General features: G+C 74.2%; 218 protein-coding genes, 1 tRNA gene, 1 pseudogene and 2 riboswitches (2 of these 222 cut by a window edge). Of the genes and pseudogenes, 135 read left to right on the top strand and 85 right to left on the bottom strand.

What is annotated here, in order from left to right:
* The 4 genes from lysA to thrB form a co-directional block, all read left to right on the top strand.
* Positions 1-35, top strand: partial view of a diaminopimelate decarboxylase gene (gene lysA, locus BDZ31_RS10650; RefSeq protein WP_183341822.1) — the 3' portion only. Its footprint begins 1237 nt before the window's first position; 35 of the gene's 1272 nt are visible here — the last part of the coding sequence; the start codon falls outside the window, past its left edge; it ends in the stop codon at positions 33-35.
* Positions 25-1257: a homoserine dehydrogenase gene (locus tag BDZ31_RS10645; protein WP_183341820.1), complete on the top strand. Its 1233-nt coding sequence runs from the start codon at positions 25-27 to the stop codon at positions 1255-1257. Before lysA ends, BDZ31_RS10645 begins: the two co-directional genes overlap by 11 nt.
* 87 nt (positions 1258-1344) lie before the next feature.
* A complete protein-coding gene (thrC, locus tag BDZ31_RS10640) occupies positions 1345-2358 on the top strand; it encodes a threonine synthase (protein WP_183341819.1) in 1014 nt (337 codons plus the stop codon).
* Between the two features lie 10 nt (positions 2359-2368).
* Entirely contained in the window at positions 2369-3226 is an 858-nt protein-coding gene (thrB, locus tag BDZ31_RS10635) for a homoserine kinase (RefSeq protein ID WP_183341817.1), read from the top strand.
* A gap of 44 nt (positions 3227-3270) precedes the next feature.
* Here thrB and BDZ31_RS25965 read toward each other — a convergent pair whose 3' ends face one another.
* The 3 genes from BDZ31_RS25965 to BDZ31_RS10620 all read right to left on the bottom strand — a co-directional run bounded on the left by BDZ31_RS25965 (position 3271) and on the right by BDZ31_RS10620 (position 5736).
* Positions 3271-4200, bottom strand: coding sequence for a L,D-transpeptidase family protein (locus tag BDZ31_RS25965; protein WP_183341815.1), 930 nt, complete (start codon positions 4198-4200; stop codon positions 3271-3273).
* Positions 4201-4248: 48 nt separating this feature from the next.
* Complete coding sequence (locus BDZ31_RS10625; protein WP_183341813.1) at positions 4249-5055, bottom strand: ParA family protein; 807 nt, start codon at positions 5053-5055, stop codon at positions 4249-4251.
* Between the two features lie 90 nt (positions 5056-5145).
* Entirely contained in the window at positions 5146-5736 is a 591-nt protein-coding gene (locus tag BDZ31_RS10620; protein ID WP_183341811.1) for an FHA domain-containing protein, read from the bottom strand.
* Positions 5737-5971: 235 nt separating this feature from the next.
* Here BDZ31_RS10620 and BDZ31_RS10615 point away from each other — a divergent pair, with 235 nt between their 5' ends.
* The 3 genes from BDZ31_RS10615 to BDZ31_RS10605 are packed head-to-tail and all read left to right on the top strand — an operon-like array spanning position 5972 to position 7391.
* Positions 5972-6253, top strand: coding sequence for a hypothetical protein (locus tag BDZ31_RS10615; RefSeq protein ID WP_183341809.1), 282 nt, complete (start codon positions 5972-5974; stop codon positions 6251-6253).
* 54 nt (positions 6254-6307) lie between these two features.
* Positions 6308-6790 carry an SRPBCC family protein gene (locus BDZ31_RS10610; protein WP_183341807.1) on the top strand — a complete coding sequence of 161 codons (483 nt, stop codon included), beginning with the start codon at positions 6308-6310 and terminating at the stop codon, positions 6788-6790.
* A 22-nt stretch (positions 6791-6812) separates the two neighbouring features.
* Positions 6813-7391, top strand: a complete 579-nt coding sequence (locus BDZ31_RS10605) for a hypothetical protein (protein WP_183341805.1) — start codon at positions 6813-6815, stop codon at positions 7389-7391.
* Positions 7392-7552: 161 nt separating this feature from the next.
* On the opposite strand, the gene BDZ31_RS10600 is transcribed toward BDZ31_RS10605, so the two are convergent.
* Positions 7553-9205: a penicillin-binding transpeptidase domain-containing protein gene (locus BDZ31_RS10600; protein WP_183341803.1), complete on the bottom strand. Its 1653-nt coding sequence runs from the start codon at positions 9203-9205 to the stop codon at positions 7553-7555.
* 237 nt (positions 9206-9442) lie between these two features.
* Here BDZ31_RS10600 and BDZ31_RS10595 point away from each other — a divergent pair, with 237 nt between their 5' ends.
* Both BDZ31_RS10595 and BDZ31_RS10590 read left to right on the top strand, forming a co-directional pair.
* The gene (locus BDZ31_RS10595; protein WP_183341801.1) at positions 9443-10594 is read left to right on the top strand and encodes a MarP family serine protease; all 1152 of its coding nucleotides are present in this window, start codon (positions 9443-9445) and stop codon (positions 10592-10594) included.
* A 62-nt stretch (positions 10595-10656) separates the two neighbouring features.
* Positions 10657-12915: a DNA topoisomerase 3 gene (locus BDZ31_RS10590; protein ID WP_183341799.1), complete on the top strand. Its 2259-nt coding sequence runs from the start codon at positions 10657-10659 to the stop codon at positions 12913-12915.
* Positions 12916-12961: 46 nt separating this feature from the next.
* On the opposite strand, the gene BDZ31_RS10585 is transcribed toward BDZ31_RS10590, so the two are convergent.
* Positions 12962-13783 (bottom strand): class I SAM-dependent methyltransferase, encoded by an 822-nt coding sequence (locus tag BDZ31_RS10585; protein ID WP_183341797.1) that lies wholly within the window; start codon positions 13781-13783, stop codon positions 12962-12964.
* A 154-nt stretch (positions 13784-13937) separates the two neighbouring features.
* Between BDZ31_RS10585 and BDZ31_RS10580 the strand changes: the two genes are divergently transcribed.
* The 3 genes from BDZ31_RS10580 (at position 13938) to BDZ31_RS10570 (ending at position 20776) form a co-directional block, all read left to right on the top strand.
* On the top strand, positions 13938-16871 hold the full coding sequence (locus tag BDZ31_RS10580) for a PD-(D/E)XK nuclease family protein (RefSeq protein WP_183341795.1): 2934 nt from the start codon (positions 13938-13940) through the stop codon (positions 16869-16871).
* Positions 16872-16944: 73 nt separating this feature from the next.
* Positions 16945-20502 (top strand): UvrD-helicase domain-containing protein, encoded by a 3558-nt coding sequence (locus BDZ31_RS10575; RefSeq protein ID WP_183341793.1) that lies wholly within the window; start codon positions 16945-16947, stop codon positions 20500-20502.
* 37 nt (positions 20503-20539) lie between these two features.
* Entirely contained in the window at positions 20540-20776 is a 237-nt protein-coding gene (locus tag BDZ31_RS10570; protein WP_183341791.1) for a hypothetical protein, read from the top strand.
* Here the strand turns inward: BDZ31_RS10570 and BDZ31_RS10565 are convergent.
* Complete coding sequence (locus BDZ31_RS10565) at positions 20773-21192, bottom strand: acyl-CoA thioesterase (RefSeq protein ID WP_183341789.1); 420 nt, start codon at positions 21190-21192, stop codon at positions 20773-20775. The two genes, BDZ31_RS10570 and BDZ31_RS10565, sit on opposite strands and share 4 nt — an antisense overlap.
* Positions 21193-21252: 60 nt before the next feature.
* Here BDZ31_RS10565 and BDZ31_RS10560 point away from each other — a divergent pair, with 60 nt between their 5' ends.
* From BDZ31_RS10560 to BDZ31_RS10550, 3 genes are all read left to right on the top strand, one after another.
* Positions 21253-22005: a HipA family kinase gene (locus tag BDZ31_RS10560; protein WP_183341787.1), complete on the top strand. Its 753-nt coding sequence runs from the start codon at positions 21253-21255 to the stop codon at positions 22003-22005.
* Positions 21989-22405: a DUF3037 domain-containing protein gene (locus tag BDZ31_RS10555; protein ID WP_183341785.1), complete on the top strand. Its 417-nt coding sequence runs from the start codon at positions 21989-21991 to the stop codon at positions 22403-22405. Before BDZ31_RS10560 ends, BDZ31_RS10555 begins: the two co-directional genes overlap by 17 nt.
* A gap of 106 nt (positions 22406-22511) precedes the next feature.
* Positions 22512-22802 carry a GlsB/YeaQ/YmgE family stress response membrane protein gene (locus BDZ31_RS10550; RefSeq protein WP_183341783.1) on the top strand — a complete coding sequence of 97 codons (291 nt, stop codon included), beginning with the start codon at positions 22512-22514 and terminating at the stop codon, positions 22800-22802.
* Between the two features lie 3 nt (positions 22803-22805).
* Here BDZ31_RS10550 and BDZ31_RS10545 read toward each other — a convergent pair whose 3' ends face one another.
* Positions 22806-23957, bottom strand: coding sequence for a MerR family transcriptional regulator (locus tag BDZ31_RS10545; RefSeq protein WP_183341782.1), 1152 nt, complete (start codon positions 23955-23957; stop codon positions 22806-22808).
* 123 nt (positions 23958-24080) lie between these two features.
* Between BDZ31_RS10545 and BDZ31_RS10540 the strand changes: the two genes are divergently transcribed.
* Positions 24081-24860 carry a SigB/SigF/SigG family RNA polymerase sigma factor gene (locus tag BDZ31_RS10540; RefSeq protein WP_183341780.1) on the top strand — a complete coding sequence of 260 codons (780 nt, stop codon included), beginning with the start codon at positions 24081-24083 and terminating at the stop codon, positions 24858-24860.
* Between the two features lie 56 nt (positions 24861-24916).
* Entirely contained in the window at positions 24917-25819 is a 903-nt protein-coding gene (gene ku / locus BDZ31_RS10535; protein WP_183341777.1) for a non-homologous end joining protein Ku, read from the top strand.
* Between the two features lie 81 nt (positions 25820-25900).
* Here ku and BDZ31_RS10530 read toward each other — a convergent pair whose 3' ends face one another.
* Positions 25901-26176, bottom strand: a complete 276-nt coding sequence (locus BDZ31_RS10530; RefSeq protein WP_183341775.1) for a hypothetical protein — start codon at positions 26174-26176, stop codon at positions 25901-25903.
* A 348-nt stretch (positions 26177-26524) separates the two neighbouring features.
* Here BDZ31_RS10530 and BDZ31_RS10525 point away from each other — a divergent pair, with 348 nt between their 5' ends.
* The 10 genes from BDZ31_RS10525 (at position 26525) to BDZ31_RS10480 (ending at position 43230) form a co-directional block, all read left to right on the top strand.
* A complete protein-coding gene (locus BDZ31_RS10525; RefSeq protein WP_183341774.1) occupies positions 26525-27304 on the top strand; it encodes a phosphodiester glycosidase family protein in 780 nt (259 codons plus the stop codon).
* A gap of 92 nt (positions 27305-27396) precedes the next feature.
* Positions 27397-28803 carry a glycosyltransferase family 4 protein gene (locus BDZ31_RS10520; RefSeq protein ID WP_183341772.1) on the top strand — a complete coding sequence of 469 codons (1407 nt, stop codon included), beginning with the start codon at positions 27397-27399 and terminating at the stop codon, positions 28801-28803.
* Positions 28804-28911: 108 nt separating this feature from the next.
* A complete protein-coding gene (gltB, locus tag BDZ31_RS10515; RefSeq protein ID WP_183341770.1) occupies positions 28912-33465 on the top strand; it encodes a glutamate synthase large subunit in 4554 nt (1517 codons plus the stop codon).
* A 13-nt stretch (positions 33466-33478) separates the two neighbouring features.
* Entirely contained in the window at positions 33479-35056 is a 1578-nt protein-coding gene (locus BDZ31_RS10510) for a glutamate synthase subunit beta (protein ID WP_183341768.1), read from the top strand.
* Between the two features lie 171 nt (positions 35057-35227).
* Positions 35228-36232 (top strand): lysylphosphatidylglycerol synthase transmembrane domain-containing protein, encoded by a 1005-nt coding sequence (locus BDZ31_RS10505; protein ID WP_183341765.1) that lies wholly within the window; start codon positions 35228-35230, stop codon positions 36230-36232.
* Between the two features lie 91 nt (positions 36233-36323).
* Complete coding sequence (locus BDZ31_RS10500) at positions 36324-37703, top strand: flavin-containing monooxygenase (protein WP_183341763.1); 1380 nt, start codon at positions 36324-36326, stop codon at positions 37701-37703.
* Complete coding sequence (locus BDZ31_RS10495; protein WP_183341762.1) at positions 37700-38317, top strand: TetR family transcriptional regulator; 618 nt, start codon at positions 37700-37702, stop codon at positions 38315-38317. The genes BDZ31_RS10500 and BDZ31_RS10495 overlap by 4 nt, the downstream gene beginning before the upstream one ends.
* A gap of 99 nt (positions 38318-38416) precedes the next feature.
* Entirely contained in the window at positions 38417-39403 is a 987-nt protein-coding gene (locus tag BDZ31_RS25960) for an alpha-glutamyl/putrescinyl thymine pyrophosphorylase clade 3 protein (protein WP_183341760.1), read from the top strand.
* Between the two features lie 208 nt (positions 39404-39611).
* A complete protein-coding gene (locus BDZ31_RS10485) occupies positions 39612-41141 on the top strand; it encodes a sigma-70 family RNA polymerase sigma factor (RefSeq protein WP_183341758.1) in 1530 nt (509 codons plus the stop codon).
* A gap of 748 nt (positions 41142-41889) precedes the next feature.
* A complete protein-coding gene (locus BDZ31_RS10480; protein ID WP_183341756.1) occupies positions 41890-43230 on the top strand; it encodes a hypothetical protein in 1341 nt (446 codons plus the stop codon).
* A 12-nt stretch (positions 43231-43242) separates the two neighbouring features.
* Here the strand turns inward: BDZ31_RS10480 and BDZ31_RS10475 are convergent, their stop codons facing one another.
* Together BDZ31_RS10475 and BDZ31_RS10470 are read right to left on the bottom strand one after the other, a co-directional pair.
* Positions 43243-43569: a hypothetical protein gene (locus BDZ31_RS10475; RefSeq protein WP_183341754.1), complete on the bottom strand. Its 327-nt coding sequence runs from the start codon at positions 43567-43569 to the stop codon at positions 43243-43245.
* Positions 43570-43769: 200 nt separating this feature from the next.
* On the bottom strand, positions 43770-44033 hold the full coding sequence (locus tag BDZ31_RS10470; RefSeq protein WP_183341753.1) for a helix-turn-helix domain-containing protein: 264 nt from the start codon (positions 44031-44033) through the stop codon (positions 43770-43772).
* A gap of 254 nt (positions 44034-44287) precedes the next feature.
* Between BDZ31_RS10470 and BDZ31_RS10465 the strand changes: the two genes are divergently transcribed.
* Positions 44288-44650, top strand: coding sequence for a hypothetical protein (locus BDZ31_RS10465; protein ID WP_246344890.1), 363 nt, complete (start codon positions 44288-44290; stop codon positions 44648-44650).
* Here the strand turns inward: BDZ31_RS10465 and BDZ31_RS10460 are convergent.
* The 4 genes from BDZ31_RS10460 to BDZ31_RS10445 form a co-directional block, all read right to left on the bottom strand.
* Positions 44647-45312 (bottom strand): HAD family hydrolase, encoded by a 666-nt coding sequence (locus BDZ31_RS10460; RefSeq protein WP_183341751.1) that lies wholly within the window; start codon positions 45310-45312, stop codon positions 44647-44649. The genes BDZ31_RS10465 and BDZ31_RS10460 overlap by 4 nt on opposite strands.
* Positions 45309-46190 carry a DUF7065 domain-containing protein gene (locus tag BDZ31_RS10455; protein ID WP_183341750.1) on the bottom strand — a complete coding sequence of 294 codons (882 nt, stop codon included), beginning with the start codon at positions 46188-46190 and terminating at the stop codon, positions 45309-45311. Before BDZ31_RS10455 ends, BDZ31_RS10460 begins: the two co-directional genes overlap by 4 nt.
* Entirely contained in the window at positions 46187-46657 is a 471-nt protein-coding gene (locus BDZ31_RS10450) for an FxsA family protein (RefSeq protein WP_183341749.1), read from the bottom strand. Before BDZ31_RS10450 ends, BDZ31_RS10455 begins: the two co-directional genes overlap by 4 nt.
* 74 nt (positions 46658-46731) lie before the next feature.
* Entirely contained in the window at positions 46732-47154 is a 423-nt protein-coding gene (locus BDZ31_RS10445) for an STAS domain-containing protein (RefSeq protein WP_183341748.1), read from the bottom strand.
* 50 nt (positions 47155-47204) lie between these two features.
* On the opposite strand from BDZ31_RS10445, the gene BDZ31_RS10440 reads away from it, so the two are divergent.
* Together BDZ31_RS10440 and BDZ31_RS10435 are read left to right on the top strand one after the other, a co-directional pair.
* Positions 47205-47501 (top strand): iron-sulfur cluster assembly protein, encoded by a 297-nt coding sequence (locus BDZ31_RS10440; protein ID WP_183341747.1) that lies wholly within the window; start codon positions 47205-47207, stop codon positions 47499-47501.
* A 75-nt stretch (positions 47502-47576) separates the two neighbouring features.
* Positions 47577-49262 carry a S8 family serine peptidase gene (locus BDZ31_RS10435; protein ID WP_183341746.1) on the top strand — a complete coding sequence of 562 codons (1686 nt, stop codon included), beginning with the start codon at positions 47577-47579 and terminating at the stop codon, positions 49260-49262.
* 9 nt (positions 49263-49271) lie between these two features.
* On the opposite strand, the gene BDZ31_RS10430 is transcribed toward BDZ31_RS10435, so the two are convergent.
* Positions 49272-50990, bottom strand: coding sequence for a WS/DGAT/MGAT family O-acyltransferase (locus tag BDZ31_RS10430; RefSeq protein WP_343075566.1), 1719 nt, complete (start codon positions 50988-50990; stop codon positions 49272-49274).
* 146 nt (positions 50991-51136) lie between these two features.
* Between BDZ31_RS10430 and BDZ31_RS10425 the strand changes: the two genes are divergently transcribed.
* Entirely contained in the window at positions 51137-52057 is a 921-nt protein-coding gene (locus BDZ31_RS10425; RefSeq protein ID WP_183341744.1) for a M28 family metallopeptidase, read from the top strand.
* Here BDZ31_RS10425 and lepB read toward each other — a convergent pair.
* Positions 52024-52674, bottom strand: coding sequence for a signal peptidase I (lepB, locus tag BDZ31_RS10420; RefSeq protein ID WP_183342464.1), 651 nt, complete (start codon positions 52672-52674; stop codon positions 52024-52026). The two genes, BDZ31_RS10425 and lepB, sit on opposite strands and share 34 nt — an antisense overlap.
* 46 nt (positions 52675-52720) lie before the next feature.
* Here lepB and BDZ31_RS10415 point away from each other — a divergent pair, with 46 nt between their 5' ends.
* On the top strand, positions 52721-53680 hold the full coding sequence (locus tag BDZ31_RS10415) for a 4-hydroxy-3-methylbut-2-enyl diphosphate reductase (RefSeq protein ID WP_183341743.1): 960 nt from the start codon (positions 52721-52723) through the stop codon (positions 53678-53680).
* A 22-nt stretch (positions 53681-53702) separates the two neighbouring features.
* Positions 53703-54821, top strand: a complete 1119-nt coding sequence (locus BDZ31_RS10410; protein WP_183341742.1) for a metallophosphoesterase — start codon at positions 53703-53705, stop codon at positions 54819-54821.
* A gap of 10 nt (positions 54822-54831) precedes the next feature.
* Here BDZ31_RS10410 and BDZ31_RS10405 read toward each other — a convergent pair whose 3' ends face one another.
* Entirely contained in the window at positions 54832-55590 is a 759-nt protein-coding gene (locus BDZ31_RS10405) for a redoxin domain-containing protein (protein WP_183341741.1), read from the bottom strand.
* Positions 55591-55650: 60 nt separating this feature from the next.
* Here BDZ31_RS10405 and BDZ31_RS10400 point away from each other — a divergent pair, with 60 nt between their 5' ends.
* The 3 genes from BDZ31_RS10400 (at position 55651) to BDZ31_RS10390 (ending at position 58253) form a co-directional block, all read left to right on the top strand.
* Positions 55651-57096: a fenitrothion hydrolase gene (locus BDZ31_RS10400; protein ID WP_183341740.1), complete on the top strand. Its 1446-nt coding sequence runs from the start codon at positions 55651-55653 to the stop codon at positions 57094-57096.
* Positions 57093-57302, top strand: coding sequence for a hypothetical protein (locus tag BDZ31_RS10395; protein WP_183341739.1), 210 nt, complete (start codon positions 57093-57095; stop codon positions 57300-57302). Before BDZ31_RS10400 ends, BDZ31_RS10395 begins: the two co-directional genes overlap by 4 nt.
* Before the next feature lie 258 nt (positions 57303-57560).
* Positions 57561-58253 (top strand): hypothetical protein, encoded by a 693-nt coding sequence (locus BDZ31_RS10390; RefSeq protein WP_183341738.1) that lies wholly within the window; start codon positions 57561-57563, stop codon positions 58251-58253.
* 80 nt (positions 58254-58333) lie between these two features.
* Here the strand turns inward: BDZ31_RS10390 and BDZ31_RS24910 are convergent, their stop codons facing one another.
* On the bottom strand, positions 58334-58966 hold the full coding sequence (locus BDZ31_RS24910) for an SCO family protein (protein WP_183341737.1): 633 nt from the start codon (positions 58964-58966) through the stop codon (positions 58334-58336).
* Between the two features lie 137 nt (positions 58967-59103).
* Here BDZ31_RS24910 and moeB point away from each other — a divergent pair, with 137 nt between their 5' ends.
* From moeB to BDZ31_RS10345, 8 genes are all read left to right on the top strand, one after another.
* Positions 59104-60285 carry a molybdopterin-synthase adenylyltransferase MoeB gene (moeB, locus tag BDZ31_RS10380; protein ID WP_183341736.1) on the top strand — a complete coding sequence of 394 codons (1182 nt, stop codon included), beginning with the start codon at positions 59104-59106 and terminating at the stop codon, positions 60283-60285.
* A 10-nt stretch (positions 60286-60295) separates the two neighbouring features.
* Entirely contained in the window at positions 60296-60571 is a 276-nt protein-coding gene (locus tag BDZ31_RS10375; RefSeq protein WP_183341735.1) for a ubiquitin-like small modifier protein 1, read from the top strand.
* Between the two features lie 76 nt (positions 60572-60647).
* Positions 60648-61619, top strand: coding sequence for a PLP-dependent cysteine synthase family protein (locus BDZ31_RS10370; protein ID WP_183341734.1), 972 nt, complete (start codon positions 60648-60650; stop codon positions 61617-61619).
* Positions 61613-62206: a DUF4439 domain-containing protein gene (locus BDZ31_RS10365; protein WP_183341733.1), complete on the top strand. Its 594-nt coding sequence runs from the start codon at positions 61613-61615 to the stop codon at positions 62204-62206. Before BDZ31_RS10370 ends, BDZ31_RS10365 begins: the two co-directional genes overlap by 7 nt.
* Complete coding sequence (locus BDZ31_RS10360) at positions 62203-62790, top strand: ferritin-like domain-containing protein (RefSeq protein WP_183341732.1); 588 nt, start codon at positions 62203-62205, stop codon at positions 62788-62790. The genes BDZ31_RS10365 and BDZ31_RS10360 overlap by 4 nt, the downstream gene beginning before the upstream one ends.
* Positions 62791-62902: 112 nt before the next feature.
* Positions 62903-63112, top strand: a complete 210-nt coding sequence (locus BDZ31_RS10355; RefSeq protein ID WP_183341731.1) for a twin-arginine translocase TatA/TatE family subunit — start codon at positions 62903-62905, stop codon at positions 63110-63112.
* A gap of 46 nt (positions 63113-63158) precedes the next feature.
* Complete coding sequence (locus BDZ31_RS10350) at positions 63159-63551, top strand: M67 family metallopeptidase (protein ID WP_183341730.1); 393 nt, start codon at positions 63159-63161, stop codon at positions 63549-63551.
* Between the two features lie 4 nt (positions 63552-63555).
* Positions 63556-63927 carry a putative signal transducing protein gene (locus BDZ31_RS10345; protein ID WP_183341729.1) on the top strand — a complete coding sequence of 124 codons (372 nt, stop codon included), beginning with the start codon at positions 63556-63558 and terminating at the stop codon, positions 63925-63927.
* Between the two features lie 39 nt (positions 63928-63966).
* On the opposite strand, the gene BDZ31_RS10340 is transcribed toward BDZ31_RS10345, so the two are convergent.
* From BDZ31_RS10340 to BDZ31_RS10310, 7 genes are all read right to left on the bottom strand, one after another.
* On the bottom strand, positions 63967-64719 hold the full coding sequence (locus BDZ31_RS10340; RefSeq protein WP_183341728.1) for a hypothetical protein: 753 nt from the start codon (positions 64717-64719) through the stop codon (positions 63967-63969).
* A 69-nt stretch (positions 64720-64788) separates the two neighbouring features.
* On the bottom strand, positions 64789-65754 hold the full coding sequence (locus BDZ31_RS10335; protein ID WP_183341727.1) for a DUF1152 domain-containing protein: 966 nt from the start codon (positions 65752-65754) through the stop codon (positions 64789-64791).
* Positions 65755-65761: 7 nt separating this feature from the next.
* Entirely contained in the window at positions 65762-66391 is a 630-nt protein-coding gene (locus tag BDZ31_RS10330; RefSeq protein ID WP_183341726.1) for a DUF1802 family protein, read from the bottom strand.
* A gap of 170 nt (positions 66392-66561) precedes the next feature.
* The gene (locus tag BDZ31_RS10325) at positions 66562-68082 is read right to left on the bottom strand and encodes a hydantoinase B/oxoprolinase family protein (RefSeq protein ID WP_183341724.1); all 1521 of its coding nucleotides are present in this window, start codon (positions 68080-68082) and stop codon (positions 66562-66564) included.
* A complete protein-coding gene (locus tag BDZ31_RS10320; RefSeq protein ID WP_183341722.1) occupies positions 68079-70121 on the bottom strand; it encodes a hydantoinase/oxoprolinase family protein in 2043 nt (680 codons plus the stop codon). Before BDZ31_RS10320 ends, BDZ31_RS10325 begins: the two co-directional genes overlap by 4 nt.
* 60 nt (positions 70122-70181) lie before the next feature.
* Complete coding sequence (locus BDZ31_RS10315; RefSeq protein WP_246344888.1) at positions 70182-70688, bottom strand: DUF5763 domain-containing protein; 507 nt, start codon at positions 70686-70688, stop codon at positions 70182-70184.
* 133 nt (positions 70689-70821) lie between these two features.
* Complete coding sequence (locus tag BDZ31_RS10310) at positions 70822-72276, bottom strand: L-aspartate oxidase (RefSeq protein WP_183341720.1); 1455 nt, start codon at positions 72274-72276, stop codon at positions 70822-70824.
* Positions 72277-72301: 25 nt separating this feature from the next.
* On the opposite strand from BDZ31_RS10310, the gene BDZ31_RS10305 reads away from it, so the two are divergent.
* Entirely contained in the window at positions 72302-73333 is a 1032-nt protein-coding gene (locus tag BDZ31_RS10305) for a histone deacetylase family protein (protein WP_183341718.1), read from the top strand.
* Between the two features lie 106 nt (positions 73334-73439).
* Here the strand turns inward: BDZ31_RS10305 and BDZ31_RS10300 are convergent, their stop codons facing one another.
* The 3 genes from BDZ31_RS10300 to BDZ31_RS10290 form a co-directional block, all read right to left on the bottom strand.
* Positions 73440-73811, bottom strand: coding sequence for a hypothetical protein (locus BDZ31_RS10300; RefSeq protein ID WP_183341716.1), 372 nt, complete (start codon positions 73809-73811; stop codon positions 73440-73442).
* Between the two features lie 86 nt (positions 73812-73897).
* Positions 73898-75076, bottom strand: a complete 1179-nt coding sequence (locus BDZ31_RS10295; RefSeq protein ID WP_183341714.1) for a hypothetical protein — start codon at positions 75074-75076, stop codon at positions 73898-73900.
* Positions 75077-75102: 26 nt separating this feature from the next.
* Complete coding sequence (locus tag BDZ31_RS10290; protein ID WP_183341713.1) at positions 75103-76080, bottom strand: glycosyltransferase; 978 nt, start codon at positions 76078-76080, stop codon at positions 75103-75105.
* A 141-nt stretch (positions 76081-76221) separates the two neighbouring features.
* On the opposite strand from BDZ31_RS10290, the gene BDZ31_RS10285 reads away from it, so the two are divergent.
* From BDZ31_RS10285 to BDZ31_RS10270, 4 genes are all read left to right on the top strand, one after another.
* The gene (locus tag BDZ31_RS10285; RefSeq protein WP_221242980.1) at positions 76222-76440 is read left to right on the top strand and encodes a hypothetical protein; all 219 of its coding nucleotides are present in this window, start codon (positions 76222-76224) and stop codon (positions 76438-76440) included.
* A gap of 92 nt (positions 76441-76532) precedes the next feature.
* A complete protein-coding gene (gene murI, locus BDZ31_RS10280; RefSeq protein WP_183341711.1) occupies positions 76533-77384 on the top strand; it encodes a glutamate racemase in 852 nt (283 codons plus the stop codon).
* Positions 77381-78154, top strand: coding sequence for a ribonuclease PH (gene rph, locus BDZ31_RS10275; RefSeq protein WP_183341709.1), 774 nt, complete (start codon positions 77381-77383; stop codon positions 78152-78154). The genes murI and rph overlap by 4 nt, the downstream gene beginning before the upstream one ends.
* Positions 78151-78750, top strand: a complete 600-nt coding sequence (locus BDZ31_RS10270; RefSeq protein WP_183341707.1) for a non-canonical purine NTP pyrophosphatase — start codon at positions 78151-78153, stop codon at positions 78748-78750. Before rph ends, BDZ31_RS10270 begins: the two co-directional genes overlap by 4 nt.
* Here BDZ31_RS10270 and BDZ31_RS10265 read toward each other — a convergent pair.
* Positions 78735-78881, bottom strand: coding sequence for a hypothetical protein (locus BDZ31_RS10265; protein ID WP_246344886.1), 147 nt, complete (start codon positions 78879-78881; stop codon positions 78735-78737). The genes BDZ31_RS10270 and BDZ31_RS10265 overlap by 16 nt on opposite strands.
* Positions 78882-78888: 7 nt before the next feature.
* On the opposite strand from BDZ31_RS10265, the gene BDZ31_RS10260 reads away from it, so the two are divergent.
* From BDZ31_RS10260 to BDZ31_RS10225, 8 genes and pseudogenes are all read left to right on the top strand, one after another.
* The gene (locus BDZ31_RS10260; RefSeq protein ID WP_183342489.1) at positions 78889-79479 is read left to right on the top strand and encodes a hypothetical protein; all 591 of its coding nucleotides are present in this window, start codon (positions 78889-78891) and stop codon (positions 79477-79479) included.
* 154 nt (positions 79480-79633) lie between these two features.
* A pseudogene (locus BDZ31_RS10255) lies at positions 79634-79921 on the top strand (HU family DNA-binding protein); the annotation flags it as partial.
* Positions 79922-80176: 255 nt separating this feature from the next.
* Positions 80177-80488, top strand: a complete 312-nt coding sequence (locus tag BDZ31_RS10250; protein ID WP_183341703.1) for a LysM peptidoglycan-binding domain-containing protein — start codon at positions 80177-80179, stop codon at positions 80486-80488.
* Positions 80485-81747: a serine hydrolase gene (locus BDZ31_RS10245; protein ID WP_183341701.1), complete on the top strand. Its 1263-nt coding sequence runs from the start codon at positions 80485-80487 to the stop codon at positions 81745-81747. Before BDZ31_RS10250 ends, BDZ31_RS10245 begins: the two co-directional genes overlap by 4 nt.
* Complete coding sequence (locus tag BDZ31_RS10240) at positions 81744-82703, top strand: 1-phosphofructokinase family hexose kinase (protein ID WP_183341699.1); 960 nt, start codon at positions 81744-81746, stop codon at positions 82701-82703. Before BDZ31_RS10245 ends, BDZ31_RS10240 begins: the two co-directional genes overlap by 4 nt.
* A gap of 202 nt (positions 82704-82905) precedes the next feature.
* Positions 82906-84096: a GuaB3 family IMP dehydrogenase-related protein gene (locus tag BDZ31_RS10235; protein WP_183341697.1), complete on the top strand. Its 1191-nt coding sequence runs from the start codon at positions 82906-82908 to the stop codon at positions 84094-84096.
* Between the two features lie 88 nt (positions 84097-84184).
* On the top strand, positions 84185-85714 hold the full coding sequence (gene guaA / locus BDZ31_RS10230; protein WP_183342455.1) for a glutamine-hydrolyzing GMP synthase: 1530 nt from the start codon (positions 84185-84187) through the stop codon (positions 85712-85714).
* A 28-nt stretch (positions 85715-85742) separates the two neighbouring features.
* A complete protein-coding gene (locus BDZ31_RS10225) occupies positions 85743-85949 on the top strand; it encodes a hypothetical protein (RefSeq protein ID WP_183341695.1) in 207 nt (68 codons plus the stop codon).
* A gap of 104 nt (positions 85950-86053) precedes the next feature.
* Here the strand turns inward: BDZ31_RS10225 and BDZ31_RS10220 are convergent, their stop codons facing one another.
* A complete protein-coding gene (locus BDZ31_RS10220) occupies positions 86054-87313 on the bottom strand; it encodes a M23 family metallopeptidase (RefSeq protein ID WP_183341693.1) in 1260 nt (419 codons plus the stop codon).
* Positions 87314-87365: 52 nt separating this feature from the next.
* A riboswitch (cyclic di-AMP (ydaO/yuaA leader) is annotated at positions 87366-87529 on the bottom strand.
* Positions 87530-87719: 190 nt separating this feature from the next.
* On the opposite strand from BDZ31_RS10220, the gene rplM reads away from it, so the two are divergent.
* The 9 genes from rplM (at position 87720) to BDZ31_RS10175 (ending at position 97354) form a co-directional block, all read left to right on the top strand.
* A complete protein-coding gene (gene rplM / locus BDZ31_RS10215) occupies positions 87720-88154 on the top strand; it encodes a 50S ribosomal protein L13 (protein ID WP_183341691.1) in 435 nt (144 codons plus the stop codon).
* Positions 88154-88906: a 30S ribosomal protein S9 gene (gene rpsI, locus BDZ31_RS26210; protein WP_425492724.1), complete on the top strand. Its 753-nt coding sequence runs from the start codon at positions 88154-88156 to the stop codon at positions 88904-88906. Before rplM ends, rpsI begins: the two co-directional genes overlap by 1 nt.
* Before the next feature lie 10 nt (positions 88907-88916).
* Positions 88917-90269 (top strand): phosphoglucosamine mutase, encoded by a 1353-nt coding sequence (gene glmM, locus BDZ31_RS10205; RefSeq protein ID WP_183341689.1) that lies wholly within the window; start codon positions 88917-88919, stop codon positions 90267-90269.
* Between the two features lie 114 nt (positions 90270-90383).
* Positions 90384-92255 (top strand): glutamine--fructose-6-phosphate transaminase (isomerizing), encoded by a 1872-nt coding sequence (gene glmS, locus BDZ31_RS10200; protein ID WP_183341687.1) that lies wholly within the window; start codon positions 90384-90386, stop codon positions 92253-92255.
* 53 nt (positions 92256-92308) lie between these two features.
* A complete protein-coding gene (gene acpS, locus BDZ31_RS10195; RefSeq protein WP_183341685.1) occupies positions 92309-92665 on the top strand; it encodes a holo-ACP synthase in 357 nt (118 codons plus the stop codon).
* Positions 92662-94212, top strand: a complete 1551-nt coding sequence (locus BDZ31_RS10190; protein ID WP_183341683.1) for an NAD(P)H-hydrate dehydratase — start codon at positions 92662-92664, stop codon at positions 94210-94212. The genes acpS and BDZ31_RS10190 overlap by 4 nt, the downstream gene beginning before the upstream one ends.
* A gap of 9 nt (positions 94213-94221) precedes the next feature.
* Positions 94222-94686, top strand: coding sequence for a CBS domain-containing protein (locus tag BDZ31_RS10185; protein WP_183341681.1), 465 nt, complete (start codon positions 94222-94224; stop codon positions 94684-94686).
* 33 nt (positions 94687-94719) lie between these two features.
* On the top strand, positions 94720-95838 hold the full coding sequence (alr, locus tag BDZ31_RS10180) for an alanine racemase (RefSeq protein WP_183341679.1): 1119 nt from the start codon (positions 94720-94722) through the stop codon (positions 95836-95838).
* 88 nt (positions 95839-95926) lie between these two features.
* The gene (locus BDZ31_RS10175; RefSeq protein WP_183341677.1) at positions 95927-97354 is read left to right on the top strand and encodes a tRNA nucleotidyltransferase/poly(A) polymerase-related protein; all 1428 of its coding nucleotides are present in this window, start codon (positions 95927-95929) and stop codon (positions 97352-97354) included.
* A gap of 20 nt (positions 97355-97374) precedes the next feature.
* Here BDZ31_RS10175 and BDZ31_RS25955 read toward each other — a convergent pair whose 3' ends face one another.
* Entirely contained in the window at positions 97375-98595 is a 1221-nt protein-coding gene (locus BDZ31_RS25955) for a M28 family peptidase (protein ID WP_183341675.1), read from the bottom strand.
* A gap of 32 nt (positions 98596-98627) precedes the next feature.
* Here BDZ31_RS25955 and BDZ31_RS10165 point away from each other — a divergent pair, with 32 nt between their 5' ends.
* From BDZ31_RS10165 to BDZ31_RS10150, 4 genes are all read left to right on the top strand, one after another.
* Positions 98628-99044, top strand: a complete 417-nt coding sequence (locus BDZ31_RS10165) for an HIT domain-containing protein (RefSeq protein WP_183341673.1) — start codon at positions 98628-98630, stop codon at positions 99042-99044.
* A 160-nt stretch (positions 99045-99204) separates the two neighbouring features.
* Positions 99205-99408, top strand: a complete 204-nt coding sequence (locus BDZ31_RS10160; protein ID WP_183341670.1) for a cold-shock protein — start codon at positions 99205-99207, stop codon at positions 99406-99408.
* A 110-nt stretch (positions 99409-99518) separates the two neighbouring features.
* On the top strand, positions 99519-100256 hold the full coding sequence (locus tag BDZ31_RS10155) for a hypothetical protein (RefSeq protein WP_183341668.1): 738 nt from the start codon (positions 99519-99521) through the stop codon (positions 100254-100256).
* A 107-nt stretch (positions 100257-100363) separates the two neighbouring features.
* Positions 100364-100675, top strand: a complete 312-nt coding sequence (locus BDZ31_RS10150; RefSeq protein ID WP_183341666.1) for a hypothetical protein — start codon at positions 100364-100366, stop codon at positions 100673-100675.
* A 129-nt stretch (positions 100676-100804) separates the two neighbouring features.
* Here the strand turns inward: BDZ31_RS10150 and BDZ31_RS10145 are convergent, their stop codons facing one another.
* Both BDZ31_RS10145 and BDZ31_RS10140 read right to left on the bottom strand, forming a co-directional pair.
* Positions 100805-101326: a hypothetical protein gene (locus BDZ31_RS10145; RefSeq protein ID WP_183341664.1), complete on the bottom strand. Its 522-nt coding sequence runs from the start codon at positions 101324-101326 to the stop codon at positions 100805-100807.
* A gap of 70 nt (positions 101327-101396) precedes the next feature.
* The gene (locus BDZ31_RS10140; RefSeq protein WP_343075564.1) at positions 101397-101666 is read right to left on the bottom strand and encodes a hypothetical protein; all 270 of its coding nucleotides are present in this window, start codon (positions 101664-101666) and stop codon (positions 101397-101399) included.
* An 87-nt stretch (positions 101667-101753) separates the two neighbouring features.
* On the opposite strand from BDZ31_RS10140, the gene BDZ31_RS10135 reads away from it, so the two are divergent.
* Together BDZ31_RS10135 and BDZ31_RS10130 are read left to right on the top strand one after the other, a co-directional pair.
* Positions 101754-103595 (top strand): glycosyltransferase, encoded by a 1842-nt coding sequence (locus BDZ31_RS10135; RefSeq protein WP_183341662.1) that lies wholly within the window; start codon positions 101754-101756, stop codon positions 103593-103595.
* 40 nt (positions 103596-103635) lie between these two features.
* Entirely contained in the window at positions 103636-104370 is a 735-nt protein-coding gene (locus tag BDZ31_RS10130) for a c-type cytochrome (RefSeq protein ID WP_183341660.1), read from the top strand.
* Between the two features lie 108 nt (positions 104371-104478).
* On the opposite strand, the gene BDZ31_RS10125 is transcribed toward BDZ31_RS10130, so the two are convergent.
* The 6 genes from BDZ31_RS10125 to BDZ31_RS24895 form a co-directional block, all read right to left on the bottom strand.
* Positions 104479-105303, bottom strand: coding sequence for a cytochrome c oxidase assembly protein (locus BDZ31_RS10125; RefSeq protein ID WP_183341658.1), 825 nt, complete (start codon positions 105301-105303; stop codon positions 104479-104481).
* Positions 105304-105465: 162 nt separating this feature from the next.
* Positions 105466-106002, bottom strand: a complete 537-nt coding sequence (locus BDZ31_RS10120) for a cytochrome c oxidase subunit 3 (protein ID WP_183341656.1) — start codon at positions 106000-106002, stop codon at positions 105466-105468.
* Between the two features lie 86 nt (positions 106003-106088).
* Positions 106089-106952, bottom strand: coding sequence for a universal stress protein (locus BDZ31_RS10115; RefSeq protein ID WP_221242978.1), 864 nt, complete (start codon positions 106950-106952; stop codon positions 106089-106091).
* A 1-nt stretch (position 106953) separates the two neighbouring features.
* Positions 106954-108870 (bottom strand): cytochrome c oxidase subunit I, encoded by a 1917-nt coding sequence (locus BDZ31_RS10110; RefSeq protein ID WP_183341652.1) that lies wholly within the window; start codon positions 108868-108870, stop codon positions 106954-106956.
* 16 nt (positions 108871-108886) lie between these two features.
* Entirely contained in the window at positions 108887-109945 is a 1059-nt protein-coding gene (coxB, locus tag BDZ31_RS10105) for a cytochrome c oxidase subunit II (protein ID WP_183341650.1), read from the bottom strand.
* Between the two features lie 194 nt (positions 109946-110139).
* Positions 110140-110526, bottom strand: coding sequence for a helix-turn-helix domain-containing protein (locus BDZ31_RS24895; protein ID WP_183341648.1), 387 nt, complete (start codon positions 110524-110526; stop codon positions 110140-110142).
* 216 nt (positions 110527-110742) lie between these two features.
* Between BDZ31_RS24895 and BDZ31_RS10095 the strand changes: the two genes are divergently transcribed.
* Entirely contained in the window at positions 110743-111165 is a 423-nt protein-coding gene (locus BDZ31_RS10095; RefSeq protein ID WP_183342449.1) for a CBS domain-containing protein, read from the top strand.
* Between the two features lie 249 nt (positions 111166-111414).
* Here BDZ31_RS10095 and BDZ31_RS10090 read toward each other — a convergent pair whose 3' ends face one another.
* From BDZ31_RS10090 to BDZ31_RS10070, 5 genes are all read right to left on the bottom strand, one after another.
* The gene (locus BDZ31_RS10090; protein WP_183341646.1) at positions 111415-111669 is read right to left on the bottom strand and encodes a hypothetical protein; all 255 of its coding nucleotides are present in this window, start codon (positions 111667-111669) and stop codon (positions 111415-111417) included.
* Positions 111670-111828: 159 nt separating this feature from the next.
* Positions 111829-112737: a heme o synthase gene (locus tag BDZ31_RS10085; protein WP_183341644.1), complete on the bottom strand. Its 909-nt coding sequence runs from the start codon at positions 112735-112737 to the stop codon at positions 111829-111831.
* 10 nt (positions 112738-112747) lie between these two features.
* On the bottom strand, positions 112748-114448 hold the full coding sequence (gene ctaD, locus BDZ31_RS10080) for a cytochrome c oxidase subunit I (RefSeq protein WP_183341642.1): 1701 nt from the start codon (positions 114446-114448) through the stop codon (positions 112748-112750).
* A gap of 21 nt (positions 114449-114469) precedes the next feature.
* Positions 114470-115360: a cytochrome c oxidase subunit II gene (gene coxB / locus BDZ31_RS10075; protein WP_246344882.1), complete on the bottom strand. Its 891-nt coding sequence runs from the start codon at positions 115358-115360 to the stop codon at positions 114470-114472.
* A gap of 115 nt (positions 115361-115475) precedes the next feature.
* Positions 115476-116288, bottom strand: coding sequence for an enoyl-CoA hydratase-related protein (locus tag BDZ31_RS10070; RefSeq protein ID WP_183341638.1), 813 nt, complete (start codon positions 116286-116288; stop codon positions 115476-115478).
* 260 nt (positions 116289-116548) lie between these two features.
* On the opposite strand from BDZ31_RS10070, the gene BDZ31_RS10065 reads away from it, so the two are divergent.
* The 3 genes from BDZ31_RS10065 to trxB all read left to right on the top strand — a co-directional run bounded on the left by BDZ31_RS10065 (position 116549) and on the right by trxB (position 119616).
* Positions 116549-117370, top strand: a complete 822-nt coding sequence (locus BDZ31_RS10065; RefSeq protein ID WP_343075563.1) for a phosphatase PAP2 family protein — start codon at positions 116549-116551, stop codon at positions 117368-117370.
* 5 nt (positions 117371-117375) lie between these two features.
* The gene (locus tag BDZ31_RS10060; protein WP_183341636.1) at positions 117376-118512 is read left to right on the top strand and encodes a lysylphosphatidylglycerol synthase transmembrane domain-containing protein; all 1137 of its coding nucleotides are present in this window, start codon (positions 117376-117378) and stop codon (positions 118510-118512) included.
* 126 nt (positions 118513-118638) lie between these two features.
* Positions 118639-119616 (top strand): thioredoxin-disulfide reductase, encoded by a 978-nt coding sequence (gene trxB, locus BDZ31_RS10055; RefSeq protein WP_183341634.1) that lies wholly within the window; start codon positions 118639-118641, stop codon positions 119614-119616.
* A gap of 38 nt (positions 119617-119654) precedes the next feature.
* Here the strand turns inward: trxB and BDZ31_RS10050 are convergent, their stop codons facing one another.
* Complete coding sequence (locus BDZ31_RS10050) at positions 119655-120710, bottom strand: CehA/McbA family metallohydrolase (protein ID WP_183341632.1); 1056 nt, start codon at positions 120708-120710, stop codon at positions 119655-119657.
* Complete coding sequence (locus BDZ31_RS10045; protein WP_183341630.1) at positions 120707-122338, bottom strand: 3-hydroxyacyl-CoA dehydrogenase family protein; 1632 nt, start codon at positions 122336-122338, stop codon at positions 120707-120709. Before BDZ31_RS10045 ends, BDZ31_RS10050 begins: the two co-directional genes overlap by 4 nt.
* A gap of 295 nt (positions 122339-122633) precedes the next feature.
* Here BDZ31_RS10045 and BDZ31_RS10040 point away from each other — a divergent pair, with 295 nt between their 5' ends.
* Together BDZ31_RS10040 and BDZ31_RS10035 are read left to right on the top strand one after the other, a co-directional pair.
* The gene (locus BDZ31_RS10040) at positions 122634-122912 is read left to right on the top strand and encodes a hypothetical protein (RefSeq protein ID WP_183341628.1); all 279 of its coding nucleotides are present in this window, start codon (positions 122634-122636) and stop codon (positions 122910-122912) included.
* Positions 122897-123406 (top strand): NAD(P)H-binding protein, encoded by a 510-nt coding sequence (locus BDZ31_RS10035; RefSeq protein WP_183341626.1) that lies wholly within the window; start codon positions 122897-122899, stop codon positions 123404-123406. Before BDZ31_RS10040 ends, BDZ31_RS10035 begins: the two co-directional genes overlap by 16 nt.
* Before the next feature lie 16 nt (positions 123407-123422).
* Here BDZ31_RS10035 and BDZ31_RS10030 read toward each other — a convergent pair whose 3' ends face one another.
* From BDZ31_RS10030 to BDZ31_RS10015, 4 genes are all read right to left on the bottom strand, one after another.
* Complete coding sequence (locus BDZ31_RS10030; RefSeq protein ID WP_221242977.1) at positions 123423-124001, bottom strand: NUDIX hydrolase; 579 nt, start codon at positions 123999-124001, stop codon at positions 123423-123425.
* 43 nt (positions 124002-124044) lie between these two features.
* Positions 124045-124440, bottom strand: coding sequence for an OsmC family protein (locus tag BDZ31_RS10025; RefSeq protein ID WP_183341624.1), 396 nt, complete (start codon positions 124438-124440; stop codon positions 124045-124047).
* An 82-nt stretch (positions 124441-124522) separates the two neighbouring features.
* Positions 124523-125815, bottom strand: coding sequence for a DUF1015 domain-containing protein (locus BDZ31_RS10020; protein WP_183341622.1), 1293 nt, complete (start codon positions 125813-125815; stop codon positions 124523-124525).
* A gap of 94 nt (positions 125816-125909) precedes the next feature.
* Complete coding sequence (locus tag BDZ31_RS10015) at positions 125910-126377, bottom strand: OsmC family protein (RefSeq protein WP_183341621.1); 468 nt, start codon at positions 126375-126377, stop codon at positions 125910-125912.
* A gap of 53 nt (positions 126378-126430) precedes the next feature.
* Between BDZ31_RS10015 and BDZ31_RS10010 the strand changes: the two genes are divergently transcribed.
* The 3 genes from BDZ31_RS10010 (at position 126431) to BDZ31_RS10000 (ending at position 127372) form a co-directional block, all read left to right on the top strand.
* Positions 126431-126504: transfer RNA gene (locus BDZ31_RS10010), tRNA-Pro, on the top strand.
* 374 nt (positions 126505-126878) lie between these two features.
* Complete coding sequence (locus BDZ31_RS10005; RefSeq protein WP_343075562.1) at positions 126879-127118, top strand: helix-turn-helix transcriptional regulator; 240 nt, start codon at positions 126879-126881, stop codon at positions 127116-127118.
* Positions 127118-127372, top strand: coding sequence for a hypothetical protein (locus BDZ31_RS10000; protein WP_183341617.1), 255 nt, complete (start codon positions 127118-127120; stop codon positions 127370-127372). Before BDZ31_RS10005 ends, BDZ31_RS10000 begins: the two co-directional genes overlap by 1 nt.
* 124 nt (positions 127373-127496) lie before the next feature.
* Here BDZ31_RS10000 and BDZ31_RS09995 read toward each other — a convergent pair whose 3' ends face one another.
* Together BDZ31_RS09995 and BDZ31_RS09990 are read right to left on the bottom strand one after the other, a co-directional pair.
* The gene (locus BDZ31_RS09995; RefSeq protein ID WP_183341615.1) at positions 127497-127751 is read right to left on the bottom strand and encodes an AbrB/MazE/SpoVT family DNA-binding domain-containing protein; all 255 of its coding nucleotides are present in this window, start codon (positions 127749-127751) and stop codon (positions 127497-127499) included.
* 570 nt (positions 127752-128321) lie between these two features.
* A complete protein-coding gene (locus BDZ31_RS09990) occupies positions 128322-128660 on the bottom strand; it encodes a hypothetical protein (RefSeq protein ID WP_183341614.1) in 339 nt (112 codons plus the stop codon).
* A 73-nt stretch (positions 128661-128733) separates the two neighbouring features.
* Here BDZ31_RS09990 and BDZ31_RS09985 point away from each other — a divergent pair, with 73 nt between their 5' ends.
* Complete coding sequence (locus tag BDZ31_RS09985) at positions 128734-129090, top strand: TfoX/Sxy family protein (RefSeq protein ID WP_183341612.1); 357 nt, start codon at positions 128734-128736, stop codon at positions 129088-129090.
* 136 nt (positions 129091-129226) lie between these two features.
* Here the strand turns inward: BDZ31_RS09985 and BDZ31_RS09980 are convergent, their stop codons facing one another.
* Positions 129227-129949 (bottom strand): FCD domain-containing protein, encoded by a 723-nt coding sequence (locus BDZ31_RS09980; RefSeq protein ID WP_183341610.1) that lies wholly within the window; start codon positions 129947-129949, stop codon positions 129227-129229.
* A 128-nt stretch (positions 129950-130077) separates the two neighbouring features.
* Here BDZ31_RS09980 and BDZ31_RS09975 point away from each other — a divergent pair, with 128 nt between their 5' ends.
* The 17 genes from BDZ31_RS09975 to BDZ31_RS09895 all read left to right on the top strand — a co-directional run bounded on the left by BDZ31_RS09975 (position 130078) and on the right by BDZ31_RS09895 (position 148904).
* The gene (locus BDZ31_RS09975; protein ID WP_221242976.1) at positions 130078-130851 is read left to right on the top strand and encodes an SDR family NAD(P)-dependent oxidoreductase; all 774 of its coding nucleotides are present in this window, start codon (positions 130078-130080) and stop codon (positions 130849-130851) included.
* Between the two features lie 2 nt (positions 130852-130853).
* Entirely contained in the window at positions 130854-131549 is a 696-nt protein-coding gene (locus BDZ31_RS09970; protein ID WP_183341608.1) for a M24 family metallopeptidase, read from the top strand.
* Between the two features lie 18 nt (positions 131550-131567).
* Positions 131568-132764: a mandelate racemase/muconate lactonizing enzyme family protein gene (locus BDZ31_RS09965; RefSeq protein WP_183341606.1), complete on the top strand. Its 1197-nt coding sequence runs from the start codon at positions 131568-131570 to the stop codon at positions 132762-132764.
* A gap of 85 nt (positions 132765-132849) precedes the next feature.
* Positions 132850-133944 (top strand): sugar ABC transporter substrate-binding protein, encoded by a 1095-nt coding sequence (locus BDZ31_RS09960; protein WP_221242975.1) that lies wholly within the window; start codon positions 132850-132852, stop codon positions 133942-133944.
* Positions 133945-134030: 86 nt separating this feature from the next.
* Positions 134031-136583: an ATP-binding cassette domain-containing protein gene (locus BDZ31_RS09955; RefSeq protein ID WP_183341604.1), complete on the top strand. Its 2553-nt coding sequence runs from the start codon at positions 134031-134033 to the stop codon at positions 136581-136583.
* Complete coding sequence (locus tag BDZ31_RS09950) at positions 136580-137569, top strand: ABC transporter permease (RefSeq protein WP_183341602.1); 990 nt, start codon at positions 136580-136582, stop codon at positions 137567-137569. The genes BDZ31_RS09955 and BDZ31_RS09950 overlap by 4 nt, the downstream gene beginning before the upstream one ends.
* 44 nt (positions 137570-137613) lie before the next feature.
* A complete protein-coding gene (locus BDZ31_RS09945) occupies positions 137614-138651 on the top strand; it encodes a Gfo/Idh/MocA family protein (protein WP_183341600.1) in 1038 nt (345 codons plus the stop codon).
* Positions 138648-139370, top strand: a complete 723-nt coding sequence (locus tag BDZ31_RS09940) for a PIG-L deacetylase family protein (protein WP_183341598.1) — start codon at positions 138648-138650, stop codon at positions 139368-139370. Before BDZ31_RS09945 ends, BDZ31_RS09940 begins: the two co-directional genes overlap by 4 nt.
* Positions 139367-140353, top strand: a complete 987-nt coding sequence (locus BDZ31_RS09935; protein ID WP_183341596.1) for an aldose epimerase family protein — start codon at positions 139367-139369, stop codon at positions 140351-140353. Before BDZ31_RS09940 ends, BDZ31_RS09935 begins: the two co-directional genes overlap by 4 nt.
* A gap of 90 nt (positions 140354-140443) precedes the next feature.
* Positions 140444-141244 (top strand): IclR family transcriptional regulator, encoded by an 801-nt coding sequence (locus BDZ31_RS09930; RefSeq protein ID WP_183341594.1) that lies wholly within the window; start codon positions 140444-140446, stop codon positions 141242-141244.
* A 139-nt stretch (positions 141245-141383) separates the two neighbouring features.
* Positions 141384-142586: an enolase C-terminal domain-like protein gene (locus BDZ31_RS09925; RefSeq protein WP_281381613.1), complete on the top strand. Its 1203-nt coding sequence runs from the start codon at positions 141384-141386 to the stop codon at positions 142584-142586.
* A 25-nt stretch (positions 142587-142611) separates the two neighbouring features.
* Positions 142612-143367, top strand: a complete 756-nt coding sequence (locus BDZ31_RS09920) for an SDR family NAD(P)-dependent oxidoreductase (protein WP_183341590.1) — start codon at positions 142612-142614, stop codon at positions 143365-143367.
* Positions 143364-144839, top strand: a complete 1476-nt coding sequence (locus tag BDZ31_RS09915; protein ID WP_183341588.1) for a M81 family metallopeptidase — start codon at positions 143364-143366, stop codon at positions 144837-144839. The genes BDZ31_RS09920 and BDZ31_RS09915 overlap by 4 nt, the downstream gene beginning before the upstream one ends.
* Before the next feature lie 35 nt (positions 144840-144874).
* Positions 144875-145912, top strand: a complete 1038-nt coding sequence (locus BDZ31_RS09910) for a class I mannose-6-phosphate isomerase (protein ID WP_183341586.1) — start codon at positions 144875-144877, stop codon at positions 145910-145912.
* Positions 145913-145947: 35 nt separating this feature from the next.
* Complete coding sequence (locus BDZ31_RS09905) at positions 145948-146739, top strand: ATP-binding cassette domain-containing protein (protein ID WP_183341584.1); 792 nt, start codon at positions 145948-145950, stop codon at positions 146737-146739.
* The gene (locus BDZ31_RS09900; protein WP_183341582.1) at positions 146736-147800 is read left to right on the top strand and encodes an ABC transporter permease subunit; all 1065 of its coding nucleotides are present in this window, start codon (positions 146736-146738) and stop codon (positions 147798-147800) included. Before BDZ31_RS09905 ends, BDZ31_RS09900 begins: the two co-directional genes overlap by 4 nt.
* 72 nt (positions 147801-147872) lie before the next feature.
* Positions 147873-148904: an ABC transporter substrate-binding protein gene (locus BDZ31_RS09895; RefSeq protein WP_183341581.1), complete on the top strand. Its 1032-nt coding sequence runs from the start codon at positions 147873-147875 to the stop codon at positions 148902-148904.
* A 100-nt stretch (positions 148905-149004) separates the two neighbouring features.
* On the opposite strand, the gene BDZ31_RS09890 is transcribed toward BDZ31_RS09895, so the two are convergent.
* The gene (locus BDZ31_RS09890) at positions 149005-150036 is read right to left on the bottom strand and encodes a zinc-dependent alcohol dehydrogenase family protein (RefSeq protein WP_183341579.1); all 1032 of its coding nucleotides are present in this window, start codon (positions 150034-150036) and stop codon (positions 149005-149007) included.
* A 27-nt stretch (positions 150037-150063) separates the two neighbouring features.
* Positions 150064-150984 carry an SMP-30/gluconolactonase/LRE family protein gene (locus BDZ31_RS09885; protein ID WP_183341577.1) on the bottom strand — a complete coding sequence of 307 codons (921 nt, stop codon included), beginning with the start codon at positions 150982-150984 and terminating at the stop codon, positions 150064-150066.
* Positions 150985-151100: 116 nt separating this feature from the next.
* Here BDZ31_RS09885 and BDZ31_RS09880 point away from each other — a divergent pair, with 116 nt between their 5' ends.
* From BDZ31_RS09880 to qcrB, 14 genes are all read left to right on the top strand, one after another.
* A complete protein-coding gene (locus BDZ31_RS09880) occupies positions 151101-151781 on the top strand; it encodes an RraA family protein (RefSeq protein WP_183341575.1) in 681 nt (226 codons plus the stop codon).
* Positions 151781-152605 (top strand): SDR family NAD(P)-dependent oxidoreductase, encoded by an 825-nt coding sequence (locus BDZ31_RS09875; RefSeq protein WP_183341573.1) that lies wholly within the window; start codon positions 151781-151783, stop codon positions 152603-152605. The genes BDZ31_RS09880 and BDZ31_RS09875 overlap by 1 nt, the downstream gene beginning before the upstream one ends.
* Before the next feature lie 123 nt (positions 152606-152728).
* Entirely contained in the window at positions 152729-155935 is a 3207-nt protein-coding gene (fdh, locus tag BDZ31_RS09865; protein WP_281381611.1) for a formate dehydrogenase, read from the top strand.
* On the top strand, positions 155932-156837 hold the full coding sequence (locus tag BDZ31_RS09860) for a 4Fe-4S dicluster domain-containing protein (protein ID WP_183341569.1): 906 nt from the start codon (positions 155932-155934) through the stop codon (positions 156835-156837). The genes fdh and BDZ31_RS09860 overlap by 4 nt, the downstream gene beginning before the upstream one ends.
* The gene (gene nrfD, locus BDZ31_RS09855) at positions 156834-157796 is read left to right on the top strand and encodes an NrfD/PsrC family molybdoenzyme membrane anchor subunit (protein ID WP_183341567.1); all 963 of its coding nucleotides are present in this window, start codon (positions 156834-156836) and stop codon (positions 157794-157796) included. The genes BDZ31_RS09860 and nrfD overlap by 4 nt, the downstream gene beginning before the upstream one ends.
* Before the next feature lie 135 nt (positions 157797-157931).
* Complete coding sequence (locus BDZ31_RS09850) at positions 157932-158903, top strand: DUF892 family protein (RefSeq protein WP_183341565.1); 972 nt, start codon at positions 157932-157934, stop codon at positions 158901-158903.
* Complete coding sequence (locus BDZ31_RS09845) at positions 158878-159498, top strand: hypothetical protein (RefSeq protein WP_183341563.1); 621 nt, start codon at positions 158878-158880, stop codon at positions 159496-159498. Before BDZ31_RS09850 ends, BDZ31_RS09845 begins: the two co-directional genes overlap by 26 nt.
* Entirely contained in the window at positions 159495-160175 is a 681-nt protein-coding gene (locus tag BDZ31_RS25950) for a cytochrome c oxidase subunit II (protein WP_183341561.1), read from the top strand. The genes BDZ31_RS09845 and BDZ31_RS25950 overlap by 4 nt, the downstream gene beginning before the upstream one ends.
* On the top strand, positions 160172-161851 hold the full coding sequence (locus BDZ31_RS09835) for a cytochrome c oxidase subunit I (RefSeq protein WP_183341559.1): 1680 nt from the start codon (positions 160172-160174) through the stop codon (positions 161849-161851). The genes BDZ31_RS25950 and BDZ31_RS09835 overlap by 4 nt, the downstream gene beginning before the upstream one ends.
* Positions 161848-162318, top strand: coding sequence for a hypothetical protein (locus tag BDZ31_RS09830; protein ID WP_183341557.1), 471 nt, complete (start codon positions 161848-161850; stop codon positions 162316-162318). The genes BDZ31_RS09835 and BDZ31_RS09830 overlap by 4 nt, the downstream gene beginning before the upstream one ends.
* Positions 162315-163370: a cytochrome c oxidase assembly protein gene (locus BDZ31_RS09825; protein WP_183341555.1), complete on the top strand. Its 1056-nt coding sequence runs from the start codon at positions 162315-162317 to the stop codon at positions 163368-163370. Before BDZ31_RS09830 ends, BDZ31_RS09825 begins: the two co-directional genes overlap by 4 nt.
* Positions 163367-164353 carry a c-type cytochrome gene (locus BDZ31_RS24885; protein WP_183341553.1) on the top strand — a complete coding sequence of 329 codons (987 nt, stop codon included), beginning with the start codon at positions 163367-163369 and terminating at the stop codon, positions 164351-164353. Before BDZ31_RS09825 ends, BDZ31_RS24885 begins: the two co-directional genes overlap by 4 nt.
* Entirely contained in the window at positions 164350-165360 is a 1011-nt protein-coding gene (locus BDZ31_RS09815; protein ID WP_183341551.1) for a QcrA and Rieske domain-containing protein, read from the top strand. Before BDZ31_RS24885 ends, BDZ31_RS09815 begins: the two co-directional genes overlap by 4 nt.
* Positions 165357-166799 carry a cytochrome bc1 complex cytochrome b subunit gene (gene qcrB / locus BDZ31_RS09810; RefSeq protein WP_183341549.1) on the top strand — a complete coding sequence of 481 codons (1443 nt, stop codon included), beginning with the start codon at positions 165357-165359 and terminating at the stop codon, positions 166797-166799. The genes BDZ31_RS09815 and qcrB overlap by 4 nt, the downstream gene beginning before the upstream one ends.
* Position 166800: 1 nt before the next feature.
* Here the strand turns inward: qcrB and BDZ31_RS09805 are convergent, their stop codons facing one another.
* The 3 genes from BDZ31_RS09805 to BDZ31_RS09795 are packed head-to-tail and all read right to left on the bottom strand — an operon-like array spanning position 166801 to position 170323.
* Complete coding sequence (locus BDZ31_RS09805; RefSeq protein ID WP_183341547.1) at positions 166801-168375, bottom strand: hypothetical protein; 1575 nt, start codon at positions 168373-168375, stop codon at positions 166801-166803.
* Positions 168372-169202, bottom strand: a complete 831-nt coding sequence (locus BDZ31_RS09800; RefSeq protein WP_183341544.1) for a phosphate/phosphite/phosphonate ABC transporter substrate-binding protein — start codon at positions 169200-169202, stop codon at positions 168372-168374. The genes BDZ31_RS09805 and BDZ31_RS09800 overlap by 4 nt, the downstream gene beginning before the upstream one ends.
* Positions 169199-170323 (bottom strand): acyl-CoA dehydrogenase family protein, encoded by a 1125-nt coding sequence (locus BDZ31_RS09795; protein WP_183341543.1) that lies wholly within the window; start codon positions 170321-170323, stop codon positions 169199-169201. The genes BDZ31_RS09800 and BDZ31_RS09795 overlap by 4 nt, the downstream gene beginning before the upstream one ends.
* Positions 170324-170627: 304 nt before the next feature.
* On the opposite strand from BDZ31_RS09795, the gene BDZ31_RS09790 reads away from it, so the two are divergent.
* Positions 170628-171374 (top strand): acetate uptake transporter, encoded by a 747-nt coding sequence (locus BDZ31_RS09790; RefSeq protein ID WP_183341541.1) that lies wholly within the window; start codon positions 170628-170630, stop codon positions 171372-171374.
* Entirely contained in the window at positions 171371-173161 is a 1791-nt protein-coding gene (locus tag BDZ31_RS09785; RefSeq protein ID WP_183341539.1) for a glycoside hydrolase family 15 protein, read from the top strand. The genes BDZ31_RS09790 and BDZ31_RS09785 overlap by 4 nt, the downstream gene beginning before the upstream one ends.
* 48 nt (positions 173162-173209) lie before the next feature.
* On the opposite strand, the gene BDZ31_RS09780 is transcribed toward BDZ31_RS09785, so the two are convergent.
* The 5 genes from BDZ31_RS09780 to BDZ31_RS25945 all read right to left on the bottom strand — a co-directional run bounded on the left by BDZ31_RS09780 (position 173210) and on the right by BDZ31_RS25945 (position 180941).
* Entirely contained in the window at positions 173210-176155 is a 2946-nt protein-coding gene (locus BDZ31_RS09780; protein ID WP_183341537.1) for an FAD-binding and (Fe-S)-binding domain-containing protein, read from the bottom strand.
* Positions 176152-177243 carry an enolase C-terminal domain-like protein gene (locus BDZ31_RS09775; protein WP_221242973.1) on the bottom strand — a complete coding sequence of 364 codons (1092 nt, stop codon included), beginning with the start codon at positions 177241-177243 and terminating at the stop codon, positions 176152-176154. Before BDZ31_RS09775 ends, BDZ31_RS09780 begins: the two co-directional genes overlap by 4 nt.
* A gap of 37 nt (positions 177244-177280) precedes the next feature.
* Positions 177281-179056, bottom strand: coding sequence for a thiamine pyrophosphate-requiring protein (locus BDZ31_RS09770; protein WP_183341533.1), 1776 nt, complete (start codon positions 179054-179056; stop codon positions 177281-177283).
* A gap of 19 nt (positions 179057-179075) precedes the next feature.
* Positions 179076-180083, bottom strand: coding sequence for an SDR family oxidoreductase (locus BDZ31_RS09765; RefSeq protein ID WP_183341531.1), 1008 nt, complete (start codon positions 180081-180083; stop codon positions 179076-179078).
* 66 nt (positions 180084-180149) lie between these two features.
* Complete coding sequence (locus BDZ31_RS25945) at positions 180150-180941, bottom strand: helix-turn-helix domain-containing protein (RefSeq protein ID WP_183341530.1); 792 nt, start codon at positions 180939-180941, stop codon at positions 180150-180152.
* A 104-nt stretch (positions 180942-181045) separates the two neighbouring features.
* On the opposite strand from BDZ31_RS25945, the gene BDZ31_RS09755 reads away from it, so the two are divergent.
* From BDZ31_RS09755 to BDZ31_RS09735, 5 genes are all read left to right on the top strand, one after another.
* Complete coding sequence (locus BDZ31_RS09755) at positions 181046-181990, top strand: phosphatase PAP2 family protein (RefSeq protein WP_183341527.1); 945 nt, start codon at positions 181046-181048, stop codon at positions 181988-181990.
* Between the two features lie 84 nt (positions 181991-182074).
* A complete protein-coding gene (locus tag BDZ31_RS09750; protein WP_183341525.1) occupies positions 182075-183790 on the top strand; it encodes an NAD(P)/FAD-dependent oxidoreductase in 1716 nt (571 codons plus the stop codon).
* Positions 183791-183939: 149 nt separating this feature from the next.
* Positions 183940-187074 carry a choice-of-anchor D domain-containing protein gene (locus BDZ31_RS09745; protein WP_183341523.1) on the top strand — a complete coding sequence of 1045 codons (3135 nt, stop codon included), beginning with the start codon at positions 183940-183942 and terminating at the stop codon, positions 187072-187074.
* A 58-nt stretch (positions 187075-187132) separates the two neighbouring features.
* Positions 187133-187909, top strand: coding sequence for a hypothetical protein (locus tag BDZ31_RS09740; protein ID WP_183341521.1), 777 nt, complete (start codon positions 187133-187135; stop codon positions 187907-187909).
* A complete protein-coding gene (locus BDZ31_RS09735; protein WP_183341519.1) occupies positions 187906-188598 on the top strand; it encodes a hypothetical protein in 693 nt (230 codons plus the stop codon). Before BDZ31_RS09740 ends, BDZ31_RS09735 begins: the two co-directional genes overlap by 4 nt.
* A gap of 10 nt (positions 188599-188608) precedes the next feature.
* Here the strand turns inward: BDZ31_RS09735 and BDZ31_RS09730 are convergent, their stop codons facing one another.
* Positions 188609-189043: a DUF1810 domain-containing protein gene (locus tag BDZ31_RS09730; protein ID WP_183341517.1), complete on the bottom strand. Its 435-nt coding sequence runs from the start codon at positions 189041-189043 to the stop codon at positions 188609-188611.
* Positions 189044-189109: 66 nt separating this feature from the next.
* Between BDZ31_RS09730 and BDZ31_RS09725 the strand changes: the two genes are divergently transcribed.
* Positions 189110-189490 carry a GatB/YqeY domain-containing protein gene (locus BDZ31_RS09725; protein ID WP_183341516.1) on the top strand — a complete coding sequence of 127 codons (381 nt, stop codon included), beginning with the start codon at positions 189110-189112 and terminating at the stop codon, positions 189488-189490.
* A gap of 75 nt (positions 189491-189565) precedes the next feature.
* Here BDZ31_RS09725 and BDZ31_RS09720 read toward each other — a convergent pair whose 3' ends face one another.
* From BDZ31_RS09720 to BDZ31_RS25510, 3 genes are all read right to left on the bottom strand, one after another.
* The gene (locus tag BDZ31_RS09720) at positions 189566-190675 is read right to left on the bottom strand and encodes a flippase-like domain-containing protein (protein ID WP_183341514.1); all 1110 of its coding nucleotides are present in this window, start codon (positions 190673-190675) and stop codon (positions 189566-189568) included.
* Positions 190676-190981: 306 nt separating this feature from the next.
* Positions 190982-191776: an SDR family NAD(P)-dependent oxidoreductase gene (locus BDZ31_RS09715; RefSeq protein ID WP_183341512.1), complete on the bottom strand. Its 795-nt coding sequence runs from the start codon at positions 191774-191776 to the stop codon at positions 190982-190984.
* 99 nt (positions 191777-191875) lie between these two features.
* Complete coding sequence (locus BDZ31_RS25510; RefSeq protein WP_183341510.1) at positions 191876-193372, bottom strand: cytochrome P450; 1497 nt, start codon at positions 193370-193372, stop codon at positions 191876-191878.
* Positions 193373-193526: 154 nt separating this feature from the next.
* Here BDZ31_RS25510 and BDZ31_RS09705 point away from each other — a divergent pair, with 154 nt between their 5' ends.
* Positions 193527-193805 (top strand): hypothetical protein, encoded by a 279-nt coding sequence (locus BDZ31_RS09705; protein ID WP_183341508.1) that lies wholly within the window; start codon positions 193527-193529, stop codon positions 193803-193805.
* 26 nt (positions 193806-193831) lie between these two features.
* Complete coding sequence (locus BDZ31_RS09700; protein ID WP_183341506.1) at positions 193832-194890, top strand: AI-2E family transporter; 1059 nt, start codon at positions 193832-193834, stop codon at positions 194888-194890.
* A 27-nt stretch (positions 194891-194917) separates the two neighbouring features.
* On the opposite strand, the gene BDZ31_RS09695 is transcribed toward BDZ31_RS09700, so the two are convergent.
* Together BDZ31_RS09695 and BDZ31_RS24535 are read right to left on the bottom strand one after the other, a co-directional pair.
* Complete coding sequence (locus BDZ31_RS09695; protein WP_183341504.1) at positions 194918-197092, bottom strand: MMPL family transporter; 2175 nt, start codon at positions 197090-197092, stop codon at positions 194918-194920.
* A 112-nt stretch (positions 197093-197204) separates the two neighbouring features.
* Positions 197205-197816: a TetR/AcrR family transcriptional regulator gene (locus BDZ31_RS24535; RefSeq protein ID WP_246344876.1), complete on the bottom strand. Its 612-nt coding sequence runs from the start codon at positions 197814-197816 to the stop codon at positions 197205-197207.
* A 79-nt stretch (positions 197817-197895) separates the two neighbouring features.
* Here BDZ31_RS24535 and BDZ31_RS09685 point away from each other — a divergent pair, with 79 nt between their 5' ends.
* Positions 197896-198240: a hypothetical protein gene (locus BDZ31_RS09685; protein ID WP_183341502.1), complete on the top strand. Its 345-nt coding sequence runs from the start codon at positions 197896-197898 to the stop codon at positions 198238-198240.
* 21 nt (positions 198241-198261) lie between these two features.
* Here the strand turns inward: BDZ31_RS09685 and BDZ31_RS09680 are convergent, their stop codons facing one another.
* From BDZ31_RS09680 to BDZ31_RS09655, 6 genes are all read right to left on the bottom strand, one after another.
* Positions 198262-199185, bottom strand: a complete 924-nt coding sequence (locus tag BDZ31_RS09680) for a DUF5996 family protein (protein WP_183341501.1) — start codon at positions 199183-199185, stop codon at positions 198262-198264.
* A 60-nt stretch (positions 199186-199245) separates the two neighbouring features.
* Positions 199246-200145, bottom strand: a complete 900-nt coding sequence (metF, locus tag BDZ31_RS09675; RefSeq protein ID WP_183341499.1) for a methylenetetrahydrofolate reductase [NAD(P)H] — start codon at positions 200143-200145, stop codon at positions 199246-199248.
* Positions 200146-200180: 35 nt separating this feature from the next.
* Positions 200181-200741: a GyrI-like domain-containing protein gene (locus BDZ31_RS09670; RefSeq protein ID WP_183341497.1), complete on the bottom strand. Its 561-nt coding sequence runs from the start codon at positions 200739-200741 to the stop codon at positions 200181-200183.
* 30 nt (positions 200742-200771) lie between these two features.
* Positions 200772-201644 (bottom strand): DivIVA domain-containing protein, encoded by an 873-nt coding sequence (locus BDZ31_RS09665; protein ID WP_183341495.1) that lies wholly within the window; start codon positions 201642-201644, stop codon positions 200772-200774.
* Between the two features lie 73 nt (positions 201645-201717).
* Positions 201718-202128: a VOC family protein gene (locus BDZ31_RS09660; RefSeq protein WP_183341493.1), complete on the bottom strand. Its 411-nt coding sequence runs from the start codon at positions 202126-202128 to the stop codon at positions 201718-201720.
* 209 nt (positions 202129-202337) lie between these two features.
* Positions 202338-202751 (bottom strand): helix-turn-helix transcriptional regulator, encoded by a 414-nt coding sequence (locus BDZ31_RS09655; RefSeq protein WP_183341490.1) that lies wholly within the window; start codon positions 202749-202751, stop codon positions 202338-202340.
* 89 nt (positions 202752-202840) lie between these two features.
* On the opposite strand from BDZ31_RS09655, the gene BDZ31_RS09650 reads away from it, so the two are divergent.
* Positions 202841-204010: a VLRF1 family aeRF1-type release factor gene (locus tag BDZ31_RS09650; RefSeq protein ID WP_183341488.1), complete on the top strand. Its 1170-nt coding sequence runs from the start codon at positions 202841-202843 to the stop codon at positions 204008-204010.
* 167 nt (positions 204011-204177) lie between these two features.
* Here BDZ31_RS09650 and BDZ31_RS09645 read toward each other — a convergent pair whose 3' ends face one another.
* The 4 genes from BDZ31_RS09645 to BDZ31_RS09630 form a co-directional block, all read right to left on the bottom strand.
* Complete coding sequence (locus BDZ31_RS09645) at positions 204178-204942, bottom strand: TetR/AcrR family transcriptional regulator (protein ID WP_183341486.1); 765 nt, start codon at positions 204940-204942, stop codon at positions 204178-204180.
* A complete protein-coding gene (locus tag BDZ31_RS09640; protein WP_221242971.1) occupies positions 204939-206078 on the bottom strand; it encodes a crotonase/enoyl-CoA hydratase family protein in 1140 nt (379 codons plus the stop codon). Before BDZ31_RS09640 ends, BDZ31_RS09645 begins: the two co-directional genes overlap by 4 nt.
* Positions 206078-207844 carry an acyl-CoA dehydrogenase family protein gene (locus BDZ31_RS09635; protein WP_183341484.1) on the bottom strand — a complete coding sequence of 589 codons (1767 nt, stop codon included), beginning with the start codon at positions 207842-207844 and terminating at the stop codon, positions 206078-206080. The genes BDZ31_RS09640 and BDZ31_RS09635 overlap by 1 nt, the downstream gene beginning before the upstream one ends.
* A 218-nt stretch (positions 207845-208062) precedes the next feature.
* Positions 208063-208470, bottom strand: coding sequence for a hypothetical protein (locus BDZ31_RS09630; RefSeq protein ID WP_183341482.1), 408 nt, complete (start codon positions 208468-208470; stop codon positions 208063-208065).
* Positions 208471-208605: 135 nt separating this feature from the next.
* Here BDZ31_RS09630 and BDZ31_RS09625 point away from each other — a divergent pair, with 135 nt between their 5' ends.
* The gene (locus BDZ31_RS09625) at positions 208606-209271 is read left to right on the top strand and encodes an HAD family hydrolase (RefSeq protein ID WP_183341480.1); all 666 of its coding nucleotides are present in this window, start codon (positions 208606-208608) and stop codon (positions 209269-209271) included.
* 163 nt (positions 209272-209434) lie between these two features.
* Here BDZ31_RS09625 and BDZ31_RS09620 read toward each other — a convergent pair whose 3' ends face one another.
* Positions 209435-210958, bottom strand: coding sequence for an FAD-dependent oxidoreductase (locus tag BDZ31_RS09620; RefSeq protein WP_183341478.1), 1524 nt, complete (start codon positions 210956-210958; stop codon positions 209435-209437).
* 83 nt (positions 210959-211041) lie between these two features.
* Between BDZ31_RS09620 and BDZ31_RS09615 the strand changes: the two genes are divergently transcribed.
* From BDZ31_RS09615 to BDZ31_RS09580, 8 genes are all read left to right on the top strand, one after another.
* The gene (locus tag BDZ31_RS09615) at positions 211042-211563 is read left to right on the top strand and encodes an SRPBCC family protein (RefSeq protein ID WP_183341476.1); all 522 of its coding nucleotides are present in this window, start codon (positions 211042-211044) and stop codon (positions 211561-211563) included.
* A gap of 93 nt (positions 211564-211656) precedes the next feature.
* Positions 211657-212067, top strand: a complete 411-nt coding sequence (locus BDZ31_RS09610) for a hypothetical protein (RefSeq protein ID WP_183341474.1) — start codon at positions 211657-211659, stop codon at positions 212065-212067.
* Positions 212068-212161: 94 nt separating this feature from the next.
* A complete protein-coding gene (locus BDZ31_RS09605) occupies positions 212162-212836 on the top strand; it encodes a DUF6766 family protein (protein ID WP_183342437.1) in 675 nt (224 codons plus the stop codon).
* Between the two features lie 84 nt (positions 212837-212920).
* The gene (locus BDZ31_RS09600) at positions 212921-213262 is read left to right on the top strand and encodes a plasmid stabilization protein (RefSeq protein ID WP_183341472.1); all 342 of its coding nucleotides are present in this window, start codon (positions 212921-212923) and stop codon (positions 213260-213262) included.
* A gap of 89 nt (positions 213263-213351) precedes the next feature.
* Positions 213352-213750: a hypothetical protein gene (locus BDZ31_RS09595; protein ID WP_183341469.1), complete on the top strand. Its 399-nt coding sequence runs from the start codon at positions 213352-213354 to the stop codon at positions 213748-213750.
* A 4-nt stretch (positions 213751-213754) separates the two neighbouring features.
* A complete protein-coding gene (locus BDZ31_RS09590) occupies positions 213755-214309 on the top strand; it encodes a DUF1697 domain-containing protein (RefSeq protein ID WP_183341467.1) in 555 nt (184 codons plus the stop codon).
* Between the two features lie 167 nt (positions 214310-214476).
* Positions 214477-214845, top strand: coding sequence for a helix-turn-helix domain-containing protein (locus BDZ31_RS09585; RefSeq protein WP_183341465.1), 369 nt, complete (start codon positions 214477-214479; stop codon positions 214843-214845).
* Positions 214842-216149, top strand: coding sequence for a type II toxin-antitoxin system HipA family toxin (locus tag BDZ31_RS09580; protein WP_183341463.1), 1308 nt, complete (start codon positions 214842-214844; stop codon positions 216147-216149). Before BDZ31_RS09585 ends, BDZ31_RS09580 begins: the two co-directional genes overlap by 4 nt.
* A 7-nt stretch (positions 216150-216156) precedes the next feature.
* Here the strand turns inward: BDZ31_RS09580 and BDZ31_RS09575 are convergent, their stop codons facing one another.
* Both BDZ31_RS09575 and serC read right to left on the bottom strand, forming a co-directional pair.
* The gene (locus tag BDZ31_RS09575) at positions 216157-216708 is read right to left on the bottom strand and encodes a Cif family virulence factor (RefSeq protein ID WP_183341461.1); all 552 of its coding nucleotides are present in this window, start codon (positions 216706-216708) and stop codon (positions 216157-216159) included.
* A 208-nt stretch (positions 216709-216916) separates the two neighbouring features.
* Positions 216917-218044 carry a phosphoserine transaminase gene (serC, locus tag BDZ31_RS09570; protein WP_183341459.1) on the bottom strand — a complete coding sequence of 376 codons (1128 nt, stop codon included), beginning with the start codon at positions 218042-218044 and terminating at the stop codon, positions 216917-216919.
* Between the two features lie 31 nt (positions 218045-218075).
* Positions 218076-218162: riboswitch (ZMP/ZTP riboswitch) on the bottom strand.
* Positions 218163-218199: 37 nt separating this feature from the next.
* On the opposite strand from serC, the gene BDZ31_RS09565 reads away from it, so the two are divergent.
* Positions 218200-218601 (top strand): RNA-binding S4 domain-containing protein, encoded by a 402-nt coding sequence (locus BDZ31_RS09565; RefSeq protein ID WP_343075561.1) that lies wholly within the window; start codon positions 218200-218202, stop codon positions 218599-218601.
* 147 nt (positions 218602-218748) lie between these two features.
* Here BDZ31_RS09565 and BDZ31_RS09560 read toward each other — a convergent pair whose 3' ends face one another.
* The 3 genes in view from BDZ31_RS09560 to BDZ31_RS09550 are tightly spaced (each overlapping or abutting the next) and all read right to left on the bottom strand, a layout consistent with a single transcriptional unit that may run on beyond the window.
* On the bottom strand, positions 218749-223401 hold the full coding sequence (locus BDZ31_RS09560; protein ID WP_183341458.1) for a coiled-coil domain-containing protein: 4653 nt from the start codon (positions 223399-223401) through the stop codon (positions 218749-218751).
* A complete protein-coding gene (locus BDZ31_RS09555) occupies positions 223398-224159 on the bottom strand; it encodes a hypothetical protein (protein WP_183341456.1) in 762 nt (253 codons plus the stop codon). Before BDZ31_RS09555 ends, BDZ31_RS09560 begins: the two co-directional genes overlap by 4 nt.
* Positions 224156-224335: the end of an ATP-binding protein gene (locus tag BDZ31_RS09550; RefSeq protein WP_183341454.1), read on the bottom strand. It continues 1386 nt past the right edge of the window; 180 of the gene's 1566 nt are visible here — the last part of the coding sequence; the start codon falls outside the window, past its right edge; its stop codon occupies positions 224156-224158. Before BDZ31_RS09550 ends, BDZ31_RS09555 begins: the two co-directional genes overlap by 4 nt.

The following is a 224335-nucleotide window of genomic DNA, read 5'->3' as shown; positions in this document are numbered from 1 at the left end:
AGACCTACGACGACCTTGCCGCCCGTGACCTCTGAGCCGCGGCCGTTCCGCATCGGCCTGCTCGGCTACGGCACCGTCGGCGGATCGTTCGCCGAGCTGCTGCCACAGCGCGCCGAGCAGATCGCGCACGTGACCGGCCTCAAGCCCGAGGTCGTCGGCGTCCTCACGCGCTCCAGAGGCGACTTCGAGCAGCTGCTGGAGCAGAGCGACCTGATCGCCGAGCTGATCGGCGGGATCGAGCCGGCGCGCGACTACGTGATCCGGGCGATGCGCGCCGGCAAGCACGTCGTCACCGCCAACAAGCAGCTGCTCGCCCAGCACGGCGAGGAGCTGTGGGCGATCGCGCGCGAGTGCAACGTGCAGCTGCGCTTCGAGGCGGCGGTCGCCGGCGTCGTGCCGGTCATCCGCGTGCTGCAGGAGTCGCTCGCCGCCGCGCACGTCGAGCGGATCCACGGGATCGTCAACGGCACCTCCAACTTCATCCTCAGCGAGATGGCGCGCACGGGCGCGCCGTACGCGGAGGTGCTCGCGGAGGCGCAGCGGCTCGGGTACGCGGAGGCCGATCCGAGCGAGGACGTCAACGGCAAGGACGCTGCCGCGAAGATGGCGATCCTCGCGCGGCTCGCCTTCGACACGCCGGTCCACCTCGACCAGGTCGTCTACGAGGGGATCGAGCGGATCGGCCCCGACGACCTCGAGTACGCCCGCGACCTCGGCCTCGGGCTGAAGCTGATCGGCACCGCCGAGCGCGTCGACGGCGGGATCTCGGTCCGCGTCCATCCGGCCTTCCTCTACGCCAGACATCCGCTGGCGTCGGTCGACGGGCCGTTCAACGCCGTCACCGTCGAGTCGGAGGCGATCACCGAGATCACGATGTCGGGCCCCGGCGCCGGCGGCCCGCAGACGGCGAGCGCCGTGCTCGGCGACGTCGTCAGCGCCATGATCCCGCCGGCCTCGACCCCCGCGACGAGCGCGAGGCTGCACGTCGTCACCGACGTCGTCTCGTCGTTCTACCTCCACCTCGAGGTGCTCGACGCGCCCGGCGTGCTGTCGCAGATCACCGGCGTGCTCGGTGAGCACGGCATCTCGGTCAAGTCGGTCGTGCAGAAGGGGCTGGGCGACAACGCGCGGCTCGTGATGGTCGTCCACCCGGTGCTCGAGTCGCGCTTCTTCGCCGCCGTCGGGCAGATCGCGGCGCTCGAGGCGCTGCGCACCGCCCCGCGGGCGATCCGCGTCATCGAGGAGGAGTTCGCGTGATCGCTGCGGCCGGAGGCCTTGCGATCACGTCGGGAGAGCTCGCCTGGCGGCTCGCTCTCCCCCTCAGAGCTTGGAAGGAGTCGTGACGTGTCCGTCGGTCTGATCGAGCGGTACCGCGACCGGCTGCCGTTCGCCGCGGACGACCCCGTCGTCACGCTCGGCGAGGGGTCGACGCCGCTGATCCACGCCGCGGCGCTGTCGGAGCGGGTCGGCGCCGAGGTGTGGCTGAAGTACGAGGGTCTCAACCCGACCGGGTCGTTCAAGGACCGCGGCATGACCTGCGCGGTCTCGGCGGCGGTGCGCGAGGGCGCCGAGGCCGTCATCTGCGCCTCGACCGGCAACACCTCCGCCAGTGCGGCCGCGTACGCCGCCCGGGCGGGGCTGCGGTGCGCGGTGATCGTGCCCGAGGGCAAGATCGCGACGGGCAAGCTGGCGCAGGCGCTGATGCACGGCGCGCGCGTGATCGCGCTCAACGGCAACTTCGACGAGGCGCTCCAGCTCGTGCGCGACGTCGTCGACCGCCACCCGATCGCGCTCGTCAACTCGGTCAACAGGTTCCGCCTCGAAGGCCAGAAGACCGCATCGTTCGAGATCGTCGAGCAGCTCGACACGATCGACGCGCTCTGCATCCCGGTCGGCAACGCCGGCAACATCTCCGCCTACTGGAAGGGCTTCAACGAGGTCGGCCGCAGACCGGCGATGTTCGGCTTCCAGGCGGCCGGCGCCGCGCCGCTCGTGCACGGCGCGCCCGTCACGAGCCCGCAGACGGTCGCGACCGCGATCCGGATCGGCAACCCGGCTCGCTGGGAGGAGGCGATGAACGCGATGACCTCCTCCGGCGGCGCCGTGAGAGCGGTGACCGACGAGCAGATCCTCGACGCCTACCGCTTCCTCGCGTCCAGAGAGGGCGTCTTCTGCGAGCCGGCGTCGGCGGCGTCGGTCGCCGGGCTGATGGTCCACGGCGCCGGCGACGCGCAGCGGATCGTCTGCGTGCTCACCGGCCACGGCCTGAAGGATCCCGACACCGCGCTCGACCAGGTCGGCGGCGTGCTGCCGTGCGAGCCGACGCTCGCAGCGGTCGAGCGGGCCGTCCTTGGGTAGGCCGGCCGCGATGGAACGCCGCCGCATCGTCCGCGTCCCCGCCTCCTCGGCGAACCTGGGGCCCGGCTTCGACGTGCTCGCGGCGGCGCTCGCGCTCCACGTCGAGGTCGAGGTGGTGGAGACCGGCAGGTTCGCCGTCGAGACCGACCTCGACATCGCCAGAGACCGCCGCAACCTCTGCGTGCGCGCCTTCGAGCGGCTCCATCCCTCCGACCGCTTCACCTTCCGCATCAGATCGCAGATCCCGCTGTCGGGCGGGCTCGGGTCGAGCGCGGCGGCGATCGTCGCCGGCCTCGTCGCCGCCGACCACCTGTTCGAGCTCGACGCCGACGTCTTCGGACTGGCCTGCGAGGTCGAGGGCCACCCCGACAACGTCGCCGCCGCGCTGTACGGCGGCGTCGTCGTCTGCGGGGCGGGCGGCGCGGTCGCGCGGGTCGACCCGCCGACCGGGCTGGAGGGCCTGCTGGTCGTGCCGCACACGGCGGTGCGCACCGCTCAGGCGCGCGCCGCGCTGCCGGCGGAGGTGCCGCTGGCCGACGCGGTCCACAACGTCGCGTGCACGGCGCTGCTGACGCTCGGGCTCGCGCGCGGCGACTGGGATCTCGTCGGCCGCGGCCTCGACGACCGCCTCCACGAGCCCTACCGCGCCCACCTCTACCCGCGCTCGGCCGAGCTGGTGCGGGACGCGCGCTCGCTCGGCGCGCTCGGCGCGACGATCTCCGGCGCCGGTCCGACGGTGCTCGTCTGGACCCACTACGAGCAGACCGCCGCGGTCGCCGAGCGGCTGCGCGAGCGGACCGCGGGGTGGGCGCAGCTGCTGCGCGTCCCGTTCGAGACGCAGGGCGCCGACGTGCGCGCGCTCGTCTGAGGCAGCGGCTCAGGCGCGAGCGCGCGCTCGTCTGAGGCAGCGGGTCAGGCGCGAATCGTGACGAGCGTCCCGAGCGGGACGGTCTCGACCAGCCTGCGGATCGCGCCGGTCGGCGCGCGCAGGCAGCCAAGGCTCGCCTCGGTGCCGATCGTCTGCGGCAGGCTGGTTCCGTGGATCGCCAGCCGGTCGCCGCCGCCCCAGCCCTGCGGCGTCCTCGTCTGCCTGCCGCTCAGCGCGAGGATGCAGCAGCCGTACGGGGAGGTGTCGCTGCCGGTCGTGAGCTTGTCGGTGACGGCAAAGCGGCCCCGCGGCGTCGGGGTGCTCGGGCTCCCGATCGCGACCGGGAAGCGGCTGACGACGCGGCCGGCGCGGCGCACGACGATCTCGCGCCGGCCGAGCGACGCGGTGATCTCCCACGCGCTGCGGTGGACCTCCAGCGCGGCGCGCGCGGAGATCCAGCCGATCCGACCGTTCGGCAGCTCCGGGGTGAGGACGCCCAGCCACGCGCCCGAGTGGCGCACGACGGGGAGCACGGTCGGCGAGCCGAACTGCGTTCTCGGCGCGATCCGGCCGACCGCCGGTCCGCCGGGTCGCGACCGCAGCGCCGTCGCGCGCGTGACGTGGACGGTCGGCTGCGGCTCGGGGACGCGGCGCGCGGCGGCCGCGGCCTCGCGACCGGCCGCCGCGGCCGGCGCCGTCGCGGAGGTCCGTGGCGCCTCCTCGTCGGCCGGCGGCGCCGGCGGGAGCCCCTGCGGCGCGGCTGGGACGGTGCTGGCCGGGCTCGGCGGGACCTGCACGGTCGCCGTCCGCTCGCCGATCGCCTCGACGATCGCCTGCTCACCGCCTCCGCAGCCGGCGAGCGCGGCCGCGCCGAGCAGCGCGAGCGCGGAGCTGGCGGCGCGACGTCGGGGACGCGCTGCGCCGCGCGGCTGGGTGGGGTGTGACGAACGCGGCGGCACGGCGGCTCTGGCCACAGGGTACGCCTCGGCGGGCGCCGGCTCGGCGGACGAGCGGCGGCGCGCCTACGCCGCCGGCATGCCGCCGTCGGAGGCGGCGTCGATCAGCGGCCGCAGCCTTCTGCGCGCGCCGCGCAGGCCGAGGCGCCGGAGCAGCTCGTCGCCGACGTGGAGGTAGTCGAGGCCGAGGTCGGGGCGGTAGTCGATGATCGACAGCGCCCGCTCGGCCGACTCGGCGTAGGCGATCGAGGAGCGGATCGTCTGCTCGACGAGCTTGTCGCCGAAATGCTCCTGCAGCGACTCGAACGCCTCCCGCGAATGACGCGTGCGCATGTCGGCGATGTTCAGCACGACGCCGAGCCACCGCAGCTCCGGGTTGAGGTTGTCGCGCGCCAGCTCGATCACCTCGAGCGCCTGCTCGACCCCCTGCATCGCGAAGTACTGGGCCTCCGCCGACAGCAGCGCCCAGTCGGCCGCGACGAGCGCGTTGACCGTCAGCAGGCCGAGCGCCGGCGGGCAGTCGATCAGCACGACGTCGTAGTCGCCGGTGACCTCTCTCAGCGCCCGTCTCAGCGTCAGCTCGCGGCCGAGCTTCCCGCCGAGCGTCAGCTCCGCCTCGGCGAGGCCGAGGTTGGCGGGCAGCACGCCGTCGTGGATGGCGTCGGCGGCCGTCGCGTGGCCGGTCAGCACGTCGCCGATCGTCGGCGCCGCCTCGGGGTCGACGTCGAGGTAGTCGGAGAGGTTGCCCTGCGGGTCGAGGTCGACCGCGAGCGTCGTGAGCCCGATGCGCCGGAAGACGTCGGTCAGCGTCCGCACCGTCGTCGTCTTGCCGGTGCCGCCCTTCTGGGAGAGGACCGCGATCGTGTGCGCCATCGAGCCGCGGACTATAGAGCGGCGGCCCCGCGGCGCAAGCCGGTCGCCGCGTCCGCGCGCGGACGCCGCGACCGGCCCGGGCGGCCGGTGTCAGCCGGTCAGCGCCCGCGCCTGCTGCGCTTCCGGCACCGCGTCGAACTCGCGCGTCCCGCTGACGGCGGGGACGTCGACGAAGTGCAGGTGGTGCCTGCCGACGACCAGCTCGTCGCCGTCCCGCAGCACGCGCCACTCGACGCGCTCGCCGTTGACGAAGACGCCGTTGAGGCTGCGGTCGTCGAGGACCCGGACGCCGTCGGCCTGGCGCACGACGAGCGCGTGCCGGCGCGAGACGGTCGGGTCGTCGAAGCGGACGTCGGCGGCGAGGCTGCGGCCGATCCGGGTCCACTCGCGCGTCAGCTCGTGGACGATCGCCTCGCCGTCCTCGGCGAAGACGAGGTACTGGCCCGCGGCGTCGATGCCGGCGCGGACCGCGTTCAGCCACGTGCCGTCGCCCTGCTCGGGCGGCGGCGCCCCGACGGTGGCGTGCTGGCCGGTGAAGAGCGAGGCGCGGACGAACTCGTCGCCGCCGCAACCCGGGCATGACGGCAGGGCGTCGGCGGCGGCGAGGGACACGACGTAGTCACAGCCGACGCAGCGAAACGTGCCGGTGCCAGCGAGGGTGCCCGACGTGAGAGACTCCATGTCCTTCGACCTCCGGTGCGATACCCGGGCGGACCCGGGACGCAAGTAACAGTTGTTACGAGCGAAGTTGTGCGGCGCGCGCCGTCGCGTGGGGGAACGGCTGCGCCTCTCTCCTGCCCGTGGGAGCGGGCGGCAAAACCCTAGCGTCAGCACCGGCTTCTGGTGCGTCAGCGTGCCGACATTGCACGACTTCTGTCACGGGAGGAGCCGTCGGGCGTGGCGCGAATGAGGTCGCATGCTCCGTTCGTCGACCAAGTCCCCTGATCTCGAGCGACAGCTGCTGCGGCGCAGCGTGATGGCGCTCGCCGCCGGCCGCGACCGCTGCGACGGCTGCCACCGCACGCCGCTGATCGGGGAGCGGGTCCACGTCTACGACGGCGGCCGCACGCTCTGCGAGCTGTGCCGCCGCGAGCGGCGCGAGCAGCCGGTCAGCTCCCAGCTGGTCCACGGCGGCGAGCACGGCAACACCGTGCGGATCACCGACCAGCGTCCGCTGCGCCGCCCGCGCGCCGCCTGAGCCGTCCGACCGGAGGGCCGTCGGCGGCGGTCCTCCACTAGACTCGGGCGCGCTATGGAGCCCGTGATCGCCACCGCCTTCATCGCCCGTCCGCGCGAGGAGATCGTCGAGTACCTCAGCGACGTGGCGAACCACCCGGAGTTCAAGGACCACTACCTCGTCGACTGGCATCTGACGCGTGAGGACAGCGTCGGTCCGGGGGCCGGGGTCCGCTTCCGCGAGAAGATGCCGTTCAACCGCTTCGGCTGGGGCGACTACACGCTCGTCGAGGTCTCGCCGTACCGGGTCGTCGAACGCGGGCGCGCGGGCAAGTTCAACCGCAACCGCACGATGGGGACCTGGACGCTGTCGGACGCGCCCGGCGACATGACGAAGGTCGAGTACCGCTACGAGGCCGAGCGCAACATGCCCAGCGACCGCCTGCGCGAGAGCCGCGGCTGGTGGAAGCGCAAGACCGCCAAGGCGGTCCGTCGGCTGCAGTCGATCCTGGAGGAGAACCGGGATCGCGGCGGGCGAGTGACGGTTGCAGGCCGCTAGACGGGTAGACTCCGCGCCGCTCATGAAGAGACTTCTCCGAACCCCACCGCTGGTCGGCGCCCTCCTCGCGGCGCTGACGCTCTCCGCCTGCGGCAGCGACCACGGGCCGATCACCAGAGGTGAGCTCGAGGCCGTGAACGTGCAGGCCGGCAACCTGGTCTACCAGGTGCAGATCTCCCGCCAGCTCAACCCGGCCGCCGTCGACGACAGCGAGTACCTCGAGGGCGTCGCGCCCGCGGAGGCGACGCTGAGAAGCGACGAGACGTGGTTCGGCGTCTGGGTCCGGGCGGAGAACACGACCGACCAGCCGCACAGAGCGACCTCCGAGTTCGCGATCCGCGACGCGTTCGACAACGAGTACGAGCCGGTCGAGATCGCCGACTCGAACCCGTTCAAGTACGCCCCGCGCGTCGTCGAGCAGGCGAGCGGCAACGGCCAGCCGGTCCTCCCGGACCCGATCAGCGCCGCCGGCTCCGGTCCGATCCAGGGGTCGATGCTGCTGTTCAAGGTCCCGTACTCGATGTACGAGGCCTCGCCGGTCGAGCTGGAGATCACCCCGACCGAGGGCGGCGAGCCCTCGACGGTGCTGCTCGACCTCTAGGCCCACCGGCCGCACGCGACGCAGGCTTTCCGAGGGACCGGCGCGAGCCGGTCCCTCTCGCGTTCCCGGGCAGGGTGGAGGGCGCACCGGGAGGTGCGGTGGCGGCGACGCCCGCCGGGCGCGCACGGAGCGGGTGGCCGCGCGAACGGCGCGCGCGACGCTCAGCGGGCCGGTCTCTGCTGGAGGCCGGTGACGAGCACCTCGCGCGCCGGCGGGGCGGCGATCTCGCCGCCGGCGCCCGACTCGGTGAACAGCACGCCGACCGCGACGCGCGGCTTGCGCTCGGGCGCGTAGGCGACGAACCAGGCGTCGGTGTCGGGGATGTCGTCCTGGAGGTGCGCGGGGTCGTCGCCGTCGCCGGTCGAGACGGTCGAGCGCAGCTCGGCGGTCCCGGTCTTGCCGGCGACGACGACGCCGTCGATCGCCGCCGCGCCGCCGGTGCCGTCTCTGACGACCTCCGCCATCATGCGCCCGACCTGACGCGCGACCGCGGGCGTCGTGACGCGTATGTGCTGCGGTCTTCTGCCGAGCTCCAGCGTCGGGACCGGCCGCAGTCCGCCGTTGGCGATCGTCGCGGCGACGAGCGTCATCTGCAGCGTCGTCGCCTGCACCATCCCCTGGCCGATCGCCGAGGAGCCGACCGCGAGGTCGTCGCCGATCTTGTCGGCGGCGGGTATCGAGCTGATCGCGGAGCCCGGGATCCCGAGCGAGCTGTTGAAGCCGAACCGCTCGGCGACCTCGACCAGGCGCTCGGCGCCCAGTCTCGCGCCGAGCGGCGCGAAGACCGAGTTGCACGAGTGGGCGAAGGAGGCGACCAGCGAGCCGCCGCACATCTCGCTGTTGGCGTTCTGGATCGCGACGCCCGACAGCGACGCCTCGCTGACGACCGGGTACTGCGTGTCGGGCTTGGCGATCCCGGCCTCCAGCGCGCCGACGAGCGTGATGATCTTGAAGGTCGACCCGGGCGGCTGCAGACCGGAGTAGGCGACCCCGGCGAGCGCGAGGATCTCGCCGCTTCTCGGCTCGATCGCCGCGATCCCGCCGTAGCGGCCGCCGAGCTGGGCGATCGCGACCCGCTCGATCGCGGGGCTGATCGTCGTCTTGACGGGAGCGCCTGCTCTCGGCTCCGATCTCGCCAGCACGCGCGTGCCCGCGAGCAGCCGCCCGCCGGGCGTGCCCGCGAGCTGCTGCTGGAAGACCCGCTCGAGGCCCGAGACGCCGATCTGGGCGTCGTCGGGATAGCCGAGCGCCCGCATCGTCGCGCGCTGCTCCTCCGGTATCGGCTCCAGCCGGCCGACGACCTGGCCGGCGACGTCCGGGATCTCCGAGCTGCGGTCGGGCCCCTTGGCGAGCACCGCGCCGTCGCGTGCGAGCAGCGTGCCGCGCGCCGGCAGCTCAGTCTCGCGCGACAGTCTCTCGCGGCCCTCGAGGCCCGGGAAGACGAGTGACGGCCGCCACAGGACGCGCACCTCGTCGCCGTGCTCGGCGACGGGGACGTCGAGCACGCCGCGGACGGTGCCGAAGGCGCGCGTGCGGACCGTCACCCCGACGGCGACGACGCCCCGCTGCTCGTCGCGCGCCTTGCCGGCCCGCAGCGAGCGGACCGTCGCGATCACCGCGGCGTCGCGGTACGCGGCCTCGAACGCCTCGCGCGATGTCGATCTCGTGATGTCGTCGGCGACCAGCTCGTACATCCCGCCGTAGTCGCCTCTGGCCCACAGCGCGACGAATCGCTCGGCGGTCTGGCGCTTGCCGCCGTCGCCCGAGCCGGCGACGACGCCGACCACCACGGCGAGGGCGACGAGCGCGAGCACGGCCGGGACGAGCCGGCGCGTGAGACGTCGACGCCGCTCCGCTCTCGCGGCGTTGAATCGGGACGGCTGAAGATGCCGTCCGCCCCCACTCCGGCTGCCTGCCTCCACGTGCCGCTGAGCGTAGTTGATCGCCCGCAAAATGCGAAACACCGGTGTTCAGCTCCGACCCCGACCGGAAAGCGGTGCTCTGCCCGGACGCGGTCCGGACCGCCGCGACCGTCATCCTTGCGGCCAGCTGTGACCGCAATCGACTGGATCATCGTCGCGCTCGTCGCCCTGTTCGCGATCTTTGGATATCTGCGCGGCTTCATCGTCGGCGCGCTGGCGCTGGGCGGCTTCGCGGCCGGTGCGCTGCTCGGCGCGCGGATCGGCCCGGTGATCCTCCCCGACGGCTCCCATTCGCCGTACGCGCCGCTGTTCGCGCTCGGCGGCGCGCTGCTCGTCGGCGGCCTGCTGTCGAGCGGGCTGGAGGCGCTCGGGCTGCGGCTGCGCGGGGCGCTGCGGCTGCCGGGGTTGGGCGTGCTCGACGGGCTGCTCGGGGCGGCGCTGACGGCGGCGGTCGCGCTCGGGCTGGTCTGGATCGCCGGCGCGGTCGTGCTGCAGACGCCCGGGGTCCGCGAGCTGCGCCGGGAGGTGCAGCGCTCGGCGGTGCTGCGCGAGCTGAACGGCGTGCTGCCGCCGTCGGGCCCGATCCTCAACGCGCTCGCGCGCTTCGACCCGCTGCCGACGCTGCGCGGTCCCGACGCCGACGTCGCCCCGCCCTCGCGCGAGGTGCTGCGACGGCCGGGCGTGCGCGACGCGGCGCCGAACGTCGTGCGGATCCTCGGCAGCGCCTGCGGCCTTGGGGTCGAGGGCTCGGGCTGGGCCGCCGGCGACGGGCTGGTCGTCACCAACGCCCACGTCGTCGCGGGCCAGGACGACACGATCGTCCAGGTCGGCGGCGAGGGGCCGTCGCTCGACGCCGGCCTCGTCCACTTCGACGTCCGCAACGACGTCGCGGTGCTGCGCGTCCCGGGGCTCGACCTGCGCGGCCTGGAGCTGGCGCCCGAGCCGCGCTCCGGGACGGCCGGGGCGATCCTTGGCTATCCGCTCAACGGGCCGTTCGACGCCCGCGCGGCGCGACTGGGGGAGACGCGCACCGTCCTCTCCGACGACGCGTACGGCAGCGGGCCGGTGCGCCGCTCGCTGACCGTCGTGCGCGGCAACGTCCGCAGCGGCAACTCCGGCGGCCCGGTCGTCGACGGCGACGGGCGCGTGCTGACGACCGTCTTCGCCGCCACCACGAGCGGGCCGAGGGGCGGCTACGGCGTCCCCAACCGGGTCGTGCGCTCGGCGCTCGCCGGCGCCCGGCGCGGCGTGCCCGTCTCCAGCGGCCCCTGCGCGCGCTGAGCGGGAGCGCGGCGGACCGTCTCGCGCCGGACGCCCGCCGAGGGCGCTACCCTCCACGCCCCATGCCGAAGACCCTTGTCATTGCCGAGAAGCCATCCGTCGGGAGAGACCTCTCCAGAGTCCTGCCCGGGCCGTTCAGAAGAGGCGAGGGCTTCCTCGAGGGTCCCGACCACGTCCTGACGTGGGCGGTCGGCCATCTCGTCCAGCTCGCCGAGCCCGACGAGTACGACGACAAGTTCAAGAGATGGCGGATGGCCGATCTGCCGATCGTGCCGGCCAAGTTCAGACTGGTCGTGCGCGACGAGCGCTCGAGAAGACAGATGAACGTCGTCAAGCGCCAGCTCGGCCGCGACGACGTCGAGCTCGTCATCAACGCCTGCGACGCCGGTCGCGAGGGCGAGCTGATCTTCGCCTACCTCTACGAGAAGGCCGGCGCGAGACTGCCCGTCAAGCGGCTGTGGCTCTCGTCGATGACGCAGACGGCGATCAGATCGGCCTTCAGCCAGCTGCGCGACGGGGAGGAGATGGCCTCGCTGGAGGACGCCGCCCGCTCGCGCTCGGAGGCCGACTGGATCGTCGGGATGAACTCGACGCGCGCGGCGACGATCCGCCTGCGCTCCTCCTTCGACGGCGCCGTCTCGCTCGGCCGCGTGCAGACGCCGACGCTCGCGATCCTCGCCCGTCGCGAGGAGGAGATCCGCGCCTTCAGACCGGAGCCCTACTGGACCGTCGACGCGACCTTCGCCGCCAGCGGGGAGCGCGTCTACGACGGCCGCTTCCACGTCACCGCGGGCAGCGGCGAGGGGAGAGGGCCGCGGATCGGCAGCGCCGAGTTCGCCGCCGCGGTCGTCGAGGCGGTCCGCGGCGCCAGCGGCGTCATCTCCAGGCTGGAGAAGAGAAAGCGCAGAGAGCGCGTCCCGCTGCTGTACGACCTCACCTCGCTCCAGCGCGACGCCAACTCCCGCTTCGGCTTCTCCGCCAGACGGACGCTCGCCGCCGCGCAGCGCCTCTACGAGGAGCACAAGGCGCTGACGTACCCGCGCACCAACTCGCGCTACCTGCCGACCGACATGGTCCCGGAGATCAAGCCGATCGCCGAGATCGTCGGCGGCCGGCCCGAGTACGCCGACGGCGCCCGCTACGTGCTCGGGCTCGACGTGCTGCCGCTGGCGCGCGTCGTCAACGACGCGAGAGTCACCGACCACCACGCGATCATCCCGACGAGAGCGAACCACCCGGTCGACAAGATGAACGACGACGACCGTCGCATCTACGACCTCGTCGCCAAGCGCTTCCTCGCCGTCTTCCATCCCGACGCGATCTTCGAGAACACGAACGTCGAGACCGAGGTCGCCGGCCACGTCTTCCGCACCCGCGGCAAGGTGATGCTCGTGCCGGGCTGGCGCGGCGTCTACGGCGAGGCGGCCGACGCCGAGCCGAGAGAGGGCGACGAGGACGAGGGGCGCGAGCAGCAGCTGCCGAGGCTGGAGCAGGGGGAGGCGGTCGACACGCGCGAGGTCCGCTCCGAGCAGAAGGAGACGAGACCGCCGCGGCGCTACTCGGAGGGCTCGCTGCTGGCGGCGATGGAGACGGCCGGCAAGCTCGTCGACGAGGAGGAGCTGCGCGAGGCGATGAAGGACTCGGGCATCGGCACGCCCGCGACCCGCGCTGCGATCATCGAGCGCCTGCTGCAGGTCGGCTACATCGAGCGCGACGGCCGCGCCCTGGTCGTGACCGAGAAGGGCCTCAACGTCATCAGGCTGCTCGGCAGCCACCCGCTCACCTCGCCGTCGCTGACGGGCGACTGGGAGCACCGGCTGGCGAAGATCGAGCAGGGCGAGGACTCGCGCCAGGCGTTCATGGGCGACATCGTCACGTTCGCCGAGTCGACCGTCGCCGAGCTCGACGAGAAGCTCAGAGACGTGCGGATCCCGCGCGCCAACCTCGGCCCCTGCCCGGTCTGCGGCCACGACATCATGGAGAACCGCAAGGGCTACTCCTGCTGGTCGCGCGAGGATCCCGGCTGCGGCTTCGTGATCTGGAAGGCGAAGGCCGGCAAGACGCTGACGGCGCCGATCGTGCGCGAGCTGATCCGCACCGGCAGAACGGAGAGACCGGTGACCGGCTTCAGAAGCCGCGCCGGCAGATCGTTCCGCTCGCGCCTGGCGCTGATGCAGACGCCCGAGGGCAGATGGCGCGTCGAGTTCGACGAGCCGTGGGCGCGCGAGGGCGCCAGACCGCCGGAGGCCGACGCCGAGGCGGCCGCCGCCGACGCGACGGCGGCCGGCTCGCAGGCGGGCACGCAGGCGGCGGTCGCCTGAGAGGCGCGCGCCGCGGGCGCGTCGCGTCGCGTCGCGGCCGTCGCGCTCAGGCGCGCGTGCCGACCGCGAGCAGGTACTCCTGCTCGAAGCGCGCCCGCTCGGCGGTGCCTCTGTTCCACTCGTCGCAGAAGGCGTCGATCGCCTGCGCGAACTCGTCGCCGCGGCCGGCTCTCCTCGCGTTGCCCTCGACCGTGATCGTCGGCCCGTAGCAGGCGCGGAAGTGGGCGCCGTAGTCGTGCGGTCGCTCGAACGCGGTCACCTCGAGCAGCTCCCGCTCCAGCGTCTCGAACGCGACGCGGTCGCCGAGCAGCTCGCGCAGGTGCTGCTCGCTGCCCCACAGCGGCGGCGGCTGCGCGCTCGGGGGCGGCGGCGGCGCGAACGGGCCCATCGCTCTGAACAGCGCGCCGATCATCCCCTCCGGCGTCCAGCACAGCAGCCCGATCGTGCCGCCGGGCCGACAGGCGCGCACCAGCTCGTCGGCGGCCGGCTGATGGAAGGGCGCGAACATCACGCCGATCGACGACATCACGACGTCGAAGGCGCCGTCCTCGAACGGCAGGTGCTCGGCATCGGCGACGACCCAGTCGAGCTGCACGCCGAGCGTCTCGGCGCGGGCCCGACCGGCGTCGAGCAGCTCGGGCGTGAGGTCGCTGGCGGTCACGCGCGCGCCGGCCTGGGCGGCCGGGATCGCGGCGTTGCCGGTGCCGGCGGCGACGTCGAGCACCGTCATGCCGGGGCCGATCCCGCACGCCTCGACCAGCCGCGGCCCGAGCGGCAGCAGGAAGGTCTCGACCATCGACGCGTAGTCGCCGGAGGCCCACATCGCGCGGTGGCGGGCCTTCAGCTCGGTGTCGGTCACGGAAGCCATGCGCGCTCCTCTCGGGTCGTCAGACGTGGCGGCGATCCTCGACGGACCAGAGTCTGGCTCGATGCGGCAGCCCGAGGGGAGCAAGCCGGTATGAACGGGTGACGACGGTCCTGCGATCGGACCGTCGGGTCGACGCGCCACCATGTCGCTCCTCATGTCGTTGAAGCTGGTCATCGGCCCCGCGAACGCGGCGAAGGCGGGCGCGGCGCTCGGCGCCTTCCGCGCGCGGCTGCGGCTCGACCCGTGGCTGGTCGTGCCGACCGCCGCCGACGTCGCCCACTACGAGCGCGAGCTGGCGCAGGACGGCCCCCGCCGCGGCGGGCGCGTCGCGACCTTCTCCGGCTTCGTGCGCGAGGTCGCCGAGCGGGCCGGCTACGCGGCGCGGGTCGTCGCGCCGCTCCAGCGCGAGCGGCTGGTCGCCGACGCGATCGCCGCCGCGCAGCTGCAGGAGCTGGCGCCGATCGCCGCCTCGCGCGGCTTCCTCCACGCCGCCGGCGCCTTCGTCTCCGAGCTCGAGCGGACGCTGCTGACGCCCCAGCGCCTGACCGCCGCGGTGCGCGCGCTGCCCGACGCGCCGCCGGCGCTGCACGAGGTCGCGGCGATCTACGACCGCTACGCGCGCGGCCTCGACCGGCTCGGGCGCGTCGACGCCGAGCTGTTCGCATGGCGGGCGCTCGACGCGCTGCGCGACCGGCCCGGCGCCTGGGGCGACACGCCGGTCGTCTTCTACGGCTTCGACGACTTCACGACGCTCGAGCGCGACGCGATCGAGACGCTCGCCCGCGTCGTCGGCGCCGACGTGACCGTCTCGCTCACCTACGAGCCCGGCCGGGCCGCCTTCGCCGGCCGCGCGACGACCGTCCAGGAGCTGAGCCAGTTCGCGACCGAGATCGAGCAGCTGCCGGCGCTCGACGACTGGTACGAGCCGGAGTCGCGCGGCGCGCTCCACGCCGTTGAGCGCGGCCTGTTCGAGCCCGGCGCCGCGCCGGTCGAGGCCGGCGACGCCGTCCGGCTGCTCGTCTCCGGCGGCGAGCGGGCCGAGGTCGAGCTCGTCGCCGCGACGGTGCGCGAGCTGCTGGGGGAGGGCGTCCCCGGCGAGGAGATCGCCGTCGTCTTCCGCAGCCCGGCGCGCAGCGCCTCGCTCGTCGAGCAGGTCTTCGGCGCCTACGGGATCCCGCACGCGCTCGACTGGCAGGTGCCGCTCGCGCACACGGCGCTCGGTCGCGGACTGCTCGCCCTCGCCCGCTGCGCGCTGCTGCCCGACGAGGCGCGCCCGGCCGACCTGCTCGCCTACCTGCGCACCCCCGGCCGCCTGCAGCGGCTGGAGCTGGCCGACCGGCTCGAGCTGGCCGTCCGCAGACGCGCGCTCGTGCGCTTCGCCGACGCGCGGGCGGCATGGGAGGAGGCGCCCGGCGGCTGGCCGCTGCGCGAGATCGACCGCCTGCGCGGCGCGGCGGCCGACGGCCCCGCGGCGCTGCTGGAGGCGCTCGCACGCGAGGCGCGGGCGCTGTTCGCCGCCCCGCACCGAGCGCAGGCGCGCGTGCTCGACGCCGCCGAGGAGGCCGACGCGCGGGCGCTCGCGACGCTGCTGGGCGCGCTCGAGCAGCTCGGCGAGCTGGCGGCGGTCGCGCCGCGCCGCGCCGCCGAGCTGCTGGAGCCGGCGGCGCTGCTGGCGACGCTGGCGGAGCTTGAGGTCGCGCTCGGCGAGCCGGCCCGCGAGGGCGCGGTGCTGGTCGCCGACCCGCTCGCGATCCGCGCCCGGCGGTTCGACACGGTGATCGTCTGCGGCCTGCAGGAGGGCGAGTTCCCGCGCCCCGCCCACCCCGAGCCGTTCCTCTCCGACGACGTGCGGCGGGAGCTGAACGCCGCCGCCGGCCTGCGCCTCGCGCCGCGCGAGGACGCGCTCGCCGACGAGCGCTACCTCTTCTACGCGACCGTCTCACGGCCGCGGCGGCGGCTGATCCTCAGCTGCCGCGACGCCGACGAGGACGGCAACCCGGCGCTGCCGTCGTTCTTCGTCGAGGACGTGCGCGCGCTGCTGCGCGAGCTGCCCGAGACCCACCGGCCGCTGTCGGCGGTCACGTGGCCGCTCGAGCAGGCGCCGACGGCCGCCGAGCGTCAGCGGGCCGAGGCGCTCGCCGGGCCGCGCGTCAGGCCGCGCCCGATCCAGCCGCTGTCGAGCGCCGCGACCGGGCTGCTGCGCCAGCGCGACGTGCTGTCTGCCGGCGCGCTGGAGAAGTACGCCCGCTGCCCGGTCCGCTGGCTGGTCGAGAGCGAGCTGCAGCCGGAGCGGTTCGAGCCCGACCCCGAGGCGATGACGCGCGGCTCGTGCATCCACGCGGTGCTGGAGCGGACGCTGCGGCGGCTGTCGTGGCCGCTCGACGACGCCGCCCTCGCGGAGGCCGAGGCCGTCGTGCGCGAGATCGTCGCCGACGAGGCGCCGCGCTTCACGCTCGGCCGCGGGGCGGCGGCGCAGGCGGCCGCGGCCCACGAGATCGCCGCCGACGTGCTGCGGCTGCTGCGCCACGAGGCCGAGGCCGGCGGCGCCTTCCGCCCCGCCGAGCTGGAGCTGCAGTTCGGGATGGCGGGCGAGGAGGGGGCGCTGCCGGCGCTGGAGCTGGAGGGCGACGGGGCGGCGGCCGGCCTGCTGCGGCTGCGCGGCGTGATCGACCGCGTCGACCTCGACGGCGCCGGGCGGGCGCTCGTGCGCGACTACAAGAGCGGCCGGCGCCGCGCCGAGTGGCCGGTGGCGAGATGGCAGAGCGGCGACCAGCTCCAGGTCGCGCTCTACATGGTGGCCGTGCGCCAGCTGCTGGGAAGAGAGCCGGCCGGCGGCGTCTACCAGCCGCTGCGCGGCGAGGATCTGCGGGCGCGCGGCGTCGTGCGCGCCGACGTCAACGCCGGCACGCTCGTCGTCGACACCGACCGCCGCGATGCCGAGGAGCTGGAGGCGGAGCTGGAGGCGGCGTCGCTGCGCGCCTGCCAGCTGGCGGCGCAGCTGCGCGCCGGCGAGCTCGTGCCCTCGCCCGACAGCTGCGCGATGGGCGGCTGTGCCTATCCGGGGATCTGCCGGGTGGTCGACGCGTGAACCCGCGGTCGGAGACCTTGGTTCACGTCGCGAGAGCTCGCCTTGCGGCTCGCTCTCGCACGGCGGTGGCGCGATGAGCGCGTCGGTCCCGTTCACCGCCGAGCAGCGGGCGGCGATCGAGCATCGCGGCGGCCTGCTGCTGACGGCCAACGCCGGCTCCGGCAAGACCTCCGTGATGGCCGAGCGGTTCGTCCGCGCCGTCGTCGACGACGGCGTCGACGTCGGCCGGATCCTCGCGATCACCTTCACCGAGAAGGCCGCCGCCGAGCTGAAGGAGCGCGTCCGCCGCCGCTTCGAGGCGCTCGGCGAGCCGGAGCTGGCGCGCGCGACCGAGGGGGCGTGGGTCTCGACGATCCACGGCTTCTGCGCGCGGCTGCTGCGGACCCACCCGCTCGCGGCGGCGATCGACCCGCGCTTCTCGGTGCTCGACGAGAACGGCGCCAGACAGCTCGCCGTCGCCGCCTTCGACGCGGCGCTCGACCGGCTCGCCGAGGAGCACGGCGAGGCGGCGCTCGACCTGATCGCCGCCTACCGCCCGGGCGACCTGCGCGACGCGATCCTCGCGCTCCACGGCGAGCTGCGCAGCCGCGGCGAGGAGCTGCCGGCGCTGCCGCCGGCGCGGGCGACGCCGCTGGAGCCGCGCCGCGTCGCGCTCGCGATCGCCCAGCGCGAGGCGGCCGCGGAGCTCGCCGGCGCGAAGGACGGCAAGACGGTCGACCGCGCGCGGCTGGCGGTCGCCGAGTGCGAGCTGCTGCTGGAGCGGATCGCCGCCGCCGAGCCGGACGCGCCGCCGCCCCATCCCAACGAGGTTGCCGCGCTGGCGCTGCCGAGAAACGGCAGAGCGCTCCAGGGGCCGGGCTGCGAGGGCTACCGCGACGCGCTCGCGCAGTACGTCGACGCCTGCGCCGACGCCCACGCCGTCCCCGTCCACGCGCTGCTCGACGCGCTGCTGCGCGACTTCGCCGTCCGCTACGCCGAGGCGAAGCACGCCGCCTCGGCGGTCGACTTCGAGGACCTGGAGCTGCGCGCCAACCGGCTGCTGCGCGAGCACGACGAGCTGCGCGCCCGCTACGCCGAGCGGTTCGCGCACGTGATGGTCGACGAGTTCCAGGACACCAACCCGCTGCAGCTGGAGCTGCTGGAGCGGATCGCCGCCGACGAGCTGTTCACCGTCGGCGACGAGCTGCAGTCGATCTACGGCTTCCGCCACGCCGACGTCGAGCTGTTCCGGCGCCGCCGGCGGGCGCTCGCCGAGCACGGCGGCGCCGCTTCGCTGGCGACCAACTTCCGCAGCCACGCGGAGATCCTCGAGACGCTCAACGTCGCCTTCGCGCCGCGCTTCGGCGAGAGCTTCACGCCGCTGGTGCCGGGCCGCGCCGAGCCGGAGACGCCGGACCCGCTCGCGCCGGCCGGGCCGCGCGTCGAGCTGCTCGTCGTCGACCTGAAGGCCGACTGGCAGAGCGCCGGGCTCGTCGCGGAGGGGATGGCGGCGCCGGCGCCGCTGTGGCGGATCGCCGAGGCGAAGGCGCTCGCCGCCCGCGTCCGCGCGCTGATCGACGCCGGCCGGCCGGCCGGCGAGATCGTCCTGCTGCTGCGCGCGACCGGCGACCTCGCCGTCTACGAGCGGGCGCTGACCGACCTCGGCGTGCCGACCTACGTGATCGGCGGCCGCGGCTACTGGTCCCAGCAGCAGGTGCGCGACCTCGTCGCCTACCTGGCGGTGCTCTCCAACCCGCGCGACGGCGTCGCGCTGCAGAGCTTCCTCGCCTCGCCGCTGGTCGGCCTCTCCAGCGACGCGCTCGTGCAGATCGCCGCCGCCGCGCGCGCCGGCCGCCGCGAGGGCGAGCCGCCCGACCCATGGTGGGTGGTGACCGCCAGCGAGCGGCTGCTCGGCGAGCTGGCGCCCGGCGACGCCGCGCGCGTGGCGGCGCTGCGCGGCTGGCTGGCGGCCGAGCGGGCGGCGGCGCCGCGCCACAGCCTCGAGTCGCTGCTCGACCGCGTGCTCGCCCGCACCCGCTACGACCTCGAGCTGCTGCGGCTGCCCGGCGGCGCCCGCCGGCTCGCGAACGTGCGCAAGCTGATGCGGCTGGCGCGCGAGCACGAGGCCGAGCACGGCCGCGACCTGCGGGGCTTCGTCGACCTCGTGATGGAGCTCGGCGGCGGGCTCGACGGCTCCAGGGAGGAGGACCGCGAGAGCGAGGCGCCGGTCGAGGGCGAGGCGCTCGACGCCGTGCGGCTGATGACGATCCACCGCGCGAAGGGGCTCGAGTTCCCGGTCGTCTGCGTCGCCGACCTCGGCCGCGGCTCGCCGTCGGCCGGCTCCGACCTCGTCCGCGTCGGCAAGGACGGCCGCGTCGGGATCAAGCTGCGCGCGCTCGACGGCGGCAGGGCGCGCCCGGCCTTCGCCTACGACGCGATCGGGGAGGCGCGCGCCCGCGCCGAGGCCGACGAGGAGGCGCGCCTGTTCTACGTCGCGATGACCCGCGCCCGCGAGCAGCTGCTGCTGAGCGGCGCGCTGCCGACCGACCCCTGGCCGCAGTGGAAGCCCGGCTGCCCGCCGATGACGTGGATCGGCGAGGCGTTCGTGCCGGAGATCCGCAGACTGGCGGCGCCGGAGCGGGAGGGGAGGGGGATCCTCGCGCACGGCGGCGTCGAAATCGCCTACGAGGTCGTGCGGCCGGAGGCGCTCGCGCGCATCGAGGTGACGACGGCCGGCGCGGCGGAGCCGGCGGAGGCGCCGGCTGACCCCGCCGCTCCGGTCGCGACGTCCGCCGCGACCGCGAGCGAGGCGGTCATGACGGTTGCGCCGCCGGCGCCGCCGGTCGCGACCCTCTCCTACAGCGCGCTCGCCGACCACGAGCGCTGCGGCTACCGCTTCTACCTCGAGCGCGTCCTGAGGCTGCCGCCGGTCGCCGACCGCTTCGGCGGCGGGTCGGCCGCCGGCGGCAGCGGCGCCGTCCGCGGCCTCGACGCGGCGACGCGCGGCGTGATCGTCCACCGCCTGCTGGAGGAGAGCGATCTCGTGCGCGCGCAGCCGCCCGACGCCGAGCTGGTCCGCCGCGCGGCGATCCGCGCCGGCGCCGACCCGTCGCCGCACGAGCTCGACGAGCTGCGCGCGCTGGTCGTCGGCTTCCTCGCCTCGCCGCTGCGGGAGCGGGTCGCGGCGGCGAGCGAGATCCGCCGCGAGCAGCCGTTCTCGTTCCAGCTCGGCGGCTTCCCGCTGGTCGGCGTCTTCGACCTGATCGCGCGCGAGGGCACGCGCGCGCTCGTCGTCGACTGGAAGAGCGACCGGCTGGAGGGCGGCGACCCGGGCGAGGCGGTCGCGCGCAACTACGCCGTCCAGCGCGCCGCGTACGCGCTCGCCGCGCTGCGCGACGGCGCGCCGGAGGTCGAGATCGTCCACTGCTTCCTCGAGCGCCCGGAGGCGCCGGTCGCCTCCACCTATCGCCAGCAGGACGCGGCGGCGCTGGAGGCGGCGTTGGAGGAGCGCGCCGCGCGCGTGCTCGAGCGCGACTTCGCCGTCAGCGACGAGCCCGAGCCGCGCGTCTGCGACGGCTGCCCGGGGCGCGGAACGCTCTGCTCGTGGCCGCTGGAGCGCACGCTCGGCCACGAGGAGGGGCGGCTGTTCTAGCCTGCCGCAGCCCGCCGCCGGGCGCTACGCTGAAGCGATGCTCCGCCGCGACACGCCCAAGGGCGACAGATCAGAGTTGAACTCGCTGCTGCGCAGATTGGCCGGGCCGGGCGGGTCGGTCAGATTGACGCTCGGCGGCGAGGAGCTGGCGCGGATCGAGGGACCGGCCGATCGCGCCGGGGCGACCGGCGATCGTCAGGGCGGCGGCGACGAGCCCGCCGCCGACCGTCCCGCCGCCGACCGTCCGGCCGCCGACCGTCCCGCCGCCGACTAGCTCGCCGGCGCCGCCACCAGCCGCGCGCTCAGCGCCGCCCGCTCGGCGTCGGTGAGCGCGCGCGAGCTGCGCTCGGCGCGGTTCCAGCCGACCAGCACGGTCGCGCCCTCGGCGGCCAGCTCGCCGTCGGGACGGACGATCCGCTGCGCCAGCCGGACGCTCGCGCGGCCGACCCGCTCGACGCCGGTCTCGACGACGACCTCGCGGACCGCCACCGGCACCTCGCGCCGGTAGTCGAGCTCGACGCGCGCGAGCACGAACTCGTTGGAGTCGCCGCCGAGCGCCGTCATCAGCGCGATCCGCCCCTGCTCCAGCAGCTCGTGGTAGACCGCCTGGTTGAGGTGGCCGAGGACGTCGAAGTCGTTCAGTCGCAGCTGCTGCGTGACCCGCACCAGCGCGTCGCTGTCACCGCTCATGCCCGGCACGATAGTCGCCGGACGCGGGCCCGGACCCCGTGTGAGTACTCTCCCGCGGCGATGCTCCGGACCGTCGCCGCGACCCGCTACGTCACCCCGCTGCGCGAGGGCGGGTCGCTGCCCGCGCTGGTGGAGGCCGACGACGACGGCCTCTACGTCGTCAAGCTGCGCGGCGCCGGCCAGGGGCCCAAGGCGCTCGTCGCCGAGCTGGTCGTCGGCGAGCTGGCGCGGGCGCTGGGACTGCCGGTCCCCGAGCTGGTCGCCGTCGAGCTCGACCCGCACCTGCCCGACGCCGAGCCCGACCCGGAGATCCAGGAGCTGCTGGCGGCGAGCGCCGGCGCGAACGTCGGGCTCGACTTCCTGCCGCGGGCGCTGCCCTACAACCCGGCGACCGAAGGGCTCGCGCTCGACCCGCGCCTGGCCGCGTCGGTCGTCTGGCTCGACGCCTTCAGCGAGAACGTCGACCGCACGCCGCGCAATCCCAACCTGCTGACCTGGCACGGCAGACTGTGGCTGATCGACCACGGCGCCGCCCTCTACAAGCAGCACGCCGGGCTCGACCCGGCCGGCGCGCGCGGATCGTTCGCCGCGATCCGCGACCACGTGCTGCTGCCGGTCGCCAGCTCGATCGAGGAGGCCGACGAGCGGCTCGCCCCGCTCGTCACCGGCGAGCTGCTCGAGCGGCTGCTGGCGCTCGTCCCGCCCGCCTGGCTGGGGGACGTCCCGGCGGAGCGGTACGTCGACTACCTGACCGCGCGGCTGGAGGGGCCGCGCGCCTTCGCGGAGGAGGCGGAGCGTGCCCGGCGCGCCTGAAGCGCAGGAGGTCTTCCAGTACGCGATCCTCCGCGTCGTCCCGTCGCTGCCGCGCGGGGAGGCGCTCAACGTCGGCGTCGTGCTGCACTCGCGGCGCCTGCGCTTCCTCGCCGCGCGCACGCTCGTCGACCGCGACCGCCTGCGGGCGCTCGACCCGGCGCTCGACCTCGACGCGCTGGAGCGCCATCTCCACGCCGTCGAGCGGATCGCCGCCGGCGACGCCGAGGCCGGCGCGGTCGCGCGGATGGACCGCTCCGACCGCTTCGGCTGGCTGACGGCGCCCTCCAGCGCGCTGATCCAGCCCTCCGCCGTCCACACCGGCCTCTGCACGGACGCGGAGGCGACGATCGACCGTCTCTTCGCCGAGCTGGTCGCGCTCCCGCCGGCCCCGCGCGGCTGAGCGCCGCCGGCTGACCAGCGACGGCTGAAAACCACGGGCGCCGGGCACTCTTCCGGCCAGCGGACCGCGCCGCACGCGCGGAAGCAACTCCCTTCAAGGAGGTCTCATGATCGGCGCGATCATCCTCGGCATCGTCGCGGGGTATCTCGGCAAGTTCCTGATGCCCGGCGACGAACACGAGCCGCAGGGCTTCATCGCGACGACCCTGCTGGGGCTCGTCGGCGCGCTCGCCGGCTTCTTCATCTTCACCGAGCTGCTCGGCATCGGCGACTCCGACATCTTCGATCTCGGCGGCCTGATAGGCGCCGTGATCGGCGTGATGCTGGTGCTGTGGCTCTACCGGATGCTGATGTCGTGGCGCGAGGGCCACGGCCACGGGCACGGCAAGATGGTGTGAGCGTCAGCCGCCGCCTCTGCCCGACTTCAGCAGCAGCTCGCGCAGGAGCGTGAAGCCGAGGCCGGCCGAGACGACCGACAGCAGCTGCCGCGCGTCGTCGTCGATCTCGGTCGGCTCGTCGAAGACGAGCAGGAGCATGCCGAGCCGCTCGCCGACGACGGTGATCGGCACGGCGAGGCTGTGGAGGCCGGCCGGCGCCCCGAAGGCGCCGCCGGCCGCCGCCGAGAGCCAGCCCGGGCTGCCGGCGTGCATCAGCGCGCCGAGGTCGGCGTAGCCGGTGACCGGCACCATCCGCGGGCCGAGCAGGCCGCGGCTGGATGTGCCGAGCGCCAGCTCGCCGGCCATGTAGACGGCGATGCCGGCGTCGACGGCGCTCAGTCTGCGCACGAGCGTGTCGGTGATCGAGCCGAGCACGGCGTCGCCGGCCTCGTGCTGGAAGCGGTCGGCGAGCGCGGCCGCGAGCGCAAGCCAGCGCGACTGCCGCGCCTCGCGCACGCGGATGCGCGCCAGCTCGGCGCGCGCGGCGGTCAGGTCGCGGCGGGTGCGGCGGTCCTGGGCGCGGTCGATGCCGATCACGGCGACGGTCGGGGGCGCGCCGGCGGCGAGCGGCAGCCGGTAGGCGAGCGAGCGGCTCGCGCCGGCCTCGCCGCTCCACGGCGGATGGGTGCACTCGAGCGCCGGCGCGTCGCTGGCGAAGAGCGTCTGGAGCGTGCGCTCGAGGTCGCTTCCGGGGAACCACGGGAGCGTGTCGAACTCGGTTCCGGCGCCGTCGTCGGGCAGCAGCCGCAGCGGCATGTTGGCGTAGAGGATCCGCAGCGGCTGCGGGCCGCCGACGACCAGCGCGGGGGTCGGCGCCGCCGCGACCATGGCGGCGAGCGTCATCTCGGTGACGGCCGGCGCGGGCTCGTGCCCCGCGTCTTCGATCGCGCGCGCGAGCGGCACGCCCTGCTCGGCGGCGCGGCGGACGGCGACGACGCGCCCCGCGTCGGAGAGCGCGTAGCGCCGCGGCCCGTCGCCGACCCGCGCGGGACGCGGGAAGCCGAAGCGGCGCTCCCACGTGCGCAGGCGCTCGCGCGAGACGCCGGTCAGCCCCGCGAACTCTGTCGCGCTGACGGTATGCCCCCCGATCTCGCCCCCTTGACCGGTCTTGTCCACCCTAGTGTTGTACCCGACAAGACCGGTGTTCACGCCTGACCGGGTCTGCCCACCTTGTCAAGCGATCTGTGGGCGAGAGCATGCGCCTCCAGGACTGGGCACCCGACGAAGGAGGCGCACCCCGTGTCCGCAACGGCAGTTCGCCCGACGACGGTCGACGCCGCTGCCTGCGACGAGCACGAGCTGCTCCGTCGTTGGCACGAGGAGCGCGACGAGGTTGCCCGTCGCGTCCTGATCGAGCGGATGATGCCGCTCGTCCGGTCGCTCGCCCGCCGCTACGCCAACCGCGGGGAGCCGCTCGACGACCTCGAGCAGGTCGGCTGCGTGGGACTCATCAAAGCTGTCGATCGCTTCGATCTTTCCCGCGAGCTGCGTTTCTCCACCTTCGCGGTGCCGACGATCCTCGGCGAGATCAAGCGCCACTTCCGCGACAGGGCGTGGTCGGTGCGCGTCTCGCGCGGGCTGCAGGAGCTGAGCGCGCGCGTCACGCGCGAGGCCGACCGGCTGTCGACGAAGCTCGGGCGCTCGCCGACGATCGAGGACCTCGCCGAGGCGACCGGGACGACGCCCGAGCAGGTGCTGGAGGCGCTCCAGGGCGCGCAGGCGTACAGCACCGTGCCGCTCGAGGAGCCGCTCGGCGACGACGGCGAGCCGGTCGCGCGGATCGGCGCGGAGGATCCCGAGTACGAGCTGGCCGAGGAGCGGATCGAGCTGGCGCGCGGGCTGCACGTGCTGAACGAGCGCGAGCGCAGGATCGTCCTGCTGCGCTTCTTCTCAGGTCTGACCCAGCGGGAGATCGCCGAGCGCGTCGGCATCTCGCAGATGCACGTCTCGCGACTGCTGCGGCGCTCGCTGGAGCGGATGGCCGACACGATGTCGCCGCTTCCGCCGGGCGATCGCTGATGCAACCCGGCGCCCACCGGTTGCGCACGCGGCGGCGGGGGTAGAGGATCGGCCCCATGCCACGCGCGATCTGGAGCGGCGCGATCAGCTTCGGGCTGGTCAACGTCCCGGTGAAGCTGTACAGCGCCACCGCGCCCAAGACGGTGCGCTTCAACCAGCTGCACGCCGAGGACGGTGGGCGCCTGCGCCAGAAGCGGATCTGCTCGATCGACGGCGAGGAGGTCCCCTACGACCAGATCGTGAAGGGCTACGAGATCGCCCCGGACCACTACGTCGTGATCACGCAGGAGGAGCTGGACGCGCTCGACCCGCGCGCGACGAAGACGATCGACATCGAGGAGTTCGTCGACCTCGCCGAGATCGATCCCGTCTACTACGACAGCGCGTACCACATCGCTCCGGCGACCGGCGGGGCGAAGGCCTACCAGCTGCTGCTGAGCGCGATGGAGGAGGCCGGCAAGGTCGCGATCGGCCGCTTCGTGCTGCGCACCCGCCAGCAGCTGTGCGCGCTGCGACCGGCCGACGGCGTGCTGACGCTGTCGACGATGCTCTACGGCGACGAGGTCAACGCGCCCGACCGGATCGACGAGCTGGAGGCGCTCGGCGACGTCGAGGCCAACGAGCGCGAGGTCGCGATGGCGCGCCAGCTGATCGACTCCCTCTCGGCGCCGTTCGAGCCGCAGAAGTTCAGAGACGACTACCGCGAGAGAGTGCTCGCGCTGATCGAGCGCAAGGCGGCCGGCGAGGAGGTCGCCGTCCAGCCGATCGCCGAGAGACCGGCCGAGGTGCCCGACCTGATGGCCGCGCTGGAGGCGAGCCTCGCGACCGTCCGCGGCGACGGCGACGGCGAGGGCGACCAGGCCGCCGAGCCGGTCGCCGACGGCGCCGCCGCGCCGAGAAGACGCAGACGCGCCGCCGCGAGAGCGTCGAGAAGAGCCGCCGCCAAGTCGCGCGGCTGACCGCCGGCCTGTCCGGCGCGCGCCACGCCGTCGCGCCCGCCACGCCGCAGCGCCGGCGCGCCGCCGCCTCGTGGCGCGTTCCTACGCCTTGGCGATCGTCATCCCGAGAAAGATGCCGACGATGAGGCCGACCGAGCCCGCCGCGACGGCGGCCATCATTCCGGCCTGCGAGGCGGTGACGGTGGCCATCTGGCCGGCCTGCACAGCTCCCTGGGTGGCATGCGCCCCGGCCTGGGTGGCGGCCTGTGTCGCTTGCTCGCCGGCCATCGTGGCTGACTGGACCTCGAACTCCTTCCTGAGTCTCTGCAGCTCGCTGCGAAGTTCGTTCGTCTCGCTGGTTCCGCCGCTGGCTTCCATCGTCGTCTCTCCCTCGTCGTGTTCGGGCACATCCCGAACGATTGGAGGCTCCAAGGTGCCCGAATCGATCCACGAGAAACCGACTTTCAGATGGATGGACGTCGCGGTCCGCGAGCGCGATGTTCGGCCGACTCAGCCCGCTCGTTCCTTCGAGACGGGAGGATGACGGGGAGCGAGAAGGCCGACCGCTCTGGACCGCGCCTCCCAGCCGCAGGAGGCCTCCGGGCGCCCGCACGTCCGGCCCGCGTGCCACCGTTCCGCGATCGGTCGCGGGTGTGACCGATCGCGTCACATGGTGTTCACCTCATCTCAACCCGGTTGCACGGATCGCAGCCGAGCCTCTCGCTCATGAGCCCGCTCATCGCACCCCGCGCGGAGCCCGCCCCTCCGACGCATCTGCGCTCGCTGCGCGTCTCGCTCGCCGACGGCGCCGCGACGACGGTCCACGTCGCCGCCCACGACCTCTCCGCCACCCGCGTCCGCGTCGCCCGGCTGACCCGCCCGGAGCCGCTGGCCGCCTGGTGCGCCCGCACCCGCACCGCGGAGGCGATCGTCGGCGGCTTCTTCGTGCGCCCGCACGGGCGGCCGCTGGGGGAGCTGCGCACGCACGGCATCGCCCGCGAGAGCACGGCGTTCACGGCGCCGTGGGATCGCGTCCGCGCCTGCCTGCACATCGACCGCGGCGCGGTCGCGATCGTCGGCCGCGAGCAGCTCTGCACCGCGCCGCGCGGCGACCTGCTGCAGGCCGGCCCGCTGCTCGTCCGCGACGGCGTCCCGACCTCCTTCGACGGCGCCGATCCGGAGGGCTTCACCGCCGGGCAGGCGCAGTTCGACTCCGACATCAGCGACGGCCGCCATCCCCGCGCCGCGCTCGCGCTGACCGGTGACGGCCGGCTGCTCGCGCTCGCGTGCGACGGCCGCGCCGCCGACGAGGCGGGCCTGACGCTGGCCGAGCTGGCCGACGTGCTGGTCGAGCTCGGCGCCGAGCACGCGATGAACCTCGACGGCGGGGGGTCCACCTCGCTCGTCTGCGGCGGCGCGCTGCGCAACGTCCCGCGCGGCGCCTTCGAGACCGTCATCCCCGGCGGCCGCCCCGTCTCCACCGCCGTCGTCTTCGCTCCGCGCTAGCTGCCGGAACCTTCGCGCCGGGGGAGTTCCATCTCGGTGCGGCCGGCCGGGCGGTCGGCCGTGCTCGATGCACCTGTTGCTAGCTTCGAGGCATGGCGACGACCGTCCCCGCCACGCCCGATCCCGCCGACGCGGCACCGCCGCGGCGCGCGGTGATCGCCTCGGCCTTCTTCCCGCGCGGCGGCTCGGCGCACGTGATCCGCGGCCTCGCCCGCGCGCTGCCCGACCACGGCTGGGCGACGGCGGTCGTCTCCGGCTCGGCCGCCGGAGCGGGCGACGCCGAGCGCTTCTACGCCGGCCTCGACGTCCATCCCGTCGATCTCGCGACCGCCGGCCTGCTCGCCTCCTTCGAGGACCGGCCCGGCGCCCCCGACGCCGTCTTCGCCGCGCTCGACGAGGCCGCCGCCGAACGCCACGCCGCCACCTGGGCGCAGGCGCTGGAGCGCGCCGGCGCCCGTGACGCCGACCTCCTCCACCTCAACCACCTCACGCCGCTCCACGCCGCCGCGGCGCGGATCGCGCCGCGGACGCCGGTCGTCACCCACCTCCACGGGACCGAGCTGCTGATGCTCGAGCGGATCGACGCCGGCGCCCCGGCGTCGTGGACGCATGCCGCCGCCTGGGCGACGCGGATGCGGACGTGGGCGCGCGCCGCGACGCTGACCGTCGTCCCGGCCGCGCGCCAGGTCGAGCGGGCCCGCAGGCTGCTCGGCCTCCCGGCCGGGCGCGTCGTCGCGGTCCCGAACGGCACCGACCTCGCCCGCTTCGCGCGCGCGGACGCCCCGACCGACCGTCGCGCCTTCTGGCGCCGCCATCTCGTCGAGCGGCCGCGCGGCTGGCGCCCGGGCGGGGAGGAGGGATCGGTCGCCTACGCCGAGGCCGACCTGACGGCGATCGACGGCGGCGGCCCGCTGCTGCTGTACGTCGGCCGCTTCACGGAGGTCAAGCGGATCGGCCTGCTGATCCGGGCGTTCGCCGCCGCCCAGCGGCGGACCCGCGCGCGGCCGGCGCTCGTGCTGGTCGGCGGGCACCCGGGGGAGTGGGAGGGCGAGCACCCGCTCGAGGCGATCGCCGACAGCGGTGCGCGCGACGTCTTCCTCGCCGGCTGGCAGGACCAGGAGGAGCTGCCGGCGTTCCTCGCCGCCGGCGACGCGATCGTGCTGCCGTCGGTCCGCGAGCAGTTCGGCCAGGTGCTCGTCGAGGGGATGGCCTGCGGGCTGCCCGCGGTCGCCGCCGACGCGCTCGGACCGGCCGAGATCGTCCGCGACGGCGAGACCGGATGGCTGATCGCGCCCGACGACCGGGAGGCGCTCGAGGCGGCTCTCGTCGAGGTCGTCGACGACGCCGCCGAGCGCCGTCGCCGCGGGGCGGCGGCACACGCGGACGTGGTCCGGCGCTTCGGGCGCGACGCCGCTGCCGCCCGGATTGCGGCAACATATGCGGCAGCGTGCGGTGGGCATGCGGTGCCGAGCGGGACTCCCGCGGCCGTGTCCGGCTGACGCTGCATACCAACGTCATCCGCGTAGTGGCGCGCTGTGGAGGGCCGGTCCGCTGGTACCCTGTGGCCTCCTCTCAGTGTTCGCGACGCCTGCCGGGACACACGATTCATGCCATTGATGAAGCCGCCGAAGGCCTCTGGCCTCTACCACCCTGAAAACGAACACGATGCCTGTGGCGTCGCTTTTGTGGCCAAGGTCACGGGCGACGCCGACCACGGTGTCGTCAACCGCGCGCTCTACGCGCTCGAGAACCTCGAGCACCGCGGAGCGGCCGGCGCGGACCCGACGACCGGCGACGGCGCGGGCATCCTCCTCCAGCTCCCGCACGAGTTCTTTCGCACCGTCACCGACTTCCCGCTGCCCGACGCAGGGCGCTTCGCGGTCGGGATGCTGTTCCTGCCGACCGACCCGACCGAGCACGACCGCATCGTCGACCTGATCGAGCGGACCGTCGCCGACGAGGGCCAGACCGTCCTCGGCTGGCGCGACGTCCCCGTCGACGACGCCCACGTCGGCGTGATGGCGAACGCCGCCGCGCCGCGGATCCGCCAGGTCTTCGTCGGCGCCTCCGACGAGCTGCCCGACCAGCTCTCGTTCGAGCGCAAGCTGTACGTGATCCGCCGCCTGATCGAGAAGGGCGCCGGTCCCGAGCTGGCGATCCCGAGCTTCTCGTCGCGGACGATCGTCTACAAGGGCATGCTGACGGCGCCGCAGATGTCGGGCTACTACCCCGACCTCGGGGACGAGCGGATGGTCACCCGCCTCGCGCTCGTCCACTCGCGCTTCTCGACCAACACCTTCCCCAGCTGGGAGCTGGCGCACCCGTACCGGATGCTCGCCCACAACGGCGAGATCAACACGCTGCGCGGCAACATCAACTGGATGCGCGCGCGCGAGTCGCAGCTGCTGTCCGAGCACTTCGGCGACGACCTCGACAAGATCATGCCGGTCGTGCGCGAGGGCGGGTCGGACTCGGCGACCTTCGACAACGTGCTCGAGCTGCTGGTGCTCGACGGCCGTCCGATCACCCACGCGGTGATGATGATGGTGCCGGAGGCCTACCGCGACAACGCCGAGCTGTCGCCGGCCGTGCGCGGCTTCTACGACTACCACTCGTGCGTCATGGAGCCGTGGGACGGGCCCGCCGCGATCTGCTTCACCGACGGCACCCAGGTCGGCGCGACGCTCGACCGCAACGGCCTGCGCCCCGGCCGCTGGGTGCAGACGAAAGACGGCTACGTCGTGCTCGCCTCCGAGACCGGCGTGATCAAGGCCGAGCCGTCGGAGATCGTCCGCAAGGGCCGCCTCCAGCCGGGCAAGGTCTTCCTCGTCGACCTCGAGCAGGGCCGCATCGTCGAGGACGAGGAGGTCAAGGCGAGAATCGCCGGCCAGCGTCCGTACGGCGAGTGGTACGCCGAGCGCGTCGTCCACATCGAGGACCTGCCCGAGCGCGCCCCGCGCGCCCCGCGCGTCGAGCCGCTGCGCTCCAAGCAGCTGGCGTTCGGCTATTCGCAGGAGGACCTGCGGATGACGATCGCCCCGATGGCGGTGGGCGGCGAGGAGCCGACCGCCTCGATGGGCAACGACGCCGCGCTCGCGGTCCTCTCCGACCGCCAGCCGCCGCTGTTCGCCTACTTCAAGCAGCTGTTCGCGCAGGTCACCAACCCGCCGATCGACCCGATCCGCGAGTCGGTCGTGATGAGCCTCGCGACCTCGGTCGGCGCCGAGGTCAACCTGCTGACCGAGTCGCCGGCCCACGCGCATCAGCTGTTCATGCAGCAGCCGATCCTGCGCAACCACGAGCTGGAGAAGCTGCGGCAGGTCTCGCACGACATATTCCACGCCGCCACGATCGACCTCACGTGGCCGGTCGAGCAGGGCCCGGACGGCATGGAGCGCCGCCTCGAGGCGATCTGCGACGAGGCCTCGATGTGGATCGAGCGCGGCGCGAACATCCTGATCCTGTCGGACCGCAACCTCGGCACCGAGCGGGTCGCGATCCCGTCGCTGCTGGCCGTCTCCGCCGTCCACCACCACCTCGTGCGCGCCGGCACCCGCCTGCGCTGCGGCCTGGTGATCGAGACCGGCGAGCCGCGCGAGATCCACCACATGGCGACGCTGATCGGGTATGGAGCGGCCGCGATCAACCCGTACCTGATGTTCGAGTCGCTCGACGAGCTGGCCGACCACGGCCGCCTGCCGGTCGACCTCGATCGCGAGACGGCCGAGCAGCGGATCGTGAGAGCGATCGGCAAGGGCCTGCTGAAGACCTTCTCGAAGATGGGCATCTCGACGATCCAGTCGTACTGCGGCGCCCAGATCTTCGAGGCGGTCGGGCTCGAGCAGGGCGTGATCGACAAGTACTTCACCGGCACCTCGTCGCGCATCGGCGGCGTCGGCATCGACGTGATCGCCCGCGAGGCGCTGGAGCGCCATTTCCGCGCCTACCCGCGCACCGGCCGCGAGGTGCTGCCGGTCGGCGGCGTGCTGCAGTGGCGCCGCGACGGCGAGCGCCACATCTGGAACCCGGACACGATCGCGCTGCTGCAGCAGGCGGTCAGAACCGGGCCCGACGGCAGCGCGTCGTCGGACGGCAGAGGCGCGCAGACCTACGACGAGTTCGCCAGAGCCGTCAACGACGACGCCGCCCGCAAGGCGTCGCTGCGCGGCCTGATGAAGCTGAAGACGCTCGCCGAGCCGATCCCGCTCGACGAGGTCGAGCCGGCCGAGGAGATCGTCAAGCGCTTCTCGACCGGCGCGATGTCGCTCGGCGCGATCTCGCGCGAGTCGCACGAGGCGCTGGCGATCGCGATGAACCGCATCGGCGGCAGATCGAACACCGGCGAGGGCGGCGAGGACCCGTCGCGCTACGAGGCCGAGCACAACGGCGACAGCCGCCGCTCGGCGATCAAGCAGATCGCCTCGGGGCGTTTCGGCGTGACGCCGCATTACCTCGTCAACGCCGACCAGCTGCAGATCAAGATGGCGCAGGGCGCGAAGCCCGGCGAGGGCGGCCAGCTGCCCGGTCACAAGGTCGACGACTACATCGCCTGGCTGCGTCACTCGACGCCCGGCGTCGGCCTGATCTCGCCTCCGCCGCACCACGACATCTACTCGATCGAGGACCTCAAGCAGCTGATCTACGACCTGCGCTGCTCGAACCCCGATTCGACGGTCTCGGTCAAGCTCGTCTCCGAGGTCGGCGTCGGCACCGTCGCCGCGGGCGTCGCGAAGGCGAACGCCGACCACATCGTGATCTCCGGCCATGACGGCGGCACCGGCGCCTCGCCGCAGTCGTCGATCCAGTCGGCCGGCACGCCGTGGGAGATCGGTCTCGCCGAGACGCAGCAGACGCTGCTGATCAACGACCTGCGCTCGCGCGTCGTCGTCCAGGCCGACGGCCAGATGAAGACCGGCCGCGACGTCGTGATCGCCGCGCTGCTCGGCGCCGACGAGGTCGGCTTCTCGACCGCGCCGCTGATCGCGATGGGCTGCATCATGATGCGCGTCTGCCACCTGAACACCTGTCCGGTCGGCATCGCGACGCAGAACCCGGAGCTGCGCAAGCGCTTCCAGGGCACGCCCGACCACGTCGTCACGTACCTCCTCTTCGTCGCCGAGGAGACGCGCCAGCTGATGGCGTCGATCGGCGTGCGGACCTTCGACGAGATGATCGGCCGCACCGACCTGCTTGAGATGGACGGGGCGATCGACCACTGGAAGGCGCGCGGCGTCGACCTCAGCGCCGTCTTCGCGATGCCGGAGCTGGAGGATGGCACGGCCCTGCACCAGACCCGCGCGCAGGAGCCGGTGCTCGACGACGCGCTCGACTGGCAGCTCGTCGAGCAGGCCGAGCCGGCGCTGGCGCGAGGCGAGCGGGTCCGCATCGAGGCGACCGTCCGCAACGTCAACCGGACCGTCGGCGGCATCCTCTCCAGCCGCGTCGCGAAGCGCCTGGGGCCGGAGGGCCTGCCGGAGGGGACGATCGAGGTCGCGCTGGAGGGCTCGGCCGGCCAGAGCTTCGGCGCCTGGCTGATGCCCGGGATCAGCTTCACGCTCGTCGGCGAGACGAACGACTACACCGGCAAGGGCCTCGCCGGCGGCGTCCTGACCGTCCGCCCGGCGCCCGACGCCGCCCACGACGTCGACCACTCCCCGATCGTCGGCAACACCGTGCTCTACGGCGCCACGAGCGGCCGCGCCTTCTTCCGCGGCCTCGCGGGCGAGCGCTTCGCGGTCCGCAACTCGGGCGCGCACGCGGTCGTCGAGGGCGTCGGCGACCACGGCTGCGAGTACATGACCGGCGGCCGCGTCGTCGTGCTCGGCTCGACCGGGCGCAACTTCGCGGCGGGCATGAGCGGCGGCATCGCGTACGTCTACGACGAGCACGGTCGCTTCGGCTCGCTCTGCAACACCGAGCTGGTCGATCTCGACGAGCTGGACGAGCGCGACGAGGCCGAGCTGAAGGAGCTCGTCGCCGAGCATGCCGAGCGGACCGGATCGAGGGTCGCCCAGCGGCTGCTCGACGGCTGGGACGAGGCGGCGCCCCGCTTCGTGAAGGTGATGCCGCGCGACTACAAGCGAGCGCTCGCGGAGCGCGCCGCGCGCGAGCAGACGGAGACCGGCGTCGCGCAGCATGCGGCCGCGCCCGCCGAAGCCTGAAAGGAAACTGGACATGGGTGAGCTCGGCGGTTTCCTGAGAATCCAGCGTGTCGGCTTCGACAAGCGCGACCCGCAGAAGCGCGTCAACGACTACGACCAGTACTTCTCGCTCCAGCCCGAGGCGGAGCTGCAGAAGCAGGGCGCCCGCTGCATGGACTGCGGCATCCCCTTCTGCCACGAGGGCTGCCCGCTCGGGAACCTGATCCCCGACTGGAACGACCTCGTCTTCCGCGACCGCTGGCAGGACGCGATCGTCCAGCTGCACGCGACCAACAACTTCCCGGAGTTCACCGGCCGCATCTGCCCGGCTCCGTGCGAGTCGGCCTGCGTGCTGGCGGTCAACGACGACCCGGTCACGATCGAGCAGATCGAGCTGTCGATCGTCGAGCGCGCCTACGAGGAGGGGTGGATCGTCCCCGAGCCGCCCGACCGCCGCACCGGCCGGACGGTCGGCGTCGTCGGCTCCGGCCCGGCCGGCCTCGCGGTCGCCGCCGAGCTGAACAAGTCGGGCCACTTCGTGACCGTCTACGAGCGCGACGAGGGCCCGGGCGGCCTGATGCGCTTCGGCGTGCCGGACGCGAAGCTGCCGAAGTCGGTGATCGACCGCCGCGTCGCGATCCTCAAGGCCGAGGGCATCAGATTCGTCTACGGCGTCGAGATCGGCAGGGACGTCACGGCCGAGCAGCTGCGCGAGCGCCACGACGCGGTCGTCGTCGCGATCGGGTCGCGCGTCCCGCGCGACATCGACGCGCCCGGCCGCGAGCTCGACGGCATCCATCCGGCGATGGACTACCTCTACCAGCGCAACCGCTGGGTCGCCAGACAGGAGGGCCGCCCCTCGCGCGATCCCGCGCCGGGCGAGGAGATCGTCGCCAAGGACAAGCACGTCGTCGTGATCGGCGGCGGCGACACGGGGATGGACTGCATCTCCAACGCCAACCGCGAGGGCGCCAAGAGCGCCAAGATCCTCGACGTCTACCAGGAGCTTCCGCCCGGCGGGCGCGACGAGCGCACGCCGTGGCCGCTGCCGCCGAAGCGCACCGAGACGACCTATGCGCTTGAGGAGGGCGGCGAGCGCCGCTGGGGCACCGAGGTGTACGGCTTCTCCGGCGAGGACGGGAAGGTGACGCACGTCCACGCCCGGAAGGTCGTCGGCACCTCCTCGCGCGACCTGAGAGTGGTCGAGGGCAGCGAGTACGCGCTCCCGGCCGACCTCGTGCTGTACGCGATCGGCTTCACCCATCCGGAGCACGAGGGCCTCGTCGAGCAGCTCGGCGTCGAGCTCGATCCGCGCGGCAACGTCAAGACGATGAAGACGTACCGCACCAACGTCGACGGCGTCTACGCCTGCGGCGACGCCCGCATCGGCCAGTCGCTGGTCGTGACGGCGATCGCCGAGGGCCGCAAGTGCGCCCGCATCGTCAACCGCGACCTCGGCGGCTCGCCGATGGACGCCGACCGCGAGAAGCTCGCGATCGGCGCGTGGGACGGCGAGGTCGACCACACGCTGCGCCACGAGGCCGACGTCGCCGGCAACGTCCGCATGGGCGAGGACTTCTTCTCCGGCCCGGGCGGCCCGATCCAGCGCTGACGGACGGCGGCTGTCCGGACCGGCCCGCGAGGCTTTGGTCCGACCGGCCGCCGGCTATCCTCTCCAGGCGCAGGGCGCACGTCGTCCTGCACCGCCGGAATCGTCTCCCCCGCGATTCCCGGCCGCGGAGGGCTCGGAAGGATCCGGGCCCTCCGCATACCATGGGCCGCGATGACCCCCTTCGCCTCGCTCGGCAGCGACATCAGCCGCTTCTTCGACTCGGTCGGAGAGTTCTTCTCCAACCTCGCGGGGCTCAACTGGCTGGCGCTCGGGCTGGCGCTGCTGTTCTACTTCGGCTACCTGACGCTGCGCTCCCGCGCGCTCTTCAACGCCGTCCAGGCGGCCTATCCGGCCGAGGAGGTGCGCTGGCGCGACGTGTGGGGCGCGTACGTCTCCGGGGTCGGCATCAACCAGGTCTTCCCGCTCGGCGGCGGGACGATCGTCCAGTACTTCCTGACGCGCATATCGATCCCCAACTCCAGCTATCCGGCGATCATCGCGGCGCTGTGGACCGGGCTCGTCTTCGACTACGCGGTCAACGTCCTGATCCTGCTGTTCGCGTTCACGCAGGGCGTCTTCCCGAAGCCGCCGGACTTCTCGAAGCTGCCGGCCTTCGACCTCGCCTTCTTCGCCTCGCACCCGCGCTTCACGCTCTTCTTCCTGACGGCGCTGGGGATCGGAGTGCTCGTCGCGTTCGCGCTGCTGTCGGCGAGGGTGAAGGCGTTCTGGGCGCGCGTCCGGCAGGGCTTCACGATCCTGACCGATCGCAGACGGTACGTCCGCGAGATGGTCACCTGGCAGGCGGCCGCGTGGGTCTCGCGCTTCTTCACCTACTGGTTCCTGCTGGAGGCCTTCCACATCGGCGGCGGCGTCAGGAACGCGATGCTCGTGCTCGGGGTCCAGGTCGTCGCGATGCTGATGCCGTTCACGCCCGGCGGCGCGGGGGTGCAGCAGGCGCTGCTGCTGGCGGTCTTCGCCGGCGCGGCGACCGGTGCGGAGGTCGCCGCCTTCTCGGTCGGCCAGCAGATCGCGCTCGCCGCCGGCGCGGCGGCGATGGCCTTCGGCGCGCTGGCGCTGATCTTCAGATTCCGCTCCTTCAAGGAGGTCATCAGAGCCGGCAAGGAGCACCGCAAGCAGGGCGACGTGCCGCCGCCGGACGTCGCCGCGCCGGCGTAGGGGAGGCGGCGCCGGCAGCCGCGGCTTGACGGTCGCGAGCCGGCCCATTTAAAGTGACGCCCCCGTCACGTTTGGAGAGGGAGCGCTGTCGATGACCCAGCTGCCGTCGGTCTGCATCATCGGTGCCGGCTCGTCCGGGATCGCGGCGGCGAAGGCGCTGCACGAGCGCGGCCTGCCGTTCGACTGCTTCGAGAAGTCCGATCGCGTCGGCGGCAACTGGGTCTTCGGCAACAGCAACGGGATGTCGTCGGCCTACCGCTCGCTGCACATCAACACCTCGCGCGAGCGGATGGAGTTCACCGACTTCCCGATGCCGGCGTGGTATCCCGACTTCCCACACCACAGCCACATCGCCGACTACTTCGACGCGTACGTCGACCACTTCGGCTTCCGCGAGCGGATCGCGTTCGAGACCGGGGTCGAGCGGGCCGAGCGCGGCGAGGACGGCGGCTGGACGATCGCGCTCGACACGGGGGAGCGGCGCCGCTACGACGCGCTCGTCGTCGCCAACGGCCACCACTGGGATCCGCGCTGGCCCGAGCCGGCCTTCCCCGGCAGCTTCGACGGCGAGCAGAGCCACGCCCACCACTACGTCGACAACAGACCGTTCGCGGGCAGACGCGTGCTCGTCGTCGGCATCGGCAACAGCGCGATGGACATCGCGGTCGAGACGAGCTTCGTCTCCGAGCGGACCTTCCTCTCCTCGCGCCGCGGCGCCCACGTGCTGCCGAAGTACCTGTTCGGCCGGCCGCTCGACCAGATCGGCGTCAACCGCTTCAGCGGGGCGATCCCGTGGGAGGCGCGACGGCTCGTGCTGCAGGCGCTGTACCGGATCGGCGTCGGGCGCGTCGAGGACTACGGGCTGCCGAAGCCCGACCACAAGATCGGCTCGGCCCATCCGACGATCTCGGCCGACTTCCTCAACCGCCTGGCGCACGGCGAGCTGGCGTGGAAGCCGAACATCGCCGAGCTGGAGGGCGACCGCGTCCGCTTCGACGACGGGACGGTCGAGCAGATCGACGCGATCGTCTGGTGCACCGGCTACAAGGTCACCTTCCCGTTCTTCGACCCGTCGCTGATCAGCGCGCCCGACAACGACCTGCCGCTGTTCCGCCGCGTCTTCCACCCGCGGCTTCACGACGTCTTCTTCGTCGGCCTGCTGCAGCCGCTCGGCGCGATCATGCCGCTGGCGGAGGCGCAGGGTCGGTGGATCGCCGAGTACCTGCGCGGGGAGTACGCGCTGCCGGCGCCGGCCGCGCTGGCGCAGGACGTCGAGCGCGAGCGTCGCAAGATGTTCAAGCGCTACGTCGCCTCCAAGCGCCACACGATGCAGGTCGACTTCGACAACTACCTCCACGACCTCCGGCGCGAGCGCAGAGCGGGCGCGAGGCGGGTGCGCGAGCGCGGCTTCGCGCTGCCGGTCCCGCCGCGGGCGAGGGCGCTGGAGGCGGAGGCCGGAGCGCCGTCGTGACGCCCGGCGCCGCGGCCGCGGGCAAGCGCGAGCGGACGAAGGCGCAGAACCGCCGTGCGATCCTCGACGCCGCCTGCGCCGTCTTCACCGAGAGCGGCTACGACGGCGCCTCGATCCGCGACGTGATCCGCCGCACGGGCCTCGCGTCGGGGACGTTCTACAACTACTTCCCGGACAAGGAGTCGGTCTTCCACGCCGTGCTCGAGGAGCGCACGACGGAGCTGCGCGTCCGCCTGCGCGAGGTGCGTCAGGTCGAGACGGCGCTCGACGCGGTCGTGCGCGAGGGCTTCCGCGTCTACTTCTCCTTCATCGTCGAGGACCGGCCGCTGTTCGACCTGCTGCGGCGCAACGCCGGCACCGTCCAGGCGCTCGCCGACACGCCGGCGCTCGCGAGCGGCATCGCCGAGCTGTTCGAGGACCTGCGCGTGCTCGTCGAGCGGGGGGACCTCTCGCCCGCGATCGACCTCGACTACCTGTCGGCGGCGATGGGCGGCGTCGCCTTCGAGCTGGGGATCCGGATGGTCGAGCAGGAGCGGCCGGACGTGGAGCGGACCGTCCGCTTCGCGACCGAGCTGTTCCTCGGCGGGATCGAGCGGCTCGCCCGTCACGGGTGACCGCCGCGGCCTCGTCGCGCCGCCGCGCCGACGGCGGGCCGCGGGGTGCGCGGGCTGACAGCACGTCGCGGCGGGAGGTCCCTACAATCAACGCCCCCCGTGCCGTCGTTCTGCCGCCACAACCGCTTCGCCGCGAACTGCCCGATCTGCTCCCGCGAGCAGGCCGAGGCCGCCGGACCGCGCCGGACGGGGGTCAGAAGCACCGGCGGCCACGTCACGCGCAAGCGGCCGACGACGAGCGCGACCGCGCGCAGCCGCGCGACCAACAACGACCTGAGAGTTCGGCGCGCGACCCGCGCCGCCGACGACGGCTACCGCTCGCCGCTGGTGCCGGGCATAAGAGCGACCGCCGACGCCGAGCGGCTCGCGCAGGAGCTCGCCTTCGCGGCCGGTCGGCTCGCGACGCTCGCGGCCGCGCCGGCTGGGCTCTACGCCGAGGTCGCCAGCGAGCCCGACCGCGAGGAGGCGACCTGGCTCGCCTTCCTGATCGCCTACCTGGGGCCGCTCGAGGGGGACGACCCGTTCGCCGGCGTGCGCGCCGCGCGCACGAGCTGGGCATCCGGCGAGCTCCCCGACCTGAGTGACGTCCCGCTCGGCCCGCGCACCTCGCACGAGCCGGCTCGCGGGACGGCGACGCTCGCCGCCTACCGCGCCTGGGTCGAGCGCGCCGGCTCGCAGGAGGCGGCCTTCCGCGGCGAGACCGCGTGGAGACCCGAGCGCCGCTTCGCCCGCGTCTACGAGCGGCTCGCGATCCAGGGCCTCGCGCGCGACGCCCGCTACGACCTCCTGAACGTCCTCGGCCAGCTCGGGCTGTACGAGCTGCGCGCCGGCGCGCTCCAGCTCGGCGGCAGCGACGAGACGACGGTCGCGGCCAAGCGCGTCTTCGGCATCGGCGACACGCTGCTGCTGGAGCGGCGCGCCCAGGAGCTGGCCGACGCCGCCGAGCTGCCGATCGGCGCGCTCGATCTCGCGCTCTGGAACTGGTCGCGCCCCGCGGCGCTCCCGCGCGCGACGATGGGCCTCCCGGCCGACACCGAGCCCGACGCCGGCGCGTACGCCGGCGCGGCGGACGCGCTCGGCCTCTGATCCGCGCCGCGTAGGCCGTAAAGCGCGAAAGGCGTCGATCGAGACGCCGCAAACAGGCCGCAAATAGTTCGCAAATTGCGAACTTTTTCTGTGGTCGTGGGGCGAATCGTGCGCGTTTCGCCCTCCTCCTGTCGATGACAGCGGTGTGTGGAGCTTGGCGCGTCGCCGTTCGGCGCGACTCCACCGCATCGGATCCAGGGAGGGAGAGATGGGAGCGAGGACGGGCCGTCGCCGAGACGGCGCGGAAGAGGTCGTGCTCGCGCTCGTGCGCGAGCACGCGGGGGAGCTGCTGCGCTTCGCCCGGCGCTTCTCGCTGTGCGCCGACGACGCGCAGGACGCCTATCAGCGGGCGCTGGAGATCCTCGTCAGACGGCTGCGAGCCTCGACGGTCGACAACCCCCTGTCGTACCTGCGGACGATCATCCGCCACGAGGCGTACCAGGTCCGCGTCGAGCGCGAGCGCCTGCTCGGCCGCGAGGAGGTCGACGTCGAGGCGGCCGGCGGCGAGCCGTCCGAGGACCCGGCGGAGCGGGCCGAGCGCTTCGAGCGGCTGGCGCACACCGCCGAGGCGCTGCGCCGCCTGAAGCCGCAGGAGCTGACCGCGCTGACCCTGCGCGCCGAGGGGCTCTCCTACCGGGAGATCTGCGAGCGCGAGGGCTGGTCGTACACGAGATGCAACCGCGCCGTGACGGAGGGTCGCAAGGCGCTGCTCGCGCGGCTGCGTGCGATCGAGTCGGGCGCCGAGTGCGAGCGCTGGCTGCCGGCGCTGTCGGCGTTCGCCGACGGAGAGGCGAGCGCGCGGGAGATCACCGAGCTGCGGCCCCACCTGCGCGCGTGCGCGGCCTGCCGGGCGACGTTGCGCGGGTTCCACGCCGCGCCCCGCGACGTCGGAGCGATCGTCCCGCCGGAGCTGCTGCTGCCGGCGGTCGCGGCGATCGGTGCGGGCGGTGCGGGCGGCGGCCCCGGCCGTCACCTTGAAGCGCTCGTCCACGGCGCACTGGAGCGGCTGACGGCCTCGGCCGTCCGCTTCCAGGGCGCCTTCGAGGCGCTCCCGGGCGGCAAGGTCGCGGCCGTCGCGGCGTCGACCGTCGCGGTCGCGGGCGGCGGCGCCGCGATCGAGCGCGCGGCCACCGCCCCGGCCGACTCACAGCCGGCGCCGCGCGTCGAGCGTGTTGCGGCATCGACGGTCGCACCCGACGCGCCAGCATCTTCGCAGCCGATCTCGCTGCCCGCGCCGTCGGCCGCTTCGCAGCCGACGCAGGCCGCGCTGCCGGGACTCGGGCCGCAGGTCCCCGAGTGGGCCGATCCGTCCGACATGTCGCCGTCGCTCGCGTTCGGCGAGTTCGGCTTCGAGGTCCGCGGGTCCGCTGCGGGCGCCGAGGCCGACGCCGACGCCGATCGGAGCGGCCGGGATCCCGGCCGCGCGGCCGTGGCGTCGACGGGCGCGACGGCGAAGGGCGCGTCGGCGGGCGCGTCGTCGCGGGACGGTGCGGCGAGGCGCGGCACGTCGGCGGGTGGTTCGTCGACGCCGCCGACCGCCATCGGCGCGCATCCCGCCGACGCCGGTGCCGGCGACTCCGCCGCACGCGACGACGCCGCCCCGGCCGCCGCGACCGCGACGTCGCCCGACCCGAGTCGCGCGACGTCGTCGCCGCCGTCATCCACGTCACGGCCCCATAGCGCCCCATCTCACCAACCGGCCGGCCGCCCCGAGTTCGGCGCCGCCGGCGAGTTCTGACCCCGAAGGAGAGGCCAACGCCATGACCATGTCCCGAAGGCTCCTCACCAGCGCCCTCGCCGCGCTGCTCCCACTGATCGTCACCCCCGCCGCCCTCGCAGGCACCTACACCGTCCACACCTGCCAAACCCCCACCGGCACCCCCGTCGGATCCGCGGGGTGGAGCGCGACCGCGTCAACCGCCAGCCAAGATCGTGACGGTGGAACCGTCGAGCCGTGCAACACGCAAGGTCGCCCTATGAGCATCCGGTTCGGCGATGACATGTTGCCGGCGGAGCCGGGCGTTGGCCGCACGTGGCAGTTCGACGCAGCGCCGGGCACAACGATCACGAGCTTCGAACTGGCGCGAACTTTCGATATCGCGTGGCCGGTTGTCGACGGCGAGTACGCGCGCCCGTACGTTGTGGACACGTGGTACGACGACGATGAAGTCTCGAATCGCTTTGAGTTGAGAATACCGCCGTGGGGCACGAGCGCGGACAGCACCAACGCTGGAGCGACCGTTGCGGATGCCGGTGGCTCGTGGGAACGCATCAGCGCTCGGCTGCGTTGTTGGGAGGAGATGGGAGACATGTTGTGCGGACCGTTCCGCGCGAGACTCGCGATATCGCGTGCGTGGTTCCGGCTTGTCGATCTGCACCCACCCACCGGCTGGGTCGACACCGGCAGTGCCTACGCGCCCGTGCGAGGCGAGGGCGTCGTGGGGGTGTCGGCTGGGGATTGGGGCGGCGGGGTCTATCGGGTGATCGTGTCGGTCGATGGGGAAGAGGTGCGGCGGGAGGTGGTCGACTCCAACGGCGGGGCGTGTCGGGACGTCGAGCCGGGGAACGACGACCCGTACGAGTTCGCGGCGCCGCAGCCGTGCCCGGTGAGCGCGAGCGGGAGCTTCGGGTTCGACACGCGTGGGCTGCGCGACGGCGAGCACCGGCTGAAGGTCGAGGTGGAGGACGTCGCCGGCAACGTCGCGCTGCTGCACGAGGGACCGTTCACGAGCCACAACGGGCCGATCGCGACCGCCGTGCCGCAGGTCGGCGGCGAGGCGCGGGTCGGCCGGATGCTGACCGCGACGACCGGTGCCTGGGACGGCGCGCCGACCGCGGTCTCGGTCCGCTGGCTGCGCTGCGACGCCGGCGGCGAGGCGTGCGCGGCGATCGCCGGAGCGGGCGGCACCGTCTATACGCTCACCTCGGCTGACGTCGGCCACCGCGTCGTCGCCGAGGCGGTCGCCGAGAACCCGAACGGCAGCGGCAGCGGGCGCTCGACGCCGACCGCGGTCGTCGTCGCGGAGGAGGAGCCGCCCGGGCCGAAGCCGGGCGACGGCAGACAGGGCGGCGACCCGACGCCGACCCCGCCGGCGGGCGGGCCCTCGGCCGGCGGCCCCTCGCCCGGCGGCGTGGACGGCCTTCGCAACCCGATCGCCGAGCAGGGCGGGCACGCGCCCAACGGCGACGGCGCCTCGGCCCAGGCGCGCGTCACCCTCCGCGTCCGCTTGGCGGGCGGCGGAACCGCGACGAGGGCACGCGGCCGCCATGCCAGACGCTGGACGATCACGGGACGGGTCACCGACGCCGCCGGACGCGGCATCGCCGACGCCCGGCTCAACCTCGTCGCCCGCATCCTCAACCGCCGCTGGAAGGCGAGCGGGCTGGTGCGCACCGGCGACGACGGACGCTTCTCGCACACGTTGAAGGCCGGGCCGAGCCGTCAGGTCAGAGTGACCTACTACCCGTTCGCGGACAGCCGCGCCTTCCGGGCCTCCAACGTCGTCCTGATCGAGTCGCTCGCGCCGCTCACGGTCCGGGTCAACCGCACGCGCGTCGCCGGCGGCGGCACGGTCTCGATCGCAGGCCGCGTCGCCGGCGCGCCGATCCCACGCGGCGGCCTGCTCGTGACGCTCCAGGGCCATCAGAAGGGATGGGGCTGGCGGACCTTCCGGACCGTCCGCACGACGCGCTCGGGCAGATGGAAGACCCGCTACAGCTTCCGCTCGCGCTCCGGGCGGTTCGCCTTCCGCGCGATCGTTCCCAGACAGGCCGGCTACCCGTTCGCGTCGACGACCTCCACGGCCGTGACGGTGCGCGTCGGGTGACGCGATCGGGCGTCAGCGCGCCGGCTCGGCGCGCTGACGCCGGACGATCAGCTCGACCAGCTCGAGCTCGAGCCGCGTGATGCTCGCGATCCGCTCGTACGAGAGCCCGGCGCCCCAGGCGATCGCGATGCGGCGCTCCAGCGCGCCCATCGCGGCGCGCACCGCTTGGAGCGCATCCAGGTCGAGCCGCAGCGCCGGCTTCTCGCTCCCACCGCAGTCGATCGCGGCGCCGGCGGCGCCGTAGAACTCCAGCGCCGAGGCGAACAGCCCGCGCTCGACGAGCGACGCGACCCGCTCCTCGCCTTCGTCGACCTGCTCCTGCTCACTCGCAACCTGCATCTCATCCTCGCTGAGGCGGACCGACCGGTCTGTGGCCATTCCGGAGCGCTTCCGACAGCCGCCCGTCCCGCCGGGCGGCCGCGGCGCTCGCTCGATGCCGGCGCCCGTCACGGACGGGACGGAAACGCCAGCATTCCCCATGTTTGCAGCCCGCGGCTTACGACGCAAACGTCGTAAAACCGGTTGAACGTCGGCGCGCGTCAGGCGTCCGCGACGCCGGTGTCCGGGGCGCCGGCGAGCTGCTCGGCGCGGATGAACAACTGTGAGCAGGGCATGTCCAACCCGGCGACGAGCCGCAGCAGCGTGCGCGCCGTCGGGTTGCCGATCCCGGCTTCCAGCTCCCAGATCCGGCGCTGCGGGACGCCCGTGCGCAACGAGACCGCCTCCTGCGTGAGGCCCAGCTCGTCGCGACGTTCTCTCAGCGCGACGCCGAGCGCGCGCAGCAGGGGGGTGGCATCCGGCACCGCGCCACCCTCTGTTGCGGCCGCCACTTCTTCAACGACATTTACGTCGTGGATCGGCTTCGGGCCGGCTCTCATCGGGAGCGTGATTTTTGCCGTCCACACCGAGCCGTACTCTCCTGCACGAGATCTGTTCCTCGATCCGTGTCGACACGGGAGCCCCGATGTCCCTCTGCTTCATCGAGCCTCAGAATGCCATTCGCGTGATTGCCAACTCGGTCGGTCGAGAGGCCCGCCGTCAGCTGCTCGGAGAAGTCGTGCGCGCGTGGGTCGACGAGATCCCGGAGGCCGAGCTTGACTCCCACTACGCGAAGGCCGTCGCCGATCTCGACGACCATGACCTCTCGATGCTCGCGGCGTGGCACGCCTCGCTCGAGGTCGGCCACCCGATCGCGAACAAGGAGTTCCTCGTCAACGTCTTCCCCTCGCTGGGGGAGAACCGGCGCGAGGCGCTGAAGATCGCCGCCGGCTTCCGCGGCGAGGAAGCGTTCGACGCCGGCGTCACCGAGGAGCAGTCGCTGGAGATGGTCCTGCCGTTCCTGTCGGACGCCCGCTGCCGCGAGCTCGCGCGCGAGTGCGTCGAGCTGTACTGCTGGGACCGGCTCGGCTCCGAGAACTAGCCTGCGGACGACGGCATCTCCGCGGCGCCGTCGAGCAGCCGCTCCAGCTCGCCGATCGCCTGCGCGTTGTCGCGGAAGTGGACGGCCCGCATCCCGAGCGCGCTGGCCGCGTCGCAGTTGATCTCGAGGTCGTCGAGGAAGACGGCCGCCCCGGCCGGCAGGCCGAGCCGCTCCAGCAGCAGCTGGTAGATCGCCGGGTCCGGCTTGCGCATCCCGACGAAGGCCGAGTCGACGACCAGCTCGAAGATCTCGTCGATCGGCAGCATCGCGCGCCACAGCGGCTCCCATTCGCGCACGTTGTTGGTCAGGATCGCCATCCGGTAGCCGCGCCCGTGCAGCTGCCGCATGAAGGCGAACAGCTCGTCGTTCGGCCGCAGCGCGGCGAAGAACGCCTCGCCGAAGCCGTCGAGCTCGACCGGTCTGCCGAGCACGTCGGTCAGCCCCGCGTTGAGCTGCGCGACGAAGGCGCGCTCGCTGATCTCGCCCTTCTCCAGCTCGAACAGCGGCTGGACGCCGCCGTTGCGCTCGGTCGCGCGGACCATCGCCTCGCCGAGCGCCTCCAGCGGGATCCCGTGCGCCGTCTGCACCGCCGTGAACGCCTCCAGCAGCGGCGTCGTCAGGACGCCGCCGAAGTCGGAGACGACCGCCTCGATCCTGCTCATCTGCGCCGCAGCAGGTCGTAGCGTCCGACGCCCTGGCGCCCTTCCATCCGCCAGGTGAAGAAGGCGCAGTCGAGCCGCAGCTCGCCGAGGTCGAAGGTCGTGCCGCAGACGGCCTCTCCGGCCGCGCGCAGTGGACCGGCCTCGCCCTCCTCGTCGACCCACAGCTCCAGCCCGGCGCGCGCCTGGCGGCCGTCGCCGTCGAGGCCGGTCGAGAGGCGCGGGTCGTCGATCGCGACGGTCCCGTCGGCGAACAGATGGGCGTCGACCAGCTCGCCCTCGTGCCCGTCGACGCCGCGCGGGCGGACCGCGGTGAACGTCACGCCCCGCTCGTCGTCGAGCCAGACCGACAGGGTTCGAGAGAGCTCCAGCTGCTGCCAGTCGGGCGCGCCCCAGGTGTGGCCGCGCTGTCCGAGGCAGTCGAGCGTCCATCTGCGCTCGCCGACCTGGACGGTGCCGCGCACGCGGCAGAGCTGCTCGTAGCCCTCCAGCCCGGCGGCGCTGCCGGCCAGCTCGCCGCGGCCGATCGCGGCCGGCTCGCCGAGGGCGTCGAAGCGCAGCTCGAAGCCGCCCTCGTCGCCGTCGTAGGAGACGGTCCAGCGTCTGAGCGGCTCGACGATCGCGGCGCTCGCGTCACCGGCCGAGACCTCGCTCCAGTCGAGCTCGGACTGCTCTACGGCGCCGGAGGAGGCGACCGAGACGATCTCGCCGGCGTGGAACAGCAGCACGATGCTGCTGGCGTGCGGCGGCTCGCCGGGGACGAGGCCGAGGCGGACGCTGCCGTAGAGGCCGGCGCCGGGGTCGCCGAAGGCGTAGGTGACTGCGTCGCCGAAGCCCTCGCCGTCGGCGGGGCGGGGCGATTCGAGCTCTGGGCCGATCATCCGCGCAGCTGGTGGCCGGGGCTGTCGACGTCGTGTGCGGTGGAGTCCACGTCGTAATCCTGCCGTGCCCGGCCGCGCGGTGCTCCGCCGACGGCCGCGAAGGTCATCAGCATCCGGCCGCGGGCCCCGCTCAGGAGCGCCTTGCGGACCGCGACGCGGGTCGGCGGCAGCAGCAGGAGCAGCCCGACGACGTCGCTGATGAAGCCGGGCACGATCAGCAGCGAGCCGCCGAAGATCACGAGCGCGCCGTCGACGACCTCGCGGGCGGGGACGCGGCCGGCGCTGAGCGCGGCGCGGAAGCGGCGCCACGCGAGCCGGCCCTGGGAGCGCAGCAGCACGCCGCCAAGGATCGTCCCGAGCAGCAGCAGCCCGATCGTCTCCAGGGCGCCGATCGCCTGCCCGACCTGGACGATCACGTACAGCTCCGCGATCGGGAAGAGGATCAGCAGCAGGAGCAGGGGAAACATGGTCCGTCCAAGGCTACCCGAGCGCGACCCCGGCTCCCGGGAGCGGTCAGCGCGTGCGCGCCGCGCGCGGCCGCTCACGCGTGCGCGACGCGCAGCCTCGCCACCGCCGCGCCGAGCGTGACCGCCGGCGCGGTCGCGGTCGCGCGGTCGACGCGCACGCCCGGGAGCCGGTCGAGGCCGACCAGCTCGATCAGGGCGACGATCTGCGGCTGCGGGTTGCAGAGCGCGACGCCGAGACCCTCCACGCGCAGCCGGCGCGCGAGCATCGCGAAGTCGAGCATCAGCGAGGCGTCGGCCCAGGTCAGGTCGGTGAGGTCGACGACGACGTCGGCGCGGGCCTTGATCGCCCGTGCGAGGGCGGGCCGCCGGCGGGCCTGCGTCGCGCGGTCCTCGTCCCCCGAGCAGCGCAGCGTGGGCGGATGTTCTGCGTAGTCGACGATGCGCGCGAACCTAACGAAACCTTCACGGGCGGCGCAACAAGATAAGTGGAATCTCACCTTGGCCGACGGCGACCGCCACCGCGGGCGGCGTCGCTAGACTCGAAGCCGTGCCGACCATCGAAGAAGTCAACGACGCGCTGTCCAACGTCATCGACCCGGAGCTGGGCCTCGACTTCGTCGAGCTCGGTCTCGTCTACGACGTCGAGATCGACGGCTCGACCGTCAACATCACGTTCACGCTCACGACGCCGGCCTGCCCGATCGGGCCGCAGGTGAGCGAGCAGATGGTCGAGTTCGTCGGCGAGCTCGACGACGTCGACGAGGTCAATCCGAAGATGGTGTTCACGCCGCCGTGGTCGCCCGACCGCATGAGCGAGGACGCCAAGTTCGCGCTCGGCTTCTGAGCGCGCGAGACCGCTCCCCGGTTGCCTGACGCCGCGCCGCTCGGGGCGGCGTCCGGTGCTGACTATCCTCGCCTGATGGCCCGTCGCGCCCTGCCGACCGCCGTCGCCGGGCTCCTGCTCGGAATCGCCCTGCTCGTCGCGGCCACGACGGCGAGCGCCGCCGGCGCGCAGCCGACCGGCCGGATCGTCGTGCTCTCCGAGCCCGGCGCGGCCGGCGCCCGGGCGGCACGTGCCGCGGCGGCGAGCGCCGGCATGCGCGCGGCCGGTCCCGTGGTCCCGCAGATCGGCCTCACGACCGTCCGCGCGCCGCGCGGCGAGTCGCCGGCGCGCGCCGCGCGTCGGCTCGCGACCGCGCCCGGGATCGGCGCGGCGGAGCCGGAGCGTCGGATGCGGCTGCGCGACGTGCCCGACGACCCGGGGCTGCACCTGCCCGAGCCGGTCGCCGGCGCGGCGGTCTCGCCGCTGCCGGCGGGGACGCCGCTGCAGTGGCCGCTGCTGCGCTCGAACTTCCCCGCCGCGTGGGAGATCACGCGCGGCGAGCGCGCGCTCGTCGGGGTCGTCGACACCGGCGTCGACGCGAGCCACCCCGAGCTCGCGCCCAAGCTCGCCGCCGTCGTCGACCAGCGCGGCTCGGGCCACGCCAACGTGCCCCCGTCCAGCGACGAGGACGGCCACGGGACGCACGTCGCCTCGCTCGCGTGCGCGGCGGCCGGCAACGCCGTCGGGATCGCCGGCGCCGGGCGGGACTGCCGGCTGGTGGTCGAGAAGACCGACCTGAGCGACGCGAGCATCGCCGCCTCGATCGTCGACGCCACCGACCGCGGCGCCCACGCGATCAACATGAGCTTCGGCGACGACGGCAGCCGGCCGGCGAGCGCGGCGATCAGACGCGCGATCCGCTACGCGTACCACCGCCGCGTCGTGCTGGTCGCGGCGGCGGCCGACGAGCCGGTGCGCGAGCAGGGCGACCCGGCCAACCTCCTGCAGCCGACCGGGAGCGGCGCCGACATCGGCGCCGGCATCGGGCTGAGCGTCACCGCCGCGACCTACGGCGGCGCGCGCGCCTCCTTCGCCGGCTTCGGCTCGCAGATCTCGCTCGCCGCGTACGGCACGGCCGGCGTCGGCGCCAGCTCGCCGCTCGGCGTCGTCGGCGCCTTCCCGTCGAGCCCGACACGCTTCGAGCAGGGCACCGTGCCCTGCAGATGTCGCACCGCGATCGCCGGCGACAGCCGCTACGGCTACCTCGCCGGCACGTCGATGGCGGCGCCGCAGGTCGCGGCCACGGCGGCGCTCGTGCGGGCGCTCAACCCGGACCTGCCGGTCCGAGCGGTCGTCCGGCTGCTGAAGCGGACCGCGACCCGGCCGGCCGGGAGCGGCTGGAGCGCCGACCTCGGCTGGGGGATCCTCGACGCCGGGCGCGCAGTCGCGGCGGCGGCCGCGATCGACCGCCGCGCGCCGGTCTCCCAGGTGCGGGCCCAGCCCGGCACCCGCAGCGGCGTCGTCGCGCTGCGCTGGACGAGCGGGGACCCGGCGCCCGCCGGAGTCGTCGCGTCGGGCGTGAGATCGGTCGAGCTGTCGCTGGAGCCGCTCGACGGCGACAAGCGGGAGACGCGGCGGATCGTCCTGCGCGCGAGCGTGCGCGCGACGAACGTCGGCGTCACGCCGGGCGCCCGCTACGCGGTCCGCTCGCGCGCGCTCGATCGCGCCGGCAACCGCGAGCGCTTGGGGCGCGACGCGGTCGTCGTGCGCGCGCCGCGCTGACCGCGCCGCCTACGCGCCGCCGCCCGGTCCCGCGCCGTTGGACGACGGCCGGCGCCGACGTCGTGCGCGCATCGCCGCGCCGGGGCCGTCGGCGCGCGAGACCGGCCCGCGCGGCAGCAGCTGCGGCTCGCCGTCCCGCTCCTGGGGGGCGGACGGCGCGCCCGGAGCGGCGACCGGCGCCGGCTCGGCCGGTCGCGAGGTCGGCGGCTGCGCACGGCCGCCGGGTCTGCGCGCCGTCGAGGACCTGCCGGCGCGCGACGCCGGCCGTCTCCGTCTCGCGCTCGCCGGCGCTCTGCCGTCGCTGCGGGGGCGCGCTCTCGTCGCCGCGTCGACCGCCGCGCGCGCACCGGCGATGCGGGCCTCCTTCGCCTGCGCCGCCCGCTTCAGCTCGGCCAGCCCGTCGGCGACGCCGTCGGCGATCAGGTCGACGTCGGGCAGCGCGTCGTAGTCGCCGAGCAGGCCGAAGTTGACTCTGCCGTTGTACGACATGATCGCGATCGCGAGGCTGTGGTTCTTCGGCAGGAAGGCGACCGGGAAGAGGTCCTGCAGCTCGCGGCCGAGCACGTAGAGCGGGAACTGCGGGCCGGGGACGTTGGTCGTCAGCAGGTTGAAGAGGCGGGTCGAGAACTGGATCCGCGATGCCTGCGCGAGCACGGTCGGCGGCGCCAGCTGCTGCACGTCGGCGAGCACCTTCGCGCCGACCGCCTGCTTGGACTCCTTCAGCCCGTCCATCGCCTCCTTCACGAACCGCAGCCGCGCGACCGGGTCCTTGATGTAGACCGGGAGGGGACCGCGCATCAGGACGATCTGGTTGCCGAGCTGGTGTCTGCCCTGCTCGCCGCGGATCGAGACCGGCACGAGCGCGCGCAGCTCCAGCCCCTCGGTGCGGATCCCCCGCGAGCGCAGCCAGCGGCCGAGCGCGCCGGAGATGACCGCCAGCACGACGTCGTTGACGGTCCCGCCGAAGACGCCCTTGACGTAGCGGAAGTCGTCGAGCTGGTTGCGCACGATCGCGTAGCGGCGGTGGGGCCCGATCGGCACGTTGAGCGGCGTCTCCGGCGCCGGGTTGAGGCCGGCCCAGACGATCTCGCCGATCCCCTCGGCGGCCTCGCGCAGGGCGTCGACTGCGCCGCTCGGGTTGGTCGCCGCGGCGAGCGCCTTGGAGGCGACGTCGACGGCCGTCTTCGCGAGGCCGGCGACGCCGGCGGCGACCAGCTCCGCGCTCGTCGGCTCGGGCCGCGGCTGCCACGGCTCCGGCTCGGGGTCGAGTCTCGGCGGCATCGGCTGCAGGTCGAACAGGACCGTCGCGAGGTCGACGCCCGAGACGCCGTCGACGAGCGCGTGGTGGGTCTTGAAGATCAGCGCGAAGCGGTCGTCCTCCAGCCCCTCGACGAACCAGCACTCCCACAGCGGCTTGGAGCGGTCGAGCTGCTGGGAGGTGATGCGGGCGGCGAGCCGGTAGAGCTGCTGCTCGCTGCCGGGGGCCGGCAGCGCGCTGTGGCGGACGTGGTACTCGAGGTTGAAGGTCGGGTCGTCGACCCACAGCGGACGGCCGCTGTCGAGCGGCGGGTAGGCGAGCTTCTGCCGGTAGCGGGGGACGAACCGGAGGCGGCCGCGGATGTGGTCGAGCACCGCTGAGAACGGCGGCGGCGGCCCCTCGAAGATGGTGACCGCGCCGATGTGCATGTGCGACGCGGCGTCCTCCTGGTGGAGGAAGGACGCGTCCACTGCGGTCAGTCGATCGAGGTGTTCCTGCGCCACGCCTCACAACCCCCAAGCCGCCGTCTGTTGGTCCGGATTTTCAAGCGTATTACCCGGAAGCGCTCCACGCACCCTCCGGATGTCGAAGGCGCGCCGCATGCGAAGCTTCCGCCATGGCGACGCGCGGACTCGCATGGGCGCTGCTCCCGGTCCTCCTCTGCGGCGCGATCGCGATCGGCGTCGCGATCGTGCTGGCGGCCGGCGACGACGGCGGCGGCGAGCGACGGGCCGCCGTGCCGGCGGCGAACGGCGACCGCTTCGACGGCGGGCGCGCCCACGCCGACGTGCGCGCCCAGGTCGCGCGCGGCCCGCGTCCCGCCGGCTCGGGCGCCTCGCGCCAGCTCGCGAGATGGCTGCGCGCGCGGCTTCCCGGCGGCCGCTTCGAAGCGGTGCCGGGCGGGCTGCGCAACGTCGTCGGCGTGCTGCCCGGCAGCCGACCGGCGATCGTCGTCGGCGCCCACTACGACACGAAGGCGATCCCGGGCTTCGTCGGCGCCAACGACGGCGCCGCCGGCACCGCGGTCGTGCTCGAGCTGGCCCGCGCGCTGAGACGGAGCGGCCGCCCGGCCGGCGCGCCCGAGCTGCGCTTCGTCCTCTTCGACGGCGAGGAGTCGCCCGACGACTCCGCCGACTTTTACTCCAGCGGCCTGCGCGGCAGCCGCGCCTACGTCAGACGCCACGCCGACGAGCTGGGGGCCGCGATCGTCGTCGACTTCGTCGGTCAGCGAGGCCTGCGGCTGCCGCGGGAGGGCGGATCGGACGAGGCGGTCTGGGAGCGGCTGCGGGCGGCCGCCGCGCGCGTCGGCGTCGGCGCGGTCTTCCCGGACCGCGCGGTCGGGGAGATCCTCGACGACCACACGCCGTTCAATCGCGCGGGCGTGCCGGCCGTCGACCTGATCGACTTCCGCTACGACTGCTTCCACAGAGCGTGCGACCGGCTCGACAGAGTCGACGCCCGCTCGCTCGACGCCGTCGGCGAGGCGCTGACGGAGCTGCTGCGTCAGAAGAGGCCGATCCGGTTCGGCGGCCAGTAGGTCGCGAACGCCGTCCCGATCAGCTGGTCCTCCTTGACCGGCCCCCAGAAGCGGCTGTCGTCGGAGGCGCCGCGGTTGTCGCCGAGCATGTAGAAGCTGCCGTCGGGGACGGTGACCGCGGTCGGGAAGCTGCACGCGCCCTCCGGCCCGCACGGGCGGATGAACGGCTCGTCCTGGACTCTGCCGTTGAGCACGACGCGACCGCCGCGGATCGCGACCGTGTCGCCGCCGACGGCGACGACGCGCTTGATGAAGGTCTGGTCGGAGGCGCCGGGGGTCGCGACCGAGCACGGCCGCGTCGTGCCGACGCCCTCGTCGCTGGTGCCGCAGGCGCCGAGCGGCCGCACGTCGGCGCCCTCGGGCGGGTGGAAGACGACGATGTCGCCGACCTTCGGCTCGCCGAAGCGCATGCCGATGCGGTTGACGAGCACGCGCTGTCCGATGTCGAGCGTCGGCTCCATCGAGCCGCTCGGGATCCGGTAGGTCTTCACGAGGAAGAGCTGGATCAGGAAGGCGAGCAGCAGCGCGAACACGACGATCCCGACGAGCTCGACCACCTTGTTCGTGCCGTTCTTCTCCTCCTTGGGGGAGAGGCCGCCGGCGTCGTTTCGGACCATCGCCACGTGAAGACCGTAGACGGTGGCCTACACTGTGTCGAGTCGCATGCGTCCCGCTCCCGAGAAGATCCTCCTCGCCTCCCCGCGCGGCTACTGCGCGGGCGTCGACCGCGCCGTCCAGACGGTCGAGCGCGCGCTCGACTTCCACGGCGCGCCGGTCTACGTGCGCAAGGAGATCGTCCACAACAAGCACGTCGTCGAGCAGCTGCGCTCGCGCGGCGCGATCTTCGTCGAGGACGAGAGCGAGGTGCCGGAGGGCTCGACGGTCGTCTTCTCCGCCCACGGCGTCGCGCCGAGCGTCCACGAGAACTCGGCCAGACGCGGGCTGAACACGATCGACGCGACCTGCCCGCTGGTGACGAAGGTCCACCGGGAGGCGGTCAGATTCGCCGCCGACGACTACACGATCGTCCTCATCGGCCATGCCGGCCACGAGGAGGTCGAGGGGACGATGGGCGAGGCGCCGGACCACATCGTGCTCGTCGAGACCGAGGAGGACGTCGACCGGCTCGAGATCGCGGACCAGGACAGGATCGCCTACATCTCGCAGACGACGCTGTCGGTCGACGAGACGCGCTCGATCATCGCCCGCCTGCGCGAGAAGTTCCCGAACATCACCGGGCCGCGCACCGACGACATCTGCTACGCGACGACCAACCGCCAGGCGGCCGTCAAGCAGCTGGCGAGAGCGTGCGACCTCGTGCTCGTGATCGGCTCGCAGAACTCCTCCAACTCGCAGCGCCTCGTCGACGTGACGCGCGAGCTCGGCACCGACTCCCACCTGATCGACCACGAGGGCCAGGTCGACGAGGCGTGGCTGGAGGGCCGCCGCGTCGTCGGCATCACCTCCGGCGCGAGCGCGCCCGAGGAGCTCGTCCAGCGCCTCGTCGAGTTCTTCCGCGCCCGCGGCACCGCGATCGTCGAGGAACTCGAGGTCGTCCAGGAGGACGTCCGCTTCATGCTGCCGAAGCCGATCCGCCAGGCGATGGCGGCGCAGTCGGCCTGACCGCGGCCGTCGCCCACGCACCGTGGCGGCGACCCTCGTCATCTCCGACCTCCACCTCGGCAGCGCCTCCGGCGGCGACCTGCTGCGCCGCGAGGACGTCCGCGAGGCGCTGCTGTCGTCACTCGACGGCATCCGTCGCGTCGTCCTGCTCGGCGACGCGATCGAGCTGCGCCAGGGGCCGCTGCGCGACGCGATGGCGGCGGCGCGGCCGTTCTTCGAGCAGCTCGGCGCGACGCTCGGCGCCGCGCGCGAGGTCGTGCTCGTCCCCGGCAACCACGACCACGCGCTGGTCGAGCCGTGGCTGGAGCGCCGCCGCCGCGAGCAGGCGCCGCCGCCGCTGCGGCTGGAGGAGCAGGTGCAATGGCGCGACGGGGACGCGGTCGCGGAGATCGCCGGCTGGCTCGCACCGGCCCGCCTGACGCTCGCCTATCCCGGCATCTGGCTGCGCGACGACGTCTACGCGCTCCACGGCCACTACCTCGACCGCCACACCACCGTCCCGACCTTCGAGCGGCTCAGCGCCGGCGTGATGGGGCGGATCGTCGGCCCGCTGCCGGCGACGGGGGCCGCGCCGGACGACTACGAGCGGGCGCTGGCTCCGATCTACGCCTGGTCCTACGCGCTCGCCCAGCAGGCGCTCGACGGCTCGCGCGCCGCGCGCGGGACGCAGGGCGTCTCGGTGCGCGTCTGGCGCACGCTCGCCGGCGACGGCCACCGGCCGCTGCGCCGCCGCGCGCTGGCGTCGCTCTTCCCGCTCGGCATCGCCGCGATCAACCGCGCCGGCATCGGCCCGGTCCGCGCCGACGTCTCCGGCACGGCGATCGGGACGGCCGGGACGCGCGCGATGGCGGACGCCGCCGCGGCGCTCGCACTCGACGCCGCGCACGTCGTCTTCGGCCACACCCACCGCGCGGGGCCGCGCGCGGCCGACGACCCGGCCGTCTGGACGACCGCCTCCGGCGCGCGCCTCCACAACTGCGGCACGTGGGTGTTCGAACGGCAGTTCCTCAGCAGAGCGCCGTACGAGAGCCCGTACTGGCCGGGGCGGGCCGTGCTGGTCGACGACGACCCGTCGATCCCGCCGAGACTGCTGCGGCTGCTCGGCGACCGCGCCTGGGACGACCTCGCCGGCGAGCGCTGAGCCGCGTCCGCTACCCGCGGCCGACGCCGGCGACGCCGGGGGTGAAGCAGACGGCCTCGCAGCGGACGCCGTCGCCGACCTCGAGCTCGAGCACGCCCGCGGTGTGGCTGTCGTGCTCGATCAGCGGATAGGCGCCGGGGTGGCTGACCGCGACCTCGACGCCGTTGGCGCGCACGACGCCCTCGCCCGAGAGCACGGCCCAGACGCCGCCGGCCTCGTAGGGACCCGAGTACGGGCCGGGCTGGTCCTCGGTCTGCGCGGGCAGCAGCAGGCCCGGCTCGTCCTCCGGACGGACCGGCGCGAGCGGCTCGCGCTCGATCCCGAGCAGCTCCTGGATCGCCAGCTCGGTCTCGGCGTAGGCGCCCTCGCCGATGTGGAAGTCGAACAGCCGGCTCTCCTGGTTCCACAGGTAGCGGCTCGGCCAGCCCTGGATCCCGTAGTAGGAGGCGGCCTCCAGCTCCGCGTCGATCAGGACCGGGTACTCGATCCCGAGCCGCTCGACGGCGGCGCGGATCGCGTCAGGGTCTCTGGAGGCCTCGAAGCCGGCGGCGTGGACGCCGATCACCCGCAGCCCGTCGTCGGCGTAGCGCTCGTGCCACGCCTTCAGGTAGGGGAGGGTGCGCAGCGAGTTGACGCGGCAGAAGTCCCAGAACTCGACGAGGACGGGGCGGCCTCTCTGCTGGTCCATCCGCAGCATCGCGACGTTGACCCATCTGGCCTTGCCGGGGAAGGAGGGGGCGGTGATCTCTGCTTCGGCGGGTGGGCGCATCGGCTCGGAAGCGTAGCGGCGCGTAGAATCGCCGGTCTCGCCGGTCCCCCTTCAGCCCGCATGCCCCCTCTCCGTCGCAGCGGGCGGATCGCCGCGCTCGCGCTGTTCGCGCTCGCCGCACTCCCGCCCGCCTCCGCCTCAGCGCACGGCCTCGTCGGCAAGGCCGACCTGCCCGTGCCGATGTGGCTGTTCGCGTGGGCGGCGGCGGTCGTGCTGATCGTCTCGTTCGCGGCGCTCGGGCTGCTGTGGCCGTCGCCGCGGCTGCAGCGGCCGCGCGAGCGGCGGCTGTTTCGGCTCGGCCCGTGGGTCGACGTCGTCGGCGGCGCGCTCGGCATCGGCCTGTTCGTCGCGCTCGTCGTCAGCGGCCTCGCCGGCACCGAGATCCCGACCGCGAACTTCGCGCCGACCTTCGTCTACGTCGCCTTCTGGGTCGGCCTGACGGTCGGCTCGGCGCTGTTCGGCGACCTCTTCCGAGTGCTCAGCCCGTGGCGGGCGCTGGCGCGCGCGACCGCGTGGGCGGCCGCTCGGCTGCGCCGCCCCGGCGGCGCGGACGAGAGCGCGGGCGCGCTGCCGGAGCCGCTCGCCTACCCGCGCTGGCTCGGGCATTGGCCCGCGGTCGTCACGATCGCCGCCTTCGCGTGGCTGGAGCTGGTCTCGGTGAACCGCGACGACCCGCGCCTGCTGGCGCTGCTCGCGCTCGGCTACGCCGCCCTCCAGCTGATTGCGATGAGCGTCTGGGGGATCGAGACCTGGAGCCGGCGCGGCGACGGCTTCGCCGTCTTCTTCGGCCTGTTCGCGAAGGCCGCGCCGCTCGTCCGCCGCGACGGCGCGCTGTGGCTGCGCCGGCCGCTCGACGGCCTGCCGTCGATGGAGGTCGTGCCCGGAACCGTCGCGCTGCTGTGCACGATGATCGGCTCGACGACCTTCGACGGGCTCTCCGGCGGGCCGCTGTGGACCGACCTCTCGCCGCACCTGCAGTCGGTCTTCGAGGACCTTGGCTTCGGCCCGACGGCGGCGGGGGAGGCGTCGTTCACCATCGGCCTGCTCGGCTGCCTGCTGCTGGCCGGGCTCGTCTACCGGATCGGCGTCGTCGGGATGCGCATGGTCGACCGCGATCGCTCGGTCGGCGAGCTGGCGCGCGCCTTCGCCCACACGCTCGTCCCGATCGCGCTCGCCTACGCGGTCGCCCACTACGCCTCGCTGCTGATCTACCAGGGCCAGGCGCTCGGCTACCTGGTCTCGGATCCGCTCGGCGACGGCTCCGATCTGCTCGGCACCGCGAGCTGGACGATCGACTACACGGTGATCAGCGCGACCGGGATCTGGTATCTCCAGGTGTTCGTGATCGTCCTCGGACACATCGCCGCCCTCGTCCTCGCGCACGACCGCGCCGTCGCGCTGTTCCGCGACGGCCGCGCCGCGCTGCGCTCGCAGCTGTGGATGCTCGCGGTGATGGTCGCGTTCACGTGCCTCGCGCTGTGGCTGATCTCGGCGGCGAACGCATGACGGTCTACGCGCACGTCGGCCACTGGCTCGTCTCGATGGTCTACGCGGCCCCGGCGCTGCTGCTGGCCGGCGCGCTGATCGTCAGCACGATCCGCCAGAAGCGCCGCGACGCGGAGAGAAGAGCGGCCGCCGCAGAGGCCGGCGGGTCGCCGGCCGCGACGGCGCCCGCGCCGGGCGCGCCCGAGCCCCCGCCGGCCGCCGACTGACGGCCGAGCGGCTGCGCGCCGGGCTGCCCGCCGGGAGCGCGCTCAGCTGTCCGGACGCGGACATCTGGGAGCTTGTGGCGAATCGCTCACACTCCGTCGGTGTTTGCCCGTAGATTCCACGTAGTTCCCATCCGCACCAGCATCACCAGAGGAGGATGCATGTCGTATTCACGTTGGCGGACCCTCGCAGGGGTTTCGCTGGCAGTGTTCGGCGCCTCCGCGGCCACGGCACAGGTCGCGAGCGCGCTGCCGGTTGACATGGTTCAGGAGCTGAGAGTCACCATCACGCCGGGCAAGGCGGGCACGCCGAAGAAGCCCAAGGGCGCCGCGATCGGCGTGACGATCCAGAGTCCGAGCCCCCAGCCCGCGACGACGCAGAACGTCAAGGTGCTGTTCGGCAAGGGGATCCGCTTCAACAACAGACTGTTCCCGCGCTGTTCGCTGAAGTCGATCCAGGCGACGAAGAGCTTGTCGAGATGCCCGAAGGGCTCGATCGTCGGCAGAGGCACCGCGAGAGCGATCGGCTTCATCGGCAGCGCTCAGGTGCCGGAGGACCTGACGGTCACCGCGATCAACAGCACGAACAACTCGCTGATCCTGTGGCTGAACGGGGCGCACCCGCTGCCGCTCAGCGACGGGCTCGTCGGCAAGCTCGGCAAGGCGTCGGGCAAGTACGCCCACAGACTGGACGTGACGATCCCGAAGGGCCTGCGCGAGGTGATGCCCGGCGTCTACGCGCCGCTCGTCTTCTTCGACGTCGACGTGAAGGCGACGACGACGGTGAAGAAGGGCAAGGGCAGAAGGGCCAGACGGGTGAAGGTCCACTACGTCGAGACGACCAACTGCCCCTCCGGCGGCTGGCCGTTCGCGGCCGACTTCTCGTTCGACCCGGCCGCGCCGTTCACCGACGACCCGCTCACCGCGGTGTCGCCGGCGGCGAGATGCAGCTGAGCGGCTCGATCCGCGAACGCTGAGACGTTGCGAGGGGCGGCTCACGGGCCGCCTCTCGTCGTTCCCGGCGGCGCCGCCGCTCAGCTGGCGCCGAGTCTGCGCAGGTCGTGCGCGAGGCCCTCGGGCGTCAGCTGGTCGGTGAGGAAGCCGACGCGCTGCACGCCGCGGTCGTCGATCACGACCGTCGAGGCGGAGTGCTCGAAGCCCTCGCCCTGGGGCTGGATCCCGTAGGCCTTCCAGATCGGCTCGAGCTCCGCGCGGCTGCCGAGCAGGAAGCGCATGCGCCCGTTCATCTGCTGCTTCACGAGGTAGTTCTTGGCGCGGAAGGGGGTGTCGTTGGCCGGGTCGACGCTGACGGCCAGCACCGGCACGTCGCTGCCGAGCTCGTCGAGCGCACCGCGGATCTGCTGCGTCGTCAGCGGGCAGGTGTCCTCGCAGGTCGAGTAGAGGAACGTCAGCACGACGTCTCTGCCGCGGTACTCGCGCATCGTCGCGACGCGCCCGTCCTGATCTCTGAGCGAGAAGTCGAGCGCTCTGGCACCGGGGGGCCGCACGGCGCCGTGGAAGCCGGTCGGGTCGGGCCCGGGGGCGGCGCCGTTCGCGTCGCCGCCGTCGCCGGGCGATGAGCCGCCGCCGAACAGGACGACGCCCGCGAGGGCGGCGACGACGAGGCTGGTGACGACGAGGAACGTCAGGCGCAGACGGGCGGGCACAGCTCCGACACTGTAGCCGTCGCGCCCCGCGCGCGACCGCCGCGCACGACGGTTCCGCGACCCCTCCGACTGCCGCCGCGAGGCGCTATCCTTTCTGAAGTATCCGAAAGCCGACCCAGTTTGAGGAGATTTCTCGGATGAGTCCGTCCGGAGCGGAGCTGCTCCGTCAGATCAAGAGCCAGATCCACGAGGTGGATCCTGCGGCCGTGCACGAGCAGCTCGGCAACGGCGCAGTCATCGTGGACGTGCGCGAGAACGAGGAGTTCTCCGTCGCGCACATCCCCGGCGCGAGACACGTTCCCCGCGCCTACCTCGAGTCTCGCATCGAGGGCATCGTGCCCGACCGCGACGCCCACATCGTCCTCTACTGCGCCTCCGGCAACCGTTCCGCGTACGCCGCGCGCACGCTGACCGAGGACCTTGGCTACACGAACGTCGAGTCGATGACCGGCGGCATCACGCTGTGGAAGGACCGCGGCTACGACGTCGAGGTCCCGCGCACGCTGAGCGCCGAGCAGCGCGACCGCTACTCGCGCCACCTGCTGCTGCCCGAGGTCGGCCTCGAGGGCCAGCTGAAGCTGCTCGACGCGAGAGTGCTGCTGCTCGGCGCCGGCGGCCTCGGCGCCCCGACCGCGCTCTACCTCGCCGCGGCCGGCGTCGGCACGCTCGGCCTCGTCGACAACGACACGGTCGACCTGTCGAACCTCCAGCGCCAGGTGATCCACACCCAGGAGCGGGTCGGCGAGCCGAAGGTCGACTCGGCCGAGGCGACGATCGCCAACCTCAACCGCGACGTGAGAGTCGTCAAGTACCCGGTGCGGCTCGACGCCTCCAACGTGATGGAGATCGTCGAGGGCTACGACATCATCGTCGACGGCCTCGACAACTTCCCGACGCGCTACCTGATCAACGACGTCTCGGTGCGCCTGGGGATCCCGGTCGTGTCGGCGTCGATCCTCGGCTTCGACGGCCAGCTGTCGGTCTTCAAGCCCTACGACGGGCCGTGCTACCGCTGCCTCTACCCGACGCCGCCGCCGGCCGAGCTGGCGCCCTCCTGCGGCGCCAACGGCGTCCTCGGCGTTCTGCCGGGCACGATGGGCATGCTGCAGGCGACCGAGGTCGTCAAGCTGATCCTGGGCGAGGGCGAGCCGCTGGTCGGCCGTCTGCTGCTGTACGAGGCGCTCGGCGCGACCTTCACCGAGCTGAAGGTGCGGCGCGATCCCGACTGCCCGATCTGCTCGCGCGACCCCGAGTCGATCAGCGACGAGGAGATGGGCGTCTTCCCCGATTACGAGGCGTTCTGCGCCGCGGCCGGCTAGGGTCCCGAACATGGCAACCGTGAAGATCCCACCGGTCCTGCGCCCGTCCGTCGGCGGCGAGAAGCAGGTCAGCGCCGCCGGCTCCAACGTCGGCGAGGTGCTGAAGGCGCTCGCGACCGAGCATCCGCAGACGCAGTCGCAGCTGTTCTCGGCCGACGGCGAGCTCAACCGCTACGTCAACGTCTATCTCAACGACGAGGACGTGCGGGTGCTCGACGGTCTGCAGACGACCGTCGGCGAGAGCGACACGATCGTCATCCTGCCGGCGATGGCCGGGGGCCGCTGAGGCGCATCCTTCGTGGTCCGGGCGCGTTCGCGTGCCCGGATCGCGCTTGCCTCCCCACGCTACACTCCGTGAAGTAATGGCTTCCGAGCGCCTCGAGAACAAGCCCTGCGGCGGTCGCTACGGCGACGTCGTCCAGTCGATCGGCAACACGCCGCTCGTCGAGCTGAAGCGCCTCTCGCCCAAGCCGGGCGTGCGCATCTGGGCCAAGCTCGAGTCCAAGAACCCCACCGGCTCGGTCAAGGACCGCGTCGCCCGCTCGCTGATCGAGGACGCCGAGGCGAGAGGCGCGATCAAGCCGGGGCAGACGATCCTCGAGCCGACCTCCGGCAACACCGGCATCTCGCTCGCGATGATCTGCAAGCGCAAGGGCTACAGACTCAAGGTCGTGATGCCCGACAACGTCACGCCCGAGCGGACGCAGCTGCTCGAGATGTACGGCGCCGAGATCGTCTACTCCGACGGCTCGAAGGGCTCCAACGGCGCGGTCGAGCTGGCGCTTCAGATGGCCGAGTCCGACCCCTCGTACTACATGCCGTACCAGTACGGCAACGTCGCCAACCCGAACGCCCACTACAACGGCACGGCGCTGGAGATCCTCGAGGAGCTCGACGAGATCAGCGCCTTCGTCGCGGGCCTCGGCACCGGCGGCACGCTGATGGGCAACGCCCGCCGCTTCAAGGAGGCGCTCGGCGACGCCGTCAAGATCGTCGCCGCCGAGCCGATGCAGGGCGAGCCGGTCCAGGGCCTGCGCTCGCTCGACGACGGCTTCATCCCGCCGATCATCGACCTCTCGCTGCTCGACCGGAAGATCTTCGTCACCAACCGCGACGCGATCATCTGGACGCGCAAGCTGCTCGACGAGGAAGGCATCTTCGCCGGCGTCTCGTCGGGCGCGATCGCGCGCGTCGCCGTCCGCATCGCGAACGAGCTGGACGAGGGCAACGTCGTCTTCATCGTCTGCGACGACGGCTGGAAGTACCTCTCATCCGGGATCTACACCCGGCCGGTCGACGAGATCGAGAATCTCGACTCGACCGTCTGGTGGTAGCCGGCCCGACGCGACGGGGCTTCCTGCACGGCATCGGCGCCGGCGCGATCGCGGTGCCGGCGCTCGGCGCCCTCGCCGGCTGCGGCGGGGGAGACGACGCCGTGCGCGACGAGGGCGCCCGCCTCGGCGGCGTGCCGGAGACGGTGCCCGAGAGCCCCGGCGGCGACGCAGACCTGCTCAACAGCGCGCTCGCGGCGGAACATTTCGCGATCGCCGCGTACACCGCCGCGATGCCGCTGCTCGAGGGCGTCGCGCTCGACACCGCGCGGCGCTTCCTCGCGCAGGAGCGGGCCCACGCCGCGCGTCTGCGCGAGCTGGTCGCCGACCTTGGGTCGAGCGCGGCCGCGCCGGCGCCGAGCTATGACTTCGACTCGCCCGCCGACGCGGTGGAGACGCTGAGACTGCTGCTGCAGGTCGAGCGCAAGGCGATCGTCGTCTACGGCAGCGTGGTGCCGCGCATCGCCGATTCGCGGCTGCGTCAGGCGGTCGCCTCGATCGCGACGACCGAGGCCGAGCACGACGCCGTCCTGCGGCTGCGGCTCGGGCGCTGGCCGGCGCCGACGCCGTTCGTCACGGGCGGCGCATGACGGCCGGCGCGGTCAGCCGTCGCGGCCTGCTGCTGCGCCCGGCGCGGACCTTCGCGCAAGTCGACGACGACGTCCGCATCGTCGCCGGCGCGCTGCTGCTGGAGCGCGTCGCGATCGCCAGCTACGACGTCGCGGTCGCCGCGGCCCGTGCGGTCCCCGCTGGAGCGGCGGAACGGGGGCGACCCCGGCTGCCGGAGCTGCTGGCACGCGTGCGCGACCACGAGCGCGAGCACGCGGAGGTGCTCGCCTCCAAGCTCGAGCAGCTCGGCGGCAGAGCGCCGCCCGCCCCGCGCGGCGAGGCGGAGCTCGCCCGCCGGCGCGCGCAGCTGGGCCTGAGGGCGCCGCTCGGCGGGCTGCGCACGACGGCGGCGATCGCGGCCTTCGCGCTGGAGCTGGAGGACGCCCAGCTGACCACCTTTCTCGGCGCCGTCCGCGACCTCCAGAACGCTGCGCTGATCGAGCTGGCGACGCAGATCATGGGCGCAGAGGGCCAGCACGCCGTCGCGCTGCGCAGCCTCCTGAGCGATGCGCCCGGGACGCTCGTGCCCGACGCGTTCGAGCGCGGGGAGGCGGCGCTTCCGTGATCCGCGCTCGCGTCCCATCCGCAACACGGGTAGCATGAGCTGAACCATCCGCACCGCCCGTCCGCGTCGAACCCCCGGCGGCGGATGGAGTCAACGAAGGAGCAGCGACAGCATGTTCTCCCAGATCGGACCGATGGAAGTCGTCCTCGTCCTCGTCATCGCCCTGATCATCCTTGGCCCGAAGAAGCTGCCCGAGGCCGGTCGCTCGATCGGCAAGGGGATGCGCGAGTTCAAGGACTCGATCTCCGGCGTCACGAAGGACGACGAGTCCGAGCGCGAGCTGACGGCCGTCAAGGACGAGCGCGACCGCGACGTCGCGTAGCCGTTCCCCCGCTGCGAAGCGCTCCTTCCGACTACACTCGCGGGCGATGAAGATCGCCCGCGAGCTCTACGACCAGCTGGTCGCCCACGCACGTGCCGAAGCGCCGAACGAGTGCTGCGGCATGGTCGCCTCCGCCGACGGCGTCGCCGTCGCCGTCCATCCCGCCGAGAACATGGCAGCGAGCCCGCTGCGCTACGAGATCGACGGCAAGCAGCAGCTGGAGATCCTCGACGCGATCGAGGACGCCGGCCACGAGCTCGGCGCGATCTACCACTCGCACACGCGCACCGCGCCCGAGCCGTCGCAGACGGACATCAACCTCGCCTTCTATCCCGACTCGCTGTACATCATCGTCGGGCTGAAGGACCCGGAGCCGGACGTGCGCGCCTGGCGGATCGTCGACGGCCAGGTCAGCGAAGCGGAGCTGGTCGTCGAGTAGCGCGATGGCCGAGCCCTTCCCACCGCAGTGGACGGGCCGGGTCAAGCGCGACTACGCGCAGGGCGAGCTCGTGCGCGTGCTCGGCGTCAGAAACCAGATAGAGGGCGAGTTCATCCAGGGCCTGCTGCTGGAGGAGGGCGTCCCGAGCATGCTGCGGCGCAGCATGGGCTTCGACGTGCCGGACTTCCTCGCCTCCGGCCCGCGCGACGTGATGGTGCCGGCGTCCGGCGTCGACGCCGCGCGCGACGTGCTGCTGCAGGCGGAGCTGCTCCCGCCGCCGGCCGCGGGCCCGTCGCCGACCCGGACGCTCGCGACGATGCTGGCGGTGCTCGCGCTCGTCGCCGCCGTCATCTGGGCGCTCGACACGATCTTCTGAGCGCGGGCCGGGGCCGCGGCGGTCCCGCGGTCGCGTTGGCTACAGCGCCGCGAGTCGCGCGAGGTGGGAGCGCCACGCCCCCTCGGTGTGGACGATCGCGCGGCCGCCGAACGCCTCTCGCAGCGCCTTCTCCGGCCCCTCCGGGTCGAGATAGCAGGCGAGCCGCATCGCGGCCTCGGGCCCCTCCTCGCGCGCGAGCAGGTCGAGCACCGTGCCGCCGAGCAGCGCCGCGTCGCGCAGGCTCGGCGGGAAGGCCGGCCGGCCGCCCTCGCGCAGACGGCGGGCGATCGCGGGGCGGGCGTGCTCGACCTGGCCGGCGAAGAAGCGGGCGGCGCCCTCGACCAGCCATGCCCAGCGCAGGCGGTGGAGCACCGCCGGCGGCGTCGACGGCGGCGGCAGCCGGCGGTTGTTGGCGCCGACGACCAGCCGCGCGTAGAGCACGTCGGGCGCCCGTTCGAGCATCGCGCGCGAGCCGTCGACCTTCGAGGCCCGGCGGCGCAGCGCGGCCGGCGCCAGCACGTGGATCGTGTTCGCGGTCGCGGAGCCGACGACGTAGCGGCGGGCGGCCGGCGCGGTCAGCAGCCGCTCGAGCGGGACGAGCGGATGGGCGAGGTCGAGCAGCGCCGGCGATCGGTGGAAGACGACGGTGACGTCGGCGACCGTTCTGGGGAACAGCACGTCGAGCCGCACGCGGGTCTGCTCGAGCGAGTCGAGCACGCGTGCCGCCGCGTCGGCGTCCGCCGTCTCGTGGCGGGCGCGGAACGACGCCGAGATCGTCTCGTCCCAAGCCATTCGCCGGCCATCATCGCGCAGCCGGGCCTCGCGCTGCGCTGTCCCTCGTCGGAGCGGTCGACGGCCCGGTCAGATCCGGCCGGCGGCGGCGTCGCGCTCGTAGTCGAGCTCGGTGCGGATGCCGGCGGCGGCGAGGATCTCCTGCGCCGCCTCGAGCGAGTCGGCGTCGAGCACCGCCGCGGTGCAGCGGGAGGCCGAGGCGATCGCCGCGGCCGGGTCGAAGTAGAAGGTCATCGCGCCGGTCGGCGTGCGCTGCACGGTGCGCCGGCCGCCGCGGATCGGCAGCGGTCCCCAGGCGCCGCGCGCGCAGGCGACGGCCTGCGCGCTCGCCTCGGTCGGAACGACCTCGATCGCGCGCTCCAGGCGCGCGACGGAGGGCGGCGTGAGGCCCCAGACGCCGAGCAGGCCGTCGGCGGCGGAGACCTCGGCGACCCGCTCGAGCACCTCGTCGGGGGTCAGCTCCGCGTCGCAGCCGGCGCCGAACAGCGCGCCGACCGTCTCGACCCCCTGCGCGGCCAGCCGCGGCGCGGCGGCGAGCATGACGGCGTCGCAGAGCGGGCTGGAGAGGCCCGGCTCGTCGCCGTGGGCGAGCACGTCGCCGCCGACGTCGACGAGCACGACGAGGTCGCAGTCGAAGCGGCGGGCGGCGGCGGCGAGGCCGTCGGCGATCGCGGCCGGTCCGGGGTTGGGATCGACGAGCACGACCTGCGAGCCGAGCAGTCCGGCCATGTGCGACTCGGCGAAGCGGAAGCCGCCGGGGCCGACCGTCTCGGGGCCGGCGAGCGCGACGGCGGGGTGGAGCGGCTCGGCTCCGATCAGCTCGTCGACGCGACGGGCGCCGGGCAGCGGGTCGATCGGACGCCGCTCCCAGGTGACGCCGCCGATGACGGCGTCGCCGCCGAGCGCACGGCAGCACTCGGCGACGGCGAAGGCGCCGACGACGTCGCCGCCGCCGCCGATGCCGATCGCGAGGGCGCGCCTGTGGCCGAGGATCTTGTCGATGCCGGCGACCGGCGCGCCACCGCGAAAGGTCACGTTCGCGCTAGACGAGCGCCGGGACGCGGCCGGAGACGATCGAGCGGATCTCCTCGGAGGCGCGCTCGAACTCGTCGTCGGAGAGGACCGGGGTGCCCTCGAACGGGAGATCGCGGGTGATCTCCAGCCAGGAGCGACATCCGCCGTAGTCGTCACGGACCTTCACGGTCACCGGACGCGGGATGCGGTACGTGCGCAGCAGCACGACGTGGAGCGGATGACGACGCTTCCAGTCGAGGCGCTTCTCGGCGTAGTCGGGCGTCCAGACGTAGAACGGCGAGAGCGCGTCGACGGCGCGGCGGTCGGTGATCGTCCAGTGATCGGCGACCTCGGCCCAGGCACGAATCCTCACCCGATCGGGCTGCGGGATCTCGCCGTCGCGCGTCAGCGCGTGGGGCGGCAGCTCGCCGTCGGGCCAGACGCCCTCCTCCAGCGCGCGAGCCATCTCGGGCTGATGCGACTCGCGCACGAGATCACGGCGCTGGTGGTCGAAGGTGGGGTACAGGAAGAACCGCTCGTGCTCGAGTCTGAAGTGCTTGTCGGCTTCGCGGATGCCGCCCTTGCGCAGCGTGAGCAATTGCTCGCCTTCGGCGAGCGCGCGCACAGTCACGGCCCATTCTTTGAAAGCAATCGGCATAGTTCCGGGGGAGGGGAGAGGATGCGTATATGCCCGTTTACGCGAAGATGCAACATTTTCGCGGCGGGATGTCCATTGTACGCAAGACCCTGGGAATTCCAAAATTCCCCTGGAAACCCGCGTCTTTTCACGACCCTTTCACCGGTCGCGGACGGCGTTTTGTCTGACAGTTATCGCTGTGGAAAACTGACGCCGTGGCCACCGCCGCCGGGCGTCTCGATGCGCAGCCGCGCACCCGGCGCCAGCGTCCCGCGGGCCTTCGGCCCGACCGGCTCGCCGTCCAGCAGATTGCGGCCCGTCGCCCCCGGCTGGCCGCCGTCTGAGCCCGGCGGGGCGTGGCGGCGCCGCTCGCTGATCAGCGACCACGTCATCGGCGCCAGCGCCTCCAGCTCCCGCACGATGCCGTCGCCGCCGCGGTGACGCCCGTCGCCGCCCGAGCCGCGCCGCAGCCCGTACTCGACGACGCGCAGCGGGAACTCCAGCTCGAGCGCCTCGACCGGCGTGTTGAGCGTGTTCGACATCGCGACGTGGACGGCGCTCGGGCCGTCCGCGTCCGGGCAGGCGCCTTGGCCGCCGCCGAGCGTCTCGTAGTACGTGAAGTCGTCGCTGCCGAGCGTCAGGTTGTTCATCGTTCCCTGGCCGAGCGCGCGCCCGAACGCGGCGAGCACGAGATCGGCGACGCGCGAGGAGGTCTCGACGTTGCCGGCGACGACGGCCGCCGGCGGCCGCGCGTTGAGCAGCGACCCCTCCGGCGCGACGACGTCGATCGGCCGGTAGGCGCCGGCGCTCGGCGGGATGTCGGGGTCGGTCAGGACCCGCACCGCGAAGTAGCACGCCGAGCGGGTGACGGCGAGCGGGCAGTTGAGGTTGCCGTCGTGCTGGGATGCGCTGCCGCTGAAGTCGAGCACCAGCCGGTCGCCGTCGATCGTCGCCCGCAGCGCCAGCTCGACGTCGCCGTCGGCCGCCTCCAGCACGTCGCGCGCCTCCAGCACCCCGTCGGGGAGGGCTGCGATGCAGGCGCGCGTGCGCCGCTCGGCGTAGTCGAGCACCTCGGCGGTCGCGGCGCACAGCGTCTCGACGCCGATCCGCCGCGCCAGCTCCGCGAGCCGACGGGCGCCGGCGCGGTTGGCGGCGAGCTGCGCGCGCAGGTCGGCCCGTCGCTGCGCCGGCTGGCGCATCTGCGCGGTCAGCCGCTCGACCGCCTCCTCGTCGAGCGGCTGGGGCCCGATCACGACGCCCTCGTCGGCGAGCGTGCGGCTGTCGGCCGGCATCGAGCCGGGCGTCGGGCCGCCGACGTCCGCGTGGTGGGCGCGGTTGGCGGCGAACCCGAGCAGCGCTCCCGGATCGCCCGGATCTTCGCGCTCGAAGACCGGCGTGACGACGGTGATGTCGGGCAGGTGCGTGCCGCCGCGATACGGATCGTTGAGGATCCAGGCGCGCCCGGGGCTGTGGCGCTCGCCAGCGACCGCCGCGACCGCCGCCGGCATCGCGCCGAGGTGGACCGGGATGTGCTCGGCCTGCATCACCATCTCGCCGGCCGGGTCGAACAGCGCCGTCGACGCGTCGCGGCGCTCCTTGATGTTGGCCGAGTGGGCCGAGCGGATAAGCACCGCGCCCATCTCCTCGCAGCTGGCGCGCAGCGCGCCGACCACGACCTGCAGCTCGACCGGGTCGAGGCGCTTCGCGCTCATCGCCGGCGCTCCTCGCGCCGCGCTCCAAGCGCGCGATCCGCCCCGGTGCCGCGGTCGCCGCGGCGCAGCTCGATCGCGCCGCTCGCGCCGACGCTGCCGGCCCAGCCCGGCGGCACCAGCAGCGTCGACTCGGACAGCTCGCAGACGGCCGGCCCGGCGATCTCGGCGCCGGGCGGCAACGCGCCGCGCCAGACGGCGAGCTCGACCGGCGCGCCGCCGAGCCGCGCCGGCCGCCGCAGCGGCGCCGGCAGCTCGCCGGCCGGCGCCGGCAGCTCGGCGAGCGCCTCGCTCTCCCGCACCGCGCGTACGCGGACGGTCACGAGCTCGACCTCCTCGTCGGGCGCGCGGTGGCCGTAGCGCTCCTCGTGCGCCGCCTCGAAGGCGCCGCGCAGCTGCGCTGGCGTCGCGTCGGCCGCCGCCTCGACGGCCAGCTCGAACGCCTGGCCGCGATAGCGCAGCTCGAAGGTCGCCGCGATCGGCGCCTCCGGTGCGCCGAGCGCCGCGCGCGCCTCGGCGGCGAGCGCGGCGACGTCGTCGGCGACGGCGCCGGCCGTGAAGGCGTCGCCGCTGCGCAGGACGCTGCGCTGGGCGTCGCGGCGGCGCGGCGAGACGACGAGGCCGAAGGCGGCGAGCACGCCCGAGGCGCGCGGCGCGATCACCCGTTCGATCCCGAGCTCGTCGGCGATCGCGCAGGCGTGCAGCGGGCCGGCCCCGCCGAAGGCGACGAGCGCGTGGTCGCGCGGGTCGATCCCGCGCTCGACGGTCACGACCCGCAGCGCCCGTGTCATCTCCGCGTTCGCGACGCGGACGATCCCCTCGGCGCAGGCGAGCGGCTCCATGCCGAGCTGCTCCGCCAGGCGGCCGATCGCCCGCTCGGCCGCCTCGCGGTCGAGCGCGACCTCGCCCGACAGCGGCGCGTCGGGTGGCAGGTAGCCGAGCAGCAGGTTCGCGTCGGTGACCGTCGGCTCGGTGCCGCCGCGCCGGTAGCAGGCCGGCCCGGGGACGGCGCCGGCCGACTGCGGCCCGACGCGCAGCGCTCCGCCGGCGTCGCGCCAGGCGATCGAGCCGCCGCCGGCGCCGACGGTGTGGACGTCGAGCGTCGGCAGGGCGATCGGCCGTCCGGCGATCTCCCCGCTGCCCGACTCGGCGACGACGCCGTCGTGGACGACGCAGACGTCGCACGAGGTGCCGCCCATGTCGAAGCAGAGCGCCCGCTCGACGCCGGTCGCGGCGGCGGCGAACGCGGCGCCCTCGGCTCCGCCCGCCGGACCCGAGAGCACCGTCCACGACGCGTGGCCGGCGGCGGCGCCGAGGTCGATCAGCCCGCCGTTGGACTGCATGATCGCCGGCTCCGGCAGCCCGGCCGCGCGCGCCCGCTCGGCGAGCCGCCGCAGGTAGCGTCCGACGAGCGGGGAGAGGGCGGCGTCGATCTCGGTCGTGGCGGCGCGCTCGTACTCGCGGAAGGTGCCGACGACCTCGTGGGAGAGCGAGACGTGGAGGCCGGGCAGCGCCGCTGCGAGCGCGTCGCGCAGCAGCAGCTCGTGCTGGGGATGGCGGTAGGCGTGCAGCAGCACGACCGCGACCGCCTCCGGCTCGGCCGCGGCGACGCGCGCGGCGATCTCTGCCGCCGCATCCTCCGTGAGCGGCCGCAGCGGCCCGTCCGGCGTCATTCGCTCCGGGACGCCGAAGCGCAGCTCGTCGGGCACGAGCGGGGCCGGATGGGAGGCGCACAGCCGGTACAGGTCGGCGCGCGCCTGCCGGCCGAGCGCGACGACGTCGGCGAAGCCCTCGGTCGCGAGCAGCGCGGTGCGGGCCGATCTCCCCTCCAGCAGGGCGTTGGTCGCGACCGTCATGCCGTGGGCGAAGGCCGTCACGTCGGCCGCGACGCGCCCGGCGCGGGCGAGCACGGCCTCGACGGCCGCCATCACCCCAAGCGACTGGTCCTCCGGCGTCGTCGGTGACTTGGCCGTGACCAGGATGCCGTCCCCGCAGAGGACGGCATCCGTGAAGGTGCCTCCGACGTCGACTCCGAGCAGCATCGAGCCGCGCAAGTTATCCCGCGCGGCTCGACGGCGTCGGACGGTCGAGCGGCAGGGCGCTCAGGCTGCGGCGAGCGCCGCCTCGCGTGCCTGCGTCTCCTCGGTCTCGGCGAGGTGCTGGTGCGAGGGGCAGTAGCCGTTGTGCGGCAGCGGCATCCGCTGGCAGGGCGTGCCCTTGCGCGTCGTCGCGCGGCACTGGAGCGGGTTGCCGGCGAGGTCGTACCCGGTCATCGGCTGACGCGACAGGAACTCGTCCGCGCACGCGATGTAGCGGTCGATCACCTGGAATACGCGCGCCTGCGACGACATCGGGAAGTACGGCCGGATGTCGTTGAACAGCGAGCGGGCAGGACGTGCGAAGTAGTGGCGGTCGGTGGCGAGGCGCTCGATCGCGGACTCGCACGCCTTCAACACGCGCTCGTGGTTGCTGATGGTGCCCGCGGTCGTCGGGCCCTCGACGATCTCGTTCGCGAGTTCGCGATAGATCGCCCGGCTGAAGCGATACATGACGGCAGCTCTCTCCTTCTCAGATCCCCGTGCCGCACTCGGTGTGGCGAGCGCCAGCATCCCACCGTCTTGTGAAGCTCAGGCCACGAGACTATTAACCGCGTGTTAAGTCGAAACGTTTGCGTTCGCTTGACGCGGTGTCAGAAAAGCAGGACTGAACGCCGTCGTTCGTCTGCTGTTGTGACGGGAGATGTCAGCGCCAGGACACGAGCGACGGCGGAGCGCCGTTCGTCACGACGGTGTGGTGTCCGTCGAGTGCGGGATCGACCGTCGGGAAGTCGCGGCGCTGGTGCGCGCCGCGGCTCTCCTCGCGCGCGAGCGCGCTCGCGGCGAGCAGCCGCACGAGCTCGTGGTCATCGTCGAGCAGCCGTCGCAGGCCGTCGGCGTCGCGCTCGATCCCCGCGTCGCGCCACAGCGCCTCGCGGCTGGCGGCGGTCAGCCGCGGCGGCGGGCCCGACGGGGGCGGCTCCGGGCTGCCGGCGCGGGGCGGCTCGTCCAGCGCGGCGAGCGCGGCGCGGCGGCCGAAGACGAAGCACTCGGTCAGCGAGTTGGAGGCCAGCCGATTGGCGCCGTGGAGACCGGTGCAGGCGCACTCGCCGACGGCGTAGAGGCCCGGGACCGTCGAGCGCCCCGCGAGGTCGGTCGCGATCCCGCCCATCATGTAGTGCGCCGCGGGGGCGACCGGGACCAGCTCCCTGACCGGGTCGAGGCCCGCTCTGCGCAGCACCTCGACGACGTTGGGGAAGAGGTCGGGGTCGATCGCGCGCATGTCGAGGGCGACCGACGAGGCGCCGGTCGCGAGCATCTTGCGGGCGACGGCGCGGGCGACCTCGTCGCGCGGGGACAGCTCGTCGACGAACCGCTCGCCGTGCTCGTCGAGCAGCAGCGCGCCCTCGCCGCGGACGGCCTCGGTCACGAGGAAGGAGTCGGCGCCGTCGACGCCCGCGACGGCGGTCGGGTGGAACTGGACCATCTCGAGGTCGGCGAGCGCGGCTCCGGCCCGCGCCGCCAGCACCATCCCGCCGCCGGTCGCGCCGACCGGGTTGGTCGTGCGGGCCCACAGCGCCGCCGCGCCGCCGGTCGCGAGCACGACGGCGCGCGCCAGCACGACTCTGCCGTCGTGGATGCGGACGCCCGCGGCGCGGCCCTCGTCGACGACGATCGCGGTCGCGCGGCAGTCCTCCAGGATCGCGATCCGCTCGTCGGTCGCCGCGACCGCCGACAGCTGGCGCGAGACGCGCCGGCCGGTCGCGGCGCCGCCGGCGTGCGCGATCCGGCGGATCGAATGGCCGCCCTCGAGCCCGAGCGCGAGCCGTCCGCGGCGGTCGGCGTCGAAGTGGACTCCGAGCCGCTCGAGGTCGCGCACGATCTCCGGCGCCTCGCGCGTCAGCGCCTCCGCGGCGCTGCGGCGCACGGTGCCGCGGCCGGTCACGAGCGTGTCCTCGAGGTGCCGCTCGGGGCTGTCGTCGACCGCGAGCGCCGCGGCGAGCCCGCCCTGGGCCCAGTAGCTGGAGGACTCGGCCAGCGGGGTCGCGGAGATCAACGCGACGCGCGCGCCGGCCTCGGCCGCGGTGAGGGCTGTGTAGAGGCCGGCTCCTCCGGCGCCGACGACGGCGAGATCGGCCTCGATCGTGACGGGACGTTCCATACGAGGGGGCCAGTACGGTACTCGCATGGCGCCCGCGATCTACCTGTCGCATCCATCGTCGCTCCTGCACGACACCGGGTCGCACCCCGAACGGGCCGAGCGGATCGTCGCGATCGAGCGCGAGCTGGAGCGCCACGACTGGTTCGCGATGGAGCGCGTCGAGGCGCCGCGCGTGGCGTCCGAGACGCTCGCGGCGGTCCACCCGGTCCGCTACATCCGCGCGATCGACGAGCTGTGCGCCGCCGGCGGCGGCGCGATCGACGCCGACACGATCGTCGTCGAGGCCTCCTACGAGGCGGCGCTGCACGCCGCCGGGGGCGCCGTCGAGCTGGTCGACCGGCTGATGTCCGGCGCGGCGTCGACCGGCTTCAGCGCGCTGCGGCCGCCCGGCCACCACGCCGAGGCGGCCCGCGCGATGGGCTTCTGCCTCTTCTCGAACGTCGCCGTCGCGGCGCGCCACGCACTCGACGCGCACGGGGCCGGCCGGGTGCTCGTGCTCGACTGGGACGTCCACCACGGCAACGGCACCAACGACATCTTCCACGCGACCGACGAGGTCCTGTTCGTGTCGATCCACCAGCTGCCGCTCTATCCCGGCACCGGCCCCGCCGGCGACGTCGGCAGCGGCAGGGGAACCGGCTACACCGTCAACATCCCGGTCTCCGCCGGCGCCGGCGACGCGCTCTACCTGTCGCTGCTGGAGCACGTCGTCGTGCCGCTCGCGCGGGCGTACGAGCCGCGGCTGATCCTGCTGTCGGCCGGCTTCGACGCCCATCGCGACGACCCGCTCGCCGGCGTCGAGCTGACCGAGGCAGGCTTCGCGGCGATGGCGGCGACGATGCGCCGCCTCGCGGCCGAGCTGGACGTCCCGCTCGGCGGCGTGCTCGAGGGCGGCTACGACCTGCGCGCGCTCGCCGCCTCGACCGCGGCGACGCTCGAGGCGCTGACGGCGCCCGCGCCGCGCACGCCGGCTGACGTCCCGGTCACGCCTGCGGCGCTGGCGGCTGCGGAGCGGCTCGCCGCTCGCTGGCCGGCGCTCGCGGCCGTGCGCGGGTGAGGACCCGAACGGCCGCGGCGCGGCGGGACCACGGCCGGCGCTCGACCGGCGTGACGCTCCGGATGCACCGGCGGGCTCGCGCCATGACGGCCGGCGCCCGCGGCGGCTACGGCGTCGCGGCGTCGTCGCTGCCGGGGACCGCCGGAGCGCTGGGCGGCGCCGCCGTGCCGGGCGGCGTCGCCGGGGTCGTCGGCGTCGTCGACGACGGGTTGGTCGTTCCGGGCACGGTCGTGCCCGGCGTCGTCGCCGGCGGGGTGATCGGCTCGGCTGGGGTCGGGGCCGGCGCGGGCGCCGCGGCCGGCGCCGGTATCGTGACCGTCGCTGGCGTCGGGGGCGGCTGCTGCTCGTCGAGCAGCACGACGAGCGTGTAGGCGATCGCGGCGGCGGCGAGCACGAGCCCGACGAGCGTCGCGGCGATCGGGAGCTTCCAGTTCGGCGGCCGGTCGACGCGCGTGCGCGCGGCCAGGCCGCACTCCATGCACCACGCCTGATCGTCGCGGAGGGTGTTGCCGCAGCGCGGGCAGAGGAACGCGCCGGGCGTCGTCGGCGACGGCCGCGTCGCGTTCACTGCGTCGGCGGCGGCGCGGTCGGTGTGGAAGGCGCCCCGGCGGGCGGCGCCGGCGGAGGCGGCGGGGCTGCGACCTGCGCCGGGCCCTGCGCGAGACCGCCGAGGGCGGCGCCGCAGTGGGCGCAGTAGCGGTCGTTGCTGCCGTAGAGCGAGAAGCAGCGCGGGCAGGTCCCGCCGACGCCCGGCATGCGCACGTCGCGGATGTCGCGGCGCTCGTCGAGCGCTGACTCGAGCGCTCGCAGCTCGTCGTCGCACGCGCGGATCTGGTCGATCTTCTGCGCGATCAGGTCGTCGCGCTTGCGCTCGAAGCGGCGCAGGTCGAACGCCAGGCCGCCGAGGTCGCGCACCTGCAGCTCGCGCAGTCTGCGCAGGTAGCGGAGGCGTCGGCGCATCCGGCCGCGCTCGCGGAAGCCCGGTCTGCGCTCCTGCGGCTGCGGCTGCTGCTCGGTCACGGCGGTCGGCTCGCCGCTCGCAGGCGCTTGGCCGGCGCTCGCGCTCGGCTCCCCGACGGGCGCCTGGCCCTCCGCGGCCGGCGCGCCAGCCGCGGCCTGCTCGTGGTCCGGCGCGGCCTGGCCGGCGGCCGCCGGCGGGCCGGCGCTCAGCGGCGTCGAGCCGGCGTCGGCAGCGCTGACCGGCGCGCCCGCGTCGGGCGCGAGCGGCGGCTGCAGCTCGGTCGGCTGCTCGGGCACGAGCGGGAAGAGCGCGGTCGGCTGCTCCTGCAGCGGCGTGGGCCCCGGCGCGTCCGGCTCCGTCGACGCGCCTTCGTCCGACTGCATCGTCGCGGCGTCGTCCGGCTCCGTCGTCGGGCCTTCGTCCGGCTCCGTCGACGCGCCGTCGTCCGGCTGCGTCGCGGCGTCGTGCGGGTCCGGCGCCGCGAGCGCGTCCGGCTGCGTCGTCGCAGCGTCGTCCGGCTGCGTCGTCGCGGCGTCGTCCGGCTCCGTCGACGCGCCTGCGTCCGGCTGCTGCGACGTCATGCTCGGGGGAGCCGGCTGCTCCGGCGGCTGCGCGCGGAGCGGGTCCGGCTGCGAGGCGACGGCATCGGCCGGCAGCCCTATGTAGCGCGTGGGCTGCTCGGCCGGGTCGGCAGCCGGCGGCTGGACGCCCGCGTCGGACGCGGACGTCTGCTCGGAGTCGTCGGAGCGACGGCGTGCGATGCGTTGGAACAGGCCACTCATCGTTCGAAGAGGCGCCGCGTCACGACTCAGGCGGCGCCGAGGCGGCGAGTATACCCACGGCCCCCGGTCGTCCCCGCCGGCTCGGCCGCGACGGCGCGCCACGCGGCGGCCACCCGGCGCGCCATCCGCTCGGCCGAGAACAGCTCGGCGCGCGCCCGCCCCGCGACGCGCGGGTCGGCGGCGGCGAGATGCGGCGCCAGCGCCGCCCGCCACGCGGCGGCGTCGAACGGGCCGCAGTGGGCGCCGGCGACGCCGGCGAGCGCCAGCTCGTGGACGCCGACCGGCGTGGCGACCACCGGCACGTCGCAGGCGAGCGCCTCCAACGTCGCGAGCCCGAAGCCCTCGCGCTCGGAGGGGACGACGACCGCGTTGGCGGCGTTGACCCACAACGGCACCTCGTCGGGCGGCACGTCGGTCAACGTCAGCAGGGTCGCCCCTCCGGCGACCGCCTGCGCCCGGTCGAAGCGCTTCTCCGGACGCGCCGGCGAGGCCGGGAAGAGCAGGTAGCGGCCGTCGGGGTCGAGTCCGAGCCGCCGGCGCGCCTCCGCTCGCGGGAGCGCGCGGAAGCGGTCGAGGTCGACGCCGCAGGGCAGGACGGCCACCCGCCGCGTGAGGCCGGCGCCGGGGAGCAGCTCCGCGAGCGAGGCGGAGACGGTCGCGGAGAGGTCGACGATCCGCGCGACTGCGCGGCTGAGGCGACCGGAGCGCGGATGGGCGAGGTCGGTGCCGTGGAAGGTGACGAGGTGCGGCGCCCCGCGCAGCGCGAGCGCCGGCCACGCGGTCAGGCCGAAGTGGGCGTGGACGACGTCGAAGCGCTCACCGCGGTAGCGCCGCCGCAGCTCGAGCGCCGCCCGCGGGTAGGAGCGCATCCCGGGCGGGAAGGCGAACAGCTCGACCTCGATCCCGTCGAGCCGGCGCAGCGCCTCGACCTGGTCGCGGACGAAGCGCCCGAGCGCCGGTCGGGCCTCGGTCGGATACATGTTCGTCACGACGAGCGCGCGCATCTGGCGCAGCAGCCTACTTCGTGACTTCGCTGCGCTCGTTCGCGCGCGCTCCGCGCGTCGATCGTCGCGAATGCGTCTCGAACCGGCACGCGCCGGTCCGGAGACTCGACCGTCCTTGTCGAGCGAGCAGAGGAGGACGCGGTGTTCTACCGGATGATGGCGCTGGTGCATTTCCGGCTGGCGGTGGCGTGGAGATCGGAGCGAGGGCAGGGGACGGTCGAGTACGTCGCGCTGATCCTGCTCGTCGCCGCGTTGCTGGCGGCCGTCGTCGCCGCGACGAAGACCAAGAGATTCGGGACCAGCGGCATCGCGGAGGCGATCGTCGACCAGATCAAGAAGGCGCTCGGCGGGATGAGATGAGCGCGCTGCTCGACGAATCCGGCGAGCGCGCGAGAACGGAGGCGGCCTGCGGGTCGCCTCGTTCCCGCGGGGCGCTCTGCCACCATGAGGCGATGCCTGCGACGACCGAACGCGCCGCGAGCGACCGTCCGATCGCCGTCTTCGATTCCGGCGTGGGCGGCCTCACCGTCCTCCACGAGCTGCTGGTCTCGCTGCCGAGCGAGGACTACCTCTACCTCGGCGACACCGCCCGCTTCCCGTACGGCGACAAGTCGCAGGCGCAGCTGCGCGAGTTCTCGCTGGAGATCTCCGACCACCTGCTCGCCGCCGGGGCGAAGCTGATCGTCGTCGCCTGCGGATCGGCGACGGCGGCGGCGCTGCCGCTGCTGGAGGAGCAGCTGGCCGGCACCGGCGTCGACGTGCTCGGCGTGATCGCGCCGGCCGCCCAGCTGGCGGTCGAGGCGACCGAGAGCGGTCGCATCGGCGTGCTCGCGACGCCGGCGACGGTCGACAGCGGCGCCTACGCCCGCGCGATCGCCGCGAGCGATCCCCACGTCGTGCTGGAGAGCGTCCCCTGCCCGGACCTCGCGCCGCTGATCCAGAGCGGCGTCCCGCTCGACGAGCCGGCGGTCGAGATCGTCCGCCGCTACACGACGGCGCTGCGCGCCGCCGAGGTCGACACGGCGATCCTTGGCTGCACGCACTTCCCGCTGTTCGCCCCGATCCTGCGGCGCATGCTCGGCCGCGGCGTCCATCTCGTCACCTCCGGCGAGGGCGTCGTGCGCAGCGTCGAGCGGGCGCTGGCGGCGCGCGGCCTGCTCAACGAGCGCGACGGCGAGGGCGACTACCGCTTCCACTGCACCGGTGACGTCGACGCCTTCCGGGAGCTGGGGACGCGGTTCCTGCAGATGCCGCTCGGCGAGATCGAGCGCGTGCGGCTGGAGCCGCTGAGGGCCGCCGCGTGAGCGACGCGGGCGCAGCGCCGCCGCGGCGCAGCCACGGTCGTGCCGCGGACGAGCTGCGCCCGGTCGCGTTCGAGCCCGGGTTCGTGCGCAGCGCCACCGGCTCCGCGCTGATCTCGGTGGGGGAGACGCGCGTGATCTGCACCGCCTCGGTCGAAGACGGCGTCCCGCGCTGGATGGCCGGCCGCGGCACCGGCTGGCTGACGGCCGAGTACGGCATGCTGCCGGCCTCCACCGGGCAGCGCAAGCCGCGCGACGTCGCGAAGGGCCGTCCGGACGGCCGCACCGTCGAGATCCAGCGGCTGATCGGACGTTCGCTGCGCGGCGTCGTCGACTTCGCCGGGCTCGGGGAGCGCACCGTCACGGTGGACTGCGACGTGCTGCAGGCCGACGGCGGCACGCGCTGCGCGGCGATCACCGGCGGCTACGTCGCGCTGCGGCTCGCGCTCGAGCGGCTCGTGCGCGAGGGCGCGCTGGCGCAGCTCCCGCTGACCGGCTCGGTCGCCGCCGTCTCCGCCGGGATCGTCGGCGGCGTGCCGCTGCTCGATCTCGACTATCCGGAGGATTCGACCGCCGAGGTCGACGCGAACGTCGTGATGACCGGCAGCGGCGGCTTGGTGGAGGTGCAGGCGACCGCGGAGCGGACCCCGCTGTCGCGCGCCCACCTCGACGAGCTGCTGGCGCTCGCGGAGCGCGGGATCGCGCAGCTGGCCGCGGCGCAGGTCACGGCGGTCGCCGAGGCGCTCGGCATCGAAGCGGGGGAGACGAGATGAGACGGCTGATCCTTTCCACGCGCAATGACCACAAGGTGCGCGAGTTCACGCGGCTGACCGGCGGCGAGCTGGCGATCGACCCGCTCCCGGACGACGTGACGCTGCCGCCCGAGGACGGGACGACCTTCGCCGAGAACGCGCTCGGCAAGGCGCGCGCCGCGGCGGCGGCGACCGGGCGCACGGCGATCGCCGACGACTCCGGTGTCGAGGCAGCCGCGCTCGGGGGCCGCCCTGGGATCTACTCGGCCCGCTTCGCCGGCCCCGGCGCGACGGATGAGGAGAACCTCGCGAAGCTGCTGCGCGAGGCGCCGGCCGGCAGCCCGCTCGCGTACGTCTGCGCGATCGCCTACGTCGATCCGGAGCTCGGGGTGGAGCAGCTGTTCGAGGGACGCTGCGAGGGGACGCTCGCCGCCGCGCCGGCGGGGGAGGGCGGCTTCGGCTACGACCCGGCCTTCGTTCCCGCAGACGAGCTGCCCGGCGGCGTGGCGGGGCGCACGATGGCGCAGCTCTCCGACGCCGAGAAGGATGCGATCAGCCATCGCGGCCGGGCGCTGCGCGCGCTGCTCGACTGGCTCGCCCGTCAGTCGCGCGGCTGACCGGTTCGTGCGGCCGGCTCGGTGGCGCGCTCCCGCGGCAGCCTCAGGTTGATCGCGGCCGAGCAGGCGACCGCGAAGACGACCGCGCCGTAGCCGACGTAGCCGCTCAGCAGCAGGATCACGACCGTCACGAGGCAGATGACGACGGTCGCGCCCCACCCGATCTGGTCGAGCGGGACTCCCGTATCCTCGGTCTCTGGCATGGCCGCCATTCTGACGCCCGCGCTCGCGCTTCGCTATCTGCGCCAGCTCTCGACCGACGTGCGCGCGGCGGTCGTGCTCGACGGCGAAGGCCGTCCGCTGGCCGGAGAGGCGGCGATCGCGGCGCCCGCCGTCCGCCTCGCGGAGCTGATGCCGGCTGGCGCGACGGAACTGGTCGTGCGCGTCGGCGCCGGAGGGGAGGCGCGTGGAACGGCGCTCGCCGCACGCGTCCCAGCGCCCGCGGATGCGCCTGCGGCTTCGCCCAACGCGCTCGTGCTCGCGGTCGGCCCGCTGGCGTTGCTCGACCTGCTGCGGCTCGACGTCGACGCGGCGCTCGGCGCGCTCGCCGGGGCGCCGGCGGAGCGGCCGGCGCCGCCGCCGCTGCCGCCCGGCGCGGTCGTGGCGCACGACCCGTCCAGTGGCGTCCAGGCGCTCGAACCGCCCGGATTCGCCGTTCAGACCGCGATTTCCGCGGGAATGGGGTTGTTCGACGCGGTTGCCGCCGCCACGCCGGGTGCCGGGGAATGAATCCCCGCAAACGCTGAAGAAGCCGAAAAGGCGTTAAATGGGTCCGAGACCTTGTCACCGGGTTCTGTGACGGTCAGATCCCCCGTCCTGGCGGGCAATTCGCGTTGTTCCCGTCCGCGGGGGTTGTTAGCTTCGGCCCTCCCCACGACCTCGAAGGAGGATCACTGTGACGAAATCAGAGTTCGTCGACCAGGTTGCCGCGAACAGCGGACTGAGCAAGAAGGACGCCGGAGACGCTGTCGATGCCGTCCTCACGACGATCGAGGACGCCCTCAAGCGCGGCAGCGAGGTGACGTTCTCCGGCTTCGGCAAGTTCCACGTCGCCGAGCGCGGCGCGCGTGAGGGTCGCAACCCGAGCACGGGCGAGAAGATCCAGATCGCCGCCTCGCGCGTCCCGCGCTTCACCCCGGGGTCGGGGCTGAAGAGAGCCGTCAAGGGCTGAGTCCTGCGGGGCCCGGCATCGGGCCCCGGACATCGCGGCCGAGACCGCAACGGTCCAGCGCCCGCTCCGCACCACGGTGACAGCGGGCGCTTCCGGATCCTGCACGGCTTCGGCCGCGGACAGATGACCGCGGCGGGAGCCGTGCCGGACCGCCGTGTCCGCGGCTGCGCCTCGCGCCCCGTCGCGGCGCCTCGACGAGGCGATGCAAGAAAACTGCCGCGCTGCCGCCCGATCTCGCGGGTATGATCGCCGCCGATGGGCAACCGCAATCCCGCGCGACTCCTCGCGCCGCTCGCGTTGGTCGCGGCATTCGCCGCGGTGATCGTCGTCGTGCAGGCCGCCGGGACCGGCTCCTCCGACTCGACGCAGACCGCCACCGTGACGCGGACGCAGGACAGACCGGCGAGAAGACGCGCGAGAAAGCGCGTCTACGTCGTGAAGGCCGGCGACAACCTCTCGCTCATCGCCGAGCGCACCGGCGTGTCGCTCGAGACGATCGAGCAGCTCAACCCCGATCTCGACGCACAGGCCCTGCGCGTCGGGCAGCGGCTGAGACTGGCACCGTGACGCCGCCGCGCCGTCCAGGCGCGGGAGCGGCGAAGCGCGGCGCGCTCGCCTGCGGTCTCTTCCTGCTCCTGCTCGCCCTGCTCGCGGCGCCGTCCGCGAGCGCCAAGCTGCCCGACCCGCCGAAGCTGTCGGCGCGATCGGCAGCGGTCTTCGAGACGTCGACCGGCGAGCCGCTGTACGGCGTCGGCGCCGGCGAGCGCCGCCTGATCGCGAGCACGACGAAGATCATGACCGCGCTCGTCGCCGTCGACGAGCTGCCGCTCGACCGCGTCTGCACCGCCGCGAGCTACCGCCCGGCCCCGGCCGAGACGCAGATCGGCCTGCGCGCGGGCGAGCGGATGAGCGTCCGCGACCTGCTGCGGGCGCTGATGCTCCCGAGCGCCAACGACGCGGCCGAGACGCTGGCGGTCTGCGCCGGCGGATCGCGGCAGCGGTTCATCGACGCGATGAACGCCAAGGCGCGCAGGCTGGGCCTGCGCGGCACCCATTTCTCGACGCCGGTCGGCCTCGACTCGACGTCGAACTACTCGACCGCGGCCGACCTCGCGCGGCTCGGCATCGCGCTGCGCAGAGACCGCTTCCTCGCCCGCACCGTCGACATGCCGTCGGCGACGCTCAGCACCGGCGCCTACCCGCGGACCGTCTACAACCGCAACCTGCTCGTCCAGCGCGTCGGCTGGGTCAACGGCGTCAAGACCGGCCACACCAACGCCGCCGGCTACCTGCTCGTCGCGTCCGGGACGCGCCGCGGGCTGTCGTTCGTCGCCGCCGTCACCGGCACGCCGAGCGAGGGCGCTCGCGACGCGGACGCGCTGGCGCTGCTGAGATGGGCCTACGCCACGCATCGCTTCGCGACCCCGGTCAGAAGCCGCCAGGTCTTCGCCGAGGCGAGACTGAAGCACCGGCCCGAGGACGAGATAGCGCTGATCGCGACGAGAACGGTCAGAGAGCTGATCCGCCGCGACGAGCGCCTGCGCGTCGTCGTCGACGCGCCCGCCGAGCTGCAGGGCCCGCTGCCGCGCAACGCGGTCGTCGGCTCCCTGACGGTGCGCCGCGCGGGCCGTGTCATCGCGACCGTCCCGCTCGTGACGAGAACGGCCGTCCCGGAGGTCGGGCTGCTCGAGCGCGCCGCGGACGCGATCGTCAGACCGGGTAGCCTGATAGCGATCGTGGTGGTGATCGGAGGGGCGACCGCGCTGCTGCTCCGCCGCCACGGGGCACGCCGCCGTCGCAGCCGCGCCGACATGGAGGCAGCATGATCATCACCGTCACGCTCAACACCGCGATCGACAAGACGCTCGAGGTGCCGAACTTCCGCATCGGCCGGCGCCATCGCTCCGTCGATCAGACGACGATGCCGGGCGGCAAGGGCGTCAACGTCGCGCGCGCGATCAAGCGGCTCGGCCGCCCGGTGATCGCGACCGGCTTCGCCGGCGGCGCGACCGGCACCCGCATCGTCGAGGCGCTGACGGCCGAGTCGGTCCTGACCGACTTCGTGCGGATCGGCGAGGAGTCGCGCACCAACACCGCGGTGCTCGACCCGACGACCGGCGTGCAGACCGAGATCAACGAGCGCGGCCCGGCCGTCACCGAGCGCGAGATGGAGCTGTTCCGCGACAAGCTCCTCTACCTCGCGCAGGGCGCCGACATCTGCGTCTTCGCCGGCAGCCTCCCGCGCAACGTCGATCCCGACGTCTATGGCGCGCTGATCAAGGAGGTGCGCAAGCTCGGCGTGACGACGATCGTCGACACCGACGGGGAGCCGCTGCGCCACGCGGTGCGGGCCGAGCCCGACGTCGTCTCGCCGAACGTGATCGAGGCCGAGGAGCTGGTCGGGCACGAGTTCAACGACGACGAGGACCGCACGCTCGCGGTCGCCGAGATCATCCAGCTCGGCGCGCGCGAGGCGATCATGACCGTCCCGGACGGCTGCTTCGCGCAGGTCCACTCCGACGGCGGGCCGCAGCTCTACCGGGTCCGCGTCGAGCAGCAGGAGGCGCGCGCGGCGGTCGGCTCGGGCGACGCCTTCCTCGCCGGCTACGTCGCCTGCCGCTACACCGGCGGCAGCCCTGAGGAGTGCCTCAGATTCGGCGTCGCCTGCGGCGCGGAGTCGACCCAGCACTTCGGCGCCGGCGTGATCGACCCGCACTCCGTCGAGCGCCTGCTGGGGGCGGTCGAGGCGATCCCGGTCTCGCTTCCGGCCGAGGTCTCCTGACCGTCGTCCCGCGGCCCGTCCGGGCCGTCGCCGGGAGCGCTCCCGACACCCCTGAAGCCGGCGCGAGCGCGGGGGATTGGGCCGACGGGCGCGTTGCTACGATTGGGGGCGTCGCTGGTTGCCGTCACGACGACGATTAGCTCCCCTCCGGCCCCGCTGCGTGCGGGGCTGTTTCGTCCGCCTCGACCCGTACGGTGCTTTCATGGAAATAGAGATCGGCCGCGGTAAGAAAGCTCGTCGCGCATACGGGTTCGACGATGTCGCCATCGTCCCCTCGCGACGCACGCGCGACCCCGACGACGTCGACATCTCGTGGACGCTCGGCCCTTACCGCTTCGAGCTCCCCCTCCTCGGCGCCGCGCTCGACGGCGTCGTCTCGCCCGAGACCGCCGGCATCATCGGCAGACTCGGCGGTCTCGCCGTGCTCAACCTCGAGGGCATCTTCTGTCGCTACGAGGACGTCGACGCGCAGCTCGAGCGGATCGCGGCCCTCCCGCAGGCCGAGGCGACCCGCGAGATGCAGGAGATCTACCGCGAGCCGGTCAAGCCCGAGCTGATCGCGCAGCGGATCAAGGAGATCAAGGACCAGGGCGTCGTCGTCGCCGCCTCGCTGACGCCGCAGCGCGTCCGCGAGCACTACGAGATCGCGCTCGAGGCCGGTCTCGACATCCTCGTGATCCAGGGAACGGTCGTCTCCGCCGAGCACGTCTCGACGGTCGCCGAGCCGCTCAACCTGAAGGAGTTCATCGGCGAGGTGCCGGTGCCGGTCGTCGTCGGCGGCTGCGCCAGCTACCACACCGGCCTCCACCTGATGCGCACCGGCGCGGCCGGCGTGCTCGTCGGCGTCGGCCCGGGCGCGATCTGCACCACCCGCGGCGTCTTGGGCATCGGCGTCCCGCAGGCGACGGCGATCGCCGACGTCGCGGCCGCCCGCTCGCAGCACATGCTCGAGACCGGCGACTACGTCCGCGTCATCGCCGACGGCGGCATGAAGAACGGCGGCGACGTCTCGAAGGCGATCGCCTGCGGCGCCGACGCGGTCATGCTCGGCTCCGCGCTCGCCAAGGCCTACGAGGCGCCCGGCCGCGGCTACAACTGGGGCATGGCGACCTTCCACCCGACGCTGCCGCGCGGCACGCGCGTCAAGACGGTGCAGAACGGCTCGCTGGAGGAGATCCTCACCGGTCCCGCGCGCGAGAACGACGGCATGTTCAACCTGATGGGCGCGCTCAAGACCTCGATGGCGACCTGCGGCTACCGCGACATCGCCGAGTTCAACCGCGCGGAGCTGATGGTCGCCCCGGCGCTGCAGACCGAGGGCAAGAGCCTCCAGCGCGATCAGCAGGTGGGCATGGGTTCCAACGGCCGGGCCGTCGCCCTTGTCAACGACTGACGGGCTCACGACCCACGTCCCGACGGCCACGACCGCCGCGGTCGCGGCCGGCGGGACGGTCGCCGAGCCCAGCGTCGACGCCGAGCAGGTGGTCGTCCTCGACTACGGCGGCCAGTACTCCCAGCTGATCGCCCGGCGCGTGCGCGAGTGCGGCGTCTTCTCGGAGCTGCTGCCCCACCACGTCGGCGCGGCTGAGGTCGCGCGCCGCAGACCGAAGGGCCTGATCCTCTCGGGCGGCCCGGCGTCGGTCTACGCCGACGACGCGCCGAAGCTGGAGCGTGAGCTGCTGGAGCTCGGGATCCCCGTGCTCGGCATCTGCTACGGCATGCAGCTGCTGACGCGCGAGCTGGGCGGTGAGGTGCAGGGCGCCGAGGTCGGCGAGTTCGGCCGCTCCAGGCTGACCGTCAACGAGCCGGGCCGGCTGCTCGCCGGGCTGCCGGAGGAGCAGACCTGCTGGATGTCGCATCGCGACACCGTCTTCTCGCCGCCGCCGGGCTTCACCGCGCTCGCCTCCTCGACCGCCTCGCCGGTCGCGGCGCTCGAGTCGGTCGAGCAGGGCATCTACGGCATCCAGTTCCACCCGGAGGTCGTCCACACGCCGTACGGGCAGCAGATCCTCACCCGCTTCCTGGAGGAGATCTGCGGCTGTGCGCGGAACTGGTCGGCCGGCTCGGTGATCGAGGACCAGCTGGAGAAGATCCGCGCCCAGGTCGGCGACGGCCGCGTCATCTGCGCGCTCTCGGGCGGCGTCGACTCGTCGGTGGCGGCGCTGCTCGTCCACAAGGCGATCGGCGACCAGCTGACCTGCGTCTTCGTCGACCACGGCCTGATGCGCAAGAACGAGGGCGAGCAGGTCATCACCGCCTTCCGCGACCACTACAGAGTCCCGTTGGTCGCCGTCGACGCCGAGGAGCGGTTCCTCGCGCGCCTCAGAGGGGTCACCGACCCGGAGGCGAAGCGCAAGGCGATCGGCGAGGAGTTCATCCGCGTCTTCGAGGAGGAGTCGGCGAAGCTCGCAGAGGGTGGCGCCAGGTTCCTCGTCCAGGGCACGCTCTACTCGGACGTGATCGAGTCGGGCGGCGGCACCGGCGCGGCGACGATCAAGTCGCACCACAACGTCGGCGGCCTGCCGGAGGACCTCGAGTTCGAGCTGGTCGAGCCGCTGCGCGCGCTGTTCAAGGACGAGGTCCGCGCCGTCGGCGCCGAGCTCGGCCTGCCCGAGCGGCTCGTGTGGCGCCAGCCCTTCCCGGGGCCGGGGCTCGCGATCCGCGTCGTCGGCGGCGAGGCGACCAGAGCGCGCCTCGACACGCTGCGCGACGCCGACGCCATCCTGCAGGACGAGATCCGCAGAGCGGGCCTCTACCGCGAGCTGTGGCAGTCGTTCTGCGTCCTGCCGGACGTCAGAACGGTCGGCGTCCAGGGCGACGAGCGCACCTACGGCTACGTCGTCGTGATCCGCGCCGTCACCAGCGACGACGCGATGACCGCCGACTGGGCGCGCCTTCCGTACGACCTGCTGGAGCAGATCGCCTCGCGCATGATCAACGAGATCCGCGAGGTCAACCGCGTCGTGCTCGACATCACGAGCAAGCCGCCCGGCACGATCGAGTGGGAGTAGGGCTGCGCCGCGGCGCAGCCCTCGCGCGATGACGACCTTCGCGACCGTCCTCGAGATCACCGACGACTGGCTCGGCTACGTCGGCCTGGCCGTCGTCGCGATCGCGATCGTCGTGCTGCTGGTCTCGACCTTCCATCCGGAGGGTCGCAAGCGGCCGGGCGGCTACCTCGACGGTCAGTCGCCGCAGCCCGACGAGATCCCGCGCGACGAGGACGGAAGACCGCTGAAGCGGTAGGCCGGGTGCGCTTGGCGCGCCGCGGGGCCGCTTGGCGCGCCGCGGGGCGCCAGCGCCGCGGGATCGCCGGCCGTGCCGGCGACCCCGCACCCGCGAAGCGCGGCTCAGCCGAGCTTCGCCCAGCGCTTCAGCGTCGCGTAGGGGTCGATCGGCCGACCGCCCTCGTACCAGCCGGGGGCGGTCCAGATCTCGAAGTGGAGGTGGCAGGCCGTGGAGCTGCCGGTGGAGCCGACGTAGCCGAGCAGCTGTCCCGTCTCGACGGTGTCGCCTCTGGCGACGACGGCCGGCGCGCGCAAGTGCATGTAGGCGTGGTCCTGGCCGGTCACGGGGTCGCTCACGACCACGTAGTTGCCCGCGGCCGCCTGGAACGTCCGCATCTTCACGACGCCGCCGCGCGCGGCGACGACCGGCGTGCCGCAGCGCGCCATCATGTCCTGGCCCTGGTGGGAGCGGCCGCCGCGGCCTGCACCGAAGCGGGCGGCGCTCTGGCCGAAGTTGTGCGTCCCGCGGACGGGGAAGACCGCGCCGACGAAGGTGAAGGCGCCGAGGCTGGTCGAGCCGGTCGGCGGGGGAGTGCCCTCGGGCGCGGCGCCGCCGGCGGCGGCGACGTCGAACTTGGCGCTGCGCGGACCGGTCGGGCTGCCGCCGGTCGAGATGCGCACGTCGTACTTGCCGTCGAGCGCCAGGGCGCTCGCGCCACGGCCGTTCCACGTCAGCGTCTGCTGCTCCTCGCCGCTGACGGTGCGCTCGTCGCTGAAGATCGAGAGGTTGTCGGCGCGGCGCACGACGTCGACGCGCACCGTCTGCTCGGGCGCGTGCGAGACGTAGGCGATCGTCACGGCCGAGACGCCGGCCTTGCCGACCTTGCGCTTGGCGATGCCGGCGTCGAGTTGGGCGATCCCCTTGACCGGCTTCAGCGTCGGCTCCACCGGCTCCGTCACGGTCGAGAGCTGCCGCGACGCGGCGCCCGTGACCTTCAACGGGGCCGCCGAGGTCTGCGCGGCGACGCCGGCCGAGCTGGCGAGCGCGATCCGACCGCTCTTGGCCGTCGCCGGGATCTTCACGTCGACGCGTGCCGCGCTCTTGGCGCGGATCGCGACGCGGACGTCGTCGCGCGGGCCGATGCCGCCGAGGAAGACGACGGCGGTCGCGCGATCGAGCCGCTGGCCGTGAAGGGTGATCGTGCCGCCGCGCGCGACCGCTCCGCCGGTGCGGCAGCCGCTACGGCAGGCGACGCTCGTGACCGATGGGGCGGAGGGCGAGGCCGCGGCGGGCGCGGAGGGAGCGGCCGAGGCGCCGCCGCTGGCGGCGATCGCGGGAGAGGCGCCGGCGAGCCCAAGGAGGGCGGTGGCGAGCGTCGTCATCCCAGCAGGTCGGGGCAGGGAGGACCCCGGTCCAAGCAGCATCGTCGGTCGATGCCCCTTTCTTGACGGCCTACGGGGTTAGCTGACGGGCTCGCGCTGAAAGGGCCGCGCTACCGAGCGACTCGCTCGGATTCGCCCCAACGGTGGCGCTGCGACGTGCGCCACCGCCGTTGGGTTCCCCGCTCCCTCCGTGGAGGGATTCGGCAGGCTTATGGAACGCGGGGCAGTATAGAGACGCGTCCGACGGATGACCGCCGGGTGCCGCCGCGCGGCTCGCACGCGCGCGCTCGCGGCGCCCGTCGACGCCTGCCGCCGGTCTGCGCCGCCACGGTCTGCCGACACGAGCGCCGCAGGTTCTCTATAGTCCTCTCCCCGCCGCGCCACGGTGCGTGGCCCCTTTCATGCCATGAGAACTTACGTCGCCAATCCCAACGACCGCGAGCGCAACTGGCTTGTCGTGGACGCGAACGGGCAGACGCTCGGCCGCCTCGCCACGCAGATCGCCGATGCCCTGCGCGGCAAGCGCAAGCCCACGTTCACCCCGCACGTCGACACTGGCGACTTCGTCGTCGTGATCAACGCCGAGAAGATCTCGGTCTCGGGCAACAAGCGAGCCGACAAGCGCTACTACCGCCACTCCGGCTACCCCGGCGGCCTCCGCTCCCGCACGCTCGAGGAGATGCTCGAGCGGCGCCCGGAGGAGGTCATCCGCATCGCGGTGAAGGGCATGCTGCCCCGCAACCGCCTTGCGCGCAAGCAGCTCACCAAGCTGAAGGTGTATGCCGGTCCGGACCACCCGCACACCGCCCAGCAGCCGCAACCGATGGAGATCGAAGCCTAGTGTCCGACGTCGAGCAGCCTGAAGACGAGCAGCGCAACCCCGCGGGCGACGCGCCCGAGGAGCCCGTCGAGGCCGCCAACGAGGCGCCCCAGCCCGCCGCCGAGCAGCCCGCTGCCGACGCCGCTCCCGAGCAGCCCGCTGCGCAGGAGTCCGACGAGGCCGACGAGGAGCTGGAGGAGATCGAGGAGACGCCGCGCGTCAAGCCGGAGATCCCCGGCGCCGATCTCGTCCCGGACATCGTGCTCGAGGGCGAGGCGCGCGACGACGAGGAGGGCGACGAGGAGTCGACCCCCGCCGCGGAGTCCGAGGCCGACGACGAGCAGGAGGCGCAGCCGATCGCGGATGCCGCGATCAGCCTCGCGTCCGGCGCTCGCTACACCGCCACGGGCAAGCGCAAGACGGCTGTCGCGCGCGTGATCCTGAAGCCGGGCACCGGCCAGTACACGATCAACGGCAAGCCGCTCGACGACTTCTTCCCGCGCCCGACGCTCCAGCGCAACATCCGCCAGCCGCTCGAGGCCGTCGGCTTCGAGGAGCGGATGGACGTCATCGCGAAGATGCACGGCGGCGGCGTCTCGGCGCAGGCCGGCGCGCTGCGGCACGGCATCTCGCGCGCGCTGCTCGAGGCCGACCCGAACCTTCGCGGCGAGCTGAAGAAGCGCGGCTTCCTCACGCGTGACCCGCGCGTGAAGGAGCGCAAGAAGGCCGGCCTCAAGAAGGCCCGCAAGCGGCCGCAGTTCTCGAAGCGCTAGTCCGCAGGCCATGGCTCGCCGGTTGTTCGGCACGGACGGCGTCCGCGGCGTCGCCGGCGAGTTCCTGTCAGCCGAGCTGACGCTCGCCCTCGCGCGCGCCGCCACGGCGCGCGCCGCCGCCTCCGCGGAGCGCCCGCGCGTGCTCGTGATCCGCGACACGCGCGAGTCGGGCGAGATGCTCGAGGCGGCGGTCGCCGCTGGCGTCGCGGCCTCCGGCGGCGTCGCGCTGCTCGGCGGCGTGTTGCCGACGCCGGCCGCGCCGCTGCTGATCGCCCGCTACGGCTTCGACCTCGGCGTCGTCCTGTCGGCGTCCCACAATCCCTACGCCGACAACGGCGTCAAGTTCTTCGGCGCCGACGGCGACAAGCTCTCCGACGCCGTCGAGGAGGAGATCGAGGCGCTGCTCGACGGCGACCGCGCCGCGGTCCCGCCGCCGGCGCGGATCGGCGCCGTCACGCAGCTGCACGGCACGCTCGACGACTACCTGCGCGAGCTGCAGCAGCGCTTCGGCGGCCTCGACCTGAGCGGCCGGCGGATCGTGCTCGACTGCGCAAACGGCGCGACGTGCAAGGCGGCGCCGGAGATCTTCCGCCGGCTCGGCGCGCACGTCGACGTGCTCGCCGACGCCCCCGACGGCCGCAACATCAACGCGGGCTGCGGCTCGACGCACCTCGACGGGCTGGTCGAGGCGATGCGGGCGGGAGACCACGACGCCGGCTTCGCCTTCGACGGCGACGGCGACCGCGTGCTGGCGGTCGACGGCAACGGCGTCGTCGTCGACGGCGACGAGCTGATCGCGCTCGCCGCGCTGCATCTGCGCGCGCAGGGGAGACTGCGCGGCAACGGCGTCGCGGTGACGGTGATGACCAACTACGGATTCCACGCGGCGATGGCGGAGGCCGGGATCGAGGTCGCGACGACCGCCGTCGGCGACCGCTACGTGCTGGAAGCGCTCCGTCAGCGCGACTGGGCGCTGGGCGGCGAGCAGTCCGGCCACATCGTCGAGCTCGGCTTCGCGCCGTCCGGCGACGGCATCGCGAGCGCGCTGCTGACGCTCGAGGCGCTCGGCGGCACCGCCCTCGCGGAGCGCAAGGGGATGGAGAAGCTTCCGCAGGTGCTCGTCAACGTGCGCCTCAGCGACCGCCAGGCGCTCGAGCGCGCCGCGGCCGACCCCGCGATGACGGCGGCGATCGAGCGCGAGCACGCCCAGCTGGACGGACGCGGCCGGGTGCTCGTGCGGCCGTCCGGCACCGAGCCGCTGCTGCGCGTGATGGTCGAGGCACCCGACGCCGCCGAGGCAGACGCCGTCTGCGCGCGGCTCGTCGCATGCGCCGAGGCGGCCGCCGCGCAGCCGGCGGGGTGACCGCAGCGCGACACGGACGCCGTCGAGGCGACCGCTAGAATTCGCGACTCGCGCCCGCAGGCGCGCGCAGCCGGCCAACGTGCCGCTCTCGTCGTTCCACACGGAGGTTCCCCCATGTGCGGCATCGTCGGTTACGTCGGCGCCAGACCGGTCCAGGGCCTGCTCCTCGCAGGTCTCGAGAAGCTCGAATACCGCGGCTACGACAGTGCCGGGCTCTCCGTCCTCAACGGCGACGGGGTCGACTCGGTGCGCGCGGTCGGCAACCTGCAGGCGCTGCGCGACGCGGTCGCGCAGACCGCGCGGGCGGCCGTCGCCGACGGCGGCGCGGCGGTCGCGCTCGCCGAGCCGTCGACCGGCATCGGCCACACCCGCTGGGCGACGCATGGGCGCGTGAGCGAGCGCAACGCCCACCCGCACGAGGACGAGGCCGGGCGGATCCACATCGTCGTCAACGGCATCGTCGAGAACTACATCGTCCTCAAGCGCGAGCTGGAGGCGAGCGGCGTCACCTTCACTTCCGAGACCGACGCCGAGGTGATCGCGCACGTGATCGCGCGCCATTACGACGGCGATCTGCCGGCGGCGGTCCGCGCCGCCTACGGCGAGCTGGTCGGCCATTTCGCCTTCGTCGCGATGGCGGCCGACGAGCCGGGCGTGCTCGTCGGCGTGCGGCGCGAGTGCCCGCTGGTCGTCGGCCGCGGCGAGGGCGAGCAGTTCCTCGCCTCGGCCGTCCCGGCCTTCCTGGAGCACACCCGGCGCGTGCAGTTCATCGAGGACGGGGAGCTGGTCGTGCTGCGGCCCGGCGGCGTCGAGTTCATGTCGCCGGCCGGCGAGCCGATCGAGCGCGAGGTCGTCGAGATCGACTGGGACGCCGAGACGGCCGAGAAGGGCGGCTACGAGACCTTCATGCTGAAGGAGATCCACGAGCAGGCCGACGCCGTCGCCGAGACGGTGGCGGACCGCACGGCTCGGGGAGACGGCGTCGACCTCGGCGATCTCGGCACGATCGACGACGCGTTCCTGCGCGAGCTGCGCCGGATCGTCGTCGTCGCCTGTGGCACCAGCTACCACGCGGGGCTGATCGGCCGCTACGCGATCGAGGGCTGGGCGCGCGTGCCGGTCGAGATGGACATCGCCTCCGAGTACCGCTACCGCGATCCGGTCGTCGGGCCCGGCGATCTCGTGATCGGGATCTCGCAGTCGGGCGAGACCGCCGACACGCTCGCCGCGATGCGGCTCGCGAGAGCGCGCGGGGCCACCGTGCTGGCGATCACCAACGTGATGGGGTCGCAGGCGACGCGCGACGCCGACGGCGTCCTCTTCACCCGCGCCGGCCTGGAGATCGGCGTCGCCGCGACGAAGACCTTCGTCAGCCAGGTCGCCGCGATGTACCTGTTCGCGCTGCGGCTCGCAGAGCTGCGCGGCACGCTCGAGCCCGCGCGTCTGAGCGAGCTGGTCGGCGAGCTGAAGCGGCTGCCGCATCTGATCGCGGAGATGCTCGACGGCGACGACGAGGCGATCAAGGCGGTGGCCGAGCGCCACCATCAGGCGGAGTTCTTCCTCTACCTCGGACGCCACATCGGTCTGCCCGTGGCGCTCGAGGGCGCGCTGAAGCTGAAGGAGATCTCCTACATCGCGACCGACGCCTACGCCGCCGGCGAGATGAAGCACGGCCCGATCGCGCTGCTCGACGAGGCGACGCCGGTCGTCTGCGTCGCGACGGAGTCGCCCGTGCTCGACAAGGTCGTCTCCAACATGCAGGAGGTGCGCGTCCGCGGCGCCCACGTGATCGCGGTCGCGAGCGACGGGGACGAGGAGATCGGCGAGCACGCCGACGAGCTGCTGCGCGTCCCACGCACCGACTGGATGCTCGCGCCGCTGCTGGCGGTGATCCCGCTGCAGCTGCTCGCCTACCACGTCGCACGGCTGCGCGGGCTCAACGTCGACCAGCCACGCAACCTCGCGAAGACGGTCACGGTCGAGTAGGCGGGAGGGCGCGCCGGCGGATCCCGGCGGCGTCGCCGGGGTAGGATCGGCGCGTGCACGGCGTCGGGATCGACCAGCTGGAGATCGAGCGGCTCGAGCAGGCGCTGGCCCGCCGGCCACGCCTGGCCGAGCGGCTGTTCACGGCGGCGGAGCGCGCCTACGCCGCCGAGCGCGCGCGTCCCGGCCAGCATCTCGCGGCGCGCTTCTGCGCCAAGGAGGCGGTCGCGAAGGCGCTCGGGCTGGAGGCGTGGAGCTTCACCGACGTCGAGGTCGTGCGCGGCGACGGCGCGCCGTCGATCGTGCTCCACGGCGACGCCGCGCGCCACGCGGCCGAGCTCGGCGTGACCGAGGTGAAGATCTCGCTGACCCACACCCGCAGCGAGGCGGCCGCGGTGGCGATCGCGACGTGAGCGCTCCGCTGCCGCGTTGGCTGGACCCGCTGCCCGACGCGGCGGCGCAGCGCGCGCTCGACGGCTGGGCGATCGAGCAGCGCGGCATCCCCGGCATCGAGCTGATGGAGCGGGCCGGCCGCGGCCTCTTCGAGCTGGTCCAGCGCCGTCTGCCGACGGGGACGATCGCCGTCGTCTGCGGCAAGGGCAACAACGGCGGCGACGGGCTGGTCGTCGCGCGGCTGCTGCGCGACGCCGGCCGCGAGGTCGACGTCCACCTCGTCTGCGACCCCTCCGAGCTGCGCGGCGACGCCCGCGTCAACCTCGAGCGGCTGCCCGGCTCGCCGCCGCGCGTCTTCAACCCGGGCGCGCTGTTCGAGGTCGCCGGGATCGTCGACGCGGTGCTCGGGACCGGCGCCGGCGGCGCGCCTCACGGGCTGATCGGCGACGCGGTCGAGACGATCGCCGAGGCCGCCGTCCACGGCGTGCCGGTCGTCGCCTGCGACGTCCCGAGCGGTGTCGACGGCTCGACCGGCGAGGTCGCCGGCGCCGCCGTGCGCGCAGTCGCGACGGCGACCTTCCACGCCGCCAAGCCGGGGCTGTGGATCGCGCCGGGGAAGGGCCGCGCCGGCGAGGTGGCCGTCGTCGACATCGGCATCCCCGTCGACGGGCGCCCGCCCGAGACGGCGCCGCGCGCGGGGCTGATCGGCGCCGCGGTGATCGGGGAGCTGCCTCACCGCGGGGCCGAGGCGACGAAGTTCGACGGCGGCGCGGTGCTCGTCTGCGGCGGCTCGACCGGTCTGAGCGGCGCGCCGTCGCTCGCCGCGCTGGCGGCCGCGCGTGCCGGCGCCGGCTACGTGACCGCGCTCGTGCCGGCGTCGCTCAACGTCGTCTTCGAGCTGCGCCAGGCCGAGGTGATGTCGGTGCCGCTGCCGGAGGAGGACGGCGCGCTCGTGCCCGCGGCGCTCGATCTCGCGCTCGAGCGCTGCGCCCGCGCCGACGCCCTCGTGCTCGGCCCGGGGCTCGGCCGCAGCGACGGGGCCGGCGCGCTGGCGCGTGCGCTCGCGGTCGAGGCGCCGGTGCCGCTGCTGCTCGACGCCGACGGGCTCAACGCCCATGCCGGCCGGCTCGAGGAGCTGGCCGCGCGCACCGCGCCGACGGTCCTCACGCCGCACGGCGGGGAGCTGGCCCGACTGCTCGACGTCGGCGGCGACGAGGTGCGCGCGCGGCGGCTCTCGCTGGCGCGGCAGGCGGCGATGCGCTCGGGCGCGATCGTCGTGCTGAAGGGGGACGACACGCTGGTCGCGACGCCGGAGGGCGCCGTCGGCATCAGCCGCGGCGACGCGCCGGCGCTCGCGACCGCCGGCACCGGCGACGTGCTGTCGGGGACGATCGGGGCCCTGCTCGCGCGCGGGGTCGAGCCGTTCACCGCCGCCTGCGCCGGCGTCGAGCTGCACCGCCGCGCCGGTCAGCTGGTCGGCGAGCGGATCGGCGTCGAGGGCGCGCTCGCCGGCGACGTCGCGGACGCGCTTCCGGCAGCTCGCCGAATGGCCGCCGAGGTCGGATAGGCTCCCGGCATGCCAACGGTCGCCGAAATCATGGAGCGGGACCCGGTGACGGTCTCGCCGGAGGACACGGTCGAGACGCTGCTGCGCACGCTGCGCGACCACGAGCTCCCCGGCGTCCCGGTCGTCAACGGCGGCGGACGCCCGATCGGCATCGTGACGGAGGCCGACCTCGTGATGGTCGACGAGGAGGAGGACCTGCGCCTCCCGCTGCACATCGACCTCTTCGGGGCGCAGATCTTCCTCGGCCCGGTGAAGCGGTTCGAGGAGCGCTTCAAGAAGGCGATCGCCGCGACCGTCGGCGAGATGATGACCCCGGACCCGATCACCGTCGACTCCGACACCGACGTGCGCGAGGCGGCGCGGATCATCGCCGAGCGCCGCCACAACCGCCTTCCGGTCGTCGAGCACGGCCGCCTCGTCGGCGTCGTGACGCGGCTCGACGTGCTCGAGGCGCTCGTCGACGACCAGCGGTGACGGGCCGCTCCGTCCGGCGGAAGGTCGAGTGAGATGGCGTTGCGCGCCAACGCCCGCATCAACCTCGCCGCGATCGAGCGCAACTGCGCGCGGCTGCGCGCCCGCGTGGGGGAGAGCGCGCTGTGCGCGGTCGTCAAGGCCGACGGGTACGGCCACGGCGCGGTGCAGGCGGCGCGCGCCGCGCTCGCCGGCGGCGCAAGCTGGCTGGCGGTCGCGGCGGCCGGTGAGGCGGCGGAGCTGCGCGCCGCGGGGATCGACGCCCGCCTCGTCGTGCTCGGCGCGCTGAGCGAAGCGGAGCTCGCGGTCGCGCTCGCGGCCGACGCCGACGTCGTCGCCTGGAGCGAGCCGTTCGTCGCGCGGCTGCGCGAACACGGCGCGTCGGCTCGCGTCCATCTCGAGCTCGACGTCGGGATGGGGCGGCTCGGGACGCGCGACGGCGACGCGCTGCTGCGCGTCGGCGAGCTGGTGGCAGCGGCGCCCCGGCTGACGCTCGCGGGGGTGATGACCCACTTCCCCAGCGCAGACGCCGACGTTGAGCTGACCGGCGGTCAGCTCGATCGGTTCGTCGCCTTCGCCGAACGCGTGCGCGGCCTCGCACCCGCGGTCGTAGCCCACGCCGCCAACAGCGCCGCCGCGCTCGCCATTCCGGCCAGCCGGCTCGACCTGGTCCGCTGCGGCATCGCCGTCTACGGGATGGACCCGTGGGGGAGGGACCCGCGCGACCACGACCTGGAGCCGGCGCTCGAGCTGCTCTCCCGCGTCGCCGCCGTGAAGCCGCTGGCGCCGGGGCAGACGGTCGGGTACGGCGCGACCTTCGCGGCACGCGAGCCGATCTGGACCGCGACGCTGCCGATCGGCTACGGCGACGGCTTCCGACGCGGCTTCTCCGGCAACGGCGAGGTGCTGATCGGCGGCAGACGACGGCAGATCGTCGGGCGGGTCAGCATGGACAACGTCACGGTCGCGCTCGGCCCCGAGCCCGATGCCGCGGTCGGCGACGTCGCGGTCGTGATCGGAGCGGCCGGCGGCGAGCGGATCACGGCCGAGGAGTGGGCCGCGCGGATCGACACGATCAACTACGAGATCACGACCGCGCTCAGCTCGCGCGTCACCTGGACCTACCACCGCGACGGCGTGGAGGTGGCGCCATGACCGCGCGACCGCTCGGCCGGCGGCCTCACGGCGTCGCGTCGGAAGCGCTCGCAGTGGGCGCTCGCTCGTCCGGCGTCGGAGGTGGCGCGTGAGCGGGGCGAGCGGCGATCCGCTCGCGCTCGCGCGCGACGCGCTGCGCGGAGCGCCGGCTTGGCTGGTCGGCGGCGCCGTGCGCGACCGCATCCTCGGCCGGGCGACGAACGACCTCGACCTCGCCGTCGGCGGCGACGTCGAGGCGGCCGCGCGGGCGCTCGGCCGTGCCGCGCGCGCCGCGGTCTTCCCGCTGTCGGAGGCGTTCGGCGCCTGGCGCGTCGTCGGCCGCGGCGGCGGCTGGCAGGCCGACCTCGCGCCGCTCGGCGGCGAGACGATCGCCGACGACCTCGCGCAGCGCGACTTCACCGTCAACGCGATCGCCGAGCCGCTCGCCGGCGGCGAGCCGATCGACCCGACCGGCGGCGTCGCCGACCTGGCGGCGCGGCGGCTGCGGATGGTCGCGCCGAGCGCCTTCGCCAGCGACCCGCTGCGCGTCATGCGGCTGCCGCGGTTCGCCTGCGAGCTGGCATTGGAGCCCGAGCCGGGCACCCGCGCCGCGGCCGCCAAGGAGGCCGCGCGGCTGCGCGACGTCGCGCAGGAGCGGGTCTTCGCCGAGCTGCGGCGCGTGATCGGCGCGCCCGACCCGCTCCACGGGCTGGGCCTGATGCAGGAGATCGGCGCGACCGCGGCGGTGCTGCCCGAGCTGGAGGCACTGCGCGGGGTCGAGCAGAGCCGGTACCACCACCTCGACGTCCACGACCACACGCTCGCGGTGCTGGCCGAGACGGTCGCGATCGAGCGCGATCCGGCGGCGCTGTTCGGCGCCGACCACGGCACGGCGCTGAGCGAGCTGCTGGCGCAGCCGTTCTCCGACGAGCTGACGCGCGGGACGGCGCTGCGCTTCGGCGCGCTCCTGCACGACATCGCCAAGCCGCAGACACGCGGCGAGCTGGAGGGCGGCCGCGTCACCTTCTTCGACCACGACCGCCAGGGCGCCGAGCTGTCGCGCGCGATCCTGACGCGGCTGAGAACGAGCGAGCGGCTGCGCGCACACGTCGCGGCGCTGGCGCTCCACCACCTGCGACTCGGCTTCCTCGTCCACGAGCGGCCGCTCTCCAGACGCCAGGTCCACGGCTACCTGCGGCGCTGCCAGCCGGTCGAGGTCGACGTCTCGCTGCTGTCGGTCGCCGACCGCCTCGCGACGCGCGGCCGCAAGTCGGAGGAGGCGATCGCCAAGCACCTCGACCTCGCGCGCGAGCTGATCGGGCCCGCGCTGGCATGGGAGGCTGGCGACAGGCCCTCGCCGCTGATTCGCGGCGACGAGCTGGCCGACGCGCTCGGGATCGCCCGCGGCCCGCTGCTCGGCGAGCTGCTCGGCGAGCTGGAGGCGGCGCAGTACGCCGGCGAGGTCGCGACGCGCGAGGAGGCGGTCGACCACGCCCGGCGCGTGCTCGACGAGCGCGCGCGCGTCGCCGAGGGCTGAACGCGGGCGCGCCGTCGGCGCTACGCCGACGCGGCGCTCGCCGTCGTGTGCGCGTCGCCGCTGCCGGCGAGCCGGCGGGCGATCGCGGTGCAGAGGGTGACGGCGTCGTCGACGCTGGAGTGGTCGACGTTCTCGGCGGTGTCCGTCGGCCAGTGGTAGTTGGCCGGGACCTTGTGCGGCGTGACCGATCCGATCGTCGCGGTCGGGTAGCCGGCCTTCAGCGCGATCAGCCCGTCGGTCGCGTTGCGGAAGCGCAGGCCGCGGCGCAGCTCGACGCCGCTCTGGCGCGCGCAGTCGGCGACCAGCTCCTTGAAGTCGTCCGGGTACTCGCGCATCCGCAGCATGCCCTCGCCCTCGATCAGCGTCAGCTCGGGCGAGCCGACCGTGTCGACGCAGACGACGTGCGTGCGGTCGAGCGGGAGGTGGGGGAAGTGACGCGCGGCGAACGCCTGCATCCCCTCCATGAAGCCCTCCTCCGAGCCGGTCGAGACGAGCAGGACCCGCAGCCCCTCCAGCGGCCGCTCGGCCAGCTCGGTGGCGACGCCGATCAGCGTCGCGACGCCGGTCAGGTTGTCGTTCGCGCCCGGAACCGCGTCGCGCGAGCCGATCTCGGCCATCACGGCGGCGGTGCCGAGCGAGACGGTCGCGCCGGCTGCGAGCAGCCGTCTGCTGCCGGTCAGCGCGCCGAGCGCGACGAGCGTCGGCCCGGCGAAGACCGGCGCCATCAGCGGCGGCGAGGTGTTGCTGCGCTCCAGCAGCGACGGGGCGACCTTCGCCACCAGCGGCAGCACGCCGGGGTGGAAGAGGATCCCCCAGTGGGCGGCGTCGTGGTGGGCGACGAAGACGACGGTGCGGTCGGCCTCGACGTCGCCGGTCTCGGCGACGACGTTCCAGGTCGGGCGCTTCGGCAGGAAGCGGCGCCGGAACCACAGCGAGCCGCCGCTGACGTCGTCGTAGATCGCCGCGGCGGAGAGGGCGCCGAGCGCCGTCGCCGCGATCCGGCCGCCGCGACCGCCGCGGAGCGCCGTCAGGCCCGCCACGCCGGCGAGGGCGGCGGGGACGCCGAGCGGGAACCAGTAGCCGCCGTTGGCGCGCTCCTCCTCGACCCGCGCGGTGCAGCCCCATTCCGACAGCTGCGCCGCGATCCACCGCGCCGCTTCGAGCTCGCCGGGCGAGGCGGAGGGACGGTCGATCGACGCGAGGTGAGCGATCGCGTCACGAAGGTGGCGACGGTCGGGCACGAGTGCGTCCAGGCTACCGATATGCTCGGCGCGTGCCCACCACATCCGACGACTGCATCTTCTGCAAGATCATCGCCGGCGAGCTGCCGGCCCGCATCGTGCGCGAGGACGAGCGCACGGTCGCGTTCATGGACATAGCGCCGGCGACCTACGGCCACACGCTCGTCGTCCCGCGCAACCACGCGCAGGACCTGCTGGAGATCCCCGCGGAGGACCTCGAGGCGGTCGTGCGCGCCGGCAGAGCGGTCGCGGGACGCGTCAAGGAGCGGCTCGGCGCCGACGGCGTCAACCTCATCAACTCGTGCGGCTCGGCGGCGTGGCAGACGGTCTTCCACTTCCACCTGCATGTGATCCCGCGCTACGCCGACGACCCGTTGAAGCTCCCGTGGATCCCGGCCCAGGGCGATCCCGACGAGATCGCGATGGCCGCCGCTCAGCTGCTCGGATAGCGCCCGTCCGACTGGGGCAACCGACTGGCGCGTCGGCGGTGATGACGATTGCCACTTGCGCGCGACCCGGCCGGTGCGGTTGACTTTCTTGCAGCAAGACCGGGCGTCCGGCCCGGTGGAACCTGCCGGCAGCGGCCGGCTTGCAGTCCTCGGGGGCGCAATGGCAACGGGTACGGTCAAGTGGTTCAGCGACGACAAGGGCTTCGGGTTCATCACCCCCGATGACGGCGGTCGCGACCTCTTCGTCCACTATTCCGGGATCTCGGGGGAGGGCTATCGCTCGCTCGCCGAGGGCTCGAAGGTCTCCTACGAGGAGGAGCAGGGCGACAAGGGGCCGAAGGCCGTCAACGTGATGAAGCTCTAGAGGGCGGCAGCCGCGGCGGCTGCTCGCGCGGCCGCCGCACCGTCCTCCTGGCGCGCCTCCCGCCGGTGCGGGAGCGCTACTTGCGCCGCGTGTTCGTGTTGAATGAGCACATGAAGCGCATCCTCCTCGGCCTCGTCGCGTCGCTGTGCGCGCTCGGCGTGGCCGCTCCCATCGCCTCGGCGAAGATCTACGAGATCGGCGAGAGCACGGTCCCCGTCACCACGAGCTGCCCGGACTCCTGCTTCGTCGTCACGCGCACGACGGCGCTCCAGGTCAACACGGCCGGCAGAACGTACCCGACCACGATCCCGACCGACGGTCGCATCGTCGCGTTCACGCTCCAGCTCGGCTCGCTGACCGACAGACAGATCAGATTCTTCAACCGCACCTACGGCGGCACGCCGCGCGTGCAGATCACGGTGCTCAGCCAGACGTCGAGACAGAAGCCGAAGCGCTTCTACACCGCGAGCGCGCAGAGCGAGGTCATCCGCATCACGCCGTGGCTCGGCAGAACGGTCCAGTTCCCGCTCGAGACGACGCTGCCGGTCAGAAAGGGCGACGTGATCGCGCTGACCGTGCCGACGTGGGCGCCGGTGCTGGCCGTCAACCTCGACAAGACCAACGGCTGGCGCGCGAGCCGCAGATCGAGATGCGGCGACGAGCAGATGCTCACGATGCAGACCGCGCAGCTGACCGTCGGCAGCGAGGCGCAGTACAAGTGCCTCTACCAGACGGCGAAGCTGACCTACACGGCGACGATGATCTCGACGCCGAAGGTCCCGAGAGCCACCAGAAGACCGGCCGCGAGAAGATCCGCGGCGAGACGGGCGGCGAAGAAGCGCCGCTGACCGTCATCGGCGAGCCGGGCGCCCGTGCGCTCGGCTCGTGCGCTCGCGCGGTCGGATCGCCGACCGCGCGCGCCCGCCGCCGCGTCGTCCGGGAGTAGCATCGCCGTGTGAGCACCGCCGGCTGGATCTTCCTCGTGGGGATGCGCGTGCTCGACCTCGGTGGGATGGTCGTGTGGCTCGTCTGGTACTTCCGTCACCGCGACGAGCCCGACGACGACTGGCGCGACTGGGACGGCTGGGACGACGACCCGCCGCCCGACCCGACTCCGCCGCGGCCCAAGGGGCCGGGCGTCAGAGCGCCGCTGGCGGATGCAGGTCCATGGCCGGTCCGCATCCGCGACCACGCCGCGTCGCGGCCGCAGCGCGTCGAACGCCGCGGCGTGCCGGAGCGGCGCGAGCGCGAGCGGACGACGCGCTGACGGGAGCGGGCCGAGCGCGGGAGCGGACGACGCGCTGACGGGACCGGACGACGCGCTGCGGGAGCGGGCCGCGAGCGGACGAGCGGAGTCGCGCTGACGGGAGTGCGCGGCGAGCGGGCCGCGCGTCGATCAGCAGGCGCCGGGGTTCTGCTGGCAGAAGGCGTCGGTGTCGCCGGAGGCGCCGCCGGGGTTGCTCGTGCCGCCGCCGGTCGTGCCGCCACCGCCGCCGGTCGTGCTGCCGCCACCGGGGGCGGCGCCGCCGCCGGTCGTGCCGTCGGTGGTCCCGCCGGTGCCGCCGCCGGTCGTGTCACCGCCGCCGGTCGTCCCGCCGGTGTCCCCGCCCGTCGTGCCGCCGGTCGTCCCGCCGGTGCCGCCGCCGGTCGTCCCGCCGGTGCCGCCGGAGGAGACGCTGCCGCTGTCGGTCGCGCCACCGGAGCTGTCGACCGAGCCGGTGTCGGAGGAGCCGCCCGTGTCGGACGACGTCGTCCCGGGCGTGGTCGCGGTCGTCGACGTCGTCGCGGAGGTCGACGGCGTCGTTGAGGCCGACGCCGGCAGCGCCGCGCCGGTGGGCACGGTCAACGGCGGCGTCTCGAGCGTCGCGGCGACGTCGGAGCCGCCGCCGCAGGCCGCGAGCCCGGCGGAGAGCAGCACGCCGAGCGTGAGAGCTGTGATCAGTCGGAGCGTGGGCGTGCGACGAGGCACGAGCGCGAGTGCGACCGGCTCAGCGGTCGAGCGGGGCCATGCGGCGCCCGCAGGTCGGGCAGTCGTTGAGGTCCTTCTGGGCGAACTGATTGCACCAGTTGCAGATGCGGAGGTTGTCCACGGTCCACGGCAGGTCGGACGGCGTCGGCGCCAGCGGCAGCAGCTGGGCGACGACCTCGAGCTCCTCGCCGGTCTCGCGGTCGAGGTAGGTGCGCCCCGGCTCGGCCTGGAGGATGATCTCGCGCCCCGTCGAGGGCGTCCGCATGCGATAACGCTGATGAAGGCTCACGGGCCGTGATGCTACCAACGGACCGGGCTCGACGGCTCCGCCGGGCGGCGGTTCGGCGGGCGGCGGCGCGGATACGCTTGCTGCGGGATGCGCCTGCTGCTCTTCCACGGCTATCTGCTCGGCGGGACGGGCTCGAACGTCTACAACGCCGAGCTCGCGGCGGCGCTCGTGCGACTCGGCCACGTCGTCGATCTCGTCTGCCAGGACCGCGATCCGGCGCGCCTGCCGTTCGTCGACGCCGTCGGCGACTGGGACGCCGGCGAGCTGCGAGTCAGAACGCTGCGCGAGCCGGTCCGCTGCGCCGTCTACCGCCCCGCGCTGCCCGGCGGGATCCTCCCGGTCTACGTCGCCGATCGCTACGAGGCGGTCGAGGCGCGCCCGTACCCGCAGCTCACCGACGCCGAGCTCGCCGCCTACGTCGAGGGCAACGTCGCGGCGGTGCGCGAGGTGGTCGCGCGCGCAGCGCCCGACGCCGCGCTCGCCAACCATCTCGTCATGGGGCCGCTGATCGTGCGGCGGGCGCTCGGCGCGACGCCCTACGCCGTCAAGATCCACGGCAGCGCGCTCGAGTACACCGTCGCGCGGCATCCGGAGCGGTTCCTCGCGCCGGCGCGCGAGGGGATCGCCGGCGCCCGCGGCGTGCTCGTCGGCTCGCGCCACACCGCCGAGCGACTGTGGGCGACCGTGGAGGAGCCGGGCCTGCCGGAGCGCACGCGGCTCGGCCCGCCCGGCGTCGACGTCGCCCGCTTCGCGCCGCGGCCGCCGACGGAGGCGCGCGCCGGGCTGGCGCGCCTGGCCGGCGCGCTGGCGGAGGCGGCGGCAGCGGCGGCGAGCGCCGGCGCGCTGCCCGACGGAGTGATCGCCGATCCCGCCGCCGCGGGTGCGCCGGGCGAGCCGCTCTCCGACGGCGCCCGCCCAGCGCCGCCCGCCGCGAAGCCGACCCCGGCGCACGCCCCCGACGACGACGCGCCGCGCGCCGGCCCGCCACCGGCGCCCGCCCCCGACGACGACGCGCCGCGCGCCGGCCCGCCACCGGCGCCCGCCCCCGACACCGAGACCACGCCCGGCCCCGCCGCGGCACCCGCGCCGCCCTCCTCCTTCGACCGCGACGCCGATGAGGCCGCCCGGGCGCTGGAGCGGCTCGTCGAGGCGCCGGCCGAGGACCCGCTCGTCGCCTACGTCGGGAAGCTGATCGTCTCCAAGGGCGTCGACCTGCTGCTCGCCGCGTGGCCGCTCGTGCTCGCGGAGCAGCCGCGAGCGCGTCTGGCCGTCGTCGGCTTCGGCGCCTACCGGCCGGCGCTCGAGCGGCTGCTCGCCGCGCTCGCCGTCGGCGACCTCGACGCGGTCGGCGCGCTCGCCGCCGAAGGGCGCGCCGCCGAGGGCGGGCCGGCCGGCAGACCGCTCGCCCACCTCCGCGCCTTCCTCGATCGCCTCGCCGCCGGCGGCGAGCTGCGCGAGCGCTACCTCGCGGCGGCCGTGACGCTGCCGGAGCGGGTCGTCCTGACCGGGCGGCTGGAGCACGACGAGCTCGCCGACCTGCTGCCGGCGTGCGCGGCGCAGGTGGTTCCCAGCACCTTCCCGGAGGCGTTCGGGATGGTCGCCGCCGAGGCGGCGGCCTGCGGGGCGCTCCCCGTCTGCGCCGCCCATTCCGGCCTCGCCGAGGTCGCCGGCGCGCTCGCCGCGGCGGTCCCGGCCGAGGCGCACGGATGGCTCGCGTTCCCGGTCGGAGACGGGGCGGTCGAAGCGATCGCCGCGCGCGTGACCGGATGGCTCGGCGCGCCCGCCGCCCTGCGCGAGCGGACCCGCGCGGCACTGGTCGCGACCGCGCGCGAGCGGTGGTCGTGGGAGGGGGTCGCGCGCGGGGTGATCGCGGCCGCCGAGGGCAGACTCGAAACCCTGCCCGCGCCCGTGCGGACCTCCGCGCGGTAGACACTGGATTCTCGTCCCGCGCCTCGGATAGGGTCGGACGATGAGGATGAGCCGACGGAGACGAGGAACACTCGTCGCCACGGTCGCGGCATCGGCGCTCGTCGTCGGGCTGGCCGGCTGCGGTGGTGACGATCTCAAGGAGTCGCGCGCGGACGTCGTCCACGGCAAGCAGCTGTTCGTCGAGAGATGCGGCGCCTGTCACACGCTCGCACGCGCGGGCACGAGAGGAACGGCCGGACCCGACCTCGACGCCGCGTTCGCGCAGTCGTTGTCGGAGGGCTTCGGCCGCGACACCGTCAGAGGGGTCGTGCACGAGCAGATCCTCTACCCGAACTCGCAGATGCCCGCGAAGATCGTCACCGGCCAGAACGCGATCGACGTCGCCGCCTACGTCGGGCAGGCGGCGGCGAACCCGGGCGAGGACGAGGGCGCGCTCGCGGCCGCCGTCAGAAGAGCGGAGCAGAGCAGCGCGACCGCCGAGAACGGCAGACTCGCGATTCCCGCCGACCCGGGCGGCCAGCTCGCCTACACCGTCAGCGAGGCGACCGCGCCGGCCGGCCCGCTCGAGATCGACTCCGTCAACGAGTCGACCGTCCCGCATGACATCGCGCTGCAGGAGGGGGCCGACGGTCCCGAGCTGGCGAAGGGGGAGACGGTCTCCGGCGGCGGCGTGTCGAGAATCTCGGTCGACGTGAGACCCGGCAGATACACGTTCTACTGCACGCTCCCCGGCCACCGCGAGGGCGGTATGGAGGGCACCCTCACCGTCAGATGACCAGGCGGGCGCGTCGCCGCGCCTGGCTTTGTCCTCGGTCGCTCACGGGCTGGCGCCCGCAGCGCTCGCTGTGTCCGCGCCAGCCACGGCGATCCGTCCGCCTGGCGCTCAGTGCGCCGTGCGCGCTCTCGCGCTCCGCTCGGCCGCCGCCTGATCGCGGTCCTCCTGCTGGGAGGCGAGCCAGAAGAACCAGATCAGCGCGGCGAGCATGATCACGATGTCGAGCGTCATCATCATGCCGCCGGCGGTCTGCTGGTCGAATCTGGGGGAGAAGCCGAGCGGCCGCTCGGCCGTGCCGTAGACGCCCGCGTAGAGGATCGGTCTGGCGAAGACGAACATCATCCCCAGGAACATCGTCGACATCCGCGCGGCGAAGATGTAGCCGATCTTCCACAGCTGACCGGGCATCCGCCGCTTCGCCGGCTCCAGCACCGGCCACCACAGCAGCGCGTTGGCGAGGAAGAAGCTCTCGTGCTGGAGCGCGTGGACGACCGGCTCACGCACGGCCGCCTCGAACAGGAAGCCGGCGTGCCAGGCGTAGACGACGAGCACGTACAGCGGCAGCGCGACCAGCGGTCTGCGCAGGAACCGGAACGCGCGCCGCAGCCAGCGCTGTCTGGCGAGCAGGACCAGCGCCGGGCGCGGCAGGAAGAAGAAGAGGACCGGCGCCCGCATCCCCGCCAGCAGGAACGGCGCGGCGAGATCGCCGAGCAGTTGGTGCTGGGCCATGTGGGCGCTGAACAGCTGGTCGTCGTAGGCGTCTATCGGGCCGTTGAGGGCGACCGTCAGCAGCGCGATCCCGATCCACCAGCAGGCCTGTTGTCCAGCGGGGACGTGGAGGTTGCGGCGCGCCACGATGCCGAGCGCGCGCACGTACAGCCAGCACGCCAGCAGCGTCAGGACGATCACGACGGGATCGAACGCCAACTCCATCGTCACGGAAGGTACGGCCGCGGGCCGCGACCGTCAGGGTTCACGTCAGCACGCGTGCCAGCAGCACGAGCGCGACGACGGCGACGACCGCGAGGAGGACGTAGAGCAGGAAGCGAAAGGCCTCCTGCTCCGAGCGCAGCGGGTTGAGCATCGCTCCGCCTCCTACAGCAGGTAGACCGTCGAGAAGACGATCACCCACATCACGTCGACGAAGTGCCAGTAGATCCCCGGCACCTCGACGCCCCGATGCGCCTGCGGCGAGAAGTGCCCGCGGAAGGCGCGCACCGTCACGATCAGGAGGAGCAGCAGGCCGAGCGCGACGTGCGCTCCGTGGAGGCCGGTCAAGCCGTAGAAGACCGACGCCTGCGCGCTGTCGTACGGGGCGAAGCCGACGTGGACGTACTCGTTGATCTGGATGAAGAGGAAGCAGGCGCCGAGCAGGAAGGTCGTCGCCATGCCGGCCTTGAACGCCGGGCGGTTGCCGCGCTTGATCGCCTCGAGCGCCCAGTGCAGGGTCACCGAGGAGGAGAGCAGGATCGCGGTGTTGACGCCGGCGATCGCCTTCGGAAGCTCCGTCCCCTCCGCGGGCCAGGGGTTGCCGTCCACGACCCGGATGAAGAAGTAGGCCGTGAAGAAGGCCCCGAAGACCATGATCTCGGAGATGATGAACAGCAGCATCCCGAGCATCTGCGGATCCACGCGGGAGCTCCGATGCGCCTCCGGCGGGCCGTGATGCGCGGCCTCGCCGGCGTGGTGCAGCGAAGAGGAGGCGGAGGCGGCTTCCATCAGGCGGCCTTCGCTCCACTCGCTGCGGACTCCTCGGCGCCGACGTCGACCTCGATGTGGGTGATCGGGGCGGCGGTGATCTTGCGGACGCGGTCGATCAGGTTCGAGCGCATCCAGCGCGAGCGCATCCGCGGCAGCGTCGAGATGATCACCTCGTCGACGCGGTAGAACTGCAGCGCGTTGGCGACCGCGGCGTAGGCATCGGGGTCTCCGATGCCGCCGCTGGCCGATATGCCGTCTCTTCTGAGCCGCTCCAGCAGCGCGTGGAGCCGCTCGCGCGCCTGGCCGGTGTGGTGGCCGTGGCCGCCCTCCTGCGGCACGATCACCGTGAAGCGGTGGGGCGACTCGGCCGCACGTCTGCGCAGCTCCTCGAACAGCGGCTCGCCTCTCGCCGTCTTGTTGGCGACGATCAGCGTGTGCGTGACCGGCCCTCTGTCGGCGGCGAGGTCGACGACGACGTGCTCGACCGGCAGCCCGGTCGCGTTCTGCACCCGTTCGATCAGGTCGTGACGGAGCCATCCCGAGCGGGTCTCGGGATGGGTCGAGATGATGATCTCGTCGACCCGGTACTCGCGCACGGCGTCGATCGTGGCGGTGTACGGGTCGGGGTCCATCACGTCGCTGGTCGCCTCGATGCCGTGCTCGCGCAGCGCGCTGAGCGTCGCCTCGACGCGGCAGCGGGCGGCGTCGCGGACGGCCTCGTCGTAGATGACGTAGCCGGAATGCGGGCGGTTCTGTGGCGCGATCACGATGAACTCGGCGTCACCGGCCTCGTGCCGGGCGCGGATCGCCTCGACGAGGTTGGTGCCGCCGTGGGTCTCGTTCGCGACCACGAGGACTCTTCTGGCCATGGTGCGCTTCACCTCACTCTCTGGTCGGTGACGTCGCGACGGAGCCGGCAGTGGTCGGCTTCGCCTCTGCGGGCGATTGGAAGATGCCGTGGACGGCGCCCGGCACCCCGTACTCGTACGGGCCGCCGACGACGGTCGGGACGGCGTCGAAGTTGAAGATCGGCGGCGGGGAGGAGACCTGCCACTCGAGCGTGAGCGCCCGCCAGGGGTTGGCCGCCGCACGCGGGCCGCCGCGCCAGCTGGCGACCATGTTGTAGAGGAAGACCAGCATGCTGAGGCCGAGCATGAAGCTGGCGATCGTCACGAGCAGGTTCAGCGTCGCGTACTGCTCGGCGTAGTCGGCGACCCGGCGCGGCATGCCGTCGAGCCCGAGCAGGTGCATCGGCGCGAAGGTGACGTTGAAGAAGACGAACGTCGCCCAGAAGTGGATCTTGCCGAGCCGCTCGTCGTACATCCGCCCGGTCATCTTCGGGAACCAGTAGTAGATGCCGGCGAAGATCGTCAGCATCGAGCCGCCGAACAGCACGTAGTGGATGTGGGCGACGATGAAGTACGTGTCCGAGACGTAGATGTCGAACGGGATCATCGCCAGCATCACGCCGCTGATCCCGCCGAGCGTGAAGGTCGTCAGGAAGCCGAGCGCGAACAGCATCGGCGTGTCGAGGCGCAGGACGCCGCGCCACATCGTCGCCAGCCACGAGAAGATCTTGATGCCGGTCGGGACGGCGATGATCGCCGTCGTGATCATCATCGGGACGCGGATCCACGCGTGCATGCCCGAGACGAACATGTGGTGGGCCCAGACGGTGAAGCCGAGCACGACGATCGCGAGCAGCGAGAACGCCATCATGCGGTAGCCGAAGATCGGCTTGCGCGCCTTCACCGAGATGATCTCGGAGATGATCCCGAAGCCCGGCAGCATCATGATGTAGACCGCCGGGTGGGAGTAGAACCAGAAGACGTGCTGGTACATCAGCACGCTTCCGTCCTTGCCGGCGCCGACGAAGGCGTCGAAGAAGTTGAAGCCGAGCGCCCGGTCGAGCAGGACGAAGAACTGCGAGGCGGCGATGAACGGCGTCGCGATCACGACCAGCAGCGACGTCGCGAAGTTCGCCCACACCAGCAGCGGCATCCGGAAGAAGCTCATCCCCGGCGCGCGCATCGTGATGATCGTGACCAGGAAGTTGAGCGCCGTCGCGATCGACGCGGCGCCGGCGAACTGGACGCCGACGGTGAAGAAGACCTGGCCGAGCGGCATCTCGGTCGACAGCGGCGCGTAGGCGGTCCAGCCGCTGGCGAAGGCGCCCCCGGGCGCGAAGAAGCTCGCGCTCAGCATCACGCCCGCGACCGGCAGCAGCCAGAACGACAGCGCGTTCAGGCGCGGGAAGGCCATGTCCGGGGCGCCGATCATCAGCGGCAGCACGTAGTTGGCGATCCCGGCGAAGATCGGGATCACGAACAGGAAGATCAGCAGCGCCGCGTGGACGGAGAAGAGGCCGTTGAAGGTCGCGGTGTCGACGAACTGCATCCCCGGCTGGGCGAGCTCGGCCCGCATCAGCATCGCGATCAGGCCGCCGACGAACATGAAGAAGAACGACGTGCAGATGTACTGGATGCCGATCACCTTGTGATCGGTGTTGACGCGGAAGTAGTCCTTCCAGCTCTCCGCGCCGTGCGAGGAGTGGTCCTCGGCCCGGGTCGGGCGGCCCGACGCCCAGTAGAACCAGTAGTCGAAGCAGCCGAGGCCGACCAGGAAGAAAAGCGGCGCCGCTATCAGCGAGACCGTCGTGATCGCCTCGCCGTCGGTCCACGCGTTCGGGTAGTCCATCGCCAGGCGGCCGACGCCGACGAGCACCCAGGAGAACGCGATCCCGAGCAGCAGGAACAGCCCTGAGCGATACCAACCGGGAGCGCGGAGCTTTGCGGTCATCTGCTGGTCTCCTCCGTCATCTCGAGACGCTCGCGAGGTAGGCGACGAGCCCGTCGATCTGCTCTGCTGACAGTGTCTCCGCGAAGTTGTCGGGCATCACACCCGCCTGGTAGCCCTCGGTGATTCTGGCGTCGGGGGCGACGATGTCCTCTCTGAGCGTCGCCTCGTCCTGGCCTCTCAGCGCCGTCGTCAGGTCGGGGCCAGCCGCGCCGCTGGTGCCGGCGTCCGCCAGCGTGTGGCAGCTGCCGCAGTTGGAGACGAAGGTCTCTCTGCCCAGCGCCGCGAGGTCCGCGCCGCCGCCACCGCCGGCCTCGCCCTCGCCGCCGGCGGTCGCGCCACCGGTCGCCTCGCCGCCGGCGGGAGCGGTCTGCTCCTGCAGCCATCTGTCGTACGCGGCCGGCGTGACGACCCTGACGGACGAGCGCATCACGGCATGGCCGAGGCCGCACAGCTCGGCGCAGACGACCGGGTATCTGCCCAGCTTCGTCGGCGTCGCGCGGACCTCGGTCGTTATGCCGGGGACGGCGTCGATCTTCACGCGGAAGGCAGGAACCCAGAAGTCGTGGATCACGTCCTCCGCGTGGACCTTGAACAGGACCGGGCGGTCCTTCGGCAGCACGAGGGCCGTCGTCTCGATCGCTCTGCCGCCGGGCTGCGGGTATCTGTATCTCCACGCGAACTGCTGCCCGGTCACGTGCACGACGAGCTGGTCGTCGTGCTTCTCCTCGATGTCGACCAGCACCGCGTAGGCGTAGCTGCAGAGCGACACGAGCAGGATCGCCGGGACCGCGGTCCAGATCACCTCGAGGCGGGTGTTGCCGTGGATCGGCGGGCCGTCCTCGTTCTCCTGGCCGGGCCGCATTCTGAAGCGCCAGACCGCGAACAGGGTGACCGTCGTCACGAGCACGAAGACCGGGACCGACACGATCATCAGCACGTCGTAGAGCGTGTCGATCGGCCCGGCCTGCTCGGCGGCGTCAGCCGGGAACCAGTCGATGACGAGAGCGATCACGATGCCGATCGCCGAAGCGATTGCACCGACGATCACCATCTGTGCGACCGGATGTCTGCGCACGCGTGAGTCTCCTCGCTGCCGCGGTGGACCTTCTCTCCGCTGCCGATCCTAAGCGAGTCGACCGACGTACCGCAAACGTGGTCGGGAGGAAGACCGGAATCGCCCGTCAGGGCATGGGATCGCGGGCCGCGGGGTATCGGCGCGTCGGTCTCGTAACCGGCGCGCCGATCGACGTCGAGCGAGTGGAAAGGCCGTCAGGCCGCGCGCTGCGTGGGCGGCGGCGTGTTCTCCCGGGCGCGCGCCCGGTAGGCCGACGGCACGCTGCCGAGATGGCGGCGGAAGGTCTTCGCGAACTGCGCGGGCTGCCGATAGCCGACGCGCCGCGCGACCTCGCGGACGGTCAGCGACCCGTTCGCGAGCAGCTCGGCGGCGCGCTCCATGCGCACTCTCGTGAGATGCTCGCGGAAGGTCGTGCCGCCGATCTCGGCGTACGCTCGCTGGAGTTGACGGCGCGACGACGCCACGCGGCGCGCGATGTCGTCGAGCTCGAGGTCGGAGGCGTATTCGGCCTCGACGATCCGCACGGCCTCGTTGTAGAGCTGCGTGCGGTGGCGGACTGTTCCTGGTCGTTGCGTTGGCACCGATCAGAGATACGGAGCGAGGACCAGTTTTGGATGGTCTCGGTGGCGCATTTGCATCATCCTGGCGCACCCGAGCCTTTTGGGTACGCCGATGCTTGCGGTGATTCGAAACCGGGCACGTGCAGGCGGAAAGCCACCCGTCCACGGAAAGCGTGTCGGGACGGGGAGGACGGGTTATGCTTGATGCAATCGTTGCAAGCGACCACGGAGGCGGCGATGCAGGTACGCGAGGGGATGTCGGCCACGTCGCTCACCGTCGGCCCTGGCCACACGCTCAGGGAGGCGGCGGAGCAGATGCACGCGAAGAGGGTCGGATCCGCCATCGTGCTCGATCCGGAGCAGCCCGGGCCTGGACTGCTCACCGAGCGCGACGTGCTCGCCGCGCTCGGGCGCGGGCTCGATCCGGACCGTGAGCTGGTCGCCGACCACCTCACGAGCGACCTCGTCTTCGCGGCCCCCGACTGGTCGCTCGAGCAGGCGGCCTGCGAGATGGTGCGCGGCGGCTTCCGCCACCTGATCGTGGTCGAGGGCGGAGAGCTGGTCGGCGTGCTCTCGATGCGAGATGTCGTTCGCTGCTGGACGGAGGACGGCGCCGTCTGCGCCGTCCCGCTCGCCGGCGGCGCGGCGGCGGCCCGCTAGCCGAGCGGGACCGGCGCCCATCAAGCACAACCGGCCGTCTGCGCGACGGTCGGACAGAAGCAGTGGCGAGCGGCGTCGTGGGGGCGCCGCTCGCAGAGGGAGTCGCCGCTGCGGTCGCGCGCGGCGAGGTCGCGGGGGCGACCCTCGCGCCGGTTGCGGCGCGGTCCGCTGTCGAGGGCAGAACGACAAACGGCGCCCGTCGGGCGCCGTTCGCGTTGCCGCTGTTGCGGCGGGAGGTGGTGTGACCGCCTAGTGGTGGTCGCCGGGGCCGTGCGAATGCTCGAGCGGCAGGTGAGCGATGTCGCGGCGGGTGTCGGCGATCCAGCGGACCGTCGTGTAGAGGAAGATCAGCAGGCCGACGACCAGGACGTAGATGCTGGTCGTGATGCCGATGATCGCGACCGTGATGCCGACCGCGTTGAAGAACGGCAGCAGCGACGGGCCGGGAAGATGGATCTCCTCGCCGACGGGCGGCGGAGTCTGCTCAGGCTGGATCTGGCTCATGACTAGGAGATGTAGATCGCGGCGGCCAGGAACGACGCGCCGAACATGAAGACGCAGACGGCCGTGGCGATCAGCGCCGAGCGGATGTTCTTACGAGCGAGACGTCGGTCCATGGTTCCAGTTCGGTGTCGGGGTGGGGAAGGGCAGAGTGTATGGGGTCTACAGCTTCACGTCGGCCACCATCGCGGCGAACAGCAGCGCGAGGTAGAGCATCGAGAAGAGGTACAGCTTGAGCGCCGCGCCGCGGTCCGGGTTGCGCTGGAGTCTCACCGCGAGCCACAGGAACCAGCCGCCGAGCACCGCCGCGCTGACGGCGTAGATGCCGTCGAACAGCTGGCCCGCGAACGGCAGGAAGGTGACTGCGACGAGCAGGAAGGTGTACAGCGTGATCTGGCGGCGGGTCTCCTCCTCGCCGCGCACGACCGGCAGCATCGGCACGCCGACCGCCGCGTACTCGTCCTTCATGCGAAGGCTGAGCGCCCAGAAGTGGGGCGGCGTCCAGTAGAAGACGATCGCGAACAGATAGAGCGCGGCCGGATCGAAGGAGCCGGTCGTCGCGACCCAGCCGACGAGCGGCGGGACGGCGCCGGCGGCGCCGCCGATCACGATGTTCTGCGGCGTCGAGCGCTTCAGCCACAGCGTGTAGATGAAGACGTAGCCGAGGAAGCCGGCGAGCGCGAAGAGGGCCGCGAGCAGGTTGACGGTCAGCGACAGCAGCACGAACGACGCGACCTGCAGCCCGATGCCGTAGATCAGCACCGCGCGCGGGCTGACGCGGCCCGACGGGATCGGCCGGGTCGCCGTGCGGGCCATCTTCGCGTCGATGTCGCGGTCGTACCAGTGGTTGATCGCGCCCGCGCCGCCGGCCGACAGGTACCCGCCGATGACCGTCAGCACGATCAGGCCGAGCGACGGGTTGCCGGCGATCTCCATCGTCGCCACGGTCGTCAGCAGCAGCAGCAGCTGAACGCGCGGCTTCGTCAGCGTGACGTAGTCCGCAACGACCCGACGCACGCCGCTGAGGGCGTGCGTCGGCTTGACGGGAGAGGTGACGCGCGACGCTTCCACCAGGGAGAGCCTACGCGGTCGTCGACGGTTGCGTGACCTGATCGTGCTCGATGCCGGACTGGCGCTCCACCTGACGGCGGATGTCCTTCATCGGCTCGACGGAGCGGACACGCGGGATCTCGTCGAAGTTGTTGACCGGCGGGGGCGACTGGGTGAACCACTCCAGCGTGTTGCCCTTCCACGGGTCCGGGCCCGCGACCGCGCCGGTCTTCCAGCTGCGGACGAAGTTCCAGACCGACATCAGGATGCCGACGCCGAGCACGAACGAGCCGACCGTCGAGATCTGGTTGTACAGCGTCAGGCCGGCGTCCGCCGGGTACTGGTAGACGCGGCGCGGCATGCCCGAGAGGCCGGCGGCGTGCTGGACGAGGAACGTCATGTTGAAGCCGACGAACATCACCCAGAACGAGGCCTTCGCGAGCGGCTCGCTGCACAGCCGGCCCGTCATCTTCGGGTACCAGTAGTAGAGGCCGCAGAAGATGGTGAAGACCGCGCCGCCCATCAGCACGTAGTGGAAGTGAGCGACGACGAAGTACGTGTCGGTCAGCTGCCAGTCGACGGGGAAGACGGCGAGGAAGATGCCGGTGATGCCGCCGATGACGAAGATCGCGATGAAGCCGGCCGCGAAGTAGAGCGGGGAGGCCGTCACGATCGACCCGCGCCAGAGCGTGGCGATCCAGTTGAAGATCTTCACGCCTGTCGGCACCGCGATCAGGAACGAGGACAACATGAAGAACCCGAGCACGACGGTCGGCACCGGGACGCTGAACATGTGGTGAGCCCACACGAGCGCCGCCAGGAAGGCGATGACCGCGGTCGAGGCGGCGACCGCCTTGTAGCCGAAGATCGGCTTGCGGGCGAAGACCGGCAGGACCTCGGAGACGATGCCGAAGCCCGGCAGGATCATGATGTACACCTCGGGGTGGCCGAAGAACCAGAAGAGGTGCTGCCAGAGGACTGGCGATCCGCCCTCGGTCGGGTCGAAGAAGTGCGTTCCGAAGTGACGGTCCGTCAGGAGCATCGTCACCGCGCCGGCGATCACGGGCAGCGCCAGGATCAGCAGGAGCGCGTAGATGAGGATCGTCCAGACGAACAGCGGCAGGCGGCCCCAGCCCATGCCGGGCGCGCGCATGTTCACGATCGTCGCGTAGAAGTTGACCGCGCCGACCAGCGACGAGATGCCGGTGATGTGGATCAGGAAGATCCACGCGTCCTGACCGCCGCTCGGCGTGTACATCTCGTTCGAGAGCGGGGTGTAGGAGAACCAGCCGGCCTCCGGCGGCTGCCACAGCAGCGACGCGTAGAAGACGATGCCGCCGAACAGCAGGAGCCACAGCGACAGCGCGTTCAGGCGCGGGAACGCCATGTCTCGCGCGCCGATCATCAATGGCAGGAAGTAGTTCGCGAAGCCCGCCATGATCGGTACGACGAAGAGGAAGATCATCGTCGTGCCGTGGAGCGTGAAGAGCTCGTTGAAGTGTTCCGGCGTGAGGAAGTTGTTGTTCGGAACGGCGAGCTGCACCCGCATCAGCAGCGCCTCGATGCCGCCAATCAAGAAGAAGGCGAACGACGAGACGATGTACATGATCCCGATCTTCTTGTGATCGGTGGTGGTCAGCCAGTCGATCCAGCGTGCGCGCGTGCGTTCGGCATGGACCTCGTGGGCGAGCACCTGCGGCACGGGACGCGTCGCGAAGTCGGTGGTTGCCATGGTCGGTCTGGGTCCTTTTTCCTAATTGAGGTCGCCGTCGCTGAAGAGCTCTCTGCGGAGCTCCTGAACCTGTCTATCGGCGTCGGCGATGTCTCTTCTCTGCTGGTCGAGCCAGGCCGTGTACTCGTCCGGCGTCACGACGCGGACGCGGGCGGTCATGTCGGCGTGGTTGCGGCCGCAGAGCTCGGCGCACTGACCAACGTAGGTCTCGCCGGCCTTCGGGGCCTTGAACCACGTGTAGTTCTTGTAGCCGGGGACGGCGTCGAACTTGCCGCCGAGCTTCGGGATCCACCACGAGTGGATGACGTCGGTCGCCTCGATGTCGAGGACGACGGTCGTCTTGGCCGGCACGACCATCTCCTCGTAGGAGTAGACGAGACCGAAGGGGTTTCTCCGGCAGTCGGCGCCGTACGTGTAGCGCCAGATGTACTGGCGGCCGGACACGCAGATGACGAGCGCTCTGCCGTTCGGCGGTCTGGGCATGTCGACCGAGGCGGTCAGCACGCCGTCGGCGAGCTCGAGACCGTCCGGGTCGCTGTTCGGCGGGTCCTGGATCGAGCTGAGCTTCGAGAACGTCACCGCGGCGAGAGCCACGAGGATGAGGGCGGCGCCGACCGTCCAGGAGATCTCCAGACGGGTGTTGCCGTGAATCTGAGCAGCAACCGCGCCCTTCTTGGCGCGGAATCTCCAGAGCGAGTAGAAGAGCGCACCCTCGACCACCACGAAGACCACGATGGCTATGTAGAGGATGATCTTGTACAGCGAGTCGATCTGGTCGGCGTTCGGCGAGCCACCCGACTCAGGGGTGAAGAAGTCGGCGAACGCGCCGCTGGCGAAGACGAGCGATCCGATCGTCGCGAGCAGCAGGGCCGCGACAGCGCGGCGGCGAATGGAAGCAGTTTCAGGTCGCAAGGCGGCGCGGATTCTATCCACGTTGCGGCGGAGCGAAGCGCCAGGTGCCCCGCTCCGGAAGATGGGATCGCTCAAAGCCCCGTCGCGACGGGCTTTTGCCTGCTTGCGCGCCTGGTCAGACACCCTTGAACTCCGGCGCTCGCTTCTGCAGGAACGCCGCCGCGCCCTCCGCGAAGTCCTTCGTCGCGGCCTGTTCCTGTTGCGTCTCGGCCTCCAGCGCGAGCTGCCTGTCGAGGCCCTCGTAGACCCACGCGTTCAGCTGTCGCTTCGCGCCGGCGTGGGCCAGCGTCGGGCCGGCGGCGAGCCGCTGCGCGAGCGCGTCGGCGGCGCCGGCCAGCTCGGCGTCGGGGTGGACGGCGTTGATCAGGCCCCAGTCGAGCGCCTTCGACGCGGGCAGGCGCTCGCCGAGCATCGCCAGCTCGGTCGCGCGGGTCAGCCCGATCCGCGCGGGGATGAAGGCCGAGGCGCCGCCGTCCGGGACCAGGCCGATGTTCACGAAGGCGAGCAGGAAGTAGGCCGACTCGGCGGCGAGCACCAGGTCGGCGGCGAGCGCGAGCGAGCAGCCGATGCCGACGGCGCCGCCGCCGACGGCCGCGATCACCGGCTTGGGCGCGGCGCGCAGGCTGGTGATGATCGGCGCGTAGCGCTCGACGAGCACGGTGCGGAGGTCGGGGTGGCCTTCGGGCGTCAGGTCGAAGCCGGCCGAGAGGTCGGCGCCGGAGGAGAAGCCGCGGCCGGCCCCGGTGAGCAGCACGGCGCGCACCTCGTCGTCGGCGCTCGTGCGGTCGACGGCGGCGCGCAGGTCGAGCCCGAGCTGGGTGTCCCAGGCGTTCATCTTCTGCGGACGGTTCAGCTCGATCCGTGCCACGCCGCCGGAACGGTGAAGGTTCACCGTGTCGTAGGCGTGGACCAACTCGTAGTCGCTCATGGGGCCGGATCCTACGAGCGCCGATGCGACACCGGCGCCGATCGTGGGTGGTGGGAGGCATGCATCCTGGGTCGCGGGAGGGATGCAGGTGCCCGCTCTCGCGCACCTGAGACGGCGAAGTGAGACGACCCTCATATACTCCCGGCGCTTTGCGGAAGTCGAAGGCCCTCCGAGCCGCAGCATGGGCGATCGTCGCAGCGGGCGTCGCCGCCCCGGTGATCCGCCGTCGCGCCAGGCTGCCCAAACCGGCCGTGCTGGCGGTGTCAGCGGCCGCCCCGGTCGCCCTGTGCGTGGCGGTTCCGCGCTCGCGCACGCGCGACGTCGCCGCCTGCGCGCTGCAGATGTGGGCCTACCTGGCGGCGTACGAGATGCCGCACGACGACCCGGAGGCTCTCCAGCGCAGGGTCCACATCGACTACCCGGTCAGGATCGACACGGTGATCGGCCTCGGCACGCCGCCGACGCTGCGGCTCCAGCGGCTGCTGTCGGCGCCTGGCAGCATCCGCCGCGGCGAGAAGGTGCTGGTCTGGTGCCACTGGGTCTGGTTCGCCGTCCCGCACGTCGCGGCGGCCTACGTCCTGATCCGCAGACGCGAGAGATTCGGGCGCGCCGCCGCCACGACCTACGCCGTCTTCGACCTCGGCGCGCTCGTCTACCACCTGCTGCCGACGGCGCCGCCGTGGTACGCCGCGTCGAGAGGGCGCCTGGAGGACCACGACGAGACGCGCGTGCGGCGGATGATGATCGAGTACGGCGAGCAGTTCTGGAAGCACCGCTGGGGGCCGCTCTACTCTTTGCTCGGAGGCAACCCCCTCGCCGCCATGCCCTCGCTGCACTTCGCCACGTCCGTCAACGCCGCCCACCTGCTCGGGGAGGTCGGGGTGGTCGAGGGCGCGATCGGCTGGACCTACGCGCTGACGCTCGGGCTGGCGCTCGTCTACCTCGGCGAGCACTACGTCGTCGACCTGCTCGCCGGCCTCGCGCTGACCGAGGGCGTGCGGGCGGCCGCGCCGAAGCTCACCCCGCTGGCGCTGCGCGCCGGGCGCGTCGTTTCGGCACTCGAAGCAAGAGCGCGGGCGTAGGCCGGATGGGCAGGGACGTCCAGCGGCGGGCCGACGCGCGGGGGAGCGCGTCGACCGCTCCGATCGCCACGCCCAACGGCGCCGGGCCCGAGCACGACGACGACGAGGAGATGCCGAGCGTCACGATGACGCGCCGGCGCGTCGTCGGCTCCGTCGTGTTCGTGCTCGCGGTCGTCGCCTTCCTCTACTTCGGGCTGCCGAAGATCGGCGGCGTGCAGGACACGTGGAAGAGAGTCTCCGACGGAGACCACGCATGGCTGGCGGCGGCGCTCGTCTTCGAGATCCTCTCGATGGCCAGCTACGTCGCGTTGTTCCACGGCGTTCACGTGCCGCCGCGTTCGCGCATCACGCTGCGCGACAGCTACCTGATGACGATGGCCGGGCTGGCGGCGACGCGCCTGTTCGCCGCCGGCGGCGCCGGCGGCGTCGCGGTCACGGCCTGGGCGCTGCGGCGCTCGGGGATGGAGCGCCGCGAGGTCGCCGAGCGGATGATCGCCTTCCTGATCCTGCTCTACGGCGTCTACGTGGCGGCGATGATCGTCTGCGGGATCGGCCTGCGGACCGGCCTCTTCCCCGGCCCGGCCCCGTTCGGCATGACGATCGTGCCGGCCGCGATCGGGCTGCTGGCGATCGCGCTCGTGCTGCCGCTGGCGCTCGTGCCGGAGGACTTCCCCGCGCGCGTGGAGGCGATGGCGCCGCGGCGGCCGCGGACGGCGAAGTGGCTGCGGCGGCTGGCGCTCGGGCCGGCGTCGATGCGCGGCGGGATCCGCTTCGCGATCCACAAGGCCGCCCATCCCGACCGCGCGATGGTCGGCGTCGCGACCTGGTGGATCTTCAACGTCGCCGTGCTGTGGGCCTGCTTCCACGCCTTCGGCGACGCCCCGCCGATGGCCGTCATCGTGCAGGCGTACTTCGTCGGGATGCTCGGCAACCTGCTGCCGCTGCCGGGCGGGATCGGCGGCGTCGACGGCGGGATGATCGGCGCCTTCGTCGCCTTCGGCGTCAGCGGCAGCCTCGCGATCGTCGCGGTGCTGGCCTACCGCGTCTTCGCCTTCTGGCTGCCGACCGTCCCCGGCGTGATCGCCTACCTTGGGCTGCGCAAGCGGGTCGCCGGCTGGCGCCGCGAACCGGCGGCGGCGTAGTGCCGCGCAGCGCCAGCCCCACGGCGGCGCGCGACGGTTCGTGCTGCCCGGGGAACCCGCGGCTTCGCGCGAGCGGGCGCTATTCTTTGTGAAGTATTGGAAATGACCGGGAGAACCGAGCGACCCATGGCAGACGTCGAGAACGTGATCATCGTCGGCAGCGGACCTGCCGGGTACACGGCCGCGCTCTACACCGCGCGCGCCGACCTCAGACCGCTCGTGATCGAGGGCTTCGCCTGGGGCGGCCTGCTCCAGCAGACGACCGAGGTCGAGAACTACCCGGGCTACCGCGAGGGCGTCATGGGCCCGGTGATGATGCAGGAGTTCCGCGACCAGGCCGAGCGCTTCGGCACCCGTTTCATCACCGACGACGCGACGAGAGTCGAGCTGAGCGACGGCGGGCTGCACACCGTCTGGGTCGGCGACGACGCCTTCCAGGCGAAGGCGGTCGTGCTCGCGATGGGCGCCCAGCACAAGAAGCTCGGCAAGCCCGGCGAGGACGAGCTCGGCGGCCGCGGCGTCTCCTACTGCGCGACCTGCGACGCCGCCTTCTTCAAGGAGCACGAGACGGTGATCGTCGGCGGCGGCGACTCGGCGATGGAGGAGGCGATCTTCCTCGCGAAGTTCGCCGGCAGAGTCGTGATCGTCAACCGCCGCGACGAGTTCCGCGCCTCGGCGATCATGCTCGACCGCGCCAGAGAGCAGCCGAACATCGAGTGGCTGACCCCGTACGTCGTCGACGAGTTCGTCGCGGGCGAGAGAGGGGCGCTCGAGAAGGTCCGCCTCCAGCACGTCGAGAGCGGCGAGATCATCGAGCACTCGGCGACCGGGGCCTTCATCGCGATCGGCCACGAGCCGCAGTCGGAGCTGGTCAAGGACCAGGTCGAGCTCGACGACAACGGCTACGTCAAGGTGCACGGCGTCTCGACCCGCACCAACCTGCGCGGCGTCTTCGCCGCCGGCGACCTCGTCGACCACACCTACCGGCAGGCGATCACCGCCGCCGGCTCAGGCTGCAAGGCGGCGCTCGACGCCGAGTGGTACCTGCGCGACACGCCGCCGAACGTCGACGCGCGTCCGGTCTCGGAGGCGATCGAGGCCTGAACGGGCGGCGCGGGGCGCGTGCGGCGCGCCCCGCTCGCTCAGCCGCGCAGGTAGATCGGATTCGAGAGGATCCAGGTGCGCGGGCGGCCGCGGTCTCTCAGCGTCACCTCGACGCGGTGGACGCCCGGCTCGCGCGCCGGCGCGGTGAGGCTCGACGCTCGCGCCGCGCGCGCAAGCTCGACGCCGTCGCGGACGATCCGCACGTCGGCCGGCCGCGGGAGGCGGACGTGGAGCGTGAAGCCGCCGCTGGCGGGCGCCTCGTCGCCCATCTCGACGTGCTGCTCGCCCTCGCCCCAGAAGCGGAAGCCGCCGGCCTGCGCCAGCTCGTCGCGGGCGATGTAGCAGCGGCCGGCGCGCAGCGCCGCGTAGACGGCGGCGCGGTCGGCGTCGGCGTCGCCGCTCGGCGGCCGCTCCAGCAGCACGTGGGTGCGCAGCAGCTCGAAGGTGCGGCGGTAGCTCATCAGCTTCAGCGGCACGCGACCGGCTATCCGCAGGCCGAACTGGTGGGCGTCGAGCGCGCCGATGCCGACGACCCGGCGCTCCGCGCCGGCGCGGTCCCAGGCGGCGAGCGCCTCGGGGCGCGGGTGGTCGAGCTGCGGCGCTGCGGCGGGCGCGGCGAGGAAGCGCAGCACGTCACGCCAGCGGCGCAGCCGCTCGGTCGTGTCGGTGACGAGGCTCCACACCTCCAGTCCGGTCGCGCCGGCCGGGGTCGGGTCCTCCCAGCCGGCGGCCGGGATCTTCGCCAGCAGCGGCGATCCGACCGAGAAGGGGTGGCCGGTGAAGCCGAAGCCGCCGCGGCGCGCGACCTCGGCGACGACCTGCTCGGGGGTGAGGTCGCGGTGGTCGATCGGCGCGTCGATCCCGAACGCGAGGTAATGGTGGCCCGGGCGCATCGTCACCTCCTCGCCGACGCAGACGAGCACCGAGCCGTGCCACCGCTCGTGGCCGTGGTACCGGGCCGAGAGCGTGTCGTGGTCGGTCAGCAGGACGACGTCGACGCCGGCCGCCGCGGCGTCGGCGGCGATCTCCCTGACCGTCCCCGTGCCGTCGGAGTGGTCGGAGTGGACGTGGATGGCGCAGGTGAGGTCGATCACGCGGGCCCGCCGAGGTCGTCGCCGTCGCCGTCGGCGGGGAAGAAGCCCTCGCCGGTCGGGCGCCCGAGCCGGTCTGAGAGCACCAGCCGCCGCAGCAGCGGCGCCGCGCGGTAGCGCTCCGCACCGTGCTCCTCGGCGAGCGCGTCGAGCACGCCGAGCACGTGGTCGAGGCCGATCTCGTCGGCCCAGGCGAGGATCCCGCGCGGATGGTTGAGCCCGTGGACGACGCCCTCGTCGACGTCGGCGGCGCTGCCCACGCCCTCGCCGACCGCGAAGGCGGCCTCGTTGACGAGCTGGCAGACGATCCGGCCGAGCACGAGCCCCGGGGCGTCGGCGACCCAGGCGACCGGGCAGCCGAGCGCCGCGAAGAAGCGCTCCGCGGCGTCGGCGGCGGCGTCTGAGCCGGCACCGGCGGGGCCGCGGGTCAGCTCGACGAGCGTGCCCGGCGACAACGGCGGCAGGGCGTGGAAGCCGATCGCGGCGCCGCCGGCGTCGAGCGCGGCGAGCGAGCCCTGGTGGAGCAGGAGCGCCTGCGGGCCGCCCTGCAGCGGCGGATCGTCGTCGGTCGCGCCGCAGTCGAGGATCAGGAACGGCAGCTCGCCGTCGGCCTCCGCCGGCGTGCGCGCGTCGAAGCCGACGGCGGCGCCGAGGTCGAGCAGCTCGTGGGCGAGGACGGTGTCGCCGGCGACGACGACGAGGGCGCCGTCGAGCGCACCCGCGCCCGGCGGCTCCTGCGGCGCGGCGGGGTCGTCCGGGCGGTGGGCGCCGTCGCGGTAGTCGTAGAAGCCGCGGCCCGACTTGCGGCCGGTGAGCCCGGCGGCGACCATCCGCGCGACGAGCGGGCTCGGGCGCCAGCGCGGCTCGCCGAAGCTCTGCGCGTGGAAGGAGCGGGCGACGTCGAAGCCGACGTCGACGCCGACGAGGTCCATCAGCTCGAACGGCCCCATCGGGAAGCCACCGCCGAGCCGGCAGATGCGGTCGATCTCGGCGTGGTCGGCGATCCGCTCGGTCAGCAGCCGCTGCGCCTCCAGCGAGAAGGGACGGTTGACGCGGTTGACGAGGAAGCCCGGGCCGTCGGCGCCGTCGATCACGCGCTTGCCCATCGCCGCGCCGGTCGCGCGCGCGACCGCGAGCGCCCGCTCGCCCGTGTGGACGCCGGCGACGACCTCGAGCAGCCGCATCCGCGGCGCCGGGTTGAAGAAGTGCATGCCGACGACGCGCTCCGGGGCGGTGGCGCCGGCGGCGACCGCGGTCACCAGCAGCGACGAGGTGTTGGTCGCCAGCACGCAGTCGCCGGCGACCACCTGCGAGAGGCGCCCGAGCAGCTGGCGCTTGAGCTCGAGCGACTCGGGCGCCGCCTCGATCACGAGGCCGGCCGGCGCGAGCGCCTCCAGCGTCTCGGCGGGCTGCAGCCGCTCGGCGGCGGCCGCCGCCTCGTCCTCGCTCCAGCGGCCTCTCAGCGCGCCGCGGTCGAGCGCGGCGGCGACGGCCTCCAGCGCCCGTGCGAGCGCCTCCGGGTCGGGGTCGTGCAGCAGCGTGCGGGCGCCGGCGAGGCAGGCGAGCTGGGCGATCCCGGTCCCCATCGTGCCTGCGCCCGCGACGGCGACGGTCTGCGGCATGCGGTCCATGACGGCGAACGCTACCTGGCGCGGCGCGCGGCCTCCTCGTGGCCGCCTGCGGGCCGCGCCGCCGGGACGGCCCCTGCGACTCCCGACCACGGGGGCGGTGTGGCCGGGAGCCGGCGGGCCATCCCATGTGCCGGCGGACGTCCACGGGCCGGGCGCCAAGTGGGGACGGGGCGCCCGCTCGGGGGGATCGCCGCGAACGTCGCCGACACCGGTTGAAACAGACGGCACGAGCCGAAGTTGCGGCGCACCTGTTCGCGGTCCCACCCGCCGGATCCGCGGGTAGACTCGGCCCATCGTGGACCCCTTCGTGGCGATCATGGGCGGGATCGTCGCGGTGATCGTGATCGCGATCGTCGCGCTCGGGCTCTTCTACCCGGGCACGGGCGCCGCGCAGGTCGGCTGGAGAACGCCGCGCCAGCATGCCGACGAGGAGGCCGCGCGCGACCGCGAGGACCTCGCGCAGATGCTCGAGGCCGCCAACGAGCGCCGCCGCGCCCGCGGCGAGCCGGAGCTGACCGTCGAGGGGCTGGTCGAGGAGGAGCTGGCGCGCGAGCGGGGATGGCGCGGGTCCTGATCGTCGGCTGCGGCTGCCGCGGTCAGGCGCTCGCGCGGGCGCTGCGGGCGCGCGGCCACGCCGTGCGGGGGACGACGCGCACGCCGGAGCGGCGGGCCGCGATCGAGGCGGCCGGGGCGGAGGCGTGGACCGGCGACCCCGACCGGATCGCGACGCTCAGCTACGCGCTCGACGGGGTGACGGTGCTCTGCTGGCTGCTCGGCTCGGCGCGCGGGACGCCCGAGGCGCTCGACGCGCTCCACGGGCCGCGGCTGAGGATGCTGCTGGAGCGCTCGATCGACACGACCGTGCGCGGGGTGCTGTACGAGGCGGCCGGCAGCGCCGGGGCGGAGCGGCTGGCCGGCGGCGCGGAGACGGTGCGGGCGGCGTGCACGCGCTCGGAGATCCCGTTCGCGCTGCTGGAGGTCGACCCCGACGAGCACGCGGCGTGGCTGGCGGCGGCGGTCGCGGGCGTCGAGGGGCTGCTGGAGGCGCGGCGGCCGGCGGGGCGGTAGGCCCGGCGGCGCGGGCTCAGCGGTCGGCGAGCGGGCCGATCCGCTCCAGCAGGTCGCCAAGGATCCGCGCGGTCGCGCCCCAGATGAAGTGGTCGCCGACGACGTAGGAGTCGGTCTGCCAGGTCATCCCGCGGCGCGTCACCGGGCGCTTGTCGAAGCCGGCGACGAGCGCGCGCAGCGGCAGCTCCATCACGAGCGCGACCTCGTGCTCGCTGATCACCCAGTCGGCCCGTCTCGGCGCGATCAGGCCGACGTGGGGGTAGATCACGTAGCCGGTGACGAAGGTGCGGACCGGCGCCAGCGTGCCGACGAGGTCGACCTGCTCGGGCACCAGCCCGACCTCCTCCTCGGCCTCGCGCAGCGCCGTCGCGTGCAGCGGCTCGTGCGGATGGTCGCGGCGGCCGCCGGGGAACGAGATCTCGCCGGGGTGGCGGCGCAGGTCGTCGCGGCGCTTGGTGAAGACGGCGTGCAGCTCGCCGTCCTCCTCGAACAGGGGGACGAGGACGGCCGACTCGGTGTCGCCCGCGGCGCCTGCGAGCGGCGGCTCGGGCGCGCCGAGCAGCCGGCGGAGCTCGTCACGGATCGCCGTCGTCATCGCCGCCCGAGTCTAGACGGGCGGCGCGCCGTCGCCGCGACGATCAGGGGACGAGCTCGATGCGCTCGTCGAACATGACCTCGCCGTCGAGCGTCCGGTGGACCGGGCACTTGGCGGCGATCACCGACAGCCGCTCGAGCTGCTCCTCGGTCAGGTTCGACGGGAGCTTCAGCACCAGTCTGAAGCGGGTCGGCGCGCCGCGCTCGGCCGGGGTGTACTCGGCCTCGACGGCGATCGGGCCGATCTCCCAGCCCTTGCGACGTGCGTACATCTCGATCGTCGTCGCGGTGCAGGAGGCGAGCGCCGCGGCGAGCAGCTCCTGTGCGCTGGGGCCGTCGTCGTCGCCGCCGTGCTCGGCCGGCTCGTCAGCGACCAGCCGGTGGCCGCGCACGTCGATCTCGTGCGTGAACGTCCCCGTGCGTCGCGCGATCGCCCTCATGCATCGTCCTTCGTCTACTCGGAGTTCTTTGAGCGGCGCATCGTAGCGAGCCGCACGGGCGGTCAGGGTGCGGCAGGCGGCGCTACTCGGCGAGCGGGTTGAAGACGAGCCCCGTCGGGACCTTCGGGAAGAAGAAGGTCGACTTCGGCGGCATGCTCTCGCCGGCCTCCGCGACGGCCTGCACGCGCTCGACGGGCGTCGGTCCCATGAAGAAGCCGGCGTCGAACTCGCCGCTCTGCAGCAGGTCGAGCGCCTCGTCGAAGGAGCGGGCGTAGTCGAGCCCGTCTCTGTGGTCGATCTCCGCGTCGCTCATCCCGAGCGCGTGCTTGAGGATCACCGCCTCCAGGACCGCCGTGTCGAGGTGGCGGTAGGCCTCCGAGCGGCCCGCAAGCAGCTCGTCGGCGATCGAGTCGTCCTTCAGCGACAGGAGGTAGGGGACGTTGCCGTACGCGTCGAGGTAGCCGATCTGGACGCTGTCGTCGCCGGCGCGCGGCTCGGGCACGAGCGAGCCGTGGTCGGGCAGCTCGATCACGTCGAACTGCTCGCGGATCGTGCGGTCGAGCGCCTCCTGGCGGTCGGGGTCGCTCTCCAGCCCGGCGACGAGGCGGTGGGTGGGGAAGACCGTCAGGCCCGGGTCCTCGAGCGCGACGAGGCACATCAGCACCCAGCGGTGCGGGCCCTCGCCGCCGATCTCCTCGGCGTAGGCGCGGGCGGTCTCGTAGCGGTGGTGGCCGTCGGCGATCAGCAGCTCGGCTCCGGCGACCGCCTCGACGACCGTCTCGATCGCGTTGGGCTCGGTGACGCGCCAGAGGCGGTTGACCGTTCCGTCGGCGTCGGTCGTCTCGCCGAACGGCGCGCTGGTGCGGACGTGCGGGGTGAGCGCGCTCCAGGCGGTGTTGCCCGGGTCGGAGTAGAGGCTGAAGATCGGGCTGAGGTTCGCTCGGGTCGCGCGCGTGAGACGGAGGCGGTCCTCCTTCGGGCCGGGATGGGTCCGCTCGTGCGGGCGGATGCGACCCTCGCCGTACGGCTCGACGCGGACTCTGCAGAGGAAGCCGCGGCGCGTCTGGCGGCGGCCGTCGGGGCCGACGTAGTCCTGCGTGAGGGCCCAGATCGCGGGCGTCTCGTCGTGGACGAGCGCCTTGTCGGTGCGCCACTGTTGAAGGAGGGCGGCGGCGTGGGCGTAGGGGTCCTTCGCCGGGTCGGCGGGGTCGGCGTCGGGCAGGTCGACGTGGACGACGTTGTACGGCGAGCGGGCGGCGAGCTCGGCGCGCTGCTCGGGGTCGATGACGTCGTAGGGCGGGGAGACGAGCGCGTCGAGCGCTCCGGCGACGGCGGGGTCGTAGTGGAGCGCGGTGAGCGGGAGGATCTCGGCCATGGCGGCAGGCTAGTCGGTAGGTCGGGCGCGCGGTGGTGCGCCGTCGTCTTGCGGGCGGGGCTCCTGCCTCGGGAGCAGGTGCGGCCGCGCGGTGTCAGGGCGCCCGCAGGAAGCTCGGCTGGATCTCGATCTCGCTCGTGAGGCTGTTGGCGATGAAGCACTCCCGATGGGCGACCTCGACGAGGTGGAGGAGACGGGTGCCTCTCGGCATCTCGCCCCGGATCGTGATCCGCGGCCGCAGCACGATCCGCGCCACCCGCGCCGGTCTCGGCTCCTCCGGCATCTCGCCCTCCGCGCGGTCCTCGTAGGCGACGACGTCGATCCGCGCCCGCGCCGCAACTGCCAGGAAGCTCAGCAGCTGGCACGAGCTGGCCGCGAGCACCAGCAGCTGCTCGGGATTGAGCAGGGTCGGGTCGCCTCGGAAGGCCGGGTCGGAGGAGAGGGTCAGCGCCTGCTCCGCCGGCACTGCCGCGGCCGCGTGCGCCCGCTCGTAGGCGTCGTAGCCCGCGCCCGTCGACCCCGTCCAGCTCGTCACCGTCGCGTACCGATGCGTCTCGCTCATGGTGGAGGAGACGGTAGAGCCCCGCCACACCGGACCGTATACTCGACCCCCCGCGGGGCGTGGCGCAGCCTGGCAGCGCGCCTGCTTTGGGAGCAGGAGGTCCCGGGTTCGAATCCCGGCGCCCCGACTAGCGGTTTTCCCTGTGGTGGCGGGGATTTCGGGCGATTTCGAAGCCCGAAGGATCTACGGAAGGATCTAAGGGGTGCGGGCGGCGTGCAGCGTCGCCCTGCCTGCGGCGGTCTTGGCGGAGACGTGCGGGCGCGTCGGGCGGCGGTAGAGCCTTGCGGCGGGATCGCGGTCCACCTAGCTTCTGGTGGGTTGCGTCTTGTAAAGCGGCCCGGCGGTGCTGGTGACACCCCGGGCCCGGCACCGAAGGGATGAGCCTCCGATGCGTCTCCATTGTCCTTCACCCGCCTGGTGGCGTGTGGAACCTCGTTGCATGCTCGTGCGCTGCGGCGCGCTGACCGGCCGTGGGCGGCGGCAGTGAGCCGGCCGCGGCGTGTGCAGTCGGCCGAGCACGTGGTGCTCGGCCGTGCGGTCCGAGAGCTGCGGGCGCGGCGTGCGCTCTCCCAAGAGCGGCTCGGCTTGGAGGGCGGGTTGCATCGCAACTACGTCGGCGCGATCGAGCGCGGCGAGATCAACCCGACCTTCGCCGTCCTGCTAAAGGTCGCCGCTGGGCTGGCGGTGCCGCTGTCGGAGTTGTTCGCGCTCTACGAGCTGCGCCGCGACGAGGCGGCCTGATGGCGCGCGGCCGTTTGCACACGACGACGGTGCGCTTCGATGCGGACACGTGGGCGGTGATCGTCGCCGAGTCCGAGCGCCTCGGCATCGCGCACGCCGAGTACATACGCGGCGCGGTGCTGCGGCACTCCGGCCGCGCCACTGACGCCGACCTCGGTCGGCGGCTGGAAGCCGTGGAGGCGCGAGCCGAGGAGCTGGCGGCGCGTGTGGCGGTCGTGGCGCGGGCGGTGCGGCGGTGCGTCGCTGCGGGGTGAGCGCTGGCGGAGAGGTGACCGATGCCACGAGGGCGACGCGCTCAGTCGAGCAAACGCGATGCGCCACTGCCACGGTCGCGCAGGTGGTCGGCTCGGCGCTCGCAGCGCTGCCGGTCGCCGGCGATCAGGCGCGCGGCGACGCTCTGTCGGGATCGTGCTCCGCGAGGTTGCGCAGCGCCTCGCTGCGTTCCCCAACGATGCGGCGGCCGACGTCGCGGATCTGCTCGCGGACCTGATCGGTACGCATGATCCGCAGCTCGCCGTCGGGCATCTCCTCGACGAGGACTGAGGTGCCCGGGGTGTAGCCGCGCGCCTCCAGCTCGCGTGGAATCGAGACGACGTTGCTGTTGCCGACGCGGCGGACCTTCACGATTCTCATCGCACGTATATACGGGAATATCCGATGGCTTGTGTCACTTCCCTCCTGGCCGCGCCGTCGACGCAGATTTCGGCCGGCGGCTGGAGGCCGTGGACGAGAGGCGGAGGAGCTGGCCGCGCGCCTGGCGGTCGTGGCGCGAGCCGTGCGGCGCTGCGTCGCGGCGGCGTGAGCGCCGTCGGCTGGGGGAGAAGCCTGGTTCGCGCGACGGTTCGCGCTGCGATACGCCCGGCAGTTCGCGCTGCGGTTCGCACGGCAGTCCGCGCTGCGGTTCTCCCGCGCGCGCGTCTCGGATGGCGGGATCGCAGATGTGGCGGGCGATTCGCGGTCCCGCGACTGTTGACATCCATCCGCACAGCGGCGGTATCTGGCTGGGCGGTGTCGCGATCGCGGCGGGTGGTGGGTGCTGGCGGCGCTGTGGTCTGGCGAGCATTTCAGGCGCTCGGTGGACGCGCGGTCCGGCAGCGCCGTGCCGCGCCGGTCGCCTCCCGCCGCGCGGTGCCGGGCACCGAAGCCCGCTGCGGCCTCACGCGCCCGTCGGCGGGTCGGGAGCGGTGGCGGCCGGCGGTTGGCCTACTCGCCGGACTTCCAGCGGTACTGCATGAGGCGGTTGCCTCTGGCGGTGCAGCGCCACGTGTAGAAGGCGACCGCCGGCGGGTTGAACGCTTGGCAGCTCCAGCGGATGCCGCGCCGTCTGAAGGTCGTCCTCGCGGAGCCGCTGCCCCGGGCGGCGTGCAGGCTCTGGCGGTAGACGCGCTCGGCCGCGTCGCAGGTGATCGCCCGGGCCTTCAGGTCCTCGTAACCTCGATCGGAGCAGACGCGCAGGGCGGCATCGGCATGGGCAGCCCCGGCGGCGAGGGTGATGGTGGCGAGTCCTGACGCAGCGAGTCCCGATTGCATCCTGAGACGCATGGTGGGGACCCTAGCGCGTCGCAACGGTATTCAGGTGCATCGCAGCCCAGCTCGCGGTTAGGCTCTACCTGAGATGGCCTACGACGAGGAGCTCGCGGGTCGCGTGCGGGCTGTGCTCAGCGCGCGGGAGGGGATCTCCGAGCGGCGGATGTTCGGCGGGCTGTCGTTCCTGCGCGACGGCAACCTCGTCTGCGGCGTGATGGGGGAGGCGCTGTTGGTGCGGCTCGGCGAGGAGCAGGCGAGGGCCGCGTTGGTCGACCCGCACGTGCGGCTGATGGACCTTCAGAGACGGCCGGCGAGAGGCATCGTCTACGTCGACCCCGAAACGTGTGCGGGCGATGAGGCGCTGCGTGGCTGGGTCGACCGGGCGCTCGCCTTCGTCGCCACGTTGCCGGCGAAGCCGGCGGGGAGAGCGGCGCGCGGTAGGTGAGGCGGTCGAGGCTCGCGGCGCCCGGAGGCGCGGAGCTGTGCGCGTTCGTGCAGTTCGAATCGCGGGTCGATCTCGAGCGATCGCCTGCGGTAGACCGGCACGCTCTCGACGACCTTGCCCAGTCCGGGCCAGTCCTCTATTCGAGGCCGACCTGTTCGTGGTAGCGGATCACGGCGTCGAGGTGCTCGCGCATGCGCTGGGCGGCAAGGTCGCTGTCGCGGTCGCGAACGGGGGCGAGGACGGCGCGGTGCTGCTCGAGCTCCCAGGCCTGAAAGCCGTCGATCCGCTCGAGCACCGGGCCGCGCTCGGCGAGCTGGTCCGAGAACGAGATGACGAACCCTTCGAGCAGCTCGTTCCTGGCCGACTCTGCGAGCTTGAGGTGGAAGGCGACCGACGGCTCGACCGCCAGTCTGCCGGCGGCGATCAGGCGCTCGTGCTCGGCCAGGAGCAGCTCGAGCTCGTGCAGCTCGGTGTCGCTGCGGCGCTCGGCGGCGAGGCGGGTCGTTTCGACCTCGACGATCCGGCGGGCCTCGAACAGCTCGCGCGTCACGCCTTTCGCGAGCGCGGCGGCGAGCACCTCCGGTCCCTGACGCGCGGGCGGCTCGGCGACGAACGCGCCGCTGCCGTGGCGTATCTCGATCACGCCCATGAGGCTGAGGCCGTTGATCGCCTCGCGAACGGTCGAGCGGCCGACGCCGAGCGCTCGCTGCAGCTCTCGCTCCGACGGCAGCTTCGTCCCTGGCCGCAGGTCCTTGCCGCGGATCTGGTCGAGCAGCTGCTCGGCGACGGTGCGCGCCAGTTTGTGGCGCGGGATGCGGCTCAGGTCGAGGTCGGCCGAATCGGGAACGCGGGTGGTCACAGCGACGACCCTAGCAGTGTGCTGGTCGTCAGACCAGTGGGTACTGTCGGCACAGCGGCGCGGTTGACGACGTGCGGACAACGTGGTTAGGATGCCCGCTCATCAGTCGTCAGACCAGTTGGAGTGTTGTGTCCCATCCTCTCTTGATCACCGGCGCGGCGTCGGGAATCGGTGCCGCGATCGCGCTCGAGGCCGCTGGCCGGAGGCTCCCGCTGGCGCTGCTGGACCGCGACGAGCCGGCGCTCGCCCGCGTCGCGGAAGAGGCGGAGGCCTCCGGCGCGCCGACGGCCGCCGCGTTCCCGGTCGACGTCACCGACGCCGCCGCGCTCGAGGCGGCGCTGCGCGCCGCCGTCGACGCCGTCGGCGTGCCCGGCGGCGCGGTCTGCTCCGCGGGCGTCGACCAGGGGGGACCGAGCCACGAGCTGCCCGTCGCGGTCTGGGACCGCGTGATCGCGGTAAACCTGCGCGGAACCTTCCTCGCCTGCCGCACGCTCGCCGGCATCCTGCTCGAGCACGGCCGCACGGGCGCGATCGTCTGCGTCTCATCGCCGTTCGCGTCGGTCGGCGCCCCTGGCGGCACCGCCGCGTACAGCGCCTCGAAGGGAGGCGTCTCGGCGCTCGTGCGGAGCCTCGCGGTCGAGTACGCCCGGGCCGGCATCCGCTTCAACGCGCTCGTGCCGGGTGCGACCGAGACGCCGCTGATGTGGGCGAGCGTCGCCGACGACGAGCGCGAGCGGATGCGCGCCGTCGTCGAGGGCGAGATCCCGCTCGGACGGATGGCAGACCCGCGCGAGCCCGCCCGCGCGGCGCTTTGGCTGCTGTCGGAGGAGGCCGCGTACATGACCGGGGCGGCGCTCGTCCTCGACGGCGGCATCCTCGCGCGCTCCTCGGTCTCGGTATGAGCATGAGACGAGACGCTCGCCCGGCGCCCGCCGACGACGCCGCGATCGACGGCATCCGCCGCGCGGCCCGGCTCGCCTCCGACGGGCAGCGCGCGCTGCGGTCGGCGCTGCGCGCCGGCGCGACCGAGCTGGAGGCGTGGCGGCACGTCGCCCGCCTGTTGGAGGAGGCCGGCGCCGATCCCGGCGAGGCGGTCGTCGACCTCGTCTCCGGCACGCGGACGGCGCTCGTCGGAGCGCCGCCGACCGAGCGGACGCTCGCGCCCGGAGACGCCGTCATCTTCGACCTCGCGCCGCGCGTCGGCGGCTGGTGGGCCGACTCGTGCGCGACGCTCTGCGTCGGTGGCGCCGCCCCCGCGGAGCTGCGCCGCCGGCATGACGCCGCGCGCCGCGCGCTCGCGGCCGGGATCGCCTCAACGCGGCCGGGCGTCGCCGCCGCCGAGGTCGACCGCGTCGTGCGCGACGCGATGGCCGCCGGCGGCTACGCCTACTCACACCACAGCGGCCACGGCGTCGGCGCGTCTGCGCAGCAGGCGCCGTGGATCAGACCCGGGAGCGGCGACGTCCTGCTCGAGGGCGATGTGATCGCCCTCGAGCCGGGGACCTACGACGCGGGCCCCGGCGTGCGCGTCGAGCACCTCCTGCTCGTGTGCGCTGACGGCGCACATCCGCTCACCGACCACGACTTGACCCTCGACTGAAACGCGAGAAGGAGACGCATGCGGATCACGAAGATCGACTGCCACGTCCTGGTGCAGCCGGCGTACGACACCAGTGCCGCCAGCTCGGCCCAGGACGACCTGGTCGTCGAGATCCACACCGACGAGGGCCTCGTCGGCATCGGCGAGACCGACGTCAACCCGTGGATCGCCCGCGCCTGCATCGAGGCGCCGGGAACGCACAACATGGGCCTCGGGCTGACCGAGATGCTGCTCGGCTCCGATCCGCTCGACGTCGAGGGGATCTGGGAGCGGCTGTACGTCGGATCGGCGATGAACGGCCGCCGCGGCGCCGTCATCAACGCGATCGGAGCGCTCGACATCGCGCTCCACGACCTGCGCGGCAAGGCCGCCGGCAAGCCGGTCCACGCGCTGCTCGGCGGCGCGGTACGCGACAGCATCACGCCGTACGCGTCGCTGCAGCCGGAGGTCGACGGCTTCGACGCCTACCGCGACTCGATGGTCGAGTGGGCGGTGAAGGCAAAGGAGTTCGGCTTCCGCGCCGTCAAGGCGGAGGTGACGCTGGAGGGCCCGTACGCGCACACCGGGCTGCGCGAGCCGTGGGAGCGCAGCACCGAGGTGCTCGCCGCCGTCCGCTCCGCGATCGGCCCCGACGTCGCCCTGCTCGTCGACGTCCAGTACGCCTTCCCCGATGCCGACACGGCGCTCGGCGTCCTGCGCGACTGGGTCGAGTTCGACCTCTTCTTCGTCGAGACGCCGCTGTGGCCCGACGACCTCGACGGCTACCGCCGGCTGGCGGAGGAGCAGCAGATCCCGATCGCCGCGGGCGAGTGGCTGACGACCCGCTTCGAGCACCTCGACCTGATGGATCGCGGCCGCGTCGGCGTCGTGCAGCCCGACATCGGCCGCGTCGGCGGGCTGACCGAGGCGCTGCGCGTCGCCAGGCTCGCCGACGCGCGCGGGCTGCGGGTCGTCCCGCACCTGTGGAAGTCCGGCATCTCGATCGCCGCCGCCGCGCACCTGGCGGCGGTGACGCCGAACTGCGATTACATCGAGTTCCTGCCGGCCGAGCTGAGCGCCTCGCCGCTGCGCAAGGAGCTCACCAGCGACGAGCTGCGGATGGTCGACGGGGTGATCCCGCTCCCGACGGCGCCGGGCCTCGGCGTCGAGCTCGACCGCGACGCGCTCGAGCGCTACGCCGGCGAGGCGGAGGCGCTGGTCGCCGCCCGCGCCTGAGCGGGCCGCGCAGGGACGCGCGCGCCGCCGGCGCGCGCGTCGACGGAGGCGGCGCGAGGCGCCGCCAGGACCACTGGAGGAAACCGTGCATGCAGTGAAGCGCTTCACCGCGCTGGCGGCGCTCGTCGCCGTCGCGCTCCTGGCAGTCGCCTGCGGCTCGTCCGACGACGATGGCGGCGGCGCGTCGACCGCCGGCGGCGCCGCGGCGCCGGCCGTCGAGGGCGGCAGAGGCACGCTCGGGGTCGTCGCGATCGACCTGCAGAACTCGTTCTTCGTGAAGATGAAGAAGGCCGGCGACGAGGCCGCCGCCGACTACGGCGTGAAGGCCAACTGGCAGAGCGCGCAGGGAAGCGTCGAGAGACAGATCTCGATCGTCGAGAGCATGATCCGCCAGAGAGTCGGCGCGATCCTCGTCGACCCGATCGACAAGAACGCGCTCAAGCCGGTGATCGCGAAGGCGACCGCGGCCGGCATCCCGTTCATCTCGATGGGCAACAAGGTCGAGGGCGACGGCAACCACAACACGCTGTACCCCGACTACGAGGACATGGCGCAGGTCGCCCGGGCGCTCGCGACCTCGATCGGCGGCGAGGGCGAGGTCGGCATGCTCGTCGGCGGCCGCGGCAACTTCGTCTCCGACACGCGGGAGCGCGGCTTCGTCGACACGCTCAGAAGAGAGTTCCCGGAGATCGAGGTCGTCTCCGTCCAGCCGACCGACTTCGAGGCGGCGAAGGCGACCGACGTCGCGACGACGTGGGCGACCACCTACCCGAACCTGAAGGGCTTCTCCTGCACCTCCGACTACCTCTGCCTCGCCGCGCAGAGCGCGCTGCAGAACGCCGGCATGCAGCCGAAGTTCGCCGGTCACGACGGCGACGCCGAGATGGCGCCGTTCCTCGAGGACGGCTCGATGGTGCTCGACGTGCTGACCGGCGGCGAGCGCGTCGGCTACTGGAACATCGCCGTCGCCGCGCGGCTGGCGGCCGGCAGAAGGCTGCCGACCGACCTCTACATGCCGACGTACCTGATCGCCGGCGAGCAGAACGCCGCCGACCTGGCGGAGGACGGCCTGGAGCTGGAGACCGTCACCCCCGCCAGAGCCGAGCAGGTCGCGCAGGACTACAGAGCGGAGTTCGGCCCCGACGAGCCTGACGCCGCGATGACGGTCGGCGAGCAGTAGCCGTGCGGTCGGTGTCGCAGAACGCCGGCGCAGGCGCCTGGCGCGGACGCCTCGGCGCCTCCTCGGCGAACGTCACGCTCCTGGCGATGACGGCGCTCCTGGCGCTCGTCTTCGGCGCGCTCGAGCCGGGGTTCCTCGACCCCGACAACCTGCTCGACATCGGCCAGCAGAGCGCGGTGATCGCGATCGTCGCCTTCGCGATGACCGCCGTGATCGTCGCGCGCGGGATCGACATCTCGGTCGGCGGCATCGTCGCCGCCGCCGGGATGCTCGCCGGTACCGCCTACGACGCCGGCGTCCCGCAGCTGCTGTGCATCGCGGTCGCCGTGCTCGGCGGCGCTGGGATCGGCGCGCTCAACGGCGCGCTGATCGGCTTCGCCGGCATCAGCCCGTTCATGGCCACGCTTGCGACGATGGCGTTCGCGAGAGGGCTGACGCTGAGCATCTCCGGCGGCAACTCGGTCGCGATCGAACCCGGACCGCTGACCTGGCTGGGGTCGGCGACGGTCGGCCCGGTGCCCGTCTCGCTGCTGGTCGCGCTTCTCTGCCTCGCGGTCTGGGCGTGGGTCTTCGGCCGGACGCTCTACGGTCGCTGGCTCTACGCCGTCGGCGGCAACGCCGCGGCGGCGCGCGCGTCGCTGATCCCCGTCCGCACGGTGCAGTGGTCGACCTACGTGCTGACCGGCGCCTCGGCCGGGCTCGGCGCGGTGCTGACGATCGGCCGCGTCAGCTCGGCGCAGCCGCTCGCCGGCAACGGCCTGGAGTTCACCGTCATCACCGCGGTGATCGTCGGCGGAACGAAGCTGATGGGCGGCGAGGGCTCGGTCGTCGGGACCGCGATCGGGTCGCTGCTGCTCGGCGTCGTCGCGACCGGCCTCTCGTTCATGGAGGTCTCCCAGGACCTCGTGTTCGTCATCACCGGCCTCCTGATCCTCGTCGCCGTGCTCGCCAACCAGCGCGCCGCGGCGATCGCCGCCGCGCGCCGCACGCTGCGGCGTCTGCGCGCGCGGGCGCGCCCGCACGGCGCCGCGCCGGCCGGTGGCGCCCGCTCGGGCGACGACGCCGGCGCCGCCACCGGCGCGCAGCGGAGCCAGGCGCAGGCCGGCGGGCGCGAGCTGCGCCTGGAGGAGGTCGGCAAGTCGTTCCCGGGCGTGCGCGCGCTCGACGGCGTCTCGTTCTCCGTCCGCTCCGGCGAGGTCGTCGCGTTGATGGGCGAGAACGGCGCGGGCAAGTCGACGCTCGTCAAGACGCTCGGCGGCGTCCACGAGCCCGACGACGGGCGGATGCTGCTCGACGGCGCGCCGCTGCGCCTGCGCTCGGCGGCCGACGCGCAGGCGGCCGGCATCCGCGTGATCCACCAGCACTTCAGCCTCGCACCCGACCTGACGGCGGCGGAGAACCTCTTCCTCGGCGCGGAGCCGACCTGGGGGCCGCTGCCGCTCGTGCGCCGCCGCGCGATGCACGCCCGTGCGCGGCGGCTGTTCGACGACCTCGGCCTCGACGTCCGGCCCGGGGACCGCGTCGAGACGTTGAGCGTCGGCCAGCGGCAGATGATCGAGGTAGCGAAGGCGATGCTGTCGGAGGCGTGGCTGGTCGTGATGGACGAGCCGACCTCGGCGCTCTCCAACCGCGAGCGCGACCGGCTCTACGCACTGATCGAGCGGCTGCTCGGGCGCGGCGTCGGCATCCTCTACATCTCCCACAAGATGGAGGAGATCTTCACGCTCGCCCAGCGCGTCGTGGTGCTGCGCGACGGCCGCTTCGTCGGCGAGCGGGCGATCGAGGAGGTCGACGAGCGGAGGCTGATCGAGCTGATGGTCGGCCGCGACGTCGACAACGTCTTCCCGCACGTCGCCGTCGAGCCGGGCGAGGAGCTGCTGCGGGTCGATCGCGTCGGCGACGGGGGGCTGCTGCGCGAGGCCTCGCTGCGCGTGCGCGCGGGAGAGGTGGTCGCGCTCGCCGGACTGATGGGCTCCGGGCGCTCGGAGGTGCTGCGCTGCGTCGCCGGCCTCGACCGTCCCGCGAGCGGCTCGATCGCCGTCGCCGGCCGCCCGCTGCCGCCGGGCCGCCCGGCCGCCGCGAGCGCCGCCGGCGTCGCCTACGTGCCCGAGGACCGGCATGCCGAGGGCTTCGTCGGCGCGATGTCGATCCGCGACAACGTCGCGCTCGCGTGGCTGCGGCGCCACAGCCGGCGCGGCACCGTTCCACGGCGAGCGGTGACCGAGCTGGCGGGGGAGACGATCGAGCGGCTCGGCGTCCGCCCGCCCGACCCGGCCCGCCGCGTCGACGTGCTGTCGGGCGGCAACCAGCAGAAGGTCGTGCTCGGCAAGTGGCTCGCGACCGCTCCGCGCGTGCTGCTGCTCGACGAGCCGACGCGCGGCGTCGACGTCGGCGCCAAGGCCGAGATCCACCAGGCGGTCGCGGAGCTGAAGCGCCGCGGCGTCGCGATCCTGATGGTCTCCAGCGAGCTGCCCGAGGTGCTCGCCGTCGCCGACCGGATCGTCGTGATGCACGAGGGTCGCGCCGCCGGCGAGCTGCCGCGCGGCGCGAGCGAGAACGACGTGATGGCGCTCGCCTTCGGACAGGGCGCCGCCGCCGCGACCGCCGTCGCGGCCGCCGGCGAGGAGGGATCGGCATGACCGCGCAGCATCGGAAGACAGCCGTCCTGCGGCTGCTCGGGATCGCTCCCGTGCTGCTGCTCGTGGCGCTGCTCGTCGTCTTCGGCCTGATCGACGGTCGGGTCGTCGACCCCGACAACCTGCGCAACGTCGCCGTCCAGGCGGCGCCGATCGCGCTGCTGGCGCTCGGCGCGCACGTCGTGCTGCTGAGCGGCGGGATCGACCTGTCGGCCGGCTTCGCCGTCGGCCTCTGCGCGGTCGTGATCGCCCAGCGGCTGACCGGCGGCGACGGGCTGCTCGTCGCGCTGCTGGTCGGCCTCGCAGTCGCGCTGGCGGTCGGGGCCGTCAACGGGCTGCTGGTCGGCTACGCGAAGCTGCCGCCGTTCGTCGCGACGCTGGCGACGATGGTGATGGTGCAGGGCGCGACGCTGAAGCTGGCGACCAGCGGCGTGCTGCTGACGAACGACCCGACGCTGCGGACGCTCGGCGTCGAGCGCGTCGGGCCGATCCCCGTGGCGGTGGTCGCGACCGCCGTCGTCGGGGCGCTGATGTGGGCGGCGATGCGCGGCACGCGCTTCGGCATCCGCACCGGCGCGATCGGCTCCGACGCCGACGCGGCGCGCTTCTCGGGCGTCGACCTGCGCCGCCAGCAGCTGCTGATCTACGTCGTGAGCGCGCTGATGGTGCTCGCCTGCGCGGTGCTCGTCGTCAGCCGGACGCCGGTCGTGACGCCGAACGTCGGCGGCGTGAGCCTGCTGCTCGACGCGATCGCCGCGGCGGTGATCGGCGGCACGTCGATCTTCGGCGGACGCGGGACGGTCGGCGGGGTGCTCGTCGGCGCGCTGATCATCGCGCTGGTCACCAACGCGCTGCGCGTCTTCGGCGTCGACCCCTCCAGCCTCGACCTCTACAAGGGGACGATCATCGTGATCGCCCTGCTGCTCGACGCCGCCATCCGGATCGCGCGCTCGCGCGTGGCCGCCGGCGTCGCGGGAGCGCCGCGATGAGCGGCGCGCACGAATCGACAACGAACGGAACGAAGGAGAACACGATGGGCGTACGGTGCGCGGTGATCGGCGCGGGGACGATGGGGGCGTTGTACGCGGAGGCGTTCGCGAAGAGCCGCGACGCCGAGCTGACCTGCGTCGTCGATCTCGACGTCGAGCGGGCCGGCGCGCTCGCCGGCGTCCATGGGGTGTCGGCGCTCGGCTCGCTCGGGCAGCTGCTGCGCGAGGGCCGGCCCGACGCGGTCGCGATCGCGGTGCCGGACTTCGCGCACACGCAGCCGGTGCTCGACTGCCTCGCGGCCGGCGTGCACGTGCTGTGCGAGAAGCCGCTGACGATGGACGTCGCCGAGGCCGAGCGGATCGTCGCCGCCTGCGAGGCGTCGTCGGGGTCGCTGATGGTCAACTACGGCAACCGCCGCCGCGCGTCGCTGATCGAGCTGCGCCGCCGGATCGAGGCCGGCGAGCTCGGCACCATCGAGTCGATCGCGCTGCGCGGCCACGAGACCGCCTCGAAGATCGCCGGGCTGGCGTGGCACGACCGCACCGACCCCACCTGGTTCCTGGTCTCCCATCTCGTCGACCTGCTGCAGTGGATCGCCGGGTCGGAGGTCGTCCGCGTCGCGGGCGCGGCCGGTCGGGGCCGGCCCGACGCGCTCGCCGGCTACGAGGGGCCGACGTCGGTCACCTACGTCGCCGAGCTGGCCGGCGGCGCCTCGGCGACGCTCGCCTCCTCCTGGCTGCTGCCGGACTCCTCGCCGGTCGCCGCCGACTTCACCGTCGAGGTGATCGGGACGCGCGGGACGGCGCGGATGGACTTCGGCTCGCTCGGCGCCACGTACCTGGGCGGCGGCGTGGAGGCACAGGGCTGGGACTTCGTCATGCCCGACCAGGACGGCCGCCCGCAAGGCTGGTGGTTCCAGTCGTGCGCGGCCTTCGTCGCCGGCGTGCGCGACGGCCGCCCGGCTGGCCCCGACGCTGCCGAGGGCGCGCAGGTCACACGCGTGCTGGCGGCGATGAGCGCCGCCCTCGAGCGGGGCGAGAGCGTCGCGGTCGAGGGCGCGGCGGCCGGGCGAGCGGCATGACGACGTCGATCGTCTGCGTCGGCGCCCACCAGGACGACGTCGAGCTCCACTGCCTCGGCACGCTGCTCGCCTGGCGGGCGCGCGGCGACGTCGAGATCACGACGGTCACGGTCACCAACGGCGACAAGGGCGGCCAGCACGACCTGTCGCTGTCGCACGCGCGCGTCGCCGAGATCCGCACGGCGGAGGCGGCCGCCGTCGCCGAGCGCCTCGGCGGGCGCTACGTCTGCCTCGACGCGCCCGACGAGCTGCTGGAGGACACGCCCGACCTGCGGCTCGCGCTGACCGACGTGCTGCGGGCGGCGCGCGCCGACGTCGTCTACGCGCCGCCGCCGGTCGACTACAACGTCGACCACACCGTGACGAGCCAGCTCGCCCACCACGCGTGCCTGCTGGCGCCGGTCCGCACGATCGCGACCGACCACGAGCCGTTGGCGCGCGCGCCGCAGCTGTTCTACACCGACGCGATCACCGGCCTGGAGTGGCAGCCGACGACCTATGTCGACATCAGCCCGCACTTCGAACGCAAGCTCGAGCTGCTCGAGCTCCACGAGTCCCAGATGGCGAACATGGACCAGTTCGGCGGCTGGGACCTGCGCCGCTACGCGGAGGTCGTCGGCGCCTTCCGCGGCCTGCAGTGCGGTGTCGCCTACGCGGAGGCGTTCGCGCCGGCGCTGGCGTGGCCGCGGCTGCGCCCGGGACCGCTCCCCGGCGCATGACGGTCGCGGGCGAGCGGGAGCTGGCCAACGCCGAGCTGCGCGTCCGCTGCGCGCCGGCGCATGGCTTCGCGATCACGTCGATCGTCGATCTGCGCAGCGGCGCGGAGGCGCTGTGGCAGCGCGCCGGCCATGAGCCGGCGCGCTGCACGCGCGCCCTCGGCCCGTCCGGCGCGGCGTCGGACGCCACCTTCGCGGACCTGTTCGTCGGCGGCTGGTTCACGATGTTCCCCGACGTCGGCTACCCGCCGCCCGACGACCCGTCGTCGCTGATGCACGGCGAGCTCGCGCGGCTGCCGTGGGAGGAGCTGGAGGCGACGCCGACGGAGGTGGTCGCGCGCGTGCGCACCGTGCGCCGCCCGTTCGAGGTGCGCCGCCGGGTCGCGCTCGACGGCCCGCGGCTGCTCGTCGAGGAGCGGATCGAGAACGTCGGCGCCGCGGCCGCGCCGTTCGCCTGGGGCCACCATCCCTGCTTCTCGCGCGCGACCTTCGCCGGCGGGCGGCTCACGCTCGACGTCGACGCGGCGCGGGTGCCGGAGCCGGCCTCGGTCCCGGCGTGCGCCAGACTGCGGGCCGGCGCCGCGTTCGCGTGGCCGCGCGCCCCGCGCGCGGACGGCGGCGCGGAGGACGTCTCGATCGTCCCGGCGCGCGCCGACGGACGCCTCGACCACGTCTGCCTGCGGCTGCGCGCCGGCGTCGTGCGCCTGACGGCGCCGGCCGTGGGACGGGCGCTCGCGCTCACCTTCGACGCCGAGCTGTTCGAGCATGCGCTGCTGTGGCAGAACCTCCGCGCGCCGGTGTCGCCCTTCTGGGGCGGGGCGGACACCTTCGCCGTCGAGCTCTCGACGATCCCGGGTCGCGGGATGCGGGAGGCCGAGGCCGCCCGCGCCGTCCGCGCGCTCGCTCCGGGCGCCGTCGCCGCGACGACGATCGCGCTGCGATGGGAGGAGCTGGCGGCCGCGGCGCGACCGTCTCCGCCGGGATGAGAGAGCTGCCCGTCGCGCGGGTGCGCTGCCCGGTTGGTTCGCTAGGCGAGTAGAGTGGTTTCACTCACGCCACCCCGCTGGTTGAGCCACATGTCCGCAGACCAGGCTGAAAGACCCTCCTACACGATTCGCGCGGTCGCTCGCGTCTGCGAGATCCTCACGTTGCTGGGGGCATCGCGTGGCGGCGCCACGCTCGGCGAGATCGGAAGAGTGACCGGGCTGCCGAGAAGCTCGGCATTTCGGTACATCGCCACGCTGGAGCAGTACGGCTTCGTCGAGCGCGACACGTCGCGCGGCGTCTATCGCCTCGGCCTCGCCGCCGCCTCGTTGCACGGAACGGTGCTCGAGCGGCTCCACGACGTCGCGCGACCGCACCTCGAGCGGCTGCGCGACGCCCTGGGCGAGACGATCAACCTGGGGCGGCTCGACGGCAACCGCGTCGCGTACCTCGACATCGTCGAGAGTCGCAACAGCATGCGGCTCGCCGCGCGTCCCGGCGACCGCGACCCGATCCACTCGACGGCGCTCGGCAAGGCGATCGCCGCCCAGCTCGACGTCAGGCAGGTCAAGGCGATCCTCAGATCCGACGGCATGCCGCGCCTGACCGATCGGACCATCACGACGGTCGATGCCTATCTCGACGAGCTCAGACGGGTGCGCGAGATCGGCTACGCCGTCGACGACCTTGAGAACGAGCCGCACGGGCGCTGCGTCGCGGCGGCGATTCCCGCCACCGCCGTTCCCGGCGGCATGCGCGTCGCCATCAGCCAGAGCGCGCCGGCCGCGCACCTCGCGCCGGAAGACGTGCCGGCCGTCGGCGCGGCGCTCGTGAGAACGGCGGCCGAGCTCGCCGCCGAGCTCAACGGCCTCGGCGCCTTCGCCGCTCGCTGAGCGGCGGCGCGCCGCGATCCCGCGATCTCGTCGATCTCGCCCGCCGGTGCGCGGCGGGTCGCTTGACAACGTCCGGAGGCGACCATAGGTTTTTAGCCAACGAGACCTTTGGTTTCATCTAACGAGACGTGAGGCGAGGATGAGGATTCGCGAGATTCGCGCGACGCCGGTGCTTGTGCCGATGCGGCGCCCCCTGCTGCACTCCAGCGGCACGGAGACCGGCACGGCGCGCACGGTGATCGAGCTGATCACGGACGAGGGAGCGATCGGGATCGGCGAGACCCGCGGAGGGGCCTCGGTCGCCGCGATGGTCGAGGCCGCTCGCGAGCTGTGGGTCGGCGTCGACGTGCTGGAGGCGGCCCGGATCGCGCGCCGGTTCTCCTACTACCGCGTCACCAGCGAGCAGCTGCACGTCGTCGGCGCGATGAAGCTCGCCGGCGCCGGCGTCGAGATGGCCTGCTGGGATGCCGCGGGGCGCTCGCTGGGCAAGCGCGCGGGCGATCTGTGGGGCGGCATCGAGCGCGAGCGGATCGAGTTCGCCGCGTACGCCTTCTACCGCTACGCCAGCTCGAGCCCCGACGAGCGCACGGTCGAGTCGGTCGTCGACCATGCGATCGAGCTCGTCGAGACCCACGGCTTCCGCGACGTCAAGGTCAAGAACGGGATCAAGGACCCCGAGGAGGAGCTCGCCGACGTCCGGCGCCTGCGGTCCGAGCTCGGGACGCGGATGCGCCACCTGCGCATCGACCCCAACCAGGTCTGGTCCGTGGCGACCGCGGTGCGGTTCCTCTCGCGCGCGGCCGAGCTCGACATCGAGTTCTGCGAGGACCCCGTCGCCGGCATCGAGGGGATGGGCCGCGTCAACGCGATGGTGCCGGTGCCGCTCGCGACGAACATGTGCTGCGTCTCCTTCGAGCAGGTGCCCGACGTCGTGCGCGCCAGAGCGCTCGACGTGATCCTTGGCGACGTTCACTTCTGGGGCGGGCCGGTCGCCGCCGGCCAGCTCGCGCGCGTCTGCGACACGTTCTCGCTCGGGTTCAGCCTGCACAGCGATCGCGAGCTGGGCGTGTCGACGGCGGCGATGCTGCACTTCGCGGCCGCGCACCCGCAGATCCGGCATGCGATCGACTCGCACCTCCCCGAGCAGGTCGACGACGTCATCACCGAGCCGCACACCTTCGTCGACGGCACGCTGGCCGTGCCCGAGGGACCCGGCCTCGGCGTCGAGCTCGATCCCGAGAAGGTCGCGAAGTACGCCCGTCTCTACGAGGAGCAGGGGGAGGCCGACGAGTTCCGCAACCCCTGGAAGCCCGAGTGGTGGCCCGTGCTGCCGCTCTACTGAGATGCGCGCGCACTCGAGCAGGCCGTTGGACGGGCGCGTCGCGCTCGTCACCGGCGCGGCGCGCAACATCGGCGCGGAGATCGCGCTCAGGCTCGCCGCCGACGGCGCCGCGGTGGCCGTCAACCATCGCGGCGCCGACAGCGCCGGCGCCGCCGGCGAGGTCGTGCGCCGCATCGAGGCCGCGGGCGGCGCCGCGCTGGCGATCGAGGCCGACGTCGGCGACGAGCGCGCGGTCGAGCGGATGGCCGCCGCGGCGAGCGACGCGCTCGGGCCGGTCGACCTCCTGGTCAACAACGCGGCGGCGTCGGTCACCGCCGAGCGGCCGTGGCTGCAGCTGACCGCCGACGACTGGGACCGCGTCCTGCGAACCAACGTCACGGCCTGCTTCCTCACCGCGAAGGCGCTGCTGCCGTCGCTCGCCGCGCACCGCGGATCGATCGTCAACATCTCCTCGATCCGGGCGGTCACGGGCAAGCCCGGGAACCTCCACTACGCTGCCTCGAAGGCGGCGCAGATCGGCTTCACGCGGGCGCTGGCCCGCGAGCTCGGCCCGCAGGGCGTACGCGTTAACACGCTGCTGGTCGGCGCGATCACGACCCCTGACGAGGCGCGCTACGGCGACCAGGCGGAGGTCGACGAGCAGGTGCTCGCCGTGCAGGCGCTGCAGCGGCGGGGGATGCCCTCCGACGTCGCCGGCGTCGTGTCGTTCCTGTGCCAGGAGGCCGCGGGCTTCATCACCGGCCAATCGCTGGTCGTCGACGGCGGATGGGTGCTGCGATGAGCGGGCCTCCCCGGATCGGCGTCGCGAGCCTGATGCAGGAGAGCAACACCTTCGCGGTCGGCGCCTCGACGCTGGAGGACTTCGCCTGCAACGGACTGCATCGCGGGGCCGAGGCGCTCTCCCGCATGTACGGGACCAACACCGAGCTGGCCGGCGCCTGCGACGAGCTCGCCCGGCTCGGCGCGGAGGTCGTCCCGCTGTTCCGCGCCTGGGCGATGTCCGGCCCGCCGGTCGAGCGGGGCGCGTTCGAGCAGCTGCTGGCGTCGCTCGAGCGCGAGCTGACCGCGAGCGGGCCGCTCGACGGAATCGTCCTGGCGCTGCACGGCGCCCTCTGCGTCGCCGACGGCGAGGCCGGAGACGCCGCGGTCGTGGCGCGGGTGCGCGAGCTGGTCGGCGAGGCGGTCGTCGTCGGCGTCTGCCTCGACCTCCACGCCAACGTCACCGACGCGCTGCTGGAGCCGGCCGACTTCGTGATCGGCTATCGCACGTACCCGCACGTCGACCAGGCCGACACCGGCCGCCGCGCCGCGCGCCTCGTGCACGACACGCTGCTCGGGCGCTGCGCACCGGTCTCCGTGCTGGCGAAGCGGCCGCTGCTGGTCCCGGCCGAGACCAGCTCCACGAGCGAGGAGCCGGTCGCGGGACTGCGCCGCGCCGCCGACGAGCTGCAGCGCGACGGCGCGCTGGACGCGTCGCTGTTCCTCGCCCAGCCCTGGCTCGACGTTCCCGACCTCGGGTTCGCGGCGGTCGTCACCACGGACGGCGACGCGGCCGGCGGCCGGGTCGCGGCGGAGCGACTGGCCGACCTCGCATGGGCGGCGCGCGCCGGTCTCGACGTCCCGCTGCACACGCCGACCGCGGCGATCGCGCAGGCGCGCAGGCGGGAAGGGCCGGTGCTGCTGTCGGAGTCCTCCGACTCGCCGACCGCGGGCGCGACCGGCGACAGCCCTGCGATGGTGCGGGCGCTGCTCGACCACGGAGCGGGGCTCACCGCCTACGTCACGGTCGTCGACCGCGCCGCCGTGGCGGCCTGCGCCGCCACCGGCGTCGGCGCCGACGTGGACGTCCGCGTCGGGGCGTCGATCGACGCGCGCTTCCACGCGCCCGTGCCGCTGCGCGGCACCGTGACGGCCCTTCACGACGGGCCGATCACGCTCGCGGGACCGGTGTGGGCCGGCATGGAGGTGTCGATCGGCCGCGCCGCGGTCATCCGCAGCGGGTCGCTGCACGTGCTCGTCTCCGAGCGCCCTCCGAGCACCTTCGACGTCGCCACCTTCCGGGCGCTCGGCCTCGAGCCGGCCGCCGCCGACGTGATCGTCGTGCGCTCGGCGACGCTGTTCCGCGCGGGCTTCGCGGAGGTCATGCGCGGCGAGCCGCTGTTCCTGGACATCCCGGGTCCGAGCACGCCCCGCCTCTCCCACCTGACCTACGTGCGGGCGCCGCGCCCGCTCTACCCCCTGGAGGACGCATGACTCCACACCGCCCCACGGCAGCGACGCCGTGCCTGATGGCAGACAACCGCGTTCCGCTCTCGTACTCCGGCGGAGCCGCCATCGACGCCTTCCGCGCCGCCCCCGGGACGATCGCCGGTCCCGAGGACTGGGTCGGCTCGGTGTGGGAGCTGCCGGCGCAGTTCGCACGCGGTGAGGGGCGCGCCGATTGGGGGGTCTCGCACCTGCCCGACGGGCGGACGCTGCGCGCGGCGATCGCCGAGGATCCCGACGGCTGGCTCGGAGCGACGCTCGCGGGCGCGATCGGCACGCCCGGCGTCCTCGTCAAGCTGCTCGACGCCGGCGAGCGGCTGCCGGTCCACTTCCACCCGACCGACGCGTTCGCGCGACGCAACCTCGGCTCGCGGTACGGCAAGACCGAGGGGTGGGTGATCCTCGACGCGCGGCCCGGCGCGGCGGTCTGGCTCGGCTTCCGCGAGGAGGTCGGGCTCGAGACCGTGCGTCGCTGGGTCGCGCGCCAGGACCACGACGCGATGCTCGCCGCGATGAACCGCCGCGACGTCACCGCCGGCGACGCGATCTACGTCCCGGCCGGCGTGCCGCACGCGTTCGGCCCCGGCATCCTCATGTGCGAGCTGCAGGAGCCGACGTCGTTCTCGATCCACATGGAGCACGCGCGCTTCGGCATGGACGACGAGGTCGCCACGCTCGGCCTCGGCTGGGAGACGGCGCTCGAGGAGCTCCACCGCCGGAGCTTCGCCGCGCGCGTGGGCGAATGCTGGGCGGCCCCGTGGATCGAGCGCACCGCCGGCGAGAGCCGCGCCGAGCACCTGTTCCCGCAGGCGTCGCTGCCGTTCTTCGACGCGCAGCGCCTGACCGTCCGCGGCGAGCTCGCGCTCGGCCCGCCGACGTTCGGCGTGCTCGTCGTGCTCGCCGGGGAGGGCCGGCTGCGCGCGGGCGACGGCGAGCAGGCGGTCGCCGGCGGGCAGACGTGGGTCGTGCCGCATGCGGCCGGTCCCTGCCGTCTGGCAGGCGAGGTCGAGGCGCTGCTGTGCCTGCCTCCCGCGGTCGGCGGCGGAACGCCCGGCAGCTGAGAGCAGTTGCGATGGAAACGACGATGGAGCGAGAGATGAGACCCCCCGTCTCAACAGCGGAGCGATCCACCGCGCGTGCGCACGCGATCGAGCTGCGAGACATCACCAAGAGCTTCGGGCACATCCAGGCCCTGCGCGGCGCCACGCTGCAGATCCGCGCTGGCGAGGTGCTGGCGGTCGTCGGCGACAACGGCGCCGGCAAGTCGACGCTCATGAAGGCGCTCTCCGGCAACGTCGTGCCGACGTCGGGCGAGATCGTCATCGACGGCGCCAGCGCGGAGATCGCGTCGGTCGCCGACGCGCAGCGGCGCGGCATCTTCACCGTCTACCAGGATCTCGCGCAGGCGCCCGACCTGTCGGCGCTGGAGAACGTCTTCCTCGGACGGGAGCAGCTCCTTGGCGGCATCGGGCGCCGCATCGGGCTGCTCGCGCGCGGGGAGATGAGACGTCGCGCCGAGCAGGCGCTCGACGACCTCGGCGTCACGATCCCGTCGGTCTCGCGGCCGGTCCGGGATCTGTCCGGCGGACAGCGGCAGGCGGTCGCGATCGCGCGAGCGGTGATGTGGGCGACGACGGCGGTCGTCATGGACGAGCCGACGGCGGCGCTCGGCGCCCGTCAGACCGCGATCGTCTACGACACGATCAAGGCGACGGCTGCGCGCGGGCTCGCCGTGGTGGTCGTCTCGCACGACATCCCGAACATCGTCTCGCTCGCGGATCGCATCGCGATCATGCGCCACGGCCGCGTGCTGGTGACGCTCGAGAGCGAGAAGACGAACGTCGACGAGGTCTTGCGCCTGATGCTGGGCGCGGAGGTGACACAGTGAATTCAGTGAGAGAGCTGGCGGCCCTCGGCGACGTCGACCCGCGGGTCGCCGCCGCCGCGCAGCAGACGGCGCTGGGCCGCACGGTGCGCTCGACGACGCTGTGGGTGGCGGTCGCGCTGCTCGCGATCATCCTGCTGTTCGGCGCGCTGTCGGACGGCGTCTTCCTGCGCGCCGACAACATCAGCGACATGGCGGTCAACTCGGTGATCGCCGTGATCCTCGCGGTCGGCGCGACGTTCATCCTCGGCGCGGGCCTCCTCGACCTGTCGATCGGCTCGAGCCTGCTGCTCTGCTCGATCGTGTCGGCGAAGGTCACGACGGCCCTGGCGGGCAGCGCGGAGGAGGTCGCCGCGGGCGTGTACCCGAACCTCGCGCTGGGGATCGCGGGCGGCGTCGCCGCCGGCATCGCCTGCGGTGCGCTGCTCGGCGCGGTCAACGGCCTGATCGTCACGCGCCTGAAGCTGAACTCCTTCATCGTCACGCTCGCGACGATGGGGATCTTCAACGGGATCGCGCTGATCGTGACCAACGGCGTCAACGTCCCGAACGTGCCGCAGCAGCTGCAGACCGACTTCGCCGGCAGCAAGCTGGCCGGGATCCCGCTGCCGGTCTTCCTCGCCGCGATCGTCGCGGCGGCGATGTGGTTCGTGCTGACCAAGACCCGCTTCGGCATGCGCACGCTCGCGATCGGCTCCTCCGAGGAGGCGGCTCGGCGCGCGAACGTGCCGGTCGACCGCCACATCGTCTCGCTGTTCGTGTTGATGGGCGTGCTCGCCGGGATCGCCGGCATCGTCGATCTCGCGCGCTTCGGGACGACCAACCTCGAAGGGCACCAGACCGACGCGCTGGCCGCGTTCGCCGCGACCGTCATCGGCGGGACCAGCCTCTTCGGCGGCCGCGCCTCGGTCGGCGGCGCGGTGCTCGGCGCGCTGATCCCGGTCGTGCTCGCGACCGGGCTCGTGATCCTCGACGTCGTCTCCTTCTACCAGCTGGTGGTCGTCGGAGTGATCCTGATCCTGGCCGTCTGGCTCGATCAGCTTCGCCGATCCCGCTTCAACTGACGCAACCAGATCGCGTCGGCGGCCGCGCCCCTTCCGGGCGGCCGCCGACGGTCAATCAAACCGGAGGTCAGGATGTATCTCAACGGTGGGTGGCGCACCCGCTGCGCCGGCGTGCTCGCGATCGCGGCCCTCGGCGTGCCGCTGGCGGCATGCGGCTCTGACGGCGACGGCGGCGCGACGAGCGCGGGCGGCCCCGGCGGAGGCGAGGAGGTCAGGGTCGCGCTGATCACGGGCCTGCGTGGGCTCGCCTTCTACACGTCGATGCGCTGCGGCGCCGAGGACGCGGCAAGGGAGCTGGGCGGCGTCGAGCTGTCGGTGCAGGACCCGCCGCAGTTCAACCCGTCCGCGCAGACGCCGCTCGTCCAGGGGGCGGTCCAGCGCGGCATCGACGGCATGGTCGTCGTGCCGACCGATCCACGCGCGATGGGCCAGCCGATCCGCACCGCGATGAACCGCGACGTCGAGGTCATCGCGGTGGACGCGACGCTGGAGCCCCCGATCACGCCGCAGACGATCATCACCGACAACATCACCGCCGGCAGACTGGCGGCGAGAGCGATGGCCAGAGCGATCGGCCCGAGAGGGGGCAAGGTCCAGATCATCGGGCTCAACCCCGCGGTGACCGGCAACCAGCAGCGCGTCGAGGGCTTCCAGCAGGAGATCGAGGCCAACCACCCCGAGATCGAGCTGCTCGAGGTCCAGTACAACCAGACGGCCGATCAGAACAGAGCCGCCTCGCAGGTGGCGGCCGCCGTCCGCGCCAACCCCGACCTGCGCGGCATCTACACGACGAACGAGGCGAGCGGCGTCGGCGCGGCCAGCGCCCTGCTGTCGACCGGCAAGAGGGGAGAGGTGCAGCTGATCTCCTACGACGCGGGACCGCAGCAGGTGCGCGGGCTCAAGGACGGCACCTACGCCGCGCTCGTCGTGCAGAAGCCCTACCAGCTCGGCTACGACGGGATCAAGAACCTCGTCGGCGTGCTCCGCGGCGAGCTCGACAGAGCCGAGTTGGAGAGAGACGTGCTCGTGCCGCCGGTGATCGCGACGAGAGAGAACGTCGACGATCCCGAGGTCGCCAGATACCTCTACGTCGACAAGTGCTGAGGGGGCCGGCCGCCGGGCAGACGCCGGGCGGATGAGCTGCCGCGAGACGACGGGGGCGGGGCCGGACGGCCCCGCCCCCGTCGCGCTCGAACGGTTGCCGTCAGCGCGCCGATGCGGCGCCGCTGCCGTCGACGAGCGACGGGATGACGTGCGTCTTGAGCGCCTCGCCACGGCGCAGGAGCTCGACCGCCTCCGCGAAGCCTTCCAGCCCGACCGTGTGCGTGACGAGCCGCTCGAGCTCGAACGCGCCGCCGGCCACGAGCTCGAGCGCCGGCGCGAACGCATGGCCGACCGACATCGAGCCGAGCACCGTGATCTCGTCGCGATAGATGCGGTACGGCGCCAGGCGCACCCGGTCGCTCGCGCGCGCGACCCCGAACAGCAGCAGCCGGCCGCCGGGCGCGACGGTGTCGAACGCCTCCTCGACGGCGGCAGGGACGCCCGTCGCGTCGACGACGCAGTCGAAGCCCTCCGGCCGCGTCGCGAGCGCCTCCGCGACGGTCGCGTGAGCGCGCGCCCCGAGCCGCTCCGCGACCGCTCGCCGCTCGGCGTGGCGTTCGACCGCCACGACCTCCGCGGGCGCCGTTCGCAGCGCGAGCTCGAGCAGCATCAGGCCGATCGCTCCCGCCCCGACGACGAGGAAGGCGCTGCCGGCCGGCGGCGCGAGCCGCTGGAAGCCGTGCACGACGCACGCGAACGGCTCCAGCAGCGCACCGGCGGCGTAGGAGACCTGCTCGGGCAGGACGTAGGCGTTGCGGGCCGGCAGCGCGACGTACTCGGCGAAGCCGCCGTCGACGCTGGCGCCGATCACGCCGAAGCGCCGGCAGAGGTTGACGGCCCCGCGGCGGCACGGCGCGCAGGTGCCGCACGGCAGCGACGGATCGGCCGCGACGCGGTCGCCGACGCGCAGGTCGGCGACGTCGGCGCCGACGGCCACCACCTCGCCGGCGAGCTCGTGCCCGGGGACGAAGGGGTAGGCTGCGCCGGCAAGGGTTCCGTCGACGAGCTGCAGATCGCTGCCGCAGATGCCGCACGCGTGGACGCGGACGACCACTTGGTCGCGCGCGGGCGCCGGATCGGGCAGCGTTCGCACCTCGATCTGGCCGGGAGCCGCGAGGACGACCGCCTTCATCGCATCGACGACGGTCGAGAGGGACGATCACCGCAGTTGGGCATCGGCGCTTCCTTTCGGATCGCGGTAGGGGCGTGGAACGAGGCCGGCGGCCGGTGCTCGCGCCGCGAACACCGAGCCGGCCAAGGGGTGGGCCGAGCGCTCGCCGGCGGTCATGCCCTGCGTCGCGCTCGTCACGTACAGCGTGCGACCTGCCGGTCCGCCGAGCGCGCAGCTGCTGACCTGCGGCGCCGGGCAGGAGACGACGGCGATCTGACGGCCGGCGGGCGAATAGCGGCGGACCTCGCCGGCGCCCCACACCGCCACCCACAGCGCTCCCGTCGCGTCGACCGCGAGCCCGTCGGGCAGGCCGTCGTCGTCGGGCAGCCGGACGAACGTGGAGCGCGCCCCCAGGCGGCCCCGCACGCGGTCGACCTCGAAGCGGCTGATCCGGCGGGCGTCGCTCTCGGCGACGTACATCGCCGACCCGTCCGGGCTCCAGTCGACGCCGTTCGGGAAGGCGAGCCCCTCGAGCACGCGACGCGCCTCACCGCGCTCCACGACGTGGAGCGAGCCGGGCTCCCGCCGCGGCTCGGTGCCGACGACGCTGACCCAGAGGCGCCCGTACGGGTCGCACGCGGCGTCGTTGACCCGCTCCGCCCGCGCGTCGAGCTCGAGCGCGGCGCGCTGCTCGACCCGCTCCCCGCGGACGCTCCAGACGCCGTCGTCGACCGCGGCGACGATCCCGCCCGCGCCGTCGAGCGCGATGCCGCCGATCCACGTGCCGAGCGTTCGCGTCGCGATCGCGTGGCCGCGCGCGTCGCTCACGTGCAGCCGACCGCGCGCGAGATCGGTCCACCACAGGCACCCGGCGCGCGGGTCCCACAGCGGAGCCTCGCCGACGAGCGCCTCGGCGTGGGAGAAGAGGGAGGCTTCGGTTGTCGGAGAAGTCTCGTTAGATGAAACCATCTGTCTTGTCTAGTGAGGATAGTCGATGTATGCTGGCGACGCACCGCGTCGGCGAGAGCGACGCGCGACAGGGGACTCGCAAGGGTCTGGGACGGCGATCAAGGAGACGACGAAGCGTGAGTGCACGACAGCGGACGGACGGACGCGACCTCGAGGCGGTGAACCGGCTGGCCGAGCTCGGTGCGGCGCTGGCATCGGACTGCCTCGACCGGCTGGGCGTCACCGACATGGTGATGGACGCGCGCATCCGTCCTCTGACGCCGGGCTTTCGCGTGGCGGGCTACGCCGCGACGGTGAAGGTCGTCGCGGTCGACGCGCCGCCCGCGGACTTCAGCGATGCGTACAAGATGGAGATCGCCGCGGTCGACGCGCTTCAGCCAGGGGACGTGATGGTCGTCTCCGAGAGCGACGGCGCGGCGTTCTGGGGCGAGCTGCTGGCATCGGCCTCGCGCTTCCGCGGTGCGGCCGGCGTGGTCGCCGACTCGTGCGCGCGCGACGCGAACGCGCTCATCGACATGGGGTTCCCCTCGTTCGTGCGCGGCCTCGACCCGCGCGACAGCTACGGTCGGGTCGACGTCGAGGAGATCGCGGTGCCGGTCGACTGCGGCGGCGTGACGGTCCGCCCGGGCGACTGCGTCGTGGCCGACATCGACGGCGTGGTCGTCGTTCCCGCCGAACGCGTCGCCGAGGTCCTCGCGCTCGCGGAGGAGAAGCGCGCGACGGAGTCGACGATGCGCGGCGAGCTGAGCACCGGCCTCTCGATGGAGGCGGCGTTCGCGAAGTTCAAGGTGCTGTGATGCGTCGCGATTCGCCGCCCCCCGACCGGGACGGAGCGCGCGACCGCGCGGCCGGCGCGGCCGCCCTCTTCGACCTCACGGGGTGCCAGGCGCTGGTCACCGGCGGCGGCACCGGCATCGGGCGTGCGCTCGCGAGCGCGCTCCTCGACGCCGGCGCGAACGTGACGATCTGCGGCCGGCGCGCCGATCCGCTCGAGGATGCCGTCGCCGCGCTCGGCGAGCGCGGCGAGATCCGGGCCGTGAGGTGCGACGTCACCAGCGAAGCGGACGTCCAGCGGCTGGTCGCGGCCGTCGGCGCGGTCGACATCCTCGTCAACAACGCGGGCTACGCGCGCCCGGAGGCGTGGGACGACGTGACGCTGGAGCAGTGGCGGGACGTCATGAGCGTCAACGTCGAAGGCCCGATGCGCCTGTGCCAGCTGTTGATGCCCGCCATGATGCGGCGCGGCTGGGGGCGCGTGGTGAACGTCGCGTCGCTCTACGCCACGCTGGCCGGCGATCCCGCGCGCTACCCGGGCCGCGGCATCGACATCGCCTCCTACGTCGCGAGCAAGCACGCGGTCCTCGGCCTCACCCGCCATCTCGCCGTCGTCGGAGGCCCGGCGGGCGTGACGGTCAACGCCCTCTCGCCCGGCATGCTGCCCGGAACGCAGGATCCGCCGATGTCGCCCGAGGTCGTCGCCGCGCTCGCCGCGGGCGCGCCGGTCGGGCGCGTCGGCGTCGAGGACGACATGCGGTCGGCGCTGCTGTTCCTGGCGTCGCGCGAATCGGGCTTCGTCACCGGCCAGAACGTCGTCGTCGACGGCGGCTGGTCGGTCTGGTGAGCTGACGCGGCGCTCGCGGATGAGGCGGCCGGTGGCGGCGCGGGGCGCTCGACGAGCCGGCCTCGCCCGCCGGCCGCCCGCCCGCGCAGTTTCCGCCCCTCGCGCAGGGGTATCCATCGTCGCATGGCCCCGCGCGTCCCGCTGCCCGGCTTCGTCAGACAGCTCGGAACCGACCCGCTCGGGCTGGGCCGCTCGGCCCGCTCGCGGCGGTCGGAGCGGCTCGCGCCGCGGACGCGCACCGCCGACCGCGTCGTGCAGTCGATCTGCCCGTACTGCGCGGTCGGCTGCGGGCAGCGGGTCTACGTCAAGGACGAGAAGGTCGTGCAGATCGAGGGCGATCCCGACTCGCCGATCTCGCGCGGGCGGCTCTGTCCGAAGGGCGCCGCCTCCGAGGCGTACGTCAACAGCCCGCTGCGCGAGTACCAGGTCAGATACCGGCGGCCCCACGGCACCGAGTGGGAGTCGCTCGACCTCGACACGGCGATGGAGATGATCGCCGACCGGGTCCTCAGAACCCGCGCCGAGACGTGGGAGGACCAGAACTCCAGGGGCGAGCCGCTGCGGCGGACGCTCGGGATCGCGGCGCTCGGCGGGGCGACGCTCGACAGCGAGGAGAACTACCTGCTCAAGAAGCTGTTCACGGCCCTCGGGGCGGTCTCGATCGAGAACCAGGCGCGCATATGACACTCCTCCACGGTCCCCGGTCTGGGGACCTCGTTCGGGCGCGGCGGCGCGACGACCTTCCAGCAGGACCTCGCCAACGCCGACTCGATCCTGATCATGGGCTCGAACATGGCCGAGCAGCACCCGGTCGGCTTCCAATGGGTGATCGAGGCCAAGGAGCGGGGCGCGACCGTGATGCACGTCGACCCGCGCTTCACCCGCACGAGCGCGATGGCCGACCTGCACGCGCCGCTGCGGCCGGGCACCGACATCGTCTTCCTCGGCGCGGTCATCAACCACATCATGAGCGGCCGTCGGGAGTTCACCGAGTACGTGCGCCACTACACCAACGCGCGCGTGATCATCAAGGAGAGCTTCCGCGACACCGACGAGCTCGACGGCTACTTCTCCGGCTTCGAGCAGGAAGACGGCCTCTATCGCGTCGACAGCTGGGGCTACGCCGGCACCAGCGGTGAGCTGACCGCCGGCAAGCGGGAGCAGACCGGCGACGTCTCCGGCGACCAGGCCCACGGCGCCCACGGCATGAAGCTCGAGCACGGTGAGCCGCCGGAGGAGGACTGGACCCTCCAGCATCCGCGCTGCGTCTTCCAGATCCTCCGCCGCCACTACGCCCGCTACACGCCCGAGATGGTCGAGGAGGTCTGCGGCGTCCCGCGCGAGCGCTTCCTGCAGATCGCCGAGACCCTCTGCCGCAACTCCGGCCCCGAGCGGACCGGGGCGATCTGCTACGCGGTCGGCTGGACCCAGCACACCGTCGGCGTCCAGATGATCCGCGCCGCCTCGATCATCCAGCTGCTGCTCGGCAACGTCGGCCGCCCCGGCGGCGGGGTGCTGGCCCTCCGCGGCCACGCGAACATCCAGGGCTCGACCGACATCCCGACGCTCTACGACATCCTGCCGGGCTACATCCCGATGCCGCACCCGACCTCGCGCGACGACCTCGCCAGATTCGTCGAGCTGAACGGTCCCGACACCGGCGCCTGGGGATCGCTCGACGCCTACGTCACCAGCCTGCTGAAGGCGTGGTGGGGCGAGGCGGCGACCGCCGACAACCAGTTCGCCTACTCCTACCTGCCGCGGATCGACGGCGACCACTCGCACTACCCGATGATGCTGCGGATGCTCGACGGCCGCACGAGAGGGTTCGTCGTGATCGGCCAGAACCCGGCCGTCGGCTCGGCCAACTCCGGCCTCATGCGCAGAGCGCTCGCGAACCTCGAATGGCTGGTCGTGCGCGACATGAGCGAGATCGAGACCGCCGCCTTCTGGCACGACTCGCCCGAGATCGAGGCCGGCGAGACGCGGCCGGAGGAGATCGCCACCGAGGTCTTCTTCCTCCCGGCCGCCGCCCACACCGAGAAGGACGGCACCTTCACGAACACGCAGCGCCTCCTGCAATGGCACCACAAGGCCGTCGAGCCGCCGGGCGACTGCCGCTCGGACCTGTGGTTCGCCTACCAGCTCGGCCAGCGCATCCGCGCGCGGCTGGCCGGCTCGCCGCTGCAGCGCGACCGGCCGCTGCTCGACCTCACCTGGGACTACCCGCTCCAAGGCCCCAAGCAGGAGCCGGACGCCGACGCGGTCATGCAGGAGATCAACGGCCGCCACGCCGACGGCAGATTCGTCTCCAGATACCAGGAGCTGAGAGCCGACGGCTCGACGAGCTGCGGCTCGTGGATCCACGCCGGCATCTACGCCGACGGCGTCAACCAGACCGCCCGCAAGAAGCCCGGCCGCGAGCAGAACTGGATCGCGCCCGAGTGGGGCTGGGCGTGGCCCGGCAACCGCCACATCCTCTACAACCGCGCCTCCGCCGACCCGCAGGGGAGACCGTGGTCGGAGCGCAAGCGCTACGTCTGGTGGGACGCGGACGAGGGCAGCTGGCAGTCGCTCGGCGACGTGCCCGACTTCGAGCCGACCACCCCGCCCGACTACACGCCGCCCGACGGCGCGACCGGCACGAGCGCGATCCGCGGCGACGCGCCGTTCATCCTCCACCCGGACGGCCTCGGCTGGCTGTACGCGCCGCAGGGCCTCGTCGACGGCCCGCTGCCGACCCACTACGAGCCCGAGGAGTCGCCGGTCCCCAACCGTCTCTACGCCGTCCGCGCCAGCCCGACGCGGCAGCGCTTCGAGCGGCCGGGCAACCCCTACAACCCCGCCGACGCGCAGCCCGGCGCCGACGTCTTCCCGTTCGTGCTCGGCACCTACCGGCTGACCGAGCACCACACCGCCGGCGGCATGTCGCGCACCGTCCCGTACCTCGCCGAGCTGCAGCCGGAGCTGTTCTGCGAGGTCAGCCCGCAGCTCGCCGCGCTGCGCGGCCTGGAGCACGGCGGCTGGGCGACGATCGCGACGACGCGCGCCGCGATCGAGGCGCGCGTGATGGTGACCGAGCGCGTCAAGCCGCTGCGCGTCCAGGGGCGCACGTTGCACACCGTCGGCCTGCCGTACCACTGGGGGCGCAAGGGCCTCGTGAAGGGCGACGCGGCCAACGAACTGCTGGGGCTCGCGCTCGATCGCAACGTCCACATCTCCGAGTACAAGGTCGCCACATGCGACATCCGCCCCGGCCGCCGTCCGCGCGGCCCGGCGCTGGCGGCGCTGCTCTCCGACTACCGCCGCAGAGCGGGGGTGGGCCGATGAGCGAGCGGCTGCGCACGCACGCCTGGCCCGGCACCTACGACGGCGAGGCGAAGCCGCGGATGGGGTTCTTCACCGACACCTCGATCTGCATCGGCTGCAAGGCCTGCGAGGTCGCCTGCAAGGAGTGGAACCGCGTGCCGGAGTCGCCACAGGGCTTCACCGGCGACTCCTACGACAACACCGTCGACCTCGGCGCGAACAGCTGGCGCCACGTCGCCTTCGTCGAGCAGCGCAAGCCGCTCGGGATCGACGCCGCCGAGCGCTCGCTGGCCGAGGCGGCGAACCTCGACCAGCTCGTCGCCGAGACCGGCCTGCAGACCTACCAGGAGGGCGACGGCCTGCGCTGGCTGATGGCCTCCGACGTCTGCAAGCACTGCACCGAGGCCGCCTGCCTGGAGGTCTGCCCGACCGGCGCGCTCTTCCGCACCGAGTTCGGCACCGTCGTCGTGCAGGAGGACGTCTGCAACGGCTGCGGCTACTGCGTTCCCGCCTGCCCCTTCGGCGTGCTCGACCAGCGCGAGGGCGACGGCCGCGTGTGGAAGTGCACGCTCTGCTACGACCGCCTCAAGGACGACCAGGAGCCGGCCTGCGCCCAGGCCTGTCCGACCGACTCGATCCAGTTCGGCGAGCTGGACGACCTGCGCGAGCGGGCCCGGGCGCGGGTCGAGGCGCTGGCGGAGGCCGGCGCCGAGCGGGCGCAGCTCTACCTCGCCGGCGACGACGACGGGATCGGCGGCGCCGGCGCCTTCTTCCTGCTGCTCGACGACCCCGAGGTCTACGGGCTGCCGCCCGACCCGGTCGACGCGACGCGCGACCTCGGCTCGACCTGGGCGGCCGCCGGCGTCGCCGCCGCCGCGCTCGGCGCCGCGCTCGCGGCCGTGGTGCTGGGAGGCCGGCGATGAGCGCGACGACCGGCGCGACGCGGCCGCCCCAGCGCTCCTACCACGGCAACCCCGTCATCAAGGAGCCGATCTGGAAGCCCGAGATCCCCTGGTACTTCTTCACCGGCGGCCTCGGCGGCGGATCGGCGGCGCTCGCCTACCTCGCCGAGCTGGGCGGCCACGAGCAGCTCGCGCGCCGCGCCTGGCCGATCGCGCTCGGCGGGATCGGCGTCAGCCCGCTGCTGCTGATCAGCGACCTCGGCGTCCCGCACCGCTTCCTCAACATGCTGCGGATGTTCAAGGTCACCTCGCCGATGAGCGTCGGCTCGTGGCTGCTCGTCGCGGGCGGCGCGACGACGACGGTGGCGGCGACGAACGCCCTGACGGGCCGGCTGGCCGGTCCCGCGCGCCTCGCCAAGCCGGCGGCGGCGCTGGTCGGGCTGCCGATCTCGACGTACACGGCGGCGCTGATCGCGCAGACGGCCGTGCCGGCCTGGCACGGGGCGCGCCGCGAGCTGCCGGCGATCTTCGCCGCCGGCGCCGCCGCGAGCGCCGGCGCGGCCGCGACGATCGCCACGCCGGTGCGGCACGCGGCGCCGGCGCGGCGAGTCGCGCTCGCCGGCGCCGCGGCGGAGCTGCTGTCGGTGCAGGCGATGGAGCAGTGGCTCGGCGCGGTCGGGGAGCCGTACCACGTCGAGCAGGCCGGCACCTACGCGCGCGCCGCGCGCGCCCTGACCGTCGGCGGCGCGCTGCTGATCGGCGCCGCCGGCGCCCGCAGCCGCGTCGCCGCGGCGGTCGGCGGCGGGATGGTGCTGGCCGGCGCGGTCTGCGAGCGCTGGAGCGTCTTCAAGGCCGGGCTGCAGTCGGCGCGGGACCCGAAGTACGTCGTCGGGCCGCAGCGCGAGCGGGTCGACGGCGGCCGCGGCCACGGCGCCAGCCGGCGAGCGCTCGACGGACGGGTGGCGGAGGGGGCGCGATGACGGCGTTCGGCGTCGCGGTCCGAGGCGCCCGCGCGGGCGGCTGGAGCGGCGCGCCGCCGCCGGCGGCGCGCGACCGCGGAGCGCGGGAGGACGGCTGAAGCGCGAGCGCGCCGGGCGCGCGGAGAGGAGCGGGCGATGGAGACGATGAGCGAGGCGCTGAGCTGGGTCGGGCGCGCGGCGCAGGATCCGTGGGACGCGCCGCTGGGCACGATCGTCGCCGTCGTCCCCGACGTCGAGAGCGGCGCGCCGGAATGGCTGGTGATCGCGCCGGAGCAGGCCGCGACGGCCGGTGGGGCCAGCGCGGCAGTTCGCGGCGCGGAAGATTCGACGGCCGCCGGCGAGCCGGCCGAGGGCGCGCTCGCGCCCGTGCGCGACGCCGAGCCGACCGGGGCGCGGAACCGCGTGGCGGCGACCGCGCCGCTGCTCGCGCAGGCGCCGCGGCTGCGGGTCGGCGAACGGCTCGCGCCGGCCGACCGCGCGGCCGCTCGCGCCCGCTACGGGATCGGCCCCGGCGGCGCAAGGCGGATCGAGGCGGTCGAGTCGCCGCCGCGCGAGGGGAGGCACCGCACGGAGCTCGCGCCCGAGCGGCGCAGGGCGCTGATCGACGCGCTGCAGTCCTTGCACGCGCGCGAGCAGGCGGAGCTGAGAGAGCTGGCCGCGATGCGCTGGCGGGCACGGGACGAGGAGCTGGTCCACGATCTCGCGCTCCACCACAAGGAGACCAACCGTCACGCGGCGATGATCCGGACGCGGCTGGCGCAGCTCGGCGGGCGGCCGTCATGGCGGCGCGACGCCGCCGCCAGAGCCGCCGCCCACCTCGCCGCGCAGCCGCCGCGGCTGCGGCGCCATCCCGAGGCGCACGACGCCGCGGCGCTGCTCGCCCACGAGCGTCGCCAGGCGGAGGCGTGGGAGCAGGTCGAGCGGCTGTCGCGCGAGAGCGGCGACGAGCGCACCGCCGCGCTCGCCGACGCGATCGCCGCCGACGAGCGCGCGATGGCGGCGCGGCTCGCCGCCAACTGGGAGGCGAGCGGAGGCGGAGCCGCCGTGTCGAACCGGCCGGCTGCGGGTATCGGCGGCGGCGATGGCAGCGGTCGACCGTCCACCTGAGCGCCCCGCTCCGGCGCCGGCCCGCCGGCAGCCGCTGCTGGAGCTGCCGGCCGCGGCGACCGCGGCCGTCGGATCGCGTGCCGGGCTGCGGGCCGCGCTCGCCGCGACGGTGCTGCTCGCCGCGATCGGCGAGACCGCCGCCTCGCGCACCGCGGTCACCGGCATCCGCTCGAGCACCTGGACGGCGATCACCGCACCGGCCGCGCTCGTCTTCGGGCCCGACGCCTTCCACGGCGACTTCCACCTCGGCGCGATCGCCGCCGGCCTCGCGCTGCTGCTGCTCGGCGGCGCGCTGCTCGGCGTACCGGGCGCGGCGCTGGTCGTCCTCTGCCTCGGCGCCCGCCCCGCGCGGGGGCTCGCGAGCGCGATCGGCGTCGCCTACGGCCTCGCGCTCCAGCTGGTGCTCGTCAACGTGCTCGCGAACGGGCTGCAGGACGACGACCTGCTGTCGCGTTCGCTGCCGACGTGGGGCTGGTGGGCCGCCTTCGCGCTCTACGGCCTCGTGCTCGGGCTGGCGAGCGCGCGACTGGCGGAACGCCGCGCCGACGCGCGCGCGGCGGCCGTCGAGGCACATGCCGCGGGGGCGGCGCGGTGAGCGACGGCGTCGGCGACATCCGGCGCGAGTTCACCGACCTGTTCGACGTCTACTGGGCGATCGGGGTCGCGATCTGGCTGCTGATCGCCGTGCTCGTCGTCGTCTTCGTCGTCCGCTACCGGGCGCGCGGCGACGACGACGCCGCCCCGGCGCCCGGGCGCAGCGGCAACACCCCGCTGGAGCTGACCTACGCCGGGATCGTCGCCTGCATCGTCGCCGTGCTCGTCTGGCTGACCTTCAGCACGATGGACGACCCCGGCTATCGCGTGACCGCGCAGGGCCTCGACCGCGGCGAGCCGCCCGCCGACGCCGAGCTCGTCGACGTGACCGGCGCGCGCTGGAACTGGCGCTTCGACTACCCGCGGCACGGGATCAGCGAGATCGGGACCGACCTGCGGGTGCCGACGCTGACGCTGCCCGAGGACCGGCCGGTCACGCTGCGGATGACCTCGCTCGACGTGATCCACGCGATCTGGATTCCCGAGCGACGCTTCAAGCAGGACGTCTTCCCCGGTCGCACGACGACGATGACGGTCGTCTTCCCCGACCAGGGCTTCTGGCGCAGCGGCGGCCAGTGCAACCAGTTCTGCGGGCTGAGACACGCCGAGATGGACTTCGACATCCGTGTGCTGTCGCAGGCCGACTACGACGCCTGGACGCGGGAGCGGGGGAGATGAGCGCCGCGCCGAGCGTGTCGCTGCGACGCCCAACGCTCGTCGAGCTGCTGTCGGCGACCGACCACAAGCGGATCGGGTTGGCGACGACGGTGACGGCGCTCGGCTTCTTCTTCGCCGGCGGGGTCCTCGCGTTGCTGATGCGCACCGAGCTGGCGCACTCGGGGATGCAGTTCCTCGACCACGACGCCTACAACCAGCTGTTCACGATGCACGGCACGACGATGATCCTGCTGTTCGCGCCGCCGGTCGTGATGGGGGTCGCGACCTACTTCGTGCCGCTGCAGCTCGGCGCCGCCGAGATCGTCTGGCCGCGCCTGGCGCTGCTCGGCTACTGGCTCTACCTCGGCGGCGCGCTGACGGTCTGGAGCGGCTTCCTGACCGAGGGCGGGGCCGCGAGATGGGCGTGGTTCGCGTTCCTGCCGCTGTCGGACTCCGCCAGCTCGCCGGGGACCGGCGGCGACCTGTGGGTGCTCGGCGTCGCGCTCTCGCAACTCGGGGTGCTGCTGCTCGGCTGCTCGGTCATGGCGACGATCGTGCGGCGGCGCGCGCCGGGGATGACGTTGCTGCGGATGCCGCTGTTCTGCTGGTCGATGGTCGCGACGCTGCTGATGGTGCTCGTCGCCTGGCCGGTCGTGCTGGCGACGATGGCGCTGCTGTTCATCGACCGCAACGTGACCGACGTCTTCACCGTCGGCGGCGGCAGCATCACCTACCAGAACCTCTTCTGGTTCTTCGCCCACCCGCTCGTCTACGTGATCTTCTTCCCGCTCGTCGGGGCGGTCGGGGAGGTGATCGCGACCTTCTCGCGGCGGCGCTTCTTCGGCTACAGAGTGACGGTCCTGTCGCTGCTGCTGTTCGCGGCGCTGTCGACGAGCGTGTGGGCCCACCACATGTTCACGACGCAGGGCGTGAACAACAGGTTCTTCTCGCTGACCTCGACGATGATCGCGATACCGGCGGGGATCGAGTACTTCGCCTTCCTCGGGACGATGTGGCGCGGGCGGATCGTGCTGCGGACGCCGATGCTGTTCGCGCTCGGCTTCGTGCTGCTGTTCCTGATCGGCGGGCTGTCGGGGGTCTTCGTCGCCTCGCCGCCGCTCGACTACCACGCGCACGACTCCTACGTCGTCGTCGCGCACTTCCACTACACGCTCTTCGGCGGCACCGTCTTCGGCCTCTTCGCCGCGATCTTCCACTGGTTCCCGAAGGTCACGGGGCGGCGGCTGTCGGAGGCGCTCGGGATCTGGCAGTGCGCGCTGATGTTCGTCGGCGCGCTGCTGACGTTCGTGCCGATGTTCGTGCTCGGCTTCGACGGGATGCCGCGGCAGGTCGCCGACTACCCCGCCTTCCGCGACTGGGACGGGCTCAACCTGCTGTCGACGATCGGCGCGTACATGCTGCTCGTCGCCTTCCTGCTGTTCGTCGTCAACGTGCTGCGCTCGCGGCGGATCGGCGAGCCGGCCGGCCCCGACCCGTGGGGCGGGCAGACGCTCGAGTGGGCGACCGCCTCGCCGCCGCCGCGCCACAACTTCGATCGCCTTCCGCCGGTCCGCTCGTACGCGCCGCTGCTCGACCTGCGCGAGGAGCGGTCGCGGGCGGAGCGGGAGCTGGGGGAGGCGGCCGGCGGTGCCGACGCCCGCCGCGCGCCGGCCGCGCGCGAGGAGCCGGCGCCGTGACCCGCGTCTTCCTCGGCTGGGGCGCGCTGATGGCGGCGATCATGCTCGTCGGCCTGCTGTTCGTCGGGCTCGACGACGCCGACAGCCTCGCGCTGTTCGGCGGCACGGTCGCGGTGATGGCGGCGATCGCCGTCGTGCTCGCGCTGGCCGGTTGGGGCCGGGCGCTCCACGGCGGAGTGCGGGCGCTGCCGGATCTCAGCCCGCCGACGGTCCTGCTCGGCGTCGCGATCGTGCTGGCAGCGCTCGGCGCCGAGCTGGGGCTGTGGCTGGCGCTGATCGGCGGCGGCCTCGCGCTGCTCGCGATCGGCGGGCTCGTGCGCGAGGGCCGGGCGCAGCGGCGGGCGCTGGCGCGGGCGCGGGCCGGCGCGCGGGCCGGTCGGGAGGGGAACTCCGGTCGTCTGCACCCCGCAGAGGGGTACGAACGACCGGAGTTCGGGTCCGGCGGCCGGCGGGAGGAGGCGCGGTGAGTCCGCTTGCGCGCGACCTGCTGAGCGAGTGGCGGTTCGACCCCGGCCTCATGCTCGCGCTCGCGGCCTGCGCGGGCGCCTACCTCGCCGGCGTGCGGCGGGTGCGCCGCTGGCCGGCGACGTCGACCGCGGCCTTCCTCGCGGGGCTCGCGCTGCTCGGGGTCGCGCTCGAATCGGGGTTGCACGCCGTCGGCGAGCGGCTGCTCTCCGTCCACATGGTCCAGCACCTCGTCCTGCTCGTCGCGGTCCCGCCGCTGCTGATCGCCGGTCGGCCGCAGGCGCTGGCGCTGCGGGCGCTGCCGCCGGCATCGCGGCGGGCGCTGGCGCGGCTGCTCGGCGGACGCACGGCGCGCGTCGCGACCGATCCGATCGTCGTGCTCGCCCTGCTGAGCGTCGTGCTCGTCGCGACCCATCTGCCGGCGTTCTACGACGCGGCCGTGCGCTCGCCGCTGCTGCACGACGCCGAGCACGTCCTCTACCTGACCGCGGCGCTGCTGTTCTGGATCCCGGTCCTGGCGCTGCCGCCGCAGCCGCGGGCGCGCTCGCCGCTCGTGCGCGTCCTGCTCGTGCTCGCCTCGATGCCGGCGATGACGGCGGTCGGCGTCGCGCTCGCGACCGCCTCGACCGTCGTCTACGCGCCGTACGCCGACGGCGCGGCGCGGTACGGGACCGACGCGCTCGCCGACCAGCGCCTCGCCGGGACGATCATGTGGATCGGCGGGTCGGCGCTGATGGCGCTGCTCGCCGTCGCGATCGGCTGGCGCGCCGTGCTCGCGGAGGAGCAGCGGCAGCTCGTGCGCGAGCGCGCCGGCGGGGCGAGCGCGGGGGTGGTCGTGCGTGAACGGGGCGCGGGCGCGGAGGCGCGGCAGGTCGTGCGTGAACGCGCCGGCGGGGCGGGCGCGGGGGCCGACGTGCGAGAAGGGGGCGCCGGGGTGGAGGCGCGGCAGCTCGTGCGCGAGCGCGCCGGCGGGGCGGGCGCGGGGGCGGACGGATCGCGCTCGCGTGAGCAGCCGCCGGCCGGCTCGACGCCGCGAACTGGAGGCTCGGCGTGAGCGGACACCGGCATCTGTCGCGTGCGCGCCGTCTGGCGCGCGCGGTCGCGCGACGGCGACCGCTGCTGCCGCGGCCCGTGCGCGTCGCGGCGGCGATCGGCTGCGCGTCGCTCGCCGCCGCGATCGGGCTCGGCGCGCTCGCCTCGCAGGCGCCGTCGGTCGGTGCCCAGGCCGGGGACGAGCCGCCCGCCGCGACCGGGAACACGCCGACATCGCCCGCCGCGTCCGGAACCGCGACGGGCCCGGCGCCGCCCGCGGCGATCGGAGCAGCCCCGCCGACCGTGACCGGGAGCGAGCCCGCGCCGGCCGCCGCGAGCGGGAGCGACCCCGCGTCCGCCACGCCCGGGCAGCTCGCGGAGGGGCGGCGGCTGTTCCTCTCGGGCTGCGCCAGCTGCCACGGCGAGGACGCGCGCGGGATCGAGGACGTCGCGCCGTCGCTGCGCGGCGTCGGGGCGGCGTCGGCCGACTTCTACCTGCGGACCGGGCGGATGCCGATGGAGGACCCGCAGGACGAGCCGCAGCGCAAGGAGCCGTTCTACGACGAGCGGCAGATCGCGGCGCTCGTCGCCTACGTCGGCAGCTTCGGCGGCCCGCCGATCCCGTCCGTCGACCCGGCCGCCGGCGACCTCTCCGTCGGCTTCAGAGTGTTCGGCGAGCTGTGCGCCGGCTGCCACCAGATCGTCGGGCGCGGCGGCATCACGACCGGCGCGTGGGTGCCTGGCCTGCAGGAGGCGAGCCCGCTCGACGTCGCGGAGGCGATCGAGATCGGCCCGTACGTGATGCCGGCCTTCGGCGACCAGCTGACGCAGGAGCAGGTCGACTCGCTCGCCCGCTACGTCACGTGGACGCGGCAGCCCGACGACGTCGGCGGCTGGGGCATCGGCCACATCGGCCCGGTGCCCGAGGGGATGGTCGCGTGGCTGCTGGCCGGCGCGGCGCTGCTGCTGACGATCCGGCTGATCGGGGAGCGGACGACGAGATGAGTGAGTCGCGGCTGCGGATCGCGCTGGCGTGGATCGGCCTGCGGCTGCTGCGGCGTCTGCGCCCGCGCCGGCGCGCGCAGGAGCCGCCCGCGCCCCGTCGCGCCGAGCCGCCGGACGCGCTCGCGCGCGAGACGCCCTCGACGCCGCGCGCCGAGCTGCTGGTCGCCGCGCTGCTGCTCGTCGGCGCGCTCGCGGCCGCGGCCTTCGTCGTCCTCTACGTCGTGCGGCCCGACACGCAGCTGCTCGGCCTCTGCCTCGGCGGGGCGCTGGTGATCTGCGGGATCGCCGCCGCCTTCGCCGGCAAGCGCGTCGTCCCGCAGGAGACCGCGAGCGAGCCCTACGAGCAGCTGGCCGACGAGCGCAAGGTCGACGACGTCGGCGCGATCGTCCGCGAGGCCGGCGAGGGCGTCTCCCGCCGCGGCATGCTCGCCGCCGCCGCCGGGCTGGCCGGCGCGACGATCGGCGCGGCGGCGGTCGTCCCGGTCGCGTCGCTGGGCCCGGCCGTCGGCGACCGGATCACGGCGACCCCGTGGCGCCGCGGCCGGCGCCTGGTCGACAGCGAGGGGAGACCGCTGAGACCGGAGCAGATCACGGAGGGGACGGTCGTGCTCGCCTTCCCGGAGGCGGCCGATCGCAACACGCTCGACGCCCCGGTGATGCTGCTGCGCTTCGCGCCCGAGGAGCTGGAGATGAGCGCCGCGCGCAGAGCGGCCGCGCCCGGCGGCGTGATCGCCTACTCGCGGATCTGCACCCACGCCTCCTGCGCGGTCTCGATGTACCGCCATCCGCTCCATCCGGCGACCGCGCCGGAGCCGGCGCTCGTCTGCCCCTGCCACTTCTCGACGTTCGACCCGCGCCGCGGCGGGGCGGTCCTGTTCGGGCCGGCCGGCCGTCCGCTGCCGCAGCTGCCGCTGCAGGTCAACGCAGCCGGCGAGCTGGTCGCCGCCGGCGGCTTCATCGGGCAGGTCGGGCCCTCCTACGCCGGCGAGCGGGAGACGGAGGCGTGAGGCTCGTCCCGCGGCCGGACCCGGTGCGCGATCCGGTCCGCTTCGTCGACCAGCGGCTCGGCGCCGGCTCGCTGCTGCGCTCGACGCTGCGCTACGTCTTCCCCGACCACTGGTCGTTCATGCTGGGCGAGATCGCGCTCTACGCCTTCGTGATGCTCGTCGCGACCGGCGTCTTCCTGTCGCTCAACTACGTGCCCAGCGACGAGACGGTCACGTACACCGGCAGCTACGCGCCGCTGCAGGGGCGGACGATGGGGGCCCAGTACGAGTCGGTGCTGCGGATCGTCTTCGACCTGCCGGCCGGCAACCTGCTGCGCCAGACCCACCACTGGGCGGCGAACGTCTTCGTCGTCGCGATCGCGCTCCACCTCGCCCGCATCTGCCTGACGGGCGCCTTCCGCAGACCGCGCGAGCTCAACTACCTCGTCGGCGTCACGATGCTCGCGCTCGCGCTCGTGGAGGGCTTCCTCGGCTACTCGCTGATAGACGACCTGCTGTCCGGGATGGGGCTCGCGATCGCCTACTCGGTCGCCGGCTCGATCCCGTTCGTCGGCGGCGACCTCGCGATCCTCTTCTGGGGCGGCGAGTACCCGGGGTCGAGCGCGATCTGGCCGCGGATGGAGATCCTCCACGTGCTGCTGATCCCGGTCGCGATCGGCGGGCTGCTGACGGTCCACCTCGTGCAGGTGATCCGCCAGCACCACACGCAGTTCCCGGGCGGTCCGCGCGGCGAGCGCGCCGTCGTCGGCACGCCGCTGTGGGCCGCCTACGCGCTGCGCTCGATCGGCCTCTTCCTGATCGTCGCCGGCCTCCTGTTGCTGCTCGGCGGGCTGGTGCAGATCAACCCGATCTGGCTGTGGGGCCCGTACGAGACGGCGCTGTCGACCAACGGCGCGCAGCCCGACTGGTACCTTGGCTGGCTGATCGGCGCGCTGCGGCTGATGCCGCCGCTGGAGGTGCGCTTCGGCGACTACGTGGCCGTGCCGAACCCCTTCTGGGGCGGCGCGCTCTACCCGCTCGTCGTCTTCGGGATCCTCTACCTCTGGCCGTGGATCGACAAGCGCCGGTGGGGCGACCGGGCCAGACACGAGACGCTCGACCGGCCGCGCGACAACCCGCGCCGCACCGCCAGCTTCGCCGCGCTCGCGACCTGGGTCTTCGTGATCCTCTTCGCCGGCTCGGTCGACCGCTTCGCCTTCCGCACGCTGATCTCCTACGAGGCGCAGATCTGGTTCCTGCGCGGCGCGGCGATCGCCGGGCCGGTCGTCGCCTACCTCGTGACGCGGCGGCTGTGCGAGGAGCTGCGCGCCCGCGAGCGCCATCCGCTGCGCGGCTGGAGCGGCGAGGTCGTGCGCGCTCGCGACGACGGCGGCTGGGCCGCGCAGCCGGAGGAGGCGCCGACCGACGAGGCGGCCGGCGAGGCCGCCCCGCCGCGGTAGCTCACATCAGGTTCGGGGTGTGCAGCTCGGAGAGCCGCGTGGCGGTCGCGGCGTCGAAGCCGGCCGCGCGCAGGCGGCGGATCCGGTTCTCCTCCATCGTCGCGAGCAGGCCGCGGACGGCGGCGGCGCCGTCGGAGAGCGCGGCTGGGCGCAGCGAGCCGGCGGCGATGATCGTGAGGCCCTCGGTCAGCAGCGGGCTGAGGCCGGTCAGCTCGGTCAGCTTCGCTGCCCGCTGCTCGGCGGCGGAGACGAGCGCGGCGCGGCGCTCGGGATCGCCGGCGAGCGCGTGGCGGACGTGGGAGATGCCGAAGTGGACGTGGCGGCGCTCGTCGCGGTGGGCGAGGCGGGCGGCCGCGGCGGTGGCGGGGTCGGGCGCGTGGCGCTCGACGAACCGCAGCAGGTCGAGGAACGTCCCCTCGCCGAGCACGTTGAGCAGCAGCGCGGCGTTGGTGAAGTCGTGCTCGTCGAGCAGGGTCCTGAGCGACAGCTCGGTCGCGGCGAGCGCGTGGCCGGGCTCGCGGCAGAGCAGGGCGCGCTTGGTGAAGACCTCGACGTGGCGGGCTTCGTCGTGGACGTGGCCGGCCAGCCATTGGAGCGCCTCGGGGTAGGCCGGGTGGACCTGGGGGAGGAAGGCCGCGGGGACGTAGAGGGCGGCGTACTCGTTCTGCGCGATGAACGTCATCACCTGGCCGACCGCGCGGTCGAGCGGCTCGGCGAGGCGGCCGGCCTCCGCCCACGGCACGTCGGCGGTCGCGTCCCACTGCTCCGCGGTCGCCTGTTCGGCCAGCTCCGCGACGTCGTCGGCCCAGAGCTGGTCGCGGCGGTGCAGCGGCCAGTCGAAGGCCGGGGCGCCGGGCTCGGGGAGGGCGCCGAGCGGCGCCAGCCCGGCGGCGCGCGCGGCGGCATCCGGGACCGGCGGCGCCGCGCCGCCGCCGCGCACGTCGGCGGTGTGGAAGCGGCCGCCGTCGCGCAGCGGCGGGGGCGGGGGACCGCCGGGCGCGGCGGCGCCTGGTGCGGCGGTGCCTGGTGCGGCGGTGCCTGGTGTGGCGGTGCCTGGTGTGGCGGTGCCTGGTGTGGCGGTGCCTGGTGCGGCGGCGCGCCGGTCGCCGGCGTGGGCGTGCGGCGCGGCGCCGGGGCGCGTCGCGTGCGGGTCCGTCGCGACCGCGACGCGGCTGCCGGGGCCGCGGCGCAGGCGGACGGCCCAGCGGCCGCGGTCGCGCTCGGGCGGCGCGGCGGCCGACGGCTCGCGGCCGCCCGTCGCCGCGGCTGTCGCGCCGCCGGCGCCGCGCCGCTCGACGCGGCGCGGCTCGGCGGCGGCGTGGCCCTCCAGGCGGGCCCAGCCGGGCAGCTCGAGCGCGACGGCGCGCGAGCGGGTGACGACCTCGACCTGCTCGCCCGGCGCCATGCCGGCGAGCGCGGCCTGGAGCAGCACCTCCAGGCCGCCGCCGAGCTCGAGGCGCTCGGCGTCGAGCTGGCGCGCCCGGCCGCCGCTCTCGCTCCCGCCGTGCCCGTCGCTCCCGCCGCCGCGCCCGCCGCCCCGCGCCGCGCCGGGGCGGGCGCCGTCGCTCCCGCTCACGTCGCCGCCTCCGCGCGCTCCTGCGCTTCGACCGCCTCGAACAGGTCGGCGTAGCCGGCCCGGTCGCCCGGCAGCCAGCGTCTGACCCCTTCGAGGTCCATCGCCTCGCGCAGGGTCGGGTCGTCGCGATCCATCGCCAACAGCGCCGCCGTCCACCGCTCGGCCAGCGCCGGGTCGAAGCCCGGCAGCGCGGTGAAGTTGCAGTGGCTGTAGATCGGCGATCGCCACGCGACCTCCAGCCCGTGCGTCGCCGGCAGGCCGGCGGCGCGGAAGGCGGCCCAGGTCGCGTCGCCGAGCGCGCCGGCGTCGGCCTCGCCCGCGGCGACCGCCTGGACGACGCGCAGCTCCGAGTCGCCGGTGTCGCCGTGCTTGCCGAGGTCGCTGTCGAACCGGACCAGCTCGCAGACGCCGGCTGCGTCGAGCCCGTGTCGGCGCAGGTAGTGGAGCGGCAGGATCGCCGCGTGGCCGGAGTCGCGGCTGCCCAACGCGAGCGTGCGGCCGGCCAGCGCGCGCGGGTCGTCGAACGCCTCGCCGCGGCGGGTGACGAGCACGGTCGCGTAGGCGGCGTCGACGTCGCGCATGCCAAGGATCCGCGCCTCGCGCCCGAGCCGCCGCTCGAGCGCGACGAACGCGGTGTTGGTGTTCCAGCCGATCTCGACCTCGCCGGACAGCACCGCGTCGACGAGGCGCTCGTAGTTGGAGTAGAGGAGGTAGTCGGTCGGCACGCCGGCCTCCGCGAAATAGGTCCGGAACCGCTCCCAGATCGTCACGATCCGCGGGTGGTAGGCGACCGCGCCGACGGTGATCGCGTCGCTGCGCGCGCTCATGGGACCGGGAGCCCCGCGAGCGCCTTGCCGATCCAGCTGCGCAGCACGCCGTTGGTCGGCGCCATCACCGCGCCGGCGCGCGCGTCGCGCAGGTGGCGCTCGATCGGCAGCGCCGGCGTGCAGCCCTGGCCGCCGCAGATCTCCAGCGCCTGCTGGGTGACGTCGCGCGCCGCCTCGGTCGCGGCGACCTTCGCCGCCATGATCGCGACCAGCGCGCCGGGGTCGCCGGCGTCGCCGAGCGCGGCGGCGTCGCGCACGAGCAGGCGCGCCTGGCGGACGGTCAGGTCGATGTCGGCGAGCGCGTGCTGGATCGACTGGACCTCGGCGAGCGTCGAGCCGTCCGCGTAGGAGCGGCGCTTCGCGTGCTCGGTCGCCGCCGCCTGCGCCGCCGCGGCGATCCCGACGTTGACCGCCGCCAGCCCGACGAGGAAGAACGGCGCGACGACGTCGAAGACGAGCGCGCCGCCGGCGCCGTGCACGCCGATCCGGTCCTCCTCGGAGACGGCGACGCCGTCGAGCACCATCGCGACCGACGAGTTGCCGGCCATCCCGATCCCCTCCCAGGAGCCCTCGAAGGCGATCCCGTCGGCGCCGCCGTCGACCGCGTAGCAGTCGAGGCCGCCGCCGTCGTCGCTCTGCACGAGCACCAGGTAGAGGCCGGCGTGGCCGCCGGAGGTGACGAACGACTTGCGGCCGGAGATCCGCAGCCGCCCGTCGCCGTCGCGCTCGACGCGCAGCTCGGGCGCGTGGAAGTGGGCTCCGGTGCCGCGCTCGCTGAAGGCGAGCGTGCCGATCCGCTCGCCGTCGGCCAGCTCGCGCAGCAGCGCTGCCGCGCGCGGCCCGCCGCCGCCGGCGACGGTCGCCGCCGTCACGGCGTGCATCAGGAAGGTCATCCCGGTCGAGGCGCATGCGCCGCCGACCGTCTCGCCCGCCTCGGCGAGCGCGCTCAGCCCGCCGCCGGCGCCGCCGTGCTCGGCCGGCACGGTCAGCCCGAGCAGGCCCTGCTCGCCGAGCGCAGCGAGCGAGGCGGCGGGGAAGCTCCGCTCACGGTCGACGGCCGCCGCCGTCGCCGCGATCCGGTCGCGCACGGCCGCCGCCGCGCGCTCGTCCAACGCTGTCATCGAGTCCGCCTTTCGCATCGAAGGTGATCGCTCCGCCGCGCGCACGGCGCGGCCGTCGGCCTGCCGCTCAGCGCATGCGCACGTCGATCACCTCCCTCTGCGGCGCGGTCATGAAGCGGTCGGTACCCGTTCGGGCGCGAACGACGCGGTCGGCGGAGCCGGCCGCCGTTCGCGGGCGCGGGCGCGGAAGGGGGGCGCGACCGTGCCCCGGACCGTCACATCGATGACGCTGCCGGCCGCTAGCCGGGCGGGAGAGCGGGCACCTGGCAGGTGTAGGAGATCCTCCGTCTCATCGAGGTGCAGCATGTCTGCCATCACGCCGGATCAGACCGGCATCCAGCGACACGACGGCCATCGCACGATCGAAGGCTGGCGTGACAACACCCGCGTCTTCCTGCAGCCGATCGCGGCCCCGTCGATCCTCGGCTTGTTCGGCTTCGCGGGGGCGACGTTCATCGTCGCGGCGCACCTGGCGAGATGGTATGGGACGACCACCTCGCCGGAGTTCCTGTTCCCGTTCGCCGCCTTCTTCGGCGGCCTCGCCCAGTTCGCCGCGGGCATGTGGGCCTACCGCGCTCGCGACGGGCTCGCGACGGCGATGCACGGGATGTGGGGCGCGTTCTGGATGGCCTTCGGGCTGTTGTTCCTGCTCGGCGCCACCGGCACGCTGACGATTCCCACCGGCACCTTCACCGAGCTCGGGTTCTGGTTCCTCGCGCTCGCGGCGATCACCTTCTCCGGGTCGATCGCGGCGATGGCGGTCAACCTGTCGCTCACGGGCGTGCTGACGACCCTGTGGGTCGGCGCCGGCCTGCTCGCCGTCGGCTACCTGACCGGCGCCTCGACCTGGCTGCAGGTCGGCGGCTGGGTCCTGATCGCCTCCGCCGCGCTGGCCTGGTACACGGCGAGCGCGATGATGCTCGAGAGCACCTTCGGGCGGGTCGTGCTGCCGCTGGGCGCGCGCAAGAGAGAGGCCAACGTGCCCGGCCACATCGCCCACCAGACGATCGAGTTCGAGCTCGGCGAGCCGGGCGTCCGCCACGGGCAGTGAGCCGGGCGCGCCGTCTGAGCGACTACGCGCTGCTGTCGGATCGCCACGGCAGCGCGTTGGTCGCCGACGACGGCGCGCTCGACTGGTGCTGCCTGCCGCGCTTCGACCACGGCAGCTGCTTCGCGCGGCTGCTCGACGGCGAGCGCGGCGGCGCGCTGGTGGTGCGCGCGCCGGACGGGGACCGGCTGAACGGCTCGCAGCGCTACCGCGACGACACGATGGTGCTGGAGACGACGGTCGACTGCCGCGGCGCGACGGTGCGCTTCCACGACGCGCTCCTGCTCGGCGAGGACGGCGCGAGCGCGCCCCACCAGCTCGCGCGCCGCGTCGACTGCCTCGCGGGGCGCGCCGAGCTGGAGCTGCGGATCGCGCCGCGCTTCGACTACGGCGAGGTCCGTCCGTGGCTGCGGTGCGACGACCCGCGCCGCGCCTGGGCGATCGGCGGCGACGACGCGCTCGACGTGTGGGCGGAGGCCGGCGTCGAGCGGATCGGCGATCACGAGCTCGTCGTCGAGCTGGGACTCGACGCCGGCGAGCGCAGCTGGCTGAGCCTGGGGATGCACGCGGCGGCGGAGGCGGAGCGGCGGCCGCCGCCGGCGGACGCCGCCGAGCTGGAGCGCCGCCTGGAGGCGACCGCCGCGGCGTGGCGGCGGCTGGCGGCGACGCTCGACCGCTGCCCGGACGCGACGACGAGACGGTCGGCGCTGATCCTGCTCGCGCTCGTCTACGCGCCGTCGGGGGCGATCGTCGCCGCGCCGACGACGTCGCTGCCGGAGGCCGAGGGCGGCAGCCGCAACTGGGACTACCGCTACAGCTGGATCCGCGACTCGGTCTTCGCGGGGCGGACGCTGGCGCGGGTCGGGAACGAGCAGGCGGCCGATCGCTTCGAGCGGTTCGCGCTGCGCAGCGCCGCCGGGCACGCCGACGAGCTGCAGGTGCTGTTCGGCATCGGCGGCGAGCGGCGGATCGAGGAGCGCGAGCTGTCGCTCTGCGGCTACGGCGGCGCGCGGCCGGTGCGCGTCGGCAACGGCGCCGCCGAGCAGGCCCAGCTCGACACGCTCGGAGAGCTGGTCAACCTCGCCTGGGAGCGCCATCAGCGCGGCCGCACCCCCGACGGCGACGAATGGCGGTTCCTGCGCTCGGTCGCCGACGCCGCGGCGGCGCGGTGGCGCGCGCCCGATCGCGGCATCTGGGAGTGGCGCGGGCCGAGACGGCAGTTAGTCCACTCCAAGGCCGCCTGCTGGGCCGCGCTCGACCGCGGCGCGCGGCTGGCCGAGGCGCTCGGCGACGGCGACGCGCCGACCGCGCGCTGGCGGCGCGAGCGCGACGCGGTCGCCGACGCGATCGCCCGCGACGGGTGGGACGAGCGGCGCGGCGCCTTCGTGCAGGCGTTCGGCGCACGCGAGCTCGACGCGGCGGCGCTGCTGCTGCCGGTCACCGGCTTCGTCGAGTGGGACGACGCGCGCATGGTCGGGACGGCCGACGCGATCGCCGACGCGCTCGACGACGACGGCCTCGTCCGCCGCTACGACGGCGACGACGGCCTGCCCGGCCGCGAGGGCGCCTTCCTCGCCTGCTCCTTCTGGCTCAGCGAGGCGCTCGCGCGCCAGGGGCGGCTCGACGCGGCGTGGCGCCGCTACGAGCGCGCGCTCGCGACCGCCAGCCCGACCGGGCTGTGGAGCGAGCAGCACGACCCGGCCGCCGGCGCGCCGCTGGGCAACTACCCGCAGGCGCTGACCCACCTCGCCCAGATCGGCGCCCGGCTCGCGCTCCACGACGCCGGCTGAGCCGCGCCGGCGGTCGGTCGCCCGGGCGTCCGACCGGCCGCGCGACGGTCACGGCATGCCGGCGCGCCGGCCGCGCGCGATCAGCTCGCCGAGGTGGAGCGCGCGGCGCCCGGTGCCGGCCTGCTCGATCTGCGTCTTGCAGGAGAAGCCGTCGGCGACGATCAGCGTGTCGGGATCGGCGTCGCGCACGGCCGGCAGCAGCGCCTGCTCGCCGCAGCGCAGCGAGATGTCGTGCTTGCCGTCCTCGAAGCCCCACGAGCCGGCGAGGCCGCAGCAGCCGCCGCGGATCTCGCTCGCCTCCAGCCCCATCCGCCGCAGCGCCGCCAGCGACGGCACCATCCCGCCCGTCGCCTTGTGGTGGCAGTGGCCCCACAGCAGCGCGCGTCCGCGCAGCCGCGGCAGCGGCAGCCGCTCGCGCTCGACGAATTCGTCGAAGTGGACGGCGCAGTCGCGCAGGCGCGCGGCGTCGTCGTCGTGCGGCAGCAGCTTCGGCAGCTCCTCGGCGAAGACGGCGAGGCAGCTCGGCTCGATGCCGACGACCGGGGTGCCGGCGCGGACCTCCTCCCGCAGCACCGCGAGCGTTCTGCGCAGGTAGCGCTCGACGGCGTCGAGCAGGCCGTAGTCGTACAGCGGCCGCCCGCAGCAGACGTGCCCGGTCGGCATCACGACATGCCAGCCGCCGGCCTCGAGCGCCTCGACGCAGGCGACCCCGACGTCGGCGTGGAAGTAGTCGTTGAAGGTGTCGGGCCACAGCACGACCCGCGGCCCGCCGGGGTTGCGGCCGCCGCCGCGGCGGCGGAACCAGCGGCGCAGCGGCACGCGCGCGAAGCGCGGGATCGACCGCTGCGGGTCGACGCCGGCCGCCCGCTTGGCGGCGCCGGCGAGCGGCTCGGTCCGCGTCGCGGCGTTGACGAGCGCCGGCGCCAGCGACGCGAGCCGCGCCGCCTGGTCGACGAAGCCGAACGCGTAGGCGTGGCGCGGCCGGCGTCTGCGCCGATAGTGGTGGTGGAGGAACTCGGCCTTGAGCGTCGGCATGTCGACGTGGACGGGGCAGTCGCTCGTGCAGCCCTTGCACGCGAGGCAGAGGTCGAGCGCGTCGAAGACCTCCGCGCTGCGCCAGCCGTCGTCGATCACGCGCCCGTCGAGCATCTCGTAGAGCAGCCGCGCGCGGCCGCGCGTCGAATGCTGCTCGTCGCCGGTCGCCTGGAAGCTCGGGCACATGACGGTGGCGGGATCCGGGACGCGGCATTCGCCGACGCCGACGCAGCGCAGCGCCGCGTGGGCGAAGTCGCCGCCGTCGTCGGGGTAGTCGAAGCGGACCGGCGGACGGGCCGGGTTGGAGCCCGGGCCGAGGCGCAGGTCGTCGTCGAGGCGGCGCGGGTCGACGACCTTGCCGGGGTTCATCCGTCCCTCGGGGTCCCAGATCCGCTTGAACTCGCGCATCGCCTCCAGCAGCTCGGGGCCGTACTGGCGGTCGAGCAGCTCGGCCCGCTGCTGGCCGTCGCCATGCTCGCCCGACAGCGAGCCGCCGAACGAGGCGACCAGCTCGGCGGCATCCTCGAGGAAGGCGCGATAGCGGCGGACGCCGGCGGCGCTGCGCAGGTCGAAGTCGATCCGCGAGTGGATGCAGCCCTGACCGAAGTGGCCGTACATCGCGCCGCGCAGGCCGTGGCGGGCGTACAGCGCCTGCAGCCGCGGGATGTACTCGCCGAGCCGCTCGGGCGGGACCGCGGAGTCCTCCCAGCCGGGCCAGTGGTCGCGGCCGTCGGGCGGGAAGGCGGTCGAGCCGAGCCCGCCCTCGCGGATCCTCCAGATGTCGCTGCTGTGGCCGCCGTCCTCGTCGCTGCCGAACAGCGCGATTCGATCGTCGGCGTAGCCGTTGTCGCCCAGCCACGCGCGGAAGCGCTCGACCCGCTCGGCGCAGCCGTCGGCGGTCTCGTCGCCGAACTGCACGAGCAGCCAGGCGTCGCCCTTGGGACGCTCCGGCAGCTCGCGCAGCGCCGCGAGGTTGCTGCGCTGGATCGTCTGGTTCTCGATCAGCCGCCGGTCGAGCCCCTCCAGGCCGATCGGGCCGAAGGCGACGATCTCGGCGATGTGCGTGCAGGCGTCGGCGAGGTCGTCGTACTCGACGACGACGAGCGTGCGGTGGAGCATCGCCGGGGTCAGCAGGAGCGTCGCGCGCAGCACGGTGGCGCACGTGCCCTCGGTGCCGACGAGCGCCCGCGCGACGTTGAAGCCGCGCTCGGGCAGCAGCTCGTCGAGGTTGTAGCCCGAGACGCGCCGCGGGAGCCGCTCGACCGACGGGTAGCCGGCTCGGATCGCGTCGGCGTGGCGGTCGCGCAGCTGGCGCAGCGCGGCGTAGATCTCGCCCTTGCGCCCGCCTGCGGCGACGATCGCGTCGAGCTGCTCCTCCTCGCCGACGCCGACCTCGAAGCGGGCGCCGTCGGCGGTCACGACGTCGAGCGCGGCGACGTTGTCGGAGGTGCGCGGCCCGGGGCCGTAGAGCTGCGACTGCAGCGAGTGGATGCCGCAGGAGTTGTTGCCGACGTTGCCGCCGATCGTGCAGCGCGAGTGGGTCGAGGGGTCGGGGCCGAAGATCAGGCCGTGCGGCCCGGTCGCGCGGTTGACCTGCTCGTTGATCGCGCCGGGCTCGACGGTGACCGTGCGTGCCGCGACGTCGACCTCGCCGATCGCGGTCAGGTGTCTGGAGACGTCGATCACGACCGCGCGGTTGACGGTCTCGCCGGAGAGGCTCGTCCCGCAGCCGCGCGGCAGCAGCGGCGCGCCGACGTCGCGGCAGGCGACGTGGACGGCGACGACGTCGTCGAGCGTGCGGGGGATCACGACGGCGATCGGCACCTGCCGGAAGTTCGACGCGTCGGTCGCGTACATCCCCTTCGCCTGCGCGTCGAAGCGGACGTCGCCGGAGACCGTCTCGGTCAGCCGGCGTCTGAGGCCGGCGAGGTCGATCGCCGTCAGCGCGGTCGCGGTCATGCGGCCTCCTTCGCGCTCAGCGCATAGCGGTCGGCGTCCGCGCGCCGCAGCTCGAGGCCGAGCCCGGGACGCGCCGGGTCGGGGACGAGATCGCCGTCGCGCGGGACGGGCGCGCCGTCGAACAGCAGGCGCTCGACGCGCGCGTGGTCGAAGAAGTGCTCGGTGTGCAGCAGCGACGCCATGCCACAGCCGACGTGCGCCATCACCGCCGGCACGCAGTGGGCGGAGAACGGCAGCTCGGCGGCGCGGCAGAGCCCGTCGGCGCGCAGCATCCCGGTGACGCCGCCGCAGCGGCTGACGTCGGCCTGCATCACGTCGACCGCGCCGGCGTCGCGCAGCGCGACGAGGTCGGGCAGGTCCCACGCGTACTCGCCGGCGGCGATCGCCATCCCGTCGGGCGCGTGGGCGCGCACGTGGCGCAGCCCCGCGCGGTCCTGCGAGCTGACCGGCTCCTCGAACCAGCGGACGCCGTGCTCGGCGGCGAACCGCCGCGCCCAGCCGACCGCCTCGTGCGGCAGGTAGGCGCCGTTGCCGTCGACGAGCAGCTCGACCGCGTCGCCGATCTCGTCGCGCACGACGTCGAGCCGCGCGGGGTCGGCGCGCTTGTCGCGGCCGACCTTCACCTTCACCCGCGGGAAGCCCTGCGCCATCCAGCCGCGCGCCTGCTCGCGCAGCTGGCGCTCGTCGTAGTCGGTGAAGCCGCCGCTGCCGTACGCCGGCACGCGGTCGCGGACGCGGCCGATCGCGTCGGCGAGCGGCAGCCCCAGCAGCCGCGCGCGCAGGTCCCACAGCGCGACGTCGATCGCCGACAGCGCCATCGCGGCGACTCCGGCGTGGCCGAGCTGGCGGATCGCGACGTGCATCCGCTCGTAGGCGATCCCCGGCGCCAGCGCGTCGGCGCCGCTCACCGACGGGCCGAGCACGTCGGCCGCGATCGCGCCGGCGGCGGGATGGGCGTAGGTGTAGCCGAGGCCGTGCTCGCCCCCGCCGCGTGCCTCGACCAGCACCAGCGTCGTCGCGCGCCAGGTGCGGGTGCCGTCCGACTCGGCGTCGGTCGCGGTCGGGACCTCGTAGGCGCTGACGCGCACGCTCTCTACGGTCGCCTCCGGGCGCATCGAGCCGGCCTCAGCGGTTGACGAACTCCTGCACCTTGCCCTTGACCGCCTGCTTGACGATCTCGCCGCGGGCGGCGTCGCCGGGCAGCGCGCCGAGCAGCTTTCTCGCCTGCTCGAGTCTGATGTGCGGCGGGAGCGGCGGCACCTCGGGGTCGGTGATCGCCTCCAGCACGACCGGCCGGTCGGCCGACAGCGCCTCGTCCCACGCCGGCGCGACCTGGTCGGGCCGGTCGACGCGGATGCCCTTCAGGCCGATCAGCTCGGCGTAGCGCGCGTAGGGGAAGTCGGGCAGCTGCTGGGAGACGTCGAGCTTCGGGTCGCCGGAGAGGACGCGCTGCTCCCACGTCACCTGGTTGAGGTCGTCGTTGTGGAGGACGAGCACGACCAGCCGCTGATCGGCCCAGCGGTCGCGGTAGCGGGCGAGGTCGATCAGCGCGTTGATGCCGAGCATCTGCATCGCGCCGTCGCCGAGGCAGGCGATCACGGGCCGGTCGGGGTGCGCGAGCTTGGCGGCGAGCGCGTAGGGGACCGCCGGGCACATCGTCGCGAGCGTGCCGGAGAGGATCGCGTCCATGCCGGCGCGCAGTCTGAGGTGGCGCGCCCACCAGTTGGTCGCCGAGCCGGAGTCGGCGGTGACGATCGCGCGGTCGGGCAGCCGCGGCGACAGCTCGTGGAAGAGCAGCTGCGGGTTGAGCGGGTCGGCGCCGTCGTGGGCGCGCGCGTCGAGGATCTCCCACCAGCGCGCGACCTCCTGCTCGATCTGCTCGCGCCAGGCGCGGTCCCGCTTGGGGTGCAAGAGCGGGAGCAGCGCGCGCAGCGTCTCGGCGCTGTCGCCGGTGAGGCCGACCTCCATCGGGTAGCGGAGGTTGAGCATGCGGCCGTCGATGTCGATCTGCACGCCGCGCGCCTGGCCCTCGGGCGGCAGCCACTCCGAGTAGGGGAAGCTGGAGCCGACCATCAGCAGCGTGTCGCAGCCCTCGACCATCTCGTAGGTCGGCTTCGTCCCGAGCAGGCCGATCGAGCCGGTCACGAACGGCAGGTCGTCGGGCAGGACGGCCCGTCCGTTGAGCGCCTTCGCGACGCCGGCGCCGAGCACGTCGGCGACCTCGACCAGCTCGCGCGCGGCGCCGAGCGCGCCCTGGCCGGCGAGGATCGCGACCCGCTCGCCGGCGTTGAGCACCTCGGCGGCGCGGCGCAGGTCCTCGTCGCGCGGGCGGACGAGCGGCCTGCCGAAGCCGATCGACGACATCACCGCGCCATGGGCGCGCGGCGGCGGCTCGTACGGCGCCTCCTGCACGTCGTTGGGCACGATCACGCACGTGACCGAGCGGGTCGCCTTCGCGATCCGCACGGCGCGGTCGATCAGGTGGCGGGCCTGCTCGGGCTCCATGCAGGTGTGGACGAACTCGGAGGCGACGTCCTTGAACAGGACCTGCAGGTCGACCTCCTGCTGGTAGCTGCCGCCGACCGACATCCGCTTCTGCTGGCCGACGATCGCGACGACCGGCTGGTGGTCGAGCTTCGCGTCGTAGAGGCCGTTGAGGAGGTGGATCGCGCCCGGCCCGGAGGTCGCCATGCAGACGCCGACCTCGCCGGTCAGCTTCGCGTGCGCGGTCGCCGCGAACGCCGCGATCTCCTCGTGGCGGGTCTGCACGAACTCGATCCGCTCCTGCGCCTGGTGGAAGGCGCCCATCAGGCCGTTGATGCCGTCGCCGGGATAGCCGTAGATCCGCTCGACGCCCCAGTCGGCGAGGCGGTCGAGGATGAAATGGGCGGTGTCTGGCATCGGTGGCTCCTGGTCGGGGTCAGCTGGAGTGGGCGGCGCGCCGCAGCGCGAGCGCGGCGGCCGCCGCGGCGGAGGCGACGCCCGCGCCGAGCAGGTGGCGATGGGTCGCGGCCGACAGCTGCGGGCTGCGGCGGCGGGCCTCGGCGTCGAAGGGCCCGTGCGCGCCGGCGTCTCCGGGGACGGGGGAGAAGAGGTTGTCGGGCCGGCCGGGCGCGGTCCGCTCGCCGGTCTGCTGCGACCTGACGGCGGTGCGGGCGAGGTAGCGCTCGGTGAACGCCGGCGACAGGCGGTTGCCGAGGACCGTGCGGACGGTCGGCAGCCCGACCCACAGCTCGCGGCGGCGGTGGCCGGCCGCCCAGTGGACCGCGTCGGCGGCGACCTCGGGCTGGAAGACCGGCGGCACCGGCCGCGAGGACTCCGGCAGCTTGTCGCGGCAGTGCTCGAACTGCGGCGTGTTGACGCCGGGCAGCTGGACCATCGTGAGGTGGACGCGGCTGCCTCTGCTGCGCAGCTCGCACCGCAGCGACTCCTGGAAGCCCTTGATCGCGTGCTTGGCGCCGCAGTACGGCGCCTGCAGCGGGATGCCGCGATACGCGAGCGCGGAGCCGACCTGGACGATCGTGCCGCGGTCGCGCGGGAGCATGCGCGCCAGCGCCGCGCGCGTGCCCCAGACCGTGCCGAGGTAGGTCACCTCGGTCGCGCGCCGGTACTCGTCGGGGGTGACCTCCTCGAACCACGCGAAGACCGTCGTCATCGCGTCGTTGACCCACACGTCGATCGGCCCGAGCCGCTGCTCCACCGTCTCCGCCGCCGCGTCGACCGCGTCGGCGTCGGCGACGTCGACGACCAGCGGCAGCGCCTGCGCGCCCGCCGCCTCGACCTCGCGCCGGGCCGCCTCGAGGCCGTCCCGGCCGCGGGCCAGCAGCGCGACGCGCGCGCCGGGGTCGCGGGCGAAGCGACGCGCGATCGCGCGGCCGACGCCGGCCGAGGCGCCGGTGACGACGATCGTCCGGTCCTGGCTGCGCATGACCCTCCCGCTACCCGGATGCGATCGGGGCAAGCGGGCGCCGCGGTTTGATCGGTGACGTGCGCGTCAGGCCGGCGGGCCGGCGCGTGCCCGCTCGCGCCGCCCGGCGCTCGCGGGGAACGCCTCGGGGCGGGCGTGCAGCGTCCAGCCCTGCCGCGGCACGTGGGTCAGGAACCCTGCCGCCGCGAGCCGTCTGACGGCGAGCGAGACGGTCGGCCGCCGGGCGCCGAGCATCTCCGCGAGCACGCGATGGCTCAGGCTGGGCAGCTCCAGCTCGACGCCCGCGGCGCTGGTCGTGCCCCAGCGGTCGGCGAGATGCCACAGGACCATCCACACCCGCTCGTCGATCAGCGCCGGCTGCCCTGCCGCCAGATGCGACGCCAGCCAGTGCGACCGCTCGACCGCGCGCTCGAGCAGTGCGGCGGCGATCTCCGGCCACGGGGCGACGCGCTGCGCGAAGGCGCGGTCGAGCAGCGCGACGCGCGCGGGCGCGAGGACCTCGAACCGCGCATGCGACGGGATCGACGACAGCGCGTCGCCGGCCGTCGTCCACGGCCGCATCAGGTCGCCGTCGCCGAGCAGCTCCGGCCACGAGGCCCGGCCGACCTCGACCCGGCGCAGCAGGAGGCCGTCGAGCACGAGCAGCCCGAACCAGCCGGGAAACGAGCCGGCGTCGGCGGGCAGCGCGGCGATTCCGGCCGGAAGCGCGACGACGCGGGCCCACGCTCGCTCCCCGGCCCGCCGCATCTCGGATGCCGGCAGCTGCTCCGCGAGCCTTGGGTCGAGCGGGAACAGCTCGACGGCGGTCGTCGCACGGAGCCCGATCGCGTCGAATGGGTCCGGTGGTGGAACGCTCACGCCGCTGTTCCATCTACCCGCCGCCCGGCGGCGGTCAAAGAGGACCTGGCACGCGTGCGTTGCGGCACCCGCTTCGCGACGCCCGTGGCGGGCAGCACAACGTGATGCGGCGTTTCGCGCTGGGAATCGGCTCCCACGCACCCCCGGCGATCTCGCGGGTGCGCTGGCTCCTGCTCGCCGCCGTGCCGCCGACGGTGCTGCTCGTGCGGCGACGGCGCGCGCTCGGGCTGCCGCGCTCGCTGAGCACCGCGCTCGCCGTCTCGGTCCCGCTCGCCGTCGCCGGCGCGCTGCCGCGCAGCCGCTCGCGGCACGTGCTGCTGTGGGCAGCACAGATGTGGGCCTACACGGCGGCGTTCGAGATCCCGTACGACCGCCCGGAGCGGATCGCGAGCAGGCTGCGGGTGGTCGAGCCGGTGCGAGCCGATCGCGCGCTCGCGGGCGGGACGACGCCGACCGAGCGGCTCCAGGGCGCGCTGCGCGACCCCGCTCGCGTGAGCTGGCTCGACCGCGCCCTCACGGCCGTCTACGCCTTCTGGGAGGCCGAGCCGCACCTCGCGATGGGCGCCGTCCTGCTGCTCCGACCCGACCGCTTCGGCGCGCTCGCGACGCGGCAGGCCGCCACCTTCGACCTCACGCTGGCCGGCTACTGGCTGCTGCCGACCGCGCCGCCGTGGTGGGCGGCGGAGCGCGCCGGCGTGCTGCACGGCGACGTCCAGCGCGTCGTGATGCGGGTGCTGCGCGACCTCCGCGGCAAGCCGCTCGAGCAGGACGACGTGGTCGGCGCGAACCCGTGGGGCTCGATGCCCTCCGACCACTTCGCGGCCGCGCTGGCGGCCGCGCTCGCGCTCGCCGAGCTCCACCCGGCCGCGGGAGCCGCCGGCCTCTCGTACGCCCTCGTGCTCGGCGTGGCGCTCGTCTACCTCGGCGAGCACTACGTCGTCGACCTGCTCGCCGGCGGCGGCCTGGCGCTCGCGGTCGCCGCGCTCGAACCGGCGCTGGGTCCGGTCGCCAGGCGCGTCGACGCGCGCTGGCGTCGGCTCGAGCCGTGATCCGGGAGAGAGGCGTCGAGCGCCATCAGTCTGGAAAGCTGTTCACATCTGGCGGATCGGCCGTTACTGTCGAGACGATTGGTCATGCGGCTCCCGGTCCTCCTCGTCATCGAATGCGGACAGGACGGCCTGCGCCACGTCTCGAGCCAGCTCGCGGGGCGCTACGGGCACGACTACCGCGTCGAGCGCGCGGTCGATGTCGCGGGCGCGCTGGAGCGGCTGTGCGAGCTGGCCGCTGCCGGCGACGACCTCGCGCTGGTGCTGGCCCCGATGTCGCTGCCGGCGACGAGCGACGGCGGGCTGCTGCAGCGGACCCGGCAGCTGCATCCGCACGCCAAGCGCGGGCTGCTGGTCGCGCGGGGAGCGCTGGCAGACCCGTCGACCGCCGGGGCGCTCCTGGACGCGATCGCCACGGGCCGCGTCGACTACTACGTCCGGGTGCCGGGCGAGGGGCCGGACGAGGACTTCCACAACACGATCTCCACCTTCCTGCTGGAGTGGGCGACCGAGCAGCTGAGGGTCCCGCACACCGTCCACATCATCGGCGCCGCGTGGACCGGGCGGGCCCACGAGCTGCGGGAGACGTTCGAGCGCTGCGCCGTGCCGCACGACTTCTTCCTCGCCGACTCCGAGCGGGGGCGCGAGCTGATCGCGGGGGCCGGACCCGGCGCCGAGCTCCCGCTGATGGTGCTCCCGGACGGGCGGGCGCTCAGCAACCCGTCCAACGCCGAGATCGCGGACGCCGCCGGCGCGCCGCGCGACCTCGCCGAGCGCGACTTCGACGTCGTGATCGTCGGCGCCGGGCCGGCGGGCCTGTCGGCGGCCGTCTACGGCGCCTCGGAGGGGCTGCGGACGCTCGTCGTCGACGAGGGCGGCATCGGCGGCCAGGCCCGTTCCAGCTCGCTGATCCGCAACTACCTCGGCTTCCCGAGAGGCGTCAGCGGTCGGCGGCTGGCCGAGCAGGCCTACGAGCAGGCCGCCGTCTTCGGGGCGAGCTTCGTCTTCATGCACCGCGTGACCGCGCTCGAACGCGCAGGGGCCGGGATCAGCCTCACGCTCGCCGACGAGCGGCGCGTCGGCGCCCCGGTCGTGATCCTCGCGACCGGGGCCAGCTACCGCCGCCTCGGCGTGCCGTCGCTCGAGGCGCTGACCGGCGCCGGCGTCCACTACGGCGGCCCGGCCACCGAGGCGTACGCGCTCGCCGGCATGGACGCCTTCGTCGCCGGCGGCGGCAACTCGGCGGGCCAGGCGGTCCTCCACCTCGCGCGCTACGCGCGCCGCGTCACGCTCGTCGTGCGCAGAGAGTCGCTGGAGGCCGGGATGTCGCACTATCTCGTCCGGGAGATCCGCGCGACGCCGACCATCGAGGTGCGCACCGCGACCACGGTCGTCGGCGGGGGAGGCGACGGGCGGCTGCAGGAGCTGGTGCTGCGCGACATGGCCACGGGCAGGGAGGAGACCGTCGCCGCCGACGCGCTGTTCGCGCTGATCGGCGCCCGCCCGCACACCGACTGGCTGCCGGGCGAGATCGCGCGCGACGACGACGGCTTCCTCTGGACCGGCGCGTCCGTTCCCGACCGGTCCGGATGGCCGCTCGAGCGCCGGCCGCTCGCGCTCGAGACGAGCATGCCCGGCGTGCTCGCGGCAGGGGACGTCCGACACGGCTCCGTCAAGCGCGTGGCGTCTGCCGTCGGCGAGGGGTCGATCGCGGTCCAGCTCGTCCACGGCCTGCTCCCGGGCCGGCGGTCCGCGGTGCGCCATCCCGCACCGCCGTCGCGGCGGCTGGTCGAGAAGATCTGAGCCGCCGCGTCGGATCGACCGCGGTCGCGCGGCCGTCGACGGGAGCCCGCCGGCGGCTTCGCGCGCGGACGCCGACCTGGCGCTCGGATGTTCGTCCAACCGCCCCGGCGGCGCTGCGCCGGGAGCCGGTCGTGCCGATGACCGGTGTGATGCCGACGCGCCGATCGCTTCCCCGTGCGCGCGCGACGACGCGCGCTCGTCTGCTCGCCCTCGCCGGGACGGTCGTCGCGGCCGCCGCGGCCTCCGGCTGCATGCTCCAGACCGCAGACGACTACTACAGCTCGATGCCGGCGCGGCCGGTCTCGGTCGTCACCGCCGACTTCGACGGCAACGGGCAGGAGGACGCGCTGTTCGGCTACTCCGCCAGCGACTTCGCCGGGATCACGCTCGTGACCCAGGACGACTACGGCTTCTGGGCCAAGCGAGAGCTGAGCACGTTCCTGCTCGGCTCCGAGCTGATGGCGGTGACCGACTTCGACGGCGACCAGACGCCTGACGTCGTCGCCGCCCAGCGGGGCGCCGACAGGCTCACGCTGCTGCGCAACAGCGGCAACGGCACCTTCACGGAGTCGACCAAGGAGATCGCCCCCGCGTCGCCGCCCGGCACCACGCGCCTCACCGCGCTGGCGAGCGCGACGGCGCCGAGCGGCAAGCGGCTCGTCGCCGCAGCCTTCGAGACCGACGACCCGTACGCCGCCGTCCGACCGCGCAGCGTCGTCACCTACGAGGCGACGAGAACGGGGCTGTCCGCCACCAACATGTTCCAGCGGTTCGACGTCATCCCCGGCGACGCGCGCGAGCTGCGGCTGCACGACGTCGACGGCGACGGGCGGCTCGACCTCGTGATCGGGACCGCGATCGGCACGATCCAGATCTACAGAGGCCTCGGCGGCAGCGACGGCGACTTCGCAACGACCCCGACGACGCTCAGCCAGCCGGGGCAGAGCGGTCCGATCACCGCGCTCGCGGTCGGCGACGCGCGGACGCCGCCCGCGCGGGGAGACAAGCCCTCCTACGGCGACTGGCCGGTCGACGGCAGAGCCGACGTCGTCGCCGGCTTCGGCGGCATGTACGCCTACGGCTGGCGCGGCCGCGGCGGCATGAGCTTCGACCCGCCGATCGTCGCCGGCAGCATCGGCATCGACGGCGCCAGACTGGGCGCCCTCGCGATCGACCCGGCAGGCAGCGGCAACTGGATGGGCATCGGACGCGACACCGCGGTCGGATTCGCGCAGACCGCCAGCGGCTGGCAGCAGCTGTTGACGCACATGAACTGCGGGCCCTTCAGAACGGCGCTCTTCCACAACGACACGCCCGGGGCGGCGGAGACCGCGCCGTTCGCGGCGGCCTTCACCTGCAACGCCGTGAGAACGACGCAGGCGCTGATCGCCGTGCCCCTGCGCCGCCGGCTCGTCGCGCCGGCGGAGGTCGCCCTCGGCGACCAGCGCGCCGGCACGGCCGGCGCGGCGGCGACCGTGCAGCTCGACGCGGTCGACTGGCAGCCCGGCGAGGCGGAGGAGCCGGCCGAGGTCGCCATCAACCAGCTGAGCCTGACCGGGCCGGACGCCGCCGAGTTCGAGATCGTCCGCGGCGACCTCGGCGCCTGCACCGACGGCACGGGCGCCTGCGCGCCGCAGGTCCGCTTCGCGCCGCGCACGCCCGGCGCCAAGCAGGCGACGCTCGTGATCCGCAGCGACGCCTACCGCGCGGCCGGCGCGCCCCACCACTCGGTCAGGCTGACCGGCACCGCGACCGGCGCGCTCGCGACCGCGCCGGCGACGCTGGCGCTCGGCGACGTCGCAGTCGGCGCCTCGGGCGCGACGGAGCTGACGATCGCCAACGGCGGCACCGAGCCGTTGTCGATCTCCGCCTTGGAACTTGACGGCGCCGGTCCCGGCTGGACCGTCTCGCGCGACGGCTGCGCCGCGCTCGTCGCGCCCGGCGGCTCCTGCACGGCGCGCGTCTCGTACGCGCCGTCCGCCGCCGGTCCGGCGAGCGCGACCGTGCGCGTCGTCAGCGACTCGGTCGGCGCCGCGCCGCTCGTCGGGCTGAGCGCGCGGGGGATCGCCTCGGGCGTGACCGCGGCGCCGATCGCGCTCGGTCCGATCGCCGTCGGCGAGCACGCGTCCGCGACCGCGGCGATCGTCAACTCCGGCAACCAGCCGCTGCGGATCGCCTCGATCGCCGCCGCCGGCCCCGACGCCGCGCGGGTGACCGTCGACGCCGCCGCCTGCACCGCCGCGCCGATCCCGGCCGCGGGCGGCTGCGACGTCGAGGTCGCGGTCGCGCCGGGCGCGCGCGGCCCGCTCGACGCCGAGCTGCGCGTCGTCAGCGACGCGCCGTCGAGCCCGAACGTCGTGGCGTTGACGGCCAGCGGCGTCCAGGGTGTCGCGCAGGCGCCCGCGTCGGTCGCGCTCGGGAACGTCCGCGTCGGCTTCTTCGCCGAGGCCGAGGTCGCGCTCGAGAACGGCGGCGACGCGCCGCTGCGGCTCGGCTCGATCGCGGTCGACGGGGGAGCGGCGACGGTCGTCGCCGACGCCTGCTCGGGGAGCGCGCTCGCGGTCGGCCAGCGCTGCGCCGCGACCGTCCGCTTCGCGCCGACCGCCGTCGGCGTGCTCGATGCGCGGCTGCGCGTCCCCAACGACGGCGAGGGCGGCGAGCGGACGATCGAGCTGACGGGAACCGCGCTGCCGGCGGACGTTCCGGACGGCGGCGACCCGGGACCGGGGCCCGGCGACGATCCGGACGGCGGCGATCCGGGACCGGGGCCCGGCGACGATCCGGACGGCGGCGACCCGAGACCGGGGCCCGGAGACGACCCGGACGGGGGGAACCCGAGACCCGGGCCCGGCGACGGCCGTGGGCCGGGGAGCGATCCGGGACCGGGGCCGGGCGGCGAGCCCGGACCCGGCGACCGGCCGCGCGCCGCGAGCGCGCGGCTGCGGCTGACGGCGCCGGCGCGCGCGACCGTCCGGCGCGGGCGGACCGTGCGCCTGCGGATCGCGGTCGCCAACCGCGGCGGCCGCGCCGCCGTCGCGACGAAGCTGCGGATGCGGCTCCCCGGCGCGCTGCGCTGGCAGCCGCCGCGCGTCAAGGGCAGACGTCCGAAGCCGACACGCGCGATCGTCGTGTCGCTCGGCCGGCTCGCTCCCGGCGCCGCACGCGAAGTCACGTTGACGCTGCGCGCGCTCCCGGGCGCCCGCCGCGGCGCCGTGAAGCTGACGCTGCGGGCCGACGGCGGCGGCGCCGCGGCGCGGGCGACCAGCACGCTGCGGATCCGCTGAGTCTCCGACGCACCAGAGAACTGGCACACGGCGCGGCCGATCCGACTATCTTCGCCGCGTGCTTCGGGGACTTCTGTGCGGATCGGCGATCGCGATCGCGTTGGGCGTCGCGGGCGCCGAGCGGGGCGCGGGCGCGCGGGCGGACGTGCCGGCCGTCTTCCGCACCTGCGCGTCGGTGCCGTGGAAGGCGCCGTCGCTGGCGGCGCAGCGGCGCCATCTCGGGCGCAACCCGCGCTGGTCGACGGCCGACCGCTCGGACCCGCTGCCGGCGCTGGAGTTCCCGTTCATCCTGCGGATCCGGTCGGCGTCGATCTCTTACGACCAGAGCGAGCTCGGCGGGCTGTGGACGCTGCGCAGAGGTACCCGCAGGGCGCTGTCCAGGTGTCCGCAGACCGGCGGGCCGCGGCGCCACCACATCGTTGTCGTCAAGGGCTGGCGGGTCGAGCGCGCCGAGCTGACGGAGGGCGGCGACCTCGTCGCGTACGGCCGGCCGCGGCCGGGCCGGCTGCAGGTGCTCAACTTCCCCGGCTACGGGAACCGGGAGGGCTTCGTGCAGCGGCGGCTCACGCTCGAGCGCAGCGACGCGCCGGGCTGCGCAATCTCCTCGACGACGGGCGTCGTCACCCGCTACGCGAACGTCTTCGCGGCCGCGATGAGCTGCGCCGAGGTCCGGGCGGCGCTCGCGGAGGTCGACGAGGCCGAGGAGTGGGGAGCGCTGCCCAGCGGCATCGTCTGCGCGAGCGTCGATCGCGGCTACGCCGGCGAACGGGTCACCTGCACCGACGGTGGGTCGCGCTCGATGCGGTTCGACTTCAGCTACGAGGAGTCCGAATGAGCCGCGCGCGCATCGTCGGCCTGCTCGCCTCCGGCGCCGCCGTCTGCGCGCTCGGCGGCGCCCAGAGCGCCGCGGCGGAGACGCGCGTGGTCCCGCTGACGTTCGCGGGCGCCGACTGCCGGTCGGTCGCCGTCGCGACGTACCGCCTGCCGGCCGCAGCGCGGCTGGCCTACGCGACCGCCCCGGTGGTCGGCGCGCGGATCGGCGGGACGAAGGGCGACGCCCACCCGCGCGGCAGCCTCGCGCGCGTCACCGCCGTCGAGGTCCGCGGGCGCACGCTCGCGGTCACCGTCGCCGCCGATCCGGCCCGCTGCCTCGGCGCGCTCCTTCCCGGTGAGCCGGTCGACGGCCCTTGGACGGCGGCGTTGGACGCGAACGTCTCGTTCGTCGTCCCAGACCTCCGTTGGGCACGTCGCCAGACGACCAGCACCGCCGACGCATTGCTCGACCCCGCCTACGCCGGCAGCGTCCGATCCCGCTGCCGGCGGGCCGGGCAAGCGCGCTTCTCGTGCGCGTTCAGCGCGTTCGTCGGCGACTCGGTCGTCGTCGGCCGGGGAAAGGTGTCGATCGGCGGCGACGACGAATGGCCGCGCTACTCGTTCGGCGTCCGCTGGATAGACGAGTACTGCCACGCAGTGCTGCGCCGCCCGCTGAGACGGTGCCTCACGACCGACCGCTGGCGCGCGTGAACCGGCGGCCTCAGACGAGTCGCTCGGTCGCCGCGTCGCGGTGGCCGTCGAAGTAGCGGTCGAGCACCTGCTGGAACAGCAGCTCGTCGGGCGCAGCGCGGGCGAACAGCGTCATCGACGAGCGCAGCTTCATCGCGTCGACCGCGCCAAGGATCTCGCGGGCGTCGCGGTCGTGGACGTCGAGCAGGGCGGCGGCGCACTCGCGCAGACGCGCGCCGAGCACCGGGTGGCCGAGGTAGGCGCGCGCCTCGTCGAGCGACTCGATCGCGTACTCGCGCGCCGTCGCGCTGCGGCCGAGGCCGGCCATCTGCGGGAAGACGAACCACATCCAGTGGCCGGTCTTGCGGCCGGCGCGCAGCTCGGTGAGCGCCCGCTCGTAGGTGCCGGCCTCGTCCTGTGCCTGCACGAAGCGCAGCAGGCGATGGGGGTCGGGGTCAGTCGCCATGGGTGCAGTGATAGCGCGGGCGGCGCGCCGGCGGCCGATCGCGGCGCCGCTACGATCGCCGGTCACATGAGCGAACAGGGCACCAGCGAACCGACCGAGATCCGCGCGCGGCTTCGCGCAGCGCTGTCGAGCGCGATGAAGGCGCGCGACCGGGCGACGATCACCGCGATCCGCTCCGCGCTCACCGCGATCGACGACGCGGAGGCGGTCGATCCCGCCTCCGCCGGGCTGCGCGCGGTCGACAACGAGCACCTCGCCGGCACGGTCGGCGGGCTGGGAGCCGGGGAGGTGGCGCGCGCGGCGCTCGGCGAGGAGGCGATCCGCGCCGTCGTCGTGCGCGAGATCGAGGAGCGCCGCGACGTCGCCGCCGACTACGAGCGGCTCGGCCGACCCGACGAAGCGGCGCGGCTGCGGGCCGAGGCCGACGCGCTCGCGGCCCTCGTCTGATCCTGCCGGCGGCTCAGGCGCTCGCGCGCGGGCCGAGGCCGACACGCTCGCGGCGATCGTCTGAGCCGGACCGCCTCAGGCGCTCGCGCGCTCGGGCAGCTCGCAGCGGCGAGCGCGGCAGGCGGCGATCGGCACCGGGCGGGAAGCCGTCGGGCGAGCGGGCGCGGGCCGGCGCGACGACGGCAGCGACCGGCGCAGCGCGACGAAGCCGAACGCACCGCCGATCAGCGGGATCCAGAAGAGGATCACGCGGTAGGCGAGGACGGCGGCGGCGGTCGCCGCGGCCGGGGCCCCGAACGCGATCAGCATGCCGAGCAGGCCGCCGTCGACGCCGCCGATCCCGCCGGGGATCGGGAGGAGGCCGCCGAGCTGGCCGACGAGGTAGCCGAGCACGATCACCGAGATGTCGACGTCGGCGCCGAAGGCGCGGAAGGCGGCCCACAGCACGGCGTTGTCGAAGATCCAGTAGCCGACCGTTCCGGCGACCATCAGCGGATCGCCGCCGCGCACGATCTCGATCGCCTCGCGCGTCCCCGCCACGACGCTGCGCCGGGCGGTCGCCAGGCCGCGTGCGGTCCTGCTCGCGCCGGGCGGCGCCGGCTCGCCCTCGCCGATCCGCGGCAGCAGCACGACCGCGACGATCGCCACGACCGACAGCGCCGCGGGCAGCACGGTCAGCCACGGCGACACCGGCGGGCCGACGAGACCGATCGCCATCGCCGCACCGAGCACCGCGACGGCGACGAAGTTGACCGAGCCCTTGATCAGGAAGAACGCGACCGAGCGGCGCGCGACGCGCTCGGGCTCCATCCCGTCCTGGACCAGCGCCCACCCGCCCAGCGCCAGGCCGGCCGCGCCGCTGGCCGGGACGATCGACCCCATCCCGAGCGCCGACCAGCCGATCCGCTGCGCGACCGCCCACGGCCGGCCCGCGCAGAAGATCGCGCGGAACAGCAGCACGTACGACAGGCACGAGAGCAGCTGCAGCGCGACGGCCAGCAGGATCCAGCCGACGCTCGCGCCCGCCAGCAGCGCCCGCACCTCGCCGAGGCCGGGCGCCAGCAGGGCGACGAGCGTCAACGCTCCCAGGAGCGCCGCCACCTGCGCCGCGCCCGCGAGCAGCCGGCGCGGCTCGAGCGCGCTCGGCGGCAGCTGGTCATGGGCGGTGTCGGGCGGGGAGTCCATCGGCGGTCGATCTGCGTCCTGCGCTCCCTGCGCGGGCGCGGGGAGAACACTCGCGGCGCGCGCGCCGCGGCGGAATCCCGATGGCCCGCCTCTCGCGGTGGGGGCAGCCGCACCCGCGCCCGTGGGGTTGTCCGCTGCTCGCCGGCTCGGACTGGTCATGCGGGTAGGACCGGCGCCGGCGTCGAAAGTGAGCGGTCCGGGTGAAGACGAGGCGTCGAGCGCGGCGCGGGCGCGGTGGGGAGCGTGGACGAGCGCGGTGTCGAGCGTCGGGCCGGAGGCCCGCGCCGAGCGGCTCGCCGAGCCCGTCTAGCCCGAGCCGGGCTTCGACTCGCGCCCCTGCAGGCGCGCCTTCGCCGCGTCGGGCAGCACGCGGCTGCCGGCGGCCTGCAGCTTCGTCTTCAGCGATGCGGAGACGACGCGCTCGTCGCCTCTCATCAGCGCCTCGAAGCCGTCGCGGGCGACGTCAGCGGGGTCGTCCTTCTCGCCGGCGGCGATCCTCGTGTCGTCCATGCCGGCGCGCTCGAAGAACTCGGTTTCGGTCGGGCCCGGCATCAGCGACGTGACCGTCACGCCGCTGCCCTTCAGCTCCTCGCGCAGCGCGAGCGCGAACGACTGCACGAACGACTTCGAGGCGTTGTAGACCGTCTGGTAGGTGCCCGGCAGCGCCGCGGCGATCGAGGAGGTGAAGAGGATCCGGCCCTCGCCGCGCCGCTCCATCGCCTGCGCGACGTGCTTGGCGAGGTGGACGGTCGAGCGGACGTTGACGTCGACGACCCGCAGGTCGTCCTCGAGTCTCGTGTCGGTCGCGAAGGCGCCGCCGACGCCGATGCCGGCGTTGAGCGCGGCAGCGGCCAGCGGGCGACCGTGCCCCTCGGTCCGCCGCCACAGCTCGTCGACGCCCGCGTCGCCCGCGAGGTCGACGGTGACGGCGTCGACGTTCGCCCCGAGCGCCTCCAGCTCGCGCTTGGCGTCCTGGAGCTGCGCGTCGTCGGCGGCGATCACGAGGTCGAAGTCGTGGCGCGCGAACTCCTTCGCCAGCTCGCGCCCGATGCCGCTGGAGGCGCCGGTGACGAGCGCGAGCGGCCGCGTGGTCGTTCCCATGCAGCGCAGGTGCCCGGCACGGGGCGGGCGAAAACGGCGGACGTGTGCCGGGCGATGCCGGCGGTGGGCGGGCGGAACCGGCAGCGGCGTGCGGGGCGATCACCGTGGCCGCGCGAGCGCGAGGCCGCGGCGCCGTGCGGCCGTGACGGTGCCGCGGACGACCATCCGCTCCGGCTCGCGGCCGATCGGCCGCAGTCGCGCCTCCCGCGCCAGCAGCGGCAGCGCCGTCTCGAGCAGTGCATGCGCGAGCGGCTCCCCGAGGCAGCGCCGCTCGCCGCCGCCGAACGGCAGGTACGGCGTCTCGTCCGGGGCCGACGCCCACCGCTCCGGACGGAAGGCGTCCGGGTCCGGGAAGGCGAGCGGGTCGCGGTGGAGCAGGACGGTCGGCAGCAGCGCGACGGCGCCGGCCGGCAGCGTCGCGCCGCCGACCGTCAACGGCTCGCGCAGCCGCCGCACGACCGCGTGGACGGGCGGCCGCAGCCGCAGCGTCTCGCGCACGAACCGCTCGCGCGCGGCGGACGTGGCCGCCGCGCCGGTCGGGGCGGCCGCGCCGACGCCCGCGCCGCTCCGCGCGGCGATCGGCGCGCCGTCGGCGGCATCTGGACGGGCGTCCGCAGGCGGGTCGGCGGTCGCGTCGAAGAACGGCGCGGCCAGCTCGGGCTCGCGCGCGACCCGGTCGAGCAGCCAGGCGAGCGCGCAGGCCGGCGGCTCCTGACCGGCGGCCAGCAGCGGGATCAGCTGGTCGACGGCCGCGGCGGTCGGCAGCGGCGGCGCGGCGACGCCGCCGACCATGCAGTCGATCAGGTCGGGCGCGGCGGCGGGCGCGCCGCGGCTCTCGGCCACGATGCCGGCGGCCGTGCCGGCGGCGGGCGCGGACCCACTCTCGGCCACGATGCCCGCGGCCCCGCCGGCGGCGGGCGCGGCGGCCGCGTCTCCGTCGCGCCGTCGCTCCTCCAGCTCGGCGGCGAGCAGCCGGCGGACCGGCTCGGCGCGGCGGTCGAACAGCGGGCCGGCGAGCTCGCCAAGGAAGCCGGCGCCCTCGCCGGGCGGCGGCAGCGGCGGATAGCCCGGCGTCCACAGCATCCGCCGGATCGCCGGAACCAGCAGCCGCGCCCGCGTCTCGTCGCGGATGCCGAGCACGAGTCGCACGAACACGTCGTCGGCGAGCGCGCGCGTGCGCGGCAGCAGCCGCAGCGGGCGGTCGCGCGGCCACGAGCGCGCGTGCCGCTCGGCCAGCTCGGCGATCGCGGCGCGGCGGGCGGCGACCGCGGCCGGGGCGAACGCCGGCTCGACGCGGGCGCGCGCAGCGCGGTGCTCGCCGCCGTCAGCGCCGAGGACCGAGCGGGGCGAGACGAAGCCGAGGACGCGCCGCCGCGCCTCGCCGCCGCGGGCGCGCAGCGGGTCGGCGGCGAGCAGCGGCGCGACGGCCTCCGGCGCCGCGACGACGACCGTCGGCCCGGTCACCAGCAGGCGGATCGTGAACACCTCGCCGAATTCGGCCCGCGCCGCGCGCAGGAAACCGAGCGGGTCGCGGTGGAAGCGGACCGTCTGCTCGAGCCGTCCGTCGCGCGGTCCGGGCGGGAGCGCGAGCTTCATCGTCGCGACGGTTCCCCGCCGCCGCGCGTCGAAACACCGCACGACCCGCGCCGCCCCGGCCGGGTCCGCGCCGCGACCTGCGGCTCGGCTCGCGCGATCGGCGCGCGGTTCGCCGGGTAGCGGGGAAGGCCCGACCACTTCAGGAGGTGCCGACATGGCGTCCGAGACGAAGACGACCACCGACCACGACGAGATCCGCCGCTGGGTCGAGGCCCACGACGGCAGACCGGCGAGCGTGCGCGGCACGGAGGGCGAGGGCGGTGCCGGCGTGCTGCGGATCGACTTCCCCGGCGGCGCCGGCGAGGACGAGCTGAGACCGATCTCCTGGGAGGAGTGGTTCGACACGTTCGACGACCGCAACCTCGCCTTCCTCCATCAGGAGCACAAGAGCAGCGGGGAGGACTCGACCTTCTTCAAGCTCGTCTCGCGCTGAGCACCGCCGACATCACGCGCGCCGCCGTGCGGATCGTGCTGGTCGTGGCCGGCACGGCGGTCGCGCTGTGGCTGCTGTGGCGGCTGCGCCAGCCGCTCGCGTGGCTGGCGATCGCCGCCTTCCTCGCGATCGTCGCCTCCGGGCCGGTCGAGCTGCTCGAGCGGCGGCTGCCGCGGCCGCTCGCGGTCGCCTGCGTCTATGTCGCGCTGTTCGCCGTCCCGGTCGGGCTCGCGCTGCTGATCTGGCCGACCGTCGCCGACCAGGCGCAGGCGCTCGTCCGCCGCCTGCCCGAGTGGATCGACGAGGCCGGCGCCTGGCTCGACGAGAACGAGACCTTCCGCCGGCTCGACGACGAGTACCAGGTCGTCGACCGCGTGCGGGAGGCGGCCGCCGACCTGCCCGCGCGCGTCGACGACCTCCTCTCGCTCGCCTCGACCGCGGTCGCGGGGATCGTCAGCGCCGCCGTCTCGGCGGTCGTCGTGCTCGTGCTGGCGATCGCGATGACGCTCCACGGCGACCGCCTCGCCGCCGCCGGCCTGCGGCTCGTGCCGGACGAGCACCGCGCCCGCGCCGAGCGGACCGCGCGCGACGTGCGCGGCGCGACGCTCGCCTACGTCCGCGCCCAGCTGTCGATCGCGCTGATCGCCGCGGTCTCCGGCTACGTCGTGATGACGGCGCTCGGGATCCCGTTCCGCGAGCCGCTCGCGGTCGTGATCGCCTTCGGCTCGCTGCTGCCGGTGATCGGTTCGCTGCTGTGGGGCGTGACGATCGGACTGGTGACGGTCTTCGTCGGCTTCCCGGCGACGACGCTGCTGTGGGCGCTGTGGGCGGTCGCCTACCCGCAGCTCGAGAACAACGTGCTGCAGCCGCTGATCCAGCGCCGCGCCGTCGACGTCGCGCCGATCGTCGTGCTGTTCGCGGTCCTCTGCGGCGGGACGCTGTTCGGCGCGATCGGCGTGCTGCTGGCGATCCCGACCGCCGCCGCGCTCCAGATCGCGCTGCGCGAGTGGCTCGCGTGGCGCGCGGAGGAGCGGGCGGCGGCGACGGCGCGAGCGGCTCCGCTCCGTCGGCGCACGGCCGGGTGATCGCAACGAGGCGGTGCGGCGGGACCGTCAGCCGTGCCGGGACCGCTCCGCGCCGGCGGCGGCGAGCGGCCGCGCCGGCCGTCTCCACAGCCGGTCGCCGAGCAGCGTCAGCGACGCCGGCGCCAGCACGAGCCGCACGAGCGTGACGTCGATCAGGATCGCGGTCGCCAGCCCGATGCCGGTCATCTTCACGGTCGAGTCGGGGTCGGTCGCGAAGCCGAGGAAGACGACGATCATGATCGCCCCGGCCGCGGTGATCGTCCAGCGCGTCCGCATGCTCGCCTCCGCGACCGCCGCGGCGACGTGGCCGCCGCGCTTCAGCCACTCCTCCCGCACGCGCGACAGCAGGAAGACGTTGTAGTCGGTCGAGAGGCCGAACAGGATCGCGAACATGAACAGCGGGGTGTATGGGACGACCGGCTGCACGTCGACGCCGATCAGGCTCGTGCCGGCGTCGGTCTGGAACAGCAGGTGGACGACGCCGTAGGCGCCGGCGATCGAGACGAGGTTGAAGACCGCCGACAGCACCGCGATCTTCAGCGAGCGGAAGGTGACGGCCAGCAGCACGAGCGACAGCCCGACGACGACGAGTGCGAAGAGCGGCAGGCGGTCGGCGATCCGCCCGGCCTCGTCGACCAGCCGCGCCGTGTAGCCGCCGACGAGCGCCTGCGTCCCCGCGTCGCCGTCGAGCGCCGCCGGGATCGTCTCGTCGCGCAGCTCGCGCACGAGGTCGGAGGTGCGGCTGTCCTGCGGCGAGGTGGTCGGGAAGACGGTGATCAGCGCCGCGTCGCCGGCCTCGTCGAGCACCGGCTCGCCGGCCGAGGCGACGCCGTCGGCGCCGGCGAGCGCGTCGCGGACCCGGTCGGCGGCGGCGCGCACGTCGCCGCCTCTGTCGGCGTCGACGGTGACGACGAGCGGGCCGTTGAAGCCGGGGCCGAAGGCGGCGGCGAGGCGGTCGTAGGCCTGGCGCTGGGTCTCCTTCTGCGGCAGGTTGCCGTTGTCGGGCTGGCCCAGCTCGAGGCCGAGCGCCGGGATCGCGAGCGCGGCCGAGACGATCACGCCGAGCAGCAGCGCGATGCGCGGGCGGCGCAGCGCGAAGCCTCTGCGGGCCGGGGCGGAGGGCGCGGGGGCGGCCGGGGCGGCGGTGGCGTCGTCGGCGGGGGCGCCGGTGGCGCCGGACGCGGCGCGGCGCGTGCGGCGGGGCAGCATGCGGCTGCCGGCGGCGGCGAACAGCGGCGGCAGCAGGACCACCGCGACGAGCGCCGTCACGAGCACCATCACGCCGGCGGCGACGCCGACCTTGCCGACGAACGGGATCCCGGTCACGAGCAGGCCGCTGATCGAGACGAGCACGACGCCGGCGGCGGTCACGGCCGAGTGGCCGGCGGTCGCGTTGGTCGTGACGGCGGCGTCGGCGGGCGATCTGCCGGCGCGCAGCTCCTCCTGGTGGCGCGCCGCGTTCAGCAGCGCGTAGTCGATGCCGGCGCCGAGGCCGAGCATCGCGGCCATCGTCGGCGCGAGGCTGGGGATCTCGATCCCCGCCGCCGCCAGGCCGAGCAGGCCGAAGCCGAACGCGACGCCGAGCAGCGCCGTCAGCAGCGAGGCGAGCGTCGCCCGCAGCGAGCGCAGCACCGCCAGCATCAGCACGAGCGCGAGCACGACGCCGGCGATCTCGCCGACCGGCAGCTTCACGTCGTTGCCGGCGTCGACGACGGGGCCCGACATCGCGACCTGCACGCCGGCCGCCTCCAGCGGCGCGGTCGCCTGCTCGAGCCGTCTGCGCGGATCGGCGCCGAGGTCGTCGGCCGTGCCGTCGTAGGAGACGGTCGCGAAGGCGGTGCGGCCGTCGCTCGACAGGTGGCCGGCCGACAGCGGGTCCTCGACGCCGGTCACGTTCGGCTGGCGCTCGATCGCGGCGATCGCCCTGCCGATCTCGACGCTGCGCTCCCCGGCTCTCAGCGTGCCGTCGGGGACGCTGAGGACGACGGTCGCCGAGTCGCCTCTCTGGTCGGGGAAGCGCTCGGCGATCAGGTCCTGCGCCTTCTGCGACTCGATCCCGGGGACGGTGAAGTCGTCGATCAGGTCGCCGCCGCCGGCGAATGCGCCGACGGTGCCGAGGAGCAGGGCGGTGAGGAGGGCGACGACCGACAGCCGGGGCCTGCGGGTCGTCGCACGGGCGAGGGTGCGGAGGATCGAGGTCATGGCCGCGACGATAAGCAGACGGAGTCTAGATTTCGACTGAGTAGCCGAATTCCGGGGGTTATCCCCCGAGATCCGCTGCAAGCCCGTCGGGCTGGCACCCGTGGCGCGGCGCTCAGCGCGACGCGGCGGCGAGGCTGGCGAGGCCGCCGTCGACGAAGGCGACCGCGGCGTCGAGCAGCGCGTCGATCTCGGCCGCCGGGAGCGCTCTTCTCGTGCGCTTCATCCGCTGCGCCGCCTCCTGCTCGCAGGCGACGAGCGCGGAGGTCAGTGAGCCGGCGACCAGCCGCGCTGCGAGCGGGCGGTCGCCCTCCATCGTGCGCGCGAGCGCCGTCGCGATCGTCGTCTCGATCTCGCTCAGGAGCCGCGAGCGGGCCGCGGCGATCGCCGGCACCTGCGCGGCGAGGTCGACCTGCAGGACGAGGTCGGGCTCGACCCAGCCGACGAGCGTCCGCAGCCAGGCGCGCACCGCGGCGACGACGGCCGCCTGGTCTCCGGCGTCGGCGAGCGCGGCCTGCAGTGCCTCGAGGGCGACCGGCGCCTCGCCGAGGACGATGTCCTCCTTCGCCGGGTAGTAGGTGAAGACGGTCGCGCGGCTGACCTCGGCCGCCTCGGCGATCTCGGCGACGGTGACGTCGGCGTAGCCCCGCTCCGCGAACAGCCGCATCGCGGCGTCGTGGATCGCGGTGAAGGTCCTTCTGCGCTTGCGCTCGCGGAGTCCGGTCATCGCCCGGGGAGTGTAGTGGCGGTCGACGTTCGCCACGACGGAGTCGAAATCCAGACTCCGTCTAGTATTCTCGTTCGGCATGTCCACCTCATCCGCATCGGCTCACTCGGTCGCGCCCGACGACGTGCGCGCGGCGGTGGCGGCCGGCTCCGAGCTCGGCCGCGACTACGACGACGCGCTCGCCGCGTCGCTGATCGAACGGCTCGACCGCCAGATCGAGCACCAACTCGACCGGCGCGTCCCGACGCTCGCCCAGGACGCCGTCACGGTGCTGATCGCGCTCGGCTCGATCGGCCTCGGCGTCGTCTTCGTCGCCGCGGCAGATCCGCTCGGCGCGCTCGGCGGGACGCTCGCGACGATCGTCGTCTGGATCAGCATCGCGGTCGTCAACATCGCCCACGCCCGCACGCGGCTGAGACGCTGAGCGGCCCGTCGGCCGCGACCCTCACCGCACCGGCGGCGGGGTGCCCATCGCGCTCTCCGGCAGCGACGGGTCCCAGTCGCATGCCTGGCAGGAGTGGCGGAAGGCCGAGCGGGCGAAGTCGAGCGCGGCGGCGTGCGGGTCGGGACTGGCGGCGACTGCCTCCCAGTCGAGCACGAACTCGCCCAGCTCGGCGTCCCAGCGGGCGGCGTCGGGGGAGAGGACGCCGTCGGCGTAGTGGGCCGGCGCCGGGTGGGCGTATGCGTAGAAGGCCGGCCGGCCGTAGCGCGCGTCGCCGGGCCACCAGCCGACTGCGACCTCCTGGCTGTCCATCGCGTTGCGCATCAGGAAGTCGTCGGAGGGCGGGTCGGCCGGCTCGCCGGAGAAGAGGTTGACGGCGAGGTCGAACGACCCCCACCAGGCGTTGACGGGCGTCGAGCGGCCGCGGTATGGGGCGCGGAACTCGGCCAGCACCAGCGCAGCCCGCGTCGCGGCGGCGAAGTAGGCCTCGACCGCGTCGCGGTCGTAGGTGCGGTGCTGCTCGTCCTCGTCGAGCGGGACCGTCCACGTCACCTCCTGCGGCGTCGGGTCGATCGCGACCGGGCCGGCCAGCTCGCGGACCGCGTCGAGCAGCTGGCGCGCGACCGCCCCGACCGGCCGGTCGGGGCCGAGCGGGAAGTGGCGGCGGCGCCCGTCGCTGTGCTCGACGACCGCCTCGTGGACCCGCAGGTCGAGCGTCGCCGAGACCGCGCCGGAGCCGTTCGGCGCCGGGAGCGGCAGCGTCTCCCAGCCGCGAGTGGTCAGGCGCAGCGCGGCATGCTGCAGCTGCGGCTCGGGCGGGGCGAGCGCGACCGCCAGCTTGCCCAGCACCTGCGTGTGGGCGTGGAGCGTGTCGCAGGTCGCGCTCCACGTCTCGTACGGCGCGAGCGCCGGGAAGGAGGAGGACATGCCCTGACCCATACCCGCAGGCGGGGGAGGTTGACAAGCGCCGGCGGGACGGGAACCGTCTCAGCCGCCGGCATGCCGCTCCCACGGCCGCGTGAGCCGCAGGGCGCTGAGGATCGCGCGGGTCGCCGGGGAGCGGTTGAGCGTGATGAAGTGGATCCCGGGCGCGCCGCGGGCGAGCAGCTCCGAGCATTGGAGCGTCGCGTAGGCGACGCCCAGCTCGGCGACCGCCTCGTCGTCGCCGCGGCGGGCTTCCAGCTCGCGCAGCAGACCCGCCGGCATGTGCGCCGCCGACAGCTCGCTCATCCGCCGCACGCCGTCGATCGAGAGGATCGGCATCACGCCCGGCACGATCGGCACGTCGATCCCGATCGCGCGCGCCCGCTCGACGAAGTCGAAGTAGAAGCGGTTGTCGAAGAACATCTGCGTGATCAGGAACCTCGCGCCGGCGTCGACCTTCGCCTTCAGGTGGCGCAGGTCGTCCTCCGGCGAGGTCGCGTGGATGTGCGTCTCGGGGAAGGCGGCGCTGCCGATCGAGAAGTCGTACTCGCCGACCATCAGCTCGACCAGCTCGCGCGAGAACTCGAGACCGCCGTCGGTCTTCGTCCAGCGCGTCTGGCCGCGCGGCGGGTCGCCGCGCAGCGCGAGCACGTTCTCGACGCCGCCGTCGCGCATCCGGTCGAGCACGGCGCGCAGGTCGTCGACCGTCGCGTTGACGCAGGTGAGGTGGGCCATCGCCTCCAGGCCCAGCTCGTGCTTGATTCTCAGCACGCACTCGATCGTCCCCTCGCGTGTCGAGCCGCCGGCGCCGTAGGTGACCGAGACGTAGTCGGGCGCCATCGGCTGCAGGTCGCGCAGCGCCCGCTCGAGGTTCTCGACGCCTCTCGGCGATCTCGGCGGGAAGAACTCGAATGAGAACACCGGCTCGACGGCGCTGCTGAAGGTCTGTTCGATGCGGGCCATCGCCGCAGTGTCGCAAGCGACAGCCCGCGAAGCGGTCAGTCGGCCAGCAGGAAGGCGAGCTCCGTCCGCCAGTCGGCCGGGTCGTCGATCTGCGGCGGGCCGGCGAGGTAGCGCTCGACGCGCGCCTCGAAGCGGAAGCCGTCGTCGCTCTGCTCGCCGGCGAAGCGCAGCCGGTTGTCGAGCGCGTGGGCGATCACCAGCTCGTGAGCGGCGGCGAGGTCCCGGCCCTCCCACCGGGCCGTCGTCGCGCGGTAGGCGCCGCGATGGTCGTAGACGAGCCAGCGGCCGGCGGGGAGGAAGTCGACGCGGGCGCGGCCGTCGCCGGCGACCTGCGCGCCCGTCGCGAGCGGCGCGGCGACGTCGACGACGAAGCGACCGCCCTCCTCGTACAGCGGATAGCTCATGAACGGCGGGCCCGCCGGCTCGACGCCGTGCTCGCCGAGCCAGGCAAACAGCGCGGGGAAGATCTCGTCGACGGTGGCGCGGAAGTCGTCGACGTCGCCCTCGGCGTGGAGCGCGACGTACGGCTGCGCCGGCCGCTCCTCGATGCGCGGGGGCGTGCTCGCGGCGAGCAGGTCAGGTTGCTGAGTGGTCATGCAGGTGCAGACCGGCAGCGGCCGCCGAACTCATCGCTCGCGGTCGTCCTCCTCGGCCGACGGCGGCGCGGGCGTCGCGGGCGCCTCGTGCGCGTCGGAGCCTTCGGGTCCCTCGGGAGCCTCCGGCGCCTCGGGTGCCGCGGGCGGGAAGCGCGACTCGGCGTCCTCGGCGACGGTCCGCAGCTGGCCGGCCAGCGCCTTCGTCGCGTCGATCAGCCGCTGCCGCTCCTGCCACAGCCGCTCGACGTCGTCGTCGAGCGCCCGCACGCGAGCGACGGCCGCCTCGTGCAGCGCGGCCGCCTCGCGCTCGGCGCGCTGGAGCCGGTCGTCGGCGCGGGCGCGCGACGCTCTCGTCGTCTCGTCGGCGGCCTGCTCGGCCTGCCGCAGGATCGCCGCGGTCTGCTCGCCGACGCGATCGAGCGCGCGCTGGACGGCGATCGTCGGCGTCGTGCGCTCCTCGAACCGCTCCAGCGCCGCCTCGACCGCCGCGACGTAGTCGTCGACAGCCTGCACGTCGTAGCCGCGCCAGACGACCGGGAAGGTGGCGTCGCGCAGCGCGTCCAGCTGCGGGTCGACCGCGTCGGAGCGCGTCGGCGTCGAGGCCGGCGGGACCGCGAGCGCATCCTGCTCGACGGTCTCGTAGGGCGCCTGCTCAGGCGCGGGCGCGGGTTCCGGCTCCGGTCCGGGAAGCGCCGGATCGGCGGCCGCCCCGGGCGCCGTGCCGGCCTGCGCCTCCTCGCCGGGGCCCGCGCCTGTCGGCGCGGGCTCGGCGCGGGGGGAGGAGGCGGCGCCCGCGTCCGGGTCGCCCTCCCATTCGGGAACCTCCGCGAACGGCGCCGTCATCTCCTCGGTCGGCTGAGGGTCCTTGGGGCGGTTCGCTCTGTCGTCGAATTCGAGTGCCACGTGTGGCTATTTCCCCGTCGCGGCGACACCCCAATCGAACTTCACCTGGGTGCAATCGAACGTTCGCGGCGGCTCAGCCGTCGAGGTACTCGCTGAAGCGCACCATGTTCCCCGACGGGTCGCGGAATGCGCAGTCGACAACGCCGTAGGACTGCCGGACCGGCTCCTGCAGCACCTCGGCGCCGCCGGCGCGCAGCCGCTCGAAGGTCTCCGCGCACGAGTCGACGCGGAAGATCAGCGCCGGCATCGAGCCCTTCGCGACCAGCTCGCGCAGCGTGTCCCAGTCGGCCGGCGGCGACGGCGGCCCGACGGCGAGCAGGCCGAGCTGGACGTCGTCCTGGCCCGGGGCGCCGACGGTCAGCCAGCGCATGTGGCCCATGTCGGCGTCGCTGCGCAGCTCCAGGCCGAGCAGGTCGGTGTAGAACGCCAGCGCCTCGTCCTGGTCGTGGACGAAGAGGAACGAATGGTTGAGTGAGATCGCCATGGCGGCGATGCTAGGCGCGGCCCGGACGGCTGGCTTCTCCGATCCTGCTTGGCCGGAGCGGGGGCGCGGGGCGCGGGCCGTGGGCCGTGGGCCGCGGGCGCGGGGCGCGGGGCGCGGCCGCGGGCGCGGGCGCGGGGCGCGGGGCCGCGGGGCCGCGGGGCGCGGGACGCGGCCGCGGGCGCGGGGCGCGGGGCGCGGGGCGCGGCCGGTCAGCCGGCGGCGGCGCGGGAGGGCGGCACGCGCACCCCGCGGCCGAGCGCCCGCGCCATGCACGGCGGCACGTCGGTCGCCGGCTCGGTGCCGGCGCGGTAGGCGCTCGGGGTCGTGCCGGTCAGCTCGCGGAAGCGCGCGCTGAACGAGCCGAGGCTGGTGAAGCCGACGGCGAGGCAGACCTCGGTGACGGTCAGCTCGCCGTCGCGCAGGAGCGCCTGCGCCCGCTCGATCCGGCGCATCTGCAGGTGCTGCCACGGCGTCTCGCCGAACGCCTCGCGGTAGCTGCGCGAGAAATGCGAGGGCGCCATCAGCGCGGCGCGCGCCATCGCCGGCACGTCGAGCGGCTGCGCGTAGTCGCGGTCGATCAGGTCGCGCGCGCGGCGGAGGTGAGCCAGCTCGTCGATCCGCATCGGGCGCAGCGTAGCCGGGAGGCGGCCGGACGGGTACGACGAATGCGACACGCCGGCACCCGACCGCCGCACCAGGAGGGACGAACGAGATGACGCCCCCGGACCAGACCCGGCAGCTCCCCGACCTCGCCGCGCTGCAGCGCCTCGCGGCGGTCGACGGCGACGCGCCCGTCGTGAGCGTCTACCTGCGGACCGATCCGCGCGACCCGGCCAACACGCGTGCGGCGCCGGCATGGCGCGCCGCGCTGACGAGCGGGCTCGGCGAGGTCGCCGAGCAGCTCGAGGGCGGCGACGACCGCGACGCCCGCCTCGCCTTCCGCGACCTGCACGAGCGGCTGCTCGCGGAGGCCGAGGGGCTCGACCCGGCCCAGCTCGGCCGCGGCGTCGCGTGGTTCGTCGCGCTCGACGGCTCGCTGGAGGAGCGGTTCGCCTCGCGCCTCCCGCTCGCCGGCGACCTCGTGCGGCTCGACGCGCGCCCGTTCGTCTCGCCGCTCGTCGACCTCGTCGCACGCGGCGCGCCGGCCGGGATCGTGCTCGTCGGCCACGAGAACGTGCGCCTGCTGGAATGGGCGCACGGCTGGATCGACGAGGCGGCCGACTTCGAGCTGGAGATCGACCAGAGCGACTGGCGGCCGTACCGCGGCTCGGCCGGCCCGGCCCGCAACCGCCCGACGGTCACCCACGAGGCGCACGTCGAGGCGCGCGAGGAGGCGCAGCGCGACCGCTTCATCGCCTCCGCCGCGACCGCCGTCGGCGAGCGGATCGTCTCGGGCGGCTGGGAGCGAGTGCTGCTGCTGGCCGGCGACGGGCTGGCGCCGCGCTTCCACATGGAGCTGCCGCCGCCGGCGCGCGAACGGGTCCAGCTCGACCTCGACCTCAACCTGCTCGCGCTGACCGCCGCGGAGGTCGCCCAGCGGGTCGAGCCGCATCTCGAAGCGCTCCACCGCCACCGCGCGCTCGCGTTCGCCGAGCAGCTCGAGACGGCCGGGCCCGACGCGGCGTCGGGGCCGCCGGCCGTGCTCGCGGCGCTGGCCGAGCGGCGGGTCGAGCGGCTCGTGCTCGACCCGCTCCACGTGCCGGCGGCGTCGCCGCTGCCGGAGGTGGCGGAGACGGTCCTCGCCGGCGCGTCGCCCGAGCTCGCGGGCGAGCGCGCGGTCGAGGCCGCGATCGCCTCCGACGCCGGCGTGATGACCGTCGCGGTCGCCGACTCGCCGCCGCTCGCGCGAGCCGACGGCATGCTCGCCCGGCTGCGCTGGTGAGCCGCCGGCGCGTGGTGTGCAGCCCGCCCCGCCTCCGCATTGGCTTTCCGCACGTGCTCAAGACGTGCAGAAAGCCAATGCGCGGCCGAGCCGGCGGTCAGGCCGCGCCGCGCGGGCGGTTCGCGCTGGCGGTCGGGTCGCGCCGCGCCGGCGGTCCGAGCCGGCGGTCAGGCCGCGCCGAGCGCGCGGCGGCACAGGGTCCGCAGCGTCTCGATCGCCGCGAACGGGTCGTGTTCCTCGCCGGCCAACGGCGAGAGCGGGCCGGCGAGCACCTCGTTGCCGGCGCCGACCAGCGCCGCCGCGGCGATCGCGGCATCCTGGGGCGGCGCCTGGCCCTGGCGTATCGCGGCGCGCACCAGCCGTGCGATGTGGCCGGTGTAGGTGCGGCGGTACTCGAGCCGCACCCGCTCGACGGCCGGGTCGACCGGCTCGGCGATCAGCGCCCACGCCAGCAGCGGGTTTGCGAGCGCGCGGCGGGCGAAGTTGACGAGCACGGCGTCGATCTTGCCGACGGCGTCGTCGGCCGTCAGGGCCGCCTTGGTCGCCGCGGCGATCTCGCGGTCGCAGACGTCGCGGATGACCTCGACGAACAGGTCCGCCTTCGACGGGAAGTGGCGGTAGAGCGTCCCGTTGGCGACGCCGGCGCGGGCGGCGATCGCGGCGACCGACGCGCCGCCGTAGCCGTGCGCCTCGACGACCTCGCGGGCGGCGAGGAGGAGCCGTTCGCGCGTGGGGGAGGCGTTCGCGGCGGCGCCGCCCGGGGCCGCACCGCTCGTGCGCGCGCCGCCCCCCGTGGCGCCCGCGCCGCTCGTGCGCGCGCCGCCCGCGCCCGCGCCGCCCGTACCCGTGGCGCCCGGGGCCGCGCCGCTTGCGCCCGCGCTCGGGGCGGTCGTGTCGGGCGCGGCGGCGGTGGTGTCGGGCGTCGTGCTCATCCCTTGAAGGTCGACAGTCCGGCGTCGCCGAACGGCTCGTCGCGTTCGCGGACCGCGGTGCGGAAGCCGGCCTCGGCCGCCCGCCGCTGGAAGGCGTAGCCCACGTCGGTGTGGCGGGCGATGCCGTCGAAGACGGTCCCGATCAGCTGGGTCGCGTGGAGGCCCTGCGCCATCGTCTGCTGGTTGACGAGCAGCTTCATCATCGCCAGCTGGCTGGCCGGCATCCGCGCGATCCGCTGCACCAGCGCCTCGACCCGCTCGTCGAGCCGCTCCGGCTCCGGCGCCTCGATCGCGAGCCCCCATTCGACGGCCTCGCTCCCCGACAGGCAGTCGCCGGTGAACAGCAGCCGCTTCGCCCGCTGGGCGCCGATCCGGTCGGCCCACAGCGCCGTCGTCGGCGATCCCCACACGCGCGCGGGCGGGTAGCCGATCTTCGCGTCGGCGGCGATCACGAGCAGGTCGGAGCAGAGCGCGAGGTCGGTGCCGCCGGCGACGCAGAAGCCGTGGACCTTGCAGACGACCGGCGTCTGCGCGTGGAAGAGCGACATGAACGCCCGCACGTTGCGGCTCATCATCGCGTGGTCGGCGAGCGGGTCCCACGGCCGCGAAGGGTCGTGGTTGCGCGCGATGACCGCCGGCTCGGTCGGCGCGCCCGGCGGCGGGGCCCCGACCGCCTCCGACACGGCCGCCGCCCCCTCGGCCGCCTCGACGAGGTCGTAGCCGCCGCAGAAGCCGGTGCCGGCGCCGCTCAGCACGATCACCCGCACCGCCGGATCGAGGTCGGCGTGCTCGACGGTCCGCTCCAGCTCGTGCAGGAGCAGCGGCGTGATCCCGTTGCCGCGCTCGGGCCGGTCGAGCACGATCCGCCCGACCCCGTCGGCGACGGTGTAGCGGAGGGTGCGGAGCGTGGCGCCGGCCGCGCGGTCCGCGTCGCGGCCGCCCGCGCCCGCGCCGCCCGCGCCCGCGCCGTCCGCGCGGTCCGCGTCGCGGCCGCCCGCGCCCGCGCCGCCCGCGCCCGCGCCGTCCGCGCCCGTGCTGGCCGCGCCCCCGCCGCCCACGCCCGCGCCGTCCGCGCCCGTGCTGGCCGCGCCCCCGCCGCCCGCGCCCGCGCCGCCGGCTCCGGCCGTTCGGCTCATCACGCCGGGAGCGCCCGGTCGACGATCGCGCGGGCGTCGACGCCCGCCGGCAGCGTGCCGTACACGCGCCCGCCCTCACCGCCAAGGCGGGCGGCGCAGAAGGCGTCCGCGACCGCGGGCGGGGCGTGGCGCAGCAGCAGCGAGCCCTGCAGCGCGACCGCGAGGTCCTCGACGATCCGGCGGGCGAGGAACTGGCTCTCGTACAGCCGCTCCTCCACAGACCTGGCGTCCTCCGCCGCGAACAGCGCCTCCACCTGGCCGCGGGCGCGGGCGAGGTGGGCGTCGAAGCGGGCGTCGGCGCCGCTCGCGAGCGCGCACTCGGCGAGGAAGGCCGGCAGCCCCTTGGGCTCCCTCCCGAGCGCCCGCAGCACGTCGAGCGCGGCGACGTTGCCGGAGCCCTCCCAGATCGACATCAGCGGCGCGTCGCGGTAGAGCAGCGGCAGGCCGGAGTCCTCGACGAAGCCGTTGCCGCCGAGGCACTCGAGCGCCTCGTTGGCGTGCGGCGAGGAGCGCTTGCAGACGTAGTACTTCATCACGGCGGTCGCGAGGCGGCGGAAGGCGGCGTCGTCCTCGTCGTAGGCGCGCGCGACCCGCATCGAGACGGCGGTGGCGGCCTCCGACTCGAGCGCCAGGTCGGCGAGCACGTTCAGCATCGCCGGCTGGTCGACCAGCTTCGCGCCGAAGGCGGCGCGGTGGCGGGCGTGGTGGATCGCCTCCACGGTGCCGCGGCGGATCGAGATCGTCGAGCCGATCAGGCAGTCGAGCCGCGTGTGGTTGACCATCCGGATGATCGCCTTGACGCCGCCGCCCTCGCTGCCGACGAGCCGGCCGCGGATGCCGCGGAACTCGACCTCGGAGGAGGGAAGGGAACGCGTCCCGAGCTTGTCCTTCAGGCGCTGGAACTCCATCCCCGGGCCGCGCTCGACGAGGAAGCAGGAGAGGCCGGCCGGCGCCTGCGCCAGCACGAGGAAGACGTCGCACGGCGGATAGGAGCAGAACCACTTGTGGCCCCACAGCTCGTAGTCGCCGCCGCCGACCGGGGTCGCGGTCGTGATGTTGGCGCGGACGTCGGAGCCGCCCTGGCGCTCGGTCATCGCCATGCCGGCGATCGCGCCGCCGTCGTAGTCGGGGCGCGTCAGCCGCTCCTCCCACTCGGCCGCCAGCGCCGGCGCGCCGTCGCGCAGCGCGGGGACGACCGCGTAAGTCATCGAGATCGGGCACATCACGCCGCCGTTGGCGTTCGTCCAGAGGTTGAAGAGCGCGGCGCGGACGACGTGGCCGCCCGCTCTCGGCTCGCGCCACGGCAGGCCGGCCAGTCCGCGCTCGATCCCGCCGCGCAGCAGCCAATGCCAGGAGGGGTCGAGCTCGACGGTGTCGACGCGGTTGCCCCAGCGGTCGTAGGGCGTGAGGACCGGCTCGTTGCGCTCGGCGCGCATCCCGTGCTCGCGCGCCTCGACGGTCCCGGCGGCGGCGCCGATCTCCTGTGCCCGCTCCTCGCCCCACGCGCCGCCCTCGCGGTGGAGCGCCTCCTTCAGCGGCAGGTCGACGTCGTAGAAGTTGACCGGGTGCAGCGGCGGCGCCTGGTTGAGCACGCGCCGCGCGGCGGCGGAGCGGTCGGCGGCGGACGGCGCGGCGCCGGCGGGCGCGGCGTCGGCGCCGGCGGGCGCGGCTGCGGACGGCGCGGCGCCGCCCGGCGCGTCGCGGTCGGGAGCGGCCGCGGCGTCGCGCGTCGGCTCGGTCGAGGTCGGCTCGGTCGTCGTGCTCATCCCGCTCCTCCGTCCCGGATCGCTCGATCGCCCCGTCCGGCCCCGCGGCCGGGCCCGCGTGAACCGGGATTCACCATACCGCGCCGGCGTGAATCACGGTTCACATCGGTCCGCGAGCGGACCTGTGTCATCCAATGCCGGCTCAGCGTGCACCGGATGACAAAGGACCGTGAAGCAGGGGGAGGGGGCCGGACGCGGGCGGCATGGGCGCCGGGCGCTCAGCCGGCGACGGTGCCGACGTCGACGGGGATGCCGAAGCGCTCGCGCACCTCGGCGGCGAGGCCGCCGTCCTCGCGGTAGTCGCGTCGGCCCTCCGGATGGCCGACGATCACGATGCGGTCGGCCGGGAAGGTCGCCAGCGCGTCCTGGACGGCGACGAGCGGCTCGCTGTCTCCGACCTCGCCGGAGGCGTCGATGCCGGCCTCGGTCAGCCGCTCGACCGTCTCGACCTCGGTGCGCTCTGCGTGCTCGATCGCGCGGTCGACGTCGGAGACCCAGAAGCGCAGCGGCGATCGCGTCGTCGCCGGCGCGACGACGAGCACCTCCGCGTCCGGCGCCAGGTCGCTCGTGACGCTGCGCAGCAGCTCCGCGGAGATCGCCTCCTCGACGAGGACGAGCAGTCGCATGGCCCTCGGCTACCCGGACGGCGGCGGCGCCAACCGTCGCGCCGGAGGCCGGTGCGACGCCGGCCGCGACGGGTCGACCGGCCCGCGAGCGCGTCGGGCGGTTGGGTGCAAGGGGCGCGGGGAAGCTCCAAGCGCATGGACGCCACCCCGATCCGCGCCGTGCTGCTCGACGTCGACGGCACGCTCGTCGACACCAACTACCTGCACGCGATCGCGTGGCAACGGGCCTTCCGCGCCGCCGCCGGCCTCGAGCTGCCGGCGGCGCGACTGCACCGCGCCGTCGGGATGGGCGGCGACAAGTACGTCGCCCACGTCGCCGGCGAGGAGGTCGAGTCGGCCTGCGGCGACGCGATCCGCGACGCCCACACCGAACGCTACGGCGAGCTGATCGACGAGGCGAGAGTGCTGCCGGGCGGGCGCGAGCTGATCGAGGCGCTGAAGCGGCGCGACCTGACGGTCGTCCTCGCCAGCTCCGGCAAGGCCGAGGAGCTCGACCGCTACCTCGAGCTGCTCGACGCCTCCGATCTGCTCGACGGCTGGACGACCTCGGCCGACGTCGAGGAGACGAAGCCGGCGCCGGAGCTGCTGGAGGTCGCGCTGGAGAGAGCCGGCCGCGGCCCCGCGCTGCTGGTCGGCGACAGCGTCTGGGACTGCCACGCCGCCGCGCGGATCGACATCCCGGCGATCGGGCTGCTCAGCGGCGGCTTCGCGGCGGACGAGCTGCGCGACGCCGGCGCGGCGTTCGTCTGCGACGACGCCGCCGAGCTGGCCGTCCGGCTCGACGAGGCGCTCGCGCGGTAGCCGACGCGACCCGGCCGCGGTCGGCGCCGCCCCGCCGGCGAACGGCGCCCCGGCGCACCGCGGTCGGCGCCGCCCCGCGCGGCGAACGGCGCCCCGGCGCACGGCGGTCGGCGCCGCGCCGCGAACGGCGCCCGCAGCAGGCGGGGGCGACGCATGCGGCGCCTCAGCGCGTCCGCCACGGCCGCAGGCGCAGATCGGCCAGCAGCGCGCGGGCGGCGGCGCGGCCGCTGATCCCGTGGACGGCGCCGCCAGGATGGGTCGAGGCGCCGCCGACGTAGAGGCCGCGCAGCGGCGCCCGGTAGCGCATCAGCCGCAGCGCCGGGCGGAAGATCATCTGCTGGTCGAGCTCGTAGGAGCCGCCGGCGAGGTCGCCGCCGACGAGGCTGGGGTTCTCGCGCTCGCTCTGCTCGGTCGAGCGGATCGCCCGCGCCAGCACGACGTCGCGGAAGCCGGGCGCGAACCGCTCCAGCTGCGCCTCGAACCGCCCGGCCAGCTCCTCGTCGGAGACCTCCGGCCGCGCGGCCGGCACGTGGCCGTAGACGTAGAGCGTGTGGCGCCCGGCCGGCGCGCGCGTGTCGTCGAACAGCGTCTGCTGGCCGACGACCAGCGCCGGCCGCTCCGGGACCTCGCCGCGGCTGGCCGCCTGCGCGGCGGCGCTCAGCGCCGCCAGCTCCCCGCCGACGTGCACGACGGCGGCGCCGCGCGGTTCCTCCGCCGCCCACGGCACCGGCGCCGACAGCGCGTAGTCGAGCTTGAAGGCGCCGGTGCCGTAGCGCCAGCGCCGCAGCTGGCGGTCGAGCCGGGTCGGCAGCGCCCCGTCCGGCAGCAGCCGCACGAGTACGCCCGCGCTGACCGTCGAGAGGACGGCGTCGGCGGCGATCCGCTCGCCGCTCGCCAGCAGGACGCCGGCGACGCGGCCGCGCCGCGTCTCGATCCGCGCCACCGTCGCGCCGCAGCGGATCCGCGCCCCGGCGCGCTCGGCGCGGGCGAGGAGCGCGCCGGCCAGCTCGCCCATCCCGCCGCGCGGGAACGGCCAGCCGTGGCTGTGCCCGATCAGCTGCAGCAGGAAGCCGAAGGCGCCGCTGACGGTCGTCGACGGCGGCAGGCCGGAGTGCTGCGCGGAGCCCGCCAGCCATGCGGTCGCGCGTCGGTCGCCGTCGAACAGGTCGAGCCCGAGCGCCTCGACCGAGCCGAGCATCCGCCGCGTCCACTCCGGCAGGTCGCGCCCGAGCCCGGCGGCGAGCCGCAGCGCCGACGGGCCGGGAGGGATCGGCGACAGGATGCTGCGGGTGAGCGGGCCGACGAGCGGCAGCAGCCTCTCCATCGCCGCCTCCCAGCCGGCGCCGGCGCGGCCGAGCGAGGCGACCGTCGCGCCGACGTCGCGGTGGAGCGCGATCGCGCTGCCGTCCTCGAACGGGTGGGCCAGCACGAGCGGCGGGACGACCCACCGCAGCCCCTCGCGCTCCAGCTCCAGCTCGGTCAGCGCCGGCGAGACCGCGCTCATCGGCACGAACGCCGCGCAATGGTCGTGGACGAAGCCGGGCAGCGTCGCCGCGGTCGAGGAGGAGGCGCCGCCCGGCCGCGGCGCGTGCTCCAGCACGGTGACGTCGAGTCCGTGCTCGGCGAGGTGGATCGCGGCGACGAGGCCGTTGTGGCCGGCGCCGAGCACGAGGACTCGTCTGCTCACGGCGAGACCGTGCCCGGCGCGGCCGGCGTCAAACGGCGGACCCTCGCCGATTCGCCGCGGACCGCGCGGGGCAGGGCGCCGCCATGGCGCACAACGAGATCGAGGTCGACGCCCCGCCGGAGGCGGTCTTCGCGGTCCTCGCCGACCCGCGCTCGTTCGCGCGCTGGGTCGTCGGCTCGCGCGCGATTCGGCGCGCCGACGCCGGCTGGCCCGCGCCGGGGAGCGCATTCGACCATCGCGTCGGCGTCGGGCCGCTGACGCTCGCCGATCACTCCGAGGTCGTCGAGAGCGTCCCGCCGCACAGGTTGAGACTGCTCGTGAAGGCGCGGCCGCTGACGCGCGCCCACGTGCTGCTGCGGATGGAGCCGCGCGGCGCCTCCGGCACGCGTGTCGCGCTGGACGAGCACCCGGCCGACATGCGCAGCCGGATCTTCCTGAACCCGCTCACCGACCCGCTCGTGCGGCTGCGCAACGCCGAGTCGCTGCGGCGGCTGAAGGCGCTCGCGGAGGGGCGGGAGCCGATCCCCGAGGGCGAGCTGCCGCCGCGCGGAAGCGACGACGAGGCCGCAATCGGCGGCCGCAGCGGACGGGCGGCGCAGGGGTAGCGCGGCGGAGTCGGCCGCGCCGCCGGCGCGGGGCGGGCGTCGCGTCCGCTCCGGCGACGTGAGCCGCGCTCGGCTCCGGGGTACGAGACGGCCATGCAACGGCTCGTCATCGCGATGACCGCCGCGGCGCTCGCGGTCGCCGCCGCCGGCTGCGGCCAGGGCGCGGCGCGCGACGACGCCCGCGCGGTCACGGAGCGGTTCTACGCGGCGGCCGCCGCCGGCGACGGCGCGCTCGCCTGCGCCCAGCTCGCGAGCGCCACCCGCTCGTCGCTCGTCCAGCAGGAGAGAGCGCCGTGCCCGCAGGCCGTCGGCGAGCTCGAGCTGGGCGAGGGCGGAGTCGAGCGCGTCCAGGTCGCGATCACCGCCGCGCAGGTCGCGCTGCGCGACGGCGAGGTCGCCTTCCTCGACGAGGGCCCCGACGGCTGGCGGCTGTCGGCGGTCGGCTGCCGCTTCGAGGACGGCGACCCGCGCTCCCATCCGGCGACGTGCGAGGCGGAGGCCTGATGCGCGCGATCTTCGCCATCTACGTCGCGATGATCTTCGGCGGCCTGGCGTACTTCATCGCGATCGGGCTGCTGGCGCGATGAGCGGGGGCGGGATGCGGAGATTCCTGCGCGACAACGGCCTCGCGATCGGCTTCGGCGCGATCTTCCTCGGCGCGCTCGTCGGGCAGGCGCTCGTCGGCCACAGCGCCTTCAACCACGAGCAGCTCGCCGCAAACAGCGAGCCGATCTCCCTGTGGCGCTACGTCACCTCCTCGTCGTTCGCCGTCGACGTGCTCGAGAACTGGCAGTCGGAGTACCTCCAGTTCACGCTCTTCATCCTCGGCACGGTCTGGCTGCTGCAGCGCGGCTCGCCGGAGTCGAAGGAGCTGCACAAGGCGGGGACCGAGTCCGACCGCGACCAGCTGGTCGGGGCGCACGCGCGCGAGGACTCGCCGCGCTGGGCGCGCGTCGGCGGCCTGCGCACGCGCATCTACTCCAACTCGCTGCTGATCGCGATGGGGACGATCTGGCTGCTGTCGTGGCTGGGCCAGTCGATCGCCGGCGTCGCCGCCTACAACGCCTCCCAGTTCGGCAACCGCGAGGACGGGCTGAGCTGGCTCCAGTACCTCGGCAGCTCCGACTTCTGGGATCGCACGCTGCAGAACTGGCAGTCGGAGTTCCTCGCCGTCGGCTCGATGGTCGTGCTGGCGATCTACCTGCGCCAGCGTGGATCGCCCGAGTCCAAGCCGGTCGGCGCCGCCCACGGGGCGACCGGCGTCGAGGGCTGACGCGGCGCGCATGCGCCGCGGTGCGCGGGGTAGTGGTTCGGGCAGACCGTCCAGTCCACGCGACCCGAGCGAGGTGAAGAGCGGATGCCCCCGAGAGGCGTGAGAAAGGGAACGAAGCGCGCTCGCCAGTACGAGCACGTGAAGGAATCCGAGCAGAGACAGGGCCGCAGCGAGTCGCGCGCCGAGGAGATCGCCGCGCGCACGGTCAACAAGGAGCGGGCCCGCAGCGGCGAGTCGAGACGTGCGTCGCGCAGCTCCAGAAGAGACATCTCCTCCGGCCGGCGCGGCGGCCTGCGCTCCGGCACGAGACGACCGCGCGGACGGACGCGCGAGCAGCTCTACAACGAGGCGAGAAAGCTCGGCGTCGAGGGCCGCTCGAACATGAACAAGCAGCAGCTGCAGCGGGCGGTCGACGCGAAGAAGTAGGCGGATGCGGCGTGACCTCCGCCGCGGGGCGGACGGGCGCCCGCGGCGCGGCTGGCGCCCGGGCGCGCGCAGCCGGTAGCTTCCCGGCCATGAACGCTCCGCTCTTCCGCCTCGTCTGCGTGCCCGCCGCGCTCGAGGGCGCGCCCGACGGCTGGGCCGCCGATCTGCTCCGCGACGCCGACGTCGCCCTGCTCGTCGACGGCAGCGGCCTGGCGGGGATCGACACCGTCGCCCACAGGCTCGGCCAGCCGACCGTCCCGGTCGTGCGCCGCGAGCCGACGGCGGCCGAGCAGGACGAGACGGTGATCGCGCACGCCGGCGCGCTGCCGCTGATCTGGATCGGCTCCGGCTTCAGCGACCGCGTGCGGACGTGGGCGCGCGACCGCGGAGCGATGACGCTGCTGGTCGAGACCGACGGCTCGCTGCCCGACGACGAGCGCCGGCGCGTCGAGCGCTTCGCGGCGCTGCTGGGCCGGCAGGCGGAGTAGCGCGATGCCGGCCCGCCGGATCGCCCTCCTCAGAGGGATCAACGTCGGCGGCGGCAAGAAGGTGCCGATGGCGCAGCTGCGCGAGCTGGTCGAAGGCCTCGGCCACACCGCCGTCAGAACCTACGTGCAGAGCGGCAACGTCGTCTTCACGGCGGCCGACCCCGACGCCGCGGCCGCGGAGGTCGGCGAGGGGATCGAGCGGGCGATCGCGGCGGCGTTCGGCTTCGACGTGCTGGTCACGATCCGCACGCGCGACGAGCTGGCGGCGGTGATCGCGGCCGATCCCTTCGCCGGCGTCGCCGACCACCCCTCCCGCTACCACGTCCTCTTCCTTGCGGAGGCGGGCGATCCGCGGCGGCTGGAGGAGCTCGACCGTGCCGCGTACGAGCCGGAGCGATTCGCGCTGCGCGGCCGCGAGCTGTACCTGTGGACCCCGGAGGGGCTCGGCCGCTCGAAGCTCGCGCAGGCGCTGAGCGAGCGGCGGCTCGGCGTCGCCGCGACCGCGCGCAACTGGAGAACGGTCACGACGTTGCTCGCGCTCGCCGACGCGGCCGAGTGACCAGCTCGGCCGTGTAACTCGCAGTATCTGACGAGTAGTCTCGCGAATTCGCGTCTATTCGTCACGGCTGACGAGTAGTACCGTCGGGTGGGTTGGGCTGGTAAAGTCGTCATATCTGACGATGCAGGGGCAGCAGCCCGGCCTATTCGACAGGAGTGGCGAACAGCATGATCTCGGGAGACAGCAGCGACCGGGCGGTGCTGCGCGAGCTGGGCGCGCGCCTCGCGCGCACGCGGCTGGAGCGCAACGTCAGCCAGCAGCAGCTCGCGACCGAGGCGGGGCTGTCGAAGCGGACGATCGAGCGGATCGAGGCCGGCGAGGAGAGCAAGCTCTCCAACCTCGTGCGCGTGCTGCGCGCGCTCGGCATGCTCGACCGGCTCGACGCGCTCGTGCCGGAGCCGCTTCCCAGCCCGATCGAGCAGCTCAAGCTGCACGGCAGACGGCGCAGACGCGCCGGCAGGGCCGCGGCCCGTCGCGACGAGCCGCCGCGGCCGTGGACGTGGGGCGACGAGCCGGACGACCGGAACGTCGCTTGAGCAGCCTCGCGGAGGTGCGGCTGTGGGGGCGGGCGATCGGCGCCGTCTCGCTCGATTCGCCCGGCGGGACGGCCGTCTTCCAGTACGACCGCGAGTTCGCGGGCAGCGGGATCGAGGTGGCACCGCTGGCGATGCCGCTGCGGACTGAGCCGTACGCCTTCCCCGCGCTCGCCCACGACGCCTTCCGCGGGCTGCCCGGGCTCCTGGCCGACTCGCTGCCCGACCGCTTCGGCAACGCGTTGATCGACGCGTGGCTCGCCCGCCAGGGGCGCGCGCCGGAGAGCTTCGACGCGGTCGAGCGGCTCTGCTACGTCGGCACGCGGGGGATGGGCGCGCTCGAGTTCGCGCCGTCGCGCGGCCCGGCGGCCAGCGCCGAGCGGGAGCTCGAGGTCGGCGCGCTCGTCGCGCTCGCGGCCGAGGTGCTGAGCCGTCGCGAGGCGCTGAGCGGGTCGCTCGACGGGCCCGCCCGCGAGCATGCGCTCGCCGACATCCTGCGCGTCGGCACCTCGGCAGGAGGCGCCCGCGCGAAGGCGGTGATCGCCTGGAACCCGGAGAGCGGCGTCGTGCGCTCCGGCCAGGTCCATCCCGGCGACGGCTTCGAGCATTGGCTGCTGAAGTTCGACGGCGTCTCCGGCAGCGGCGACAAGGGGCTCGAGGATCCGCTCGGCTACGGCGCGATCGAATACGCCTACGCGCTGATGGCGCGGGCGGCCGGGATCGAGATGAGCCCCTGCCGGCTGCTGGAGGAGAACGGCCGCCGCCACTTCATGACGCGCCGCTTCGACCGGCTCCCGGACGGCGGCAAGCTGCACATGCAGTCGCTCGGCGCGCTCGGCCACCACGACTACAACCTCGCCGGCGCCCACTCCTACGAGCAGGCACTGCAGGCGATCCGCCGGCTCGGCCTCGGGATGGCCGCGATCGAGGAGCAGTTCCGCCGGATGGCGTTCAACGTCGTCGCGCGCAACCAGGACGACCACGTCAAGAACATCGCCTTCCTGATGGACCGCGCGGGCGGCTGGCGCCTCTCGCCGGCGTTCGACCTGACCTACGCGTGGGAGCCGGGCCATCGCTGGGTCGGCAGCCACCAGATGACCGTCAACGGCAAGCGCGACGGCTTCGAGCCGGCCGACCTGCGGGCGGTCGCCGACGGCGCGGCGATGGCCCGCGGCCGCGCGGCCGAGATCGTCGCGGAGGTGGTCGCGGCGGTCACTCGCTGGCCCGAGTTCGCGGCCGCGGCCGACGTGCCGGAGGCCGACGCCGCCCGGATCGCGCGCGGTCACCGGCTGCGGCTGGGCGGCTGAGGGTCGCCTACGCCGGGCTGCCCGGCGCGTCGTCCTCCGGGGTCTGCGGGATCTCCTCCAGCCGGATCCAGTCGCTGATGCGGCCCTCGTCGACCCGCACCGCGACGCGCGCGGTGCGGCCGGTCCCGTCGCCGCAGTCGCCGGGGCCGGGGCGCTCGGTGAGGCGGAAGGTCGCGAGCACGAAGCCGTGGGCGCTCGGCTCGACCGCGGTGACGACCGCGCCGCACGGCAGCGAGCGGTTGAAGGCGAGCGCGTCGGCGCGGCTGTCGAGCAGCAGCGGCCGGCCGCCGTTGACGACGCGGCTCCCGCGCGCGAAGGAGCGGGCGGCGCCGGCGACGTCGCCGCGCCGCAGCGTGTCGGCCCAGGTGCGGATCGCGCGCTCGTCGGCCGGGTCGACCGACCGTGGCACCGTCGCGCCCGGCATCGTGCCGCGCTCCCCGGAGTCGGGGACGGTGATCGTCGTGGCGCCGTCGCCGCCGCAGCCGGCGGTCGCGCCGGCCAGCGAGAGCGCGAGGGCGGTCGCGGCGAGCAGCGCGGCGGCGGTCGCGGGACGGGCCATCGCCGAGAGATCTGCCCTACGGCGCGGCCGAGCAAGCGCCGCGCCGCCGATCCGGCGCACCGGCGAGGTGGCGCGCAGGCGGCGGCGCGGGGGTCGCGGCGGCGTGGCGGCGGCGTTGGGCGACGGGCGCGGTGCGGCGAAGCGGCGGCGCGCGGGTTCAGTGTGCGGCCGCGGCGCCGCGCGCGGCGGCGCCGGGCGGTCGCGGCGGCTAGCTCTGGAGCGCGTCGACGACGTAGTCGACGCAGGCGGTCAGCGCCTTCACGTCGTCGGGCTCGATCGCCGGGAACATCGCGACGCGCAGCTGGTTGCGGCCGAGCTTGCGGTACGGCTCGACGTCGACGATCCCGTTGGCGCGCAGCGTCGCGGCGACGGCGGCGGCGTCGACCGCGTCGTCGAAGTCGACCGTGCCGACGACGAGCGAGCGCTTCGCCGGGTCGGCGACGTAGGGGGTCGCGAACGACGCCTGCTCGGCCCAGCCGTAGAGGTGCTGCGAGGAGGCCGTCGTGCGCGCGACCATCCCGTCGAGCCCGCCGTTGGCGTTCATCCACTCGAGCTGGTCGTTGAGCAGCACGAGCGTCGCGATCGCCGGCGTGTTGTAGGTCTGGTCCTTCTTGGAGTTGTCGAGCGCCGTCGTCAGCGACAGGAAGTCGGGGATCCAGCGATCGGAGGCGCCGATCTCGGCGATCCGCTCCTGGGCGGCGGGGGAGAGCAGCGCCAGCCACAGGCCCCCGTCGGCGGCGAAGCACTTCTGCGGCGCGAAGTAGTAGACGTCGGCGTCGGCGGCGTCGACCGGCAGGCCGCCGGCGCCCGAGGTCGCGTCGATCAGCACGAGGCCGTCGCCGACCCGCTCGACCGGGACCATCACGCCGGTCGAGGTCTCGTTGTGGGCCCAGCCGATCACGTCGGCGTCGGGCTGCGCGGCCGGCGCCGGCGCGTCGCCCGGCTCGGCGCTGACCACGATCGAGTCGCCGAGGAACGGCGCCGCGTTCGTCGCCTTCGCGAACTTCGAGGAGAACTCGCCGTAGACGAGGTGGGCGGCGCGCTCGCGCACGAGGCCGAAGGTGGCGGCGTCCCAGAAGGCGGTCGTGCCGCCGTTGCCGAGCATCACCTCGTAGCCGTCGGGCAGCTGGAACAGCTCGCGCAGGCCGGCGCGGACGGAGCCGACGAGGCTCTTGACCGGCTTCTGGCGATGCGAGGTGCCCATCACGGCGGCGCCGTCGCCGGAGGCGAGCCGGGCGAGCTGCGCGGGGCGGACCTTCGACGGTCCGCAGCCGAAGCGCCCGTCGGAGGGCTTCAGGTCCTCGGGGATCGTGACGGCGGCGGCGGTGTTCGACATGCGGAGGTCCTCTCGCGGGATCGGGAGACGTACGGCTTGCCCAGGCGCGCGGCGGAGAGAACCACGTCGCCGGTCCCCGGTGGTGCTCCACCTGTGAACGCCAGTCGCGGCGACCTCGGGGATTCTACCGGAGGCGCGCCGCTACGATCCGCCTCGTGCACGAGCTGCTCACCGAGCCCCAGCGGGTCGACAGATGGCTGTGGGTCGCGCGCCTGGTGAAGACGCGCGCGCTCGGCGCGGAGGCGGTCAAGGCCGGCCGCGTCTCGGTCAACGGCGCCCAGGTCAAGCCCTCCAAGGAGGTCCGGCCCGGCGACGAGCTGGAGTTCCGCAGCGGGGAGCTGCGGACCACCGTGACGATCCGCGGGACGATGAAGATGCGCGGCCCGGCGCCGGTCGCGCAGCAGCTCTACGAGGAGTCCGAGGAGTCGGTCGCGCTGCGCGAGCGGGTGCTCGAGCAGCGCCGCCTCGCCGCCCAGCAGCAGCTCCCCGACGGCGGCGGCCGCCCCACCAAGCGCGACCGCCGGCGGATGGAGCGGCTGCGCGGCCGCGGCCGCTGACGCGAGCGCCCGCCGCGCCGCGCGCCCACCGCGCCGCGCGCCCACCGTGCCGCGGGCCGCGAGCGGGGAGTGGCGTTCTGGGGGTGATATGCACCCCCAAGACGCCACTCCTCGGCCGGCTGCGGTGGCGCGGCCGTGGGCTGCGGGTCAGCCTTCGCCGCGGGCGGCGTCGGCGAGGGCGGCGACGTCGACGCGCGGGGTGTAGCTGACGGCGGTGACGAGCGCGGCGCCGTCGGGCGTGTCGTCGGGGCGGGGCGGCAGGATCGGCGCCCTGCCGTCGCCGCCGACCGGCTTGACGTAGCGCATGCCGCCGAGCAGGTCCTTGTCGTTGGTGAGCGCGACGACGGCGGCGAAGCGGCCGGTCACGTTCAGCTCGCCCTCCAGCCCGGTGAACGGGATGAACTGGGCGTCGAGGTGGCGGGCGAGGCGCAGCTGGAGGTCGACGAGCGACTCGCGGCTGGCGGTGCCGATCGGGTTGTCGATCAGCAGCGGGCCGGCGCGGCGGCCGGCGGCCGAGCGGCCGGCGCGCTCCGCGGTCCGGACCGCCGACACCGCGCAGAACAGCACGAGCTTGATCGTCAGCTCCTCGCCGCCGGAGAACTCCGGGCCGACGACCTCGATCGGGTGGTACTGGCCGTCGGGCTGGGGATGGGGCTTCAGCACCGTCACCTCGAGGCCGTCCTGCAGCAGCGCCATCGTCGCGGCGAAGGCGAGGTCGAGGCCGCGCCGTCTCGCGTTGCCCTCGACGGCCGCGTCGAGCACGCGGCCGAGCTGCGTGTGGCGGGCGGCGTCGTCGGTCAGCACCGTGTGGCGGACGCGCGCGAACTGCTTCCCGGACCAGGCGCCGAGCGCCTCCTCGCGCGGGAGGGTCGTCGCGGCGGCGACACGGTCGAGCTTCCGGACGCCCTCTGCCCCGACTGCCAGCAGCTGCGCGACCAGCGCCTGGCGGTGGCGCTCCAGCTCGCCGACGGTGCGGTCGAGCTCGCCGGCGCGGGTGCGCAGCTCGCCCTCCAGCCGCGCGGCGTCGGGCGCGAGCGCCTCACCGGCGCGCAGCGGGGCGGTGATCCCGGCGGGGATCCGCTCGTCGGCGGCAGCGACCGCGTCGGCGAGCGCCCGCAGCCGCTCCTGCAGCAGGCGGCGCGACTCGCCGTGGGCGCGCGTCGCCGCCTCGACCGCCGCGACCGCCTCGGTCACCTGCTCGTGGATCCGGTCGCGGCGCCGGACCCACGCCGGCAGCTCGCCGACGAACGCGCGCGGCTCGCTCGCCCGCGACCCCGCCGCGGCGGCGCTGCGCGCGCCGGTGCGGCTGGTCGCACCCGCATCGCCGTGTGCCGCCGCCGCATCGCCGTGCGCCGCCGCCGCATCGCCGTGCGCCGCCGCGGCATGGCCGCGCGCCGCGCCGGCCGCGGTCGCCGGCCGCACGCGGGCGCGCTCGTCGACGGCCAGGCGGCCGCGGCCGGCGCGCAGCTCGGCGAGCAGCTCCTCCTCGGTCGCGATCCGCTCGTCGCTGTCGGCGAGCTTGGCGCGGTTGTCGGCGACCTCGGCCTCGCGCGCCGCGCGCAGCTCGTTCAGCTCGCCGAGCAGGGCCGCGCCGTGGGCGGGGTCCTTGGGCGTCAGCGTCTTCAGCAGACGCGGCTCGCGCGTGCGGTCGGCCGGCGTCAGCGCCTCGTTGGCGGCGTAGAGCCGCTCGGCCGCCTGGCCCTCGACGGTCGCCGCCTCGCCCTGCTCGCGCAGCGCCCGCTCGTATGCCTCCTTCGCCTCGCGCTGGCCGCGCGCGAGCGCCGCCGGGTCGATCCCGGCGGTCGAGCCGGCGAGCTGGCGGGCGCGCGCGACGACCGCCTCGCCGGCCCGCTCCAGATCGGCGCGCAGCCGCGCGGCGCGGGCCTCGGCGCCGGCCATGCGGGCGCGCAGCTCGCCGTCGGAGATGCGCGACTCCAGCAGCTGCTCGGCGACCAGCAGCCGCTCGCTCAGCTCGGCCAGCGACCCCTCGGCCGCGACCGGCTCGCGGCCGTCGAGCGGCAGCTCGGCGGCGCGGCGGCGCAGCGTCGCCGCCTCGCCCTCCAGCGTCGCGAGCCGGTCCTCCAGCCCCTTCGCGTCGCGGATCGTCTCGTCGCGGCGGCGGCGGACGCCCTCGGCCTCGGCGGTCAGCTCGTCGATGCGGGCGGCGAGCCGCTCGAACTCGCCCCGCAGCGCGCGCACGTCGAGGTCGTCGACGGCGTCGAGCCGCTCCAGCGCCCGCTCGCAGCGGCGCTCGGCTTGCTCGACCTCGACGCGGCGCGACTCCAGTCCGGCGAGCGTCTCGCCGCTCTCGCGCAGCAGCCGCTCCTGCTCCTCGGCGCGCGTCCGCGCCGCCTCGGCCTGTTCCTCGAGGCGGGCGAGCTCGCGTGCGAGCGCGTTCAGCAGCCGCCGTTCGTTGCGGCCGCTCGGCGGCAGCAGGCCGCGCAGCGCCTCCGCCTCGCCGGCGACGATCGCGCCGAGCCGGCCGAGCTGGGCCGACAGCCGCTGGTGCTGCTCGCGCGCCGCTCTCAGCTCGGCGAGGCGGGTCGCGATCTGCTCGCGCTCGGCCTCCGCCGCCTCGGGGTCGTAGGCGCCGGCGGCGGGGAGGACGACGGCCGCTCCCTCCGGCGCGCCGCTTCTCGCTCTGCTGCGGCGTCTTCTGCCGGCGGCGGTCGCGGCGGCGCCGTCGAGCTCGGCGGCGGCGACGACGATCAGCGGTCGGCGCGGCGGGCGCACGCGCGCCGCCTGCAGCTCGACGATCGCCTCGTGCGGGTCGCCGTCGAGCAGGACGATGCCGGCGGCGGCTCCGGGGCGGGCGGCGATCGCCGCCTCCAACGCGGCGCGGTCGCCGTCGCCGCGCGTCTCGGCGAGGTGGCGCAGCGCCGGCAGCGCGCGCATCCCCATCGCCTCGAGCTCCTCGCAGATCCGCTCGACGTCGGACTCGACCGCCAGCAGACCGTCGCGCTCCAGCGCGCGCTCGTCGGCGGCGCGGGCGTCGATCTCGTTGGCGACCGTCGCGCGGCGGGCGTCGGCGGCGGCGCGCGCCCGCTCCAGCGCCAGCTCGGCGCCGGCCGGCTCCTCCAGCGGCTGCCAGCTCGCCGGCACGTCGAGCGCGTCGTGGATCGCGCCGTCGAGCTCGCCGCGCATCCGCGCCAGCGCCTGGTCGCGGCGGCGCTCCAGCTCCTGCGCGGCGGCGGCGTGCTCGGCCGCCTTCGCGCGCGCCTCCTCGCGCCGCTCGGTCTGCTGCTCGCGGCGCTCGCGCAGCGACGCGATGCGGCCGTCGAGGTCGTGGCGCTGGCCGATCAGGTCCTCGCGCTCGGCCTCGAACCGCTCGACGGCCGCCGACGGCCGTTCGCCGTCGCCGAGCAGCTCGTCGGCGCGCAGTCGCTCGGTCGCGCGCGCGAAGTTGTCGAGCTGGGCCTCGAGCGTGCCGCGGCGCTGCTTCAGCTCGCCGGCGCGGCGCGACAGCTCCTCGCTCTCCCGCCGCAGCTCGTCCTGGCTCTCCTCGGCGCGCGCCAGCCGCTCGCGCAGCGTCTCGGCCTCGCCGTCGAGCGCGGCGGCGGCGTGCAGCAGCGCGCCGGCGAGCGCGAGCGCGGCGGTGCGGCGCTCCTCGCGCGCGTCGGCGACGCCGCGCTCCTGCGCCTGCACCCGCTCGGCCAGGCCGGCCAGCTCGCCTTTGCTCTCCGAGAGCGCGGCGAGCGTCTCGACGAACTGCCACGCGGCGTGCTCGGCGTCGGCGGCGCGAGCGGCGTCGGCCGCCTCGCGGACCGCCGCCTCGGCGGCGTCCGAGAGCAGCCGCTCGGTGCGGGCGCGGACGATCCGCGTCTCGCCGTCGAGGTCGCGCTCGTCGGCCTCCAGTCTGCGGCGCTGCCGGTCGAGCGGCTCGCGCTGGAGGCGGAGGCGGTCGAGCCGCTCGATCCCGGCGTCGATCGCGGCGTCGACGACCCTCGCCAGCTGCCGCTGCGCCGCCTCGGCGCGGGCCTGCTCGACGGCGCTCTCCTCGGCGCGGGCATGCGCGGCCGCCAGCTCCTGCAGCAGCCCGGCGACGTCGCGGCAGAAGTCGGCCTCGCGGGCGAGCGCGTCGCGCCGCGCGAGCTGGTCGGCGTGGGTCTGGACCTGCTGCTGCAGCTTCGCGAGCGGCTCGTCCTCCAGCACCATCTGGAGCACGAAGCGGGCGAACGCCTCCGGCGAGTTGAAGCGCAGCTCGTCGTCGTCGCCGCCCTCGGAGCGGTTGAGGCGCGCCTGGTAGCGGAGGATCGCCGGGTCGATGCCGACGCCGAGCAGCTCGTCCTCCCACGCTCTGACGCCCGCGACGACGCGGAATCCGAGCCGCGGGTGCCCGTCGGAGAGCGCGTCGAGCGCTCTGATCAGGCCGGCGCGGGTGCGGCGCCGTCTGCCGTCGCGCAGCGGCAGCGTGTCGAGCGTGAGGATCCCGTCGTGGGGCTCGAAGATCCAGCGCGACTCCTCGCCGTCGCCGCGCTCGAAGCTGTGGCCGGTGACGAGCAGGCGGCCGGGGTCGTCGCGGTGCTCCCACTCGATCGCGACCGTCGCGCATTCGCCGGGGAGCACGACCGGACGCGCCGCGCGCTGCTGCTCGGCGGTCTTCGTGCCGTCGCTGCGGCGCGGCAGCAGCGACTTGAACAGCAGGTGGAGCAGCAGCGACTTGCCGCCGCCGTTGCGCAGCAGCACGACCGCGTTGGGGGCCGCGCGGCCGTCGGCGGCGAAGGAGAGCGTGACGTCGTCGTAGCGGGCGTCGGCGGGGCCGGCCGCCTCCAGCCGCGCGCGGCGGATGCGCCAGTTCACGGGGCGGCCTCCTCGTCGTGCTCCGGCGTCCCCGGATGCGCGACGGCGACCTGCGACCACGCGAGCGAGCCGACCAGCTCGCGCGCCATCGCCTGCATCCGGCGGGTCGAGGCGTAGGTCTCGCCCTTGACGATCGTGCGCAGCAGGCCCTGCTCGGCGAGCAGGTCGAGGCAGCGGACGACGATCTGGCGGGTGCCGACCTCGCGCTCGCGGCCGTCGACCGTCTTCTTCGAGTTGGAGGTCTGGCGCCAGACGGTCCAGGCACGCGCGAGGTCGGGCTCGTCGATCGGCGGGTCGAGCTCCTCGCCGCGCTCTCTCGCCTCGGCGTCGAGCCGCGCGGCGACGTCGCGCACGAGCCGGTCGACGTCGTCGACGTCGCGACGGCGCAGCCGCTCGTTGCTGTCCTCGAGGTCCTCGGGGCGGGGGAAGAAGGCGACGAAGGAGGCGACCATCGCGCAGGCGAGCAGCATCCGTCTCTGCACGCTCGTCGTCTGACGCGGGAAGAAGTCGGCCAGCCGCATCCGGAACGGCGAGTCCGAGCCCGTCGAGGTCAGCAGCAGGCCGCCCTGTGCGCTGGCGTCGACCAGCCGCAGCCCGAGGCCGTCGATCGTCGCCTCGGTCGCGCTGCGCAGGGCAGGCTCGGCGAGGTAGCGGGCGACCAGCGCCGCGTGCTCCTCGCTCAGCGGGCCGGAGCGGGCGGCGAGCGACAGCCGCACGAGCTGGCCGGCGTCGCGGGCGGTCTCGGTCGGCGTGCTCACGCGGCGGCCTCCAGCGGCTCCTCGGCCGTCGCGTCGGCGCCGGGTGCGCGGCCGGCGGCGGCGCTGCCCGGGCCGCGCTCGCCCGGCTCGGCCCGCTCGCGGTCGTCGTCGGCAGGCTCCTGCATCGGCGGCCCGAGCGCCACGCGCCGGAGCACCAGCGCGGGGGAGGAGATCGC

Source organism: Conexibacter arvalis, assembly GCF_014199525.1.
Lineage (GTDB): Bacteria > Actinomycetota > Thermoleophilia > Solirubrobacterales > Solirubrobacteraceae > Conexibacter > Conexibacter arvalis.
The sequence above is the reverse complement of the archived record's forward strand: the minus strand, read 5'-3'. Positions and strand labels throughout refer to the sequence as shown.

Bases quoted from the DNA above. Each gene is read 5' to 3' on its own strand.
- thrB (WP_183341817.1), top strand. From the start codon at position 2,369: ATGGAACGCCGCCGCATCGTCCGCGTCCCCGCCTCCTCGGCGAACCTG.
- BDZ31_RS10625 (WP_183341813.1), bottom strand. From the start codon at position 5,055: ATGGCGCACACGATCGCGGTCCTCTCCCAGAAGGGCGGCACCGGCAAG.
- BDZ31_RS10620 (WP_183341811.1), bottom strand. From the start codon at position 5,736: ATGGAGTCTCTCACGTCGGGCACCCTCGCTGGCACCGGCACGTTTCGC.
- BDZ31_RS10615 (WP_183341809.1), top strand. From the start codon at position 5,972: ATGCTCCGTTCGTCGACCAAGTCCCCTGATCTCGAGCGACAGCTGCTG.
- BDZ31_RS10610 (WP_183341807.1), top strand. From the start codon at position 6,308: ATGGAGCCCGTGATCGCCACCGCCTTCATCGCCCGTCCGCGCGAGGAG.
- BDZ31_RS10605 (WP_183341805.1), top strand. From the start codon at position 6,813: ATGAAGAGACTTCTCCGAACCCCACCGCTGGTCGGCGCCCTCCTCGCG.
- BDZ31_RS10590 (WP_183341799.1), top strand. From the start codon at position 10,657: ATGCCGAAGACCCTTGTCATTGCCGAGAAGCCATCCGTCGGGAGAGAC.
- BDZ31_RS10585 (WP_183341797.1), bottom strand. From the start codon at position 13,783: ATGGCTTCCGTGACCGACACCGAGCTGAAGGCCCGCCACCGCGCGATG.
- BDZ31_RS10580 (WP_183341795.1), top strand. From the start codon at position 13,938: ATGTCGTTGAAGCTGGTCATCGGCCCCGCGAACGCGGCGAAGGCGGGC.
- BDZ31_RS10575 (WP_183341793.1), top strand. From the start codon at position 16,945: ATGAGCGCGTCGGTCCCGTTCACCGCCGAGCAGCGGGCGGCGATCGAG.
- BDZ31_RS10570 (WP_183341791.1), top strand. From the start codon at position 20,540: ATGCTCCGCCGCGACACGCCCAAGGGCGACAGATCAGAGTTGAACTCG.
- BDZ31_RS10565 (WP_183341789.1), bottom strand. From the start codon at position 21,192: ATGAGCGGTGACAGCGACGCGCTGGTGCGGGTCACGCAGCAGCTGCGA.
- BDZ31_RS10560 (WP_183341787.1), top strand. From the start codon at position 21,253: ATGCTCCGGACCGTCGCCGCGACCCGCTACGTCACCCCGCTGCGCGAG.
- BDZ31_RS10550 (WP_183341783.1), top strand. From the start codon at position 22,512: ATGATCGGCGCGATCATCCTCGGCATCGTCGCGGGGTATCTCGGCAAG.
- ku (WP_183341777.1), top strand. From the start codon at position 24,917: ATGCCACGCGCGATCTGGAGCGGCGCGATCAGCTTCGGGCTGGTCAAC.
- BDZ31_RS10530 (WP_183341775.1), bottom strand. From the start codon at position 26,176: ATGGAAGCCAGCGGCGGAACCAGCGAGACGAACGAACTTCGCAGCGAG.
- BDZ31_RS10525 (WP_183341774.1), top strand. From the start codon at position 26,525: ATGAGCCCGCTCATCGCACCCCGCGCGGAGCCCGCCCCTCCGACGCAT.
- BDZ31_RS10520 (WP_183341772.1), top strand. From the start codon at position 27,397: ATGGCGACGACCGTCCCCGCCACGCCCGATCCCGCCGACGCGGCACCG.
- gltB (WP_183341770.1), top strand. From the start codon at position 28,912: ATGCCATTGATGAAGCCGCCGAAGGCCTCTGGCCTCTACCACCCTGAA.
- BDZ31_RS10510 (WP_183341768.1), top strand. From the start codon at position 33,479: ATGGGTGAGCTCGGCGGTTTCCTGAGAATCCAGCGTGTCGGCTTCGAC.
- BDZ31_RS10505 (WP_183341765.1), top strand. From the start codon at position 35,228: ATGACCCCCTTCGCCTCGCTCGGCAGCGACATCAGCCGCTTCTTCGAC.
- BDZ31_RS10500 (WP_183341763.1), top strand. From the start codon at position 36,324: ATGACCCAGCTGCCGTCGGTCTGCATCATCGGTGCCGGCTCGTCCGGG.
- BDZ31_RS10485 (WP_183341758.1), top strand. From the start codon at position 39,612: ATGGGAGCGAGGACGGGCCGTCGCCGAGACGGCGCGGAAGAGGTCGTG.
- BDZ31_RS10475 (WP_183341754.1), bottom strand. From the start codon at position 43,569: ATGCAGGTTGCGAGTGAGCAGGAGCAGGTCGACGAAGGCGAGGAGCGG.
- BDZ31_RS10460 (WP_183341751.1), bottom strand. From the start codon at position 45,312: ATGAGCAGGATCGAGGCGGTCGTCTCCGACTTCGGCGGCGTCCTGACG.
- BDZ31_RS10455 (WP_183341750.1), bottom strand. From the start codon at position 46,190: ATGATCGGCCCAGAGCTCGAATCGCCCCGCCCCGCCGACGGCGAGGGC.
- BDZ31_RS10450 (WP_183341749.1), bottom strand. From the start codon at position 46,657: ATGTTTCCCCTGCTCCTGCTGCTGATCCTCTTCCCGATCGCGGAGCTG.
- BDZ31_RS10435 (WP_183341746.1), top strand. From the start codon at position 47,577: ATGGCCCGTCGCGCCCTGCCGACCGCCGTCGCCGGGCTCCTGCTCGGA.
- BDZ31_RS10425 (WP_183341744.1), top strand. From the start codon at position 51,137: ATGGCGACGCGCGGACTCGCATGGGCGCTGCTCCCGGTCCTCCTCTGC.
- lepB (WP_183342464.1), bottom strand. From the start codon at position 52,674: ATGGTCCGAAACGACGCCGGCGGCCTCTCCCCCAAGGAGGAGAAGAAC.
- BDZ31_RS10415 (WP_183341743.1), top strand. From the start codon at position 52,721: ATGCGTCCCGCTCCCGAGAAGATCCTCCTCGCCTCCCCGCGCGGCTAC.
- BDZ31_RS10405 (WP_183341741.1), bottom strand. From the start codon at position 55,590: ATGCGCCCACCCGCCGAAGCAGAGATCACCGCCCCCTCCTTCCCCGGC.
- BDZ31_RS10400 (WP_183341740.1), top strand. From the start codon at position 55,651: ATGCCCCCTCTCCGTCGCAGCGGGCGGATCGCCGCGCTCGCGCTGTTC.
- BDZ31_RS10395 (WP_183341739.1), top strand. From the start codon at position 57,093: ATGACGGTCTACGCGCACGTCGGCCACTGGCTCGTCTCGATGGTCTAC.
- BDZ31_RS10390 (WP_183341738.1), top strand. From the start codon at position 57,561: ATGGTTCAGGAGCTGAGAGTCACCATCACGCCGGGCAAGGCGGGCACG.
- moeB (WP_183341736.1), top strand. From the start codon at position 59,104: ATGAGTCCGTCCGGAGCGGAGCTGCTCCGTCAGATCAAGAGCCAGATC.
- BDZ31_RS10375 (WP_183341735.1), top strand. From the start codon at position 60,296: ATGGCAACCGTGAAGATCCCACCGGTCCTGCGCCCGTCCGTCGGCGGC.
- BDZ31_RS10370 (WP_183341734.1), top strand. From the start codon at position 60,648: ATGGCTTCCGAGCGCCTCGAGAACAAGCCCTGCGGCGGTCGCTACGGC.
- BDZ31_RS10360 (WP_183341732.1), top strand. From the start codon at position 62,203: ATGACGGCCGGCGCGGTCAGCCGTCGCGGCCTGCTGCTGCGCCCGGCG.
- BDZ31_RS10355 (WP_183341731.1), top strand. From the start codon at position 62,903: ATGTTCTCCCAGATCGGACCGATGGAAGTCGTCCTCGTCCTCGTCATC.
- BDZ31_RS10350 (WP_183341730.1), top strand. From the start codon at position 63,159: ATGAAGATCGCCCGCGAGCTCTACGACCAGCTGGTCGCCCACGCACGT.
- BDZ31_RS10345 (WP_183341729.1), top strand. From the start codon at position 63,556: ATGGCCGAGCCCTTCCCACCGCAGTGGACGGGCCGGGTCAAGCGCGAC.
- BDZ31_RS10340 (WP_183341728.1), bottom strand. From the start codon at position 64,719: ATGGCTTGGGACGAGACGATCTCGGCGTCGTTCCGCGCCCGCCACGAG.
- BDZ31_RS10330 (WP_183341726.1), bottom strand. From the start codon at position 66,391: ATGCCGATTGCTTTCAAAGAATGGGCCGTGACTGTGCGCGCGCTCGCC.
- BDZ31_RS10325 (WP_183341724.1), bottom strand. From the start codon at position 68,082: ATGAGCGCGAAGCGCCTCGACCCGGTCGAGCTGCAGGTCGTGGTCGGC.
- BDZ31_RS10320 (WP_183341722.1), bottom strand. From the start codon at position 70,121: ATGCTGCTCGGAGTCGACGTCGGAGGCACCTTCACGGATGCCGTCCTC.
- BDZ31_RS10315 (WP_246344888.1), bottom strand. From the start codon at position 70,688: ATGCTGGCGCTCGCCACACCGAGTGCGGCACGGGGATCTGAGAAGGAG.
- BDZ31_RS10310 (WP_183341720.1), bottom strand. From the start codon at position 72,276: ATGGAACGTCCCGTCACGATCGAGGCCGATCTCGCCGTCGTCGGCGCC.
- BDZ31_RS10305 (WP_183341718.1), top strand. From the start codon at position 72,302: ATGGCGCCCGCGATCTACCTGTCGCATCCATCGTCGCTCCTGCACGAC.
- BDZ31_RS10300 (WP_183341716.1), bottom strand. From the start codon at position 73,811: ATGGAGTGCGGCCTGGCCGCGCGCACGCGCGTCGACCGGCCGCCGAAC.
- BDZ31_RS10295 (WP_183341714.1), bottom strand. From the start codon at position 75,076: ATGAGTGGCCTGTTCCAACGCATCGCACGCCGTCGCTCCGACGACTCC.
- BDZ31_RS10290 (WP_183341713.1), bottom strand. From the start codon at position 76,080: ATGCGCGCGCTCGTCGTGACGAACATGTATCCGACCGAGGCCCGACCG.
- murI (WP_183341711.1), top strand. From the start codon at position 76,533: ATGCCTGCGACGACCGAACGCGCCGCGAGCGACCGTCCGATCGCCGTC.
- BDZ31_RS10270 (WP_183341707.1), top strand. From the start codon at position 78,151: ATGAGACGGCTGATCCTTTCCACGCGCAATGACCACAAGGTGCGCGAG.
- BDZ31_RS10260 (WP_183342489.1), top strand. From the start codon at position 78,889: ATGACGACGGTCGCGCCCCACCCGATCTGGTCGAGCGGGACTCCCGTA.
- BDZ31_RS10250 (WP_183341703.1), top strand. From the start codon at position 80,177: ATGGGCAACCGCAATCCCGCGCGACTCCTCGCGCCGCTCGCGTTGGTC.
- BDZ31_RS10240 (WP_183341699.1), top strand. From the start codon at position 81,744: ATGATCATCACCGTCACGCTCAACACCGCGATCGACAAGACGCTCGAG.
- BDZ31_RS10235 (WP_183341697.1), top strand. From the start codon at position 82,906: ATGGAAATAGAGATCGGCCGCGGTAAGAAAGCTCGTCGCGCATACGGG.
- BDZ31_RS10225 (WP_183341695.1), top strand. From the start codon at position 85,743: ATGACGACCTTCGCGACCGTCCTCGAGATCACCGACGACTGGCTCGGC.
- BDZ31_RS10220 (WP_183341693.1), bottom strand. From the start codon at position 87,313: ATGACGACGCTCGCCACCGCCCTCCTTGGGCTCGCCGGCGCCTCTCCC.
- rplM (WP_183341691.1), top strand. From the start codon at position 87,720: ATGAGAACTTACGTCGCCAATCCCAACGACCGCGAGCGCAACTGGCTT.
- glmM (WP_183341689.1), top strand. From the start codon at position 88,917: ATGGCTCGCCGGTTGTTCGGCACGGACGGCGTCCGCGGCGTCGCCGGC.
- glmS (WP_183341687.1), top strand. From the start codon at position 90,384: ATGTGCGGCATCGTCGGTTACGTCGGCGCCAGACCGGTCCAGGGCCTG.
- BDZ31_RS10185 (WP_183341681.1), top strand. From the start codon at position 94,222: ATGCCAACGGTCGCCGAAATCATGGAGCGGGACCCGGTGACGGTCTCG.
- alr (WP_183341679.1), top strand. From the start codon at position 94,720: ATGGCGTTGCGCGCCAACGCCCGCATCAACCTCGCCGCGATCGAGCGC.
- BDZ31_RS10160 (WP_183341670.1), top strand. From the start codon at position 99,205: ATGGCAACGGGTACGGTCAAGTGGTTCAGCGACGACAAGGGCTTCGGG.
- BDZ31_RS10155 (WP_183341668.1), top strand. From the start codon at position 99,519: ATGAAGCGCATCCTCCTCGGCCTCGTCGCGTCGCTGTGCGCGCTCGGC.
- BDZ31_RS10135 (WP_183341662.1), top strand. From the start codon at position 101,754: ATGCGCCTGCTGCTCTTCCACGGCTATCTGCTCGGCGGGACGGGCTCG.
- BDZ31_RS10130 (WP_183341660.1), top strand. From the start codon at position 103,636: ATGAGGATGAGCCGACGGAGACGAGGAACACTCGTCGCCACGGTCGCG.
- BDZ31_RS10125 (WP_183341658.1), bottom strand. From the start codon at position 105,303: ATGGAGTTGGCGTTCGATCCCGTCGTGATCGTCCTGACGCTGCTGGCG.
- BDZ31_RS10110 (WP_183341652.1), bottom strand. From the start codon at position 108,870: ATGACCGCAAAGCTCCGCGCTCCCGGTTGGTATCGCTCAGGGCTGTTC.
- BDZ31_RS10095 (WP_183342449.1), top strand. From the start codon at position 110,743: ATGCAGGTACGCGAGGGGATGTCGGCCACGTCGCTCACCGTCGGCCCT.
- BDZ31_RS10090 (WP_183341646.1), bottom strand. From the start codon at position 111,669: ATGAGCCAGATCCAGCCTGAGCAGACTCCGCCGCCCGTCGGCGAGGAG.
- ctaD (WP_183341642.1), bottom strand. From the start codon at position 114,448: ATGGCAACCACCGACTTCGCGACGCGTCCCGTGCCGCAGGTGCTCGCC.
- BDZ31_RS10070 (WP_183341638.1), bottom strand. From the start codon at position 116,288: ATGAGCGACTACGAGTTGGTCCACGCCTACGACACGGTGAACCTTCAC.
- BDZ31_RS10060 (WP_183341636.1), top strand. From the start codon at position 117,376: ATGGGCAGGGACGTCCAGCGGCGGGCCGACGCGCGGGGGAGCGCGTCG.
- trxB (WP_183341634.1), top strand. From the start codon at position 118,639: ATGGCAGACGTCGAGAACGTGATCATCGTCGGCAGCGGACCTGCCGGG.
- BDZ31_RS10045 (WP_183341630.1), bottom strand. From the start codon at position 122,338: ATGGACCGCATGCCGCAGACCGTCGCCGTCGCGGGCGCAGGCACGATG.
- BDZ31_RS10035 (WP_183341626.1), top strand. From the start codon at position 122,897: ATGGCGCGGGTCCTGATCGTCGGCTGCGGCTGCCGCGGTCAGGCGCTC.
- BDZ31_RS10030 (WP_221242977.1), bottom strand. From the start codon at position 124,001: ATGACGACGGCGATCCGTGACGAGCTCCGCCGGCTGCTCGGCGCGCCC.
- BDZ31_RS10025 (WP_183341624.1), bottom strand. From the start codon at position 124,440: ATGAGGGCGATCGCGCGACGCACGGGGACGTTCACGCACGAGATCGAC.
- BDZ31_RS10020 (WP_183341622.1), bottom strand. From the start codon at position 125,815: ATGGCCGAGATCCTCCCGCTCACCGCGCTCCACTACGACCCCGCCGTC.
- BDZ31_RS10015 (WP_183341621.1), bottom strand. From the start codon at position 126,377: ATGAGCGAGACGCATCGGTACGCGACGGTGACGAGCTGGACGGGGTCG.
- BDZ31_RS10000 (WP_183341617.1), top strand. From the start codon at position 127,118: ATGGCGCGCGGCCGTTTGCACACGACGACGGTGCGCTTCGATGCGGAC.
- BDZ31_RS09995 (WP_183341615.1), bottom strand. From the start codon at position 127,751: ATGAGAATCGTGAAGGTCCGCCGCGTCGGCAACAGCAACGTCGTCTCG.
- BDZ31_RS09990 (WP_183341614.1), bottom strand. From the start codon at position 128,660: ATGCGTCTCAGGATGCAATCGGGACTCGCTGCGTCAGGACTCGCCACC.
- BDZ31_RS09985 (WP_183341612.1), top strand. From the start codon at position 128,734: ATGGCCTACGACGAGGAGCTCGCGGGTCGCGTGCGGGCTGTGCTCAGC.
- BDZ31_RS09970 (WP_183341608.1), top strand. From the start codon at position 130,854: ATGAGACGAGACGCTCGCCCGGCGCCCGCCGACGACGCCGCGATCGAC.
- BDZ31_RS09965 (WP_183341606.1), top strand. From the start codon at position 131,568: ATGCGGATCACGAAGATCGACTGCCACGTCCTGGTGCAGCCGGCGTAC.
- BDZ31_RS09955 (WP_183341604.1), top strand. From the start codon at position 134,031: ATGACGGCGCTCCTGGCGCTCGTCTTCGGCGCGCTCGAGCCGGGGTTC.
- BDZ31_RS09950 (WP_183341602.1), top strand. From the start codon at position 136,580: ATGACCGCGCAGCATCGGAAGACAGCCGTCCTGCGGCTGCTCGGGATC.
- BDZ31_RS09945 (WP_183341600.1), top strand. From the start codon at position 137,614: ATGGGCGTACGGTGCGCGGTGATCGGCGCGGGGACGATGGGGGCGTTG.
- BDZ31_RS09940 (WP_183341598.1), top strand. From the start codon at position 138,648: ATGACGACGTCGATCGTCTGCGTCGGCGCCCACCAGGACGACGTCGAG.
- BDZ31_RS09935 (WP_183341596.1), top strand. From the start codon at position 139,367: ATGACGGTCGCGGGCGAGCGGGAGCTGGCCAACGCCGAGCTGCGCGTC.
- BDZ31_RS09930 (WP_183341594.1), top strand. From the start codon at position 140,444: ATGTCCGCAGACCAGGCTGAAAGACCCTCCTACACGATTCGCGCGGTC.
- BDZ31_RS09925 (WP_281381613.1), top strand. From the start codon at position 141,384: ATGAGGATTCGCGAGATTCGCGCGACGCCGGTGCTTGTGCCGATGCGG.
- BDZ31_RS09915 (WP_183341588.1), top strand. From the start codon at position 143,364: ATGAGCGGGCCTCCCCGGATCGGCGTCGCGAGCCTGATGCAGGAGAGC.
- BDZ31_RS09910 (WP_183341586.1), top strand. From the start codon at position 144,875: ATGGCAGACAACCGCGTTCCGCTCTCGTACTCCGGCGGAGCCGCCATC.
- BDZ31_RS09905 (WP_183341584.1), top strand. From the start codon at position 145,948: ATGAGACCCCCCGTCTCAACAGCGGAGCGATCCACCGCGCGTGCGCAC.
- BDZ31_RS09895 (WP_183341581.1), top strand. From the start codon at position 147,873: ATGTATCTCAACGGTGGGTGGCGCACCCGCTGCGCCGGCGTGCTCGCG.
- BDZ31_RS09890 (WP_183341579.1), bottom strand. From the start codon at position 150,036: ATGAAGGCGGTCGTCCTCGCGGCTCCCGGCCAGATCGAGGTGCGAACG.
- BDZ31_RS09885 (WP_183341577.1), bottom strand. From the start codon at position 150,984: ATGGTTTCATCTAACGAGACTTCTCCGACAACCGAAGCCTCCCTCTTC.
- BDZ31_RS09875 (WP_183341573.1), top strand. From the start codon at position 151,781: ATGCGTCGCGATTCGCCGCCCCCCGACCGGGACGGAGCGCGCGACCGC.
- BDZ31_RS09860 (WP_183341569.1), top strand. From the start codon at position 155,932: ATGAGCGAGCGGCTGCGCACGCACGCCTGGCCCGGCACCTACGACGGC.
- nrfD (WP_183341567.1), top strand. From the start codon at position 156,834: ATGAGCGCGACGACCGGCGCGACGCGGCCGCCCCAGCGCTCCTACCAC.
- BDZ31_RS09850 (WP_183341565.1), top strand. From the start codon at position 157,932: ATGGAGACGATGAGCGAGGCGCTGAGCTGGGTCGGGCGCGCGGCGCAG.
- BDZ31_RS09845 (WP_183341563.1), top strand. From the start codon at position 158,878: ATGGCAGCGGTCGACCGTCCACCTGAGCGCCCCGCTCCGGCGCCGGCC.
- BDZ31_RS09835 (WP_183341559.1), top strand. From the start codon at position 160,172: ATGAGCGCCGCGCCGAGCGTGTCGCTGCGACGCCCAACGCTCGTCGAG.
- BDZ31_RS09815 (WP_183341551.1), top strand. From the start codon at position 164,350: ATGAGTGAGTCGCGGCTGCGGATCGCGCTGGCGTGGATCGGCCTGCGG.
- BDZ31_RS09800 (WP_183341544.1), bottom strand. From the start codon at position 169,202: ATGAGCGCGCGCAGCGACGCGATCACCGTCGGCGCGGTCGCCTACCAC.
- BDZ31_RS09795 (WP_183341543.1), bottom strand. From the start codon at position 170,323: ATGACAGCGTTGGACGAGCGCGCGGCGGCGGCCGTGCGCGACCGGATC.
- BDZ31_RS09790 (WP_183341541.1), top strand. From the start codon at position 170,628: ATGTCTGCCATCACGCCGGATCAGACCGGCATCCAGCGACACGACGGC.
- BDZ31_RS09780 (WP_183341537.1), bottom strand. From the start codon at position 176,155: ATGACCGCGACCGCGCTGACGGCGATCGACCTCGCCGGCCTCAGACGC.
- BDZ31_RS09770 (WP_183341533.1), bottom strand. From the start codon at position 179,056: ATGCCAGACACCGCCCATTTCATCCTCGACCGCCTCGCCGACTGGGGC.
- BDZ31_RS09765 (WP_183341531.1), bottom strand. From the start codon at position 180,083: ATGCGCAGCCAGGACCGGACGATCGTCGTCACCGGCGCCTCGGCCGGC.
- BDZ31_RS09755 (WP_183341527.1), top strand. From the start codon at position 181,046: ATGCGGCGTTTCGCGCTGGGAATCGGCTCCCACGCACCCCCGGCGATC.
- BDZ31_RS09750 (WP_183341525.1), top strand. From the start codon at position 182,075: ATGCGGCTCCCGGTCCTCCTCGTCATCGAATGCGGACAGGACGGCCTG.
- BDZ31_RS09745 (WP_183341523.1), top strand. From the start codon at position 183,940: ATGCCGACGCGCCGATCGCTTCCCCGTGCGCGCGCGACGACGCGCGCT.
- BDZ31_RS09735 (WP_183341519.1), top strand. From the start codon at position 187,906: ATGAGCCGCGCGCGCATCGTCGGCCTGCTCGCCTCCGGCGCCGCCGTC.
- BDZ31_RS09730 (WP_183341517.1), bottom strand. From the start codon at position 189,043: ATGGCGACTGACCCCGACCCCCATCGCCTGCTGCGCTTCGTGCAGGCA.
- BDZ31_RS09725 (WP_183341516.1), top strand. From the start codon at position 189,110: ATGAGCGAACAGGGCACCAGCGAACCGACCGAGATCCGCGCGCGGCTT.
- BDZ31_RS09720 (WP_183341514.1), bottom strand. From the start codon at position 190,675: ATGGACTCCCCGCCCGACACCGCCCATGACCAGCTGCCGCCGAGCGCG.
- BDZ31_RS09715 (WP_183341512.1), bottom strand. From the start codon at position 191,776: ATGGGAACGACCACGCGGCCGCTCGCGCTCGTCACCGGCGCCTCCAGC.
- BDZ31_RS25510 (WP_183341510.1), bottom strand. From the start codon at position 193,372: ATGAAGCTCGCGCTCCCGCCCGGACCGCGCGACGGACGGCTCGAGCAG.
- BDZ31_RS09705 (WP_183341508.1), top strand. From the start codon at position 193,527: ATGGCGTCCGAGACGAAGACGACCACCGACCACGACGAGATCCGCCGC.
- BDZ31_RS09695 (WP_183341504.1), bottom strand. From the start codon at position 197,092: ATGACCTCGATCCTCCGCACCCTCGCCCGTGCGACGACCCGCAGGCCC.
- BDZ31_RS24535 (WP_246344876.1), bottom strand. From the start codon at position 197,816: ATGACCGGACTCCGCGAGCGCAAGCGCAGAAGGACCTTCACCGCGATC.
- BDZ31_RS09685 (WP_183341502.1), top strand. From the start codon at position 197,896: ATGTCCACCTCATCCGCATCGGCTCACTCGGTCGCGCCCGACGACGTG.
- BDZ31_RS09680 (WP_183341501.1), bottom strand. From the start codon at position 199,185: ATGTCCTCCTCCTTCCCGGCGCTCGCGCCGTACGAGACGTGGAGCGCG.
- metF (WP_183341499.1), bottom strand. From the start codon at position 200,145: ATGGCCCGCATCGAACAGACCTTCAGCAGCGCCGTCGAGCCGGTGTTC.
- BDZ31_RS09670 (WP_183341497.1), bottom strand. From the start codon at position 200,741: ATGACCACTCAGCAACCTGACCTGCTCGCCGCGAGCACGCCCCCGCGC.
- BDZ31_RS09660 (WP_183341493.1), bottom strand. From the start codon at position 202,128: ATGGCGATCTCACTCAACCATTCGTTCCTCTTCGTCCACGACCAGGAC.
- BDZ31_RS09655 (WP_183341490.1), bottom strand. From the start codon at position 202,751: ATGCGGATCGACGAGCTGGCTCACCTCCGCCGCGCGCGCGACCTGATC.
- BDZ31_RS09650 (WP_183341488.1), top strand. From the start codon at position 202,841: ATGACGCCCCCGGACCAGACCCGGCAGCTCCCCGACCTCGCCGCGCTG.
- BDZ31_RS09645 (WP_183341486.1), bottom strand. From the start codon at position 204,942: ATGAGCACGACGCCCGACACCACCGCCGCCGCGCCCGACACGACCGCC.
- BDZ31_RS09640 (WP_221242971.1), bottom strand. From the start codon at position 206,078: ATGAGCCGAACGGCCGGAGCCGGCGGCGCGGGCGCGGGCGGCGGGGGC.
- BDZ31_RS09635 (WP_183341484.1), bottom strand. From the start codon at position 207,844: ATGAGCACGACGACCGAGCCGACCTCGACCGAGCCGACGCGCGACGCC.
- BDZ31_RS09630 (WP_183341482.1), bottom strand. From the start codon at position 208,470: ATGCGACTGCTCGTCCTCGTCGAGGAGGCGATCTCCGCGGAGCTGCTG.
- BDZ31_RS09625 (WP_183341480.1), top strand. From the start codon at position 208,606: ATGGACGCCACCCCGATCCGCGCCGTGCTGCTCGACGTCGACGGCACG.
- BDZ31_RS09615 (WP_183341476.1), top strand. From the start codon at position 211,042: ATGGCGCACAACGAGATCGAGGTCGACGCCCCGCCGGAGGCGGTCTTC.
- BDZ31_RS09610 (WP_183341474.1), top strand. From the start codon at position 211,657: ATGCAACGGCTCGTCATCGCGATGACCGCCGCGGCGCTCGCGGTCGCC.
- BDZ31_RS09605 (WP_183342437.1), top strand. From the start codon at position 212,162: ATGCGGAGATTCCTGCGCGACAACGGCCTCGCGATCGGCTTCGGCGCG.
- BDZ31_RS09600 (WP_183341472.1), top strand. From the start codon at position 212,921: ATGCCCCCGAGAGGCGTGAGAAAGGGAACGAAGCGCGCTCGCCAGTAC.
- BDZ31_RS09595 (WP_183341469.1), top strand. From the start codon at position 213,352: ATGAACGCTCCGCTCTTCCGCCTCGTCTGCGTGCCCGCCGCGCTCGAG.
- BDZ31_RS09590 (WP_183341467.1), top strand. From the start codon at position 213,755: ATGCCGGCCCGCCGGATCGCCCTCCTCAGAGGGATCAACGTCGGCGGC.
- BDZ31_RS09585 (WP_183341465.1), top strand. From the start codon at position 214,477: ATGATCTCGGGAGACAGCAGCGACCGGGCGGTGCTGCGCGAGCTGGGC.
- BDZ31_RS09575 (WP_183341461.1), bottom strand. From the start codon at position 216,708: ATGGCCCGTCCCGCGACCGCCGCCGCGCTGCTCGCCGCGACCGCCCTC.
- serC (WP_183341459.1), bottom strand. From the start codon at position 218,044: ATGTCGAACACCGCCGCCGCCGTCACGATCCCCGAGGACCTGAAGCCC.